Origin of the sequence: Mesorhizobium sp. 1B3, from assembly GCF_050958605.1 — a bacterium.
Lineage (GTDB): Bacteria > Pseudomonadota > Alphaproteobacteria > Rhizobiales > Rhizobiaceae.
In genome coordinates this window covers 1-230,686 of record NZ_JBJHDO010000005.1, presented here as the reverse complement: position 1 = coordinate 230,686, position 230,686 = coordinate 1, and the positions used below count along the sequence as shown (strand labels likewise).

Here is a 230,686-nt window from a genome sequence, read left to right as displayed (position 1 = left end):
CGCAATGAACGGCCAAATGTACGACGAGGCTCGCTCCGTGCTGCGCCGCCTGGACAATGATCCGGAGGTGCGCGTGCTGGTCCTCACCAACGCCGGCGACACCTTCTGTGCCGGCGGCGACTTCAAGTATCAACAGAGCCAGGCCGGCAAGCCAAGGGAAGAGCGAATCCGCGAGGCGCAGAAACTCGCACGATGGTTGCGAGAGCTGGACACCTTCCCGAAGCTCGTGATCGGCCGGATCAACGGCTCCGCCTATGCCGGCGGCATCGGTCTCGTGTCGACCTGCGACATCGCGTTCGGCCTCACCGATGCCAGTTTCGCCATCACCGAAGCGCGCATCGGCATGATTCCCGGGATGATCTCGCCCTATGTCGTGCGGCGTATCGGCGAGGCGAATGCCCGACGCCTCTTCCTGAACGCCACTCCGTTCAAGGGCACCGAAGCCGAAGGCTACGGGTTGCTGACGAAGGCTGTGGCAAAGAGCGAACTGGGCGAAGCCGTGGAACGCGAGATCGATCTCGCCCTGCGCTGCGCACCTCGCGCTGTGACCGAGATCAAGCGACTGATCCGATATGTTGACCGCCACGACTTCGAAGAGAATTTCATCTACACCGTCGATCGCGTCGCCGACATGTGGGAATGGGAGGAAGCGGCCGAGGGTATGCAAAGCTTCTTCGAGAAGCGGGCGCCTCGGTGGGACTGGCGCAACAAGGGCGCCTAGGCCCTCTCTGTCCATCCCAAAGGACGCACTCCATTACCGGCTGGACGGCGGCGCACTTTGCGATATGTCGCATCGCTGACGCTGAGCGGGTCGTCGTTGAAGAACTAGCCCATCGGTCTCCTGGACCGCGACCAACTGCCGGCCAGCTTGGCACGGCCGACAGCTATTGAAGACGGAGAAAGCCCGGATAAGCTGCAGGCAAATGAAACTCGATCACAACACGCTCGACTGGAACCTGCTACGCACTTTCTTCATCATCGTCGAGGAGCGCAGCCTCACGCGCGCCGCCCAGCGCCTCCAGATCAGCCAGCCCTCGGTCAGTGCAGCCCTGCAACGGCTGGAGAACAGCCTCGACCGGCGCCTCATCGTGCGCGCCAGCCGGCGCTTCGAGGTCACGCGGCATGGTGAGCTTCTTTATGGCGAATGCGCGCAGATCTTCCGGGGCGTCTCCCGCATCGGCGAGAAACTGTCTGGAGTCGAGCACGACGTCACCGGCACCTTGCGTATCCTCGCTGTCACCGACGTGCGCTATGCGCCGTTCGATCAGGCGCTTCGGCAGCTTCATCTGCGACATCCTTCTGTCATGGTGCAGATCGATACCGTCAGCAGCCCGCAGGCTGTACGGGCGATCTCACGCCAGATCGCGCCTCTGGCGCTGTGCCTCTTGCCTCAGCCGATCGCCGGCCTGAACTGCGAGCATCTCGAGCGGGAGGAATTCGGCATCTTCTGCGGTGTCACGCATCCTCTCTTCGCCAGGGAAGGCTGCACGATCGAGCATCTGCGCGATGAGAGCTTCGTCAGCTTCAGCTGCTACAACGAGGGAGGCACCCTGGAGCCGATGCTGGCGCTCGGCGTAGGCGCCGGCCTCGGAGAGAGGATTCGCGGCACCTCGGCTCATCTGGCCGAGGTGGTGCGCATGGTTCAAGCCGGCATCGGCATCGGCATCCTGCCCCTCGCCTCCGCCCAGCGCGAGCTAGATGCCGGCCTGCTTTGGCGTATCAGCCCGGAAGGCGTGAAGCTCGGCGCCGACCTCTACCTCGTCACCAATCCGGCGATGCCGCTGGAACTGGCGGAAGTCAGCTTCCTGTCGATCCTGCGCGAGACGATCAGGGCCGATCGGCACGAGCCATGACAGCGTGGAGCAAGACGTTGAGACCCGGCTCCAACATGTCAGGCGTGGCCAGCTCATTGTTGTTGTGGGTGATTCCGTCCTTGCAGGGCGTGAAGATCATCGCCGTGGGAACATGCTTCGCCAAGAAATAGGCGTCGTGACCGGCTTGGCTGGGTAGCTCCAGCCCGTTAAGCCCGAGTTTTTCCACCGCATCGCGCACATGATCCACCATCGCCTTGTCGAAGATGTCGCCGCCCCAGCTCCATTGATCGAGCACGCGATATTCGCAGCCGGCACGGATCCCCGCCTCGCCCACGGCACGCAGCATCTTGATGCGCATGAGCTCTGCCACTTCGGGATCTTCGTGTCGAACGTCGCAGACGGCCTCCGCCCAATCCGACAGGAGGCCGGCCTTGTTCGGCGAGGCCGAAAGCCGAGCCGCCGTGGCTTTGCCGCCGGTCTCGGCATGCTGCCATCCAAGGTCGTCGACGGCGACCAGAAGCCGCGCACCCGCGACTAGGGCGTTCTTGCGCTTGGCCATCGGCCAGGGGCCGGTATGAGCGGTCTCGCCACGATACTCGACCAACATGCCGTGGGAGGAATAGGCGTGGGTGACGATTCCAACTTCATGGCTCGTCCGATCGAGTACATCGCCCTGCTCGATGTGCAGCTCGAAATAGGAATCGATTTCGCGACCGCCTACGGCCGCCTCCCCGCGATAGCCGATGACCTCCAGCGCCTGCCCGATGGTTGTACCCTGCGCGTCCTTGAGGCCAAGCGCCCAGTCGAGCGCGTAGTCGCCGACGAAACAGCCGGAAGCCACCATCGGCGGCGAGAAGCGCGCGCCCTCCTCGTTCGTCCAATTGACGATCTCGATCGGACGGCGGGTGGCGACGCCCAGATCGTTCAGCCGCCGTACCACCTCCAAGGCGCCAAGGACGCCGACGATCCCGTCAAAGCGGCCGCCATTCTCCTGCGTGTCGAGATGGCTGCCCACCAGCACCGGCGGCAGGTCCTCGGTCCCGTCACGTCGCGCGAAGATGCTGCCGATGCCGTCGACGGTAACGCGAAGTCCGGCCTCGTGGCACCATTGCACGAACAGGTCCCGCATTTGGCGGTCGGACTCGGTGAGGGTCAGGCGGCAAAGACCACTCTCGCGCCCCTTCCCGATCGAGGAGGAGGCTTCCAGCGTGGCAAGGAAACGGCCGAGATCGGCGCGAACTTCGGGAGGCAGACACATCATGGCAATCCTGGTTTCGGGTCAGCTTCCGGCAGCATCGAGAAGCTTGAGCGTCGTCTCGGTGGCGCCGAACAGGTCCGGCGTTAGTTCGATCACGGCGGGCGCTCCGGCGGCGATCGCTTCCGCAATCGTGCGTGAGGCCTCGTCGGCTGTGGCAGGGGCATGCGAGGCGATGCCGTAGGCCTGTGCGATGGCCAGGAAGTCGGGCGTCGGGTAGACGGTGCCGACGGGCACGACATTGCGTTGGACCATACCCTTGTGGATCTGGCCGAAGCAGTTGTTGTTCCACAGCAAGACCACGACCGGGAGACGCAGTTCGGCCATGACGGCAAGCTCCGTCAAGGTGAACTGGAAGCCGCCATCGCCGACTATGGCGACCACCCTCGAGCCCGGCTTGCCGATGGCGGCGCCAATGGCGGCGGGCAAGGCATAACCAAGCGACCCGAATCCCGCCGGATGAATCCAGCGACCGGTCGTCGTTGCGGGGTAGAGATAGTTCCCGGCATAGGCGATGGTCGTCATATCGGTGAAGATCATCGTCTCGCTAGGCAGGCTGGTGCTGATGGTCTCAAGCGCCATCAGGTAGACGGCATCGAGGCCCTTCTCACCAGCGCGCAATTCAGCACGGAGCCGTGCCACCTGCGTTTCGATCTCGCCGCGGGAGCGGGCTGGTGCCATGGAGCGGACCGCCTCAAGGATTCCGGCTACCGCCGGCGCGGCGTCGGCCAGAATCGGCAGCGTCGTGGCATGCTGGTCGCATAGCTGCTCGTGGTCGATGTCGATGCGGATCATCTCGCCGGCAAGCGGCAGGGGCGCCCCGGTCAGGAATTCACTCTGTGCCAGCTCGGACCCCACGGTCAATACCACGTCAGCCTCGGCCAACAGGGCGCGGCCGTCGTCGCGATGCAGCACCGCGTCGAGCCACAGCGGATGGTCGGCCGGCAGTATGCCCTTGCCCGCGATAGTGGAGAATACCGGCGCGGCCAGATGCTCGGCGAGAACGCGCAGATCGCCTGCCGCCCCCCGTGCGCCGCCGCCGACGATCATCATAGGCCGCCGCGCCCCGGCGAGAAGGCCAGCGGCACGCACGATGTCTTGTGGCCGCGCCGCAGGCCGTGTCGAAAGCCGCCGCGGCGTCCAGTCGCCTCGCACTGGCGCGGAAAGTACGTCCATCGGAATGTCGAGATAGACCGGGCGCGGGCGACGGCTGTCAAAGAGGGCAAAGGCGCGGTCGAGATATTCCGGCACGTCCTCGGGGCGCCAGCAAGTCGCGGCGAAGGCAGTCACCTGCTCGGCCATGGCGCGCTGATTGCGGGATTCATGCAGCCTGCCGCGTTGGCGACCGTGGTCGCTCACGTCCAGCGTGGAGGCGATGAGCAGCATCGGAACCGAGTCCGAATAGGCTTGGCCCACCGCAGTCAGCGCGTTGGTGACCCCCGGCCCGGTGATCAGGAAGCACGCGGCGGGCTTGCCGGTGGTCCGCGCGTAGCCGTCGGCCATGAAGCCTGCGCCCTGCTCGTGCTTGGACAGCACATGTTCCAGCCGGCTTTCCGCAAGCCCTCGGTAGAGTTCGATCGTATGGACGCCAGGAATGCCGAAGACGTGAGTGACGCCGCGTGCGGCCAGCGCTCCAATGAGCGCCTCGCCCGTCGTCTGGGGCCGGAGGGAAGGATCGAATCGGTTGTTCATTCGTTCACCCGGATCGTCGCGATCTCTGCGGGCGAGAAAATCTCCAACAATTCCAGATCCGCCGAGACATAGGTCACGCAATGCAGGCATCCCTTCGGCTGCCAGATCGCGTCCCCCGCCCTGAGCGTCCGCCGAGCGCCACCGTCAAGCTGGAACTCGATCTCGCCCTTCAGGACATGGACATACTGAAAGGCCGCATCGTGCCAATGCATGGCCGGGGCGACCGCGCCGCCCGAGGTGGCACGGAAGATCCGTGCGGTGTAGGCCCCGCCGCTGGCGGACTGCAGACCGTTCTCGCGCATCTCGAAGCGGGTGCCGGGCACCTCGCTGAAGCCGGTGTCCGAGCCATGGAGGATCGCTGCCGGAGGATGCCCTCCCGCGGCCAGTTTCGCGTCACTCATCTAGTCCTCCGTCAGCGATCAGGCCGCATGGCGCTCGGTTGACGATCGTTGCGGCGCCGGTATGCCGGTCTCCACTTCGCAGCGGTCGATCAGCTCCTGGATGGTGCCGCCGAAATCGAAACTCTGCAGCGCACCCGCCTCTGCTGCCATCCGGGCGCGAAGCGCCTCGGTCGCCGCCTCGTCCACCTCGAAGGACTTATCGAGGACCACGCCATAATCGCGGGCGCCTTCCTGGGTGATCAGCCCGTTGCGGGCGTCTTCCGCCACACGCCGGGCCGGCCGCTTCAGCGGGTCGCCCCAGCCCCCGCCGCCCCATGTATCCATGGTCAGCACGTCGCCCTTGGTGACCTTGATCCGATCGCATTTCGAGGCCACCAGCTCGCTCGCGCCCGAGATCCTGTCCAGCCGCCGCTTGCTGCGCCCGGCCGCCTTCCCGCCATTGACGCCCCAGGGATGAGTCATCCAGCGATCGTCGTGGATCGAGATCTCGCCCGGCTCGCGGAATTCGTAGGCGATGGAGATTCCGTTGCCGCCGCGATGCAGGCCAGGGCCACCGCTGTCGGGGATGATCTGCGTGTGGCGGATCACCAGCGGGAAATAGGCCTCCAGATATTCCGTCGGAATGTTCATGAAGGAAGGCCACAACGAATGGCCGTCGACGCCGTCGCCAACCGGGCGCGCCGGCAGGCCACCGAAGCCGATCTGATAAAGCTGGAACCAGTCGCCTTTGGCATCGAAGCCGGAATACATGAGGTGCGGGCTGGCCGACCAGCCTGCACCGCACATCGCTTCGGGCTTGCCTTGGCCGAGCAGCCCGGAGACCAGGTCGAACATGCGGCAAAGCAGGTGCGTGCGGCAGGACAGCGCCGCCGGGCGCCGCGGCCGCAGCAGGCTGCCTTCCGGAATGCGCACGTCGATCAACTCGTAATAGCCGTCGTTGAAGACAATCTGCGGGTCGAACAGCTTCGAAGTATAGGCCCCGAAGATCATCTTGAACTGCTCGTCCTGCAGATAATAGTTCACCGAAGACGTGGACTGAGGATCGGTGCCGGAGAAGTCGAAGATGGCCCGGTCGCCCTCGCGCCACATCGAGCACGCGATCTTGAAAGGGCCGTTGCCCATGCCGTCATCGTCGATGTAATCGGCGAAGCTCACCGGCGTCTCCGGAACCACCTCGCGGATCACCCGGCGGAAGGCGTTCAGGTTGCGCTCCAGCAGCATTTCCATCGCGGAATACAGCGTGTCGGCCCCGAAGCGCAGCGACAGTTCGTGGATGCGCCGCTCGGCCAGTTTCACAGCGGCGATCAGCGCCATCAGGTCGGCGCGATTCCATTCCGGCACGCGGCTGTTGCGCAGGCAGATCTTCAGGATGTCGTCGGCCAGGACATTGCCGCGCATGATCTTGACCGGCGGGATCTGGATGCCCTCCTCGAAGATCTGCTGCGCATCGGTCGGCAACGAACCCGGCACCCGGCCGCCGGTGTCCGTCATATGGCCGAACATAGCGGCCCATGCGGCAAGCCGCCCTTCGTGGAAGAGCGGCATCAGGACCAGCCAATCGTTCAGATGGCTGATCGCGCCGTTGCAGGAATAAGGGTCATTGGTCAGGAAGACGTCGCCTTCCTCGATGGTCCCGTCATAGGCTTCCAGGAAGCCATGGATGAACGAACCGAACTGCCCCACCACCATCAGTCCGTTAGAGTTGGCGATGATGGGAAAGGCGTCGTGCTGTTCGCGTATGCCGGGCGACATGGCGGTGCGGAAGATCACCGCGTCCATCTCGCTGCGGGCATTGCGCAGCGCGTTCTCGATGATGTCCACCGTGACGACATTCACATCGACGCGGTTGTAGGATGCCGTATTGGGCTGGATGATCTTTGCGGGCATATCAGGCCTCCGCCTGTCTGTGGTCGTTCGGATAGATCAGGATCGAGCCGTCGGGCGAGATGTCACCGTAGTGCCCCGGCAGGATTAGCGAGGTCGTGTCCATCTCGGTCACGATGGCCGGTCCGGGCACGCGGTCGCCCGCCCTCAGAAGCGCGCGGTCGTAAAGCCCGGCCTCGTGTTCTTCACCCCGGTGGAAGATCCTGGTCGTCCCAATCGGCGTAGCGGCGGGAGTGCCGGCCCTCTCCGGCAGGCGGCGGGCAGCCAGATCGAGGCCTCCAGCCTCGGCCGTGGCGCGCAGGTTCACGAGTTCGCATTCCGTATCCAGCGCGAAGACGAACAATTGTTCATGCGTGCTGTCAAAGCGCTGCCGCAGGATGGCAGTGATATCGCCCGCCAGATCCTCCTCACTCAGGTCGATGGGCATCACGAGGCCCTGCCCGCAATAGCGCACATCGGCCTGATAGGTGAACTTCGGCGCCATATCCCCCTCGAGCCCCGCCGCGGCCTCGCCTTTCAAGGGCGCGAGAACCGCGCGGATCTCTTCTGCCGAGGTGTCGCCAAAACGCCGTACGAAGCTACGCGCGCCTTCATTGCGCATCTTGGTCGTGGCATCGCCATAGGCGCAAAGGACACCCGGTCCCGGCGGAATGATGACAGGCCAGCTCTGCAGCAATGCGCCAAGCGCATTGGCATGCAGCGGGCCGGCCCCGCCGAAGGCCATCAGCGCGAAATCGCGGGGGTCGTAACCCATCTCGACCGAGACAAGGCGCAACGCGCCAAACATGTTCTCATTGACGATGTCGATAACGCCTTCGGCAGCCTCGCGGATCGAAAGGCCAAGCGGCCCGGCCACCTTCTCCATCGCCTTCTCGGCCAAGGAGACATCGATCTTCATATCGCCGCCAAGGCGGACATCGGCAGGCAGGTAGCCAAGGACGACATTGGCATCCGTAACCGTCGGCTCGGCTCCCCCCTTCATATAAGCCGCAGGCCCTGGCACTGCCCCCGCGCTTTTCGGACCAACCCGCAGCGCCTTGGTCAGTTCGGGCACGAAGGCGATGGAGCCCCCACCCGCCCCCACCGTCTTCACATCGATCGAGGGCGCGCGCACGATCACCTCATGCACCGCCGTTTCGCGCCGGGTGCGCGCCTCGTGGCCCTGCACCAAGGCCACATCGGTCGAGGTACCCCCCATGTCGAAGGTCAGGAAATCTGGAAAGCCGGCCTGTTTCGCGACCCAGATCGCGCCCGCCACGCCACCCGCCGGGCCGCTCATCAGCAGGTTGACGGGCGAGGCTGCAGCAGCCTCGCCCGAGGAAAGGCCTCCATCGGAGCGCAGGATGCGCAGATTCACATTGGGGATTTTCGCTTGCAGCAGGCTCTGCAGGTTGTCGACGTACTTCTTGACGATGGGGCCGACATAGGAATTCACGACGGTCGTGACCGTACGCTCGTATTCATACATCTCGGGCGCCACTTCAGAGCTGATCGAGACCTGGATGCCCGGCAACTCCTCCTGCGCGATCTCACGGGCGCGGCGCTCATGTGCGCCATCGACATAGGCGTTCAGGAAAGAAATCGTCAGCGCCTCGATCCCTTCGTCGCGCAGCCTTCGGATATCGCGACGCAGGGCGGACTCGTCCAGCGGGGTCAGGACAGTGCCGTCAGCAGCGATTCGTTCGTCGACCTCAACGACCGAGGACAGCGGCACCAGCGGTTCGGGCCGCTCCCAGGTCACCCAGGCGCCGAGATTGCCAGGGACGAAGGAACGCCCGATGTGCAACACGTCACGGAATCCCTTGGTCGTCAACAGCCCGACCTTCACCCCGCCCCGCGTCAGCACGGCGTTGGTTGCCACGGTGGTGCCGTGCATCACGGTATGGATTGCCTCGGCTGGAATGCCGTGCTGTTCGGTGATGCGCTCGATCCCGTTCAGAACGGCGATCGACGGATCATGTGGGGTCGAGGGCACCTTGGCGGTAAACAGCGCGCCATCGGCCTCTCGCACCGCCAGAAGGTCGGTAAAGGTGCCGCCGATATCGGCACCTAGAATATAGCCGGCCCCGGCCCTGATCGGAGTTTGATCGGTCATTCTTTCCTCTCTGTCATACTCAGGCCCGCTTCTCGCGCCAGCGTCGCAAAAGCTGCGCGATTGCGACGGCGACGATCAGCGCCCCGCCATAGAACAGGTCCTGCACGAAGGATGGCGCGCCGATGGTGACGAGCCCGGTGATGCCGGTAGCCAGGAAGTACATCCCGAAGAGCGAGCCCCACGGGTTGAACCGGCCCGGTGTTATGGCAGTGGAGCCGAGGAATGCCCCGGCAAAGGCGGGAAGCAGCAGCGTGAAGCCTGATACGGGATCAGCCGCGCCAGACGTACCGGCATAGATCACCCCACCGAGCGCAGCGATGAAGGAGGAGGAGATCAGCGCCCCCATCCGCACGCGGTCGACCGCGACACCGTTGAGACGAGCGACCTCGGGCCCGCGGCCGACGAAGAGAAGCTTCATGCCGAAAGGCGTGCGGGTGAAGACGTACCACAGCACCACACACAGGATCAGCGTGTAGTAGAAGGACGGCGCGATGCCAAAGATACGCCATTTGAGCACGGCCCCGACCAGACTGTCAGAAATGCCGTAGATCGTGCGCGAATCGCTGATCCAGCGCACGATGCCCTGCAGGAGCGTCGCCATACCGAGCGTCGTGATCAGCGAGCCGATCCCGAGGCGGATTACCAGTAGCGCATTCACCGTACCGACGACGATCGACACCGCCAGCGCCGCCAAGATGGCGAGGCCGACCGGCACCCCCATGTCCACGTTCAGCACTGCAATGATCATGGCCGAAAGCGCCAGCATCGCGGCCGCCGACAAATCGAACTCGCCTGCCGCTAACGGCACGATCAGCGCCAGCGTCAGCATGACCACCGCCGACTGGCCGCCCAGGATCGAAGCATAGATGTTGAATGATCCAAAGACGGCGGGTTTGACGATGAGGAACACCACGATCAACAATGCCCATGCATAAAGCAGCCCGATCCGCTCGTGGATCGAACCGCCGCCGGCCTTATTCTTATCCACGCTCAAGCGCCCCCCGTTTCATTTCCTGCGTTGCCGGTCCGGTCATTCCCAGGGTGGCCGAGACGATGGCATCCTTGCTGATGGTTTCCCCGGCGAGCTCGGCAGTGATGCGGCCGCCGGAAAGGATCAGCACCCGGTCGCAGATCTGCTCCAGTTCGCCGGCGTCGCTGCTGTAGCAGACCACCGCCGCGCCCCTGAGCGCCGCGCCCTCGATTGCGGCATAAATCGACTGCCGCGAGCCGACATCCACACCTTGGGTCGGCTCCGAAAGGGCAAGGATGCGCGGCGACAGAGCCAGCCATTTCGCGATCAGCGCCTTCTGCTGATTGCCGCCGGAAAAGCTGTGCAGGTCCATGTTCGGATCGGCCGGGATGGCCCCCGAATGGCGCAACACGGTTTCTATGTGCTGCCGGAGCGGCTTCCGCATGAGCCGCATTGCCCGCGTGAAACGCGGCAACGCCGGCAGCGCTATGTTCTCGGCCATCGTCAGTTCGCCAACGCCCGACTTGCGCAGCCTGTCATCGGGCAGCAGAAACACGTTTCGTGCCATCAGCTCGCGCAGCGGTATCCTGGCGAGGTCGATCTCATCCGGCGCGGCCTGTCCAGGGCCCCGCAGCGTGCCGCCGGCCGCCTGGCAGGCGCCGGTCAGCAACTCGGGCACGCTGGCGGCGCCGGAGCCGATCAGCCCGGTCACGCCTAGGATTTCCCCGGGCGCGACGGTGAAGTTGCAATCGACGACCCCCGCGCCCGTGAGCCCGCTGACCTGCCAGGCGCTGTCGCCCCGCAGGCGTCCGGCATCACCGCGGCGAACGTGGTGGTGTTGCAGCGTCTGCCCGACGATCGCCCCGATGATCTCGTCGCGACCCGTCGTACGTGTGTCGAACCCCGCAACCCTGCGTCCATTGCGCAAGACGACGATGCGGTCGGTGATCTCACGCACCTCGTCGATGTCGTGGGCGACAAAAATGATGCTGCCGCCGGCGCGGGCAAAGCTGCGCATCAGCGTAAATAGCTTCGCCACCCCCGAGGCGGGGAGGAACGGGGTAGGCTCGTCAAGGACGAGGACCTGGTCCCCGTCGTCCCCGCTCAGCGTCTCGACGGCGCGGACGACGGCGATCAGGCATCGATCGGCCTGGCTTAGGCTGTCGATCCTAGTGTCGAGGGGGAAATCCACCCCGAAACGCCGCAGCGCCTTGCCTACCGACGCCCGCAACTCCTTCCAAGGGATCGAGAGCCCGGAGAGCGCGCGACGATCAGTCAGCAGGAAATTCTCCAGGATAGTCAGGCCGTGCACCAGCCCGAGATCCTGATGGACGAAGGCTATGCGGCGGCCCGCTACGGCCGCGGCGGCTGTGGTGGCACCACCGTTGAGTTCCAGCCTTTCGATCCTGTCCGGCCAGTGAAAGCCCGCCAGACACTTGATCAGCGTCGACTTGCCCGACCCGTTGTGGCCGAGCAGTCCGAGGATCTCGCCCCGCGCCAGCTCCAGCGAGACGCCGTCCAGCACCCGTGCCCCACCGAAGGACTTGCTCATTCCTTCTATACGAAGCGCCGGCACAGGCGTGGCGAGGGCGGCGCCCGTCACTTGGCGATGCCCCACAGTTCGGCGAAGCCGACGATATGAGCATTGCCATAGCCAGCATCGTAGGTAGCGGGCACCCCGGCACTTTCGACGTTGGAGGCGTCGAAGATATAAAGTGGCACGTTCAGCACAGGGTTGGCTTCGACCCCGCACAGCAGGCGCATGTCGTAATCGAGCGCCGCGCGGCCGATCCAGCCGACGCTCTCGCCGATGTCCATTTCCACCTTGCCGTCGCGCACCATGTCCAGCACGAAGGGCGTGCCGTTAAAGGAGGCGATCTTCACATCCGCGCGCCCGGCGAGATCAAGCGCCGGCAACACGAATTGGCTCATCCCGTCATAGAAGGGCACGACATAGTTGATCGTGGAATCGGCAAGCAGCGCCGACTGCACGGACTGCGTCATGCGCGTTGACCAGTCGGCCAGCGGCACGTTCAGGAAGGTGTACTTGCTTCCGGGGCTGTATTCCGCGAACGCTTTCTCGATCGCCTCCCGCGCATACTTCCCCGAGCTCACCTCGTCCGAATGGACGAAGAGTACGTTGGCTTTGCCCTCTGTCTTAGCGATCGTCCAGGCAGAGGCCAGCTTCATGGACGCCGAGAAGGGCGCGAGCGAAGCGCCATCAACGAAGGAAGGAACCGGCTCGTTGGCGTCGTACCAGTGCGACACGGTGACCTTGACTCCGGCAGCGCGAGCGGCCTCGATCTGCGGTTGCAGCATTTCGGGAACCGGCGCGGTCGACAGATCGATCAGATCGTAGCCCTCGGCTACGGCGAGCTCGATCCCGCGGATCCATTGCTGGACGTCGAACTGGTTGTCGAAGACCCGCAGCTCGAAGCCGATCTCCTCGGCGGCCGCCTTCATCGCGTTGGCGACGTTGGCGCTGAAGGGATTGGCCTGGGTCATCGGGATGACGAAGACCTTCTTGTCGGCCATGCAGGCCTTCGCATCGAAGGCCGGCCCTGGAGCCACGAATTCGCCCGTCGACTGATGCTTCTTGACAAGCGCCTTGGCGGCATCGAGTCCCGCGTCCTGAGCGGCGGCGGCGCTGACGTCCAATGCGAACCCAAGAACCATAGACACAGCAGATATTACTGCCGGATAGCGTGTTGGCATGATGCATCTTCCCCTGAAAAGTGATGGTTATTGTTCTTTTCGGAAGACGATAGCGAGCGAATTGGCGGATCACAAATAGACACTGCCTATTTATAACATAGCCCAACGAGATGCCGCCTCATGCCTCCCGAACACGGGCTTCTTGCTTTTCAGGAGTTCGTGAAGGGCGTCGGTCCTGTCCCCGCGAATGAAGGCGCCTCATGTCGCAATCTTGACGCGAGTTCCCTTACCGCGCCTTGAGCGGCGCAACGGCTGAAACGGCATCCCTCTGCCGACCGAGGCCGTACGAGCCTTATGGCCGGGAGCCGCGCATCCATTTGGATTCTCGGGAGCACTGGCTGTGCAAGACCCGACTTGTTGGCACTGTCATAGGTTGCAACGGTCGCAACAATTCAATTGAAGCGACTCGGCGTGCAGGATAATGAAGTGGCGAATCCGAATAGCACCGATGCAGCCGAGCGGCACGCGCGCCGATCTTTTGCGTTGGGTTGTCGGGTGGTCCGGAAGCGAGTCGGGGTGGGGGAATGGAAGATTTGCCGAAACGGGCACCGCGGACAATTCGCTGGTACGACTGCGGAGGCTCCCTCTTGTGGGGGGCTGTATTCTGCGTAACGATCGTGCTGGCGCTGATCAATCCGGACGCGCGATCGGTCGTCGTCAACTACCGCAACGGCAGTGAGCTTTTCCTTGCCGGCGAGCAGCTCTATGACATCGAGTCGGCGATGGGCTATCTGTACTCCCCAGCTTTCGCCGTGCTCTACGTCCCATTTTATGAGCTCGGTCCCCATCTGGGCGACTTCCTGTGGCGGCTTCTTGGTTTTTCGGTGCTGACCTTCGCTGCGGTCAGGCAGGCGCAAGTGATCGATGACGAGAAACCGCTCTGGCTGCTGTCCTGCGGCCTCTTTCTCGCCACGCCGGTTGCCGCCGGGGCCTTGCGCAATGGGCAGGCGACCATCCTGCTTGCCGGCGCCTGCTGGTTACTGGTGCTCGCTGCACTCGAAAACGCATGGCTGCGGACGCTGCTGTGGACGGCCGTTGCCATCGTCGCCAAACCGACCGCCATCGTGGCGATGCTGCTTGCCGGGGCACTTCGCCCCCGGCTGATCCCCGTTCTTGTGCTGGCCGTGGCTGCGGTGCTCATCCTGCCCTACGCATTCGCGCCGAGCGGCTATGTGACCGAGATCACTCGCAGCTTCTTTTCGCTGATGGATGTCATGTCGCTCGACAAGACCCAGGGCTTTAGGCCTGCCGATTTCACGGCGCCGTTCACCGCAATCGGGATCATGATACCACCCCCCGTTGCGACGGCCATACGGGTGGTCGCGGCGCTGGCGACGCTGGCGGCGGCGTTCCACTTCGCCCGCTACGGCGACAGGCGGACGGCGGCTCTGGCCATCGTCGTGCTCGCCTCCTTTTATATGTGCGTGTTCAATCCACGCGTCGAAGGCAACACCTATGCCATGCTGGCAGTCCCGTTCGGCCTGTCGATCTCGTTGATGTACCGTCGGCAAGGCGCGACGAGCCTGTCGGTGGTGCTCGGCGCGCTGTTGTTCGTCACGGGGCTCTCGGGAGTCGATATCCACCTGCATCGACTCACCGACTTATGGATGGAGCCGGTGATGTGCACGTTGGTCTTCCTCGGTATCATGCGCTGGTTCTGGAAGTATGGCCAGGCGACAGAAGTCCAGTCCAGATCCACGGCCAGCGTCTATGGCTAGGCTCGATATCATCGCGCCGTTCTTTAACGAGGTCGCCTCGGCAAAGCCGTTCGCCGCGCTGATCGGCGAGTTCGAGGCCGAGGCTGCGCGGCGCTTCGGTCTCACGGTGCACAAGATCCTGGTCGACGACGGCAGCACCGACAATGGCGCAGAAGCTTTTGCCGGCGGGCTCACCGGCTCCTGGGAGATTGTCAGGCTCAGCCGCAATTTCGGAAAGGAAGTCGCGGTGCTGGCCGGGCTCGACCGGTTCGGCGGCGATCTGGCGCTCATCATGGACACCGACCTGCAGCACTCCCACGAAATCGGCCTCAAGCTGGTTTCCGACCTGCTCGGCGATCCCACTGTCGACGTCGTCTACGCCAAGACCGACCGCCGTGACTCGAGCTGGCGCCGCAGCCAGTTGGCGCGGATGTTCTACCGCCTGATCAACAGCAGCCAGCGCTTCGACATCCCGGCCAATGCCGGCGACTTTCGCGCCATGCGGGCGGCCGTGGCGCATGCGATAGCGACATTGCGAGACAAGCGGCGCTTCAACAAAGGCCTCTATGCCTGGGCGGGCTTTCGTCAGAAGGCGGTCGTCTATTCCCCCGCTCCGCGCGCGGCGGGTTCCAGCAAATGGTCCCGCCTGGGACTCCTTTCCTTCAGTCTCGAGGCCCTTACGTCCTTCTCCGTGGTTCCGTTGCGCATCGTGACATTGTCGGGTCTTCTCGTCGCGATCGCGGCAGGGGGCTACGGCGTCAAGATCCTTTTCGAGGAGCTGTTCTATGGCACCGCGGTGCCGGGTTTTCCAAGCCTGCTGATCGCAGTGGTCCTGCTTGGCGGCTTGAATTTGGCTCTGCTCGGCCTGATTGGCGAGTATGTTTGGGTGGCCGTCAGCGAGAGCAAGAACCGGCCGGTCTATGTCGTTCGCGATGTGATCTGCGCACCAGAGACCATGAAGCTTGCCGCGCCGCGGGAGACCGCTTTCACATGAACCGTCGCATCTGGGTCATCGCCGACGATTACGGCCTTGCCCCCGGCGTCAATGACGGGATCCTCACCCTCATCAAGGCCGGTCGGATTTCGGGGACGAGTTGCATGACCAGCTTCCCGAGTTGGGAAGATGACGCCGCGCGCCTCAAGCCGCTTCTCGGCCTCGCTGCCGTCGGCCTGCATCTCACCTTGACCGACCAGCTTGCCGTCACCGGCCCTTCGAGCCTCGTGGCGGCCAAGCGTCTCCCCTCCTTCGCCAAGCTAGTCGCCGCCACTTCGCTTGGCACCATCGACAGGCGGTGCGTTCATGCCGAACTCGACATGCAGCACAGCCGCTTCGTCGAGGCGCTCGGCAAGCAGCCTGATTTCATCGACGGGCACCAGCATGTGCATTTTCTGCCCGTCGTCCGCGATTGGCTGCAAGCCAAATTCGCAGAAAGCCCGGGCGCGTGCCGGCCAAGGTTGCGCGGGTCACCTTCGTTGCTGGCAAAGGCCGACGCCGCTATGGTGAAGGTCGCGGCGATCTCGGCGCTGGCATTTCGCTTCGATTCCGCCATGCGCAAGGCCGGCTTCGAGATCATGGGGCCGCTATCCGGCATCTACGACTGGCGCAGGCCTGCGACCTTCAGGCACTCTCTGGAGAAGGCATTGACGGAACTGCCGGATAATGGCTTGTTCATGTGCCACCCCGGCACGATCGACACCGTGCTTAAGGAACGGGATTCGATGTTGGACGCCCGGCCGGTCGAGCAACAGGCGCTTCTCTCGGATCACTATGCAGAGCTGTTGTCGCGAGCCGGCGTGAGCATTCGGCAAGGCGTCGCGGCATGAGCCGTGAGGGCGCGAAACGAAGCCTTGGCGGAAAGCTTCGGCGCTTCGCGGCGGTCGGGCTAGCCAACACCGCGATCGATCTTGCGGCATTCACGATCGTGCTGAGCCTGACCGGGATGCCGCTTGCGAGCAATCTGATCGCGTGGAGTGTGGCGATCGTCTTTTCCTTTGCCGCCAATTCGCGGTGGTCGTTCGACCGCGATCTCGAGAAGCCGACTGCAAGCTCTTTCGTGCAGTTCGTGTCGGCCGGTGCGCTCATCTCGCTCGGTATTTCGAACCTGTCGCTCATATCCTTTCAGGGGCTGATCGGCGTATGGCCGGCGAAGCTCGTCGGTGTGGTGGTCGCGGCGGCGCTCAACTTCGCCGCAGCCAAATGGTCGATCGAGGGGCAGCTGTTTGGGGGGGCGAGCAGAAAATAGAGCGACCAGCGGTGTTATTTGTAGTTCGCCGATCACGGAGCCGCCACAGGGCAGCCTGCAGCTCGAACTTGGAGGAGAATGGACGTTGCACGACCCGGCTGCTCGTCGCGATTTGATGGTGGAAGGCGCAACTGCGCAGTCCGGTCCCGGCCGACCGAGCTCAACGGCAGAGCACAACTGCCGCTCCGGGAGAATGACGCCCACCAGGCCACCCAGGTGCGTACACACTCGTGGCAAGATGCCTCGACGGGCCGTGATCAGTGCATCCAGAGTAGTTGACTTTGTATTTTGTGATACCATATTGTCCCCATGACAACCAAGGAGGTTGCTATGGCCCGCGGACATCAAGCTTCAAGCCTGACACTTAACACTCATGCCGATCCGGACTCCCTGCAGGCAGCGTTCCTGCGCCGGGCCATGTCCGCATTGGAGCGGATTTCCGCGAATGTGTCGCCGAAGGCATTGACTGACGCGCTCGCCGCCCCGACGGATGCCGGCTCGGTGGCTCAGCTTCTCAGCCGCTCCGATCTGATCGGAACGGCGGTGACCGATCTCGATCCGCTGGTCCCGGCGCTTGCCCGCAATGTCGAGCATCGCCAGCGCCTGCTAAAGCTCGCCGGTGGCGTATTGTCGGCGGAAGAAGCGGGACGGATACTGGGGATCACGAGACAAGCGGTCGACAAAAGACGGCGCTCCAATGCCATTCTGGCTGTGCGGGAAGGAAGCGACTGGCGTTACCCGGCCCGCCAGTTCAGCGAAGGTGAAGTCGTTGCCGGAATTGCCGATGTCGTGCGGGGTTTTGCTTCGGCGGGACCGTGGGCGACACTCGATTTTCTGCTCGCCCCTGACACGGCGCTTGGTGGACGATCGCCGCTGGACATGCTTCGCAGTGGCGAACTCGAGCCAGTCCTGCGGCTCGTCCGCGCCAATGACTCGGACGGCTTTGCCTGATGGCGGCAAAAGGTGCTGGGCAGCGTGGGCCTTGCGGAGCTGCTCCGCTACCCCCGTCCTGGCTTCATACAAGACCCTTGCCGGTTGATGTGCTTCCCGCCGGAACGATCCTGCATCGCATCCACCGCTCGACACTTTCCCCGGTTTTCTTCGGACCGGGGAAAGGCAATCCGCCAATCAACCGGTTCGACAGCGAAAGTGGCCGTTTCGGCGTTCTCTATCTTGGCCTGAGCCGAAATGGGGCATTGGCGGAAACGATCCTGCGCAATCCTCAACGCTTGATGGTAGCTGCGACGGACATCACCAGCCGGGCCGCGACTGCAGTCAGTGTGCAACGAGATCTTCGCATCGTTCGAATGCACGGAAGGGGCCTGCTGGCGCTAGGCACGGACAATGCGATTTCCACTGGGCCGTATGAGCCATGCGGTCGATGGGCAGACGCGCTTTGGGATCATCCCGACATGCCTGATGGCCTTGCCTATCAATCAAGACACGACCCTAGCGAGGTCTGCGTTGCCCTGTTTGAGCGCCTCGACCTTGCAATCAGCGTACGGTACACAAAGCCGCTGACAGCCATGCTGAACGACGTCGCAGCGCTGCTGGACCGCTATGGCAAGTCGATAGCCCCTGGCGCCTGAACGGCTTCGCCACGGCGACATATCGAACAGGATTCGGCAGCAATCTCGTCGCACGAATCCACCGTTACGCTGTCAGCAACTCGACCCCGTTCGGCGCGACCAGCACCTTGCCGTTGTGGGCGGCGCGCTGGGTATGGCGCAGCGCTTCCGCTATCTCGTCGATCGGATAGACATGCTCCACCGGCACGTGGAACTTGCCCTGCCGCAGCATATCTGTCAGCTCGGCGTAAAGCGCCTCGACCCCCTGCGGCGAGCGACGCGCGAGTGAGCGACCCAACATCAGCCCGACCAGGCTGACGCCGCGGAAGATAAGTTCGGCACGGCCAAACACAGGCTCCTCATCGCTCATCGCGCCGTAGTTGCAGACATAGCCGCCATCAGCGATGCAGCGCCCCATCCGCGCCGTCGCCTCGCCGCCGACGGCGTCGATTCCAAGCCGGATCGGCGTGCCACCCGTTGCCTCACTCACCTGTTCCACAAGGTCAGGGCCGTCGACGAGACAGACGTCCGCGCCCAGCGCCTTGAGTTCGGGAAAGAGGCTATCGCGCCGGACCAGATTGACCGTGCGAAGCCCGCGCTGCCGCGCGAAGGTGATGACGAGGCGTCCGACGCCCGAATTCGCGGTGTTCTGGATGATCCATTCGCCGGGTTTCAGATCGACGATGTCGCTCAGAAGCAGATGAGCCGTCGGCGGATTGATCCGCAGCATCGCCGCCTGCTTCAGGTCGAGATCGGCCGGAATTCTGATGACATCCTCGCTGCGCACCTTGCGCTGCGAAGCCCAGTTCTCGCGCTGCAGGTTGATGACGAGATCGCCGGGCGCGACATGGGTGACATTGCGGCCCACGGCCTCAACCCGGCCCACGCATTCAGCGCCGGGCACGGCGGGTAATGGCGGTTTCAGCCGGTAGATGCCACGGCAGAACCACACATCGGCGGGATTGATCGGAAACGCCAGAACCTTGAACACGACCTCGTCATCGACCGGTTGGCCGAGATCTGGCGCCTCCACGCAACGCGCAACGTCCTCGGGAACTCCATATTGCGAGATTTCGATGCGTTTCATCTTCCCTCCCCGAGATGCCCTAAAAGCAGCGAAATCGCCTGCCCGTCCTCTGAGCTACGCCTCCGCAAGATCGTCCTTTTCCAGCGCGCTGCAGGCGAAGCGTTCATGCCTTTGCGTTCGCGGCGGCCCCGTTGCGCGCCTTGCGCTTCGGCGCCTTCACGTCCTTCTTCGCCACCTCCTCGCCAAGCACCTCGGACGGATCGAATCCAAGGGCCAGCGCGTATGCTTTCAGATAGGTACGCTGGACCTCGATCGGCGGCTTGTCGATGACGCCGTCCTGAACCGTATAGTGCTGAAGGATGTATTCGCGCGCACCGATGAACATCAGCGCCAGCGTTTCGGTCTCCTCTGCCGAGTAATGCGTCAACTCGTTGTTGCGTATGCCTTTCAGCAACGAGCGCTGATAACTCTCCACCATTCGCTTGAAATAGGCGCGGTAGGACTCCGGTGCGAAGAACGCCGCCTCATTGAGCACGCGATGCAATTCCGGATGAGTGTGCACGTAGTGAAGATTGGCTTCTATGCCCAGCCGCTCGCGCTCGGCCGTGGTCTTTCCTTGCCTCGTCTTCTCGGCGATGTAGTTCAGCATCGCTTCACCGATATGCGGCAGGAGCTTGTTGAAAAGATCCTGCTGGTCCTCGAAGTAGAGATAAATCCTGCCATAGGAAACATTGGCTTCCGCCGCGATTGCAGCCATCGAGGCCTTTGCATAACCGACTCGTCCCACGACTTTCGCGGCGGCGGTGAATATCGCTTCCTTCGTCTCCCTGGCTTTCTTTTCTCGCTTGCCGCTCATGCTTCGTCTTTCCTGGTCTCGTAAGGGGGGCTTGTCGCCGTTCCGTTACGTCCAGTCAAGAAATCAGGCTCTCAATGCGCAACTCCGCCTCTCCTCGATGATCTTCTGCGTAATCATGCGGCGCAGCTCGTGCTTCTTCACCTTGCCGGATGCCGTCTTCGGCAGTTCTGCGATATACTCGATACGCTCGGGACATTTCTGACGGGCAAGCCCCGCCCTGGCGAGATGGTCGGCGAGTTCCGCCTGGTCCGGCCGCGCCGCGCCACTGGCGATCAACCAGGCGCACACCCCCTCGCCCAGCCGATCGTGCGGCATGGCGACCACGGCCGCCTCACGCACCGCCGGATGCTCGTGCAAAGCGTCCTCGATCTCCTTCGCGGAAAGGTTCTCGCCGCCGCGTATGATGATGTCCTTCTTGCGGCCCGTGATCGCCAGCAGACCGTCCGCGGTGACGACGCCGAGATCGCCGGTACGGAAATAGCCTTCGGGATCGAAGGATTCGCGATTGGCCTCGGCGCTCGTGTAGCCGCGAAAGAGGCTCGGCCCGCGAGCAAGAATCTCGCCTTCGGTTCCCGGTGCAACCCTGTTGCCATCGAGATCGACGACCTTCACCTGCCAATCGAAAACGCGACCGTCCGTGGTGGCGGCAAGCTCGGGGTCGTCGAGCACGCCCTGCGTGACCATCGGGCACTCGGAGCTGCCGAAAACCCGGAAAGTCCGGCAATTGGCGAAGACCCTGTTGGCGCGGCGGATCAGCTCCGGCGGAACGGCCGCGCCGCCGCAGGCGAATATCCTGAGGCTCGGCAGGCGCGTGCCGGAACGCTCCGCTTCCTCCACCAGATCCTGAAGGAAGGGCGTGGCGCTGATGGTGAACTCGATGCCCTGTTCATCGATCAGGCGCGCAGCTCGTGCGGCATCCCATTTTTCCATCAAGGTGACGCGAATGCCAAAGCCGAACGCCGCCTCCAGCCCATAGGAATAGCCGGTGACATGGGTAACCGGACTCGGCATCAGGATGCGTGCGCCGGGATTGATACCCCAGACCTGCATGCTCGCCCAGACCGGGCGGCGGCTCTGGTTGTGGCTGTAGATGACGCCCTTGGGCTGGCCGGTCGTGCCGGACGTGTAGATGAGGAACTTCGCCTCGTCAGGTCCCGCTGGGCGCAATTCCGCTGAAGACATCTGGCCTGCAGCCACCATGTCCGCGTAGCGCAGCATCCCCGCCGCGGCGCCCCGCACCACGACGACGTCGCGCAGTTCCGGCAGGTCGGCGCGCAGGCTGTCGATCATCTGCGGGTAGTCGATGCTGCGGAAGGTTTCCGGAATGAACAGCATGCGCGCCCGACAATCCTTGAGGATGAAGCGCAGCTCCGCCTGCCGATAGATCGGGATCACCGGTACGACGACGATGCCAGCAAGCGCGCAGGCAAGATTGACCACAACCGCCTCGATCCAGTTGGGAAGCTGGAAGCTGACGGTTTCACCACGCTTCACGCCCGCCGCGAGCATGCCGCGCGCAAGCGCCTGGGCCTCGTCGAGAAGCTGCGCATAGGTCATGCCGCCTGTTTCGCCAGTTACCGCGACTGCGTCGGGTTCCTCGTCGGCGCGCTGGCGCGCATAGTCGGCGATGGTCTTGCCGGTCCATTCGCCGGCTGCGCTGCGCTGCTCCCGCTCGCCGCGCGTGAAGCGCATCGACCATCCCGCCGAGTCGCGGACAAACTCTTCCTCGCTCATATCTGCCCTCACCATCCTCCAACCAGCTGCACGGGCCCCGCGTCAAACCGCGAGATAACGCTCCTTCAATGCGGGGTCGGCATCGAAGCTATCCCACGATCCCTCGAAAACGATTCGCCCGCTGTCGATCAGGAAGACGCTGTCGGTGCACTTGCGCGCAAAGGCCAGGTTCTGCTCCGCAATCAGCAGCGAGAGGCCGCCGCGCTGCCGCAGCATCTGGATATGATGCGCCATCTGCTCGACCACCACCGGCGCCAGCCCCTCGACCGGCTCGTCGAGGAGGAGAAGCTTCGGCCGGCCAAACACCCCGCGTGCAACCGCGACGAGCTGCTGTTGCCCGCCCGAAAGCTGGTAGCCTTCCCGATCCTTGAGCGGCTCGAGCAGAGGAAACAACGTCCATATCTCTTCCAGAGACATGCTCCGCCCGTTCTTGCCGGCGGCGAAGCCGCCTAGCTCGATATTCTCCGCCACGGTGATCTTGGGATAGATCCGCCGGTCCTCCGGCACCAGCATGAGGCCGAGGCGCGCACGGCTTTCGGTGGGCATGCTCGAAAGGTCGGCGCCATCGAAGGTGATGGCGCCTGAAATGCGCGGGCCGGCATCGAGTATACTTTTCATCAGGGTCGACTTGCCGGCGCCGTTGCGGCCGAGCAGCGCGACGCTTTCGCCCTCGCCGACGGCAATCCCCGCGTTCTGGATGATGTGGCTGCCGCCGTAGAACGCGTCCAGCGCCGTCACGGAAAGAAGCGGCTTAGGCATGTCCTAGATAGACCTCCCTGACGCGGGCATCGGCGCGCACCTGTTCCGGCGGCCCGCTGGCGATGATCTCACCATAGTGGAGAACGGTGAGGCGCGTCGCCAGACCGAAGATGACTTCCATGTCGTGTTCCGTCAGCAGCAATGTCAGGCCGTAGTCTCGACGCACGCGCTCGATCATCGCGACAGCCTCCGCCCTGTCCGTGGGGGACATGCCCGCGGTCGGCTCGTCCAGCATCAATATGCCAGGACGAAGCGCAAGGCTCATGGCCAGCTCAAGCCGCTTCTTGTCGCCATGGGAGAGGATGCGCGCCGGTTGATCGACGGCGTCCTGCAGGCCGAGGTCCTCCATCAGCCTCTCTGCCTCGGCCCTGACCGCATCCTTCGGGGCGAGAGAGAACAGCCCCGCGAAGCGCCCATTGCTGATGCGCTCCCGCATCTCGAGAGAGACAATCAGGTTCTCGTAGGCGCTCATGTCGCCGAAGATGCGCGCCACCTGGAAGGAGCGGCCGATGCCGCTGTGGATGCGCCGCCAGCCGGGTGCATGCGTGATGTCCCGGCTATCGAGCATAATCGTACCTGAATTGACCTTCGACTCGCCGCTGAGGCACTTGAACAGCGTCGTCTTGCCCGCCCCGTTCGGCCCGATGACGACATGCGCCTCGCCCCGGCGTAGCGACAGCGACACATCCTTCAGAACCTTGATCGGCCCATAGGACTTGTTGAGTTTGGAAGCCGTCAGGACGTCTTCGGTCATGACGCCTTCTCCCTGTTTGCGAGTTTACCTGCCGGCCGTGCGCCAGCCTTTCGACGGGCGAACGCGCGCGAGACGAGACCGGTGATGCCTCCGGGTATGGCCAGAACGACCGCCAGCAGCAGCAGGCCGACCGTGAGGTCAGCGAGACCCTGGAGGTTGCGCGTGACGTAGTCCATCACGCCAAACAGCACCGCGCCGAGGGCCGGCCCCCAGAAACTGCCCGTGCCGCCGAGAAGGGAAAAGAGGATCGGCTGCGTCGAGATCGACCAGTGGGCGATTTCAGGCGATACGATCTGGACCCACGGTGCAAGCACCGCCCCGGAAAAGCCGGCAATGCAGCCGGAGATGATGAAGGCTATCAGCTTCCAGCTCTGCACATCCGCGCCGAGGAAGGAGGCGCGGACGGGATCCTGGCGGATGGCCTGCATCAGCCGGCCCGCGGGCGAGTTCTGCACGCACCACACCGCGAAGGCGGCGACGGCCATCGCGGCAATCAAGAAGTAGTAGTAGTTGTTGCCGGTCCCCAGATTGATCTCGAACAGGCCAAGATCGACCACCGGCCGGCGAATGCCGACCAGGCCGTCATTACGCCCGAGGAAATTGGTCTTGGTGATGACGATGTGCACCAGCTCGGCAAAGGCGAGCGTCAATATGGCGAAGTAGGTTCCGCTTGCCCGGCGCAGCGCGACCACACCGAAGACGAAAGCGATAACGCCTCCGGTCAGCGCGCCTGCCAAGAGCACAAGCAGAAACGGCGTGCCCGGCGCGTGAAGCGACAGGACCGCCACCATATAGGCGCCCCCGGCGTAGAACATCGCTTGACCGAAGGACAGGAGCCCGACGCCTGCAAACAGAAGGTTCCACGACAGGGCGAAGACGATGTTGATCGCCACCAGACCGGCGAGGAACACCACGCCGCGGTTGAACATCACGGGAACCAACATAAAGACGGCGAGGCCGGCCAGCGCCACGAAGAGGTTGAACCAGAAACGAGCGCGAAAATCCGTCATGCCGTCTGCTCCCGCCCCAGGAGGCCCTGCGGCCGCACGAGAAGGATGATGGCCAGCGCGATCAGGTAGTAGATACCGGGATATTGCGGGAAAAACACGCTGCCGAAGCTTTCGATCAGTCCGAGCAGAATCGCCGCCAGGAAAGCACCCCGGATCGATCCCATGCCGCCCACGACGACCACGGCGAAGGCTTGCAGCAGGAATACGCCCCCCAGCTCAGGCGACAGGCTCTGATTGGCGCTGAGCAGCCCGCCGGCGAGGCCGGCCAGCGCGAACGAGATCGTCACGGTGACGAGATAGATGCGCTTGACGTCGAGGCCGAGCAGCCGCGCCATCCACGCATCCATCGCCACGACCCGGATCAGTTGCCCGGTGCGGGTGAAGGACATGAAGACCTCAAGCCCGACGAAGACCAGAACGCCGCATATGATAATGAACAGCGTGTAGGTCGGCATGATGACGTCGCCGATGAAGAACGCCGAGTTCAGAGCCGGCGGCGGCATCACGCTCATGAAATTCAGGCCCCAGACGAGTTGCACCGCACCAGCGCAAACCAGCAGAAGCGCATAGGTCGCGATCAGCACATAAGCATCCTCGACACCGCGCAATCGTCGGAAGATCACCATGTCGACGAGGATGCCCATAAGAGCGACGACGATGCCGGCAGCCAGCGCTACCAGGATGTAGAGCCACACCGGCAAACCGCCGCCGATGGTCGCCATCACGGAGTAGCTCAGATAGGCGCCGATCATGAAAAAGCCGCCATGGGCGAAGTTCAGGATGTGCAAGATGCCGAAGATCAGCGTAAGGCCGGCTGCGACGAGGAACGTTGCCATCCCCCATGACAGGCCGTTGAATATTGTAAGTCCGATATCGAGCATCGCCGCATCATTCTCCCTGCGCGGTGCCGCATGAAGCCACATGCCCCATACGGCTCTTGGGAAGCCCGGAGGACGGACGGGCAAGGCGCCCGTCCGCATTGCAACTTGAAAACATTCCAGGCAGGAGCCGGAGCCCCGCCCGTTCAGAGGCCGCTCTAGAGCACCTTCAGTTCCAGCGCCTTGCCCGGTGTCGCCGGCTCAATGATCGCCGCACCGTCCACGGAGACGTAGTCCGTCACCTCGAACCCGGATTCGGCGGTGTCGCTCGGTGCGATCTTGATGAGTTCGGCGTTCTTGATGGCCTGGTTGTCTTCGGCTCGAATGGTGCGCGGGCCAGTGGCGCTGTCGAAAGTCAGGCCCTTGAGGGCGGCGACGATGTCGGACGCGTCCGTGGAACCACCCGTCTTTTCAATCGCGGCCTTGTAGGCGATAATCCCGGCCTGCGCCTCGCCTGCCCAGCCCATCGGATATTTATCACCGGTGCGCTTGACATACTCCTCATAGAGATTGTCGGAGAGCGGGTTGCCCTTGTTGGTCTCGAAGTACCAGTGACTACCAGACCAGTGCACGGGTACCTCCTTGCCGAGCGCGCGTGCGGCCAGGAACTCGTTGGCCGAATCGAGAAGCACGTCGAGCTTGTCGAACAGGCCGAATGGCTTGGCCTGCTGATAGAGCGTGACGGCATCGCCGCCATAGACCGAGGTATAGATGCCCTTCACCGGCAGGCGCATGGCCTGCGCGATGAAGTTCTTGTAATCGCCAGAGGCATAGGGAACCAGGATCGGCTGTTCGATCTTGGGTTCCTTGCCCGTCAGCTCGGGATAGAAGCGCAGCATGGCGTCGACGAAGATCGCCCAGGTCGTGCGGCCATATTCGTGGTCGGGAATGATGCCGCCCCAGCTGTCCACTTCGGGATTAGACTGGATGATGTGGCGAACGAGGCCGGCATTGCGCGAATAGGGGCCGTCGCCGATGCGGAACGCGTGGTCGTTGTAGTTCTCGTGGTTCAGCTTCTCGGTGCCCGCGCCGGAAGTCAGGTGGACGCCACCTTCCTGCTGCATGAGCGGCCCCATCACCAGCGCGACAGGACTTGCCACCGCCCCCAGATGCAGGTTGACGCCAGCGCCCAGCAACTCGCGCGCCACAACGGTGGCGTCGTTGGGGTTCGCCTTGTCATCCCGGAACTCGAGTCGGACCTGCTTGCCTCCGATGCCGCCATTGGCGTTGACATAGTCGGCGCCGATCTCCGCGCCCAGTTTGACGAAATTGCCGATGAGCTGCTGCGGGCCGCTCAGGGGCGTGACCACGCCGAGCGTGATCGTGTCCTGGGCCGAGGCCTTACGCATGACATGCGGCAGCGGGAGGACGAGGCTGCCTGCGGCAGCGGCCGTTCCTGCTAGCATGCTACGACGTGTAATCCGGGTCGTCATTTCCGTCTCCTCCCTTGAAAGCCCCTGGTCCTGACCGGCATTCCGCCCGCAAATCCAGAGGCGCGTTGCGTCACTGGCCGGTGAACACCGGCTTGCGCTTCTCCCGGAAAGCCGTCACGGCCTCCTGGTGATCCTTCGAGATGTTGGACAGGGTTTCGTAGGCGATCCCCGTGTCCATGATCATGTGTGCGAGTTGCTTGAGGCCGAGATTGGTCGCGACCTTCGTCCAGCGGATCGCCTTGCGGGCGCCGCCGGCCAGGCGCCTGGCGAGACCATAGACCTCGTCATCGAGCATTTCAGGCGCCACGGCGCGATTGATCAGGCCCATACGCGCGGCCTCGGCGGCAGGGATCGGATCGCCCGTCAGCAGATATTCCTTCGCACGCAAATAGCCGATGAGTTGGGGCCAAAGCACCGCGCCGCCGTCGCCGGCGACGAGACCGATCGAGACATGCGGATCGGCAACTTTTGCTTTCTCCGAAGCGATCACCACGTCGCAGCCCAGCGCCAGCGTCGCACCGAGGCCCATGGCGTGGCCGTTGAGGCGGCAGATCAGCGGTTTCTCCAGATCGAGCTGGGTGAAGATGATGCGCTTGCCCTCGACAGCCGTCGTCGCGAACATTTCGGGGTCGTCGATCGAATCCTGCATCCAGTCCACGTCGCCGCCGGCGCAGAAGGCACGGCCGGCGCCGGTCAGGACGACGATGTCCGAATCGGGATCGTCATTGGCATCTAAAAAGACCCGTGCCAGTTCGGTGTGCATGCGGGCATTGACCGCATTGAGCGTGTCCGGCAGGTTCAGCGTTATGGTGAGGATACGTCCCTCGCGGCCAAATGTTATGGTCTCGTAGCCTTTGAAGAAATCGACGTTCATCCTTTGCGTTCCTCCCAATTGCGATACAGTGTCAGACCGCCGACGGCGCCGAGGCGGCCATGCGGTCAAGATGATGGTTCTCGTCGCCGAACATGAGCTCCAGCGCCTTGATGCGCTTGAATCCGGCGCCGATGGGCAGCTCCTGCGTCATGCCGACGCCACCGTGAAGCTGGATCGCTTCGCGCGCGACGTGGAGGGCGCGAGCCGCTGCACCGATCTTCGCCGCCGACAAGGCATGTGTCCGCTCGCCGGGATCGCCAGAGGAAAGCTTGACTGCGGCCATTACCGTGAGTGATCGCGCTTCCTCGAGCGCGACGAACATATCGGCCATACGATGCTGGAGCGCCTGGAAGCGGCCGATTGGCTGGCCGAACTGGCGGCGCGTCTTGAGATAGTCCAGCGTCTGTTCGAACAGGAACGCCGCGATGCCGGTAATCTCTGCGCACAAGGCTGCGAATGCGACCTCCCGCGCTGCCTCGATCGCGGCCTGCGCCTCGTCTCCGACCGCGAGCACCGCCTCGTCGGTGAGCACAACATCGCTGAAGGTGACATTCGCAGCTCTGCGGTCGTCCAGCGTGCGGTAACTTTCCAGCCCGACACGGGGAGTGTCGGCCGGCACGACGACGAGCGCGGGGCCGTCTTGCGCTTCGCAGGGAATGATGAAACGGTCCGCGTGCACGGCCGCCGTCACGAGAGGCCTGGTTCCCGAGAGCGACCAGCGCCCGCCGTCGGCTGTAAGGCGAACCTGCGAGGCTCCGCCCGGACAATTGCTGTGGAGGGCCGGAACGATCACCTCCTCCCCCGCCACGACGGCAGCCAGAAGGCTGCCGCCCGGTCGGGTGGCCGCCAATATCCGCGACGCGATTGCTGCCTCGAGAAGCGGCTCGGGCAGAAGGCCGCGACCAGCCTCTTCCAGAATGATCATCGCCTCGACCGGGCCGCCGCCGAAGCCGCCTTCTTCTTCTGAAAGTCCAGCACCAAGCCAGCCCAGTTCTGCCATCCGCCGCCACAATTCTGGTCGGAAATCCGCGTCGTGCGCGTTCTCTCCGGCCAGTTCGCCGCGCACGCCGTGGCTGGCGACGAAGCGTGCGACGCTGTCCTTGAGATGGGTCTGTTCTGTCGAGAGCGTCAGGTTCACGCGTTCGCCTCTTTCTTCAAAGCCCAAGCGCGTGCTTTGCGATGATATTTCGCTGGATCTCGTTCGAGCCGCCCCAGATGGTCGGCGCACGCTGGAACAGGAACTCCGCGACGACGCCGACATGCTCCGCACCATCCGGCACCGGCATTTTGACGCCGTGATCGATCCAGGCGGGGTCATAAGGCAGCGCCCGCGGCCCGAGCACGTCGACAGTGAACTCGACGATCTGCTGAATGATGGAGGAGCCCCGCAGCTTCAGCAGCGAGGCTTCCGCGCCTGCCGCCCCCCCGTTCATGACCCGGTCGAGCAGGCGCAGTGTCGTCCACTCGAGCGCCAGCATATCGATCTCGTAGCGATGGAACCTGTCGCGGAAGCGCGTATCGCGCCCAAGGCCCGCCTCCGCCGCTAGCGTTCGCACCCGTTCCAAAAGCCGGCGCGCCTTGCCGATCTCGGCCGACAGCACGCGCTCGTGGCCGAGCAGGTATTTGGCGTATGTCCAACCCTTGTTGACCTCCCCGACGATGTTGCGGACGGGAACACGGACATCTTCGAAGAACACCTGATTGAGATGGTGCGCCCCCTCGATCGACACGATCGGCCGGATGGCGATGCCGGGCGACCGCAAGTCGATCAGCATGAAGGAGATGCCTTCCTGCGCCTTGGCTTCCGGATCGGTGCGGACGAGCGCAAAGATCCAGTCGGCCCAATGGGCATAGCTCGTCCATATCTTCGAGCCGTTGACGATATAAACGTCGCCGTCGCGCACAGCCTTTGTCTTGAGATTGGCGAGGTCGGAGCCCGCTTCCGGCTCGGAATAACCCTGACACCAGAAGACCTCGTTGGACACGATGCCCGGCAGGTGTTCCTCCTTCTGCTCGGGCGAACCGTAGGTATAGATCACTGGACCGACGTAATTGACGCCGAACGGCAGCAACCACGGCGCGCCGAGCGCGCTGGTTTCGTTCTGGAAGATGTAGCTTTCCGCAGGCGTCCAGTCGCAGCCGCCATATTCGCGCGGCCAGAACCCGGCGATCCACCCCTTGCGCGCCAGCGCATCCTGCCAGCGCATATGGTCCTCGCGCGAAAGGGGGCGCCCCGCCAGCACGCGCCGGCGCGTTTCCGGATGCAGGTTCTCCGTCGTGAAACGACGCACCTCCTGCGCGAACGCCTGCTGCGCGGGCGACCAAAACGCATTCACGATTTATCTCTCCGCCAGAAAATGATTTCTGATCCGGTAATCAGTTTTCACAAAATCTCGTCGCTTGCAAGAGTTTTTTTGAGGACCGTGAGAGTTTTCTGAACCGAGGAAGATGTGTCCTCCCACGGCTGAATGATCAGCTTCTGCGGATTGTGTAATCGATCCTCCAGACGGCTTTCAGCGCCGCGGGACCGGATTGCCTCGTGATTAGTCTACCTGCGAGACCGATAACTTCTCTCTGGTGAGATCGTGCCCTTGAGGACCTCCAACGCGAAGGATACTGCGGCTTCGCGAAGTCACCGTGATCTTGGACGGCGCTGAAATTCTGAAGCGGTTGCCCCGAGCCAAGCCGAAGGCGACGGCCCATATCATCGACTGGTTCCATACGGCACTGCCCTGCCATCCGCGAACTGGAGCGGAACTTGGCAAGGTTCAAGCAGTTGCAGCGAGAAGGTGAATACTCGATCGCACGACTTAATAGCTAGGTTGCAGCTCCTGAGGTAGCCTGAAGGCGCTTCGAGGGACGCGGACGTACTGGGGTCCGACCGCGGTTGGGTCACGACCCGTCGCTCAAGCCGAAGCCGGGATGAGATGTCGGGGCTTCATTTTTGCCATTTTTTGCTATGGCGCCTATCTTGCTCGCCTGAGCACCATGAATATATCTCTGCCCGACAACCTCAAGAATTTCGTCGATCAACAGGTCTCCGAACGAGGATACGGCACCTGCAGCGAGTATGTTCGCGAGTTGATCCGGCGTGACCGGGACCGCGAACAGCTGCGCGGCCTGCTCATGGACGGCGCGTCATCGCCACCGATCGAGCCGGTTGACGACCGCTATTTCGACAATCTCCGCGACCGTGTTCAAAGCCGCGCCAAAGCATGACGAAGCCTATTATTCCGCGCGCGCAAGCACGCAGCGATGTTGACAAGGCCGTCGACGATTATCTTGAAGACGCCGGCCCCGTGTCGCTTTAGACTTGGTCGCGAGGCTCGAGCACGCCTACGCGCAGATTGCCAATTATCCGGCATCCGGTTCACCTCGCTTCGCCTATGAACTTGGCGTCCCCAATCTGCGTCACGTGCGCATCAAGGGCTTTCCCTACCTGATCTTTTATGTCGAACTGGCCGCACATATCGACGTCTGGCGCATCCTGCATGCCAAACGCGATATACCGGCTTGGCTGGAAGATCCGGATCCACCGCAGCAATAGAAAACCCGGCGGATGCCTACCGGAGTTATGCGAAATTTCAGGCTCGGGCACGCCGATTTGCAGGACAAGCGGCCCCCCGAAGGAGGCCATTGGCAAATCAGCCGTCATCCAGACCGGAGCGAGGGGTCTCTTCCGTACTCTGGCGAGCCGCACGAAGCCGTTTTTGCAGGCCACGCATATGCCGCAACATCGCGCGCAAAATTTGATGACAGCTTGAGGCGCACTGCTGCGGCAGGCTGAGGGGCGGATTCCGGGAAAGATCGGAGATGACAGCCATCCCAACTCCGGTATCGCCATTTTCAGACATGCGAGGGGCGAGATACCGAGGCAGATCATGAGCGATCTGCTCACCTCGGATCATGGCGCGGGAGATCATGGCCGGCTTAACGAATCCGGACGTCCAAGTGGATTCTGGACGCAGGAGGCGGCGAAAGCGCACCCTCCTCACGCCTGTCCTCCCGCATGTCATGGGCACGACACGCTTGTGAGGTGACTGGAAGCATTGTCATAACGGCTACTCCTCCCGTATGGCCGCAACGATGGAAAGAAGCATTGGGCCAGGCGGAACTCCCGACAATGATGACCGCCGTCATGCAAGGACCGGCTGACCGGGCATTAGAGCCATGATGCGGCCCATCGCATTGTTTCCACAACATCAACGCATCCGCCGTTTGGCCAGTTCGGCCTCCGCTCAGTGACTTCAGTCACGCTTGTGAAGGCGCGTGCCGGGCCCATAACCTCGCGCCATGAACCAGAGCACGCTCAAAGTGCCGTGATTGTTTGAGGGAGGATTTTTTGCTCGACTGGCCAACGCTAGCTTTCCAGATAGTCAACGGCGTCGTTTGGGCCATGTTTCTTGGCCTTATCGCTCTGGGCCTCAATGCGATATTCGGCCTGCTGGGCCTGCTCAACATGGCGCATGGCGCCGTCTATGCGGTGGGGGCCGTGATCGCCTGGTACACGGTGAACCGGCTTGGTAGCTTCTGGCTGGCCGTGTTCGCCGCACCGCTGGTGGCCGGCATAGCGAGCATACCGGTCTACAGGTTCGTGCTGCGCCCGACCATCAGTCAGGACATGATGGTCGGGCTGGTCGCGACCTCCGGTCTGCTTTTCGTCATCAACGACACTCTGCTTGCCCTTTATGGCGGCTCGCCCGGGCTGGTTCCGCCGCCCATCGGCGGCGCCGTCGGGATTTTGGGCATTTACTATCCGACCTACAGGCTGGTGGCCGCGATGCTCGCCATCGCCATTCTGGTCGCCTTCTGGCTGTTCCTGCGCTCCACCGCCATCGGCCTCTGGATACGCTGCGTGGCGCAGTCACCGACACTGGCCAAGGTCTCGGGCGTTCCCGTCGAGCGCGTCTATCTGATCATCGTGGTGCTGTCGGCAGCCTTCGCCGCACTGGCCGGCGTGCTGGTCGCGCCGATGACGACGATCGGCTACCAGATGGGCCTCTCGGTCCTCGGACCTGCCTTCATCGTGGTCGTTGTCGGCGGGCTCGGCAGTCTCGGCGGAGCGGTCGCCGCGGCCGTCATCATGGGCGTGGCGCGGGGCGTGTTCTCCGTGCTCCTGCCGCCCACGTATGCGGAAGTGTGCGCGATCGCGCTGTTCCTTCCTTTTCTTTACTTCCGGCCGAACGGCATCTTCAGGGGGCGCGCATGAGAGATCGCGTCGGCATCGTCACGGCGCTGGGCCTCCTCGCCGTTCTATGCGCTATCGCGCCCTTGATCGGTGAGTTCTGGAGCGGCGTGCTTGCGCGTTGCGTAAGTTGGATGTTCCTGGCCATCAGCTTCTCGCTTGCCTATTCCTACGCCAACATTCCCAGCGTTGCGCAAGCCACCGTATTCGGCGCTGGAGCCTATGCCTCCGTCTGGGCGACTTCGCTGATAGGCGGCAACATCGTGCTTGTCATGATAGCCGGTGTTGCGGCCGGCGCGCTGGTCGCCCTCGTGTTCGGCGCCCTGCTCCTTAAGATGTCGCATTCCGGCGCGGCCATTGGCACGATCATCTTCGCCGTCACGTGCTCCATGCTGGGCAATGCGGCGGTGGCCTATACGGGTGGAACCGATGGACTTCCCATGCCTGCGCAGGCTTTTCACCTGCTGGGCGTGCCTTTTGCCGTCGGCCCAAATATCGGCATGCTGCTTCTGGGGTCTGCCGTTCTCGCCGCTCTGCTGATCGGCTTTTGGCTGTTTTCCGGCACGCGGACATGGCGTGTTGTCCGCGCCGTGCAGCAAAACGCCATGCGCGCGCAGGTCCTCGGTTACAACGCCGCCGGCTACCGGCTTGCAGTTTTTACCGTGGGTGGATGCGTAGCGGGACTCGGCGGCGCCCTTTACGCACTGATCTCGCGCCACGTGGCCATCGAGGTTGTCAGCCTTTCCATGTCGCTCAAGTCGATCCTGTGGGCGGCGGTCGGCGGGGTTACCTCCATCTATGGCGGCCCCATCGGCGTGCTTGCGGTGCAGCTCGCGTCGGAAGTCCTGCTACGATGGACGGTGCGGGTGGACCTCATCATCGGCCTGATGCTGATAGCTGTGGCGCTGTGGATGCCGCGCGGCGTCATGGGTCTGCGCCGGTCGCGACGCTCTCAGCAAAGCCAATAAACAAAGGGGAAACGAAATGAAACGCATCTCTCGACGCAATATCCTTCTCGGCTCGGCGGCTGCAGCCACGGTAAGCCTTCTGCCCACCGCGGTGACGCGGGTGCTGGCACAGGGAACCTCGGGCGATCCGATCGTCATCGGCCATCAGTGCGAGCTGACCGGGTGGGATTCCGCCACCGGCTTCTGGCGAGACAAGGCCGCGACGGGTCTGGTCGACTGGCTCAACGCAAATGGCGGTATTGCCGGCCGTCCGGTCAAGCTGGTGACGGTCGACACCAAGTCCGACGTCGATACCGGCGTCAACCAACTGCGCCACCTGCTCATTCAGGAAAAGGTGGATTTCGTCATCGGCTCCGAAATTTCCTCAATCGCACTGGCCAGCAACACGATAGCCAACGAGAACCGCACGCTCTACATGACGATGAGCTCATCGGAAGCGACGACCGGTAAAGGAGCAGCCGTTCCCTACCAGTTCCGCATGACGACAAATTCCGCCGCGACGGCAGCCGGTGCGGCGCAGAAATATGTGGAATCGATCGGCAAGCGATGGGCGACGTTCTTTGCCGACATCAAATGGGGCCAATCAGAGCGCGACTGGTGGCAGAAGGGCGTGACTGCCGCCGGCGGGGACGCGGGCAAGGCAATAGCATTGCCTGTCGATGCCCCGGACCTCCTGCCCTTCATCGCACAGATCGACCGTTCGGCGGACGGCATCTTTATACCAGTGCTCAACGCGCTTCAGGCAATCCAGCTTCTGCGCAATTCGGGATACGCCCAGCAGGTCGTACTTGCCGGCTTGAGCTTCTCGCTTTTCGATTACCGTGAACTCGGCGCGATGGGCGACGGTGTCTTCGGCATCGAAACCGCGCCCGTTGCCTTGAAAGACTCCTCCTCCAGCGAAATGGCGGAAATCTACAAGGCGCTCGGGATCGACGAGAACGGCATCCATGCCGCCAGCGGCAAGGCGGCCGGAACCTCGATGATCATGGGCATTGCCCAATCGCTCGGCTTCCTGAAGGCGAATGTCGAGGCGAGCGGATGGAAGGTCAGGGACGACACGGCAACCCTGATCAAACACGCGGAAACGGTCGGGACCTACGCCATGGGACCGCTCTTCCCTCTCGGCGAGGTCATGGTTCGCCCGCAGGATCATCAGGCTTTCATGGATATCTACCTTCTGAAGATCGAAGGCGGCGCCGTCAGCAAATATGCGGTCGCGCCCAAGGAAAGCACGATCTATCCCGCCGAAGTCGATCTGACGAAGGGGTGAGGTTTTGCGTCCGGCAAGTGATTCTGCATTCGCCGTTGAAGGCATCAGCATGTCGTTCGGGGCCTTCCGCGCCCTGAACGATGTTTCCCTCGATGTGGGCCATGGAGAAATACGCGCCATAATCGGCCCCAACGGTGCCGGCAAGACCACCTTCGTGAACATCGTCAGCGGCATATTCAAGCCCACGAAGGGACGTGTGACGCTGGAAGGCAGGGACATCACGATGCTGTCGCCGCAACGCCGAGCGCGCCTCGGCCTTGCCCGGACTTTCCAGATCACCAGCCTTTTCAAGGGTATGACCGTATCGGAACATCTGCAGCTGGCTGTCCGCGACGCAGATGCCGATGGCGAAACAAGGCGCGAACTGCTGGAGCAGATGGGGCTCGCCGCATTCGCCGACCGCGAAGTCGACACACTTTCCCACGGCGACCAGCGCATTCTGGAAATGGCCATGGCGATGGTGCTGAAGCCGAAGTTCCTGCTTCTGGACGAGCCGACGGCGGGCATGAGCATTGCTGAGACGGACCGGATGATCCGGCTCATCGTCGAGCGCCTGCGTGGCCGCATCGGCGTCATCATCATCGAACACGACATGAGTGTGGTTACCCAGACCAGTGACAAGGTCACCGTGCTGGCCGCCGGCGCGGTCGCAGCCTCCGGCCTGCCGGAAGACGTGCTTCGCGATCCCCATGTAAAGGAAATCTATCTTGGAAGCGCTGCGAACCACTAACCTCAAGGCGTTCTATGGCAAGGCCCAGGTGCTGCACGGCATCCACCTCGCCGCCGAGGCCGGCGTCGTAACGGCAATTCTCGGCCGCAACGGCGCGGGAAAGACGACGCTGCTGCAATCGCTTATGGGGCTCGGACCGCGGGTCGAAGGCGAAACGACGATACTCCACCGGCCCACCACCGGTCTGGGAACGGACGCAATCGCACGGCTCGGTGTCGCCTACATGCCGCAGGATGTACGCGTCTTCCCCAAGCTGTCGGTGCGCGAGAACATTCAGGTCGCCGCGCATAGCGTCAGGTCGCCAAGGCCGCTGCGCGAAATCCTCGACGTGCTTCCCGAGATCGAACCGAAGCTTGACTCGCCCGCCGGAACGCTGAGCGGTGGCCAGCAACAGTTGGTCGGCATCGCCCGCAGCCTGTCGATGCGCTGCAGGCTACTTCTGATGGACGAGCCCACCGAAGGCCTGATGCCGCGGCTCGTTACGCAGGTCGGCACGATCGTCCGGCGACTGGCATCGGAAGGCGTATCGGTGATCATCGTCGAGCAGAATGTCGGGCTGGTGCTCGAAATCGCCGACGTCATCCACATCATCGAGAAGGGGCAGATCAAATGGCAGGGACCGCCGGACCAACTCGTCTCGGCACAGGTGCTCGACCGGTACATGGGTGTCAATGTTCTGTAGGGCGGATCGCAAATCGCCGAACGCATCACCACACAGGTCTGGAAAGGACGTACGATGAAAGTAGCATTCCTCGGCGCTGGCCTCATGGGAGAGCCGATGGCGGGCCACCTGATCCGGGCCGGCCATGAAGTGATCGTCTGCGCGCACCGCAACCGCGAACCCATTCGCCGGCTGGTCGCGATGGGCGCCGTGGAGGTGGAGTCGCCCGCCGCTGCCGCCAGCGACTGCGATGCCGCCCTGATGATTTTGCCAACTTCGCGCGAGGTTGAAGCCGTCCTGTTCGGCGAGAAGGGGCTCGTGCACGGCATGGTTCCCGGCTTTATCGCCGTAGACATGGGCACATGCTATCCGGCCGACACGAGGAAGCTGGCACAGCGTTTCGCCGACGCCGGTGGCCGCCTGATCGATGCGCCGGTTACAGGCGGCACCGAGGGCGCTCGGAAAGGCACGCTGGCGACCATGGCGGGCGGTGACATCGAGGTTTTCGAAACCGTGAAGCCGCTGCTTTCCGCCTTCTCCAGCCACCTCTACCATTTCGGAGAACTGGGTTCGGGCCATGCCGCCAAGCTCGTCCAAAACATGATCGGCTTCATCGAGGTGGCGGCGGTTGCGGAAGGGCTGGCGCTGTCGAAAGCTCTGGGGCTGGATTCACAGAAATTCTTCGACATGCTCGGAAACTCGCACTCCAACAGCCCGATCATCCAGTGGATGGTTCCCAAAGTTTTCGCCGGGCACTTCGAAGCAGAGGCGCGGCTCGACATTGCCTACAAGGACATGAGCCAGGCGGTGAAGATGGCGCGCGAGATGACCAGCCTGCCCCTCGGAATCGCCAATGCAGCCACCGAGCTCTTCCAGCTTGGCCGGGCCCTCGGCTTCGGCGACCAGGACAGCACAGCCGTCGTCAGGGGGCTGGAGCGGATACTCGGGACTGAAATCAGGACCGATAGGGCGGACAAATCGAGCGAGTAAGGCAGATGACAGAACGGGCACCCAACGATCCAGCCGCGACGCTTTCCCTGCTTGAGGATTCCCTGCTCACATCGATAGCGGATCAGTGCCCCGTCCTTCTCACCGAAGCGCTGCCGGAGGAGGCGATGCAGGCCTTCCGCAGCGTTTTCCCGCATGTGACAGTGCTGCCGCCCGCCCGGCAGACAATCGAGGGTGTGCTGGAGGCGGCGGCCCATGCCAGGGTTATCGTCGCGACCGTCAAATATACGCTCGATCGCGCATTTTTCCGCTCGCTGCCGGTCGGCGTGGAGGTCCTTGCACTCTATTCGTCAGGGCACGGCCATGTGGATCTCGAAGCCGCGCGAGAGCGCGGATTGAAAATCATCAATACGCCCAACGTACTTGCGGACTCGGTCGCTGACCTCGCCATGGCGCTGTTGCTGGGCGCGGCAAGGCGTATCGTCGAGGGTCTCGAGCTGATGCGCTCCGGTCAATGGACCGGCTTCTCGCCAACGCTGCTACTGGGGCGCGAACTGCGCGGGCAGGTTCTCGGCATTTACGGCATGGGCCAGATCGGCCGCGAAATCTCGCTCCGTGCCCAGGGTTTCGGGATGAACGTGGCCTATCGCAACAGGTCCATGCTGCCGCGAGATCTGGAGGCCGGCGCCCGTTACATTTCCGACGAAGAGAAGTTTCTCGGCTGCTGCGATGTGCTGCTGCTGTCAGCGCCCCACACGCCCGAAACCCACAAATTCCTGAATGCCAAACGCATCGCGCAAATGAAGCGGGGGGCGGTCGTGGTGAACGTGTCGCGCGGCGAACTCATCGACGACGATGCGCTGGTCGAGGCGCTGTCCTGCGGACATATCGCCGCTGTCGGGCTCGACGTGTTCGCCAACGAGCCTGACATCGACAGGCGTTATCTTGCCATGGCGAATGTCTTCCCGCTTCCGCATATCGGCAGCGCGACCGTCGAAGCGCGCACGGCCATGGCTGATGCTCTGGTCGAGGGCATCGAGCGCATCCTGCTTGGAGAACAGGCGCGAAACGCCCTCTGAAAGGAAGGAAAACCTGTTTCGCGGGCGCCGGAATCAGCCTGGCGGCGCTTCCCCTTCCATGACCTTGCTCTTCTCCACAGACAGCAATGTCGAGATGAACAGGTGGAACAGCTCGCGCTCGGTGGTGACGTCCAGCTTGTAATAGAGCCGCCACCGGTGGTTCTTCACGGTTCCGACCGACACGCCAAGCTGCTTTGCGATGGCCGCATTGGGCAGGCCGAGAAAGGACAGCCGCACGATCTCGGCCTCGCGCGGCGTCAGGTTGTGGTCGCTGCAAAAAGCCTCCAGGGCAGCATCGCCCGAGGTCATCAGCGGACCAGGGGAGCGTTGCTCAAGGACCACGAGCGTGCCTTGCGGGGCGAGCGTGAAATCGTCCGGCAGCGTTTCCCAATGCACTACCTGCTGCCCCTCAAGCAGCAGAGACCCGCTTCCGCCATCGGCGATCCTCCCGGATATCTGCGGCAATGCAGCGGCCGCCATGGAATTTTCGGCCCACGCCTCCGTGCGATAGACCACCTTGGCGCGGCGATCCAGAACCAGGAACTGATTGCGGAAACTGCTGGTGATCGCCTCCGAGCCGCCATCGCCGACCTTCGAAAACAGCCGATCCATGTGCAGCTTGTGCAGCCCGTCCACCATGGGCAACAGCGCCTGCGCGCGCTCGTAGTCCTGCTGCTCGAAGCGTACCCTGTGTCGGTCGCAACAGAAGGCAATGGTTACGCCGCCATAGGCCGGTACCATGATGGCCAGCTCGTCGAAGATCGCCATCTTGAACAGTTCGGCGAAGTAGGCCTCCTCGATCTCACCCATCAGCGCCCGCAGATTGACCACCGTCGGACCCGGACTCTCGCGCGCCAGCCGATGCAGAGGATCGATGCGATAGAGGCCTGCAAGATAGAAGCTGACGCCCTCCTCGGTCAGCGCCGCATTAATGAGGAAAGCCGGCTTGTCATAAGCGGAATAGCGCATGACGAGACGGCGCTTGCAGCGCAGAACGCGCGCCAGCAGCAACGATAGCGCATCATAGAAGCCCGGCTTGCCGACCAGCACGACAACCTTGGCAAGTTCGGCCAGCAGCTCGGGCGTGTCGAGCGCCAGAGCGCTGGAGTGCGGCGAAAACTCCATTTGGCTGGACATGGCTTGCGGATGTTCACGCTGTTGGGAAACGGTGAGGATTGGAGTGCCAGTCTATCTGCTTGCCTCCTCAAGGGTAAGGACATGCGGAACCAAACGTGTGGACAGGGTCCGGCTGCTGCCCGCTCAACCTGCCGCCCAGGCGGACAGGATATCCAACCGGACATCGGTCGCCTGCGTGCTCAATTGGTCACAGCCTCCTCCCGCTGCGACAGACCCGAACGAACAGCACAACAGCGCCCGCCCCTCCGCACCTGCGCGGGCAACGTCGCGACCGTCCGCGCCGACGATGCAGCTCATCCCCGTATAGGTCAGCTCGCCATCGTCACCGACGAGATTGGCGTACGCAACCGGAATGCCATTCTCAAGCGCCCGGGCACGCAGCAGGGTTGTGGGTACCTCCCAGTAAGGGCTCATATTGGCAGTCGGGGCGCAGATCAGGTCCGCCCCGGCCCTGACCAGCGCGCGCGCCATTTCCGGAAACTCGATATCGTAGCACACCGCCAGCCCGACGCGGCGACCGGCCAATTCCACGACGCAGATTTCACTGCCGGGTGTAAAGGCGGAACGTTCGGCCGGACCGAACAAATGGATCTTGCGATAGAGCCCCGCGATCCGGCCGGACGCGTCCACGGCAACGGCGGCGTTGAACACATCGTCACCGTTTCTTTCCGGCATGCCCGTGATGATGCCGATGCCGTGCTGGCGGGCGATGTCGGCGATCGCCCTGACCGAGGGACCATCAACCGGCTCAGCAAGCTCATGCAGCGCCTGCTGGCCGATATTGTAGCCGGTCAGGAACAATTCGGGGAAAACGATCAGCCGGGAACCGGCAGCGGCGGCAGCATGCGCTGCGCCCTCCATCGCGTTGATGTTGGCGAGTTTGAGGCCGGCCGCCGGCATATCCTGAAACACCGCAATCATCGAATTGCTCCAAACGAGCCGGCGGAAGACCCTACCTCTTCGTAGCGCCGGCGAGCGCTTCCAGTATCAGCTTGACCGCGAGGCGGCTCGTGATGCCGTCATGGTCGTAAGGCGGCGACACCTCGACCACGTCCAACCCTCCCAGCCCGCCCCGCGCCAGCTCCGAGACCATAGCGATGGCTTCCCGCGAGGTAAGACCGCCGGCAGCCGGCACACCGGTTCCCGGCGCATAGGCGCCGTCGATGGCGTCGATATCGAATGTCAGATAAACGCTGTCCGTGCCGGCCCCGGCAATCGCCCGCGCCTGTCGGGCTACCGCGACCGCTCCCTTCTCTATCACCGTCTCCATCGGCAGGATGGTCATTCCCCTCTGGCGCGCGTAGTCGAACTCGGCCTTCGGGTTCAGCCAGCCATTGGTGCCGATGATCACGATCTTGCTCGGGTCGAAGCCGGCATCCACCGCACGCGCGATCGGGCAGGCATGGTTCATCTCCTCGCCGCCGACCTCCTCGGCAGTATCGAAATGGCTGTCGACGAGGATCAGGCCGGGATTTTCATAGCGTTCCCGGAAAGCACGGGCACAGGCGATGGTAATCGAGTGATCCCCGCCAATGGTGACGGGGATCGCCCCGGCGCTGAGCACTTCAGACATCATGCGCTGGGCGCGCTCCATGGTGCGCACGGGCGAGCCCGGCACCACCGGCACGTCGCCGCAATCGGCGAAGGTGTAATGGTCGGACAGGTCGAGGTCGAGATTGGCGCTATAGGAGCTGAACTGGTCGCTGGCCTCACGGATTGCACGGGGGCCGTAATTGGTGCCCGTACGACTGATGCACATGGAGTCCCATGGAAAGCCGACGATGCCCACGGTGATGCCAAGCTTTTTCAAAGTATCTGCATCCGGCTTCACATATGGAAGCCGCATGAATGTGCCACCACTGCCGGCATGAAGAAGACCACCAAAAGAATAATCGGCAACGACGTCAGACATATATCTCTCCTGTTGGGGTCTTGATGATCCAGGCCTGCGGCAACATCCGTTGCCTTTTCGATAAAACCAATGGTGGCTTGCGTCACCATTGTCTGTGCCATGTATAGATACGCACCGGCCTGCCGGTCGGCAGCGTCATCCGGCCTGCTATCCACGCAAGCCGGCATTGCCGCCAGATTCAAGCGGCAGACGGTTCGGCCGAACCACACCGGCGCTCGACGAAGCGCTCGTAGCGGTCGAAGAGCGGGTTCTTGTTGCCATGCACCAATTCGTTCTGATCGTCGAAATCGAACAGCGAACGCGAACCCCTCACGATAGGCGCAACCTGCGGGATGCGGATGTGCTCATAGGCTTTGAGCGCGTTCCCGATGTCGTCATGAGCATCGAGGCTCATGCACAGGGCATCGACGTCTTCGAGTGCCTGGTTCGCACCCTGTGCCATGCCGGGCAGCATGGGATGCGCAGCATCGCCCGCCAGCGTGATCCGCCCACTCGACCAGTTGTCCAGCGGATGGACGAAATCGTGGAGATCGCTACGGATGATGGTGGATTTGTCGGTCGCCGCGATCAGGCCGGGAACCGGACTGCCGTGCCACCCGCTGAAGTGCTCGATCACCGCATCGGGATCATGGGTTATGCCGTCAGCCGCCGCAAACCAGTAGGCGCGGCCGCCGCCGATTGGCAGATAGCCGAGATGACCGTCCGGTCCCCACACCTCCGCTTCCGACAGCGGGTCGACATCGACGTCGGCGAGATTGAAAAGCCCTCGCCACCGCACCAGCACATCGGTGCTGAATTCCCGTTCGCCGAAGATGCAGGAACGAACGATGGAACCTATGCCGTCGGCGCCCAGCACAAAATCGCCGCGCACGCGCTCGCCATTGGCGAAGGTGCAGACGACATCGTCACCCTGCTCCACCGAGACAAGCTGATAGCCGACGCGGAGCTTTTCGGAACCGAGCGTTTCCAGAAGAATGCGGCTGAGGTCTCGGCGGTAGATGCCGCAGAGCGGTGCACCGTACTTTTCGCGCCAGTTCCTCACATCCTCGACGGCAATGACATCTCCGGTGGACGAGAAAGTGCGGTAATAATCCAGGCTGGCGGCGATGGTCGCCAGGGCCGATCGCAGACCGATCCTCTCCAAAACGCGCATTCCATTCGGCCAGAGATTGAGGCCGGCTCCCGCCGTGCGTATCTCGGGGTCCTTTTCGAACACCGTCACGTCCCAGCCCAGCCGGGTGAGATAGATGCCGGCGGTCAACCCGCTGATGCCGGCCCCGCACACAAGCGCACGCTTCGTCATAAGCCACAGTCCTCCGTTCCGGACCATCCTGTAGACGATTATTGGCGTGGTCCGCGACGGATCGTGGACTGCGAGTATTGCAGGACGGTCGAAGCTATCGTTTTGCAACTTGGAGCGAGATAGCCAAGAGTTACTCCAGTCACTGTCGGTTTCTGGCGGCCAGGCGAGCTGCTTCGCTTCCGAGCACAGGGGTGTCGGCCCGGGCTCATTGTCGATTCACGGTCGCGAAGGCCCGAGCACAGGCTGGCAGCTTCAGCGAGCAGCGCGGCCGAGCGGCAAGCATCGAAACCCGCGTGTGACTGAATTCATCGTAATGGAGCACTTCCCTGCTCGATGGCTTGGCCAGCCTCCTAATGGTCGTGCCGGTACAAATCATTATCGATAACGGCACGATCACCCTCCCGATCATTCCCAACCGCGCGCCGTGGAATGTCGGGAATGCCCCGATCGTTGCCGATGCTGCCGCGGGTATGCTGGCTAGCATGACAGTGATGGCATCAGCACCCATGGCATTGTCGTCAATGGCGCCGGCTGCTGAAGGAGCGGCGTACTACGCAGCGGCGAGAGAAAGCCGGGTTCGATGACGGGAATGCGGTGTCGGAATGACGATTTTCTATTGCAAGCCGGCGACTACCTCGGCCAGCACTTCAGCACCCAACGCCAAGTCCGCCCTGTCGGTGTCCTCCGAGAAATTGTGGCTAATGCCTCCCTTGGAAGGCACGAACAGCATGGCCATGGGCAGAACGCTCGATACATTGGCCGCATCGTGAAGAGCGCCCGACGGCATTCGCCTCCAAAGTCCCGAGGCCAAATTCTCGGCGGCTTTCGCCATAGCCTCCACCAATGTTGCGTTCGACTGCGTCGGCGCAATCAGATCACAGCCGAAATGCTGCCATTCGAGACCAAGGCTGCCCGCTGTCTCGCGCGCGCAGGCATAGATGATCTCTGTCATCCGTTCGAGCCGTGCATCATCGGCATCGCGCCACTGGATCGTGAAGTCCGCGCGGCCCGGGACGATAGAATTGGCATTGGGATGAAGATCGACATGGCCGACAGTCCACACGGTCGCTGCTGCGGCCACTTCAGCCAGCCGGTCGTTCACTATGGAAACGAAACGGTTCAAGCCCTGGAAGGCGTCACGGCGCAAATGCATCGGCGTGGTGCCGGCATGATTCTGCTCGCCGAGGAAACTCATCTTTTCAGTTCGAATGCCCACGATGTTTTCCACAACGCCAATGCGCTCACCGGTCGTATCGAGCACCGGCCCCTGTTCGATATGGATCTCCAGGAACGCCGAGAATCGGTTCGTGGAGACCTCTCGTGCCTCGGGCAAGCCCGCGCGCTCCAGCCGGGCCTGCCCGAGCCGCATGCCGGTGCCGTCGCGGCATTCATCGGCCTCTTCCAATGAGATCAGGCCCGTCCAGACCCGGCTTCCCGTAAGCGTCGAAAAACGCCCCTCCTCGTCCTGGAAGGATACGCAGGCAACCCGAGGACCGCCCTGCTCCATGCTTGCCCGGGCGATTTCGAGCCCAACGATGACCCCGTAGGCGCCGTCCAACCAGCCGCCCTCGGGCTGGGTATCGGAATGCGAGCCGACCAGAATGCATTTTTCATTCCCAGGCGGCAGGCCGAAGACGTTGCCTATGGCGTCGACGGAAACCTCCAACCCTGCTTCTTCCATGCGTTCGGCCAGCCATATCCGCGCCTGGCGGTCAGCCTCGGAATAGGCCGGACGGACGACGCCGGTTTTCATCGCACCGATGCTGCGCAATGTGTCCAGATCCGCGAGCATGCGCTGAGTGTTTATCCTGAAGCGGGTCATGATCGATCTCGTCCTTCTAAGAAGGCCGCAGCCGCTCTCCCGAGCTGCCGCCGCAGGCCTGTAGCTTCAAGCTAGCTGGTCCGACATTGCCGAGAAAGGTTCAAGGTGGTTAGTTCACTTGCCGTTATGCGCAAGTGAGAGTTCGATTGGCCCGCTTCCTGACTTCCAGCTACGACGTACGTCACCTGCGTACCTTTCTCGCCGTCGTCGAGCATGGCGGCTTGTCTTCCGCCGCCTATCGGCTTGGTGTGAGCCTTTCCAGCGTCAGCCGCGACCTGACTGCGTTCGAGACGCGGCTTGGCCTTGAATTGTGCCGGCGGGGCCGCTCCGGCTTTTCGCTCACGCCGCAGGGCGAGGACGTCTACCAGGCAGCGGTCGGCCTGCGGTCGGCTCTGCAATCGTTCGAGGAAACCGTGGAGAATACGCGTCAGTTCCTTGGCGGAACCCTGATGCTCGGAACAATCGACAGCGTGATCACCAATCCGAATGCGGGAATAGTGGGCGCGCTGGCGAGGATGCATCGCATGTTCCCGGACATGCAGGTCAGTGTCAGCATGCACACGGTCTCGATCATCGACATGTATGTGCGCGACAGCAAGCTGGATGTCGGGATTACCGGCCAGCCTGAAGGGTTGGAGCAACTGGTCTACGAACCGGCGTTTGTAGAGACCCATCAGCTCTACATAGCCCGCCATTCCCCCTATTTCGACCTCGCTCTCGAAATCGACGACAAGCCCCAAGGGCATGGGCAGACGCGCGTGCCTTATATAGCGCGGGATTACCGTACCGACATTTTCAGGCCATTTGAACGCGAATATCCGCTGCAGGTCGTCGCGCGCGGCAGCACACTTGAATCCATTCTGGCTTCGGTGCTTGCCGGCATTGGCTGTTCACTATTGCCATCGCATCTGGTGCAGAGCGCTGGTGACGCCCAGCTTGTCGAAATCAAGACACGACATACGCCCATCGAGGTCCAGTTTCACTTCGCCTATCGGCGCGATGCAGCCAAGCGCCGGGCAATTCGGGCCATGCTCGACTGTTTCCGCCAACGGTAGAGCTTCACGATCATCGGGCCTGCCCTCCACCACTTTCATTTTCTGCAAGTGTGATTGCACTCTTTGAGCTTTTGCCGGGTTCGATTTCGGTGAACGTTCTCGAACCTTGCAATGTACGGAGGAATGCATGGTTGCTTCGACCTCGGCGACGACGATCTCTCCCCCAAATCAGATCTATGTCGAATCCGAATGGGCCTCGCTTAAGGAATGCGTCTATGGATCGCCAGATACATGGGTCTTGCCGGTCTTCCTCAGCGACGTGAAACTGCGTGCGCAGGGCGAGTTCGGCGAGTTCTGGGCCAACAACCAGGGCCGAGACGTTAAGGAAGCATCGCCGGAGCTGTTTGCCGAATTAAACAGCCAGATCAACGGCGCAATCCGTCTGCTGGAAGAACACGGTGTCAAAGTCCATGTGGCCGGCGAGATCAGCGCGAACAACCGCAAATATCCCCGCGGGCAGGACCATGGTGTTTCGACGCCCTGGATGCGCGATCCCTTCGTGACCATCGGCAACAATGTCATCGAACTCGCGCCGCGCAGTTTCTTCCATCGCCGGCAGCGTTTTGCCATCCGAGAAATCCTCGCCGGCACCATGGATCGGGGCGCACGTTACTTCTCCCAACCCGATGGCGGGGCGGACGACTACAATGAAGGCCCCGGCTGGGGATATCTGGAAGGCGGCGATGTCTTCGTGCTCGGCAAGGACATTCTGGTGGGCAATTCGGGCGGCTGCAGCAACCCCGAAGGAGCGCGCTGGCTGCAGCACATGCTGGGGCCGGACTATCGCGTCCAGACGGTCAAAATCGATCCGATGTTCCCGCATCTCGATTGCGTGCTGATGACGCCGCGCGAGGGCGTGGCCGTCGCCTGCATGGAGGCGCTGCCCGAAGGACTGCCGGCCTTCATGAAGGACTGGGACGTCTTTGCAGTTCCGAAGAGCTTGGCCAAGGGCCATATGGGCTGCAACAATCTCGTGCTGGACGACCGCACCGTCGTGGTCCCTTCGGAAGAGGCCCTGACTCCGGTGGCGGAAGCGCTTGCAGCCCGCAAGTTCGAAGTCATTCGCATTCCTTATCGCGTGCCCTGCATGGCCGGCGGTTCCTTCCGCTGCGCCCATCAGCCGCTCGTCCGTGTTTGAGGCACGGGACAGACACTCGTCGACCAGTCGCGTCGGCATCGGCCGGTGCGGCTCAATGAAAGCAAACAGGGGATCGGGTTCATTCAACCCACAACCGAGGAGAATATCATGCGGAAACTTGCGTCTATCCTGCCCGCGATCGCGGTGCTGTCGTGCGTGACCTTTGCGTCCGGAAGCTTTGCCGCGCCGAACGAGAAGCTTCCCGAAGCGATAAAATCGTCGGGCGTCCTGGTGCTCGGCACGACATCCAGCATCGGTCTGCCCTGGACCGGCATCAAGGAAGGCACCAGCGACGTCTATGTAGGCGTCGAACCTGAACTCGCTGCGGAGATCGCGAAGCGGTTGGGCCTCAAGCTGGAAGTAAACAACCTCGGCTTCGACTCGCTCATTCCCAGCCTCGAGGCCAACCGCATCAACATCATCATGTCCGACATGCTGGACACGCCGGTCCGCCAGAAGAAGGTCGATTTCGTCGATCACATCATGGGCGGCTCCGCCATGCTGCAGAAGACCGGCTCTGACAAGAAGATTGCTTCCCTTGACGACGTCTGCGGCCTCAAGGCGTCGGCGCTGCGTGGTTCCATGGAATCGCTATCGATCGCCAAGCAGTCGGAAAAATGCGTCGCCGAAGGCAAGCCTGCCATTGAGGCGCAGCTTTTCCCGGATACCGGCGCGCAGATCACGGCCCTCTCGAGCAATCGTACCGACGTCGCGATGAGCGACCTCATCTATGTCGGCATGCTTGCCCAAAAACAGCCCAAACAGTTCACAATGGTTGGCGATCCGTTCAACTTCGGCCCATGCGGCATCGCGGTGCCGAAGGGTTCGCCGCTCGGCCCCCTGATCGCTGAAACCCTGGATGCGATGATCGCCGACGGGACCTATGCCGAGATCATGAAGCGGAACGGCTTCGTTCAGCAGTCGTACGTAACCAAGGCTGTCATCAACGGCGGCGTGGACAGATAGTGGCCGGGGCCAAGAAACAGTCAGGGCTGCCGTCCGTTCTCACGGACGAGCAGCTCGCATCGGCGCAGTTGCTGCGGCGCAGGCAACCGGGGACATGGGTCGCCGCCGTGGCCGTCGTACTGGTGCTTGCAAATGCGCTCTATTCGATCCTCACCAATCCGGGCTTCGGGTGGCCCGTCGTCGCCGAGTATTTCTTCGCCCCACAGGTCATTGCAGGTCTCCTCACGACGCTGATGCTCACGGCAATTTCCATGACGCTGGCGCTGTTGCTCGGCATTATCGTCGCAGTTGCCGCTGCCAGCCGCAATCCGGTGCTGTCATCGGTCGCCAAGAGCTACATCTGGATCTTCCGTGCCATTCCGCTGCTGGTCCAGATCATTTTCTGGTACAATCTGGCGGCGCTCTATCCGAAGCTGGGCTTCGGCATCCCTTTCCTGCCGCCAGTCGTCGAAGTCGATACCAACAGCGTGATAACTGCCATCAGCGCGGCAATCATCGCAATGTCCTTGAACGAAGGCGCCTACATGGCCGAAATCGTCCGCTCGGGCCTCAACTCGGTGGATTCGGGGCAACGCGAAGCTGCGCGCGCCCTCGGCATGTCGTCATGGGACTCGTTCCGGCGCATCGTGATGCCGCAGGCCATGCGCGTGATCATCCCGCCAACCGGCAACGAGACGCTGTCCATGCTGAAATATACCTCGCTGGTGAGCGTCATCGCCCTGCCCGACCTGCTTTACTCAACGCAGCTCATCTCGTCGCGAAACTTCGAAGTCATTCCGATGCTTCTCGTCGCCAGCCTGTGGTATCTCATCGTCAGCACGATCCTGATGATCATCCAATCCGGCATCGAGCGGCACTTCGCCAAGTCCGTGGTGCGGACATGAGCGGCTCGGTGGTAAATCCAATCCGCGCGCGCGGCATCCGAAAATCGTTCGGTCCACTGGAGGTCCTGAAGGGCGTCGATCTCGACCTGGCGAAGGGCGAAGTGCTGTGCATTCTCGGTCCCTCTGGCTCCGGAAAGAGCACCTTGCTGCGCTGCATCAACCATCTGGAACGGCCGGATCGCGGCATGATCGAGCTGAACGGCGTGCCGGTAGGCTACCGCCTGTCAGGGACAACGTTCCGCGAGCTGCCCGAGCGCGAAGTGCAGAAGCAGCGTGCCGCCATGGGCATGGTGTTCCAGCGCTTCAACCTGTTCCCGCATCTGACAGCGCGCGAGAACATTATGGAAGCGCCACGGCGGGTCCTGGGCCTGTCTACCGCCGAGGCATCGCAGCGCGCAGAGCGCCTGATGAAGCAGGTCGGCCTTGCCGAGAAGATCGACACCTATCCCGGAGCGCTTTCCGGCGGGCAGCAACAGCGCGTTGCGATTGCGAGGGCACTCGCAATGGAGCCCGCGGTCATGCTCTTCGACGAGCCCACATCGGCGCTCGACCCCGAACTGGTCGGAGAAGTTCTCGATGTGATGCGTTCCCTGGCCGACTCGCACGCCATGTCGATGATCGTCGTGACCCATGAAATCGGTTTCGCCCGCAGCGTCGCCGACCGGGTCATGTTCATGGACGGCGGCATCGTCGTGGAACAAGGGAAGCCGCAGGACGTGCTGGTAAACCCCGCGCACGAACGTACCCGTGCCTTCCTGCGCCGAATCCTTGAGTAATCTTCAGGAGTAATGCGATGCTCTCCCCTTCATTTCCGACTTTCCTCGGTGCTGAAAACTGCATTGATCCCACTGGCGTCAAAACACCCTATGCCTTCATCGGCATACCCTACGGTCCTGCATACGAAGCCTGGGAACTGTCGGCCGCTGCCGATGCCGCCGACAGAGTCCGCGCCGCGGCAATGGCACATGCCTATACCCGCTTCCTCACGCACTGGAATTTCGACATAGGCGAGCCACAGTTCGAGGACGGCAAGCCGAACCTGACCGACCTTGGCAATATTACCGGCAGTGTGCGGGAGCCAGAGCGCATGGTGGAGGATGCGGCAGCCGTGCTTGGCCCGCTCATCAGGGCCGGCGTGGTTCCTGTTGTGATGGGGGGCATGGACTCGGTGCCGCCCATGCTCGTCGCGCCCTTTGAAGGATACGAGGATATCAATCTCCTCCAGATCGACGCGCATATAGACTTTCGTGATGAGGTAAACGGCCGGCGTGACGGCTTCTCCAGCCCGATGCGGCGTATCCGCGACTATTCCTGCGTCCACGATCTTGTTCAGGTCGGCGCGCGCTCCATCGGCAGCGCGCGACGGCAGGAGGTCGAGGCCGCGCTCAAGGCCGGCAACAGGATCGTAACAGCCTTGGACGTGCATGAGAATGGAGCGAAGCGGGTCGCGGAATCACTCGACCTTTCCCGGCGATGGGTCGTCGCTCTGGATTGCGACGGCATGGATCCGACGGTTGCGCCTGGTGTCGGTGCGAGAGAGCCGGGCGGGCTGACTTTCATCCAGACGTCGATCCTCGTGAACCACCTCGCCCGGAACAATCGGTTGGCCGGCATCGTCTTCACCGAGTTCCAACCGGCCAAGGACGTGAGCGGCACCACCGCGCAAACCATTGCCCGCCTGATCCTCGGTATTCTCGGGTTGCAGCGCCAGCCGACGCGCATCAAGCCGAAATAAACAGCCCCCACCCTACTCGAATGTATAGGTGAACCCGTCCTTCGAAGCATCGACGGTCACTTTCGTCATCGGCGCGCCGTCCAGCGTGTGGTTGAGCACGCCGCGCGAAAGCTCTGGCAGAAGTGTGTTGGTTAGAATGGCGTCGATCATGCGCCCGCCGGATTCGATTTCAGTACAGCGCGCCTTGACCAGGTCCATGACACCGTCGCCGATCACAAGTTCGGCGTCGTTGCTGGTCTTCAGCCGCCGAGCGATCTTGGCGAAGTGATGGCGGGTGATCATGTCGATCATGTCGTCAGAGAGTGGATAATAGGGGATCGTGACGACACGCCCGAGAAAGGCGGCGGGAAAGACCTTCAGCAGCGGCGCGCGCAGCGCCGCATCGAGATCGTCGATGTCGGTGCGCAGCTTGCCGCCTTTTGTCCGCTCCATGATAACTTCGGAGCCGACATTGGAGGTGAGCATGATCAGCGTGTTCTTGAAGTCGATACGCCGCCCTTCGCTGTCGTCCATCATGCCCTTGTCGAAGACCTGAAAGAAGATCTCGTGCACGTCCGGGTGCGCCTTCTCGACTTCGTCGAGCAGGATCACAGAATAGGGTCTGCGCCGTACCGCTTCGGTGAGGATGCCGCCTTTGCCATAGCCGACATAACCGGGCGGCGCGCCTTTCAGCGTCGAGACTGTGTGTGCCTCCTGGAATTCCGACATATTGATCGCAATGAGGTTCTGCTCGCCGCCGTAGAGCGTTTCGGCAAGCGCCAGAGCCGTCTCGGTCTTGCCGACGCCGGAAGGACCGCACAGAAGGAACACGCCAACCGGTTTTTCCGGTGCGGCGAGGCCGGCGCGGCTGGTCTGCACACGCTTGGCGATCATCTCCATGGCGTGGTCCTGGCCAACAACGCGTTCGGCGAGCGTGGCCGCGAGCTTGAGCGCCTTTTCCGTCTGGCTGGAGAGCATCCGTCCTGTCGGGATGCCGGTCCAATCCTGCACCACCGCGGCCACTGCATTGCGATCGACCGAAGGCAGGATGAGCGGTGACTCGCCCTGAGCTTCAGCCAGCTCGAGCATGAGTTCCCTCAGCCGGGCAAGATTTGCCGCTGCGTGAGGCGACTTGGACTTGGCAGGCATTTCAGCATCCGCCGCCTCGTTGTCGTTAACCGCCGCTTCGCCTGTTGGCTCGGGCGGGTCGGCTTCTTTGATGGCTTCGGCACCGGAGCCCGTAGTCGCTGCTCCCCCGTCTTCGGCCGCTGCGTCGAGCGGCATGCCCTCGCCACGCAGCTGTGCTCGCAGGTCGAGGATTTCCCGAACCAGCGTCTTTTCCTTCTCCCAGCGTGCTTTAGCGGCAGCCAGTTGGGCTTCGGCCTCGACCAACCCCGCCTCGATCCGCTCCTGGCGGCCGGGCACATCGATGCCGATCGCTGCCTCGCGGCCGATGATGCCCTTCTCGACCTCCAGCGCCTGGCGACGGCGCAAAATGTCCTCGACCTCGGCTGGCGTCGCGTGCTGCGAGATGGCGACGCGGGCACAGGCAGTGTCGAGCAGGCTCACCGCTTTGTCGGGCAGTTGCCTGGCCGGGATGTAACGATGCGACAGGCTGACTGCAGCCTCGATCGCCTCGTCGAGAACCTGGACCTGGTGGTGCTTTTCCAATGTGCCGGCCACGCCACGCAGCATCAGCACGGCGGCCGCCTCGCCCGGCTCCTCAACCTTCACCACTTGGAAGCGGCGGGTAAGTGCCGGATCCTTCTCGATGTGCTGCTTGTATTCGGCCCAGGTAGTGGCGGCGATGGTGCGCAGTTCGCCGCGTGCCAGTGCCGGCTTCAAAAGATTGGCGGCGTCACCCGTTCCCGCGGCGCCTCCAGCGCCAATCAGCGTGTGCGCCTCGTCGATGAACAGGATGACCGGAACCTCGGAAGACTGCACCTCGTCGATTACCGCCTTCAGCCGCTTCTCGAACTCGCCCTTGACGCTGGCGCCTGCCTGCATCAACCCGACATCGAGCATGCACACGGAGACGTTCTGTAACATTGGCGGCACGTCGCCCTGAGCGATGCGCAGCGCGAACCCTTCGACCACGGCGGTTTTGCCAACGCCGGCCTCGCCGGTAAGGATCGGGTTGTTCTGCCGACGCCGCATCAATATGTCGACAATCTGTCGGATTTCCGGGTCGCGCCCGACGACGGGATCTATCTTGCCGTCCCGGCCGCGCTGTGTGAGGTCGGTCGCATATTTCGCCAGCGCAGAATCCCCGCCCGGTGCGCGCCGGAGGGTCTCCGTGGCTGGGGCGGATTCTACTGCGTCGCCCTCGATCGAACCGTTCACGACATCAGCGAAGCGGGTGATGACGGCGTCGGCGTCGATTTTTTCGAACTCGGCGCTGATCTTCGACAGTAGGCCTTCGAGTGCCGGCGTTTTCAGGCACGCAAGCAGGATATGGGCGCTGCGCACCACCTGGGTGCCGAATTCGAGTTCGGCCAGGCTCCACGCCTCCTGGATGGCGTGAAAGATGTGGTCGGAGAACTCCTCGATCGAGGTTGCACCGTATGGCAGCTTGTCCACCGCTCGCGTCAGATCCGCGGCAAGGCGGCTCATGTCACTTCCGGCATCGGCCAAGATGAACTGAACGTCGGAGCGTTCGGACAGCACCAGTTGCTCAACGAAATGGGCGAGTTCGACATACGGGTTGCCTCTCAGCTTGGCCGCATCCGCCGCCGCTTTGAAGCCGCGCTGGCATGTAAGGTTAAGCTTGCCGACCAGTTCCTTGCGTTTGAAGCTTTGCGACGACTTGCGCCGCTGCGCACCGGCTTGCTCCATCGGGCTGCTCCATGGTCGAACCGATCTATTATCAGCCTGCCACACAAATGCGAATTTTACAAAGCGCACTACGCCCGAACGGCCAAATCGCAAGCGACATGACAATCCAGTCGGAACAGCAGGCACCCCCCACGTGGAAGTTCATTGCACAATTGCGCTTAAGCAGGCGTGTCGGACTTGCTTCAAATTTTTCGGCCAAGCGGTACAAATTTAGTAGGCAGTGACTCTCGAAATGTGGACACCATCACAGAAAGAGTTATCTTAATTTGATTTTTACGGCGTTGCGCCTCTGTGAAGATGGAAGTGATGTGGTAGGTCGAACCGTATGCGGCTTTAAGGCATGTCCTGGGGATTTGCGTGATTGATCTCGCACTCTGGCTGGAACCGCTGGACGGGGCAAATCCGTCTGGAGAGGATTTGCGCAACGATCCGCGCTTTCACGAGCTCGAACGCATGGCCGAGCCGCAAGTCAAGGTCGTCCATGACGAGCGCAACAAACCGACATCGCAGGTAAGCATCCCCGGAGACTGGGCCGGCGTTCTGTTGAAAGCCGAGGAACTGCGCCAGCACGGCCGAGATCTACGGCTTCTGGTCCTCGTCACGCGCGCACTTGCCAACGAACAGGGGTTCGCCGGACTCACTCAAGGGCTGACGCTGATCGAGCGCAGTTTAGACGTTTACTGGGACACGATGTACCCGGCACTGCGCGCCAACACCGCGCCCAGCGAAGCGGCCTTGCGCAGGATCAACGCGCTGCGCGATCTCCAAAACGGTCAAGACGGCCTGCTGGCGGACCTGAGGCAAAGGATGTTCTTTTCGCCGCGCGGGATCGGTCCGATCCTTGGCCGCGACCTTGAACAGGGCGCGCTCGACGAGCGCGTCATGCTGCAGGAAGCTGCATCCGGATTGAATGCAGCCGAAAAGGCAGCTCTCGCCAGCGACCACGAGCAACTCGTTGCGCGCGTGCGAAGCGGCTGCAGGGCCCTGGCCGACCAGGCCGATGCCGAGATGACGGCTCTGATCGAGGAGGCGCGCGCTGCAATCGCGGCGCTGAATTCGATCGAGACCGCACTCGCAGCCCGCGTCGAAGGCGGCAGCGCCAACGTCCCCGACCTGAAACGCTTCCTGGAACGGGTTCTGACCACACTCGAACGCGGCTCGGCCGCACAACCGGAAGCGACCGACACAGCCAGGCCTGCTGAAGCGTCGGCCGCCAAGGCGCCGCCGGCGCCTGCCCGTAACGGTCATGACACCGCTGCCCTCGGGAACGAGCATATGGCGCCGACAAACGTACTGCCCGACCGGATTTCCTCGCGCGACGATGTCGTGAAGTGCCTCGACCTCGTCGTCGCCTTCTATGACCGCACGGAACCGTCGAGTCCGATCCCGCATCTGGCCCGTCGGGTGCGCCGCATGGTGCACATGGATTTCGTCGAGCTGATGGAGGAGATGGCGCCGTCGGGGCTCAAGGAGTTCCGACTTCTCGCCGGCGTCCCCGATACCAAGAAGACAGTCCAGAAGGATGAAAGGTAGCAAGCATGCCAGCCGAGAGTAAAGCAAAGGTCATCGAGCGAAATCGCGCGCCGCGCGTGCAGATCGCCTATGACGTGGAAACCTACGGCAGCCCGACGACAATCGAGCTTCCTTTCGTCATGGGCGTGATGGCTGACCTTTCGGGCGTTTCGCAGACCAAAGAAGCGCAGAAGTCTGTGCTGGACCGCACCTTCGTCGAGACCGATGCCAACAGGTTTCCCAAGTTCATGGAAGCGCTTGGGCCTAGGGTGAAGGCGCGGGTGAGAAACACACTGCCGCAGGTCGAGGGCGCCGAGCGCGACGACGAACTGGCGATCGACCTGACCTTCTCCAGGATGGGCGATTTCGCGCCGGACAAGATCGCCGAGCAGGTTCCGCAACTTGCCGAGCTCCTGAAGATGCGTCGCCAACTCGAGGAACTGCTCGGCTTTATGGACGGGCGCATCGATGCGGAGAAGCGGATCGCGCAACTGCTGAACAACGAGCCGCTCCTTGGCCAAATTGCTAGTCAGGCATTGACTGAGGGCGAGAAGGACGGGGAATAAACCATGGCCGAGCAGCAAAAGATCGCTGAAAAAACTGCCTCCGAGGCTGAGGCTATCGACCTCGGGGAGTTCGGCGCGCTTCTGGAGAAGGACTTCAAGGTCAAGAAGGACGATAGCGAGAAGCTGCAGCAATTGGTGCGCAACCTGGCGCTCGCGGCTCAGAGCCGTTCCGAGACGACCACGATCTCCTCCAATGCCATCAAGTCGATCAAGTCACTCATCGCCGGCATCGACAAGATGCTGACGACGCAGGTCAACGAAATCTTGCATGCGCCCGAAGTGCGAGAGATGGAAGGCACCTGGCGGGGACTCTGGTACCTCGTCAACAACACCGAGACGGATCAGAAGCTCAAGATCCGAGTGATGAACATCTCGAAGGAGCAGCTTGCCGATACGCTCGAGGACTATGAAGGCCAGATGTGGGACCAGAGCCCCATCTTCAAAAAGATCTACACGGACGAATATTCGATGTTCGGCGGCGAGCCGTTCGGCTGCCTGATCGGCGCATACGAGTTCTCGAATCATCCGCGCGACGTTGGGCTGCTGCGCAACATCTCCGGCATCTGCGCCTCTGCCCACACGCCCTTCATCGCAGCCGCCTCGCCTCGCCTGTTCCGCATGGATAGCTGGCAGGAATTGCCGAACCCTCAGGACTTGCAACAGATCGTCTCGAACCCCGCCTACGCCTCGTGGCAATCGCTGCGCGAGAGCGAGGACGCGCGCTATATCGGCCTCACCATGCCGCGCGTTCTGGCGAGACTTCCCTACGGCGCCGATACTGTACCGGTGAAAGGTTTCGCCTTCGAGGAGGAGGTGCAGGGCGACCATCACAAATATGTCTGGATGAACGCTGCCTTTCCGATGGGCGTCAACATCAATCGCAGTCATAAGCTTTTCGGCTGGGGAACGCAGATCCGCGGCGTCGAGAACGGCGGCACGGTGATCAACCTGCCGGTGCACTCTTTCCCGACCGACGACGGCGCGATCGCCATGAAATGCCCGACCGAGGTCGCTATCGACGACCGGCGCGAGGCCGAACTGGCGAAGCTCGGTCTGATGCCTATCCTGCACCGCAAGAACACCGACCTTGCCGCCTTCATCGGCGCGCATTCGCTGCAGGACGACGAGACGCGAGCCGGCCGGCTGGTCGATCCGGACGCTCAGGCGAACGAGCGGCTTTCCGCGAACCTGCCTTATCTGTTCCCGGTCTCACGCTTCGCCCATTACCTGAAGGCGATTGCGCGAGACAAGGTCGGCTCATTCAAAGAACGCGCCGACATGCAAATTTGGCTGACGGAATGGATCAACCGCTACGTGCTGGCGAACCCAGCTTTCGCCGACGACAAGGCGCGCGCCAAGCGGCCGCTCGCTGCGGCGGAAGTTCAAGTCGACAGCGTCGAGGGGCGGCCGGGTTACTATAACGCCCGCTTCTATCTGCGTCCGCACTACCAATTGGAAGGAATCAACGCCTCGCTCCGGCTCGTGTCGGAACTGCCGTCAGTCAAATCCTGAAATCATTTGAGCGCGATGGAGAGAAGATATGAAACTTGATGGCTTTCTGAAGGTCCCAGATATTACCGGCCCGAGTGTTCGCGACGGGCATGAGGACGAGATCGAAATTCACGGGATCGAGTTCGAAATGGTCGCCCCGCACGATCCGAATTCACTGTCGCGCAGGGGACGCGTGGCTCTCGGTGTCATCACCTTCTTCAAGCATTACGACAAGGCATCGCCGTACCTGAAGCAGGCGCTCTTCCAGAACAAGAAGCTGGACGAGGTGGTATTCTCGGCTCGACGTACCATCGAAGAGGCGACGAGCGACTATTTGGTCATCACGCTCACCGACGCGTCGGTCGTCCACTACAGCATGAAGCCGGACCAGGACGAGGGCGAAAATGACCTGATCGAGGAACGAATAGGTTTCGCCTACAAGACCATCAAGTTCGTCTATGACGACAAGGACGAGGTGGAGATGGATGTCCACGTTGGAGTGTGACGTCCAAGACGGCCTTCAGACATGAACAAGACCAGCAGCATCCCGCGGGCGAAACGCGAGGCTGTCCAGCCTGCGCTTTGGGATCGCCTCGTGAATGATCTGCCGGGTCTGGCCGCGGAGATCGACGGTCTACGCAAGGCCCTCCAAGACGAGTTGGGCGCCGAACGCGTGGAGGACCTCCTCACCGGCAGCCCAAGAGCGATCGACGCCGATCCGGCGCTGGCGCCCGAGCAGAAGCGAAGGCTGCACCGGCTGGTCTTCCAGAACCGGCATCGCGGCGAACTCGAAAACCGCGGTGTCGTGGTTTCGGGCGCCGTTCTGCGCGAGGCGGTACGGCGCGACATCGAGGCGCTGTTCAACACTGAACGCTTCGAATCCGCGCCGCTGCTTTCAGAACCGGAGTTGGAGCACGCCACAGACAGCCTGCTTTCGCTCGACGACTTCCCCGAGGTGCGCCGAAGCGTGGTCAACTACGGGGTGCCGTCCTTCTCCGGCCGCTCGTCGCGTGATTTCGACCGCGAAGCGCTGGCGCGCGAAATCAAGATCGTGCTCGCCACTTTCGAACCGCGGTTGAAGGCAAGCACGACGAAGGTCAACGTAACGCTAGGTGACAAGAGTCCGGGGCTGACGATCGAAATTGAGGCCATGCTGATCATGACGCCAACGCCCGAGCGGCTACGGCTGCGCACCACGATCAATCTCGACAACGGCATGGCGCGAACCGACTTCAGGGAAGCCTGATGGACCGGGTTTTTCTGGAATATTACGAGGAGGAACTGACCCACATCCGCGCGCTGGCGGCGGAGTTCGCGGACATGCACCCGGCCATCGCGCGCAACCTTTCGCTCGACACGGCCCCGTGCCCCGATCCTTATGTCGAGCGGCTGCTCGACGGCGTCGCCTTCCTTGCGGCTCGCACGCGGCTCAAGGTGGACGCAGAGCGTTCGCGCTTCGCGCGTAGCATCCTCGACGTGCTGTATCCCGATCTCGTCTCGCCGACGCCGGCAGCCGCCATGACGGTTCTCAAGCCCGGCAAGCAAGTACAGATGATGGTCTCCGGCCACGTCATTCAGCGCGGCACGAGACTGGTTTCCAGCTTGCAGCCCGACCTGTCGACGCGCTGTACCTTCACCACGGCGCAGGATGTGACGCTGTGGCCGATCGAGATCGTCTCGGTCGCCTACTATCAGGACCGCAGTGCGCTTTCCGCCGCCGGTATAGGCGCGACCGGCAGCGCAGGCGGAGAGGCGGCGCTGCGCATCGTCATCGGCCGGACAGGCAAGGGCGAGCTCAGCGAATTGGCCCTCGACCGGCTCGACCTATATTTTTCGAGACGCATCAAGGCACCCCTCATCTTCGATGCGATCTTCGGCGCCTGCACGACGCTCGCCGCGCGCGCCGAGGGCAAGACCAACGCGCTGACGCCCTTGCCGGCACCGGAGATGGTCGGCATTAGCGACACGGAAGCGCTGCTGCCTCGCACCCGCGCGACGTTCGAAGGCTACCGGTTGCTGCGCGAATATTTCGTCATGCCTCACCGCTTCCACTATGCGCGCGTCCAGGGACTGCTGCCTGTCGTGCGCAAATGCGAAACCGGCCTGGAGATCATCTTCCTGTTCAAACGGCCCGTGCCGGAACTCTCCGATGTAACACCGGCGGATTTCGAGCTGTTCGCGACTCCGATCATCAACCTGTTCGAGCGCGAGTGCAACGTCATCGAAATCGACCCACGCAAGACACGGCAGGTGCTGCACGCGGACCGCACGCGGCCGAGGGATTTCGAGATTTACCGCGTTCTGCGTGTCGAGGATGCCGATACGGAGGGACCAGACGCCGAAATCCCGGCGTTGTTCAGTCTAGGGCAGAACCGCGGCAGCGGCTGGGTTTATTCCGTGGAGCGCCGTCCTCGCCGCGCGACCGAGGACGAGCGCCGCCTAGGTCTCACCCGCACTTCCTATAGTGGCGACGATGTCTTCCTCGCCATTTCACGACCGATCACAAGCCACGGCGCGCGGCCAATCCAGCGGCTCGATGTGGTGGCACTGTGCACCAACCGCGACCTGCCGATTCTCGACGACATGCCTACGCTGACCCTGGAAAGCGGCGACCCGGTCGAACAGGTGCGGCTGCTCTCGGCGCTTCTTCCCCCACAGCCGGCCATCCCGGCATCGCTTCCGGCGGGCGCCCAGGACGAGTCCAGGGCGGACGAGCTCGCCTGGCGGTTCGTGTCGCAGCTCTCGCTCAATTTCCTCAGCCTCGCCAACGAAGGCCGGGGCGCTGACCCACTGCATGCGGTGCTTGACCTCTACGCCGAGCGTGGCGATCCAGGCTTGGCGCGCCACGTGCGCTCCATCGTGCGCGTGAATTCGCGCTCGGTGATCGAAAGGCTGCCAATCGAGGGACCGATGTGCTTCGGCAGAGGGACGGAGGTGACGCTCAATGTCGACCAGTCGGTTCTGTCGGGGGAAAGTGTGCTATTGCTTTCGGCGCTGCTGGCGCGGTTGTTCGCACGGTACGCCGGAATAAACGGCTTCGTGCGCACCCGCACGCGGCTGCTGCAGCGACAGGAGGATGTGTTATGGCCGATGACGCCAGGCAATCGCTACCTGATCTGAACACGCCAGCGCCTGAAGACCAAAGGTCTGATCTGAGCATTCCAGCCGGACCGCTTCGCGGTGCGCCTGATATGGACGGGCGCGATTCCAACAAGCCTGGTTCGAGCAAGACCGCGCTCTCCGAAACATTCGACTTCTTTGAATTGTTACGGCAGCTCGAAAGGCAGAAGGGCGACCTGTTCGGTCATTCCGGACCGCTGGAACGGGAGCCGGCGCGGCTCGGACAGCATGTGCGGCTGGGCTTTGCTACGCAGGACCTGGCCCATTACCGCGAGGCCGACGAAAAGCTGCCTGCACGGGTAACCATCGCCAATCTGGGGCTATTGGGTCCGGAAGGGCCGATGCCGCTGCATCTGACGCGCTGGGTGCTCGACCGGCTGTCACAGCGCTGGTTTGCGGGTGCTGAAGCACGGGAGACCAGTGACACGACCTTCGTGGACTTCATCAATGTGCTTCAGCATCGCATGATCGGGCTGTTCTACCGAGCCTGGGCGGATGCGCATCCCGGCGTTCAGGTCGAGCGTTCGGTCGGCGGTCGCGTGCGTGCCATGCTGGAATCGATGGCAGGCATCGGCCTTCCCGGAACGCACGATGCCGACCATCCGGAACTCCACGGCGTCAAGCTTTCTCAGGCGGCCGCACTTGCCTCGCAGGTCGACGGGCCGGAGCGGCTGACGCTGTTCCTGGCGGAGGCGTTCAAGGTGCCGGTCCGGCTCAAGGAATTTGTCGCCGCGTGGATAGCGGTGCCCGCGCCATTACAAACTCGGCTCGGAATGGCCTATGCGACGCTGGGCAGCAGCGCGACCATCGGGCCACGCAGCTTTAGCCGCCAAAGCCGGGTGGAGATCGAGATCGGTCCGGTCGGCCTCGACGAATACAAGTCGTTCCTGCCGGGCTCGGCTCAGCTTGATGTATTGAAGCGTGCCATCCGTGACCTGATCGGAGAGTTGATCGACGTGGATCTGCGCGTCGTCCTCGCTCGCGACGAGGTCCCGCCGGCCGCCATCGGAACCGCACAACTCGCCAGAACGGCGTGGCTTGCACCCCCCGAGGAAAGGGGCGATGCTAGGGACATGCGCCTCAGGACAATCGTAGGATGGCGCCCGGAAACAGCGGGAGTTGGAGCATGAGCTTGCTCCTCACGCTCGAACAGGGGCCGCGCAGCCAGGTGGTCCGCCAGACGCGTCTGGACAAGGGTGAATTGGTGATCGGTCGCAGTCCGCAAGCAGACTGGCAGATCGACGATCCGGACATGTTCGTGTCCCGTGCCCACTGTCGGGTCACCGCGGAACAGGACGGTTATTTCGTCACCGACATGTCGAGCAGCGGACTATTCATCGATGATTCCGGCAGTCCGCTTGGAACCGGAAATTCGATCAGGCTCAAGAGCGGCATGCGGCTGAGGCTCGGCGATTACGTGCTTTCGGTCGAGCTCAGCCCGACAAGCACGGCGCGGCTGGAGCCGGCGCCACGGGTGGACGAAACGCCGCCAGCGCCGCAGGCACCCTTGCAATCTTCATCACATCCCGGCTCGCGCCCGCCCCTTAGTCTCGACAACGACGACTTCTTCCTGGCCCGGAACGAGGAGCAGCCCCGCCCGCCGCGGCCGGCCGATCTGCCGGATCCGTTCGAGCAGCCGAGGTCCGGCGCGTTCCAGGCCTTCGAGAACAGCGGCGGCCCGCGCGATTCGCAGGCCTTCGATGATCCATTCAGCCTCGACCCGGTGGCGACGCCCTCCCAAGAGGAAGATGCCGTCGACAGCCGGCAAGAGCGCTCCGGCGGGGATCCGTTCGGCTTCGACGACGATGCCGCATCCCAGACCAGTCCCGCAGCAGGGCAGCAGCCGCAGCTCTTCGACGACGGCTTCGGCCTGAATTCGGCCGCTACGCCTGGCCGGCACGGCGACGCAGCTAGAGTAAGCAAGGAGGGCAAAGCAGCTGAAGCGCCCTCCTCCGCGCCGTGGGATCTACCGGCGGCAGAGCAGCAGTCTTCGCAACCCAAGTCGCAGGCCCAAAACCTGAACGCGCCGAGGCAGCCGGCTGCCGGGCCTGCCGACGCAGGGCTTCGCGACGCCTTCCTCCGTGGTCTCGGCATGGACGAGGCCGACCTGCCCGGCCGCGATCCGGTTGCCGAGATGGAGAAGTTTGGTCGCGAATACCGCATGATGATGGAAGGCCTGATGCAGCTCCTGCGCAAGCGTGCCGAGGAAAAAGGCAACGCCCGTATCGAGCAGACCGTCGTGGGCGCTTCCGAAGTCAACCCGCTGAAGTTCCTACCGACGGTGGAGGACGCGCTGGTGACGATCTTCGCCGAGCGCAGTGCCGGCTTCCTTGCCGGCGAGCCAGCGATCGCCGACGCCATCCGCGACCTGGCGCAGCATCACGTGCGCGCATGGCGCGGCGTTCAGGGCGCGCTCAGGCGGATGATCGACCGCTTCGATCCGGCTGCACTCGAGGAGGAACTGAAATCGAGCTCGGCCATCGAGACGCTGCTTTCAGGCGGTCGCGGCGCCAAGCTTTGGGAACTTTACCAAAAGCGCCATCGTGAGATCGCCGCCAGCGCCGAGGAGCGCTTCCTGGGGGAGATTGGCGCCGACTTCCGCGACGCCTACGAGGAGGAGTAACATATGATGCATCGCCGTGACTTCGTCATCGCTCTTGGCGCGACGGGTTTGGTTGCCGCCTGCCAGAGCGGGCCACCCAAGCCGTCAACGGTGACGATCAATCTGGCCGGGCAGCGGGGCATGAACCCCGGCCCCGCGGGCGGCGACAGGCCGGTTACGGTTCTGGTCATGCGGCTTCGCAGTACCGGCAAGTTCAATTCGGCGGACTATTTCGCGCTGCAGGGCGATGCCGGTGCGGCGCTCGGCGCCGATCTCATCGGTTCCGACCAGATCGCGGTTGGACCCGGCAAGACGACATCGAAGACGATCACGGTGGAGCCGGAGGCGACAGCGCTCGGCTTCGTGGCGCTGATCAGGGAACCCGGTGGGCGAAACTGGCGCACGACCAAATCGGTGTCGCCGGGATCGCAATTGACCGTCAATGTGAGGCTCGGCAGCAGCGGCATTTCCGCCTAGCCGCCGTACCAGGAATGCGGAGAGTGGCGGCATGAGCGACGCCAACAAGGTGCTATGGTCCGAAGGGCTGTTCCTGAGGACCCAGCATTTCCAGCAGCAGGATCGTTTCTTCGAGGCGACGGTGCGCGGAGCGTTGCAGGCGGGGCAATTGCATACGTTCGGGTTCCGCTCGTTGACGCTCGATCCGGCGCAACTGGAAGCAGGGCAGATCTCTATCCTGTCGGCACGCGGCATCTTTCCCGACGGCACGCCATTCGCTATCCCGGACATGATGGATGCGCCGCAGCCTCTAGCGGTGACGGCAGACACCGGCGGCGGCGCCGTGCTGATCGCGCTGCCGCTCGAGCCGCCCGGCGGCGTCGGCTTCGATCCCGCCCATGCGGCTTCCAGCGGCGCCCGCTATCGCGGCCGCATCGTTTCGGTGCGCGACGCAGTGCAGGGCGGCGCCGACCCGGAGGAGATCGAGATCGCGCGCCCGCAGGCACTACTGCTCCCGCCCGGAAAGTCGGTCGGCGGCTACACCGGACTGCCCGTTACTGAGATCAAGGGCGTGCGGGCCGACGGCAGCGTCATTCTCGAAGAGACGTTCCTGCCGCCAACCCTGGTTACGGGGGCGGTGCATTGGTACACGCAGCTTCTCCAGGAAGTGATCACCGGTCTCGACCAGATCGCAGAAGCGCACGGCAAGATGGTGCTGGGCGGACCGGGCCGCAGCGTCGAGGACCTGCTGATACTTCAACTCGCCAATGCCGCGCGGCCAAGATTGGCGCATTTGCTGGCGCAGGAGATCTTTCATCCAGCCGAAGTCTATCTGGAATTGGCCGGGCTGGCCGGCACGATGGCGACCTACGGATCGAGCGCTCGGCGGCTGGCCGAACTGCCGGCCTACGACCATATGGCGCCTGGCCCGGCTTATTTTGCGCTTGCCGACACCTTGCGCTCGCTCATTCTCAGCCTGCGCTACGTCGAACCGAAATCGCGCGCACTGCCAGTGATGCGCCATTCCACCAATGTGTGGAAGGTGCGCGTCGACAACCCGAAGCTCTTGATACAGAGCCGCATCGTGATCAGGGTGGGTTCGGAACTATCGGAAGACGCGCTACGCAAGATCTTCGTTAACCAGGCGACAGTCGGCGCGGCCGATGAGTTCGAAGGGCTATGGAAGTCGCGCCTGCCGGGCATCCCGCTGAAGCCGCTGCATTCGCAGCCGCGCGAGATCCCTTACGATGGCGACCGGCTGTGCCTGGAACTCGACCAGAAAAGCGAACACTGGGCGTCGCTGCTCGACGCTCCAGGTTTCGTCATCGGCGTTTCCGGCGTGCTGCCGAGCGAGCCTCAGGTCGACTGCTTTTCGGTGAGCAGGTGAAGCGATGAGCCGCGACGATCCGTTTGGGCTGTCAGAGGATCGTGAGCGGACGCGCATCCGCCTGGTCGGCGGTCCGATGCCGCGCCAGATGCCGCTGCCATCTGGCGCGGCGGTGAAGCGCGCGCGTGCGCATCCGAACACGCTGGTCAACGCATTTTCGCCCTTGCTGGAATTTGCGCCCGAACTGGAGAACGCGCTGCCGCCGGAGAATCCCGAGGCCTTGCGCACAAGGCTGTTGGACGAACTCGTGCGTGCACGCGATGCCGCCGTCACCGCCGGCACCTCGCTGGACAGGGCAGACAAGGCGGCCTGGGTGGTCGCCGCGCTTCTTGACGATTTGGCTCTCAACACGCCCTGGGGCGGCGCCAGCGCTTGGCCGCGCCAGCCGCTCGTCGTCATGCTGCGCGGAGATGTGGACGCCGGTTCGCAATTCTTCGCCCGGTTGGAGGAATTGGAACGTCACCCTAACCGCGACCGCGAATTGCTGGAATTGCAATATCATTGCATGGCGCTCGGCTTTCGCGGCAAGTACCGCGTGCCCGGCCGGGCGGGCGACCGCTCGCTGAACGCCGTTCGCGTCGCCGCGGCGCGCTTTCTGCGCGACGCCGACGCGGAAGGAGCACCGCTTTCGCCCAACTGGAAAGGCGTGGCCGCCTCCGACGAACCAGCGCGTTTCACAGTGCCGATTTGGGTGATGGCGGCCATCGCAGTGATGCTCGCCACGGCCACCTATGTCGGGCTTTCCATGAGCCTGAGCAGTCAGGCCGTGGAACTCACGGCGCTGGTGCGCGCCTTGCCACCGCCGCAACGTGCGGAAATCGCCCGCCCCACACCCGCGGTCCCGGTCGAGACGCCGCCGGTAAAGGTGGATTTCGCGCTGCTGCCGGAATTCCAGAAAGCCGCGCCGGAAAACCTGCGGGCGGCGCTCAAGGGCACCGAGAGCATTTCGCTGGCCAAGCTCGTCGTCCAGGCTTCTGATCCGGAGGTGTTCCAGTCGGGTAGCGCGGACTTGACGGAAGGCCTCGAGCCGCTGGTGAGATCGATCGCCAAGGTAATCCTCGACAACCAGGATCTGATCGGAAACATCACTGTCGTCGGACACACCGACTCTATCCCTCTACAACGCACCAATCCGCTTTCGACCAACCAGCGGCTTTCGGAAGCGCGCGCGGCGACCATCGCCGACATGCTGGTCCAGGACGGGGTGCCGCGCGAGAGCGTCCGTTCCGAAGGGCGCGCGGCCACCGACCCGATGGCGGACAACGGCACGCGCGAGGGCCGGGCCTTGAACCGACGCGTCGAGGTGCTGGTCGAGAAGAGGTTGTAGGGCGTCATGTTCATTCTGCGCTTCCTCTGGGCGGTCCTGACGTCTCGCTGGCTGTGGACGCTGATCGGGCTTGCGCTGCTGTCGCTGATCATCTGGGTATTCGGCCCGATCGTCAGGGTTGGTGAAAGAGCCCCGTTTGCATCGGAGACGGTGCGCATCGTGCTCATCGCGCTGCTCGTCATCCTGTGCCTGATCTGGCTGATCGTTGCACAGCGGCGCGCCATCCACGCCAACCGCATGTTCGTCGCCGAGATCGCGCCACCGCCGGTCGAGAAGCAACTCAGTCCCGGCGAGGAAAGGGTCGCCGCGGTCGGCGTCAAATTCCAGGAAGTGATGGCGGAATTGAAGCGTCGCAAGCTCGGCGGACGCAAGTTCCTGCGTGAGATGCCCTGGTACGTTATCGTCGGGCCGCCGGCCACCGGCAAGACTACGGCGCTGCGCCAGTCGGGCCTCAATTTCCCCATCGACCTCACCGACGACCTGCAAGGCGTCGGCGGCACGCGCAACTGCGACTGGTTCTTCTGCGAGGACGCGGTGCTGATCGACACGGCAGGCCGCTATGTGCAGCAGGAAAGCCAACCCGATGTCGACGCCGCCGAGTGGCTGGGCTTCCTCGACCTACTCAAGAAGCACCGTGGCCGTCGAGCGCTGAACGGCGTCATCGTCGCGCTTTCGATCGATGCGCTTTCGGAAGGCGAAGAGGCGGTGAAAGCGCATGGGCGCAAGATCCGCAGGCGGCTGGCCGAACTCAACGAGCGACTGCAGATTCGCCTGCCGGTCTACCTGATGCTGACCAAAGCCGACCTGATCAAGGGGTTCGAGCCCTTCTTCGACGGGCTTTCGACAGCGCAGCGCGAGCAGGTGTGGGGCACCACCTTCGCGCTTGACCAGCGCGTCGATGCCGAGACGGTCGCGCGCGAGATCGATACGCTGGCCGGCGAACTCGAAAAGCGGCTGGTGCCGCGCCTCGAAGACGAGGAGAAACTTCAGGCGCGCGCCGAAATCTTCCGCTTTCCGGCCCAGCTCGACAGCCTTACCGAACCGATCCAGGTGCTGGTGGAGGCGATTTTCGGCGAAAGCCGCTACGAGGAAAGCGCTTGGCTGCGCGGCATCTATCTGACGTCAGCGACGCAGGAAGGAGCGCCGATCGACCGGCTGACGGCGGCACTGTCTTCCTCCTTCGGTCTGCCGGCGCGCCGCGCCATGCCGGCACAGCGCGTGGTCAAGCGCAGCTTCTTCCTGAAGAACCTGCTGACCGAGGTGATCTTCAAGGAGGCCGGCCTTGGTACTTTCGATCCGCTGGCGCTACGCCGCCGCACCTGGATATGGCGCGGCGCGGCTGCCGCTTGCGGGGCGGCGGTACTGATTGCCGGGACACTGTTCACGCTGTCTTATCTGGACAACCGCAATGCCATCCAGGCGCAGGCGAGCCAGTTCGAAGCGCTACAGGCGCCACTGGGTTCGATCGCTGCGACGGCGGCACGCGTGGACCCGCCGGACATCGACACGGCGCTTGCCGTGATGGATCAGGTCGCCGCCGCGCGGACGGCACCGCCGGACAGCGCGCGCGACTTCTTCGGCCCTTCGGCCTCGGCCGAACTCATAAGGGCGCAGATCGACACCTACGACCACGCGCTGCGCAACGTGCTGGAGCCGCGCATGGTGGCGCTTCTGGAAGCGACGATGTGGCGGCAGATCCGCGATCCGGATTTCATGCTCGGCGCATTGAAAACCTATCGCATGATGACCGGCCTGTCGCAGATGGACTCCAGTTTCGCGCAGGATTGGTGGGTGAATCGCCTGCCCCAATTTGCAGCCGCGCCGCCTTTCCCGACACCGGACGCCGAGCAGCATCAGCTTGCCGCCATCCGTCGCATGGCGGTCGACGACAGCTATGCCACACCGGATCAGGCACTGGTCGCCGAAGCGCTGAAGACGGTGTGCACAGTGTCGCTGCCGGTGCGTGCCTACAAGCAACTGCTTGCCGACCCGGAAGTAGCAGCGCTCAAGGAATGGATACCCGCCAATTTTGCCGGTCCCAACGGCTCCAAAGTGCTGGCGCGGCGCTCCGACAAGACCTTGCGGGTGGGCGTTGCCGGCGCCTTCACTTATGACGGTTTCCACAACGTCGTCGTCAGCCGGCTGGAAGACGTCGCCGCGCAGGCTGCGCTGGACCGGGCGGTGTTCGCAGGCGGCTGTTCGGAGAATGCCGAGACCTCGGTGCAGGCGCTGTCGCAGGACATCCTCAAGCTTTATTACGAAGACTTCATAGCCCAGTGGGATAGTCTGCTGCGCGACATCCGCCTGGCACCTCTCACCGATCTCAACGTCGCAAGCGAGAACCTCAAGGATCTTTCCAACGCCGATTCGGCAGTGAAGCGGCTGGTCGTCGCCGTTGTTCGTGAGACGGAACTGACCCGCTCCGACGACGCGCCCGCAGAAGACAAGGCGCAATCCAAAGGCGCTTCGAAGCTGCTCGGCAAGCTCGGAAAGCTGGGCAGGCTCGCCAAGACCGGCGCGAGGTTGCTGCCGCGCGCCGGCTCCGCCGACGAGGTGGACATGACAGGCTCGATCGTGGCCGAGCATTTCAAGCCGCTGAAGGGTGCCGTCGCTGAGGTCGATGGCCAACCGCCGGCGCTGGATGCCGCGGGGGTGGCACTCACGGCTCTCTCCAACGTGCTGCAGACGGTGACCGCCAGCCCCGACCCGCAGGATGCGATCAAGAAGCAGGGCGGGCTGGCTGAACTGACCGGGGCGGTCGCTCGGCAGGCACAGATCCTACCCGACCCGATCGATGACTGGTTGGGCGGCATCGCCGGCGACACAAGCGGTCTCACAGAGAAGGCGGTGGCCTCGGAACTCAACGCCATATGGCGTGCCGACATCCTGCCTTTCTGCCAAGCCGCGCTGACCAACCGCTACCCGTTCGATCCCAACAGTGCGGTTGACGTCAACGTGCGCGATTTCGCCCGCCTGTTCGGCCCGGGTGGGCTGATAGACAACTTCATCAACGACCAGTTGATCAGCTATGTGGACACCACGAGCCAGCCATGGAAGTGGCGCGCCGATTTCGGCCTCGATCCCTCGGCGCTCGCCGCCTTCGAGCAGGCGAGACATATCCGCGACGATCTTTTCGCAGGTGGCAGCGGACCGGTGATGAACTTCACGCTCGAGCCGAAGGATTTGTCGCCAAACGTTTCGCGGATGACGCTGAATCTCGATGGCCAGACGCTGGTCTACTACAACAACGCCACGCGTCCGATGCCAATGGTCTGGCCGGGCAAGGACGGCACCGGCGTCATCACGCTGTCGTTCCAGCCGATCGACGGCTCGCCCGAATTCCAGATGAGCGAGACCGGAAGCTGGGCGTGGCTTAGGATGCTGCGCAAGGGGCGCTTCGCCGGTACTTCGCTGAGCGACGTCTACAGGCTGCGCCTGGGCGCGAAGCATTTTTATGCCGATTTCGAACTCAAGGCGGGAAGCGTCGAGAACCCCTACAATCTCGAGATGTTCAAGAGGTTCACGTGTCCCCCGCACATTTGACCACCGGCTTCTTCGGCAAGATCCCGGCAACAGGCGATTTCGTCAGCCGCGGTCTGCCGGGCGAGTTCGTGCGCCAATGGGACCGGTGGCTTGCCGAACATCTCGCTCCGATGGTCGGTTCGCAGCTCTGGCCGTGGCCCCTCGCGTTGCGCTTTCTTGCCGGACCTGCCTGCCTCGGGCCGGTAACGGGCATCATCCTGCAAAGCACCGACAAGGTCGGCAGGCGGTTTCCTCTGAGCATCGTCGCGCCGCTCGCCGAGGCCACTACGGTGATGGCGCGCGCCAATGGCTGGTTCGCCGAGATTGAAGAGGTGGGCCTCAACGCCCAGCGCGGCGAATACACCCCCGACGAACTGCATGCCGCTTTGGCCCGCCTCCCGGCGCCCTCCACAGACGACGGCGCGGAAATTATCGACGGTATGGTGGTATGGACCGTGCAGTCCGACGTCTTCGACATCGACCCGAATGCGCCGCGGAGCGTGCTGGAGCAGCTCTTCGCAGCAAGCTGGGGGACAAACTGATGCAGGAATATTCGACAGGAAGCAATGTCGGGGACTGGCGCGGAGAACGCGTCGGCGAGTTGTCTCCGAGGCGCTGAAGGTTCGCGGCTTTACAGTCCAAAGGATGCGTCGTTCGAATGTGGATACTGTCCAACCAGACCCCGTTTGCCGCCCAGCAAAGCTGGACGCGCGACGAGCGCGGGCATGAGGTCTGGCTGGTGGCCATCAAGGCGTCCTTCGAGATCGATCCAGACGGTAAGCAGGGGCTTCTAAAAGAGCAGACACCTGTAAACCTGGCTCCGGTTTACAGCGCCGACGCGAGCGAGCTTCTCGACGAGACAGATCTTAATATAGAGAAGAAGCACACAGATGTGCTGGTGCAGGGGCATGTCTATGCCCCGGCGGGGCAGCCCAACATTGAGACTACCGCGCGCATCAAGATCGGTGACCTAGACAAAACCGTGAAGGTGACCGGCGACCGTGTGTTCGTTCCCGGACCGGTTTCCGTTCGGACGAGCCGTCCCGAGCCATTCATCAAGTTGCCATTGAGTTGGCGGCGTACCTATGGCGGCACGGACATGGAAGCATCGAAACCGGATTGGGAGCAGCGCAATCCGATCGGCACCGGCTTTGCCGTCGACCCTCAAAGATTGGTTGGCAAGACCGCGCCCAACTTCGAATATCCCGACGCGCCCTATCGCGATCACAGGAGTGGTCGGCCGGCCGGATTCGGTCCGGTGGCGCGACACTGGCAGCCGCGCGCCAGATATGCCGGGACCTATGGTGACGAGTGGAAAAAGTCGCGAGACCCTCTGCTGCCCATCGATTTTGACCGTGCCTACTACCAATGCGCGCCGCAGGACCAGCAGACCAAGGCACCACTGATCGGCTATGAGGACGTGCGCCTCGGCAACTTTACCGCCGGTGGCTTCTTCCAGTTCGTGCTCCCGCGCATCACTTTCGATATCGTAACCGAATTCTACCGCAGGCCGTCGCGCAAGCACGATGAGGTGTCGATGCATACGCTGCGGATCAAACCGGATGAACGCCGGTTCTCGATCACATGGATGTCGACGCTGCCGGTACCCCATGACGAAGAGCGGCTGAAACAGACGACGATCCGCGTTCGCCGGCGCGCGGGAATCTCTCCTGCAGTCAGCCGAACCGGTGTTTGGGCAGGACCAGATTGAATGGCGAGGGACACGATAGTGATTGTCGGAGTCGGTGCCCGCACCCCGCTCGGCTTCGACGCGGCATCCAGCGTGGCGGCCGTGCGCGCCGGAATCTCCGCCATCCAAGATCACCCCAGCATGATCGACCGTTTCGGTGAGTTTATGAAGGTGACCCGAGACACCGGTATCGACGTGAACCTTACCGGTCCGGAGCGTGCGGTGGAAATAGCCGTCTCGCCGGCGCTCGATGCGCTATCGCCCTTGATGGCTTCGGGGCAGGCGGCCAAAGTTTCCCTCATTCTCTCGACTGGCGAGGCACGGCCGGGCCAGCCGCAGGGTTTCGCCGCGCAAGTGGACGCAAGGTTGCGCAAACGGCTGGCCCGACACGTCGTCATCGAAGGCGGCGGATCGACCGCGGGCGGGCATGCCGGTGGACTGCTTGCCATCTATCACGCCTGCAAAACACTGCGCGACAGCAAAGCCAGGTTTTGCCTGGCGGGTGGTGCAGATACCTATCTCGAACCTGAGACGCTGGAGTGGCTGGACGACACAGAGCAGTTGCACTCGGAAAACAATATTTATGGCTTCTGTCCGGGCGAGGCGGCCGGCTTTTGCCTGCTTTGCACCGTCGGAACGGCGCGTGAATTCGGCTTGCAACCATTGCTCGAAATAGTCGGTACAGCGATTGCCAGCGAAGAAAAGAAGATCAAGACCGAGAGTGTGGTTCTGGGCGAGGGACTTGGCGCAGCTTTTCGCGATCTGTTCGAGAACGCACCGGCTCACCCTGTCGAGCGGATCATTTGCGACATGAACGGCGAACGTTATCGCGGCAATGAATATGGGTTCGCCGTGCTGCGCAATCCGGGACGCTTCAAGGATGCTGCGGATTTCGAGACACCTGCAGATTGTTGGGGCGATGTCGGCGCTGCGTCAGGGCCTTTGTTCGTCAGCATGATCGCGGAGGCCGAGGCTCGGGGCTATCAGCCCGGGCCGCTGTCGCTGATTTGGGCAAGTTCGGAAAATGGCGCCCGCGCCGCGGCCCTGCTGGGTGGAAAGATCAAGAGAAGCTGATGCCAAGTCACATCGTCGTCAACAGCCTCGGGTTGACCTATAAGGGCACGGTAGGCCTTTCGATCGCGACGATCCCGGACGTCTGCAAGACGCCGAGCCCGGGCGGTCCGATCCCTTTACCTTACCCAAACATCGCCAACCAAAGCACCTTGAAGAACGGCACGACGACCGTATTCGCCAAGGGCAAGATGATCGCCGTCAAGGGCTCCCACTACAGCATGAGCTCAGGCGATGAGCCGGGTACGGCAGGTGGCGTCAAGTCCAACGTCTTCAAGAAGGCGACGGACTGGATCACTTATTCGTTCGACGTGAAGATGGACGGAAAAAATGCTTGCCGTCACACGGACAAGAAATTTCATAATGACAAGAATACGGTAGACCTCGCGGGCAATTTCGATCCCAACACGCCGGCAGCGGGATTGAACGCGTATCAGATATCCCTTTGGAAACCCTGCGTGGAACAGCACGACAAGTATGATGCGATAAAGATAGAGAATGAGACGCATACCAATGACTACAAGACGGCTAACGGAGAAGACCCGAATCAGACGAAGGCCAGGATCTGGTCGAATTCGGCAACCTCAGCGGATAAGAGAAAATACAAGAAATTTCTCGAGGAACGAATTGAGATTTTCGCTCGGTTGGAAGATGAAAGAGCGAACTATATCTTGATGGATTGCGACGACATTCCCTGGCCCGGTGGCAAACCTACGAAGCAAGAGCGCCTAGAGGGCCACTACGACCAACATAGCGGTGTAGAGAAAGCCATTAGGAATTTTAGGAATCAGCTCGCCAGCCCCAAGATGGCCGGAATCTAAAATATGTCGACAGCGAGCAAAATCGCCCAGAAAATCGAAAAAGCGTGGTCGTCGATCGCCCCCCCGTCACACGAGGACATGAAGTACTTCACCGTGGGCTGGGGAAAAGGCGAGCAGCATTTGTTTCTCGACGTGAAACCTGTTGACGTCGATCGCCAGGACGAAAGATTTTTGGTGGCCGACGTGCTGGCGGAGATGTCCCCGGTGGCCACTGCTGCGTACCTTGGGCCGTATCTAATGACGTTCTTCGAGGATCTCGCGTTTCAGGAGAAGGAAGGGTTTTTCAGTGAACCGATGGTGCGCGGGAGCGTTCTGGCACTGCTTGCCAGGCCGAGAACCTGGTCCGACGTCCTTCGGCCAAACCTGCCGCGAAACTGCAAGGAAGCGCTGGGCGACGCGGTGAATTACATCGTGAAATCCCAGGAGATGTTGGAACTGGACCTTTCCCAGATCGGATCTCTCGAAAAGCTCGCGCGCTCGATTGCAAGAGACATTGCCTGGGAGCCATAGCACAGCAATAGCATGACGGCGATCTTGCCGCTGCCGCTCTTCGAGCAGAGGCGAGGTTTGGCGAAAAACACTTCTTGTGAATTGAATACCTGTACCTGGAGGACGAGGGGTCAAACTGAAATATGACCATAGTGACGCGCCCACTCCTTCACTTTATCTGCGAACGGTACTCTCATCATGGCATCCCCGAAATGCTCCTCGAACGCCTGACCAATTTGGCTCGGCTCAGTGGTGAACAAATCCGCATCGCGCGCCTCAGGGAAAAGTTCCAGCAGCGCCGCGCCGGCAGCCGGCGCCAAAACAGGGTTACGCATCTGGTGAATCAACCACTGCAGGATGGTCTTATCGCCCAGCATGCCGGCGCCGCGTACGGCAATCGATGCCGTTTCAGGCGTCTTTAGCAGCCCGCCCATCCACGCCCTGACATGCTTGTCGGGCGAAGCCTTGATGGCCGCTCGCAAGGCCGTCAACGCCTCGGGCCCGTTGGCGGCAGCAACCCTGCGCAACTCGGGCGTGGCGAGATCACCAGAGCCGAGTTCGGTCAGCGCCCATGCAGCCCAGAAGCGCGCTTTCTCGTCCGTATCCTGGAGCGCGGCCGCCAGTTCCTCGATCACGTCGGTGCGGTTCAGCTTGCCCGCGAGCCGCAAGCCGGCGGCGCGCGCGCGTGCGTCAGGGTCGCGGACTAGCCGCACGAGCAACTGCTTGGGGTCGACGCCATGCTCAATGCAAGCCGACACGCCGAGGAAACGCTTGAAGGCGTCGGCCGCGCCGATCCATTCGCGCACTAGCGGCCCGATCGTCTCCGCCCGGTGCCACGCCAGCGCGCCGACCAGGCCGCACGCGTCGCCGCTGAAAGCCCTGCCGAATTCGACAGCCTCGGCAATGCGTTCCTTGTCCGCCTGCTCGATCGCCATCCAGGTGAAGAGAAAAAGCTCGCCCTTTTCCGGAAAGTCCTCGTAGGCCGCCACGATGAACGGCCAAGCCGCTGGACCGGCGATGCGCAGGCCGTCGAGGTTCGCCTCGAGCCGCTTGTCGATACCGGCGACGACTTCCACGTCAGGCGGGTCTTCCGTCATCAGCATATCGCGCTGCGCCCAGAAAAACGCTGCCTCCTCGGCGTGCTGCCTGACGATGTCCGGCACGATCCGCCCCGTAGGCGCAGCCGACTCACGGGTTTTGCGCGCGGCTGCTGCCATCAATTTAGGTCGATCGAGCCGCCGCGGATACGATTGGCGGCGCTTGCCTGGCTGGTCACATAGGTGCCGCGGATGGTGATGCGGCCATCGCTTTCCATGATGATCGTTGCTTTGCCGCAACGCAGCTCGATGCGTTCTTCGCCAATGATACGAACACGTTCGCCGTCGCGCAGGACGTGCGGCGTGGTAGTCTTTCGCGCCGGCTCCACGATGCGACCGACAACAAGTGGTTTGGCGGGATCGCCTTCCTGAAACAGCAGGGCGACTTCCGAGCCGACCATATCGGAGGTCAGTTCGGCAAGACTGCGTGCCGACTGTGCGGTTTCTTCCGGATTTCCCGGAAAGACGACAAGCGGCCCCTCCTCGCCGAAACCGAGGAATATACCAATTACCACGCCTTCGATGCGCTGACTTACCCGATCCATCGCTACGCCTTCAGTTCTCGCTGATCTTCGAGCCCTTCATGATGATATCGCCCGACGCCTTGATGCTGATCTTGCCCGACCCCTTTACCGAAATGTCCTTGCCTTCGATGGCGATAGTACCGTCCTTCTTCATCATGATTTTTGCCGCGCCTGTCTTGATGAGGATGGAATCTCCCGCATCGATCACCAGGTTCTTGCCTACTTTGACTGAACTGTCCTCGCCGATCTTGATTCCGCTGCCTTTCGAAACCGTAAGCGAATAGGCACCGCGCACGCTCGTTGTATCGTTAGCCCCAATCTTTGCACTGCGTGCTCCATCAACATCGAAGCTCTGATTGGCCCCCACCTTCACGCTCTGGCTCGCGCCGATGTCCCAACTGTCGGAGGCACCGATGTCGTGGCTCTGACTGATCCCCACGGTAACCTGGCGCACCGCGCCGATGGTGTTCACCTGAGCCGCCCCCACCGTCCGGGTCTCGGCCGCGCCAACGGTATCGATGCGCGCTGCGCCAACGGTTATCGTCTGCACCAAGCCCACGGTCTGCGTATGGTTGGAACCGATCGTCTCGGTCGAATTGGCGCCGATGCCGATGGTCTCGTCGACTCCCACCGTCAGCGAACGGTTGACGCCCACCGTTTCGGTGTCGTTCGAGCCGATGTTGACGGTGCGGTCGACACCGACCTTGGTCGTCTTGTTGTTGCCGACGTCCTCGTCGAGATTTACGCCCACGGAGTGCTTGGCGTTATTGTCGATGCGGTCGGACTGGTCGTGCTGGACCAGCTTGGTGCGGTCGTTCTTGATCAGCAGGTTGTGGTCCTTCTGGGCTTGAAAGTTGACCAGTTCCGACCCGGCCTTGTCCTCGAACATCAACTCGTTGTAGCCACCGCCGCCCTTGGATGAGTTCGTCTTCAGTCCCGACTGGGTAGCATTGCCCGGGAGGCTGTAGGGCGGCATCTGCGAGGCGTTGTAGACGCGGCCGGTGATGATCGGCAGGTCGGGATCGCCCTCGATGAAGTCGATGACCACCTCCTGGCCAATGCGCGGGATCTGGATGAAGCCCCAACCGCTGCCGGCCCAGCTTTGCGACACCCGCACGAAGCACGAGCTGTTCTGATCCTTCTTGCCTTCGCGGTCCCAATGGAACTGCACCTTCACCCTGGCATATTCGTCGGTAAAGATTTCCTCGCCCGAGGGACCGACTACGGTCGCCGTCTGCGGCCCGCGCATGATCGGCCGTGGTGTGATACGGGGCGGCCGATAAGGCAGGCTCGTGGGCGCGACGCCCAGAACGACCTTGAACGTCTCGCCCTCGGCCTCGACCCCGCTTCGGTAGGCGGGATCGAACAGCCGGTATTCGGCGCTGACGACAAGATATTCCCGGTTTTGGTCGCCGCGAGGGAACTCGTCCAGTTTAAACGTGCATCCAGGCAATAGCCCGCGCGTGGTGCCGACAGCCGAGACCCGCTCGTGCGGGGCCTGAAGCTCCTCGCGGCGGATGGCGGCGATCTTGTCGCCGCGACCGGTGTCGAGATGCGAGCCCGGCTGATGATAGCGCTCGCCGGAGGCTTCCTTGTGGCCGAAAGGCTGCGCCGACTTCGACATCAGGTCGGCGCCGGGCTTCTTGAAGTCGTAGTCCGTGTGAACATAAGCGCCCGGCCTCACCGCGCTGGCCGGTATCCATTCGGAGATATACTCCAGGTCGGGGCGCGGGCCCCTGCCCTCGGGATTGTAGATTACCGTCTCGTAGCCCGGCGCCGGTTTCAGCTTGCTCATCGCATCGGCCAGGATGAGTGTTTGCCCCTCCTTGTCATGCTCGAAGAAATACATGATGCCTTCATGCTCGAGCAGGCGCTGCACGAAATCGAGATCGGTCTCGTCGTACTGGACGCAATATTCGCGAGGAGGATAGGATTTCTGCAGGCGTTTCTCGAATTTCGCCGTGCCGTATTTGTCGAAGATCTGCTCAACGATCTCGACGACGTTCAGATTCTGAAAGATGCGGCAGTCGGACGTATTGGCGAGAAACCATAGCCACGGCCTGACGACTGCCTGATAGTAGGCCAGATCTTCCTCGATCAAGGTCAGGCGGAATTCGGAAATGTATCCGGTGAACCAGCGCTCATCGGTTTCTCCTTCGACGGTCAGCGAACCGCCCAGCATGCCCAGCGGATCGATGTCCGGGTTCTTGCTGACGAAGTTGATCGTGTAGGCATAGCAACGGCTGATCTCGTCGCGTCCGACGAGATCAGTGAATGTTAGCAAATCGGCGCCGACAGGTGTCTGAACAACTGCAGCACTGTCATCGGCCATTTGAGATCTTGCCTCTCCAGGTCACCGTCAATTGCCTAAATTCAACGCGCAATTTGTGGAACCTAGCACATGTTTTACCACGAGCCAAAAGAGGCATGCTCCAGAGCAAGCATCAGTGACGCCGTTTCGAAACTCCAGTGTCGCGCTCGGCACACACTCTGGTAGAATGACCCGCACGATATAACCTGTGCCAGCAAACGAAGACCTGGCGAACTGTTTCGAATGTTCATCAACCTGAAAATCGACAATATCGATAAGCTGCCGAACGGCGGTCCACTCGTTTATAGCTCCCATGCGCGCGGTTTCGAGATCGGTCGGGAAAACCGCGACTGGACCCTGCCCGACCCGGACAAATTCATCTCCGGTCGGCATTGCGAGGTTCGTTACGAGAACGGCACGTTTTGGCTCTACGACGTCTCCCGCAACGGTACCTTCGTCAACGGCGCCAGCCAGCGTATCAGCGGCCCCTATAAACTCGGGCACGGCGACCGGCTGCGTATAGGCCCCTATATCGTATCCGTGTCGATATCAGATCGGCAGCCAGAACTTGAGCCGCAGCGGGAACAGGTGCCGGGTCGGCCGGCGCGTGTGATCATGCGGCCTTCGGCGGCCGCAAGTGGACCGATGCAGGCAGACGAGATGCTGCGCAGAATCGCCGCCGGGGCCGGCGTTTCGCCCGAGGTTTTCCTGCAACGCGACCCACGCGAGATCGCGGACGAGATCGGCGCCATCCTGCGCACGATGGTCGACGAGCTGTCGGTGCTGCTGAGGGCGCGCGCAGCGGCCAAGATGATGGTCAAAAGCAGCGACCGCACGATGATCGGGAGTACGGACAACAACCCACTGAAGTTCGTACCTGGCTCGGAAGACATACTCGAGATTATGTTCGCGCGCCGCCGGGCCGGTTATCTTGATGCCAGGAGCAGTGTCGAGGATGCTTTCCGTGATCTCAAGACGCACGAGTTCACGACCTATGCCGCTATGCAAGCGGCGCTGTCGAGGCTTCTCGACGAGCTTTCCCCCGACGCCATCGAAAAGCGGCTTCCACCCTCCTCATTCGTATCGAAGAAGGGACGGGCATGGGACATGTTCACCGCGATATGGGCGGCCAGGGAGAGCGCACACGAGAACGGCATGCTCGACGTCTTTCTTGCTTATTTCAGCGAGGCCTACGCTAAGGCGGCCAAGCCCAAGTAACGAGGACAGCGCCGCGACACAGCGGGATCTTCGTTCTTCTTCAGAACGCCACCTTCACTCCGAGCTTGCCGCCGAAAGTTGAACTGTCGGCTGACGCCTTGCCGCGCAGTTCTCCGCTCAGGGTCCACTGCTCGTTTGTCTTCAGGTTGAAGCCGGCAGACAGCGAGGCCGAGAAATCCGCATCATCAAAGTCGATCTCCCGGTCATCGATCTCGGTCGTGTTGCGATAGCCGAAACGCTGCTGGAATTCGGTGCGCACATAAGGGCTCAAAGTCATGCCGTTGGGCATCTGGTAGTCGGCATAGATGCCGGGCTCGAACTTGATCGCGCCAAACGAGACGCGGCTCTTGCCGAAATGGTTGCCACCGCTGTCGACGTAGGAATCCCCGGTGAAGGAAACACCGAGCAAGCCACCGCGAAGGTCGAAACGGGCGCGCTCAGACAGGGAGAATATATGACCGACCGAGCCGGTCACCGCGTAACCCTCCGTGTCGTAGCTGCCGGTGGTGTTGAGAACGCCGCTGGTGACGTCGCTGTTGCCGAGGAAGGCCGAGGCCGACACCAGTGCGTAGTTGAAATCCTTGCGCAACAGCGCATAACCGCCGAACATTGCGCTCCTGTTCTCGCCGTCACCGATGCCGGCAAAGCCCTGGAAGGCGCCGAGGTTGACGTCTGTCGAAGCGTAGCCGACGAACAGGCCGAGGTTCAGCCCGTACTGGGTGTCGAGCTGAAAATGCCTCGCTGCGTTGAAGTCCAGGCTGATTGCGGCCGAGAAATCGTCGGCGTCGAATTCGGGACCAGCCCCGCCCAGATTGCCGTCGGTGATGCTAAAACCATCATGTTCGGTGTGAGCGAACAGGCCGGAGGCGAATACGCCGAAGGTCGGCGTGACCTGCACTCGCCGTGCGCCGTTGGCCAGACCAAGATCCGAATCGATCGCGTCGCTGTTGATATCGTAAACGGCGTCGATCACCGTATCCACGATGCTGGCATTTACCGCACTGTTCGGCGCGGCGGCGATGCCGAAATTGGCTGGGGTGGCCAACAGGAATAGGCCGCCGTCCGGACCGGGGATCACCTGATAGGTGAAGAGCGAGGCCACCGAGCCGGGCACGCCTGCCACCTGGAAAGTCCCATTGACCGGAGCGCCGGTGATAATGATCGGAATCTCCGTCGGTTCGGTGAATTCGGGAGTGCCGAGGAGGTTCACGAGAACGGTGTTGGTCCCTGCCGCCGATAAATTGTTGGCGACCAGCCGGTCGGCCGTGAGGGCCTGCTGGTCGATGTCGAGCCCGATCTGCGCGTTGTTGAGGCTGACGCCGCCAAGCGTCAGTATATCGTTGGCTACATTGTTGCGCATGTCGATCAGCGAATTGGTGACATTGACGGTGCCGGGCAGGGTGGTGGCGCCTTCGGTGAAAAGCGTGGAGCCGTTTGTCAGATTGAGCGTACCGATGTCCTGCGGCCCGGGGCCGAATCCAAGCGTGGAATTGTCGGACGCCACGAGGTTGAAACCGTTGAAGACTTGGGTCTTGGTGCCGCCGGCAGCGAGATCGGTATCGGTGATGATTGCGTTGGCACCCGTGCCACTGAATACCACGCCATCGCTCAGGTTGAGCGGATCGGCAACATTCGTGCCGTTTATCGTCAACGTGTTCGGCCCGAGGCCGGAGATGTCGCCAAGAATCGTGCCGCCGTTGAGCGTGACGCTCTCGGCCTCCAGACCGCCTGCGATTGTGCCCCCGGACACAGTTACGCTGTCGGTGCCGTCGTCGCCGCGCACATCGCCCGCGATGAAGCCGCCGGAGACTGAGATCGCGTCGTTGTCCTCGTCGCCGGCGACGAAAGAGTCGATCGTTCCGCCGCTGATCGCTATCGTGTCATTGCCGATACCACCAGCCACCGAACCTGCAACCGTGCCCCCGGTCATTTCCAGCCTGTCATCGCCATCTCCGAGATCGACCGCATTAAATGGTCCCGCGACCAGAACAGAAACTTCTCCGTCGCTGCCTGTGCCGCCTCGGATATTGGCGCCACCGGAGATCGTCACCCTGTCGTCGCCGCTGCCCGCGAGCAGTGAACCATCGATCCTGCCGCCACTGACAGCGATTTCGTCGTTGCCGTCGTCGCCATAGACGTCGCTGGTGATCAATCCGCCACTAATGAAAAGCTGGTCGTCGCCCTCATTGCCCTCCAGAAAACTGTCTACGACGCCACCACGGAAATCGATGATGTCGTTACCGGCGCCACCGCTCACGGCGGCGTTCAGTACCCCGCCTATCATGATGAAGCGGTCGTTGCCGTCCTCGAGTCCCACGGCATCGAAGACGCTTGCTACATTGCCATTGATGGTGGCGCTTCCTTCAATGGTGACAGTATCGTCCTGGCTGCCGGCGAAGATGGAGCCGTCGATCGTGCCGCCGCTCATGAGATAGGTATTGCCGCCACCCTGGCCGAGTACGGAGCCAAATATCGTGCCGCCGCTCATTGTGAAATTGTCGGTGCCGGCGCCAAGATTAAGGTTCAGCGGCAGCCCGGCGATGCCGATGGTGCCGCTGGAAATCACAGCCACATCGTTGCCCGCCAGCAAGTTGACTTCACCTGTGCTAGGGTCGAGTTGGAAATCCGTGCCGAAGACGGGAACGGCCGAACCATCGGTAACGATCGCTCCGCCCCTAAGTTCGAGCCGGTCGGCACCTCCACCACCGTAGATTGTGGTTTCGCCTGTCCCAAAGGAGCTCTGGAAAGGTTCTGCCGGCGGTTCTGGTTCTGCCGGCCCTTCTGTAGCGGGGCAGAGAATGTCCACAGCCGGGGCGCCGTCTCGAGTAACGGCAAATGCCGTGCAGGCGCTCGCGTCCATCGGCATGAAGATCGTCGCCGCACCGATGGCCAGCAGGGACGCGCCGCTCTGTTGCAGCATCCGGGTTCTGCCGATCATGAATCCCCTCGAATGAATCGCTCGCGCTTTCCCTTGGACTCAAGCCGTTCGATATTTCAGTCGCTCCCGTCCGTTCTTCCTTCCCCCAGGGCGCGACGAGGAAACAATAACATCACCTTGGCGGCGGGCCTATAGCGGCGCCACGACCACGCCTTGGACCTGGCGGAGCGTAGGGTCGACACAGGCGCAAAAGCGATCGGGCGTCTGCTCCAACGATATCAATTTGAAAAATCGAGATGAATCGACCCCGTTCCGATATAAACGACCGGAGATGCGAACTTCCCTGCCGACTTGCGGCATGTGGCAGAAAGATCACTTACGCTCGATTTATGTGGAACCATCCACATCTTGAGCGTATCTGACAACACACTGCCAGGCACCCGATCTGCCCAGTCCGGGCGCGCGCCCTATGCTTGCGTCAATTCTTGATATACAATTCAATGACATTCACTGGCCTGTAGCCCAGGCGCAGGCGGGATCGCGTCCGCTTCGCCGAGCCTTGCAGGGTCGGATTCGTCGCCCGGCGCCATGAGCATGCTGACATGACCAATCCTTTTCGCAGCCTTTTGTCCATACCGGTCTTACTGTTGGCGCTTCTTGTCTCGTCAGTCGACGCCCGCACGGCGATTGAGGAGAACCCCACTCCCCAGCCTCGCAACAGACTGGCGATCGTGATCGGCAATTCGAATTACCAGAGTGCCCGGCTGGAACATTTGCCCAATGCGGTGACCGACGCCACCAAGCTCTCGGAGAGCCTGAAACGGCTCAATTTCGACGTGCTGACAGGCACCGACCTGTCGGCCGAGGGCTTCGCCAAGCTGTTTCAGGAGGCCGACGCAAAGCTTGCCGGTGCGAGTGCCGTGCTGATCTTCTACGCCGGTCACGGCGTTCAGGTGCGGGGCGAGAATTATCTGCTGCCGGTCAACACGCCCGACCCGGAAAACCTGGAGAAGCTCACTGCCCACGCCACACGCCTGAACGACGTGATCGCCCGCTTCGCGCGTCGGGACCGCCAGACCTTCGTGTTCCTCGATGCCTGCCGCAACAACCCGCTCGGCGCCGGGGCTAGCAACGGCCTGGCGCAGATCGAAGTCGGGGAGAACACTTTCGTGGCCTTCGCCACGCAGCCCGGTAACGTCACCGTGGACGGCAACGGCGACAACAGCCCGTTCACCACCGCGCTTTTGAAGAACCTGGAGATTCCCGGCCTCAGTATTTCGGACATGATGATCCGCGTGCGCAACGAAACCGAATCGCTGACCGTGGGCCGGCAGGTGCCTTGGGATCAGTCGAACCTGCGCGAGCAGTTCTATTTCACCGAGCAGCAGGAACTCGATCCGGCCGCGCTCAGCGCCAGCCTGTCGCGCATCCTCTCCGACCCGGTCGCCAAGAAGAAGCTGCAGATCGAGCTGGCTTCCAACGACCTGCAGACCGCCGTGCTGATCGTCGGGCAGACTCTGCGCTCGATCCAGATGCCACCGGCCTCCGGAGAAACTCCGCCGCCAGCGTCGGAGGGAACGCAGGTGGCCAACCTGTCGGCGCCACAAAGCGTCGACGACGCCCGCAAAACAGTCGTTTCCGGCTTGGAAACCCTCATCGTCGGCACCTCGGCCGGCGAGGCAGATGAGCAGAAGGAGATCGAACTGGCCCGCAGCGTGCAGACGGAGCTTCGTCGCCTCGGGTGCTACCGTATGCCGGTTGACGGCGAGTGGGGCAAAGGTTCGGTGCGCGCCCTCAATGACTACTACAAGAATACGAAGCGGATCGCTTCGACGACCGAGCCGAGCGTCGAGCTGCTCGGCGACCTGTTCCTACGCTCGGGCCGCATCTGCAAGCAGCCGGTTGTCGTGAAGAAAAAGCCGACCAGCGTCGCTTCGGACTCCAGTCCGGGGCGCGTGAACGCCGGTGGGCGCAAACAGGTCCGGCGCGCGACCTCCGAGAACCGTCCGGCGCCTCCGCCACCGGACATCAGCGGCGGGATCGGCATCGGCGGCATTTTTTAGGAAGCACCCGGGAAATCTACTCAGGTGTCCTGCTCCCCCCACGGTTTTCATCAGTTGGACCTTGCACTACGATACCCGGAAGAATTCGCCAGACGAGCCCGGTGATGAGCTCAACGGACGATCCTTTCGAGGCGGGCGGCAGAACCGTTATTCGTCCAGCCTCTGGCCGCGAGCCGGAGGCGGCGGCCTCGGGGCCGAAGCCCGCGCCGAACCTGCAGCCTCAGCCTGCGGAAAGTCCGGATTCGACAGTATTCGATCCGGCTGCCGGACAAAGCGCGCCGCTGGGCTGGGGTCCCTCCGAAACCGTCATCTACCAGGGCGCGCCCTTCGCCTCCGCGGCGAACGATCTTGCCGATGAAGCCGTGCCCCGACGTAGCGGGGCAGGGATTGGAGCGGAACACAACCGCAAGGTGCCGCAGGACTCGCTTGTCGATGCCAGCGCGCGAATCGACTATACGGCAGCCAATCCGCTCATCGCGGCCGCGGCACCACTCCTGATCTTTCTCGGCAATCTGCGGCTGATACCGGTCTCCCTCGAGCCGAAGGCGCTGGGGGACCATATCGCCAACGCCATTCAGGAGATCGAGCTCAAGATCGCGGACGCAGGCATCCCACAGGAAGATTTGCGCATAACGAAATTCGTCCTTTGCGAGACGGCCGACGATATGGTGGGAAACCTACCCGGGGCCGACCGGGATTCTTGGCGAGAGCACGGCGCGCTTGCCCGGTTCTTCCGGACAGAGTCGGCCGGTACCGGGTTCTTCCTGGCGCTGAACAAGTTGCTCACTGCACCCGAAGAGCATCTCGACCTGCTGGAGTTGATGCACGCTTGCCTGTCGCTCGGGTTCAAGGGGCAATACCGCAAGAGCGACCGGCAGGACGGTGGCCTTGAGCGGGTGCGTCGCGATGTGCACGAAACGCTCCGCTACTTCAAAAACCGCGAGGACGACGCCATTTCGCCGAACTGGCAGGCCGTGTCCGCCGCCATGGCGAAGCCGGCCAGAATTCCTCTGTGGACCATCGGTGCCGCCGCAATCGCAATCCTGACGGGCGTCTTCTTCACGCTCAGGACCATCGTCACCAATCAAGGTGATGCACTGGCCGGCGAACTGCTCGCCCTCGATCCCTCCACGCCCGTAACGATCGAGCGTGCCGGCGCGGTGCCGCTGACCGAGGAACAGCCCGGTAAAGAAACAAAGGCCGAAGCATCCCCCACGGAACCCACGCAACTGGAGCACATCCGCAAAGCTCTTGCCGAGGACATCGAAAGCGGCGGCTTGCGTGTCGACACAAAGGGCGACTTCATCGTGGTGGAGATCAACAACCTGCTCTTGTTCGCCTCCGGTACGGTCGAGGTGAAAGCCAGCTTCGACCCCCTCGCCGGCCGCATCGCTGCGGCACTCGATCCGCAACGCGGCGAGATCAGGATCGTCGGCCACACCGACAATGTGAAGCCGAGGCGGACCAGCGCCTTCAAATCGAACTACGATATATCCGTCGCCCGCGCCAAGGCGGTCGCAAAGCTTATCGCGCCCAAGCTCGGTGAGCCGTCGCGCGTGGTGGTGGAAGGAAAGGGCGAGGACGAACCTGCCGCCGACAATGCTACGGCCGAAGGACGTGCCAAGAACCGCCGTATCGACGTGATGATCCGGCGGGAGGAGACACAATGAGCCTTGGCGTTGGCCGATGCGCTCTGAACCGGAAACTGCCATGACCATCTGGCTGTTGCGCATCTTCAGCCTGGTTGCGCTGACAGGCTTCGCCGCCGCCGTGTGGATGGCGGGGCCGCTGGTTGGCTTCGCCGACACACGCCCACTGGAACCGGCCTGGACCCGCGCCACGATCATAGCCGTGACCGTGGCCGCAGTGGCTGTCTATTACGCCATCCGTTTCTGGCAAAAGCGCTTGGCGCAGAAAGCACTCGAAGCCGCGGTCACCGGCGCCGACCTCAAGGCCAGCGGCAAATACGAGGATCGCGACGGCGAGCAGGAACAGCTCGAGAAGCGCATGCTGGATGCCGTCGCTACACTCAAACGCTCGAGCGGCAAGCACGACTTCCTCTACGAAATCCCTTGGTACATTATTATTGGCCCACCTGGAGCCGGCAAAACCACGGCGCTGGTCAATTCGGGACTGAAGTTTCCGCTTGCGGGGGCAGGCAAGGCGCAGGCGTTGACCGGTGTCGGCGGCACCCGCGCCTGCGACTGGTGGTTCACCGAGGACGCAGTGCTGATCGACACTGCCGGACGCTACACGACGCAGGATTCGGACGCGGAGGCCGACAAGAAGGCCTGGCTGTCGTTCCTATCCGTGCTCAAGCGGTACAGGCCCCGTCAGCCGATAAACGGCTTGATCCTGGCCATCAGCCTCACCGACCTGATGAGCCTAGACGCCAAGGCGATTGATGGTCACGTAATCGAAATCCGCAAGCGGCTGCGTGAGATCCACGAAAGCCTGCGGATCGATTTCCCGGTCTACATGCTGTTCACCAAGGCCGACCTGATCGCCGGCTTCATGCAATATTTCGGCGGTTTCAACGAAAGCCAGCGACGCCAGGTATGGGGCGCTACCTTCCAGACGGCGGAGCGCGGCAAGAACATGGTTGCGACGGCGCCGACGGAATTCGACGCGCTGGCAAGGCGCCTGTCTGAAGACACGGCGGAGCGCCTCGAGCAGGAGACCGATCCGGCCGCGCGCATCGCGATCTTCGGCTTCGCCGCGCAATTCGGCGCACTCAAAGCGAGAGTAACGGATTTCCTCAATGGCATCTTCGATCCAGCAGCCAGCCACGTCCATGCAAATCTGCGCGGCTTCTACTTCTCCTCCGGCACGCAGGAAGGGACACCGGTCGACCAGTTGCTAGGCACGATCGGACGGAGTTTCGGCAGCGACGCCGGCGCTCATCTTTCCGGCACGGGAAAAAGTTTCTTCCTGCACGATTTGCTTGCCAAGGTGATCCTCGCGGAATCCGGATGGGTTTCCTACGACCCGTCCGCAGACCGGCGCGCGGCGCTTTCCCGCTATGGCGCCATCGCCGCGACCGGCGTCGTGTTGGCCATCGTCTTCGGCGTGCTGGCTCTGAGCTTTGCGGCCAACAAAGCGCTCATCGCTTCCACCGCCCAGAGGGTTGCGCAGTATCGCACCGTGGCGGCATCCGTCCTCGGCAGCGCGAAAGTGACCGACGTCGATCTCGAAAACGTCATAGAGCCGCTGGAGATCCTGCGCGACCTGCCGGTCGGCTACGGAAATCGCGAGGCAGAGACACCGACCAGGGAAACATTCGGACTGAGTCAGCGCGAGCGGCTGCTGTTGGCCTCCGAAACGGCTTACCGGGAGGCGCTTGAGCGCATGTTCCGATCACGGCTTCTCCTCCAGTTGGAACAGACGATCCAGAGGAATATCGCCGATCCGGCGGCGCTCTATGAACCGCTCAAGATCTATCTCATGCTCGGCGGCATGGCGCCCAAGATCGATGACGAGTTGATCGTGTCCTGGATGAAACGGGACTGGGAGAAGAACCGCTATCCCGGGGTCAACAATCGCGAGGGGCGGGCCGATCTGGAGACACATCTGCGCGCCATGCTTGCGCTCGATGACGAGCATGACCCGCTGTTCGAACTCAACCGGCCGCTGGTCGAAGCCGCACAACGCTCATTAGGGCAAATGACGGTGGCCGACCGCGCCTCCGCTTTGCTGAAATCGGCGGCAGCGGCAACGAGCCTCGAGGATTTTCGGGTTGCCGAGCGCGGCGGCCCGGAAGCGAAACTGGTCTTCGACACGACCGACGGCAGCGAGTTGTCGCGGCTCGACGTGCCTGGCCTTTATACCTACGCCGGCTTCCACGACTTCTACCTTGGCGCGCTTGCCGGCATCGCGGACAGGCTGGTGGACGAACAATGGGTAGTCGGCGGCGGTGGCGAACAAGGTGGCGTCGAGCAGGATCTGCCGCGGCTCGGACCCGAACTGCTTGATCGCTATAGCAAGGATTTCGCCGCGCAATGGAATTCGGTGCTGGGCCGCCTGAAGTTCAAGCCGATGACAGCCGACAAGCCGCAATATCTGGCCCTTTCCGCTGCCGCGTCGCCGAAATCTCCGGTGGAACAGCTCTTCAATGCGGTAGCTTCCGAGACGGACCTGTTGCGTGACCCGGATCCGGGCGCAAGCACGCAAGCCGCGGGCAATCCCGCCGACCTTGCCAGGGGGCTTGCCCGGATCGGCATTGTCGTCGCGACGGGCAAGTCGCAAACCCGTGCCGGCGGGGCGTTCGCCAACGCGTCCGGCCAGGTGCCGGGGGCCAACGTCGACGCCCAGTTCCGACCCTATGAGACCTTGATGAGCGGCCCGCCGGGCGAGCGCCCGATCGACTCGCTCACCCAGAATTTCCACGACATCTACCAGAGCCTGCTGCTGGCGGCCTCCACGCCTTCGCAGACCGAGCGGGTAAGCGCCACTCTGCAACTGCAGATCTCGGCCTTGCGTGCAAACGCCACGCGGCTACCCGAGGCACTGGCCAGGATGGTGCGACTGGCTGCGGACAATTTCGAGGGCGACGCCGCCGAAGCCTCGCTCGCACAGCTCAACAAGATGCTCGAACAGACGGTCACCGGACCATGCCAGAAGGTGATCGGCAACCGTTTCCCTTTCGCCGGCGGCGGCGGAGATGTGCCGCTTGCAGATTTCGCCGCGCTGTTCGCGCCGGGCGGCGCGATCGACCGCTTCTTTGCCCAGAACCTGGCGCCGCTCGCCGATATGAGCGGCCAGAACTGGGAATGGAAGCAGGACACGCGCTTGGGCCGCACGCTTTCGAAATCCACCCTGAAGGAATTCCAGCTCGCCGCCGAAATCCGCGATGCCTTCTTCCCGATCGGCAGTTCGTCTCCATCGGTCAGTCTCACCTTCACGCCCGCCTCTCTCAACGCCGACGCCGACATGGCGCTCCTGGAGGTGAACGGCCAGATCGTACAGAGCTACCAGACCGGAAGCGCGGCCGGGACGATAGAATGGCCGGACGCGAGCGCCACGGAATCCGCCAGCCTGAGCCTGACGCCGGAGCTTCCCGGTCGTGAATCGTCTATTCGCTTCGACGGCCCCTGGGCGCTTAAGCGGTTGCTCGATGCAGGCACGGTCACCCGCAACGGCGACAGTCTGGAAGCGCGCTTCGTGATCGGGGGGCGCGATGTGGTCTACACGATACAAGCCGGGCCGAGTGGCAACCCCTTCTCACTGCACGCGCTTTCGGGGTTCAGTTGCCCGACGTCGTTCTGACCGCCGGCCAACGAAGCAGTCGGTTAATTTTTGTACTCTGATGCTTGGAGCTGTGGCAGACTGGAGCAAGCAAGCGTCCTGACACGCCTCGGGGCAGACCCATGATCAGCGCAGCGTGCGTCAGTATAGTTTGTCGGGCAACGAGGCCATCCGCGCGAAAGAGCGCGAGAGCCCCATGAACGACGACGCCCCTTCCTTCGAAAGTTACGGCATCAGCCACAGAGGCCGCGTTCGTCGGCTTAACGAGGACAGCTACCTGATCGATCCCGAAAGCGGCCTTTGGTTGGTCGCCGATGGAATGGGCGGGCACGATGCCGGCGAGGTCGCCTCTGCCAGTATCGTCGATCATCTGGCCACCATCGGCATCGCCAGTTCCGCGCCCGACCTGCGCGCGCGTTTCGAAGACCGGCTGAGCCGTGCACATGCTGAAATCCGGGAGCTGTCGAGGGAACGCGGGGTGACGATCGGCTCTACGATCGTCGCCCTACTGGTGATGGATGGGCATTTCGTTTGCCTGTGGTCCGGCGACAGCCGTATCTATCTGGTGCGCGAGGGAGCCATCACGCAGGTTTCGCGCGACCACACCGAAGTGCAGGAACTTCTCGACCGAGGCATGATCAGCGAGACCGAGGCACGGAACTGGCCGCGCCGAAATGTCATCACCCGCGCGATCGGCGTCAGCGATGAAATCGTCGTGGATTTCCAGCACGGTGAGATATTGCCGGGAGATGTCTTCGTACTTGCCTCCGATGGGTTGACCGCACACGTCAGCGATGCAGAAATTGAGGCTGCTGTGGTTTCGGCCACCCCCCGGCAGGTGTGCGAGAGTCTCCTGGCGAAGGTTCTGGAGCGCGGCGGGACGGATAATGTCACCATCGTGGTGGTGAAGATGCAGGGCAGTCGCAACGGCACGCCCGTGCCGTCGACGGCTGGAAGCTGGTGATGACCACTGACGACGACAAGACGCGGATCCCGCCGGACGTGACCAAGGCCGGTGTCGGAACGCAGCTCAGCGGCATCTATGAACTCGACGAGCGTATCGCCTCCGGCGGGATGGGCGAGGTCTATCTCGGCCACAACATCCAGACCGGCGACCCCGTGGCGATCAAGATCGTGCTACCTGAATTTGCGCGCGACCAGACCATTCTGTCGTTGTTTCGCAAGGAAGCGTCCATCCTCAATCATCTCTCGCATGACGCGATCGTGCGGTACCATGTCTTCACCATCGACCCGAAGATCGGGCGACCATATCTCGCCATGGAATTCGTCAACGGCGAGTCGCTGTTCGACGTGATGAGGCGCGGCGCCATGGCTTCCGGCGATGTCGGCCGCCTCTGCTACCGCCTCGCTTCGGGATTAAGTGCAGTGCATGCGGCGGGTGCCGTGCACCGCGACCTTTCCCCGGACAACGTCATCCTGCCGGAAGGCCAGGTGGAGCGAGCCAAGATCATCGACTTCGGCATCGCCCGCTCCGGTGCGGCCGGCGGCGAAACGCTGATCGGCGGCAAGTTCGCGGGCAAATACAACTACGTCTCGCCCGAGCAGCTTGGCCTCTATGGCGGCGAGGTGAGCGGACTTTCCGACATCTACAGCCTGGGGCTGGTGCTGGCCGCGGCGCTGCGCGGCAGGCCGTTGGACATGAGCGGCTCGCAAATGGAGGTCGTGGAAAAGCGTCGGGCCTTGCCGGACCTCTCCGACATCGACGACGATTTCAGGCCGATCATCGAGGCAATGCTGCAATCCAATCCGCAGGACCGCCCGACTGCCTCCCAGATCGCCAAAATGACGCGCGCACAAATACCGGCAGAGGAGACGACGCTGTCGTCGCGCTCCGTCTTCCCGCGCGACCACTCCACGATGCAGCCCAGGACCCAACAGCCTTCCTACCCCTGGGCGGAAACTCCTGCCGCGGCGTCAAGCGGCAGGAGCGGATCGATCCCGCCGAGGCGAGGCGACGAAGCGCGTTTCATCCCGCATGTGTCACCGGCGCGCGCCCAAAAGCCGCGACTGACAGCAGCGCCTGCCTCAACAGAAGCCCCAGCCCGCCGTCCGGTCAGGATACGCAACTTCGCCCTCGCGTCACTGGCCGGGTTAATCGTCCTTGCCGGAGTGGGCGGTTATCTCGGCGGAATCCTGTCGTTCCAGCCGCCCCAGGAGCCGGGCACGGCGCCGCGGCTTTCCGCCGATCATACCGTGCCGCCGGCGGCCGAGGAAACCACTCCGGCTAGCCGGGTGGTGGAAAACAGTGCTCCGCCGCCTCCGACCGATAATCCGCCGGAGCCGGCCGATAAGATCCACCCGGCGAGCGGCAGCGGCGAGAAGATCGCTGCAACCTCCGAAGGCAAACCGGCGCAGGTCGGTCGACAGGAAGTAATGGCCGCACCTTCGGTTAGCGAGCCAGAAGCCGCCGCGTCTGCGAATGCACCAGATTCACAACCCGGTAAGGGTGCGCAACCCGGCACGACTGCTGAAACTCAGCCTCCGGCCGCCATGCCGCGTCCGGCCAAGGAACCCGCGAGGGCCGGCGCCGGTGATATGCAGCCAGTCACGGCCGAGAGCCCGCCAAAGGGAGAGGCTTCTAAGTCCCTGCCGGATGGGCCGGGCGGGACAAGCAGCGAAACCGGCCATTCCGCCAAGGCTGTCGCGCCGTCTGCCGAAACCCCACCGCCTCTTTCCAACACGCCCGAGCAGGCGGTCCAGCCGGAAACGGCACGTCCGCCCGAACCGCAAGCACGTCCGGCGCCGGGTGGCCGGACCACGGCTTCCCCGACGCCCGAGCCGACCGCCCGGGATCCGAACAAGAGCACGACGACACCCCCGGCCAAGTCCGAAACGCCAGCGTCCACCCTGCAACAAACCGATGCTGCCCAGGCCGAGAACGAGTCTGCCGGGCAACAGCCGGACGGTGGCAACAATGGCGCGGACCTTGCCTTGAACCTGCCGAACCTGCCAGAGGCGCCGGCCATCGACACAATAGACGAGGTCGCGGCGCGCGTGTCCTGGCTGCGCGACTACGCCGGCGGCGACTGCTTCTATGCCACGGCGACATCGGCTACCGACAAGGCCATCGATATCGAGGGCTTCGGCACTGCGGTCGAGCCCTTCATGCAATTGCTCGACGCATTCAAGACGAAGTTCAAGATCGAGCCGGAAATCAGCGTGCGGCTGATCAAGCCGGCGCAATGCGAGGTCACGCAGTTCCTCAATGCGCTGGGTGCGATGGCGCCGCAAAAGCCGAAGCTGGCGCTCGACCGCACCTCGGTGCCCAGCGGATCACCGGTAAGCGGAACTCTGGAGACCTTGGGCGGGCTGCGCTCCAGCCTGTTTCTCATCGATCACAAGGGCATGGCTTTCAACCTCGAGGATCGCGTTGTCGTCGAAGGCGGTAAGGCTACGTTCAACATCCCAATCGGGCTTGGCGCCGCAGACCGGGCAGCGAACACGCCCGTGCCGCAGCTCATTGTTGCCGTTACGGGCGAAAGCGACATCGATGCCGCCTCGTTCTCCGAACCGATACCGGCCGCCACGCTGCTTCCCAAGATCCTCGACGAGATCGCGACTAAGCGTCGGGCGTTCTCTGCGACGGCCAAATATTTCCAGCTTGGCGGATAGCATGGATGGAGAGCAAGCGTCGACGCCGGCTGCCAAACCGGCCATATCTGCGGTTCCCCAGCGTTGGCGCCGAAGCGTCGGATGCGGCAGGCTCCCCGCGCTCTTCGCCGCCTTTCTGCTCGCGATGCTGGCACCAGACACGGCGCGGGCCGAATTCACCGTCTGCAACCAGACACTCGACGTGGTCAATCTTGCCGTCGGCAATGAGGTCGACGGCATGTTCCAGACCGACGGCTGGTGGACGGTCGGCGTCAACCGTTGCGTCAATGTCATCCGTGAGGAACTGACCAGTCGCTACGTCTACATCTATGCCACCGATGCCTTCGGCCATGGCATCCTGAACGGCTCGACCGACATGTGCATCCAGCGGCGGCGCTTCACCATTCGCGGCATCGATGATTGCTGGCAGCGCGGCCACATCGCGGCGCGGTTTTATGAAGTCGACACGCTGGCGCAGTCGCGCTGGACCTTCTTCCTGACCGGCGGCGGACAATGACGCACAGCATCGACGCCAGTTTCAGGCAGAAAAAGCAGGAGCGGCTGCAACGGAGGCGGCGCATGCGCTGGCGCAAGATCCTCGCCGGCTTAGCCCTTGTCGTGCTCGCTTCGCTTGGTGTCGGCTTCTACGTCACCGCGGACTACTGGTCATTCGGCGATCTCGATGAGAACCTGACGGTAACCGAGCAGTCGGACGAGATGGCGGCGGGCACGCCAGTCTACGTGCCGGCGATCGTCGACCTGCCAGGAGACCCGATGTGGATCAACATTGCCGGCGGTGGGGATGCCGCACCAAAGGGGCGCTCGATCCCGCGACCGGCGGACCTGGCCCAGCCCGGGATATCGCCAAAGATCGAAATGATGGGCGACACCATGCTGAGCTCTAGCGAGCGCTTCATGACGACGATACCCGCGACGCAAGAGGATTTTGCCTTTTTCCAGGCGCAGCGGGCAACCATCGCGGATTCGCACAGCCGTCAGCAGGCCGGCCTTAGTCCCGTACCGAAGGCAACGGAAACGCCCGTGGGCCCTCCAACAGCGGCATCCTCGCCCGGCGCCGCGGCGGCCGATCCCGATGCCGGCTGGGGCGAGCCAATCGACGGCGGCAAGGCAGAGCTTTCCGCCGTCGGCAAGACGGAGATCGAAAACAATACGAGCGTGGCGATCGTTACGCCCGAGAACGAGCGCTACGAGGCGACGCAGGACGCCTTCGTCAAGATTCTGAACAACCGCAGCCTCGAGAGCGTTATCACCGATGCGCATTTTAGCGTCGAGGAGGCGAAGGCGGCCGGCGAAGCGCTGAAGACGCTATTCCACCGTGACACTCTGGAGCCCGGCTTTGTCGTGGCGATGCGCGGCTACCGGCCTCGGCGAGAGGCCACGACGCGCAAGCTGATGCAGGTCTCCGTCTACACCCAGGATATGTTCGTCGGCACACTGACGCGCGATCGAGCAGGCTCTTTCGTCATCGGTGTCGATCCGTGGGTGCGCGACGACCTGTTCTACTATTCCGGCTCGGCTGCCGGTAGCGGACTAACGCGCCGCTACCGCCTGCTCGATGCGATCTATTCGACGGCGGTTCGCAACAATGTGCCGACCAGCGTGATAGGCGAGGCGATCATGTATCTGTCGCGCGGCCAGGACCTCAACGCCTTCGCCACCTATGACGAGCGCCTGTTGCTGATCTATTCGGACACGCCGCGCGACGAGGAGAGCGGCTCTGGCCGGGTGCTCTATGTCGGGGTGCATGGCGGCGAGAACGATCTGGAGTGCTTCGTCTTCCGGCAGAGCGACGGCCAATTTGCTTGCGTGACCGGCGACGACAAGGTTCAGTCGGTCACCATTGCCAACGGCATGGTCACCCCGGTCAATGGCGTCATGACCTCTACCTTTGGTCCGCGCAAGCACCCGATCCTGGGAAGCGTGCACGTCCACAAGGGCGTGGATTGGACCGCACCCGCTGGCACGCCTGTCTTCGCCGTCTATGATGGCAAGATCGTTTTCCAGGGTGATGGCGGCAGCTACGGCAATCTGGTGCGGATCGAACACGCGGACGGTCGCGAAACGCGCTATGCGCATCTGCAACGCTTCGCGCTCGAGAACGGAAGAACGGTCCAGGCGGGCGACATCATCGGCTATGTCGGCACCACCGGACTGTCGACCGGGCCCCATCTGCATTTCGAGCTCTACCAGGGCACCGAGGCCATTGATCCTCTGGGCACCATCGCTGTTGCCGCGTCGGGCGATTCGGTGGTCGAGACGTTGACCAACCGTATCATCCATGTCGAAAGCGGCGGTAGCGCACGGGCCAAGAACCCGCTGTCGACGGCGACCGGGCTCGGCCAGTTCATTACAAGGACCTGGATCCGGATGATGAACACCTACCGGCCGGACCTGGCTCGGTCGCTGTCCACCACCGAACTGCTGGCGTTGCGCTTCGACCCGACGCTCTCCCGCGAGATGGTGCGCAATCTTGCGCACGAAGGTGAGGCTTACCTGCGGGCCCGCGGCCACCAGATCACCGCCGGCCGGCTCTATCTCTGCCATTTTCTCGGCATGGAAGGCGCCAGCCAGGTGCTGTCGGCGCCCAGCGACGCCCTGCTCGTCTCGATCCTGGGGCCGCAGGTCGTCCAAGCCAACCCTTTCCTCATCGGCAAGACCACCGGCTATGTCGTGGATTGGGCAGAGAGGAAGATGCGCGGCCACGCCTGGGCAGCCACCGAAACGCGGGAGATAAGGCAAACATCACCCGAATTCGAGAAATACAAGCGGGCGATGGTGGCAATCATTCAGGCGACGGAAGGAACGCTGTGAGCGAATGCGCTGCGACCCGTGACCATCAGCGGCCGCTGATCTTCCTTCGTTATACTCGGCCGCCGCGGCAAGCCGCTCCGTCGCTTGTTGCCTTCCCTGACGCATGCTGCGAATTGGGATTCGCGCAGCATGCGTTAGGCCGTTGTTATGGATGTCGTTTGCCCAAAACCGCTGCACATTTTGGGGCGACATGCATTAATCAAGCACAAGGCACGAATTACCAATCTGCACCGCAAGGCTTCGTGGTTGGGCTCCACGACCATCCCTCAAGAGGAAAGCGACGACTTCTCTTTATTGCGCCCTTATCCGCATCTCGACGCGGCGGTTGACCGGATCGTAGGGATCGGCACTGCGGGGATGACTTTCGCCCATGCCGATGTCGCTGAGGCGCGACGACTCGATGCCCTGCGCCATGAGAAAGATCGTCACGGATTGTGCCCGCCGCTTCGAAAGCGCTTCATTGTAAGCGGTCGAACCGGAAGCATCGGTGTAACCCTCGACGGCGAAGTTGAGCGAATTCAGCCGGTTATCCTTGAGCGCCTTGGCAAACTCGGCGAGCTTCGTACGGGCATCGGCCTTGAGCTCGGCAGAATCGAGGTCGAAATTGACGAGCATGTCGAGCCCTGTCTGCTCCGGTGCTTGAGGCTTACTCTTGCATTCGTCCTCGGTGCCCACACAGATTCCACGCGAGGGGCCGAGCGTGGCGGTATCGGCGAAAAACTTGATGATGTCTTCCGACGATCGAACAGGATCGGCGAAGGCGGGGGAAGAAACCAGCGCTACCGCCAGGATTGAGGTGCCGAGCCGCATGGTCGCATCTCCAATCGAAGAAATCCGATTTCAAAGTTAATGATGGCGGAAAATAAATCCAGACCCCTTACTTGTCAATAAGAACGGCGACAGGATTGCGTGGCCAAGCCTCGTTCCCACCATGTATCCCTGAGGCACAAGGATAATTTATAAAGTATTAACAACTGCCATCCTGGTCAAAAACCAAATAACATCCAAATATATACGGCAACTCGGCAGCGATATTAAAGATAGATATTTATATTATCTAAATCAATGCGCGCATCAAATTCAACAAAAGTTCAGGGCATGGCGAATGTTCATTGTCAAAACCGGTGACGACTCGGGACAGAGCCCGCGCGCCGTGCTTGCGAGGCCTCTGGCTTCGAGCCGCTGGCCGGTCGCCAGATATTTCAAGTCCCTCCGTAGCACCTTCAGCCGGTGCGGTGCATGCGGTATCGGGCTGGACATCCGCGGTCTGGCGTACTCGCACTGTCGATGGCGCGATACAGATACATCCACCGGCCGCGGACCTTGATGTAGGTCTCGTCAACATGCCACTTGCCGGTAACGGTCCGCTTACGCCGGTCGAAGCGCTCTAGCAGCAGTGGTGAAAAGCGCACCACCCAGCGATGAACGGTGGAGCGATCGACGGTCAAGCTGCGTTCGGCCATCATCTCTTTCAGGTCGCGCAGGCTGAGATTGTAGACCAGATACCAGCGCACGCACAGCAGGATCACCGATTGGTCGAAATGGCGGCCCTTGAGCATGACAAGCTCCTCATAAACTGAGATTGCTGAGAAGATGATGCCGACGAAAAAATGGCCGAACCCAAGGGCTCGGCCAAAATTTACGCGCAAGGCGCAATGGGAGGAGAACGCCCGACGCACGTTGCAAATAGGAGTAAGATTGTATGGTTTTCAATTGCCCGGCGGCGGTTCGTTGGAACCGTTGAAGGGCAACTCATTGCCGCTCCCTTTTTCGAACTGCTGCGATTCTAGTACCGCAGGTCTGAGGATGCCGAAGCCGCAAAAAGACAGCGGCAGGAACAGGAAGATCGCCAGAGGAATAGCGGGCAGCGGGACGTGAGGTTCAATCGCTTGGGTGGCGTTGCTCCTATTTTTTTGGATTTGTCCAAGGATGAGACCTTGCATTCGCCGATACGCTCTGTCGGCGAGAAGATCGCTGCTCGGCAAAAGGCTTGGCACGAGAAGGCCGCGTAGATCATCGCGCAAAACGGAGACATCGCACCCACGTTGATGCACTCTAACGTTTGCTTGAACCCTTTGCCGATCTGTGGTATTACCGATTTTGACGTCGGTATTACCGGAGGCTTATATGTCTACTGCCATGACACAAAAGGGTCAGGTCACGATCCCCAAGGCAATCCGCGATCTGCTCGATCTCCATCCAGGGAACCTCGTTGACTTCGAGCGAGATCATGACGGACGGATCGTCCTGAAAAAAGTTGGTGACGAGCCGAAGAGTCGGTTTGCGCGATTTCGTGGTCATGCTGGCAAAGGCATGACGACCGACGAGCTAATGGCTCTGACGCGGGGAGAGCACTGATACGCAGAATGATCCTGATCGATACGAATGTGATATCGGACATCGTTTCGAATGATCCGAACTGGTATGACTGGTCGGTGGCGAGGATCGAGGAGGCATCGATCCTCGGCAAGCTGATGATCGTAGATGTCATCTATGCGGAGTTAGCGGCCCGCTACAGTAGGATCGAAGAGCTGAACCAGATGATCGACGGCATGGAGCTCGTGATCGCTCCGATGTCCCGAGAGAGTCTTTTCCTGGCCGCCAAGGCATTTCAGAGGTACAGGGCGAGCGGTGGAACACGAACCGGCGTACTGCCGGATTTCTTCATCGGTGCACATGCTGCTGTAGTTCGGGTTCCGCTGCTGACCCGAGACGCCAAGCGATACGCGACGTATTTCCCAACGGTGAAATTGATCGCGCCAGGGATTTGACGGCCGGGGGTAGTTCTCTAAGTGAGGCTGCCCGCGATCCCTGAAGAACTCTCATTGAGTAATGTGTCATTTCCATAAATAAATTTTTGTTATGTTGCATAACTATATTGGCGCAAAGCTAAAATGTCGCGAATCTGCAAAGCAGAAATGTCGCGTTTCTGCGAGCGTAATGCCAGTCTCCCCGCCTTTGGATGACGTGGGAGATTGCGAGTTAGGACTGGTTCTGATGAGCGAGCGCGAACTGCAACGCATCGAGATGTTATCGACGGTCTGGAGGGTAGACTGCGAACCGTGATGGCGGCGCATGTTCTTGGTCTGACGCCTCGACAGGTCAGCGGCTCCTGAGACATTCGCGTTAGATGGAGCGGCAGCGCTACGCCACAAGGCACGCGGTCGGCATCCGAACAATCGGCTCGCAGATGGCATGGCGGAGGCCGGAATCTGACTGTCGCGCAAGCAGCGCCGGACTTTCCATCAACCGCGTTTGCCCGGCGCTCGCCCAGCCGTAGGAGCCGCCATAGATCGCGCCATTGCCGTGGCTGGCGCGCACGCGCTCGAGTTTGGAGGCAGCCAGTGACAGTGCCTCGTCCCAGCTGACCTCCACGAACGGCTCCGCGCCAGGCGCGGCACCGCCGGCAGCATGCCCCTTCTCCAGGAAGGACCGGCGCACCGCCGGGCGAAGGATGCGGCTCGGATTGGCGAGGGCATCGATCATCGAGTTACCGAAGGGAAACGGATCGGGATCCTCGCCGATCGGCAACAGCGCCGCGGCCCTGCCCTCCTCGAAGCGCGCGCGATACGTCCTCTAATGGGTGACCACGGTGTGTCTTTCTGGATCTGGCAACATGTCGTGCTGGCTCGGGATGAACTCGCCGCCACCGTCATCCGGCCAGCGAAGCCTTGCGCCGTCAGGTCCAGTCGGCCTCGTTCCACTCCTGCACCAGATGCGCGGCGCTTGCTTCCCTGTAGCGGCGCGCAGGCGGTACATGGTCGATCGGGAAGATCGGACTTCTGATATCTTGATTGGAAGGCGGGCGCGGCGCATGCCGGCGCGCCGGATCCGGAACGGGGACCGCGGCGATCAGTCGCTTCGTATAGGGATGCTGCGGGTTCTCGAAAATCGCCGCACGCGGACCGATCTCGACGACCTCGCCCAGATACATGACTGCGACCCGGTGAGCGACGCGCTCCACGACAGCCATGTCGTGGGAAATGAACAGGTAGGATAGCCCCAGATGCTCCTGAAGGCCGAGCATGAGGTTCAGCACCTGCGTCTTCACTGTGACGTCGAGCGCGGAGACGGCCTCGTCCGCAACGATGATCTCCGGTTCGAGTGCAAGGGCGCGGGCGATACAGATGCGCTGGCGCTGGCCTCCGGAGAACTCGTGCGGGTAGCGTTCGACCATATCCGGCTCCAGACCGACAAGGCCAAGCAGTTCGCCTGCCCGCGTCAATGCGGCGGAATGGCCAAGAACACCGTTGTTCACCAGTGGCGCGGCAATGCTTTCACCCACCCGGATGCGCGGATTGAGGCTGGCGAAGGGATCCTGGAACACCATCTGGATATGCGGGATCACGTTCCTGCGCGGCGTCTGCCCGAGTTTCATGCCGTGGATGACGATCTCGCCGGCACTCGCTTTCTCAAGTTGCATCAGCGAGCGGCCAAGTGTCGACTTGCCGCATCCGCTTTCACCCACAAGCCCAAGGGTCTCGCCGCGCCGTAGGGTCAGGTCGACGTTCTCCACCGCGTGGACGCGAGCAGTGACGCGCTTCAGCAAACCTGAGTGCAGGTCGAAACGGGTCGTCAGTCCCCGCACGGAGAGGACAGGCGGCTCGCCATGGCGGATGGTGTCGACCTCCCTGCCGGCCTCTTGTGCCTTGCCCGTCAGCGCATCGATCTCCGGGAAGGCGCGGGGCATCTGCGTCCCGCGCATCGAGCCCAGCCGAGGTACCGCTCCAAGAAGGCTGAGCGTGTATGGCTGGCTTGCGCCCTGGAACAGGTCGGCGGTAGGGCCTTCCTCGACGACCATGCCGTTGTGAACCACGAGCGTGCGGTCGGCGACTTCAGCAACCACCCCCATATCATGCGTGATGAAGAGAATGGATGTCCCTTCCTCCTGCTGCAGGAGGCGCATCAGGTCGAGAATCTGCGCCTGCACCGTCACGTCGAGCGCTGTGGTCGGCTCGTCGGCAATCAGCAATTTCGGGCGGCAGGCCATCGCCATGGCGATCATGACACGCTGTCTCATGCCGCCGGAAAGCCGGTGTGGATATTCCGCTAGTCGCCTCTGCGCAGCAGGAATCCGTACCTTCTCAAGGAGTTCCCTTGCTTCGGCCAGCGCTGCGCGATGCGAAAGCCCCCGGTGCCGCTTCAACGTTTCGGCAAGCTGATATCCGACGGTGAGCACCGGATTCAACGATGTCATCGGCTCCTGAAAGATCATACCGATCTGATTGCCCCGCACAGACTGGATCTCACGTTCGGCAAGCGAAATCAGGTCTCGGCCACCGAATTGCGCGGTCCCGGTAACGCGGCTGGTGCGTCGGTCCAGCAACTGCATCAGCGACATGGCGATGACGCTCTTGCCTGATCCAGAGCCGCCGACCAGAGCGAGGGTCTTTCCAGCCTCGACATCGAACGAGACACCGTGCACCACCGGCGTCTCACCCTGCGCCGAGGCAAAGAAGACCTTGAGATCGCGAACCGAAAGCAGGGGATCGTTCATCGCGCCTCTCCCGCCGCGCGCTGGCGGCCGCGCGGATCGAGCATGTCGCGCAAGCCGTCGCCAAGAAGATTGAAACCGAGGCAAGCCAGCATGATCGTCAGCCCCGAAGCGAAGCTCAGCCACGGCGACTGCGACAGGAAGCGCGTGCCGTAGGACAGCGTGCCGCCCCATGTGGGAGCAGGCGGGCGGACGCCGAATCCAAGGAAGGACAGCGCGCTTTCGGTGATGATCGCGGTACCGAAGCCGAGGGTGGCCAGCACAATGATCGGGCCATAAGCATTCGGCAGGATTTCGCGGAAGATGATGTTGAGATGCGACGCGCCGCCGGTGCGTGCGGCATCGATATAGGGCCTCTTGCGCAGGCTGAGCGTCGTCGCGCGAATGACGCGCGCATATTCGGTCCAGAAGACGAGCACCATCGCGATGACAAGGTTGACGGTGCCCGGACCGATGATCGCGACTACGGCCATAGCGAGGATCAACGCGGGAAAGCCCAGAAAGATGTCGGTGATCCGCATGAGGATCATGTCCACCCAGCCGCCGAAATAACCTGCCACCAATCCGACGATCGTCCCCAGAAGAACCGAGAACGCGACGGCGGCGGCGGCGACGCCCATCGACAGCCGCGCGCCATAGGCCAGACGCGTCCAGACATCCCGGCCAAAATTGTCCGTGCCCAGCCAATGTGCGGCGCTCGGCCCCTGCAGTCGGTTGACCATGTCCATCTGCTCCACGCCGTGCGTGGCGAGGAGGGGCGCCAAGACCGCGATCAGCGCCAGCGTCAGGGTGATCACAAAGCCGACCAGCAGCGAGGGATTGCGCACGAGCGTCCTCAGCATCAACTCACTCCAGGCTGATCCGGGGATCGACCAACCCGTAAATCAGGTCGACGATCAGGTTCACGAGCGCGAACATCAGGGCGAATGTCAGCAGCAGTCCGAGGATGAGCGGCAGGTCGCGCTGGGAGACGGCCGTAACGATGAGTTGTCCCAGCCCGGGCCAGGCGAAGATCGCTTCCGTCAGCACCGCGCCGGCCAGGAGCACGCCGAAGCGCAGACCGATCACCGAGACAATCGGCAGAAGCGCGTTGCGGAGCACATGAACCAGCAAGACGCGAAGCCGCCCAAGCCCCTTGGCACGCGCCGTCCGAACGAAATCCTCGTGCATCACCTCCAGGACGGAGGCACGAACGAGCCGGCTGATGATTGCGGCCTGCCCCAACCCGAGGGAGAGCGCGGGCAGAAACAGATGTGTCAGCGAGGTCCGGAGGGCCGTCCCGTTGCCGGTGAAAGCCTGTCCAAGCGCGGGCAAGAGAGCCGGCCCCCTGCTGATGGAGGGCAGCCAGCCCAGCGAAACCGAAAAGACGTAGACCAACATGATGCCGAGCCAGAAAACCGGCATGGAAATGCCGAGTTGGGCGATCAGCATAACGCCCATGTCGATCCACGTGCCGCGCCAGACCGCGGCAACGATGCCCAGCACCAGGCCGATCAGGATTGCGATCAGTATCGCCGCCGTCGCGAGTTCCAGGGTCGCGGGCAGACGCTCGAGGATGATGTCGGCCACCGGCCGGCGCTGGAAGATGGATATGCCGAGATCGCCCTGGGCCAGCGACCACAGGTAATGCCAGAGCCTGAGGAACCACGGTTCGTCGAGACCAAGGCTCTGACGCATCATCGCGACCTGCTTGGGCGATGCGGCATCGCCGAGAAGCACGCTTACCGGATCACCGGGAAAGAAGAGAAGCAGGCAAAATGCAACCGTTGCGATGCCGAATGCAAGCGGCACCAGTATGAGAACCCGTCTGATCGTATAGGCCAGCATACCACGCTCCGGTTGCTTTCCGCCCCGTCCCCGGGAAGAGACGGGGCGAGGGATGTTTACTGGGCCGCAGGGGACGCCAGATCGGTCAGGAAGCCGCGGGCGTCCGGCTGGAAGCCTTCCAGCTTCTTGGACGTGAATGCATGAAGGCGCTGGTGAGCCACGATATAGTAGGGCACGTCCTCCGCGATCTGGCTGGCCGCCGCGCGATAAGCCGCGGCGCGTGTCTCCACCGCGCTCTTCGTCCGTCCCTCCTCCAGCGCGGCATCGACTTCCGCGTTCGAGTAACCGCCCCAGTTGAAGTTACCGCCCGTATGGAGCTGGCCGTACATCGCACGGTCGGGATCAACCAGATTGCCCCAGCTCAGAAACGAGATCTGATAGGTCTTGCCCTGATTGCCCTGCATGAAGGTCGGATAATCGACCGCGAGCACTTCCGTCTTGATGCCTACCGAGATGAACAGGTTCTGGAGGTACTCGATCGCCTGGACGCGTTCGGCATCCTCGCTGTTCGTGCCTATGGTCAACGCGAGCGGCGTACCGTCCTTAGCGCGGACCCCGTCTGCGCCGAGCGTCCAGCCAAGTGCGTCAAGTTCCGCCGCAGCGGCGGCTGGGTCGAATATCGGCTGTTTGACCTCCGCATCGTACACCCACGGGAAGGCCGGCATGAGGATCGACGACGCGACCTCGTCGAGGCCGCCATAGATCTGTTCAACGATGGTCTTCTGGTCGATGAGCTTCGCGATCGCCGAACGCAATGCGGGATCGGAGAGCAGCGCATCCTGCGTGTTGAAGTTGACATAGATGAATGACACGGCGGGGGTGACGCTGTGGTCGAGATCGCCATTCTGCGACAGATTCTGGACCTCCGCCGGCGGCAGCGGGCTATAGATCAGATCGACGTCTCCGGCAGCGATCGCCTGCGCGCGCGCCGTGCCGTTGCCGACGATGACCGTCTCGATGCGCTTCACGGCGGGCTCGCCGTTCCAGTAGTCGGGATTGGCCACCAGGTCGATCTGGCTGCCGCGCAGCCAGTTATCGAGCTTGAACGGTCCCGTGCCGACCGGCGTGGAGCCGAATTCCGCGTTTCCTTGTGCCGCGCCGCGCGGCAGGATGCCGAGGTCGAGATAGGAGAGCAGCGGCGCGTAGGGCTCCTTGAGCTTGAATTCGACGGTCTTCTCATCCACCGCCCTCACGCTCTCGATGGGTTCGTAGAGCGAACGCGAACGGGCATTGAGCGCCGGATCGACCATTGTGGTGTAGGTAAACACGACGTCGTCTGCGGTCAGTGGCGTGCCGTCGTGGAAGGTGACGCCTTCGCGCAGATGAAACACCAGCGTCAGCGGGTCGGGCTGGTCCCAGCTGGTTGCAAGTGCGGGCTGGGGCCGGAAATTCTCGTCGAGGCGCACCAGCCCATCATAGATCAGGTCGTTCAGGCGATAGCTAGTGGTCTCGGCCGCGAGTCGCGCATCCAGAGACAGCGAGTCGACGTCTAGGGCAATGCGCACGGTCTCGGGCGGAGCCACGAGTTCGGCCATGGCCGACGTGGACAACGCAAGCGACGCGATCGCGCCAAGAAGCAGGGAGCGCAGCGGTAGTGACGGCTTCATGTCAGGTCTCCAGTGCAAGTCCGGGTCAGATCCGGGACGAGGTGGTGTTCTTCTCGATGATGAGATTGCCCGCCATATCAACATGACCATGCCATCCCGGCAGCACGACGACGGTCGTGTCCTCCTGCTCCAGAATGACGGGACCACGAAAGGCGGCACCAACACCAAGGCCGTCGCGAGACAGGACCTCGGCCCGGTGGGCGGCGCCTTTCCAATAAAGATCGCGGCTTTCGCCGGACACCGCCGGCCTCGCTTCAGTAGGAGCGGCGGCTGTATTGACCGGCTCGACATGCCCGGTGACGCGCAGGCGGATCGTCGTGATCTCCACCGCGGTTTCCGTATCGCGGAAATGGTAGAGGCGCTCGTGGGCCCGATGAAACCCTTCGACGGCTGCTGCCGCGTCGATGCTCGCGCCGTCCCATTCGCACTTCACCGGCAGATCGAAGGCCTGGCCCCGATACCGCATGTCGAGCGACACCACGACGTCGTGGCCCTTGAGGATCTCGCCCTCCTGCGCCACCCAGTCGCGGGCTTCGTCGGCCATGGCGCGCGCCAGGCCGGCAATCATCTGCGGCGCCTTTTCGTCCCCCGACAGATCGAAATGCGCCGAGCGTACATAGTCGCGCTTCACATCGGCCATGATGGCGCCCAGCGCGCAGAACGTGCCCGGACTCGCAGGCACGATCATGCGCGACAGACCGGCGGCATCCGCGATGAGGTTGGCCTGCGTCGGCCCTGCGCCCCCGAAAGGCAGCAAGGTGAAAGCGCGCAGATCAAGACCGCGCTGCGCGATCCCTTTCGACATCTCGGCCGTCATCACGGCAGTAGTCACGCGAAGCGCGGCTTCCGCGGCCCGGGCCGCGCGCTCGGCCCCGGCGGGAAAACCGATCCGCTCGCCGATGCGATCGAGAGCGGTGCGCGCTGCCTCCACGTCGAGCCGCATGCGCCCGCCGACAAAGCGTTCGGGATCGATGAATCCGGAGACCAGATAGCAGTCGGTGACCGTCGGTTCCGTCCCGCCCCCACCGTAGCAGATCGGACCGGGATCGGCGCCGGCCGAAGCCGGACCGATCTTGAGCACGCCCTGATCATCCACCCACACGATCGAGCCGCCGCCCGCACCGATGGCCGAGACATTCACCACCGGGACGATGATGGGAAAGTCGCCGATATGAGTGCGGTTCGTCGTCTCGGGCTCACCTGCGGTGATGACGGACATGTCGGCGGAGGTGCCGCCCATATCGACGGTGACGATCTCGTCGGCGCCCGAGGCGCGCGCGGACACGGCCGCGGCAACCACGCCCGAGGCCGGACCGGACAGGAGCGTGTCGATCGGGCGTTCGGCCGCCGTCGCGAGACTGAGCGTACCGCCATTGTTGGCGGTGATGTAGATGGGGGCAGTGATGCCCAGCCCCTTCACCCGACGCTCCAGCCGCTTGAGATAGCTCGACATGATGGGCTGGACATAGGCGTTCATGAGCGCGACCAGGCCGCGCTCGTATTCGCGCTGCTCCGGCCATATCGATGCAGAGGCTGTCACCTCCACTTCGGGTAGCCGGGTTTTCAGGCGCCGTGCCACGTCCAGCTCAACATCGGGACGGCGATAGGAGTGGAGGAGCAGGACGCCCACCGCCTCGACTCCGGCCTCGCGGAAAGTGCGCGCCAACGCGTCCAGTTCGGCTTCGCTCGTCTCGTTCTCGACGCTGCCGTCTTCGAGGATGCGGGTGGAGACCTCGCCAATCAGCCGCCGTTTCACCAGCGCCTCTTCCTTTGGCACTAGATAGGAGAAAGCGTTGGGCATCTGGCTGCGGCCGATCTCGAGCACACCGCGCATGCCGCGCGAGACCACGAGCCCCATCCTGGCGCCGCGGCGCTGGATGACGGCGTTGAGGCCGATCGTCGTGCCGTGGACGATGAGGCCCACATCCTCGGGGCGGCGACCGGCGCGTTCGAGAAGCTTCGGCAGGCCCCGTTCGACGGAAGCGGACGGATCCTGCGGAACGCTCGGCTCCTTGAAGATCGTTATCGCCCCGGTGGCCGCGTCGGCGAGCACGAAATCGGTGAAGGTGCCGCCGACATCGATGCCGATGCGGCAGCCGGCCTGCATCAGGATATGGTCTTGCACTTGCTCGGTCATGTCAGGCGGCATCCTGGGTGGGCAGCAGGTCTTCAAGGGCCTCGGCGAAGCGCGCGCGCAGCAATTCGGTCTGGGCAAGGGCGTCCGTCAGGTCGAGGGCGGACGGATCGGCAAGCTCGGGAACGACACGCTCGAACACCTTGCGCCGCAAGGCGTGACGGCTGGCCTTGCGCAACGAAAACAACCTGCGATTGAGCTCAAGCATTGACGGATCGTCGAAGATGGCCTCCCAAAGATTACGGAACGTGCCGAAGTCGAAGATCTGCGCGGGTTTCTCCGGGCGATGGGCGCGCAACGCGCGTGTCGCCGCCTCGTCGACGACCCCTCCGCGGATGACGACACCATAATCGTCGCGGGCGGACTGCAACGTGACGAAGCCGTCCAGCACGTCGTCCAGGACCAGTCCCGCGTCTCGCTTGAACGGATCGCCATATCCGCCGCCGCCCGGCATCAGAAGGGTCAGCGTATCACCCTTCGCCAGATGCAACTCATGGATCTTGGCGATCATCCGCTCGTCGGGCCTGCCGCGATTGAAAATGGCTCCAAGCGTCGCACCCGCGCAACCGCCGAAGATGCCGAAAGGCGGAAACCGCAATCGCTCCATGCCACGCGCGACGACGACGCCGCTGTCCGTCGCGGAGCGGATGGTGATCATCTGCCCCGCTCCGCCCCGCCACTTGCCGGGCCCGCCGCTGTCGGGGCGGATGTCGTATTCGGTGACGACAAGCGCGCTGTGCCCTTCTACGGTCTCCAGCGGATGATTGCGCATGTTGTTGAGCGAATTGTCCCGGGCATCCACGCCATCTCGCCCGCGCATCGCCCCCATGCCGGCTTTCAGCGGCTGGACGACCTCCACCTTGCGGCTGCCGTCGTCCAGCGTTTCGGCAAAGGCGAAAGGCACCATCGTGCCGCCCGTCGCGGCCGGCATGAGGTCCGGGACCGCCTTGATAAGCGCGCCCCCGACGCTGTCGAAAAGACGGTAGGGTGCAGACGCACGCAGATTGACGGCGTCGGGGAACTCGGCATGCAGCACCGTTCCGGGCGGATTGATGACCGAGATATTGCGATAGATGCCGGCGTTCTTTGGGATGTCCGGCGCCTGGGCGGTGATGAAACCGGTCAGGCGGAAGGTCAGCCAGTACATGCGCCGCCCTGCAGACGGCACGTTGTAGGAGGTTTTCACCTGGGGATCGGTTCCCGAAAGATCGAGCCTTACATGGCCGTCGCGCACCGACATCCTGACGCGGATGCGGACCGGAATGCGCGAAACCAGATCGTCGTCCATGTAGTCCCAGAAATCGTAGTCGCCATCCGGGATCTGTCGCAGGATGTCCCTTGCGCGCTTTTCCGCATAGTCCTGAATGTCGCGGACATTGCGACGGAAGGCGTCCTCGCCGATCTGGTCGATCACCTCGGCAAGGCGCGCCTCGCCAAGCGCCAGCGCACCGGCCATGGCGCGAAGGTCGGCCACGGTTATATCCGGCACGCGCGAATTCATGCGGATCAACTCGATCAGGTCGTCGTTCTGCTCGCCGCCGCGAAACAGCTTCATCGGCGGAATACGCAACCCTTCCTGAAAGATTTCCGTCAACGCCGGCGACATCGACGACGGCACCGCGCCTCCGATATCGGCACAGTGGACGAAGGACCAGGCATAGGCGGCCAGCCTCCCCCGGTAGAACAAAGGCCGGATGAGATTTACGTCGGGAAGATGGGTGGCGAGCCCGGCCGAGCGATAGGGGTCATTGGTGACGATGACGTCACCAGGCTCGACGTCAGGAACGGCATCGATCGTCGTTTTGAAATTGCAGTCCACCAGAAAGGCGAAGGAGGCGGACGGCGGATAGGCGAAGACGTTTCCGTCGAGATCGAGGATGGCGGTCGCGAAGTCCGCCGCCTCCTTCACATAGGCGGAACGAGAGGCGCGCTGGATAGCGAAATACATTTCATCGGTCACCGCCGAGAGCTTTCGGCTCACGATCTCCAGCTCGACGGCATCCAGCAGCATCGCTTCCTCCCGGCACATTAAATGACCAATTCAAATTTGCATTTCAATGATGGTCATGCAAGAGAATTTTATCGCGCTTCACAAGGTGATCGGAGAATTTATTGCCCTTTGCCTCGGCCCGAAAAGGATCTGATGCGGCCGCCCGGGCTTGACGCCTCAGTCGGCAAGGACGGTGCCGGCCGATGCCGCCAGAAAACCCTGAGCGATAAAGGCCACGAGTTCGCGCACGACAGTGTCCTCGTCGGCTTGGCGCTGGGTGTCGGCAAGCCGGACGATCTGATGGATGCTCGGCGACAGATCGGCAAGGACGAACACCATCGCCCCCCGCGCGCAGTCGTAGCGCCAGATGATTTCCTTTCGGGACAGATGCGGCAAAATGCAGGCGAGCGCGGAAATGAAGCGTTCATGGATCGCGTCGTCCTCGGCGCTCGCCAGTCCGGCGGGGGCAGCGGGGCTCGAGCGCGCCTGCATGAACAGGCTGACATTGGCTTCACCATGCGGCGACGCGACGGCCAGTTGCACCATGGGCCGAATCAGCGCATCGAGCAGCGGCTCCAGCCGCGGCTTGCCACCCGCCCTTATCGCCGCCTCGTAGTCGCTCAACGCGATGTCGCGCGCCCGATTCATTCGGCCGAGAAGGTCGCCCATCACTTGTCGGATCAGTTCGTCCTTGGACCGGAAGTAGTAGTTTACAGCCGCGATATTTGCGTCCGCCGTCTCGGTGATCTCCTTGAGGGTGGCGTTCTCGAAGCCTCTTCTCGCGAGCACGTCCACGGCCGCGCTCAGTATTCTCTCGCGCGTATCCGCTTGCTGTGGTGCGGTCTCCTGCTTTTTCAAAAGCCTGCCTCCATACTGTCCGCAAACCGGGCCGTGGAATCCCGCCGTCGCAGGTTTCGACGCCATTCTTGCCTTTATTGGACTTCGCGCTGCCACACAACGGGTTGCCCCCTCTAATTCAATCGCATATTTAATATGTGCGATTGAATTTAATTGATTCCGACCGAAACCGCGCCGCCGCGCACCTTCTTCAGAGGACCGGATGACCCTCTACAACGATGAAGTGGACGTCCTGATCCTTGGTTCGGGATGCGCCGCGCTGGTTGCCGCCCTGCATGCGGCAGGGGCAGGCCTGAAAGTCCTTGTGTGCGAGAAAACGTCCAAGTTCGGCGGCACCAGCGCCATGTCGGCGGGCGGCATCTGGATTGCCGCAAACCCCCTCGCCCGCAAAGCGGGAATCGATGACGATTTGGACGAGGCGTTTGCCTATATGTGCGCCGTCGCGCCCGAAGGCTGGAATTTTCCGCAGCACTGGCGCGCACTCCTCGACGCCGGTCCCAGGATGCTCGACTTGCTCCAGTCACGGACGCCGCTGCGCTTCAAATTGACTGGCGAGCCGGACCCTTATGCAGACGCCCCTGGCGCGAAAGTTAAGGGGAGGATGCTCTCCGTGCTGCCGATCAGCCGTCTTGCGGCGCGTGGCAACGCCTTCCGCGTTCGCGGCTCGACCCTTCCGGAGATATTCACCTACCACGAATTGCTCGAGACTGACCTCTACCACAAGCCCGTCAGCACCACCTTGCGGTTGTTACCGCGTCTCGCCGGGCGCATGATCAGTCTAAGTGCCGGCAAGGGCACAGCCCTCATGATCGGTCTCATCCGCGGATGCCAGGACGCCGGCGTGCGCCTGCAGACACGGGCTGCCGGCACGGAACTCATCGTGGTAGACGGCCGCGTGACCGGCGCCGTCGTCAATCATTGCGGCAAACCGCAGAGGATAAGGGCTCGCGTCGCCACATTGATCGCGACCGGCGGCTTCGAGTGGAGCGCCGACATGATGCGGCGCCATTTCGTCAGCCCGGTCCAGTTCTTCGGTTCTCCCGACGGCAATACAGGCGACGGACAGCGAATGGCGCAGGCCGCCGGTGCGGAACTGGCCGCGATGGATCAGGCCAACGTCACCGCGGCGATTCCGCGCCGTTACGAGGGTATGGTCCACGGCATGCCCGTCCCCTACCACGCGGAAGAAAACGCGATAGTGGTGAACCGGCACGGCCAGCGCTTCTGGGACGAGCTTCATGTCAATCTCGGCGAGGCGCTCATCGAGCGCGACCCGCAGACCGGCGAGCCGCTCCATCTGCCAGCCTTCGTCATCACTGATGCACGCTATCCGAAGAAGGCTCCGCTGGTGCGCTTCTTCGCACGGCTGGTCCCCGGCTGGCTGGTCAAGGCGCCGACCATTCCGGACCTGGCGCGCAAGATCGGTATCGACCCGGATGCGCTCAACCGCACCGTCGAGCGTTTCAACGGCTTTGCCGCCACCGGGGTCGACGAGGATTTCGAGCGCGGCAAGACAAGGGCGCACCAGAAGGCAGACAAGCGCAAACGCGCCGGCCTCGAGCCGATCGCTAAGCCGCCCTTCATCGCTATCCGATTCAATCCCTCCATCATGTCGACGAAGGGCGGACCGCGCACCGACCCGCAAGGCCGCGTCCTGCGGCCCGACGGAACGGTGATCGAAGGGCTCTACGCGGCAGGCGCATCGATGGCAAACCCGATTGGCACACGCGGCGTCGGCGCCGGTACGACGCTCGGTCCCTTCATGAGCTGGGGTTATCTCTGCGCCGACGACATGATCCGACAGGCACGGAAAAGCGGCATCCTGCCTTCGTGACGTCAGAGACGATGCGCGCCCGTGACGGCGATCCGCGTTTCGAGGCGGTCGCCCGATTCCGCCCGCGCGAAGATCGCATCGAGCGCTCGCCATCCGTCCAGCACCTCGCCGAACGCCGCGAAGCCATGGCCGTCCGGATTGCGCCCGCCGCCCTCGTCGAGTGATTGCAGATCGCCTCCGATGCAGAACACGAAGGCGCGACCGGCCGAACCGGTCTCGCGCCGGGCCATGGACAGCGTCCCGCGCCGATGTTTCAAACCCGTCAGCGAAGTCGGTTCATGCGCGATCGGCGGCAGCGGCGCCGCCTCCTCGAACGTGCGGCCCCATTGGATCACTTCGATGCGGTGGCGGATATCCGGCGGCTGGTTGGCTTCCGTGACGATGCGGTAGATCGTCGTGCCAGCCAGCAGGCCTTTGTCCACGTGCTCCAGAAAGGCGCCGGCCGACAGTGGCGCACGGATCGGATCGACGGCCACCGTGACCGATCCCAATGCGGTTTCGACACGGACGCGCACAAGCTGCGTGACCTCGCTCATGCGCACTTCTTCTGGCAGCGTTCGAGAAAGTCGAGCACGGCCGGCCAGCTTTCCGCATTTGCGCGGGCATCGGCTTCGGCCGTGCCGCCATTGGTGGAGAAGATGCCGGACACCGGATGCGGCGCGGTGATGCCCGTGGTCGGAATATAGGGGAAGACGATGATGTGGCCCGCCTCTTCGTAGCGCAGGCGCTCCACATGACGGCCCGCTGCGCGCAGGCTCTCTTCCATCACGTCGCAATGATAGTCGGTCGGCCACCAACCGTCGTCGGTCCCGTGGACGAGGAGCACCGGGGCCGTGATCCTCTCGACGGGAATTCTTGCTCTCTCTACCGCGGCAGCATCCGCCATGGCGGTCAGAAGCGCATATTCATGGCGTCGCGGCTCAGCCCCGCTGTCGTAGGGCGCGTAGGTGCCGGTCCGGTTGTTTTCCCAAAGATGCGGCAGCGGCTTGCCGTCAAGTGTCCATGTCGGTGCCAGCCGCCCCCTTGCCGGGTCACCCGCGCTCTGCGCGCTGTGGATGCACGAGGCCGGTACATAGGCCATGACGGCCGAAACGAGTTCGGGAAAGGTCGCAGCCAACAGCATCACCAGTTCGCCGCCGCGCGACTGCCCCGTGATCGCGACGAAACCGTCCTTTGGCTTTTCACTGCGACGCAGCCACGATATGGCGTCACGGAAATATTCCAGCGGCGTTTCGTTGATCCAGTCCGGCCGGCCGGCGAAGCGGAAATAGCCCAGCGCCAGGGCGAGATAGCCCCGCGACGCGTAAAGAGCGGCGCGTGGTTCGTTCACCCCGCCTCCAGAACCGTTCATCACGATCACGGCAGGATGAGGCCCAGGACCCGCCGGCCGGTAAAGCACGCCGCAAACGCCGTCTCGCTGCACATCCTCGCGAGCCACGCCTTCGGCCGCGAAGATCTGCGTCATCGAACCTTGCGCCCTGCCGCCGGCCGATTGCGCGAGCAGTTCGGTCACCACAGGCTCGACGCCCGCCGCGCCGCTTTGGGGTCCGGTGGGGCGCGAAACTTCCTCCTGCGACCAGATCAGGCCCATGGCCGAGATGCCTGAATAGCTTCCTGAAACCGGGGCGTCGCGCGTCACGTCTACGATGCCTTCGGCGTCGGCAAGAAACACGGCCCGCGCCTGCCAGACACTGCCGCCGGTGCGCCGGGAGCGGGCGGTCAGTTGCACCTCTGCGCCCGCCTCCAGGCCGCGAATCACAATCCGTCGGGGCACGTCGATCAACTCGATCTGCGGCATAACGGAAATCACAAGAGACACCGACATCCTCCTTCACGAACCGAGCGGTCTTCATCGCAGCCGCAAAATTCCACTCGCATCTCCGCATTTTCAATCGTATAATTCAAATGAATTTTTTATTGCGATTGCGTGCGGACGGGCACCATGACTTGATGCATGTGATAGCCCATCGTCGAGGAGGATTATCCATGTCCGTTGATTACGCCCAGCCATACGGTTCGGCCCGATCGCCCGTTCTCGGCCAGAACATGGTGGTAACGTCACAGCCATTGGCGGCCCAGGCGGGCCTCGCCATGCTCGCCAGGGGCGGCAACGCCATAGACGCGGCCATCGCGGCGGCCATGACGCTGACGGTGGTCGAACCCACCGGTTGCGGCATCGGTAGCGACGGGTTCGCCATCGTCTGGGACGGACAGGACCTGCACGGGTTGAACGCGTCCGGCCGCTCCCCCGCAGCCTGGTCTCCCGACTATTTCGAAGCTTTCGACCAGGTGCCCCAAACAGGCTGGAACAGCGTGACGGTCCCGGGCGCGGTCTCGGGCTGGATCGCCTTGTGGGAGAAGTTCGGCAGCGTGCCGCTGGAAACGATCGCCGAACCCGCCATTCGCTACGCCCGAGACGGCTTCAGTCTCTCGCCCATCATCGCGCGACTTTGGGCGATGGGCGGCCGGAAGCTGGGCAACGAGCCAGGTTTCGGTCAGGCGTTTCTGCCCGACGGTTACGCGCCCAAAGCCGGCGAGATAGTGCGCCTTCCCCACCACGCCGCAACGCTGGAAACCATCGCTTCGACACGGGGCGAGGCCTTTTATCGCGGCGCGCTTGCCGAACGGATCATAGCCCATGGCAAGGCGCATGGCGGCGCGATGACGCTGGACGATCTTGCATCTCATCAGCCCGACTGGATCGGCACGATCAGCCAGCGGTTCGGCGATGCCTACGTCCACGAGCTTCCTCCGAACGGTCAAGGCATAGCGGCGCTGATCGCGCTCGGCATCCTCGAGCATCTCGGCATCGGCGACAAGCCGGTCGATCACATAGACACCATTCATCTCATTATCGAGGCGACGAAACTCGCGCTGGTGGACATCGATGAGCACGTGGCGGAAGAAAACGCGATGCAGTTTCCCGCCCAGGCGCTGCTGGATCCCGCCTATCTGGCCGAACGTGCGGCGCTCGTCGACCGGCAGCGCGCCGGCGATCCGGGCCACGGCACGCCGCGAAAGGCCGGCACGGTGTATCTCGCCACCGCCGACGCGCAAGGACGCATGGTCTCGTTCATTCAGTCGAACTACATGGGTTTCGGCTCCGGCCTTGTGGTTCCGCAAACCGGGATCAGCCTGCAGAACCGCGGACACGGCTTCAGCCTCAAGCCAGGGCATCCCAACCGGGTCGCGCCGCGCAAGCGGCCCTTCCACACGATCATCCCGGCTTTCGCCACCAACCTTTCGGGCAAGCCGTTGATGGCCTTCGGCGTGATGGGCGGCCCGATGCAGGCGCAGGGTCATGTGCAGCTGGTGGTACGCGTTCTGCACTACAGTCAGAATCCGCAGGCGGCTGCCGACGCGCCCCGCTGGCGCATCGCCGCAGGCAGGAAAGTCGCGGTCGAATCCGGCTTCCCGGCGAATCTGGTCGACGGGCTACGTGCTCGCGGCCATGACGTGGTGGTCGAGACGCCCGACGCCGTTTTCGGCTTCGGCGGCGCGCAGGCGATCCTGCGCGAGGCAGGCGCCTATGTCGGCGGCTCCGACCCGCGCAAGGATGGCCAGGCGGTGGCGTTTTAGTGAAACGGGGAGGAAGCCAGCAACGGCATTAAATCCTCATATGAATTGCTCAGCAATCAAGGAACGACAATGAAGGCTATTTCCACGACCGCCGCGCCGGCTGCAATCGGCCCCTATTCGCAAGCGATCATCCACGGCGGAACCCTCTACGTGTCGGGACAGCTTCCCATCGACCCTGTGATTGGATCGTTTTCCTCGGAAGATCCTGCCGAGCAGATCCGCCAGTGCCTCGCCAACATTGCTGCCATTGCAAAGGCCGCCGGTACCGATATGGCGCATTGTCTGAAGACCACGGTGCTGGTGTCCGACCTGTCGCGCTTCGCCGAGATCAATGCCGTCTATGCGAGCTTTTTTTCTGAGCCTTTCCCGGCGCGAGCGACATTCGAGGTATCGAGGCTGCCGAAAGACGCACAGGTGGAGATCGAGGCCGTCTTCGCGCTGCCTGGCCAGGCGGGAAGTGCCTGAGATGGGCCATATCATCGAATGCCCGCAGCCAGATTTCTGTTCGATGAGGGCTCGCGAAACGGATGCGCTGGATCGCGCCTGGGTCCGCCGCGCGATAGACCTGCTGCAATGCGACGGCCGCCGCTCGGCGGACACGCACCTCATCAATCCCATGTTCCCCGCGCTCAAGGGCCTCTCCATCTACCTGAAGGACGAATCCACCCACCCGACCGGCAGCCTGAAACATCGCCTTGCGCGATCTCTCTTCCTTTACGGAATTTGCAACGGGCATATCGGGCGCGGCACGACACTGGTCGAGGCATCGTCAGGTTCGACCGCTGTTTCGGAAGCCTATTTCGCGCACCTTCTGGGCCTTCCCTTCATCGCGGTGATGCCGCGCTCCACGTCACGCGTGAAGGTGGATGCCATCGAGCGCATGGGCGGACGCTGTCACTTCGTCGACGAGCCGTCCCGGGTCTATGAGGTCGCGGCCCAGCTCGCAGAGGAGACGGGCGGGCACTATCTCGACCAGTTCACCAATGCGGAACGAGCCACGGACTGGCGCGGCAACAACAACATTGCCGAAAGCATCTTTCGCCAGATGTCGAGCGAGCCTCACGCCAGTCCGCATTGGGTGGTGATGAGCGCCGGCACCGGCGGAACGGCAGCCACCATCGGCCGCTATATCCGCTTCCAGAATCTTCCGACCAGATTGTGCGTGGCCGACGTCGAAAACTCGGTTTTCTTCGACGCCTACCGGAGCGGGGATCTCCGGGTCACATCGGCGAAGCCCTCGAGGATAGAGGGCATCGGCCGCCCGCGCGTCGAGCCATCCTTCGTGCCCGGCGTGATCGACTGCATGCTGCGCATTCCCGATGCGGCGTCCATTGCCGCCGCCCATGTCCTGTCCGAAAGATTGTTTCGCCGTGTCGGCGGATCCACCGGAACGAACTTCATGGCTCTGCTGCACATGGCCGCCCGCATGTTGCGCGAAGGCGCGGAAGGATCGCTCGTGACCTTGATATGCGACAGCGGCGATCGCTACGCCTCGACCTACTACAATCCTGACTGGCTCAAGGAGAACCGCCTTGAGGTGGACTCTCACAAATCCCGCATCCTGCGGTTTCTCGAAACAGGGTCCGGGCTGGACGCCCCATGATCGGGCAACGCGTCGTTGCCGGCCATCGGCCTGGATCCTGCACCTTGCGGCAGACTTCCGGGCCTCTTCTGACTGAAGCCAAACCAAAAGAGGCGCCTTCCTTCCGACCCAACGGAAGAACGGGACAGCCCGCCTTCATCGATCCAGCGACATGGATCACAGACCTAACAGATAAAAAGGAACCCCATGTCCGCCTCCAGACTCGAAGCCGTGCTTAAACGGATCGGCATCGACCGGTACATGGTCCTGCTCGCAACAACGGTTCTTCTGGCAAGTCTGGTGCCTGCCCAAGGCGATTTCGCTGTTGTCCTGCAGCATGTGACCTACTGGGCGATTGCCCTGTTGTTCTTCCTCTACGGGGCCAAACTTTCAACGGCTATGATCGTCTCCGGCCTTGCCAACTGGAAGCTACAGATTGCTTGCCTGCTGTGCACCTTCGCACTCTATCCCCTGCTCACGATGGCGGCGGCGCCGCTCCTGTCGGCCATCTTTCCGGCCGCAGTGGTGTTGGGATTTCTCTACGTGGGCTGCATGCCCTCGACCGTACAAAGCTCGATCGCCTTCACTTCGATATCGGGCGGAAATGTTGCAGGGGCCATATGCGCGGCCTCGATATCGAGCCTGCTCGGCGTCGTCCTGTCGCCTCTGCTGCTCATGGTGCTCATTCCCGCGGCCGCCGAGTTCGCCGTCGCCCCTTCCGCCATTTGGAAGATCATACAGCAAATCCTGCTGCCCTTCCTCGTCGGTCAATTGTGTCGCCCGCTGCTGGCCGACTTTGTCAATCGGCACAAGACCACCACGATGGCGGTGGACCGCGGCGCGATTCTGCTGATCGTCTATTCGGCCTTTTCCGCCGGTGTCGTGAACGGAATCTGGTCTGTCATGCCATGGCAGTCCGTTGCCGGTCTGGTGGGGCTCTGCGCCCTACTTTTGGCTTTGGTGATGGGGCTGATCCTTCTCGTCAGCCGCGTGTCCGGCATGAACAGGGCCGACATGCTGGCCCTGTTCTACTGCGGCTCGACAAAGAGCCTCGCCACAGGTCTGCCGATGGCAGCCATCCTTTTTGCCGGGCAGGACATCTCACTCATCGTCCTGCCCCTGATGCTGTTCCACCTCATTCAGCTCATCGTCCACGCCGTCGTATCGCAGCGTGCCAGGGCGGCCTGAGGCGAAACGGAGATTGCAAATGACCGACTTCGACCATGCCGTGATCAATGTGCTCGGCCGAATGGACGAGGCCGCAGAACAATATGCAAGGCTGGGATTCACCCTCACGCCACGCGGCTATCATACGCTCGGCTCGATCAATCACCTGGCTGTCTTTCGCGACAGCTATCTCGAACTGCTGGGATACGCGCCCGGAGAACGCGACAAGCGGGCCGAAATGTGGGTGCATCCGGCCGGCCTGACCGGCCTGGCCTTCCGTACGGGGAACGCGGCATCTCTTCACGACGACCTGCAGCGCGATGGCGTTGCCGTCGAACAATACAGGGATTTTTCACGCCCCGTCACGATCGACGGGCAGGAGAGGAATGCCAGCTTCCGTACCTTTCAGGTCGACCGCCGCGACGTCGACAACGGCCGGATCTTCTTTTGCCAGCACAACACGCCCGAGTTGATCTGGCGCCCGGAATGGCAGTCCCATGCGAATGGCGCCACAGGCATCGCGGCGTTTACGATCATATCCAACGATCCCAACCGACTAAGCGCTCTACTGAAACGCGTTCCCGGCATCTACACCGACGGAACGATGCGTGCGGGACGCACGACGCTGCGTGTTTTCCACCCCAGCCAGATGCCTGACCTTTGTTCAGGCGTATCGCTCCTACCCGATCTGGCAGGCGGCGCCATGCGAATGGTGGCGCTGGACCTCTTCACCGAATCACTGGATGTGACCAACGCTTGTCTGGATGCACGTGGCGTTCCCTACCTCCGGGAGAGGACGAGCCTGTCGATTGCGCCGGACGCCGCCCTTGGGCTCGTCCTGCGCTTCATCGAATACGCGTGAAAAGATCCTGCTGCGACTGAGCGCCCAGAGCCAATCATGAATCCTTAACCTGCGAGGACAGCTCGCGGTAGGCCCGGCTCATGAGAGCGCTTGAGGCGCCTGAGCATCGCCGCCTGGAGATGCAGCCTCGCACCTCACCGCATGTTCGGCAGCAGCAAGGCGATCTGCGGAAAGGCGAACAGGATGAAGATCAACAGGAGGTTGATCATCCAGAACTGCACCGCCCCCATATAGATCGTCTTGAGGCTGATGCTCGGCACCGACGCCTTGACTGCATAGAGGTTCAGCCCGACCGGCGGCGTCACCATCGCGACCTCCATCAGCGAAACGACCACGACACCGAACCAGATTGGGTCCCATCCGACGGAATGGACAATCGGCATGACGAGGGGAATGGTCAGCGCAAGAAGGCTCGACACTTCCATGAACATGCCAAGAAAAATGTAGATCACTGTCAGGAGCAGCAGCAGCGACAACGAGCTGAGCCCAAGGTTCAGAATCCATTCGGCGATAAAGTCGCTGAACCCGTTGAGAGCCAGGAAGCCGCTGAACACCATCGAGCCGATCACGACGATGAAGACCGATGCGGACATGTTGACCGCTTCCCGGCACGCCGTGAAGAACTGCCCCGCGTCGAGGCGGTGCTGAAGGATACAGGTGATCGTAACCAGAACCACGGCGACGGCCGCCGACTCGACCGGCGTCCAGATGCCGTAGAGAATGCCGGCGATGACGGCCATGACCACCAAGATGAACGGCAGCACCGTCGACACGCCCTCGAAACGCTCCTTCCAGTTGAAACGCGGCCCGGCAGGTCCGAGCGAAGGGTTGATCCGGCAGCGGATTATGATGAGCAGGACGTAGCCCACCGCCAACAGCAGACCCGGCACGATGCCGGCCACGAGCATCTTGCCCACCGACTGTTGCGCGAAAATCGCATATAGGACGAGCGTGATGCTCGGCGGAATCATGATCGACAAGGTGCCGCCGGTTGCGATCGCCCCGGTGGACATGCGCTCGTCATAGCCGAAGCGCTGCAGTTCCGGCAGGGCAATGCGGCTCATCGCGGCCGATGTCGCCACGCTGGAGCCGGTGATTGCCGCCATGCCGGCGCATGTGCCGACCGAGGCAACCGCAACACCGCCGGGGAAGCGCCCGAAATTGCGGTAGAAGAGGGTGAAGAGTTCCTTCGTGATACCGGCCTTCGAGGCAAGCGATCCCATCAGGATGAAGAGCGGAATCACCATCATCGTGTAGGAGCTGGAGATATCCACCGCATGCAGCAGCAGCAGGTTGAGGCCCGAGGTCCAGTTCCCGAGAAACACGTACGACCCGACGATACCCACGATGGCAAGGGCCGCGCCGATGTGAACGCCCACCGCCAGCAGAAGAATCAGCAACCCACCGGCGACGACGAGAGACAAGGTTCCAACGTCCATTGTCAGTCTCCCGTCCCGGTCGTCTCGGCCTCAGTCGAGCCATCCGGGCGGCCCATCAGCCGCAGCACCATCCGGATTCCCTGAACCAATAGCGTCAGAAGCGCGAGCCCGGTTCCTGTCCAGATCATTCCAAGCGGAATCCAGGTGGGTATCTCGATCATCCCGCGAAGCAGGAAGCGACCATCGTAGGCTTTCTGGAATTCCTCGGTGGCGATCCAGAGCAGGAGTCCGAAGACGGCAAGCCCGGTCGCGACATCCACCAGTGACAGCAGCGAGGCAGCGGGACCCCGAACCCATTCGAATATGATGTCGACGCGCAGCTGCTCGTTGCGGAAGAGCACGAGGCCGAGCGGCAGGAAGGTCGCCATCACCAGCAGCACGCTCGATATTTCGAATACGCCGACAATCGACCGCCCGACGATCCAGCGCAACATGATATCAACGCTGATGAGCAGAGAGATGGCGATCAGCGCGACCGCGCCGAGCACCGACGCGATCTCAAGAACTCTGTTAAGATTACGGACCAGGCCGTTCATAGACTTTCCCCGTTTTCAGCCCAACCCGTATGTGCCGGCGTGGCGACTTGCCGAAGCCGATGCGCGCTGGATGGCAAGGCTGCTACTTCGCCTGCAGATAGGAATCCGCAATGGCCCGGTATTTGGCAATGATCTCCTCGCCGGCCAGCCCGTTCTGCTTGAGGACGTCCACGGCGAGCGCGAGGAAGTCGGGAGCCTTGGAGGCAAGCGCATCCGTATCAGCCTGGCTGAGGTGATGGACAGTCACGCCTGCGGCCTCCATCTCGCCGAACGACTTGGCGGCGAAATCATTGACCTGCGCCGACGCGATCGGCCGCATTTCGGCAGCCACCTTGGAAACGGTGTTGCGGATATCTTCAGGCAGCGCGTTCCAGTCGTCGAGGTTCACCACGAAAACCACGGGCGCAATCGCCGTGAACGCACCGGCCTCCGGCCCCGTCGTCAGAAGATTCTTAGCGATCTCCGGGAACTTTGCATTGAGCATGGCGGGCGGATCTGTCATCGCTCCGTCCAGCACACCTGTCTGCAGGCTCGTGTAGATTTCGCCGAAAGCGACCGACAGGGGAACCGCGCCTGCGGCTTCCATCAGCTTGGGCAGAACGTTGCCAAGCGTGCGGACCTTCTTCCCTTGCAAGTCGGCCAGATTCGTGATCGGGTCGTTGGAAATGATCGCATAAGCAGGCGATGGCACAAACAGCAGCGGTTTGAGACCCTGCTTCTCATACTCGGCAGAGAACTCCGGCACCTGCTCTAGCAGTTCGGCGGTCAGATCCGCGACCTGATCGAGGGTGAGGCTGTTTCCGTAGCGCAGGTCCACGAGGCTTGCTAGCGTAGCTGAGATCGGCAGCTGCCCCGGGAAGAACGACACCACGGTCGATCCCAGATTCGCCACCTTGCCACGCACGCCCTCGATCGTGTTCTCCGGCTTGAGCAGCGCGCCGCCGGCGACATGGCGGATCTTCAGCCGGCCATCTGTCTCGTCGGCGATACGCTTGAAGAACTCGTCGGCCAGAAGTCCGGTCTGAAAATGGTCCTTGGCATAGCCGTTCGAGTAAACCCAGTTGATCTGCTGGGCCATTGCCTGCCCCCCTCCCAGGAGCATGGCCGCCGCAACTCCGGCAGCCAGCAACATTTTCCTCAATGTCATTTTATGTTCCCCTTTTTGTCTTTCCTGTCCGAAATCATTCCTGAACCAGATCGTGGATAGGAACGCCCATCGGGTATTTTTCCGTCGTTTCCTTCGACACTCCGAAATTCAGCAACGCGCCCGGCGTGCGGGCGAGAACGATAGTAAAGTGCGAGATCGGATGGACCGAGCGTACGAGACAGCCCTCGATGAGATGGCCCATGTACGACTTGCCCGCATGGGTGACGGTCAGATGGATGTGCAGGTTGGGCTCACCTTCCCTGTAGATGATACCGCTCACCTTCTCCGAATCGTAGGTGTTGCGCGTAACGCCGATTGTCCCGACGCCGCTGCATTCGATCATACCTTCGAGCTCCAGGACACCCGGAGGCGTGTGCATGTCGGTTGCCTTGATCGGCATGCTCAGCCGCGCCTTGCGCAGGCCGCCGACGATGTTGAGCACGACCCCGCTGCGGATGTTCTCGCGCCTGCATATCTCCATGATCTCCAGATAGAGGTCTACATCCGGATCGAGCTGAGCCCAGATCACGTCGTCCATGCTTGCCTTGGCTATGATGGAAGCCATTCCAACTCCTTTTTAAATAACGACCCGCCGGACCGGCGGGTAATTTCTGCGGCGCCCGGCGCCTTTGCCTGGAAGCCGTCAGAGCGTTTCTCGGCCGGCGCAAGCACGGCCTGGAACGCTCACTCCCCCACAACCGTCAAAACGGCACATAGCCGGCAAAAGCTGCTCCTGCTGTTAGCGCAAACAATAGGCGCTTTCTCGCAATTCAGCGTCCTTGCCATAGTCTCGATGTTATCGCTAACAATGCGCTTGTCAAGTCACCTGACGAGAAAGCGAAGAACCAGATTCAGGACAGGCTCGAATAGGCACGAGAGCGACGAGCTTCTCGAATTGCTCTTCAAGCACAAGGTGCTGGCCAATGCCTTCGGCGTTCGGCCGGCCACCCACTGACCGTGCATCGACGGAGGATCTTCAGGCGCTCTGCCGCCTGACGATCTCGAATCCGCAATCCACGACGGCCGGCCCATCATAGCTTCCCGCAATCCTGTCGATCAGGATGGACGCGGCGCGCCGGCCGATATCGACGCGGGGCACATGCACCGTCGTCAATGACGGCACGAGTTCAGCCGCCAGCTCGACATCTCCGAAACCCGCGACTGCGATGTCGTCCGGCACCTTCAGGCCGCGCCGCAGGGCTTCCATCAGGCAACCGACCGCGAGTGTGTCGGACGAGGCAAAGACCGCATCCACGTCTGGCATGTTCTCAAGTATGTGCTGCATAGCCTCCCTGCCCGCATGCACGCCGAACTTGACCTTCATCTCCAGCCGTGGATCGTTTGCCATGCCGAGTTCGGCCACCGCCGACCGATATCCTTCAAGACGTTCAAGGGACCTGTCGTTCATCGGCGCATCGATCGAAACGAAGGCGACCCTGCGGTAGCCCCATTCGTGCAGCGACCGGGTCATCTCGTAGGAGGCCTTGACGTTAGAAAAGCCGACGCTGACGTCGAATGGCTGCTCCGGCTTGTTCCAGACCTCGACCACGGGCACATCGGCATTGGCCAGCAACTTGCGCGTTCGCGATGTCCGCAAGCCGCCCGTCAGAATGATCCCGGCAGGACGCCAGCCGATGAACCCCGCCAGCAGTTCCTCCTCCTTTTCCACATCGAAATTCGTCTGACCCAGGAGCAGGTGGTAATGATTGTCGTGAAGATGCGTCGAGATGGCCTCGATCGTGCCGGAAAAAACCGAATTCATCATCGTCGGAAACAAGGCGACGATCACGGGCGTGTGCTGCGAGGAAAGGCTCCGCGCCGCATAGTTCGGCACGAAGCCACAGATCCTGATGGCCTTCTCGATCTTCTCCCGCGTCTCGGCGGAAACCTTTTCCGGCATCCGCAGCGCCCGCGACACGGTCATCGTGGTCACGTTTGCCAGCTGAGCCACATCCGCCATCGTCGCCAACGGCCCGCCGCTCCGGCTCGATGTCGACGCCTTCCCCCCATTATCGTTACGTTTGCTCATGAAAGATCGCCCGCCTCGATGGTCCGAATAGCCCTGAATCATCATGGAGACAAAGTGTCTCTGTCGTGTTATCGATAACACCTCGCCGAATTTCAAGGCCGTGCAATTCCTTCGGGTGCCGGACAGAGAATGGCCAACCTTTCACGAATGTCCGAATGGAAACTTTAGGCGCCGAACAGAGGGCAGCAATCGAGCAGGCCTGCATCCGCCTGTCCAATGCCTTCGCCACCTATCTGGATACGAAACGCTACGAAGACGTCGTCGCCCTGTTCACGGACGACGCGCGTTATCGGCCGCGCGATCATGTGTATATCGGCCATGAGGGCGTGCGTGCGTATCTCTCGTCGAGGCCGGAAAATCGCCGGTCCCGGCATGTGATCAGCAACCATCTCGTGGAAGTCGTGACCCCAAACGAAGCGCGCGGCCGCTGCGTCATAGTCTACTATGCCGACGAAAGCGGCGCGCCGGAGGGGCGGCCCGCACCATTGGCAGGCCCGCGCCTCGTCGCAGACTATGTGGACAGGTTCGTGTTGACGGAGACTGGCTGGCGGATCGCGGAACGCATCTGCGAAGTCCAGTTCGACCATCAGGCCGACGGCGCGAGCTAATCAAGAAGCTACAGCGCGTCGCGAGCGGGCGCCGCCCCGCGGCGGCCCTTGTTCATCAACGGCGTTCTGCCGCTGCACGCGCGAGCTTTGCGAACTCTTCGTCATTGAGGGCGCGCCTAAGCCGCACGGCCTCCTCCTTCACCTGGTGCAGCACAACAGCCATCTGCTGGTCGGTCACGGAGATGCCGAGCTGAGCTGCCTTGTACTTGACGGAGACGAGGCCGCTCTTCTTGCCGAGCAGGATGTCCCGGCTCTGGCCGACGATAGCCGGGTCGTAGGCTTCCGCCGTATAGGGGTTCTTCAGGACCCCGGCCACGACCATACCCGCTTCGTGGCGGAAAGCGTTGTAGCCGACAACCGCCTTGTTGGCGTGCACGGCAATGCCGCTATGCCGCTCGACGAGTTCGGAGATGCTCTTCAACCCGTCCAGCTTGATGCCCGTGTCGTAGCCGCACAGCACCTCCAGCGCCATGACGACTTCCTCGGTCGAAGCATTGCCGCAGCGTTCGCCGATGCCGTTGATCGTGGTCGAAACATAATCGGCTCCTGCCATGACCCCGGCAAGCGTGTTGGCGCAGGACAGACCGAAATCGTTATGGCAGTGGATCTCCATAGCCAGACCCGGCGCGGCTTCCTTCACGTTCTCGACGATGAAGGCAATCGCTTCCGGGAGCGCGCAACCGGTGGTGTCCACGATGCGCAGACGGTCCACACCGTCGAGCTGACCCAGTCCCGCCGCCACCCTGCGCAGGAAAGGCAGGTTGGCGCGCGTAGTGTCGAACGGGCTGAAGACGACAGCCAGCCCCTTCGCATTTGCATATTCGACCAATGCTCGGGTGCGGGCCAGATAATCTTCCTGGGAAATTCCCTTCAGCTTGTACTCGCGCTCGATGTCGCTGATCGGGAAGCTCAGCCGCACACCCCAGACGCCAATTTCGGCGGCCATGTCGATGTCCGCCTCGAGCCCCCGGCAAAGCACGCTGATCTTGGCGGAGAGACCGAGGGCGCAGATCGCCGCAATCGCCTCGCGGTCCTCCTCGCTGCTGGCAATGGTGCCGGCCTCGATCTCGTAAACGCCGATCGCCTCGAGCGCCTTCGCGATCTCGACCTTGGCTGCGCGGTCCAGCACGATCCCCGCCTGCTGCTCGCCGTCGCGCAGCGTGCAATCGGCGACGCGGATGACACGACCGTCGAGACGCGGAAGATTTGCAACCTCGTTAAATGGACTCGGCCAACGGCCATTGCTGGGGGTGAACTGCATGAAATGGTCCTCTCGACGATCCGGCGCCATTCTTCCGCGCCCAAACAGTGACTTGCCGTCCCCGCTCCGGATCTGGAGCGAGGCCAACACAAAGCCGCGCGCGGCTCGCTAAACCGCGATCAGGTAATTCCCGTAATCGGATATGCAGGCGACCGCCCCCGGCGGGACAACAATCGCAGTGAGAGGTTCTTCGATGAGGGCAGGCCCCTCAATTACATGCCCGGCGCGGAGTCCCTCCCCCCGATAGACAGGCACGCGGTCGATGCGACCGCCCTGGTGGAAATAGGCCGAACGATGCTCGATGATCACAGGCCCCCCTTTTGCCCGCTCGATCGTCTCAAGCGTCGTATCGGGCTGCATGCCGATCGCCTTCGCATTGATCTCGACGATCTCGACCGGATCGTCTGCGCTACGAACATTGTAGAAGCGTTCATGCAGGCGGTGGAAATCCTCCAGCATCGCGGCGACATCCGCATTGCTGTCGAAACGATCGACGCGCAGCGGGAGGGTAAGCTGCCAGATCTGACCCGGATAGCGGGCTTCCGCGGTAATCTCGATCCTGCGATCGGCGGGAGCGACGCCCATCCTGTCCAGATAAGCGCCGGCCTCCGCCTTCAGGTTGGAGAGGACCGCATTGACCGCCGCGAAGTCGAATCTCTTGGACTGTGCGAAGATGCTGCGCCCATACTGGTTCTGCACATTGCTGGTAAGGATGCCGAAGGCGCTGAGGACGCCGGCAAAGCGGGGCACGATTACTTGCCGGATGTCGAGTTCGCGAGCGATCGTCACGGCGTGCAAGCCGGCTGCTGCGCCGCCTGCAACCATGACATACTCGCGCGGGTCGATGCCGCGCTTGATCGTGATTTCTTCGATCGCGCCCACCATCGACTGGTCGCAGGTCACGCAGACCAACTCCGCGGCCTGATCGAGATCGACGCCTAGCGGCCCGGCCACATCCGCCGATATCGCGGTATTCGCTGCAGCGACGTCGAGCTTCATCGTCCCGCCCGCAAAGGTTTCGGGATTGAGATACCCCCTGACCACGTTTGCGTCTGTGACGGTGGCGCGCGTGCCGCCACGTCCGTAGCATGCAGGTCCGGGCCAGGAGCCGGCGCTCTCCGGGCCGGTATGCACGAAGCCGCCGGCATCGACGCGGGCAAGGCTCCCGCCACCTGCGCCGATCGTCAGCACCTCCACGCTCGGGACACCGAAGCTGTGGCCCGCGATCACCCCGTCGCGATGGGTGGAGATTTCCCAGTCCGATACGATGCTCACATCGAAGCTCGTGCCGCCCATGTCCACCGTAATCACGTTGCCATTCTCGACGCCCTCGATCCGGGCGAAACGACGGCCGGATTCCGGAGCCGCCGAGGGGCCGGAGAAACAGAGGTAGATCGGCTTTTCCAGAACGTCCTGCGGCGAAGTCTGGCCACCGCTCGACGTCACGAGCGTGAGCACGCCGCCGAACCCTTCGGCGGCAAGGCGACCAGAAAGGGTCATCACCGCCTCCTCGACGATCGGCTTCAGCGAAGCGTCGAGTGCGGTCGCCGAGGTCCGGCGATACTCGCGAATGCTCGGGCTGACACGATGGCTCAGGCTGTAGGGCAGGCCCGGGGCAAGCTCCTCGATCAGCTGTCCGACACGCTGCTCATGGCTTGGATTGGCGACGGACCAGACGAAGGCAACGGCAATCGCCTTGACCTCCTGCTCCACCAGTTCGCGTATCGCGGTGCGGACGCCCTCCTCATCCAGCGGGGTGACCACGCCGCCTTCGGCGTCGATCCGTTCGTTGATCTCCAGCGTCAGACCGCGCGGGATATAGGGGCCGGGATAATCGACATCGACTTTGTAGGTGTCCTCCTTGCCGCCCTCACGGATCAGCAGGATGTCGCGATGCCCCCTGGTGCACAGCAATCCGGTCCGGGCGCCCTTGCCCTCAAGGATGGCATTGGTCGCAGCCGTCGTCCCGAAAGCAAACTTACGGCAATTCTTCATCAGCTCGACGGTCGAAACCCCCACCGCCGCCGCAGCGCGGCCTACGGCATCCAAGGTTCCATCGACGATGTTGCTGGGAGTTGTCGGAGCCTTGACCGCTTTGATTGTTCCCTCGTCGGACTTGATGACGAGGTCGGTAAAGGTTCCGCCGACATCCACGGCGATTTCATAAGCCATCTTCAAGCCGCTCCCAGTTCCTTCCTGCGGGCCGAGGTGGCGTTTTCAGCCACCGTCATTCGATACCCCTCACCCGACACCACGACGCCATAGACGCCCGCGACGCGCTCGCCGGAAATCCAACCCTCCCTGTAATCGCGAAGCACAAGCTGCGGATCGCGCTCCAGCGGATTGCCGTAGCCGCCTCCGCCGCACCCTTCAGAAACGATCGCCTCGCCGGCTTGCAGAAGGAACTCACCGGTGGACGGAAGCTCGATTTCGGTGCCGTCCTTGCGCCTCAGCTTTACCAGCGTCGGCCCGCCGGCACCGCCGCCCTGAACGCCGGCTGGTGGAAAATGCCGCGCCGCCGCGCCGACCGAGAAGCGCATGGGGTTTCCGCGAACGACGAATACGCAGTAGGCGCCAGGCCCACCCTGCTGCCTCCCCGCACCGCCGCTGTCCTGGCGAATCGCCAGGGACTCGACGAGGATCGGCTGCTGCTGCTCGACGACTTCCACGCTCGACTGCCAGAGGATGCCTTGGGAGGATACGCTGCCGTATGTCACCCAGCCGTCGTGGCGTGCCAGGGCAGGACCGCCCCAGTAACCCATGATGACCTGGTTGACGAATGGACGATCGTCGTGGCGGAAATCCAGACCGCTTACCACCGAGCTAGAGGCAGGCAGGCCGATCGTGCCGTAGGCGGAACCCGCCCCGTCGATCAGCTCCGCGAACAACGCCTGAATGTGCGAGCCGAGGAGATGGCACAGATGGGTGGTCGCGGAGGAGGTGGCGGCGGGATATTTCGGCTTGCCGACGACTGCGCCTTCGCGCATCTTCACCTTCACGCGGTTGAAGGATCCCGAGCACCGGGGAATATCCGGGCCGAGTTGCGCGAGCACGTTCATGCGGCATGCCGCCAGCGTCGTGCTTTCGCTCATATTGATGCCGAGCGGCAGATTATCGACGTTCGCGGTCAGATCGACCTCGATCTCGCCCGCCTCTGGGTCGATCGCAAGTTCGGCGGTCAGCGGGATGCCGTCCGGATATTCCTGCAGCATGGAGTCGTAATAGGCGGTACGGGAAATGCGCCCTGCGGGCAGCTTGCGGATCGCCTCGACGCACATCGTCTCGGCATACTCCTGGAACTTCCGCAGGAAGGTCAGAACCACCTCGCGCCCGTACTTCGCGCAAAGCTCCTTGAGCCGCTTCTCGCCCGTGCGCACGGCGGCCAGACAGGCCAGATAATCGCCGTAGAACTGATCGGGCGAGCGGATGTTCGCCTTGCAGATGTCGATGACTTCCGACACGTCGGAATATTCACGCTGCACCCGAAGGCAGGGCAGCTTCAGCCCTTCCTGATACACATCGCGGGAATCGGGACCATAAGTCGTCGCGGTGGGGAAGCCTATGTCGCCCAGATGAGCGCGGGCGATGGTGTAGAAGACAAGCTCGCCATCCATGAACACCGGCACGCAGAGAGTGAAGTCACCGCAGTGCGTATTGCCGTGATAGGCGCTGTTGTTGACGAAACAATCGCCCGGCTTGATCGTGTCGCCGAACTTCGTCTTCACGGCCTGCGGAATCAGCTCGATGGCCCCGACATGGACCGGCAACCCAAGCGCAACGCTCACAGACCGGAAATCCGCGTCAGTCAGGCTGCAGGAAAAGTCCATCGCCGTATTCAGGACGCCGGAACGGCCTGACTTGAAAAGCGCGTTGACCATCTCGCGGATGATCGCCTCGAACCTGCGACGCAGGACGATCATCGTGAACAGATCGATGTCATCGGTCGGCTCGGCCTTGGTAGAATTCAGCATGCGGTCTCTGCTCCTCCGAATGTTCGCACAACTAGTAAGGGGGGCGCGAGATTGAGGCCATTCATAGTTTTTTATGCGCCTCATTGCCGCGAATGATGCACGCTTGGTGCGCGTGCCCGGAAGAAACTCGATCCGGATTTGCGGATTTCCCCCGATATGGGTATCTGGATATTCTCATTGTCGGTCGGCAGCGGCCACGAAACCGGCTGCTGCCGCGAAACAACCTGTCCTGACCCGGTGCGGCATCATTTGCAGCCGGCCGGGGGAATATTTGCTCATGCTAATCACTCTGGACGTCCGGCAGATCCGCTACTTCATCGCCCTCTATGAGGAAGGCAGCATCACGCGCGCGGCGGAGCGGCTGCACGTCGTTCAGCCAGCGGTGAGCATGCAGATACGCAAGCTGGAGGCGGAATACGGTCTCACCCTTTTCGACCGGACCAGTCATGGCGTCCTGCCGAACGCGATTTCGCACCAGTTCTACCAGATTTGTCGCGGCATCATGGAGGATGTCGAGGCCGCCCATCATTTTCTCGTGGATGCAAACGGGCGCGTCATGGGCGATGTGGCGATGGGCATTCCCCCGACGCTCGCGCTGGGAACGGTCGCGCGCGTCGTCAACCGCTACACGACCGAGTTCCCGGACGTGAAACTCAGGATAATCGAAGGATACAGCTCCAGCATCGTCGGCTGGCTGGAGAGCGGCGAGATCGACATCGGCGTTCTGACCAACGAATATGACGAATCGAAATTCGCCTCCCGCCTTTTGATCGAGGAGGAGATCTACGCCGTCGTTCCCTGCGACCATCCCATCGCCCGCGAGAGCGTCATAACAGGTCGGGAATTCGCGTCGCGCAATGTGATCCTTCCGTCGCGTCCTAATCTCCTGCGGCGTCTCATCGACACCTCGTTCGCCGCAGCGGGAATCGAGCTGAAGCCGAATCTGGAGATCGATTCGCTGACGTCCGTTCTGGAATTGCTGAGCCACGGCTACATCACCCTGCTGCCCGGCCACGACATGTCGAACCTCCTCGGCAGGTTGGGGCTGCAGGCCATCCCGGTGCGCGAACCCGTAACCAGACGCAAGCTGATCGCCTGCTACAACGCGCAGAAACTCCTGTCGAAAGCAGCGGAAGCATGCATCAGGATACTCCATGAAGAACTGGCCGTTCCCGGCGCGGACGGCAACGCTATCTGCCGGACCTGATCCGGCCCAGGAAAGGTCCTATCCCGGCCTCGTGGCGACCAGGGATGGGCGCGACGCGATCGAGTTGAACCATTCCGCGAGTTGTGGATAGGCCGTTTCCCAGTCGATGCGGGGCAATCGGAAATTCATCCACCCCAAGGCACAGGCGACCGCGATCTGTCCCAGGTCGATATCACTATCGCGCCAGGCCACATCCTTATCGAGGCTCGCAATAGCGGCGCGCATGCGATCGGTCTGCTCGGCGATCCATGTGTCCGATCTGGCGGACGGCTCACGCAACTCCTCCTGACGCACCAGCAGGCCCGCATCCAGCAGGCCATCCGCCAGCGCCTGCGTCGTGAGAATTCTCCACCGTCGCCCTGCCGGCAGCAGATGCCCGGCCTCAATGTTCCTGTCGCAAATCCACTCGCAGATCACGCCCGAGTCGAAAAGACTGCCCTCCTCGCAGAGGAATGTCGGGACCTTGCCCAGCGGATTGCGCGCACGCAACTCCGTTGTTGTGTCGCGAGGATCGATGCGCTCGAAACACACCTTTTCAGAAAGACCTGCCTCAAGCAGCAGCACCCTGACCTTTCTCACGAAAGGAGAGGTGGGCGAGCCGAACAATCTTGCCGCAATCATCTGTCTGCATGCTCCCACATGGATAGAAACACTGGGTCATTGGTAGGCGAGATCCGGCAGCCACAACGCTATTCCGGGAAATGCGGCCAGCAGGACGATCATCGCGAGGATCGTGAGAACGAAGGGGACCGTGCCGATCATCACATCCGACAACGACCCTCTTCCACGCACGCTCTGGACGACGAACAGGTTCACGCCGACGGGCGGGGTGATGAGCGCCATTTCCAGAAGCAGCGTCATCACGATGCCGAACCAGATCAGGTCGAAACCTGCGGCTACGACAATTGGCGCGACGATCGGCACGGTAACGATCATAACCGACATGCCTTCCAGGAAGCAGCCGAGAACGAGATAGAACAGGACAAGCACGGCGATCAGCGTTAGCGGACCGATGTTCAGAGTCTCCACGAAGCCTGTGATCGAGCGGGAGATTCCGAGGAATGCGAGCACGAAATTGAGGATCGTTGACATCAAGATGATGGCGACCACCATCGCGGTGGTCCGCATCGTGCCTTCCAGAACCTTGCGGACCATATCCAGATTGATGGCCCGCACTCTTGCCGCAAGGCCCAGAGCGCCGACCACACCGAAAGCCGCGGCCTCGGTAGGTGTGGCGATACCGGCATAAATGGTCCCGACCACGAGGCCGAATATGAAGAGAGGCGGCAACAGGTCGGGCAGCACGGCGACACGGCGCTTCCACGTCCATGCCGGCGGATTTCCTCCCATCGCGGGACGTATCCAGCACGCGACGGCGATTGTCAGCATGAAAAGGCCAGCCAGAACGATACCCGGCAATATGCCGGCAAGGTACAGGCGTGGAATCGAGGTATCGGTGAGAACACCGTAGATAATGAGAATGATTGACGGCGGTATAAGAATGCCAAGGGTCCCACCGGCGGCGAGCGAACCAAGAAACAAACGTTCGTTGTAGCCGCGCCGGCTGATCTCGGGTATCGACACCGTTCCGAGCGTTGCGGCGGTGGCCACGCTCGAGCCTGAGGTGGCCGCGAACAGCGCGCTTGCGCCGATGTTAGCATGCATGGTGCCGCCCGGCAGCCACGACATCCATTCCACGAGCGCAGCATACATTCGTTCGGCCAAGCCCGACCGGACCATGACCTCTCCGAGAAGAACGAAATAGGGTATGGCGACGAGGGATTCTGAAGCCATGGCGCGCCAGGCCACCTCGCCCAGCATGCGGTCGAGCGGGATCGGGGTGAAGAATATCGCGAGCGAAAACGACAGCAGGCCCAGCGAAGCGGCGACGGGCACCGAAAGCGCCAGCAGCAGAAGCAGAACCAAGAGTCCGAACACGATCATTTCAGGTTTTCCAGTTCAGCCTCAGCCTCTTCAACGGGCGCCAGCGGTCGCGTCGAGCGCAACCGCAGCGACTGCACGCCGAGCAAGACGGCAGCGAGCACAGCGGTAAACATGCCGAACGCCCAAAGCGCCTGCGGCAGGAAAAGCTGCGTCCGGTTGGGTGTCGGAGCGCGGGCGTTCGTCAGGTAGGAATCCCAGGCAAGCTCCGTGGCGCGATAGGCGATCACAGCGAACACGACGAGGAAGACAAGCCAAGCGACGATGTCGAAAGCGGCCCTGACCCGTGGGCCGAACACGTTCCGCAACATGGTGATGCGGATATGCGCGCCCTCTACCAGGGCGTAGCCGAGTGCCCAGGCCGACGATATCGCGAAAAGATAGGACGACATCTCGTTGACACTGCCGAACGAGAAGCCCGCGAACTTCCGAACCAGTGTCTCCAACGTGATCACGAAGGACATCAGCACGAGAGCGCCGCCGGCAATCCAAACCATGACCTGCGCGCCAACTCGGGCACCACCGAGGATTCCTCCTCCTGCATCCGAACCCATCGATCCCACCTCTTGGATTGGTCATTGTCGCAGAGGTCGCCCCGGCCACGCCCGCCTTGAGCGCGCGACCGAAGCGACCGCCGCGAGAGTTCTTACTGCGCGATAGAGATGTTCACCGCCGCGCCGGCGGAATCGCTCCACGCCTTGGCGCATTCGGGACCGCAGCGCTCGGCATAACGCTTCAGTACGAATTCCGAGAGGATCCGCTCGCGCACCCCGGCATCCGCCGGGCTCGTGCGAACCAGCTTCATCTTGGCCGGCTCGCCATACTTGCAGGCGTCGCCATCCAGAAGCTCGCCGGTCAGGCAGGCAATCCCCTGCTGTTCATCGGAATGGGTGAGACTCCAAGTCCTGTCCGCGAACTTCCCGGCCTCCTGCTCGATGAGGGCACGCGTGTTGTCGTCGAGGGCCGCCCAGCGCGACTCCGTCACGCCCATGAAGCCCATCGCGCCGCCGATCGGCATTTCGTAGAGATAGTTGACGACGTCGAACCACTTCGATTTGTACATCGCGATCGCGCTGGCCATCGCACAATCAACGACACCGCGCTGTAAAGCGGTCGGAACCTCGGCGAGCGGGATCGACACGCTGATTGCGCCAAGCCCGTCCATCAGGTCGCTCTGGGTCGTCGCGAAGACGCGCACCTTGCGCCCCTTGAGGTCCTCGAGGCTCTTGAACTCGTCGCGGCAGGCGATGACGGGAAGCGGGAAAGGATAGTTCGTAACGAGCTTGATCCTGTGCACGTCGCTCATCGCCTTCTCTATGACGGGCGAAAAGGCGCCAACCACCTTGCGCTGCTCTTCCGCGCTGCGGGCGACGAGAGCGAGGTCGAACCCTTCGAAGATCGGGTCGCCTGACACGATGTAGGAGTACAGCGCGAAACCGACGTCATACGCGCCAGTCGAGAGCAGCTTGATCGCCTCCGAACCGGATAGGCCGAGTTCATCGATCGCCTGCATGTCGGCCTTGATCTTGCCGGACGATGCTTCAGGGATCGCCTCGTTCCACAAGGGCGCTTCGTAGCCCTTGTAGGTGGACGCGTTGCTCCATGTCCCAATGATCTTGAATGATTGCTCCGGAACGTCGTTTGCATAGGCCATCGTGGCGGTCAGAATGCCGGCCAAACTCGCAATCAGACGACGGTAACTCATTTTCTTGTTCCCCTGTTAGCACACGGAAAGGGAAACTGAAGCCTGCGCCTCACAAGTCAAATCAGACCTGTTTATGACCGCTATCAGGAATAGTTTTCCGATGCGCGGTGATTGCCCAACATATTGAAAACACTTCCCTTCCGATTCACGGCCCACCTACCGGATCCCGCCACTCAGTCGAACTCCAGCAGCTTTGGCGTGATCTCGGCGACGCTTGCGACACCGCACAACTGCATGGTGCGCCGCAGTTCGTCGCGCAGAATCTCGAGGGCGCGCGACGCGCCTTCCTCACCACCTGCGCAGACGCCGTAGAGCGTGGGGCGGCCGATCAGGACCGCCTTTGCCCCGAGAGCGAGGGCCACAACAATATCGGAACCGCGCCGGACCCCTCCGTCCACCATGATCTCGACATCGCGCCCGAGCGCCGCGACGATTGGCACGAGCGCATCGAGGATCGCGTGTCCGGCATCGAGCTGGCGGCCGCCGTGATTGGAAACGACAATCGCGTCGCATCCCATGCGGGCGGCTTTCTCGGCATCGGAGGCTCGCACGATGCCTTTGACGATCATCTTGTGCGGCCAGATATCACGAATTCGGCGCAGGCCTTCCCAATCGAAAGACGGGTCGTAGTTGCGCCCCACCGAGGATGCGAGCGCCTTGGGGTCTCGGCTCGCGGCTTCCAGCCCGATCAGGTTGTACATTGGCGGAACCCCTCTTGCGAGCATCGGGAGCGACCAGCGCGGGTGCAATGCGAAATCGAGGAAGTTGCGCGGCGTGAAACGGAACGGGATCGAGAAATGGTTTCGGAAGTCGCGCTCCCGCTTGCCGCCGACCGCAAGATCGACGGTAATCATGAGTGCCTCGTATCCGGCTTTCTCGGCGCGAGCGACGAGCTTTTCCGTGAAGGAGCGGTCTTTCAGAATATATGCCTGGAACCACCTGCGGCCCTGCGGGATCGCTTCCGCGACCTCCTCGATCGAAGCGGTCGCAGATGTCGAAAGCCCATAGGGCACATTCGCGCCTGCCGCCGCCCGGGCTATCGCCACATCTCCCTTGTGCCAGCCGAAACCCGCCACGCCCGTCGGGGCGATGGCCAGCGGCAAGGCGCAAGACGCACCCAGTATTTCCGTCTCCAGCGAGATGTCCGAAACGTCCCGAAGCACGTAAGGCACGAGAGCATGGCGGCGATAGGAGCTTCGATTGGCAGCTAGCGCGCGTTCATCCTCCGCGCCCCCGTCGAAGAAATCGAAAATCGCCCTGGGCAATCGTCTCCTAGCCATCTGGCGAAGCTCTTCGATCGAGTACGCGCCAGCGCATCTTGATACTCGTTTCATGGATTTGCTCTTTGGGCTCACGCGATCCTGGACATATTGTCCCGGAATGTTAGCGATAACATCCCTTCCTTGCAACATGTCAGCCTGGAGAGATTTGAGCCCGGCGGTCGAGGATCAACGTGGGATCGGCTCCGCCGCCAGCAGGATTAGCCGAACGCCTTCAACCGGCTGGGCGCGTCTCGACAGGAGCCGGGTCTAGGATCGTCCGCGACTTTCTCGCTGTGAGAATTGGCTGCTAAATCCTCAGTGATACGGCAGATCGAAAACGAGCCGGGCGTTCGGCGATTTCTCACTGTAGCCGACAACTTTGCAGCCTTCGCGCACAGGCGCTTTTCCGGTCAGCACGAGCTTGTCAGAGTCCGTCGGGAAATAGCCCTCGACATGGTACGAAGCAGGCTCACAGCCCTTCTTGAAAGTAAATGCCATGCCCTCGACGGGACCATTCATGATGATCGCTCCCCTGAAAAGCAGCGCGTCGTACGGCACAATCCCTTCAAGCGACTCTTTCGGATGGATGTAGGTTATGGTGCCCATGCCGTAGTCGATCCGCATGGTCGAACCGTTGTGGCCCGCGATTTCGCCATACTCGGAATGCTCTGCTGCTGTAACGACCATCCTGAGCGGTTGCATGTCAAACGGTGCCCCATACGGACATAGCGCCCGCCATTGAGCCGCCAAGGCTATGCCGCCCGCTGCGTTCGAGGTTCCAACCGTCTCCCCTGACTTGGTATCCTTGAATTTTGCCCAGCCGTCCCACATGCCGTCGCCTGTGTTCCTCCAGAGGCCGTTGTAGATGTAGCGGTCTCCAAAGATGGAAGTCAGTTCCCCTGAATGGCAGTTGGCGCTGGCCTCATATACACGCCCCGCTTCGCTATCCAGGATCTCGTCGGCGCAGGCCTCGGCGGGATCACTAGGCTTCCAGTTCCCGCACCAGTCGACCGCAGATTCGCGTGTGACTTTAGCCTTGGCAATGGAGTTCCTGCCGCCGTAGTCGTTTCGTTCGAAGATGATCGCGCTGGGTTCCTTGGGGTGCGTCGGCAGGATGTCACCTGCCCTGGCCGAGGCTTGCGCGGAAAAGCAAACCAAGGCTGTCAGAAGGAGACGAGGAGTGACCATGAAGGGACCTTCCTGAAAGCAAGAAATCTATAAAAAGCCATCCCGCCACCTCTTCCGGAGGCAGACGGGATGGTAGCCTGAACTCAATGTGGCCGCAGAAGGATTCGTTCACCGGAACTCGATGCTAAAGCATGTCGCGCGAATTGGGTTTCGCCCGACATGCGTTAGCTGTCGTTTTTGCATGTCCTTTGCCCAAAACCGCTGCACACTTTTGGGCGACATGCATTAGTTTGTGGCGCTTTCCCTAGCGATCTTTGTGATCAGCGTTCGTCCGTCGTTGTCATATATCTCGACGCTTTGGATTTCCGATTTCAGATCCCCACGAGCTGGGACCTCTTTCATCACAATACTCAGTTTCGCCAGGACGGTGCGATTGACATAGCCTCCAGACGATTTTCGCGAGTTCAGGAAAGCCTTCGCTTCGTCCTTGGCCATCTGGATCCCATCAACGAGATCTGCATTCAGGAATGATACCTTTATCTTTCGTGGTAGATCGGTGCAGCAATGATCGAGTTTAAAAAACAGGCCATCAGCAAAGGGGCGAAAGTCGAACTTCTCATTCTTGAAATCATAATCTCCGAATTCGAAACGGGACTGAATGATGAAAGTCTCGGATGCGTCAGCCGCCGCAATACGGTCCTTCATCATTCTTAAGGTTTCTTCCCGTTTTTCCTCCAGTTCGAACTCGTCATTTCGGAATTTCGACCAGACCTCTGGGCGATATGTCTCCATATAACCGTCGACAATGTCTTCAGGCATCAAAGTCGAGTCGAGCTTTAAATAAACTGGCAGAACAGAATCGTAGGTAAAGTCTGCGGCCATGGAAGGCAGGCCGGATGCCGGCAGCGGAGGAGATTTCTGGCAAACGTTTTCACTGGATAGCCCTCATGCAGAAATTCAGAAACGGCTTGGCAGTCAGGATGGGCATTGAGATCCCGTCCGCTCAAATCCACCACGTCGATGGCTTTGCGATGGGCTCGTTGCGGGACAACAGCACCAGACTCTTGATCGTGCGGACCAGATACCAGATGCCCGTCGCCACGGCGGTGAACAGGCCTATCAGCACGAAGGACAGCAGGATGTTGACCACCGTCAGCAGTAGCGACTTCCAAAAGGTCCCGATGAGATAGGTGTAATGTGACGCGACCATCGGTGATGCCTTAGGTCGGTCGATGTAGGCAATGACCACTCCTGCCAGCGGAAAGAAGAACATCAGAGCATCTGCGACGTAGGCCAGGATCTTGTTTTCGGTCGCGGGCGCAAGGGTTACGGTTGATTCGGACATTCACTTCTCTTCCGTTGGCATGGGGATTTTTCGAACTTGCTAATCTTTTAGCTTTATCTTTGTTTCGCTAGGAAGGATCGCATCCAGCCCTTTTTCTTTGAGCCGTTCGGTAACGGTCTTGTGTCCCTGATCTTTCAGATAGCTGTCGACACGCGATACGCTCTCCGGGGACCTGCCGATTTCGATCTTGGACAGCTTCAGCGTTGCGTCTCTTTCTGTTGGCTGTCGGTCCAGTTTGAACATGCAGTTCAGATCCGTGAAAATCATTTCACCGAGGCCGTTTGGTCCATGTATGAGAAGGTGGACTCTGTCTCCTTGAAGTTCCTTCTTCTCAAGTTTGGCTTTGCCGCTCTTCTCAGGCGGTTGTCCCGCTTCCAGTGCCGCGAAAACGGTTTCGCAGGCCTGGACAGCTTTGTCCTCGACGCTGCCATTGCAGGCCGCCAGGGGCGCCAGCAAGAGCAAGCCCCAAATCCTGTTCATTAGGGTACCTCAGTTTCTGTCCTAAAGGCTGGAGCGAGCATTAGCGGACCGCAGAATCCACTCCTCGAAAATGGGTTCTGCGCTCGCAAATGCATGGGCCCCCGCCCACTAAGCTAGCGGGTAGTCGAGGGGACAGGATTTGGCCACTAGGTAGAAATACCCATGGGCTCAATCGATGATGGATTGCGCGACAGCGATCGCCACGGCCTGGGTCACGTTCCTGGCCCCAAGCTTTTTCTTGATGGCTTCGATCTGGTGCTCGACCGTCCGGTACGAAATTGCCAGACGTTGTGCGGCTTCCTTGGAAGAGAGCCCCTGCGCCAGCAGGTAGAGGATGTCCTGCTGTCGATCGGTCAGCACTCGTAATTTTGGTTCGGCGGGAAGCAATAGCCGGGTCTTGGTAATCGAAAGCGCCCAGCGTGACTGCTTCTGTTCTCTTGACTGCTTCTTCTCTCTTATCGGCAGGATTAGCCGATCGTAGACCGCGATTTGGTCCTGGATGCGTGACCTCAATCGAAGTCGGCTGAAATTTCCCGTTTCTTTTGCATCAAGGTAGTGCGGAACGATATCCTTCCGCACATATTCCTGGTCGGCGTAAGCCCCGAAGGTTGGCTGAATCCCCTGCATATCTACATTCTCGATGAGGGTATCCAGCCCGAATCCCAGAGGATCGTCGGGGAGAAGGTCGACGACATATAGGTTTGTGGTCGCGTCGCAGAGCGGCTTGAGCTCCTGGGTGAGCGCGTATACCTGCTGTGAATTCGTCGGCTTTTGGTTCTCCAATTGTTCCAGAGCATGCTGGAACAGTCGTACAGTCTGCATTTCGGCCCCCAGTTCCCGATGATCGCTAACGCAACTGCGGGTAGCGAGGAAGTCGGGAAATCGCTGGCGGCAGAGCCATCCACAACCCGCAACTGACGAGAGTGGCCTCGACACAAAAGCCTTCGAAATTTATCGCCGGGATTGGGCTTTTTTCGAGCGAGAGGGTATGCATCGCCGCCGAAATTGGAAGGGGCACAGGTTTCGAGCTGGAGCAGCATTGTCGGCGAACAACGGCCTGACTTACAACGCCTGCTGCCGTCGACGACGATGCGATCCGGTCGGATCGGGGGGGTCAAGGCCTTACGCAGGAAGCGTTCGCCGCTTGAAGACAACGATGTTCGCTGAGCCAAAATTCGACTATGCCGCCCACGCTGTCGATCGCTCGATGGAGGTACATCCAGCGGCCGCGAACCTTGATGTCCGTCTCGTCCATATGCCACTTGCCGCTCATTGCCCGCTTGCGTCGGGTGAAGCGCCTCAGCAGCAGCGGCGAGAAGTGGACGACCCAGGGTTAATGTGTTCCGTTCTCAACATGCGGCATCAGTTTACGCCTTGCCGTTCATGACGTGGCTAGTAAGTGGCGCGCCCTCCTGAGAGGTCGAAAACCGCGCCAGTGTTGAAAGAACACGAATTGGAGCTAAGCCAGAGGACCATCTCGGCGACCTCTTCCGGTTCGCCAACTCTGCGCATCGGGCTTTTCGCAAGCATCGTTGCGACATGCTCGGCGCTCATCTGGTCGAGTAGCGTTGTGTGAACTGCCGCAGGCGCAATGGCATTCACGAGCACGCCAGTGCCGGCAAGCTCCTTCCCGAGCGACTTTGTCAAAGCGATAACGCCGGCTTTCGAAGCGCTGTAGGCAGCCGCATTCGGCGTGCCTTCCTTGCCTGCCAGCGAAGCTATGTTGACGATCCGGCCCCAGCCATTTGCTTTGAGCGCGGGCAGCAGCCTGCGGGTCACCGTAAAGGTGCCGGTTAGATTCACATCCAGAATGCGGCGCCAAATATCCGGATCGTAGTCTTCCACGGGTAAGGTCGCCCCCGCGAAGCCGGCATTGTTCACGAGAATGTCTATCCTGCCGAGCTCTTCCAGTGTTGCGTCTGCGGCGCGATCGACGGAGATTGGATCGGCGACGTCGACCGTGAGCGTTCCGGAGGCAACGTCATCCTTCGCTGCCAAATCCCACACCATGACCGACGCACCAGCGCGGCGGTAAGCGTCAACAATGGCCGCTCCAATGCCCAGCGACCCTCCCGTGACCACGGCGGTACATCCATCAAATCTGTAGCTGGCGCATTGAGAAGGCATACAGTCGGCTCTCTGGCGACCACATTGTGAACAATTTCGCCACAATATGGCTATCACCCCGTGGAATGGCCGTCAATGTCGTCCAATTCGGGAATTACGTCGACGCGTTACACGACTGTTGCAAGCGCTGCGGTGATTGCCTGCACGGTTTCGCGCACTTTTTCGACGTATGTTCTGGCCCGGTCCTCATCGTAGCGGTAGATGGGAATGCTCAGGCTGACCCCGCCGACAGGCTTGCCCGAACGATCGAATATTGCACCACCGAAGCAGCGTATATCCGGTTCGTTTTCTTCGTTGTCGTAGGAATAGCCGCGTATTCGTGTCTTCACAATTTCCGTGTAAAGAGTGCCTGCGTCGGTAATAGTGTTTCGAGTTCGTGGCTTGAGGTCGAGTTCCTCGATAATTCGACGACAGTCTTCCTCCGGCAATCCGGCAAGATAGGCCTTCCCGACCGATGTACTGTGCATTTCCACGCGTGTTCCAATGCGCGACGTCATGCGTACCGTCCGCGGGCTTTCGAGCTTGTCGATGTAAACCATGCCATGGCCACTTGGAACGGCGAGATGCACGGTCTCGCCAGTAGCGTTGCGCAGCGCTTCGATGTGGTCTCTCGCAATGGACCGCAGATCGGATGTTTCCCAGCTTTTCGAAGCCAGTTGGATAAGCCTGTGGCCTAGTTGGTAAGTGCCGGTTTCGAGATTTTCCGTGACGAGCCCTTCAGCGATGAGGGCAGTGACGATGCGATAGAGCGTGCCCCGCGGATATGGAAGCTGACGTCCGAGGCGCGCAATGTCGAGCCTCCCAGGATGATCGGCAATCGCATTGAGGACAACCATGAATTTGGAAAAAGATGCGGTGCCTTGCACCTGCGTCCTGGGGTTGGCTCCGGCGCCCTCATTCATCTCTCGCGTCCTTTCCGACGGTGCTTGACAAGCAAACTTTGGTCTGTCGATAATATGGGCACATTATCCACAATGTGGACGTTGGGCAATCGCAGTCTGATTTGTATTGAACCGGCGGTGTTGGGGCGTGGAGGAAGCAGAGCCCTGGTGCCGGATGGTTGGGGAGGAGAGATATGGCGGTCAATCAGCGGGGCAATGCACCCGCCAGCGAGAAATGGGTGCCCTATAAAAAGGCACAGCCGCGCGAGTCTCCGCCTGAGCTCGTGGTCCCGGACGCGATCCCTGCCGATGATCGTGTGTGGGTTCCCGTCGAAGAGAATGTCTGGTTTCGGCCGCTGCTGATGTGCGTGTCGCGCGGTTATTGGATGAACTTGCTGAAGGTGCGCAAAGCCGGCGTGCTCTCGCGGCATCGTCACCCGCTTCCAGTCCATGGCTACGTGATCAAAGGCGAGTGGCGTTACCTCGAGCACGACTGGGTCGCACGACAAGGCGGCTACGTCTACGAAGCACCAGGTGAAACACATACACTTGTCGTGGACGAGCACGTCGAGGAAATGATCACGCTGTTTCAGGTCAATGGCGCGATGATCTATGTCGATCCGGACGGGGCTACCGTCGGTTACGACGATGTGTTCACACGCATCGACAAGTGCCGCGCACATTACACCAAGAACGGCCTGGGCGCCGACTTTATCGACCAGTTCATTCGATAGTCACTCGTGGCTTCACCTGCGCCCGCTGTGGTGCGTGGAAGAGGATGGCCGGGAACACCCTGGCAAATGGGAGAGAGATGTCCGTTATCGTTATCCATCTGCGCAAAGCGGAAGCGAGCGAGCCTGCCTATGGCTGAGGAGGCTGTCAGCTTCTCGCCGGTGCCGTACAGACGTACATGGCAGGCGGTCAAGTTCGCTGCGCCGCTACTGCTGCTCGTGGTGCTGTGGCAGGTGGTCGTATCGGCGTTCGATGTTAATCCCCGCATCTTCCCCGACGTTCCAACCGTGCTGCGCGCCGGCTGGGGGACGATGGCCGACGGTTCGCTCGCCGCCCATGTCGGCGCCAGCATGCTGCGCGTTTCGGTCGGCACGGTGCTCGCCATCGTCACCGCCGTGCCGCTCGGCATCGCCATGGGCGTCAGCAAGGGCGTGTCCGACTTCCTGACGCCGCCGTTTCGATTCTTCTCGGTTCTTGCCGGTATCGCTTGGATCCCCATTGCAACGCTTTGGTTCGGCTACGGATTCGGCGCCATCACCTTCATCATCTTCAATGCCGTCTTTTTCGTGGTCGCCTACAACACGCTGCTGGGCGTTTCGACCATTCCGATGCCGCTGCGCCATGCGGCTGCGTCACTGGGGGCCAGCCGTTGGCAGATGCTGACTCAGGTGCTGCTTCCCGGCGCGCTGCCGAACATCGTCACCGGCATCCGCACCGGCATGGGTTTCGCATGGCGCGGGCTGATTGCCGCCGAGATGATCGCCACCAATGTCGGGCTCGGTTACATGCTGTTTCTTGCCCGCGACTTCTACCGCACCGAAGTGATCGTCTTTGCGATGATCGTCATTGGCCTGATCTGGCTGGTGCTCGACAGGCTGCTGCTGGCGCCGTTGGAGCGCACTACGGTCGAACGCTGGGGGCTGGTGCAGCGGTCATGACGGCAATCTACACTGTATGGGGCTACTATGCCCGCTGGACACAGCGCTGGCCCGCGTTAGCGGCCTTCGTTCCCTTCGTGCCGTTGATCGCGCTGTGGTGGTTCATCGCGTGGCTGCAAATCTTCCCGCCTACCTTCCTTCCAGGTCCGGTCGAAGTGGTGCAAACGGGATGGGACCTGGCCTACAAAGGCATTCTCAGCGAGTATCTTGCCGATAGCTTGGCGCGATTGGCCGTTGGGGCAACTGCCGGCATGGTGATCGCCATTCCGCTCGGCGTGTTCATCGGCCTCAACCGCAAGGCGCACGAATTCTCCTGGCCAATCCTGCTGTTCTTCCAAGCGATCGGCGACATCGCATGGCTGCCGATCCTGCTGGTCTGGTTCGGTTTCGGGTTGACGACGATGACCTTCGTGATCGTCTACACGGTGTTGTTTCCGGTGGTGCTCAACACAGTGCTGGGCATCCGCTCGGTCAAGCCGGAACTGCGCCGCGCCGCCCAGAGCCTCGGCGCATCGCCCACGCGCATTCTGCTCGAGGTGATGCTGCCGGGCGCACTCCCCAACATCATTACCGGCCTACGCAACGGGCTCGGCTACGGCTGGCGCGCGCTGATCGCGGCCGAGATCATCGTCGGCACCAGCGGCATCGGCTTCCTGATGTTCGACGCGCGCCGCGCCGGCTCCGTGGAGGAGATCGTCGTCGGCATGATCGTGCTCGGCGTGCTTTGGTACATCGTTGACAGCTGGTTCCTCGCGCCGATCGAGCGCGCGACGGGTCAGCGCTGGGGATTGGTGACGTCATGAAAAGCCTGGCTCTGGAAAACCTTTCCAAGACCTATTTCGACCCCTATCGCGGCACCAAGTTCACTGCGATCAAGGATGTATCGCTAAGCGTGGAGGAAGGTGATTTCGTCGCCGTGGTGGGACCTTCAGGCTGCGGCAAGTCGACTATTCTCAACATGATCGCTGGCTTCGTGAACGTCACTGGCGGGCGCATCCTCGTCGATGGACGCGAAGTGAAGGGGCCGGGTCCAGATCGCGGGGTGGTATTTCAGTCGCACGCCCTGTTTCCCTGGAAAACGGTGGCCGAGAACGTCACCTTCGGCCCTAAGATGCGCGGAGTCGGCAAGCAGGAGCGGGCGAAGATCGCGGAAGAGTATCTGGCGCTGGCCGGCCTGTCGCACGCGGCCGACCGTTATCCCGCCGAGCTTTCTGGCGGCATGCAGCAGCGGGTCGGTGTGGTGCGCGCTCTTGCCAACAATCCCGACGTGCTGCTCATGGACGAGCCCTTCGCCAGCGTCGACGCGCAGACGCGCATGACACTTCAGGAAGAACTGACCCGCATCTGGGAAGAACGGCGGCCGACGGTGGTCTTCATCACCCACGACGTGTCTGAGGCTGTGTTTCTGGCCAACCGGGTCGTCGTGCTTTCGAAAGGGCATGTGCTGAAAGAGGTCGACGTTCCGCTGGCACGGCCGCGCTCCTGGGATCTGCTGGTTGAGGACGACAAGTTCAAGGCACTGTCGAACCAGGTGCTGCAACTGGTGCGCTCGGCATGAGCATGCTGCGCGACGCCATACGCTCGACGCGCGGCAAGGTGGTGATCGGGGTTGTCGCCGCGATTCTTGGCTGGCAGGCGTGGCTGAGCGCAGCGGCGGCCGGCAAGATCGGCGAAGGCATTCCGCAAGAAAGGCGGCGGGTCGATGTGTTGGTGACCCTGGCCTTTCCGCCGGAACGCTTTCACATCCAGAAATTCCAGAAGCTCGGGCGGGTCTCGGGCACGAAGGAAAACTCCGTGCAGGTGCGCGGGGTCAACAGAGCGGATCTGAAAGCACTGGCGAGACCCTTTTGGGTCCTGAAGGTGGAGCCGCTGACATGAGGAGGAGAAGAATGATTAGACGACTGGCATTGGCGGTCGGTCTGGCGCTGGCGGCTCCGATGGCCGCAAGCGCCCAGGACGACCTCGTAGAACTCAAAGCAGGCATGGTTTCTGGCATCGACCAGCTCGGCCTGCCGATCGCGCTCGAGCAGGGCTTCTTCGAAAAGCATGGCCTCGACGTGACCATCGCCAACCCCTACGCGACGGGCGTCGATTCGCTCAATGCGCTGCAGGCCGGAGAGGTGGACACGGTCCAGGTCGGCGTGCCGATGATCGGCGCGGTCGTGCGTGGGATGAATCTCGTCGCGCTCGGTAACTATTCGGGCAACGCCGCCCAGCTCGGATCCGACACCACCATGGCGCTGGTCGCTCGCGAGGGATCGGGCATCGACGGCGACGATCTTTCGACGCTCAAGGGCAAGAAGATCGCTGCCTCGTTCGGCACCATCAACCATCTCTACGTCCTTGCGCTGATCGAGGCGGCCGGCCTTTCGGTCGACGACGTGCAACTCGTCAATACCCCGCCGCCGGATATGACGGTCGCGCTGCTGTCGGGCGGCATTGACGCCTTCTCCGGCTGGGACCCCTGGCCGATCGTCGCCCAGAAGGACGTACCGGGCGCCTATCAGGTGGTGCGCGGGGGCAACTATATCTCCTATGTCGGCTTCAACGTCTCGATGAGCGACTGGGTCGCCGAGAACGGCGAAACCATCGAAAAATATCTCGCCGCTCTTTCGGAAGCCGACCAATGGATGCGCGCCAATCCGAAAGACGCCGCCCAGGTGGCGACCAGATGGATTCCGGGCCTCGACCCGGCGGTTGCGGAAGAGGCGATGGGCTACAACATCCAGCAGGCCGACCGCCGGCTTTCGGCCAACAATTACGAGGCTCTGCACGCCGCGGTGTCGACGCTGCATCGCCTCGGATTCATCGATAGCGCCTTCGACGTGAACAAACACATGAACGCCACGCACATCGTCAAGGTCATGAAGGAGCAGCCGGAACTGTTCTCGGACCTGCCGGAAATTCCAGCCGACGCCATGATCGCCGAGGGCTACACTTTTACGCCTAAGGATTGACAGACACATCCCGCCGCCCTGGGCGGCGGGATGTCCACCTCCGCGCCGCCACGGCGCACAAATGGAAAGTGCTCACAGATGGATCTTGGGATCAAGGGCAGAACTGCCATCGTATGCGGCGGATCGAAGGGGCTCGGCCGGGGGGCGGCCGAAAAGCTTGCCGAAGCAGGCGTCGACATCGTCCTCAACGCGCGTTCGCAGGGGCCGCTCAACGAGGCGGCGGGTGAGATCGCTCGGAAATACGGGGTCAAAGTGACCCCCGTCGCGTGCGACGTGACGACTCCGGAAGGGCGCGCCAAGCTGCTGGAGGCAGCGCCCGCGCCCGACATCCTCGTCAACAATGCAGGGGGCCCGCCGCCCGGGATGTGGCAAGACTGGGGCGAGGAGGAATGGCAAGCAGCGATCCGCGCAAACATGCTCTCGCCGATCCATCTCATCACGGCCGTACTGCCGGGCATGATCGAACGCCGCTGGGGCCGCATCGTCAACATCACATCCGGCTCAGTGAAGGCGCCAATTCCCGCGCTCGGTCTTTCGGGTGCGGCGCGCAGCGGGCTGACCGGCTTCGTCGCAGGCACGTCGCGCCAGGTGGCGCATTATGGGGTGACCATCAACAACCTGCTGCCAGGCCAACACGAGACTGCGCGCATAGAATCGCTTATGAACAGCACCGCGAACCAAAAGGGCATCAGTGTCGAGGAAGCTCGGGCGCAAGCCTATGCGGCCAACCCGGCAGGACGGTTCGGCACCACCGAAGAATTCGGTGCGATGTGCGCGTTCCTGTGCAGCCAATACGCCGGCTACATCGTCGGCCAGAATATCCTGCTCGACGGCGGCGCGATCAATTCGACGATATGACGCCGGCAGGCGGTGAGACAGACATGATCATCGACATGAGCACTACGGCCGACTCCAACTGGGCCCGCCCATTCTTCGTGGGAAAAAGCGTCCTGGTGACCGGAGGAACCTCTGGCATCGGCGCGGCCATAGCGGCCGGATTTGCCGCAGCGGGGGCGAGCGTCATTGCCACTGGAGCGACCGATGCCGAGGTCGAAGCGGTGAGGGCTGACGCATGTTCCGGCGTGGGCTTCTGCCAGCTCGACGTCCGTGACCGCACGGCGGTAGAGGCGCTGGTGGCTTCGTTCGACGCGCTCGATGTAGTGGTGAACTGCGCCGGCATCATCCGGCGGGGCGACGAGCTGGACCCGGATGTCTTTGCCTCTGTCGTCGATATCAACCTGACCGGCTCGATGCGCGTTTGCGCAGCGGCACGGCCGCTGCTGGCGCGCTCCGGAGCCGCCGCGATCGTCAATCTCGCCTCGGTGCTGACCTTTCAGGGCGGCGGTCTCGTACCAGGTTATTCGGCCAGCAAGGGCGGTATCGGCCAGATGACGAAGTCGCTGGCCATTGCCTATGCCGATAACGGCATCCGCGTCAACGCGGTCGCCCCCGGCTGGATCACAACACCGCTGACATCTGCGCTGCAGGCTGACCCGGCACGCAGCGAGGGGATCCTCGCGCGCACGGCGATGAAGCGCTGGGGACGGCCGCAGGATATCGTCGGCGGGGTGCTATTTCTCGCATCGCCCGCGGCCGCTTTCATCACCGGGGTCATTCTCCCAATCGACGGTGGCTATCTGGCCACCTGATGTGCCTGCGCATTCTTATTTCCTCGTGACCACTGGACCGGGCCATGGACATCATCAACTATCTGACGACCATTAAATTCGGCGCGGGGGCGCTCGTCGCGCTTCCCGGAGCAATGCAGGAACTGGATATCCAACGGCCGCTCATCGTGAGCGATCATGGCATCGCGAGTACGGGTCTTCTCGATCGGCTCAAGTCGGCACTGACCATGAGGGCACCGACTTTCCTCGATGTGCCGACCAACCCGACGGAAAGCGCGGTCAAGCAAGCTCTCTCCGTGTATCGCGAAGGCAAGTGCGATGGTGTCATCGCATTTGGAGGCGGTTCGCCGATTGATTTGGCAAAAGGCGTAGCCTTGCTAGCTACCCATGATGGAGATCTTGAGCAGTATGCGGCTATTCTCGGAGGCATTCCGCGCATCACCAGCGCCGTCGCGCCGCTGATCGCGATCCCAACGACCGCAGGCACCGGATCGGAAGTCGGGCGTGCCGCTTTGATCACGCTTGAGGATAAGCGCAAGCTTGGATTCATCAGCCCGCATCTCATTCCAAAACAGGCTATCTGCGATCCTGAGTTGACGCTTGGTCTTCCGCCTTACCTGACCGCGGCAACAGGTCTCGACGCATTGTCACATTGCATCGAAACCTATTTGTCGCCGCGCTATAATCCGCCGGCCGAAGCTATCGCGGTCGATGGTTTCGCGCGTATCTGGAAGGCGTTGCCGCAAGCTTTTGCCGACGGAAACGATCTTGATGCTCGCACGGAACTGATGATGGGCGCGCTTCAGGGAGGGTTGACCTTCCAAAAAGGGCTGGGCGCCGTTCACGCACTAAGCCACGCGCTCGGCGGACTGAAGTCGCTCAAGCTTCATCACGGCACACTCAACGCAATCCTTATGCCGCCCGTTTTGCGATGGAATGCAGAAGCCGCCACTGCAAAGATCGAACGCCTCGAACGAGAGGCTGGGTTGCGCTCCACGACACTCGCTGATGCTCTGGATAGGCTGAATGCCAATTTTGGTCTGCCTTCCACCCTTTCCGCGCTCGGCGTATCGCGGGATATGTTCAACTGGATCTGTGAGCGAGCACTGGCAGATCACAGCCACCAGACGAATCCGCGTGCCCTAACCGCGGCAGACTATGGCGCCATCCTCGAAAGCGCGATGTAGCGCTGACGCTCAATACAGCCAATTTATCTTTTTGACGTCTGACATACAATTTCTTGGATGTTCCCATGCAGATTCGCAACAGCGTTCATCATATCCACATCAAGTGCCACGACCCGAAAACCGCGGCCGATTGGTATGGTGACGTGTTCGGTTTCGAGGTGGTTGCGGATTCGGTGCGTCCAACTGGCGATCGCCTCATCCGCTGCGCCCTTGAGGGAAATCAGCCTCCGTTCCTGATCATCTCGAATCCGGCCCGTGGAGAACTGTTACCTGAGGGACGCTATGAGTCGTCACTCGGATTGGAGCATTTCGCCATTACAACGGACAATTTGGAAACGCTTGTGGAGAGAGCACGCGCGCACGGCGCAGAGTTGTTGGACAAGCCGGCCACACTTCAAGACGGTACGCTGATCGCCTTCATCAAGACACCCCAAAATCTGCGTATCGAATTGATGCAGCTTCCGCAATAGGGTCCTGTCGCGAACTCTTTTGTAAGCGTGGGCAGGCATGGAGGCGCTTCAACATTTCGAGGAGCCTGCCGTGTTCAAAGGCCGCCATTTCGATCAGTCGGTGTTCCTGCTGTGTATCCGCTGGTATCTGGCCTACAATCTCAGCCTACGCGATCTGAGATGGTGGCGGAACGCGGCCTGAGCGTCGATCACGCCACCATGCATCGCTGAGTTGCCGACTTCTCACCGAAACTGCTGGAGCGCTTCAACCGTCGCAAGCGTTCGGTGACGGGCAGGTGGCACGTCGATGAGACGTCTCATCGCCGCTCTGCTCGAAGTTTGCGACAGAACCCCCAGTCCCTGCCCCGATCACGCGAGGATGCGCAGACCACCAGTCGCCGGATCGACGACGGTGTCATAGACCACTGCCTCGCTCGCTCCGTCGGCCTGAAGGACGGCGCGCATACGGAAACGCAAGGTACGATCGAGGCTCGAATCCCGATCGACCAGTTCCACTTCCAACTCGCGAAAGCGCGGCTCGAATCGCTGGATGATCGTTTCTAGCTGCTTGCGAAAGGCCTCCTGCTGCGTCGGTGTCGCCAAGTTCTGGTTCTGGAGACCGGGAAGCCCGTAGGATAATACGGACGCCGCCAATTCTCCCATATCGGTCCCCATTACAGTTCTGGCAGGGCGTGTGTTGAGCAGAATCTCCAGGTCGCGGCGCACACTTTCCCGCAGCTGGCGCATGGCGCTGTCGGCGTTACGGTCGGTCTCGATGCTGTCGCCCTGGAGGAGACGATCGAACAGCGACAAGCGCGGCGGCGATGATGGGGCAGAGCGAGCCATGCTATCAGCGCCCTGCGCCTGGTTCGAGATTGGTGCGCAGCTTGAGGCCCGTCACCATCTGGTCGAACTGAAAATGCGGCTGAAGCTGCAGTGTGCAGCTCATGATGCCGGGGCGGCCCGGCACCTCCCTCACCTCCACGCTCGCACTGTTCAAAGGATATCTCGCCTTTAGTTCCGGACCGGCATCTGCATTTCCGATGGTGTAGTTGCGAAGCCAGTCACCCAGCATGGTTTCGAGCGCAGCGGGAGTTGTGAAGCGCCCTACGCGATCGCGGGCCATAACCTTGACGTAATGGGCAAAACGACTGACGCAGAGCACATATTGCAGCATGGATGACAATCGCGCATTAGCTTTCTCGGCGGTGTCTGCCGCAGCCGGAGCTGCATGGAGCGACTGTGCGCCGAGCAGGACGATGGACCGCGTGAATGCGGCCGGGCTGAAGGACACGAAGCCGAGCTCCTCGAGCGCCTTCTGCTTCTTGTCGGTGAGCTCCACCTCGAGCGGGCGCCGGAATGCGATCTCCTCGCCCGTCGAGAAGGGAGGCATCGACAACCTGGGTTCGTTTTCTGCATCGCCGATCCTGGCGCCCTTGATATCGGCGAACCAGCCGCTTTCGCGGAAAGTGCGGATGGCCACGGCGCCGAATGCATAGACGGCGTTGCCCCATAGCCACGAGCCAAGATCGCCGCTGCCCTCCCGATACAAAAATCCGTCCTCCCGCGCCGAGTCGATGCCATAGGGCTCTCTCATCAGGATACGCGGCATGACGACGCCGAGAAAACGGCTGTCTTCCTGCTCGCGCAACTTTTGCCACCGCTGATATTCCGCGAGGCGGAAGCCGGCATCAAGGCGTTGGACATAGGACAGGTCTGCGAAGCTTGAGACACCGAGCAAATCAGGCGCTGCACCTATGATGCAGGGCGAAAAGGCAGCCGCGGCTACTTGCGAGAGACCGGCCAGGGCACTGACATCGTCGGTCGGCGGATGCCCCGCCCTCTTGTGGCGAACCGCGTAGTCGCACAGCAGAAGCCCATAGGGCACGCCGCCGGGCATGCCGTATTCCTCGCTGTAGACCTTGGCAAAGAGCGCGCTCTGGTCGAACTCGATCGAGCGGTCGAAGTCCCGCGCGAGCTCCTGCCACGTGGCATTGAAGATGCGCACACGAACCCTGTCGTCGCCATGCGCCGTATCGAGCAGCAGTTCGACGCCGCGCCACGCGCTTTCGACGCGCTGGACATCCGGATGATGAAGGATGGTGTCGAGCTGATCGCCCATCAGCGTGTCGATCGCCGCGATGTCGCGGGTCATCATCGCCCTAGCAACCGCCCCGCCGGCGCCGGACGACCCGAGCCATGCGCGCAGGGCATGCGCGGGCCGGTCCTCGGCCAGAAACGCATCGAGGGCGCGCGCGGCATCGTTATCGCCTCCGAGCACCGCCTCGACGAGGGACATGCGCAGGCCGGCTTGGCTCGCCGGCTGCGCGTCGCGGAGGTTGGTCTCCGCGGCGATCAGATCGAGGTCGTCCATCCCGGCCCGGTGCTCCTAAGCTTGTCGCGTGAATCGAGATTCACGCGACAAGCTCATGTCGCGCAAATCCCGATCTGCGCAACCGGCGCTTTAGCCCTACCCCATCTGCGGGATACGGGCGACGAGACGCATGGAGGCGGTCAGCTCTTCCATCTGCAGCCAAGGCCGCAGGTAGGCCACGGCGTTGTAGGAGCCTGGAGCGCCCGGGATCTCCTTCACCGAAACGGTCGCCTCGGCGAGCGGGTACTGCGCCTTCATTTCCGCGCTGGCGTCCGGGTTGCCATTGACGTAGTTGCGGATCCAGTTGTTGAGCCAGCTCTCGCAGTCCGAGACTTCCATGAAGGAGCCGATCTTGTCGCGGCCCATCACCTTCAGGTAGTGCGAGAAGCGGGACGTCGCCATGATATAGGGCAGACGCGCCGAGATCGCCGCATTCGCGGTGGCATCGGGGTTGTCGTACTTCTTTGGACGCTGCGTCGTCTGCGCACCGAAGAACACAGCGTAGTCGGTGTTCTTGTAGTGGCAGAGCGGCAGGAAGCCCAGCTTCGACAGTTCCGCCTCGCGGCGGTCCGTGATGCCGATCTCAGTCGGACACTGCTGGTCCACGTCGCCGTCATCGCTCGTGAAGGTGAAGCTCGGCAGGTTCTCGACCTTGCCGCCGCCTTCCGCGCCGCGCACGGCGACGCACCAGCCATATTTCGAGAATGCCGAGGTGAGACGCTCGCCCAGGGCGTAGGAGGCGTTCATCCAGGTGAACTTGTCCGGAGTCATCGCGCTGACGGTGCCATTGGCATCGATCGGCGCCTCCTCGAACTCGAACTCCTCGATCTGCCGACCCTTGGAGCCATAGGGCGTGCGCGCCAGCACGCGCGGCATGGCAAGCGTCACGAAGCGGCTGTCCTCGCTGTCGCGGAAGCTCCGCCACTTGATGTATTCGGAGCTCTCGAAGATCTTTTCCAGATCGCGCGGCTTCGACAGTTCAGTGAAACTCGACAGGCCGAACATCTCGGAATTGGCTGCGGCGATGAACGGCGCGAAGGACGCGGCCGCCACGTTCGACATGCCCTGGAGCACCTCGAGATCCTCGGTGCCGTTGCCGAACGCGTAGTCGCCGATCAGCACGCCGTAGGGCTCGCCGCCGGGGGTGCCGAACTCGGATTCGTAGATCTTCTTGAAGGTCTGGCTCTGATCGAACTCGACAGCCTTGGTCAGATCCTTGTGCAGCTCCTTCTTGGTGATGTTCATCATCCGGATCTTGAGCGTCGCGCTCGTCTCGGAGTTCTTGACGAGGTAGTTCAGCCCTCGCCAGGAGCCTTCGAGCTTCTGGAAGTCCGCGTGATGCATGATCGCGGAAAGCTGCTTGGACAGCTTTTCGTCGATCGCGGCGATCGCCTTGTTGAAAGTCTGCGTCAGGTTCTTCGAGAACGTGACCGTGCCGGCCAGCGCCTCCGAAGTCAGCGTGCGTAGCAGATCCTGCATCTCGTCCGGTTCGGCGGTCTTGGTGACGCTGATCGCCTGATCGAGCAGGCTGAGGCTCCCGGTTTGCGCTTCCGCGGCTACGCCGGCTTCCGTCTTGGTTTCCGCACTCATCGATCAACCCTCCGCCTTGCCGCCTTCGACGCCCAGCTGCTTGGACAGCTCGCCGAGCTTTTCAGTATTCTGGAGCACCTCCTCGAGGAGGCCTTCGAGTTCTTCCGATCGGTCGACCTTCGACATCAGGTCGCGCAGCTTGTTGCGAACGGCGAGCAGCTTGCGCAGCGGCTCGACCTGATCCACGATCGAGGCCGGCTCGAAATCGTCCATCGACTTGAACTTGAGTTCGACCCCGATCTCGGAGCCATCGCCAGCCAGCGTGTTCTCGACCTTGAACTGTGCGCCGGGCGTCATGCGCTGCATGACGTCATCGAAATTGTCCCGGTCGATCTGGACGAACTTGCGGTCGCGCAGTGGCTTCAGCGGTTCGTAAGGCTTGCCGGAAAAATCCCCCATCACGCCCACGACGAACGGGAGTTCCTTACGGACCTCCGCGCCTTCCGTCTCCACGTCATATGTGATGTGCACGCGTGGTGCACGCACTCTCTTCAGCTTCTGTTGTACGCTCTCTGCCATGATATTCCCCCTATCGAGTTGGATATTTCGTACCTGAAACTAGTACCCTGAAGCCCCGGATTGATCTTCCTGAGGCTTGATTCCCGCCGCCATCAATATGCGCTGAATGTGAGCCGGATCCTCGGCCAGTTCCGCCAGCAATTCCGGCAATGTTAGGCGCGCGCGCCGAACCGCATCTTCCAACGTGTAGGAAATGGGCGAGTGTGGCTCGGTATTTCTGAAGTAACCCGCGATGCGCGTCAGCTCGGCGAGCGCATCCTCACGCGTGGCGTAGCCGTTGATCCTGCGGACAACTGCCGAGCCCTCGCCGGGGGCAGCCTCCGACGCCTCGGACGCGAAGTCGGGAAGCGCCGTCTCGGCGCCTCCGGACACGAGTCCGCCGGCAGCCAGCTTGTCGGCCGCGAAATGACGAACCGCGCTGCGCACCTCCTCGAGCATGTCGCGCAGCCCGGAGGTCGACGGGGCGTCGGAACCTGCAACGGTATCGAAGGTCGACGACATTTCCGCCAGCGCGTCGAGGCATTCGTCGAGCGTTTCCGAAATCTCCTGGAAATGCGCGGACGAGGTTTCAGCCACGCTCTGCCGGAACTGCTCCATGGTCACGGCGCCGTTGTCGATGCGCTCCTGGCGGCGGGTTGGATCCGTGACCTTTTCCAGTTCGTTTGCCTGCTCGTAGTTCCAGTGCGAAAAGTTCCACTGGGAGCCGCGCGTCAGAGGCGTCAGCCGGATCGGCTGGATCAGCGTGCCGACGGCCCCCGACCCGCTCAGGCCGGAGATGGCCGAGACCTTGCCTTCGATGCCATCCTCTTCATCGATGACGGGGAAGCATGGGTCCCAGAATGCGACAACGATTCCCTTGATCGCCTTCAGGCCGTCACGCAGGCCGGCGAAACCGTCCCGCCGCACGAGCCCCTCGGTCATCCAGGCGGCGATCTCCAGGTCCTTTGCGTGGCCCGTCAGAACCTCGATCGCAGCGTCGATGACGTCTTCCCATTCTTCCGGCATGGGGCCGCCGATCTCGACAGCGGAGCGTTCTGCCGCGCGCGCCGCATTGCGGGCGTCCTTGACCCGATAATAGAGCGAGTTGGGCGACGTGTCGGAGCGCGGATCGACGCCGGCCGGCGCGTCCTCCGATATCGGCGCCAGCAAGGTCTCCAGATCGATGACCTGCGGAGATGCCATTGCCTATTCTTCCTCTTCAGGCCCAAGTCCGCCGATCCGGTCATACCGGGCGACCGACACAAGCCGGTGACATTCAATTCGTCAGTAGTGACCGAACCCTAATTCTTGCTGAAGGGTTTCGGACTTATTTCAGGCACGCACGATCGGACGATCGCCTTCCATTCGGCCATTGCCTCCGTTGGCGATATCGACACTCCGCCCCATTGCGGTGCGAAACCGGGCCGGAAGAGTCTTCGGATCGCCGGACGTGATCGACAGGAGCACGGACGCGCCCACGCCGATATGCCCCAGACTCGGATCGGCAGGCGCTTCCGGCATACCCTCCGGCGCAAGACTGCCGCCTGACCAGAATGCCGCGAGCGCCGCGTAGGCAGCCCCTCCCTCGAAGTTCGACGATTCGGCTGCCATCATGCAAGCGCGCCGGTTCGCTTCCGTCGAATCATAGACCCACCGTACCGCCGAGCGGATGCACTCGGCACCACTTTCGCTCTGCTCGGCGGCCTGATTATGCGCGACCACACAGGCCCACCACACGCCCTCGCGTACCGGCAGCGCAAAGGCCATGAAGCGAACGGCATCCCCGATTGCCTCTGCTTCCATGAGCAACGAAAGGAAGCCTTGTGGCGAAAGGTCCGGCACCAGGAAGGCCTTGGCCTGCTTGGACAGATCCACGCGCGCGCAGATGTCCCCTGCCGTGCTGGCGGCGATCTTACGGAACGGTTCTGCCTGGATCTTCAACGCGCTGGTCCCAAGTTCCGCAATCCTAGTTGATCTTCACCATGCCGCCCTTGACCGTGACCATGCCCTGTCCGGCCATTTCGACCATTGCGCCCTTCATGTTCGCGGCGGCATCCGCCTTCAGGTCGAGCTGGAGGCCCTTGATCGCGATGCCCTGCTGCGTGATCTCGACGGAACTAGAGCCGCACTCGAGCGTGATGCCGGTCTGTGCCGTGAGCTTGACCGATCCGGCCTGCGCGGTAATCGTCAGGTTGCCCTGTGAAAGGGTGAGAGAGTCGTTGCCGGAATCGAGAGTGACGGTCCGGTTGCCCTGCTTGATTGCGAGGCTCTCATTGCCTTTGGAGATCGTGACCTGACGGTTGCCCGTGTCGATGTCGAGCGTCTCGTTGCCCTGCTCGATCTTCTCGACGCGATTGCCCTGCTTGATCGTCAGGGTTTCGTTACCCTCCTCGATCGTGGTGGTCCGGTTCTTCTTGATAGTCCGGGTCTGGTCGTTCCCGACCTCGAGCGCGTCGTCGTTCTCGACCTCTCTGACAAAGTCCTTCTGGGCGTGGAAGAGGATTTTCTCGGAATCCTTCTTATCCTCGAAGGACAGTTCGTTCGCATCGGCGGCTGCGCCACCTTTGGTGCTGCGCGTCAGCAACCCGGTCTTGGTGGAGGTCCCGGACTGCGCCCATGGCGGGAGGTTCTGGCCGTTGTAGACGGCACCCGTCACGAGCGGCCGGTCGGGGTCGCCATCGAGGAAATGGACGACGACTTCCATTCCGACGCGCGGGATGAACACACTGCCCCAGCCCGAGCCTGCGAGGCTCTGCGCCACGTGGACGTAGCACGAGCTCTTTTCGTCCTTGTTGCCGTGGCGATCCCAATGGAACTGGACGCGAATGCGGCCGTATTTGTCGGTGTGAACCTCTTCGCCGCTGGGACCGACGACGATGGCTGTCTGGGGCCCTCGCGCCACTGGCCTTTCCAGCCCCCTCGTCGGCCGCAGGAGACGTGTCGCGGGAGCGCAGACGAAGCTGTTCCGGTAGTAGGGCTTGCCCTCCATGCCCGCGCGAATGCCGAAATGCGCCCTGTCGACTGCCTGATGACGAACCTCCGAGAGGACGTGGCGCTGGTCGTTGAGTTCGCTGACGGGATGAGATTTCACGCTGAAGCGGTGTCCGGGGGTGAAGCTGGCGCAAGTGCCCTTGCCGGTACTGACCTCGAATCCGGCATCGGAACGATCCACCTCGGCGCCGGCCAGCCGCCCCAGTTCGGACGATGTGAGCGCCCTTCCCGGATAAGCGAAATGCTCCCAGGATTTGCCACCGGCAGGCTGGAGGCTCGTGTTCTTGCTCGCCTCCGGCGGCGTGCCCGGCGCCTCGAAATCGTAATCGCGCAGAACCCATTTGTTGTCGGTGAGATACGCGCCGAAATCCATCGCATGGATTCCGTCTGTCGCCTCTTCAGCGTCCTGCCGATAGTAGGCCTCTTTCTGGGCGCAGTCGGCATAGGCATTTGCACTATCGCCCAGCACCAGCTTGTGCTCGCCCCGGGCGTGCCTGAAGTAATAGAAGATGCCTTCCTCGGCGAGCAGGCGCTCCACGAAGGCAAGATCCGTCTCGCCGAACTGAACGCAGTACGCGCGGCTCGGATAGGTGCCGCTGAGCTTTTGCTCATACGCGACCGAATGCTCCTTCAGGATCTCGGTCACGATGTCGACGGCCGATTTGTTCTGGAAGACCTTGTGGTCGGACGCTCGGCCGAGCGTCCACAGCGTCGGCGCGAGGGTGAGCCGAAACAGCCGATAGTCGCTGCGCGTCACCATGCCACCGGCGAAGGAAATCACGATGCCGTTCACGTAACGCCGGGCGCCGCCGGGCCTCGCCATCGAGACCGTCACACTCTTGCCAAGCAGGTCTTCCGGCTTAATGGTCTGGCTCGAGGAAAGGGCCGCGAGATTGAATTCGAAGAGCCGCGAAACGCCCTCGACGCCATCGACCTCGGTCGCCACCAGGACATCTTCTCCCAGAGGCGACTCGACGGTGATCCAGCGTTCGGACTGGACGATCGTTTGCGACATGAAGGCGTCAGATCCTGTAGTCCATCGGATTCAGGAGCGTAGCGAGTGTATCGCACCCTGGCGATCCGCTAGCTCCAATGAATGCGACGGCACCAATTGCCACCCGTACATACGGGTGAGAAAGGCTTTCTGCCGCCGCGTCGGTGGTGCTGAGGCCGCGGAACCTCCGCTCACATGCGTTCGAACCCAGCCCGCCGAGGCCTTGAAGGTTCGAGACCCTTGCCCGGCGCCGGACTTCGGGCTCACCATCTGAAGCCACATTCGTTGCAGCGCCGCCGGTGTGCCAAACTCCGGCTAAGCGCTGGACGTCGCCCAGCGCCCGCATCGCCGTGAAGCGTCAGCCGCTCTTCGTCGTGGCAAGGTCGTAGCTGACCGTGACCGGCGTGCCCGCCTTGTTGCCCTGATCGTAGGGGATGTGCTTGTACTCGATCTTCGTGAAGTTGATCGAGATCGACTCCGATGGACGATCGCCGCCCGAGCTGACGGAGTAGCCCGAGATCAGCGCATTGTGCAGGATGTACTCGACATAGGTGTTGCCGGGGCTGCCGGTGCTGACAAGATGGATTTCGACCTTCTTGCCCGCCGCGCCCGTGCAAGACTCCACGAACAGCTTGCTGGAGGCGCTGTCGAGTTGCTTGGTCACGACGACCTCGCTGATGCTCGGCTCGCTCGCTTCGCGATTGGCCGTCGATCCGGACGGTGTGCTGATGCCGCGACCGACGCCGAACTGCAGGCTGCCGACATCGATCCACTTTTGGTGCTTGTCGTGAGTGGCCTCGCCGTCGATGCCCTCGTATTTCAAATAAATCGCCATGTATTGCTTCCTCTATCCACGTCCATCAAACTAGCAACCTCTCCAGCCCCAGAGCGCAACCTGCGACCGCAACCTGCGACCCTCGTGCGGACTCTTCTACGGCGCGGCGACCAGCGCTTTCCCCGCCTCCGCGTCGGCATCCTTTCGAACCGCTTCCGTGCCGAGTGGCTCGAACTCGAACTGTCCGTCAGCCCCGAGCACGATCCTGAGGCCGCCGACGGCATCGCCGTTGGCCATCATCGAAAGGACATGCGCCGACAGTCGGGGAAGCAGCCCCCGCGAAAGGATGTATTCGATGTTGCGTGCGCCGCTCTCCACTTCCGTGCAACGCTTCGCGATCTCTTCGACGAGTTCGTCGCCCCATACCAGGCTGGCCCGATAGTTCTCCAGGAAGCGCTTGCGGATGCGGTTGAGCTGCAGGTCGACGATCTTGCGGATGATGTCGTCTGCCAGCGGAAAATAGGGCACCACGGAGCAGCGCCCGAGGAAGGCCGGCTTGAACAGCTTCAACAACTCCGGCCGCAGCGCTTCGGCCAGCTCCTCCGAGCTCGGCCGTGTCGCAGGATCGACGCACAGGCGATGGATCAGATCCGTGCCCGCATTCGATGTCATGATGATGACAGTGTTCTTGAAGTCGATGTCGCGGCCTTCGCCGTCGCGCAGCATGCCCTTGTCGAACACCTGGTAGAACACGTCCTGGACGCCGGGATGGGCTTTCTCCATCTCGTCGAAAAGGACCACGGAATACGGACGCCTGCGCACCGCCTCGGTCAGCACGCCGCCCTCGCCATAGCCGACATAGCCCGGTGGCGAGCCTACCAGCATGGAGACTTTGTGCTCCTCCTTGAACTCCGACATGTTGATGACTGTCAGGTTCTGCTCGCCGCCGTATAGCAGGTCGGCCAGCGCCAGCGCCGTCTCTGTCTTGCCGACGCCGGAGGTGCCGACCATCAGGAACACGCCGATCGGCTTGCGCGGATCGATGAGCTTGGCGCGCGACGTGCGGATCGTCTCGGCAATCGCTTCCAGCGCATGCGGCTGGCCGATGACGCGCTCTTCCAGCTTGTCCTTCAGGGAAAGCACGGTCTTGATCTCATTGGAGACCATCCGGCCGACGGGAATGCCGGTCCAGTTGCCGACAACCTCGGCAATCGCCTGACCGTCGACGGTGACCCGCATCAGCGGACTTTCGCCTTGCAGCTCCGTCAACTCGACATTGAGCGCGGAAAGTTCCTGCAGCATGGCCGCGCTGCCGGAGGCATCGGCCGCACCAGCTTCGCCGGCGCCATCCTCGGCGTCGCCGAGCTTATCATGCAGGTCGCGGATGCGCGTTACCAGATCGCGCTCTTTCCCCCACTGCCGCTCGAAGTCGGCGAGTTCACGCTCGGTCTTCTCGCGATCAGCATTCAGTTCGCCGATCCGCTCCTGATGATCGGCGCCGATGCGCGTCTCCCGCGCCAGCGCGGCAAGATCGGCCTTGAGCATATCGATCCGCCTGCGGCGATCCTCGATGGCAGCCGGCACGGCATGGCTGGCGATCGCCACGCGGCCACACGCCGTGTCGAGCAGGCTGACAGCCTTGTCGGGGAGCTGGCGGCTGGGAATATAGCGCCGCGACAGGCGCACCGCTTCTTCGACAGCCTCTGAAAGCACCCGGACGCCGTGATGGCGCTCGAGCGTCGGGATCAGGCCGCGCATCATGCCGATCGCCGCCTCGTCGTCCGGCTCTTCGACCTTGACCACCTGGAAGCGACGCGTAAGCGCGGGATCACGCTCGAAATATTTCTTGTATTCGGCCCAGGTCGTGGCTGCGATGGTGCGCATCTCGCCGCGGGCAAGGGCGGGCTTCAGCAGGTTCGCCGCATCGTTCTGGCCGGCAGCACCCCCTGCCCCGATCAGCGTATGTGCCTCGTCGATGAACATGATGATCGGCTTGGGCGAGGCCTTGACACCCTCGATCACATTTTTGAGCCGATTCTCGAACTCGCCCTTCATGCCGGCGCCGGCCTGAAGCAGTCCGAGGTCAAGCGACAGAAGCTCCACGTCCTTGAGCGCCGGCGGCACGTCGCCTGCTGCGATCTTCAGCGCAAAGCCCTCGACGACTGCGGTCTTGCCCACGCCGGCCTCGCCGGTAAGGATCGGGTTGTTCTGCCGCCGGCGCGTGAGGATGTCGACGATCTGGCGTGTCTCGGCATCGCGGCCGAGGACCGGATCGATCTTGCCCTCTCTCGCGCGCGCGGTCAGATTTATCGTATATTGCTCGAGAGCCGATCCGCTCGCGCCGGAGGACACGGCCACACCACCGCTGCCAGCCCCGGCGCTTGCACCTGCGGATGCAAGCCCTGCGCCGCCGGCCTCGCTGCTGTCGCCCACGATCTTCTGGAAGTTTGCACGCAGCGTCTCGACATTGATCTTGGCGAGCTGGGACGATGCGTCACGCGCCTGCGCCGCAAGCGAATGGTCGGCCAGCAGTGCCACGACCAGATGGCCTGAGCGCACGGCGGCCTCGCCGCATTGTAGCGAACCGAACACCCATGCTTCGCGCATAAGCTTTACCACGTCCGGCGAAAGCGACGGTGACCGGCTGTTGCCGGTCTTGGGCCGGTCTAGCGCCTTGTTGACGTCGGCCGCCAGCCGGCCCGCATCGATCTCGAAATAGCGAAGGATCGCCTCGACGTCGTTGCTCGCCGCTTCCGTCAGCTTGACCAGCCAGTGTTCGATCTCAACATTGTAGTGCGTACGCGACAGCGTAAGACCAACCGCGCCTTCAAGTGTGGATCGGCAGTGCTGGTTCAGTCGCCCAACCAGCGCCTGCAAGTCGATATTGAGCACGCTATCCCCCTCGGTGGCGATCTACGCCTGCTGGAATAGATCCAGCCACCCTACCCAAGCCCGAGCGGACATCAAACGCCCGCCGCGAATCTCCGCGGAGCTAAGTTTATTTTCTACCTGCGCTGGTGTCTATCGACTTTCACGTCTTAGCCATTCGCTGCGGCGTCCACATTGGGAAATATTGGAAAAAGCCTTAAGAAACCACTCATCTCGAAGACGAGCCTAATGCGGCCGTTCAGACCGGCCAGCGCCATCCTGCCGCCCTGAGCACGAATTTTCTTCGCAGCCGACACAAAAGCGGAAAGGCCGGTGCTGCTGATATATTCCAACTGGGACAGGTCGATCACCAAACGGATATCGCCGCGATCGATCACGGAAGAGAGATGGCGATCGAACAGGGAGGAGGTTGCGCTGTCGATCCTTCCGCTGGGCGCGACAATGAGGTTGCCGTCGCGGCGAGTCTCGGCGATGTTCATGGCTTACGATACCTGTCTCTTACGTCCCCGGCCGAGTCCGGCCTTTACCAAGCAATGATTTCAGAAAGCGAGCCGCGTGACCAGAACGTTATGCCGGATCACGGAGCGGCCCACGAAATGACGGAGGCGATTTCCTTGCTCGAGCGGCTCGAGACGCGCATTCGCAGTTTTCTGGAACCTGCGCCTTTTCCCGAGCGAAGAGATGTCGAACTGGCCTTCGCCGCCGAAAACGATGCGCAGGAGATCGTCTTGTTCGATCACTTCTGGCTCGATGAACGGCACCTGTGGGCCGCGGCGGTGCAACTGAACCGGGGCGGCCTCGATGGGGCGCTTGCCGCGGCAGGACAGCGACAATTGCTGCGTGCCCTGGCCGCCGAATCAGGTGACCCCGACCTCGTCATCGACGGCTTACGGCAACATGGCGGGAATTGCGTGGCTGCGCTGGCCATCGCTCGGATCGACGTTTCGATCGGAGAACTGCGGCATGCCGCGCTGGGCAGTGGGCGCTGCAGTGATGCACAAGTGCTGGCTCCCGGAGACATTTTCTGGCTGGCGATCGCCGGCGAGCCTCCTGTCGGAGACCGGCGCCTGCCCCTCGAAGGCCTTCAGGCGCTTGTCGACCGGCACTTCGGCCCTCCCCGAGGCGCGCTCGCCGCGATTCACTTCAAGGCATTGGCCAAGCAGCAGCACGGCGCCACCTTCTCGATCCGCAACGACCGGGCAGCTGTGCCGGACGCGCTCAAGGCCGTCGGCGAGTACCTGGCGCGCCACGCCGTGGCCAATGAGGACGCATCCGCGCTGGAGCTCGCGCTTGACGAAATACTGACCAATCAGATCAATTACGGCTTCCGCGACGGGTCTGCTCACGAGATGCTGGTCGATATCCGGATCGACCGGGATCGGTTGATTGTCGAAATTCGCGATGATGGCGTGCCGTTCGACCCGCTGGGCATAGCTGCGCCCGACCTCGATGCCGGTCTCGAGGAACGCCAGATCGGAGGGCTTGGGATGCATTTCGTGAAAGCGCTTCTCGATGAGGTGAGCTACCGGCGAAGCCGGGGCTGGAATGTGCTCACGCTGGGCAAGACGCTGGCGCCGCGCGCAATTGGAGCAGCCAGAGCATGAACGCTGCTCGCATGGGCGACCTGATCAAGCAGGACGCGCCGCACTGCCACGCCCCTATCCACCCTGCCGCGCTGGTGCCCGCGCCGGCTCCGCACCCGGCATTGCCGCTGCCCATCGTCAAGGGCTGTCCGACCGTTCTGATCGGCAATCTCCCTGCCGCCCGCGTCACCGACCAATCGACACCGTGTGTCCTGCCTTCCTGCGTACCGGGGGGGCCGGGGATGATTGCGAAGGGCTCCAGCTCGGTCATGATCGGCGGTATGCCGGCAGCCCGCGTCAATGACATTACGTCCCACCCGGCCTGTGTTGCGCCGATCCCCAGTCCGGTCGGCAAGGTCATGCCGCCCGGCTGTCCGACAGTCATCATCGGAGGTTGAATGCGCCGGTCGAGTTTCGAGGCGCTGAGGCCGGTGTGCCCAGCCTGCCGCAGCCGCGAACGTATCAACTCGCCGCTGTTCATTGCGACCGCCGAAACCGGGACGGACGAAGATATCGATTGCGGCATTCTGCAATGCGGACGCTGCAGCGGCGAATTCCCGGTCATCGACGGCATGGCGATCCTAGTGCCCGATATCCGGCGCTTCGTCGAGGACAATCTCTTCTACCTGATGGCGCGGACCGACCTGCCTCCCGCTGTGGAAAGTCTGCTCGGCGACGCCGCAGGCGCCTCCAGCGGGCTCCAATCGATACGCCAGCACATGTCCTCTTATGTGTGGGACCATTGGGGTGACCACGACCCAGCCGAGCAAGGCGAAACCGCTGGCGGCGCGCGTCCCGGTTCGGTTGCCCGGGCTCTGGAGCGGGGGCTCGCAATGCTGTCGGACAAGCTCCCGGACGGGCCCATCCTCGATCTCGGCTGCGGACCAGGGCGCGTCGCGGCTGAACTGGCCGCAAAAACCGGAAGGCTGGTCGTCGCGGCCGACCTCTCGGTGGCCCTCGCCCGCGTCGCGCGGCGGGTCGTGGCTGATGGAATTGTCGAATATCCGCATCGCCGCGTAGGCCTTGTTTACAACCGGCGCCGCTTTTCCGTGGCCGTACCCGGCTCCGAGAAAGTCGAGGTATGGATCTGCGACGCCCTGAACCTGCCCTTCGAGGACGAGACCTTTGCGCTGGCTACGGCGATGAACCTGATCGACTGCGTGACAGAACCGCGTTCCGTGCTCACCGAGCTGGGGCGCGTGATCCGGCTGGGGGGAGAGGCGCTGATCGCCCTGCCTTTCGACTGGACAGATCGAGTGACGGCCATGGAGCACTGGCTGGGCGGCCACTCGCAGCGTGGGTGGCACCAAGGACGAGCCGAGGACGTGCTCGATCTCCTGCTGTCCGATGGCGAAATGGCTGCCGGGCCGCTGCGCCGCACTGGAGGGGCGGTCGAGATACCTTGGCACGTGCGTCTTCATGACCGCTCCTGCATGCACTACACTTGCCGCATGGTTTCCGCGCGCAGAGATTCGGCTTCGGACACGACCGCATCGGAAAGGAGCGCTGACCAGGGCTAAGGAGGGGGCGATGGAACTGCGACTGACCTTGAAGGGGCCCGAGCGACTGCTCGGCGGCCGCAGGGAGGCCCGTCTCCGGGACAGCGCGTTGGTAATCGGCAGGTCACCGGAAGCCGATTGGCCGATACCCGATCCCGAACGCGTCCTCTCCAAACTCCACTGCCGCATCGAGAAGGATTTCGACGGCTACCAGCTGACGGACATGTCCACCAATGGCGTCAAGGTCAACGAGGAGCCGGTCGGCTACGGACTTGTCCGGCGCATAGAAAACGGCGACGTGGTGAAACTTGGCGACGCCGTGCTGTTGGCTGAGATCGTCACTGCGTCGGCTCCGCCTGCGGAGGCACGCACTCTCGCGCCGGCGGCGCCGGAGATCGGGCCGGACGATGGTCCTTTCGGCGGATTGGATGGCGAATCACCGGCGCCTCCGAAACCTGCATCTGTGCCAGGTGAACGCCCTGCCAAGGGCATGGTTCTCGATGACTGGTGGGGTCCGGTCGATAGCTTGGCTATCGGGAACACCAGGAAATCCGTGGATATCTCCGCACAGGTGCATGAAGCCCCAATTGCTGATATTCACGCCGGGAAAGACACGCTATGGTCGCACGACACTGGCGGGGTGAGTCTGCTGCGCATAGCGGCCGGGGTCGATGTGGAAACGCTTGCACGGGCTGTCGAGGCGGCGATCGCGGTGCTGTCCGTGAGCGAGCGCGGCAAGTTCACGGACCGGTTGTCTGAATTGCTGAGCAAAGCTTCCGGGCGTTGACGCGGCGGGCGAATAGCTGGAGAGCATCCGGCATTAGGTGGGGGGTGGATGCCCGGCTCGATTCGGACATTGTTGCTTTTTGTCCTGACGCTGGGCATGGCGGGCTGCGGCTTGATGGAGCGCAAGCCGCCGCCCACGGAGATCGAGATCAAGCCTGCGCCACAGGATGCGGGCATCGATTTCATCGCCACCGCGTCGCCCTTGGTCAATCCTTCGCCCAGCGGCCAGCCCTCTCCCATCATCGTGCGCCTCTACCAGCTCAGCGGCGAGACGGCCTTCGCCAATGCCAGCTTTCGGCAGCTGTGGGAACAGGACGAGGCAACGCTTGGCCCGACCCTTCTCGGCAAGACCGAGATGTATCTCGATCCCGGGGGGATCGAGCGGATCAAGGCCAATCTGATCGAAGGCACGACCATCGTGGCCGTCGTGGCCGGGTTCCGCCAGTTCGACAATGCGAAGTGGCGCGCCATGGTCGGGATGCAAGGCGAGAAGCGATTTAAGCTGAAAGCGGACCTGAAGACGCTCGCCGTCGATCTGGGACCGCAGGACTGATGCGCGAGAGGGCGGGAGCAATGCGCGAGGCAAAGGTGGAGAGCCTGTCGTCGGACGGGTTGGCGCCGCGGCGGCACGCCGAAGGAGAAGCGCATGCCCTTTGACGACAGGGTGATCTGGTCGGAGGGCATGTTCATCCGTGCCCAGCATTTCCAGCAGGAAGCGCGTTATTTCGAGCGTCTCGTGCGCGGGCGCACCGGCGCGCTGCGCCCTTATGCCTGGGGTCTCACCGAACTGAAGCTCAATCGCGAACTGCTGGCGATCGGGCGTTTCGGCGTTGAACGTGCTGCCGGCGTCTTCCAGGACGGCACGCCGTTCCAGCTTCCCGGCGACGCCGATCAGCTTCCCCCTCTGGAACTGCCGCAGGACCTTCGCAACGCGGTCGTCTATCTGACGCTTCCCCTCGTGCAGCCAGGCGGGCGCGAAGCAGCGGAGCCGCAGATCGACGCGCTCACCCGCTATACGGTGACGGAGGCGGAGGTCGCCGATGCCAATAGCAGCGAGATCGGCACTGTGCCGATCGGCGTCGGCAAGATGCGCCTCCGATATGCCTTGGGGACGAGCGAGCGCAGCGGCACGGTCGGGATCGGACTGGCGCGCATCGTCGAGGTCCGCTCCGACAACGCCGTGCTGCTGGACGACGGATATATTCCGCCAACGCTCGACTCCTCCGTCTCGCACGTTCTTTCGGGCCTGATGACCGAGATCGTCGGCCTGCTCAATCATCGCGGCGAGGCGATCGCCTCGCGAATCGCCGGCGGCAATGCCGGCACTGCGGCGGAGCTGACGGATCTGATGATGTTGCAGGCCATCAATCGCTGGCAGCCGCTCTTCGCGCATCTTCAGGCGGCGTCCTGTATCCACCCGGAGGACCTGTTCCGCAATGCGGTCGCCCTGGCCGGTGAACTCGCGACCTTCACCATGTCAGGCCACCGCCCTCACCCCTTGCCGATCTATGACCACGAGCTCCTCCAGGCGACCTTCGCGCCTGTGTCCGCGGCATTGCGACAGGCGCTGAGCGCGGTGCTGGAACGCGGTGCCATCGCCATTCCGCTGGTCGAGCATCGCTACGGCATCCGCGTCGCCGAGGTGACCGACAAGTCGATCTTCGGCAAGTACGCCTTCGTGCTCGCCGCGAAGGCCGATATGCCGGCCGAAGCGCTGATGCGGAGTCTCGTCGGGCAGATCAAGATCGGACCGGCAGAGCAGATCCGCGAACTCGTCAACGCCGCGCTGCCCGGCATCATGCCGCGCGCACTGCCGGTGGCACCGCGCCAGGTCCCCTACCACACTGGCAAAGCCTATTTCGAACTGGACCGGACCAGCCCGCTCTGGAAGCAGATCGCGGCAGGCAACGGATTGACGATTCATGTCTCTGGCGAGTTTCCGGCGCTCGAACTCGATCTGTGGGCGGTCAAGGATTGATCATGGCTAGGGGGGACGCGGGGTGAGCGACCCATTTGCTCAATTATTCGGATCGGACGACACGGTCCGGCGACCGTTAAACGGCAGTCGTCCGGCGCCCGCGCCGCATCCCGACCATGGGTTCGGTCACGCCTCGCATGCCTCGTCAACGGCCGACTTCCATCTCGATGAAGATTTCTTCGCCGCTCCGCGCCGAAGCAGCGGCCCTGCCGTCGAGAACTTCGACGATCCCGGCGGTCCGCTGCGCCGACGCGGCAGCGACAGCGAGATCGACAAGGCCTTCGAGCTTGCGGCCATCAATCCTTTGACGGCCGCCGCCGCGCCGTTGCTGTGGCTGGCCGGCCGGCTTAACGAGAGCGCGCCGCCGGAGGACATCGCCGAGTTCCGCCGCCATGTGATGGACGAGATCAAGCGCTTCGAGACGGCGGCGATGGCGCGCGATATACCCGGGCGCCTCGTGCGGGTGGCCCGCTATGCGCTCTGCGCCTCCATCGACGACATCATCCTGAACACCCGCTGGGGCGCCACCAGCGGGTGGGCAAGCCGCAGCCTGGTCGGCTTGCTCTATAACGAGACCTGGGGCGGCGAGCGCTTCTTCGATCTCCTGTCGCACATGCTACAGCAGCCCGAGCAGAACATCGACGCGCTGGAACTGCTGGCGATCTGCCTCTCGATCGGCTTCATCGGGAAGTACCGCGTCATGGAGAGCGGCCAGGGTCACCTCACGCGTCTGCGTCATGACCTCTACCGGACGATACGGCGGGTCCGCGGCCCCTATGAGCGAACGCTCTCGGGCAAGTGGGAGGCGGCGAACGCGCCCTACAAGCCGCCGCGCTCAATGGCCGCTCCGTGGCTGGCGGCGATCCTGCTGCTGATCCTCCTGATCGCGCTGTGGGCATTTTCCAGCATAAGCCTGCGGGCGGACGTCGAACGCGCCGCGGAACAAATCCGTGCGCTCGGGCCCAACATACCGGTGACGGTCGAGAAGGCCGGCGTGCCCACCGTGCCCGACCCGCAACCGCCCGTGCGACAGACCCAGATCGAGCGCATCTCGGAAGCTCTTGGGAACGACATCGCCGCCAGGCGGATCGAGGTCGCGGAGCTCCGCGACGACGTCGCAATCCGCATGCTCGCGGCCTCTTTCCCGGTCGGCGGTGTCGAACTTTCGGAGGAGGAAGACCCGCTCATCGCGCGCATTGCGGATGCGCTCGACGCCGAGGCCGGCCGTGTCCTCGTCCTGGGCCACACCGACAACCTGCCGGTCGGCGCCAATAGTCCGCTCGGCGACAACATGGCTATCTCCGTTGCGCGCGCGCGCTCGGCCGCGCAGATGCTGCAGCGTCATATCGGGACGGCGACGCGGGTCAGCTACGAAGGCCGCGGCGAGAACGACCCGATCGCCAGCAACGCCACGCCGGAAGGGCGGGCGCGAAATCGCCGCGTGGAATTCCTGGTCCCAGCGGAACAGGCGCCATGAGAGCGGGCTCGATGCTGGCATGGCTGGCAGGCCTCGTGATCGCATCCGCGGCGAGCTGGTGGATCTGGCGCAGCGCTCCCGTGGCCGATGAATTGCCGCGCTTCGCGGCAGCGCTCGCGCCAGTCATCGCCTGGGCCCTTGTTCCGGTCCTGTCGGGTCGCTGGATGTTCGGCGGCAAGGCGAGTCGTTCGGAAGCGCCGAATCTGCGGGATCAGCGGCGCGCCGTGCTCCGCTTCCTCGCCGACCGCGGGCTGAAGGGTAGCCGGCGCCGCCATTCCTTGCCGCTCTATCTCGTCACCGGACCGTCCGGCTCGGGCAAGTCGGCAATGCTCCTGCAGTCGGACACTGGGCTGGGCCTGCCCGCCACGGTGGGGGCATCGCGCTGGTGGGTTGGACAGGACGCCATCTTCGTCGAGACGAATTTCAGCGGCGAAGGCAGCAGCCGGGACGTGTTCGACCTTATCCGCGTCGTGCGGCCGCGACAGCCGGTGAGCGCCACGCTGCTGATCATCAGCCCCGCCGACCTCACGCTTGCCGACGAAGCGGAACACCGCGCGATCGCGGACGCGATTTCCGGCGGCCTGGGCCTGCTTGAAGAACGGATCGGCGCGCGCCCGCCCCTCTATCTGCTGCTTTCCAAGACGGACATGGTTCCGGGGTTTCGTGAGTTCTTCGACCGACTTGAGCCTCTGGATCGCGCAACGCCATGGGGTTTCTCGCTCCCGCTGGCCGACGGCCTCACGACGGAGCAGGCAGCAGCGGAGATCGAGAAGGGCTTCGATCGCCTGCTTTCGGCAATGCGCGCCCGCCATGTCGAATGGCTTTCGCGGGAGGCCGATCCGGTGCGAAGCGGCCGGATTCACGGCTTCGCTACTCAGGTGGCGGCGTTGCGCCATCAGATCAAGCCGATCGTGGACGCGCTCCTTCCCAAGCAGACCCACGCCTGGCAAGGAGCAATCTTGCGTGGAATTTTCCTGACCAGTGCCCACCAGGAGCCGCTGACGATCGATTCCCTGCTGCCCGATCTCTCACGGTGGTTCGCCCTGCCGCGCATCGGCACCCTGCCGCCCGACCTGGGCATGGAAGACGAAAACCATGGCTATTTCATTGCCGGCGCCTTCCGGCAAGCGATCCTGCCGGAAGCGGGCTTAGGCGCAGCGAAACGCAGTCCATGGGCCGCGATGCAGTGGGCGTCTGTTGCGGTGATGATCCTGTGCACGCTTACAGCTGGTATATATGTGTTCCGGCTCTTCGACAGGGAGGTACAGCTGGCCCCGCGCCTCTCCCGGGCAGCCGCCGAGTTCCCTGCCTTTGCGTCGCCTTCATCTGCGAGCCAGCTTCCCTCGGTCGTCGCGGCAATAGAACGCTTCGACGCCCTCGTTGCGGAAATCCGGGCTGAACCTTCGCCGCCTGCCCTCCTGCTCGGCTACAACGGAAGGCGTCTCTACGGATCCGCCCTGGCCGACGCGCGGCGCAGCTTCCGCCAGAATGTTCTGCTGCCGCATTTGTCCGCGCTGATCGAGACGCAGTTGGTCGACGCGAATGCAGGCGACGCTGAGCTCAAGGCGCTCATTGCCGTTGCCGAAGCGGCTGCCATGCCAGGCTCCGACAGCGTCAGACAATGGCTGGAGGAGAATGCGTCGCTCGTTCCCGAGGCAGATCGCGAAAGGCTGGTCAGCGAGGGGATGGAGGGCATTCGCGAAGCCGGCGGCCTCGCCGTCGACCCTGCCTATATCGATGCCGCGCGGCGCATGATCGCCTACCGGGAAAGTCTGTCGTGACGCTCAAGTCGACCCTGAGGCGTTTCGGGCGGGTGCTGGCGCGCCCAGCAGTCTACCTGACGATCCTCATCGTCCTGCTGGCGCTCGCGATATGGTTTCTCGGGCCTCTCCTCGGCACCGGCGAGTGGCGCCCGCTGGGTTCGGTGCCGGTGCGGCTCGTGCTTCTGCTGCTCCTGGCTCTCTCATGGGGCATCGGCGGCGTCCTCATGCGCGCGCGGCGCAGCAGTGATGAGCAGGCCTTGTTGGCGGCACTGCGCCGACGAGAAGAGGAGAAGGATGTCGCGGCGGACCGCGAGGCTCAGTCGGTCGAGCAACGCTTTCAGCAGTTTCGTGCCGCAGCACGTGACGTCCGCAGGTTTCTCGGCCGCTCGCGGAGACCAGGCTCGGGCGCGGCCGCGATGCCCTGGTACATTGTGCTCGGTGCGACAGGGACCGGCAAATCGACGCTCTGCCGAAGCGTGCGACCCTCTGTGGTCAATGACAACGACACGAATGCGGACGACACAGCGACTGCTCAGTTCCACCTATTGGATGAGGCTGTGCTGGTCGAACTGGACGGCGCGTTCCTCCAACAGGAAGAAGGCTGGCCGCGTCAGTTGTGGCCGCGCATTCTCGACCAGTTGCGCGGTTTTCGGCCGCGGCAGCCGCTCAACGGCGTGGTCCTGACGATCGGCGTCGACGATCTGCTCCAGGCGCAGCCAGAGGCATTGATCGATCTCGCAGTAGCCGCACGACGGCGAATGGAGGAGATCGGCACGCGGCTGCGCACCCGCGCACCTCTTTACATCGTCGTGACGAAGCTCGACCTGCTTTTAGGTTTCGAGGAATTCTTCGAGAGCCTGCCGGCGGAGGAACGCGAGGCCGCCCTGGGCTTTCCGCTAGCCGCGCTCGACCGGCCGCCGGCGGACTCGGCCGGCAGTGCATTCTCGGCCGGCTTCGCCGACCTGTTGCAGCCGATATGCGGCCAGCTGACGATGAGGCTGCACGAGGAACCGGACGAACTGCGCCGCCGCCGCATCAACGAACTGCCATCGCAGTTCGCGCTGCTGAAGCCGAAACTCTTGCCGCTGGTGCAGCAGCTGACATCGACCGGCCGCTTCGCCGTTCCGCCTCTCGTGCGTGGACTGTTCTTCGTCAGCGCGAGCCAGACCAACGACTTCGTCGATATTTCGGCGTCGGCCCTGGGCCAGGACTTCGCCTATGGCGGTGAGGGCCTTCGCGCCGCACCGCAGTCGATCGCCATCCGCAGCAGGCCCTATTTCGTGGCGGGTCTTCTCCAAAAGGTAATGCTGCCGGAACGGGGTCTGGCCGGACTGACGCGGCCTGGCCGCGTCATCATGCAGATGCGGGATATCGGCGCCAATGTGGCGCTTGCCATGGCGGCGGTCTTTTTCATCACCGTCTGGTGGCTCGCTTTTTCGGAAGGTCGAGCCTATGTCGGCCGCCTCGACCAAGGCACGTCCGAGGCCCGGCAGTCGATCCAGCATGCGGCGCCGGAACGTGCGATGCCGGCCGGCTTCGGACCGGTGCTCGAGATCCTCGACCATCTCCGCAACCTTGCGCAGGAACGGCCGAAGCATACGACCGCGGGGCTTTATAACACCAGCGGTGCCGAAGCTGCCGGGGAGAGCGTCTACGACAGTGCCCTTGCCGACATGGTCCTGCCATTTCTGTGGAGCTACCTGCGCAATGGACTCGGCGCATCCGGAACGCCGGAAGCGCTGCGGCTGCAGCAGCTCAAGCTTTACCTCATGATCGGAGGCGAAAGGCCGGTCGATGCGCAGACAGCGAGACTTGTGGCCGCCGATTTCACGAGCCATTGGCTGCCCAATGACCGCAGTGCCGAAGTCGAGCAGGCTGTCGCGGCGCATCTCGCCGAATTCTCGCGGCTCCAGGTGACAGCGCCACCCATCGATCTTGTGCTCGTGGAGCGTGCCCGCGGGCGCATTTCCGATTATACGCTGGCGCGCATCGCCTACGACCTGGCGCTGGCAATGCCGGCGGTAACCGCTCGCCCTGCCTGGCGTCCCGTCGAGCATATGGGGCTTGCCGGACCGCAGGCGCTGAGCCGCATCAGCGGCAAGAGCTTTTGGGACGGAATTCCCGGCATCTATACCGCCGACGGACTGAAGAAGACGATGTTGCCCGCGTCCCGCGAGGCCGCCGGCCGCGTGGCGGCCGACCTGTGGGCCCTGGGGATGGCCGACACCTCGGCGGAACGCGAGCGCGAGGAGCGCCGCATTCGGGACGGCCTGCTCGACCTGTACCGGGTGGACTACATCACGGTTTGGGAAAGCCTCCTGTCCGATCTCGACATCGCCCAGGCGAATACGGCTGGCGATCTGGCGCGCGCCATGGCGCTCACCATCGGCCAGCCCTCCCCGATCAAGGAACTGACCGTGGGGATCGCGCAGGAGACGAACCCGGCTGAAGCCGCTCCACCGGCGCTCGACGCGGTGGCTGGCGCAGCCGGGTCCCTTCAGCCAGGCGAGCTTTCAGTCCTGACGCCGCATCGCGTCATCGACGTGGCGAGCGCCGTATCCGATCACTTCCCTCCCTTTCGCAAGGCTGTCGTGGCTGATGAAGGCCAGCAAGCGCAGATCGATGCGCTCCTTGCGGCCATGGAGCCGCTCTATCGTCAGATAAACCATGTCGCCATTGGCGGTGACGTGCTCGAGCTCGGCACCGAACCGCAGACCCTGCTTGCCGACCTGACCCAGCGCGTGGCTGCGCTTCCTGAAAACCTGCAGCCCCTCTTCCGACGCATCCTCAACAAGGCCGCTGCCGTGACTGCCGGCAAATCCCGGCAGCGGCTGGCGGACATCTGGACGACGACAGTGCTGCCGCTCTGCCTGGCGACGACGGCCGGCCGCTACCCCTTCGAGCCGGGCAGCAGCCGGGACGCGGCGATCGCCGATTTTGCCAGCCTTTTCGGGCCGAAGGGAGCCATCGCCTCGTTCCGGAACGATTATCTGCGTCCCTTCATCGACAGCAATGCCAAGCCCTGGCGCTGGCGGAGCGGTCAGCAGTTCGGGCTCGACCTCGACGACTCCGTGCTGCGCCAGTTCGAACTCGCGGACGAGATCACCACAGCCTATTTCGGCGAATCGGAAAAGCCGCTTGTGGCGTTCGAGGTCGAGCCGATCGGCCTCGACCGCCGCGCCCGCGCCTTTCAGCTCGACATCGGCGGACCGACGCTCATCTACGCGCATGGTCCACCGAGCGCATCTGTTTTCAGCTGGCCGCCAGAGAACCCCGCTGCCGAGGCCATGCTGTCGATGACGCCGGAAATGGACGGCGAACGCAATATGCTGCGCTTTCAGGGCGCGTGGGCTCTCTTTCGCCTGTTCGATGCCGGCCACATCCTCGAAGCCAAAACCACCGATGTCGTGCCTTATCAGTTCGACATCGGCAGCCGGAGCTTGCGCCTGTTCGTAACGGCGCCGCCGACGCGCAATCCGTTCTCGCGCGATATCCTCTCCAACTTCAGTTGTCCGGAACTGCGATGACGATCCGCGCCCGTCCACGCCGATTTGGGCCGCGACCACTTCGTGGCTTCGGCGGCCTCCCTTTGCAACTGGCGACCAAAATCCGGGAGATCCGCTAGACATGACGGATGACCTCCTTCTTCACTACAACCGCGAACTGCTCAACATTCGGCGGGCGGCCGCGGCATTCGCCGCCGAAAACCCGCGCATTGCGGCCCGGCTTCGCCTGTCCGAGGATTCGATCGAGGATCCGCATGTCGGGCGCCTCATCGAGGCATTCGCCTATCTGACGGCACGGGTCCGCCAGAAACTCGACGACGACTTTCCCGAGCTCACCGACGCTTTCCTGAACGTGCTCTATCCGCATTTCGAGCGTCCCATTCCTTCGCTCTCGATCCTGCAGATGGAGCCATCGCGGGAGATGGCTGAGCCACATGTCGTGCGCCGGGGCACTTTGATCGATACCGAGCCCGTGGACGGCGACGAGTGCAGGTTCAGCACCAGCAGCGAGGTGACGCTGCACCCGATCTCTATCAAGCTCGCCTCCCTCACCGGGCGCCCGATCATGGCGCCCGAAACACCTAAGGCACCGAATGCGGCCGCATGTCTGCGGCTAACCCTGGAGATGCTGCAGCCCGACGCCAGTTTCGCGCGGAACGGGCCTAGCCGGCTGCGCTTTTTCCTGCGCGGCCAGCCGCAGCTGGTCTATCCGCTCTACGAACTTCTGCTCAATGACGCGCTGGCGGTTGCCTTCGCCGAAGGGGTGAACGATCCCTCTCCCGTTGTGGTGGATGCCGCTGCGCTTTCGCCGGCGGGCTTCGATGAGAACGAGGGGCTGCTGCCTTATGGCAGCGCGTCCCATATCGGCTTCCGGATCCTGACCGAGTATTTCGCTTTCCCGGAAAAATTTCTTTTTGTGGACCTGACCTTCCCCGACCGCGCCGCACTGGCGGGCAAGGGACGCACGATCGATGTCTTCCTCTATCTGAAACGGCCTTGGCCGGCCCTGGAACGTTCGGTGACTGCCGCCACCTTCGCCTTGGGATGCACGCCGATCGTCAATCTCTTCCCTCAGACAGCAGAACCGGTCACGATCGATCGGCGCACGACGCAATATCGCATCACCCCGGACGCGCGCCGGTCGCGGGCGCTCGAGGTTTACAGCATCGAGACCGTCCATTCGATCGATGCGGACGGCAGGCGACACCCCATCCGCCCCTTCTACGGCCTCGATCATTCGCTTGACGCGATGGCGGCGGATGATGCCGGCTGGTGGCACGCCTCGCGGACAGACGGCGACGCCGATAACCCCGGCAGCGAAGTTTCGCTTTCGATCGTGGATCTCGATTTCCGGCCGAACCTTCCCTCCGATGGAGTGCTTGCGGTCGAGACACTCTGCCTCAACAGAAACAGACCCGAACGCCTCCCCTTCGGGGGCCGTCACCCAGAGCTGCGCATGGTGGAACCGTCGCCTTTGGTCGGAAGCATGCGCATGCTCACCGCGCCGACACCGACCCTGCGCAATCTGAACCGGTTGGCCGGCCGCTGGCGCCTCGTCTCGCATCTGTCGCTCAATCATCTCTCGCTCGTCTCGGACGGCGGGTTGGCGGCGCTCCACGAGATGCTCATGCTTTATGACTTCCACAACTCGGCCGAGACCCGCGCGCTGATCGAGGGCATCGTCGGTGTGTCGTCGAAGATGGGAACGGCGCGCGTGCGGGCTGCCGGGCAGAGCGCCTTCTGCCGCGGCATCGACGTGACCCTGACCTTCGACGAAGCCAACTTCTCCGGCAACGGCATCTACCTGATGGCCAGCGTGGTTGAGCGTTTCCTGGGTCTCTACGCAAGCGTTAATTCGTTCTCGCGGCTGACGGTCGCGGTCAAGGGTCGCAGCGAGGTTTTGAAGACATGGCCAGCACGCGCCGGCGATCACGTTCTTCTCTAGCGGCGAGCCTGTTCGAGCAGCCGCAGGCCTACGAGTTCTTCCAGCTCGTTCGCCTGCGCGAGCTCATCGCTGCGCTTGAATGCGAAGCGACCGGCAGCCCGCCGCCGGATCCGATCGGATCGGGTGTCGAGCCGCGCAAGTCGGCACTCACAATCCGCTCCGCCGTTCCGCTCGGCTTCGCCGCGGCCGAGGTCACGGCGCTACGCCGGCCACGGCAGGGCGGGCCTGTCGAGGCTACCCAGACCCTCGTCGGGCTCACCGGACCGTCCGGCGTGCTTTCTCACGCACTAAGCGAGCTGGTGCAGCTCAGCGTCCGCGAGCGCAATCCGGCGCTGCGAGACTTTCTGGACGTGTTCAACAATCGCCTAGCGGGACTGCTCTACGAGGCCTGGGTCAAGTACCGCCCGGTGATTGCGCGCGAACGCGCCCTGCGGCTCGGGGCGAGCAACACGATCGACACGGCTTTTAAGGCGCTGGTCGGGATCGGCATGCCGTCGGTCTCGTCGCGCATGAAAATGCCGGACGAGACGCTCGTCCACTTCGGTGGCCTTCTCTCAAAGCAAGGCCGATCGGTGGTCGCCGTGGAGCGGGCGCTCTCGGGTGCGCTCGGCCATCGCGTGAAGATCCGCCAGTTCTTCGGCGAATGGCTGCCCATAGCCGAAGCCGATCAGACGCGCCTGCCGCGCGGCCGCAGCGAAGTCGGGCACTTCACGACGCTCGGCAAGGACGCGGTCCTTGGCACGCGCACCTTCGACATCCAGTCGTCGGTCCTCGTCCGCGTCGGTCCCCTCTCCTATCCTGCCTTCCGCTCGCTGCTTCCCGATGGGCTCCGCGCCAGCATGCTGAGCGATCTTGCCGCCATGGCGCTCGGCGCAGACAAGTCTTTCCGGATCCGCCTCGAACTGGACGGCGCCCAGGTGCCGATGCTCAGGCTCGGTGGCAATCGTGACGATGCATCCGCGAGCCGACTGGGCTGGAACACATGGCTCGCCTCCGACAGGCCACGCACCAGCTCGGCCTTCGCCGAATTCCGCCCACCCGCCCATCTTCGCTGACAGGAACCGACAATGCACGACTGGACCGACGGCTACGTATCCGACGTAGAGTATCTGCCCGGATACTATATGGAGCAGGCACCGGCGCATCTCGATCTGGCCTGCCTTCTGCGGGGCATCGAGCCACCGCGGGCGCCCGGTGCAGATTTTCGCTATTGCGAACTCGGCTGCGGCGTCGGCGAGACGGCGCTGACGATTGCGGCAGCCAATCCGCGGGCCGAGGTCTGGGCTTTCGATTTCAATCCGGCGCATATCGCTCGCGGAAGCGGGCTGGCCAGAGCGGCGGGGCTGACCAATGTCCATATCAAAGAGGCTTCCTTCGAGGACCTGGCCGGCGGCAGGCACGGAGACCTCTGCCGCTTCGACTATATCGCCCTTCACGGTGTATGGGCCTGGGTGAGCGCGGCGAACCGCGCCTATATCATGCAGTTCATCGAACGGCACCTCAAGCCGGGCGGCCTTGTCTACGTGACCTACAATGCGCTGCCCGGCTGGACCTCGACCATGCCGCTGCAAAGGCTGGTGTCGATGTTCGCCGAGGCCCCCAGCGAGCGCAGCGACCGGCGCATCATCGCGGCCCTCGACAAGGTCGCCGCCTTTGCAAAGGCCGGCTCCGGAATGATCGAGGCCGAAATGCTCGAACGGCTCGGCAAGGAACGCGAAAACGGCAACGTCGCTTATCTCTCGCACGAATACCTGAACGCCCACTGGTCGCCCTGCTACCAGGTCGACGTCGCGCGCGACATGGCGGCAGCCAAGCTGAGCTATGGCGGCACAGCCAATCTGTTGGAGAACTTTCCCGATCTGTCGCTGACGCAGCAGCAACGCGAGCTCGTCGCGGCCACCCCAGCGGCTTTCGCCGAAACCGCAAAGGACTATTTCATGGCGCGCACGTTTCGCCGCGACGTTTACATCCGGGGCGTTCGCGCGATCGCGGACAGACGCCTCGACGCGCGTATCCGCGATCTCAACTTGGCGCTGGTCATCCCGGAAGACGCCATAACGCGCGATATCAAGGTTCCGCTCGGCGAAGCGACCCTAAATCAGAACTTCTACGGCCCAGCCCTCAAGGCCCTGGCGGAGGCGCCACGCACGGTCGGCGAACTGATGGACCTGCCTGAGGCGGAGCGCAGCAGCGTCACGCCGCGGGAAGTGGTGGGCATGCTGGTGGGATCACGCCAGGCGATGATCCTGGCCAACGAGATCTCGCCCGAGAGCCGCTCTGCGGCAGCCCGCTTCAATGCCGCCAGTCTGAGTGCCTGTGCCGACGAGAGCCGGGCGGTATGTGCGCTTGCCGCATCCGGCACGGGTTCGGGCGTCACCATCCGCCTTTTCGAGATGCTGGCCTATGAGGCGATGGCGAATGGCGCGCCTGCAGAGGCCGGGGCTCTGACAAATGAGGTCTGGCGTATTCTCTCCGCACGGGGCGATCGCATCCGCCACGAGGGTGAGTTGATCCACGACGACGACGAGAACAAGCGGCTGATTGCCGAGCAGATGCAACTCGTGCTGAAAACGGCCGTACCGATCTGGAAACGCGTCGGAGCGATCTGACCAGCCATGGATGGGCTCCCCTTCTCGGACGTGCGGCTCATTCACCGAAGGGGTGCCATCGAGATTCTTGCTGCCGTCGATCGATCGGGTAGAGACGTTATCATCAAGCGGCTCGTGCCCGAACGATGCCGGCCGGATCCGCTCGGGGTAGCCCGCTTCCGGCGGGAAGTCGCGATTCATCAAACCCTGCACCATCCGGGCGTCGCCCGCTGCTTCGGATCCGGAGAAGGCTGGCTCGCCCTCGAGCTGTTGCAGAACGGGCTCGACGACCCGGTACGGCGCCCAGGATTCCGTCAATCGAGCGCCGTTCTCACTCTGCTGCGCGATTTGGCAGAGACACTGGCCTATCTGCACGCGCGTGGCGTCATCCATGCGGACCTGAAGCCGGCGCATATCATGTTCCGTGGTGACCGTCCGGTCATCATCGACTTCGGGATAGCGGCCCTCGGATCGCGGGATCCGATCGCGGGTGCAGAATTTGCCGGCTCACCGCGATGGATGGCGGCTGAACTCATCGCGGGCGGATTGCCCTCGCCCGCCTCGGACGTCCAGGCCCTGTGCGCCATCGGCTGCTGGCTCCTGAACGGCGCGCCCGATTGCGACGAGCACGCGGCGGCAATCCTGGAACGACGGCTTCGGAGCGGGAACGCAAGCGAGGCCGAAATGACACTCCCGGCCGGCATCGACCGGCAGCTTGCGCGTATTCTGGAGGCCGGGGTCGGGCCGCAGAACCTGCGGCCCACGGCAGCGCAGATCGTTCAGCTGATCTCGAGAACGACAGCAGGGTAAAGCTTCTTCAGATTGGGGAGCGACTTGCTCTGCCAGGGAATTTTGGTCGAGCCGCAGACTGCAAGGCCCACGCCTGACTGTTTTCTCACCTCGATCGTGAACTTCGCCAGCAGGTTAATGCCGGAGCTGTTGAGAAACTCGAGTTCCGTCAGGTCCAGGACGATCGTCTCCGGCTTGCTGGCCAGCACGTTTTGCATGATGTCGAGAATGGGGGCATAGGCCTCCGTGCCCGAGAGCCGCATGGTTCCCTCGTAGTGGATCGTCGCGCCCTCCGCCCAAACCCTGTAGTCGTTCGTCTTGATTTCCATTGTTGCGAGATGCTCCGATGAATGGGGGTCAGGAGAGAGTAAGCGCAGCGAAGGTGTTGAGCCGGATCGGCTCGCCGATGCCGTTGTCGAGGAATTCCCACCCCAGCTTTGCGCCATAGTCGCTCATCAGCGTCAGGAGGCCAAGCCCGGACGCCGACGAATTGGCGTCTTCCGCATTGGCCTCGATGCGCTCGATCAGCAGTTCACCCGGATCACGGGAGGTAATCTCTTCCAGCAGGCTGCTGAATCGCTCCGCCCTCTCGCGATTGACGAGATTGGATACCTTGATCTCGAACCTCGCTCCCTCGATCGAGGTGTGTACGGAAATATCCCCCGGATGGCGAAACTTCACCGCGTTCTCGAGCAGTTCGTTGACGAGGTAACCGAGGCTGTGCCGCGTCTCGTTGTAGTCGAGCGAAAGCGCGGCGCCGCGTAGCGCAAAAAACTCGCCGATGAACTCCGACGTCGTGCTCGCATGCTGCCAAGTCAGGTCGAGCGGTCCTTCGGCCAAGGTCAGCGATTTACCGAATGCGCCGGAGCCGTTGAGCAGCGTCGTCTCACCGTAATGTGTCCTCATCTATCGATGCCTCATCACGACCAGAGTGATGTCGTCGTGGATCTTCTGCGTTCCGATGTGGGTCATCAGGTCCGCGATGATGCCGTCCTTGATCTCGCCGGCGCTGCCGTTGCGGTGGCGCTTGGCGCTTTCGCACAGCCTCTCGATCCCGAAGAGCTCGCCCGACGGGCTCTCCGCCTCGGTCACCCCATCCGTGTGCAGGACGATGATGTCGCCCTTGTCGAAGTCTACGTCATGCGTCTTGATGAACGGTGAGATGTCGCTTTCCAGACCGATCGGGAAACCGAGATCGATGGTGTCGATGCGCTCGACCTCGCCGCCGTTGCGCAGGACCAGCACTTCCTCGTGCTGGCCCGAAACCGTGACCTTGCTGCTTTCGTAATCGAGGAAGGTCAGCGACAGGTGCTTGTCGGTCTCGGTTCTCTCGATGTTCTTGAAGATCGTGCGGTTCAGGACCGCCAGGAACTCCTTCGGATCGCCGCTGCCCTGCTCCTGCAGGGCTCGCGCCACCGACTGCACCATCAGCATCAGGACGCCGCTCTCCAGTCCGTGCCCTGTCACGTCGCCGATGCCGACCTTCACGCGATTGCCGCTCTGAAGCACATCGAAATAGTCGCCGCCCACCTCGTCGGCCGGCTCCATATAGCCGGCGACCTCGATCTGCGGGATGGCGCCAAGTTCGTTCGACTTCGGCAGAACCATCTTCTGGATGTGGCGGGCGACGTCGAGCTCAGCGCCGAGCCGCAGGTTCTCGGATTTCAAACGCGCATTGAGCGCCATGATCTCATCATTTGCGTTCGCGAGCTCATGGGTGCGCTCCTCGACCAGCTTCTCCAGGTTTTCCGTATGATACCTGATTTCCTCGGCCATCTTGTTGAAGGCAACGCCGACGGCGCCGACCTCGTCGCGCGACGGAATATCGACGCGGACCGAGTAGTCCTTTTCCTGAAGACGGCGTGCCGCATTGGCGAGCGCACTGAGCCCGGCGGTGATGCGGCCCGAGATTGCGTAGACCGCACCCAGAACGATGAGAAGGCTGATGAAAAGGATGATGACCTGGTATTGGACAATCCGGGTCGTGGCTTCGGATATATTGTCCTGAACCGAGAGGAGTGACTGGTAAATCTCCCGCTCCGATACGACGAAGCCAAGCGTCATCGGCTCTGCGTCGATCGTCTTACCGTCCCACAGATTGATCGGTTGAAGCTGGCGCAGCACGACGAGATAGGGAACCTGTTCCCCACCCTTCTCCAAGAAGACGTGCTTGAGCACCGTATTCTGGTCCGCGGGAAGTTCCAGGCTCGCGATGGCCGACTGCGCGCTTTCACGCAGTGAGCGCATAACGCCGGTGACACCCTGCTGGCCGTCGACGTCGCTCGAGTTCAATCCGAGCGTGCGCTCGCCGATATCGTTCGTCGCTAGAACGTTGCCGTTGGACGTCGCGAGGAAACCAAAGCCGGTATCGGCGATGTTGACGCTCTCCACGAGATTGACGAGCTGGTCGAGCGTCATGTCGACGGCGACGCCGCCCGCCACGTCCGAGCGGTCGGCCGTGAACAGAGGGTGGAAAAACGAAACGACGATGCTGCCGGTAATAGCATCGATATACGGCGGCGTCATCACGATCTGCGAGGCGACCGGCCTGGACGCGGGATTGGCAATCCAGGATTGCCAGCCCTCATAGATCCCCGGGAAAAAGAAATCCCAGAAGCTCGGGCCATTATTATGACCAGGATAGTACTGGTCCAGCGTCTTCGCCTGATCCGAATAAGGCGTCGCCCGGGTGATCGAGGCATCTTTCGGCCCGATGTAGTAAAGCTGCAGCTTCGAAGCGCCCGCCTCCATCATCGCCGGTCCGATGAGGTCCAGAATGGCGCTCGCCTCGATGCTCTTCTGCGCAGCCGGGACCGGATTTTTGTCCTCGTCAAGCAGGTAGCCCCAGACGTTGACGGCGGAGGGCACGCCGGGCGCGTTCTGCGACCAACCACCTGCGGGATTGTAGACCAGCCCGCTCGAATAGCCCGGGGACTGCGTCAGAGCCTCTGACAGAGACTGCTCAAGTCTTGGGTTGTCACTCACGGCCTGCATCGTGGCAGCGAGCGTTGCCAGCTCCGAATGCACGCGTTGGATCAGCAGGTCCGCGCGGAGCGCCGTCGCCTCGATGTAGGTCTGGAGGAATTCCTTGTTCGCCTCGGTAAGACCCTCGTCGACCTGCTCCGTAACGTCCTTGGACAGGCGCTGCACGTTCCAGATGGCGATGCCGCCGCCGAGCATCAGATCGAACAGCACGGCCGCGCCGACGACGAGGATGAACTTCGCGCGGAAGCTCTTGGTCAAGAACCGCCCAGGCGACTGCACGGCAATCGAAGGATCGGAGGCTACGCTCACAGCGGCTTCCTTCCCGAGGCCACCCAAATCGGCCAGCCCGCATAGCCCTTGGGATGCAGGGCGGCGAAGATATGGTCGTCGAAACCTCGCCGGAACCGCTCGACAAACTCCGGACCGTCGCCGCGCATGGATGACATCTTGCCGGCAAAGAGGTTCTTCCAGGCGCCGATGATGTCGGCGAAGTCCTGAGGGTCGCCGTCCAGATTGGTGACCATGAACGACTCCATCCGCACGGCATCGAAACCGGCATCGAGAAGCAGGCGTCGGCTCTTGGGTCCGATCTCGATATCATGCCTGAAATGCGCGACGATCTTCGCGACTTCGTTGTAGGTCCACTGAATGCTCTCGCCTCTCGGTTCACCGAGGCAGTGCGAGTTCTTCTCATTCGTCACGTAGACGCGCCCGCCCGGCTTGCAGATGCGAAACAGCTCCTTGAGGATCAGTTCCGGACGATCGAATATCTGAAGGGAATGGCGGCAGGTGACGAAATCGAACTGATTGTCCTCGATCAGCATCTCGGATGCATCGCCATATACGTACTCGATGCCATCGATGCCGAAATCGGCCGCGACCTTGCGAGCATAGGCCAGGCTGGGCTTGGAGTGGTCGAGCGCAAGCAGTCGCGAAGGGCCGAACTCCTTGTGCAGCAGCACGGCGAAGTCTCCGATGCCGCAGCAGATATCGGCGACGCTCATGCCTGGCATCAGGCCGTGCCGCGGCAGGAGGTTGCGTTCATGCCGCCAAGTCAGCTTGGTCTGGGTCCGCAGCAGCGAGATGATCTCGCCGTCCTCGACGAAGGCCTGGCCGGGATAGAATTCGTTGTCGTACTGCTCGACCACGATCCGCGGGGTCAACTGGCTCAGGGGCGTGAACTTGCGGGTGGACCAGCCGACGACGCTCGACGTGATGATCGAGATGCGCAGGTCGCTGCGCTCGCCGGTCGCGCGCACGAGAAGGCCGGATATGACCTTGAAGGCAATATTGTTGAGCCGCACCAGCCTCTTGACGTTGAGGTAGAGCGTGCCGCGCACCTTCGACAGGGCCTGCTCGAAAAGACCAATGCAAGCGGCTAGTTCCTGTTCGTGCTGGGGCCGCATCGATCCGACGATCGAGAATTCCTGGTTGTTCTCGTCGAAGGTCGCGGAATAGCTATGTGCAATCGTCTCGGACATCGGTGCGCTTAGTTCTCGAGTGTCAGATCAGCTGTCAGCCGCACGGCTCCGTCGTCCATCGGTTCGATGGTTAGCCGTGCATTGTAGTCGACCGCCAGTTCCATCAGGCCTATGGTCGGATCTATCGACCCCTCCTGGAACAGGGCAGTACGGTATGTTTCCGCAAGATTTTCCTGCGAAAGCCGGCTGACGGCCGTGCGATAGAAGTCCGAGCCCGCAAGGTCGTTGGGGATGACAAGCTCGACACGATCCTTGTTGCCGTGGCGCAAGATGGAGCAGACGAACTTGCCGCTTGCGCCGTGCGCGCGATGAGCGGTTTCCAGCAGTTCGTTCAACGCCGAAGAAAGCAGGTTCGAATAGAGAAGCGAATCGGTCCGGTTGTGGCTGACCATCTTGGCGATGTAGCTCGACAGCCGGTCGCAATAGGCCCAGTCCGAGGCGAACGCCCCGATATCCATGCCGACCGCCATGAGCAACTCAAACGAGTCAGATGGCGCTACGTCTTGATCGATTCTCATGCCGTCACTTTGCCGTTCGAACGTGATGTGCGAAGCGCGCAGGCTCCCCCTGCGGCTCCGCATGGCGTGCAGGCTCGATCAAATCCCTGGCTGACTAAGGCCCCCCGATTCCCGCAACCTTAACGATAAGGCAGCGACTCTCAGTAGATCAAGTCTAATCGGACTCGATAGCCTTGCGCTTCACCCTCCCGGCCTGGATAAAGCACTGAATGATGAATAAATTCTCAAGCAATGGAACCGGGGGATTTTTTGCACCATGTCCGAGCATGTCAACGAGGATGCGGTGCATCTCCGCGCCGAGATCGCCCGGCTGCAGGCCGAACTCGACGACCTCCGCTTGCTAAACGACGCCCTGATGGAGCATGGCGAGGCCGTCGAGGACCAGCTCGCACAGCAGAACCTGCAGCTGGAGCAGACGCAGCAGCGGCTCGATGCCGAGCTTGCCGACGCAGCGCGCTATCTGTTTTCTATCCTGCCCGAGAAGCGCGACACATTGCCGAAGACAGACTGGCTCCTCGTTCCATCGACGGAACTCGGCGGCGATTCGTTCGGCTATCGCAGGATCGATGACGATCATTTCGCTTGCTATCTGATCGATGTCTGTGGTCACGGGGTCGGCGCCGCGCTCCTGTCCGTCGCGGTTATCAACGTTCTGCGCTCTTCGGCGCTGGTCAATGCCGACTTTCGTGAACCGTCCGAGGTGCTGGCCGCGCTCAACGACATGTTTCCCATGGAACGCCAGAGCAACATGTTCTTCACCATCTGGTATGGCGTCTACAATGCGACGAGCGGAAAGCTACGCTATGCCAGCGGCGGACATCCGCCTGCGATACACCTTCGGCAAAAGGCAGATGGCCCGACCGAGCCGACGCTGCTCATCACGATGGGCGGCATGGCCATCGGCGCCTTTCCCGACATCGCCTTCGAGAGCGCAAGCCTGACCATGGAACCGGGAGACAGGCTCCTCTTGCTGAGCGATGGAACCTTCGAGGTGGACAGGCGAGATGGCGAGATGCTGACGGTGGACGAACTGGCGGCCTTTGCCGCGGGGACCAGCGATCGGCCACAGGCCATCCACGACTGGGTGTGCTCTTTCGGCGACGGAGGTCCGCTGCCGGACGATTTCACGCTTCTTCGAATAGAGTTCTGATAGCAGCCAGACATTGCTTGCACCTGAATGTCTGCGTCCGCCCCGCAGGGCTGCAGAAAATCGCGGTCGCCGCGATTGGGTCGCGACGGTGGAGCAACCTGAGCGCGAAGATTCGGGATGGCCCTAAGGGGCGCAGCAATGCTATCAGCCTTCTTGGCAAACAGGGGGACATGGGACATGGGACTGCCGACACCGGAACAGCTCAACGAACTATCGGGAAAGGTCCTCGAACAGGGCAAGCTCTGCCGGGGCAATTGGGAGAAGTTCACAAACGTGCTCAGCTCGCTGCTGACCAAGGCTGCCCCGTCAGCGGCGCAGGCCGGTGTGACGAAGGGCGCGTCCGCCCTCGGCGTATCGAGCGGGCTTCAGGTGGGCGCAACGGTCGGCGGCGTTGCCGTCGGCACCACGATCGCGCCGATCGGCGTCGCGCTGGCCCCGTGGATTGCCGCTGCCACGATCGCCTCGCAGGCGGGCAAGATCTTCAGCCTGTACGATATCAAGGACGACGTGCTCAAAGGCGGCAGCCCGAAGGTCACCTATGTCTGCCACTGCGGGCAATGCGCCAAGAACATCGGCTACATCATCGACAAGAAGGAACGGAACGTCGGGGTGGTGGCCGTGAGCGTCTTCACCCTCGGCGCGGCGGCGGTCATCAAGGGCGTCCACTCGCTCGGCAAGAAGGTCAAGTCCGCCGTCAAGAGCGAGATGCGGCCGAAGGAAAAGACGTGCCGCGACCTCATCGAATCGGCACGTGAGAAGGGCTGCACCGCGGCAATGGCCACGATTTTCCTCCTGTCCGGAAGCTGGAGTTTCATGGGAAATCGGGAGACCAAGACGATGGCGACGGCGGTCGCGATCCTGACCTCCGAAGACGGCTGGGACAAGTTCAAGTCGCTGTGGTGAACAGGCGGTCAGGGTAGCAGTTCTTCTTCAGCGAGCACCGAATTCTGTTCGTTGCCAAGCGTTTTAGCCGCAATGCCGCCAACCCTGCTGAGCCGCCAGAGCCTGTGCGATTTTTTACGTTCATGACCTTCATCGGCGACGCTGTCGTGAACGCCGGGAATCGCTTTCAGGCCGCCCTGCGGCAGAGCGCTGGTACGTCGGTCTGAAACGTCGGCAACCTCGATCCGATCGGCGCTCGGGAAGCCGAGCGTAGCGCGCCGTCATACCGCCGGCCGAAGCCGAGGCACGCTACGACGCCATGCTCGAAGAGCCGGCCACGGCAGCGGGATTCAAACGAAACGGCCTTCGGATAATCCCGGTTCGGTTCAAGTTCTTCGTCTGAGTTTGCGACAGAACCAGTTTGATGCGAACTTCGAAATCACGACGCTAAATGCGGATACCCCTCTGCAACATTCCGGCCTTGTAGAAGAACTGGCTCTTGAAGAGATCGTCCTTCAGCTTGTTGGGGCTATAAGCCGAATTGCTTAGTTCGAACATACTTTGCGCCGAAAGGCCGTTCTGTGCGGCTGCATACTGGAAAGTGCAGACTACAAACTGCGAGCAGAAAAATTTCTGACCCTTTCCAGTAGACAATGCCTGAAGCGTCGCATTCAGCACGCCTATATTGGCGGCTGGGTGATTCTTGAAAAGCGACCCAGCGGCGCCTGCGATGGAATATTTTGCGGTTTTCGAGGCTGAATGATGGGCCAAGATAAGGGATGCTACTGAAGCCGCCATCTCTGCGACATTGGTCAACAGGCAGCGATACACTTCGTAGTCATAGTTAAGGTTGTGCGTACGAAGGTTATTCTTCGTAACGCCACTGCCTTGCGATTCGATAATGTTTTCACCGTCCAACATGATCCCGGCATGCACGATGTTGGAATTGCCCTGCTTCGTCGTCTTGCTTTGGATAAGGGACTGCCCCCATGAAATCAGCCCCGACAGAGCCGACCCGTCGCCATACTTCAACAGGATGTCGCCAGGCATGAGCTGATCGTTGTTTATGTACGAAATCTCAAGGCCAACTGCCGGCATAATCGACTCCATCTGATCACGCCAAAGGCGCGAACACGATCCGTGTTGAGGAAGGTTGCCCTACTTGGCAACCCCTTAACGTTGAGTAAATGGGATGGCCAGGCTGGGCTGGTTTGCCTTCGGGGCAGCAGGGCCGCTCGGATGCCGCGGAACAACCCAGACCTGGCGTTACAGCTGCGTTTTTCGATGCATTCTGAATCTGTGGGCGACCATAATTCGGGATTTGATGATTGGTGGTGGGTCGGTAGAGGATACGCTTGCGGCATGGGCCGCCTCGCTGACGACTGCGAAGGCACGCATTCCTCGGCTGTTCACGCAAGAGCGCGTGGGTCGTCCACTTCTCGCCGCAGCTGCTGGAGCGTTCAACCGGCGCAAGCGGGACGTCACCGGCCAGTGGCATGTTGACGAGACCTCCATCAAGGTCCGCGGCCGGTGGATGTATCCTACCGCGCCATCGCCTCCCGCCGATGGTCGATCGAACCCACCGTCACACCGCACGACGCGCTGTTGCGGATCAGCTTGCGCATCAGGCGTGGCTTATGTTCCGCAGGTATCCGCTTCGTACCGTCTAATGTCCTCCAAGAAGCTCATAGTGAAGCCGATCTCGTCGACGCCGTTCAGCAGGCAGTGTTTCTTGAATGAATCGATGGGAAAGGTGAACGTTACGCTTCCGTCGACGCTCACCTTCTGAGCTTCTAGATCGACATAGATGGAGGCGTCGGGATGGGTGCGCAGATGGGCGAGGAGAAGCCGGATCGTCTCTCCGTCGGTTTGGATCGGCAAAAGGCCGTTGACCAGCGCATTCTGATAGAAGATGTCGCCGAAACTTTCTGCGATCACCACACGGAAGCCGAGATGCTGCAAGGCATATACCGCGCCTTCCCGGGACGATCCGCACCCGAAATTCGAGCCCGCCACCAGGATCATCGCGCCAGCATGGTCGTCCGATGTCAAGGGAGTGCCGATGAGCGGCGAGCCGTCGGCCTTGAAGCGTAGGTCGCGGAAGCAATAGTTCGCATAGCCGTCCTCCGGTTTCAGCGACAGGAAGCGCGCCGGCAGGATTTGATCGGTATCGACATTCTCAAGGCCAAACGGGAGGCCTCTCGCCGTCAGGATAGTGAAGGGATTCATCTCTAGGCCTCAGAAATGTCGACAGGATGGCCGGTAACAGCGATCGTGGCCGCCATGGCGGGGTTCATCAGGTGGGTGCGCACGCCGGCGCCTTGCCGGCCAACGAAATTGCGATTGGACGTCGAGGCGCAGCGTTCGCCGGAGCGGCCAACATCGCCGTTCATGCCCGCGCACATCGAACAGCCCGAAAGGCGCCATTCGAACCCGGCGTCTCGGAATATTCGGTCCAGTCCCTCGCGCTCGGCCTGCGCCTTGACCGCCATCGAACCGGGAACGACCATCGCGGGGATGACGGCCTTGCGCCCCGCTATCGCTTGGGCGGCGGCGCGCAGATCCTCGATGCGGCCATTTGTGCAAGAGCCTATGAATACACGGTCGAAGCGGATGTTCACGATGGCCGTTCCCGGTGTGAGGCCCATATATTCGAGCGCGGCGATCTTACTGTTGCGGCGCGACGTGTCCTCGATCGCCGCAGGATCGGGTATGACGCCGTCGACGCTGATGCCGTCTTCCGGGCTCGTGCCCCAGGTGATGATCGGCTTCAGCGAAGCCGCGTCCATCTCGATCTCCTTCTCGAACACCGCGCCCTCGTCGGAGCCCAGCGTCCGCCAGTCGGTGACCTGCGCCTGCCATTTGACCTCGTCGCCGTCGAAGGCGTGATCGCGTAGATAGTCGAAGGTGGTCTGGTCTGGGGCGATCAGGCCGAAGCGCGCGCCGGCCTCAATCGTCATGTTGCAGAGCGTCAGCCGACCCTCAACGCTAAGCGCCTCAACGGCGGGACCCGCATATTCGATCGCGTAGCCGGTGCCGCCCCCGGCGCCAAGCCGCGCGACTACGGCTAATGTAAGGTCCTTTGCCGTCACATGCGGCCGTAATCGGCCTTTGATCGCGATGCGCATCTGCTTCGGCTTCTTCTGCCACAGCGTTTGTGTCGCCAAGGCATGCGCGACCTGCGAGGCGCCGATCCCGAAGGCGAGCGCTCCCATCGCTCCATGCGTTGCCGTGTGGCTGTCGCCGCAGACAATGGTCATGCCCGGCCGCGTCAGGCCGAGTTCGGGACCGATGACATGTACGATGCCTTGCGAGGGGTGGGCGAGGTCGAGCAACCTGATGCCTGCCTCTTCGGCATTCGTCGCAAGATCGGCGATGATCTGCCGCCGCGAAGCCACGTCCACCTGAGCGATATCGCGCGAGGTGGTGGACGCATAGTGATCGACGATCGCCGTGGTCAGGTCCGGCCGGCGGACCTTGAGCTCTCGCCGACGCAGCAGCGAGAACGCGTTGCGGGAACCTTCGTGCGCCAAGTGCCGATCGATGTAGAGCAGCGTCCCTGCCACGGGATGTTCCATGACCGTGTGGCGCGACCACAGCTTGTCGAAAAGCGTCGTTGGCTGCATCGTGACCTCGTCTCGTATCTCGTGAAACGGAGCAGGCTTCCGTTGGCCCGGGCTCCGGCGTCAGCTGAGTGGTGTGTCGAGCGCTGCGTTGACACGCCGCCACTCGGCACCTGAGGCGAGGGCGACGCCCTCCTTGATACCGATGTCGCCGGGCGGCACCGGATGCCGCCCCTCGAACCGTGCGGCGGCAAGGATCTCCATCGACATGCCCATCACCGATTTCAGGAGAATGCTAGGCAGGATGACCATGCTGTAGCCCATCTTCTGCGCGTCCTTGAAGTCGACCTCAGGCGTCTTGCCGCGCCAGACCAAGTTAAGAAGGCACGGTGCGCCGATGCGTTCGGGAATCGCGGCCATCTCGTCTACTGTCTGAGGGGCCTCCACGAAGACGATGTCGGCGCCCGCGTCGGCCGCTCGCTTGCCACGCTCGATCGCGGCCTCGAAGCCTTCGACGGCGCGGGCGTCCGTCCGCGCGATGATCATGAAGTCGCCGGCCTCGCGCGCTTTGCAGGCGGCCCGGATCTTCGACACGAAGTCCTCTACCGGAACGATAGACTTGTTCTCGAAGTGCCCACATTTCTTCGGAAACGTCTGGTCCTCGATATGGATCGCGGCGACGCCCGCCCGCTGGTATGCACGAACCGCGCGGGCGGCGTTGAGTTCATTGCCGAACCCGGAGTCTGCGTCAGCAATCACTGGCACATTCACCGCCGCAGCAATGCGCCCGGCGACGGTTACCATCTCCGTCATGGTGAGCAGGCCGAAATCCGGATAGCCATGTGAGGCAGAGACGCCGGAGCCGGTCATGTAGACGGCGTTGAAGCCGGATCGTTCAATAGCCCCCGCCGTAAGGCAGTCATATGCCCCCGGCGCGAGCACGAACTCCTTGCTCGAAATCATCTGGCGTAGTGAGGTCATGTCCTTCTCCCGTGATCAGAGACCCAGATAGGCCCTGACATCGTCTTCCCTGGTGGTCATGTCCGCTGCTCCGATCTCGTCAGCGACCCGTCCGTTTTCCATGATGTAGTGGCGGTCGGCGAAGGCCCGCGCAAAGCGGTAATTCTGCTCAACCAGCAGGATCGTGTAGGCACGGTCGCGCAGGGTCCTTATAAGCGCCCCGATCTCCTGGACGATTACAGGAGCAAGCCCCTCAGTCGGCTCGTCGAGCAACAGAATCTTCGCACCGCTGCGCAGGATGCGGGCTATGGCCAACATCTGTTGTTCGCCGCCGGACAGTTTGGTGCCGCCACTGTTGCGTCGCGCTGCCAGATTGGGGAACATCGCGTAGAGTTCCTCTGCCGTCATTCCGCCAGGCCTGAGGACGGGAGGGAGGAGTAGGTTCTCGTGCACGGTCAGCGACGAGAAGATGCCCCGATTTTCAGGGCAATAGGAAATTCCCAAATGAGCTGTCCGGCGCGACGACCTGCCGATCGCCTCTTCACCATTGATCCGGATCGATCCCCTACGGTTTCGCAGCAGCCCTGCAATCACCTTCAGCGTAGTCGATTTGCCCGCTCCATTGCGACCGAGCAGGCTCACGACTTCGCCGCGCCGAACGCAAAGGTCGATATTGTGCAAAACCTGAGTCTCGCCATAACCTGCGACGACGTGCCTGAGCTCGAGAGCGAGCTCGCGACTGGTGCCGGTCTCACTCATATCCCGCTCCGATATATGCGGACTGGACGTACTTGTTGGCCGAGACCTCATCATAGCTGCCTTCGGCGAGGACCTTGCCGCGGGCGAGGACCGTGATGCGGTCAGATATCTCCGCCACGACCGAGAGGTTGTGCTCGACCATCAGAATGGTGCGACCCGCGCGCAGCCGCGCGATGAGATCGGTAACGCGGCGGACATCCTCGGGCGACATACCTGCCATCGGTTCATCGAGCAGCATGACCTTAGGGTCCATGGCGAGCGTTGTCGCGAGTTCCAGCGCCCGCTTGCGGCCATAAGACAGCAGGCGCGCCTTCTCGTGGCGGTAGTCCGACAGGCCAACCAGCTCTAGCAACTCGCTGGCACGCATCATCAGGTCCTGGAGACTGGCGTCAGAACGCAGAATTGAATAGACGCGATGATTCTTACTCTGCAAAGCCACGCATACGTTTTGCAGCACCGTCAGTTCCTGGAAGACTGCCGAAATCTGGAATGAGCGCACGATGCCGTCGCGGGCGATTGCGGCAGGCGGCGTCCGCGTGACATCGCGACCTTCCAAAATCACCTGACCGCGGGTCGGGGTCAGGAATTTCGTGATCATATTGAAGCAGGTCGTCTTTCCCGCTCCATTGGGACCGATCAGCGCATGGATGTGGCCGCGCTGAACGGAGAGGTCGACGCCGTCTACCGCCCTGAAGCCGGCGAACTCCATCGTCAGTTTGCGGGTTTCAATCATGATGTCGGGACCGCTTGGACGCCCGCCCCCATTGATGGAACGATCAGTCACAGCGGACGCCTCCAGATACGAATGAGCAAGCCGACGATTCCTTCGCGGAACGCCAGGACGAGCACCACGAAGATCAATCCTTGGATGAATGTGACCCACTGGCCGAGGCCGGCCAGATGGTTCTGGCTGGTCACCAGGAGGGCCGCACCGATGACAGGGCCGAGCACGGTCCCGACTCCGCCAATCAGCGTCATCAGGACGACTTCGCCCGAGGTCGCGAGATGGACGTCCACCAGCGTCGCGATCTGGAAAATGATTGCCTTCATCGCTCCAGCGAGACCGGAGACAGTCGCCGAGATGACGAAGACCGCGAGTTTGATCATCCTGACGTTCAAGCCGAGCGACGTCGCTCGGCTTTCGCTGTCGCGCACCGCCCGCAGGATTTGGCCGAAGGGCGAATAAGTCAGGCGGTATGACGCCAGCAGAACCAGCATGAACATAACTGATACGACGACATAGAGGGTCATATCACTGCGCAAGTCAAACAGGCCGAACAGCGTGCCGCGCGGCACGCCCTGAATTCCGTCTTCTGCACCACTGTAAGGCGACTGGAAGACGATGAAGTAGACCATCTGAGCGAGGCCTAGCGTTACCATGGTCATGTAAATGCCGTGCCTGCGCGTCGCCAGCAGTCCGAAGACGACGCCGAGCACCGCTCCAGTCGTCATACCGACGAGCACGGCAGCCTCGGGCGAGAAGCCATAGTTCGCCGCGACGAAGGCAGCAGCATAGCCGCCTGCGCCGAAGAAGGCAGCATGGCCGAGCGACAGCAGTCCGCAATAGCCGAGCAGAAGGTTAAACCCGATCGCGAAGATCGAGAAGCACATCACCTTCATTAGAAATAGCGGATAGACGAAAGTCGGCAGAACGACCATCGACGCTGCGATAGCCAGAAATATCCAGAGGAAATGGCTTCTTCCCTCGTTTGGGTTTAGCAACGCGGAGGCCGACGCAGGGCTCCTCGCGGAATCAACGATTTCTTGCGTGTTGGACACGATTAGAGCTTCCCAAAAAGTCCGGCGGGGCGCGCCATAATGACAAGGATCATCACGACGAAGATGACGACGGAAGATGCCTCCGGGTAAATCACCTTTGTCAGTCCCTCGACGATCCCCAACGAGAAACCCCCGAGGATTGCCCCCAGCACCGACCCCATACCGCCGATAACGACGACTGCGAACACAACGGTCAGGAGTTCCCCACCCATCTGGGGGCTGACCGAATAAACCGGCGCGGCCAGTACACCCGCAAGCGCCGCCAGCGCGGTTCCGGCGCCGAATGTCAGTGCAATCAGAACCTGCACGTTGACACCGAAGGATTCGACGAGTTCCGGATTCTCAGTAGTCGCGCGCAAATAGGATCCGAGCCGCGTCTTCTCAATCGCGTACCAGACACTAAAACAGATCACGATTGAGGCGCCGATGATCCAGGCGCGGTACTTGGGCAGGAAAACGAAGGCGAGGTTCCAGCCGCCCTTGAGTTCGCTCGGGATGCTGTAAGGCATGCCGGCCGAACCGTAGATGCCCTGGAAGAGCGACTGCAGCATGAGCGCCACACCGAAGGTGAGCAGCAGCCCATAGATATGGTCGACGCCTTGAAGGCGCGCGAGAAGACCGCGCTCAAGGAGGATGCCGAACGCGCCCACGAGCAGCGGCGCCGCGATCAAGGCCCACCAGTAGCCGATGCCGGCATACTCCAGGAGCATCCACGCACACATTCCGCCAAGCATGTACAGCGCCCCGTGAGCGAAGTTCACGATGTTAAGCAGGCCGAAGATGATCGCCAGTCCGAGACTGAGAATGGCGTAGAACGAGCCGTTGATAAGGCCAATTAGGAGCTGGCCCGCAAGAACCTGGACTGAGGACGAATCCATTGGCATCTCTCTTGAAGATGGCCGAAAGGGAGGCGAGCTTTGGCTCGCCTCTCCTCTCGCTGATTTTGGTCAGACTACTTGACCAGCGCGCACTTGCTTTCGGAGAGCGGCCGGTACGCCTTGTCGCCGGGAACGGTCGCGACCAACTCGACAGAATCCCAGTCGGTGGCCTTCTTCGCATCCGGGCCCTTCGCACGCATCAGGTACATGTCGTGCACCATCCGGCCGTCGACCCGCACCGTACCGGCGGGCGTGAATGCGTCGGAGATTTCGGTGTTGCGAAGCTTCTCCATGACGGCCTTGGCGTCGTCCGACTTAAGCTCCGCGACCGCCGCGAGATAGGTGCGCACCGCGGAATAGACGCCGGCATGAGCCTGTGCCGGGATAGCGTTGCGCTTCTTGTAGAACGCATCGGTCAAGGCGCGCGTCTGGTCGTTCAGGTTCCAGTAGAATGCATCGATGTAGTACAGGCCCTGCGAGTCCTCTGGCCCGAGCGCCAGGATGTCGGCCATGCTGATCGCGGGGCCGACGAGGCGCAGCGACTCCCCATCGATGCCGAATTCACGCGCCTGCTTGACCGCGCGGACGAAGTCGGTGCCGGAATTCGCGAGAACGAGCACGTCCGCGCCGGAACTCTGCGCCTGCAGGATGAACGACGAATAGTCGTTGGCGCCGGTCGGATGCCAGACTTCGCCCACGACCTCCCCGGATGCTTTCTTAATCGCGCCGCTCATCACCTCGACGATAGAACGCCCGAAGGCGCTGTCATTGCCGATGAAGAACCACTTCTTGCCACCGGCCTCGATCACGGCCTGCGCCATGGAGTGGCCGGTGGCGTAGGTATCGTAGGTCCAGTGAATGCCGTTAGGCGAGCATGCGTCATTGGTCAGGCGGTCGGTGCCGGGACCGGAGAAGATGACCATGCGATTCTTCTCCTTCACGACATCCTGCACTGCCAGTGCGACTGCCGAACTGGCCAGGTCGACGATCAGGTCAACGCCGTCGACATCAAGCCACTGCCGCGCGAGGTTGACCGCGACGTCGGGCTTGTTCTGATGATCGGCAAACACCAGCTCGACCGGCACGTCGCCGATCTTGCCCTGGATTTCGGCGATCGCCAGTTCGGCGCCGGCGACCGAACCTGGGCCGGTCTGGTGCGAGAACGGGCCCGACATGTCGGTCAGGACGCCGATCTTCACGACGTTGCCGGAGATGTTGGCGGACGCCGCGGTCGTCAGCGCGGTAGAAAGGGCGAAGGCGGCGAAAAGCGATTTCAGTCTCATAAGTTCCTCCCGTTGAAATCTAGCAAAGCTATTGATCAATCCTAACCCGTAAGCCGATCAGGCCCGCCCTCCGTCGAGGACGAAGTCCCCACCCGTCGCGAAACCGGATTCATCCGAGCCGAGATAGACGGCGAGATCCGCCACCTCCTCCGGTCGGCCGAGGCGCTTCGCGAGCCGCTGCTCGCCAAGCGCCTGCAACGCCTGCGCCTGCCGTGCTTCCGGCAGGTTCGCCAGGAAGGTGCGCGGCATGGGCGTGTCGATCGCGCCTGGCAGGATGCAGTTCACCCGGATTGGCGCAAGTTCCATGGCCGCGATACGTGAAAGAACGACCAGACCGGCCTTCGTACCCGAATAGGCGCTCATGCCGCCGGTCATGCGGACGGCGGCCGCCGAGGACATGTTCACGATCGAGCCGTTCTCGCCCATCAAGGGTGCAAGCTCGCGCATGACCAAAAACGGGCCGCGAAGGTTGACCTTGTAGAGCCGGTCGAATTCGTCGACGCTCGTGTCCTTGAGCGGTCGGCCCACCATCGCACCGGCGTTGTTCACCAGCACGTCGAGCCGACCATGAGTTCGGGCGACATGCTCCCGAAGCGCCTTGACGGACGTCTCGGAGGTCACATCTAGCTTAACGCATTCGACCATGACGGCAGGATCCACGGCGGTCGGCGGCGAGAGGTCGGCGCCGATCACCGCGGCGCCTTCTTCCGTGTAGCGACGACAGATGGCCGCGCCGATGCCGCCGCAGGCGCCGGTCACCAGCGCGATCTTGCCGGCAAGGCGCTTTCCAGACAGCTCAGTCAATGCCGTATCCCCGCCTGCTTGAGGAGAGGCATGACCTTGTCGGAAAAGTAGGTCAGTTCGGCCAGGTAGTCCTTGAAATAAAAGACCACGCCGTGAAGGCCTCGGTTGGAGTAGTCAACCAACATATCGGCGATCTGCTCGGGCGTGCCGACGAGCGGTCGGGTGCCGTAGCCGGCCACGAAGCGCCGCATGCGCTCGTCATAACCCTCGTTGAACGAGCCACTCTGGACGCCCAGCGCCGACAGCATGCTGCGCGCCGCCTCCCAGTCGCCATTGTCCAAGATGTCCTGGAAAGCCGCCTGCGCCTCCGCTTCGGTGTCGCGGCAGACCACCAGCGCTGAGCACATCAGCGCGACGTCGCGGTTGAACTTCTGGTCGGCGATGGTCTTGACGGCGAGCAGCTTGTCGATGTCCTCCGGCTTTGTCGGCGAGCCGAAGCAGACATCGACATTGCGCGCGGAGAAGTCCACGCCCGCTGGCGAGGTGCCAGCGTTCACGAGCACCGGGCCGGGACGCTGGATCGGCTTCGGCTGCGATTCAAGCCCCTTCAGCTTGAGATACTCGCCGTCGAAGTCGAAGACGCCATCCTCGCTCCAGAGACGTTTGACGACGCTCAGCCACTCGTCACCGTAGCGGTAGCGGTCGTCATGCTGGCGCAGGGTGATGTCGAACATCGCCATCTCCTGCGCGAACCAGCCCATCACGACGTTGAGGCCGAAGCGCCCGTTCGAGATGTGGTCGATGGTCGCCGCCTGCTTCGCCGCGATCACCGGATGAGTGAGAGCCACGTGGGAGGTGGCGAAGCACATGATGTTCTCGGTAGCCGCTGCCATCGCGGCGGCCCAGGTATAGACCTCGTAGCTGCTTCCGTTGTGGTTGGACGAACCGCCCTGGCCCTTGAAGCGCCCGATCGGCAGCGCGAGCTCCATCCCCATCCGGTCGGCGAGCTGGATGACGGACTTGTTGTAGTCCCATGTCATCTGCCGGTCAGTGGGGAAGTTTGTGATGATACTGCCGCCGCTGCAGTTCAGCGCGAAGACGCCGAGCTTCAGCTTCTGAGAATTGAACAGCGGGACGTGCTTCGCCCGATACTCACGCAACTGCTCTCTGTTCACGATATCCTCCCGTTGGGCTGCCTAGCTGCGGAGCGGTCAAACGAAATCGACTTCGTCCGCCGTCGCGACGGCAGCGAACCGCTTCAGCACGGCTATCGACTCATCGTGCTCCGTCGCGCCCGGCGCGGCGCACGCATCCTCGACTACGACGCATTCGTAGTCGCGGTCATGCGCCTCGCGGATGCAGGCCTGCACGACGGCCGGGGTGGACACGCCCGACGCGACGATTCTCGAGATCTTCTTGGCCCGCAGGATCACTTCGAGCTCGGTGCCATAGAACGGGCTGACACGATGCTTGGTGATCAGGATGTCTTCCGGCATACGGTCGAGATCGGGATGGATTTCCGTGCCGAAGCTGCCGAGTTTCATCAGGCCAGCCTTGCGGAGGCCGGAGAACATGGGCGAAGTCGCCGAACACTCGCGATAGTCTTCGGAGAAGCCTACGCGCACGAAGATCACCGGGGCGCCGGCGGCGCGCGCCTTGGCAATCACCTTGTTAGTGTTCTCTATAATTCGGCGACTGCGCACCGCTTCCCCGAGCGGGCCCTTGCCGCTGGCACCGTCCGTGTGAACGAGGTCGTTCTGCAGATCGAGAACAAGGTATGCCGATGTCATTCTACTCTTCCTTACTTCTAAATTTCGTCTTCCGGACGGGCCAGTTTCACTCTGCATGCTTCGCCGACTGGATTGCCACCTAGCGAAGGCTGACGCGCCACCGTGAGAGGGGGCGTCAGTATCGTCCTCCGGTGACATGGAGGACCTCGCCGGTAATGTATGAGGAGCGCTGGGACGCCAGGAACAGTACAGCATCGGAAATATCTTCTGGGCGGCCGAGCCGGCGGATGGGAAGAGACGCCTTGGCGTTCTCGATGATGCGCTCGTAGTGTGGCAGGCTACGCACAGCCATCGTGTCGATAACGCCGGGGGCGACGGCATTTGCCGTGACGCCGAATTTGCCGTTCTCCAGCGCCATCGCACGTGTGAAACCCAACAGACCGGCTTTGGCCGCCGAATAGTTTGCCTGCCCCGGATTGCCGAGATGTGCCCTGGAGGAGATCGAGACGATGCGCCCCCAGCCGCGCGAGATCATCGCAGGTAATGCCCTTCTCGTGCAGAGATACGCCCCCTTCAAGACGACGTCGATCACCGCGTCCCAATCCGTCTCGGGCATGTTCCCGATACGATTGTCCCGGGTGAAACCAGCATTGTTGATCAGAATGTCCGGCTGGTCGGCCTGGACTTCAATCGATCCGAAGGCGTCAGCGACCGATTGCGCATCGGTCACGTCCATCGCCACGCCCAACGCGCGGCCACCTACCGCGCGGATGCCCTCCGCGACCGCCTGCGCCTCACCGAGACGGATATCGGCCGTGACAACAGTCGCCCCATGGGTCGCCAGAGCCTCAGCTATCGCTCTGCCCAAGCCGCCGCCAGCGCCGGTCACCAGCGCGGTCTTTCCTTCGATCCCCAGTTTCATGATGCCTGTTTCTGCAAGAATTCCGAATTGCGTTTCATGCTGCCCAGAAAGATTGGGCTTGTCAATGGAAATCATTTCCATCATAAATGAAACGCAATTCCATTGAGGAAAACCGATGCGACCGAGACAGAGCGCGACCAGGTTGGGCGACCGGAGCCTTCAGGCGGAAACCGAAGTGGAGCAGACCGAGCCGGTGAAGGACAGCCAAAAGATCGAGGCGCTGGAACGCGGCCTCCTGCTGCTTCAGGCATTTCGCAGGGGCGATCAGTATCTAGGTAACGCGGAGCTCGCGGCGCGCGTGCTCCTGCCCAAGGCGACCGTGTCGCGTCTCGCCTACACGCTGACAGCCGCGGGCTTTCTCGTCTTCGATCCCATCAGCCGACGATATAGCCTGGGCCCGTCCGCCATCGCAGTCGGCAGCGTCGCGCTGGCGAACACAAGCGTGCGCGAGGTCGCGCGCCCCTATCTCGAGCAGCTGGCCAACGACATGGCTCTGAACGTCGGCCTCGGCATGCAGGACCGGCTTCAGATCATGTATATCGATGCATTCGAGGGCAATCCGTTGATCGGGCTGCGGCTCTATTCCGGAACCCGGCTGCCGCTGGCCCAGACCTCCATGGGCCGCGCCCTGCTCTTCGCCTACAGCCCGGAAAAGCGTGCCGAGGTTTTGAGCGAGCTGCGCAAGTCGCAAAGCCCTCAGGAATGGGAAAGATCATGCGTTGGGATCGAGCGCGCCATGCAGGATCTGGAAAAGCATGGCTTCTGCTCCAGCGCCGGCGAATGGCGGGAGGAAATTCACGCGGTTGCCGCCCCGATACGCCTTCCGGACGGGCGCGTCTATGCGGTCAACGCCGGCGGCCCCGCTTATCTGGTCCCGATCGAGCGGCTGACCGAGATCGGCACCAAGCTCCGCTCGATTGCGGACGCAATCGAGCGAGCGATGGGCGGAGATGTCCCCTTTTCCGAAACGATGAATTCCGCAGGTTGAGACAACAGGAAAGCGATGACGAACGTCTACATCATTGGCGCGGCCATGACCCGGCTCGCCAAGCACCTGACCCTGTCCGTCAAGGACCTCACCGCGCAATCCGTCCAGGCAGCTTTGTCAGATGCTGGAATCGAACGCGAGGACATTGGCACGGCATGGTTCTGCAACACCCGTCAGGGCGCGCTGGAAGGCCAGCACGGCGTGCGCGGTCAGGCCGCGCTGAGAGCGTTCGGCTTTTCCGGAATCCCCATCTTCAACACCGACAACGCATGCGCCAGCTCCAGTTCGGGGTTGATGCAGGCTTTCGCCGCGGTCAAAGCCGGCTTCACCGACACCGCTTTGGTGGTCGGCACGGAGAAGATGAACTATCCAGAGAAGCGCCGGGAGATGTTCGAAGCTTTCAAGGGTAGCTGGGACAAAGACTTGGCGGAAGAGCACATGAAGGCGCTTCTCGCGGGCGGAGAGGGCATTGAGTTGCCGCACGAGGCGTTCGAAGCCGCTAGCGAGCGATCGGTTTTCATGGACATATACGCAGCTCAGGCCCGGTTCCACATGAAGACGTTCGGTACCACGCAGCGGCAAATAGCAGCCGTCGCTGCGAAGAACCATTGTCACTCACGGCTCAACCCATACGCCCAGTACCGCTTCCCCATGACAGTTGACGAGGTGCTCGCCGACAGGCTGATCGCTTGGCCGATCACTCGCGCGATGTGCGCACCGATGAGCGACGGGTCCGGTGCGCTGGTGATTGCCTCCGAACGCGCGGTTGCGCGGTTGGGCTCCAGGCGCGCGGTAAGGATCCGCGGCATGGGCGTGAGCAGCAGTAGCAACCGGTCGATCCAAGAATATGAAAAGCACCTGACCCGGGTCGCGGCGGATCGCGCCTATGAGCAGGCCGGAGTGGGACCTACCGAGATCTCCGTCGCGGAGTTGCACGACGCCTCGGCCATCGCCGAGATCGTTCAGAGCGAGAATGTTGGCTTCTGTGCCTATGGCGAAGGAGGACGGCTGGCGGAGAGTGGAGACACGGAGCTCGGCGGGCGGATGCCGATCAATGTCTCGGGCGGGCTGCTGTCTAAAGGTCATCCGATCGGTGCGACGGGGGCGATCCAGATCGTCGAACTGGTGACCCAGCTTCGCGGCGAGGCTGGCGAACGTCAGGTCCCGGCGCCGAAACTTGCCCTGGCCGAGAACGGCGGGGGGTTCCACGGGGTCGAAGAGGCCGCCTGCGTGGTGACCATACTCGAGGCGCCGGCGCGATGAGCCTGACTCCAGAACATGCCGCGCGGCTGCGTAACTGGCGCGTACCGAGGATGAGCCAGGACTACACGGCGCGCGACGCCGCGCTCTATGCACTGACGATCGGGTTCGGCGACGACCCGCTCGACCGGGACGAACTGAGGTACGTAGACCACACGCTGGGAAATTTTCGGGTCGCGCCCAGCTTCGCATTGATCCTCGGCTATCCGGGATTCTGGCTCGGCGACCCGGCGACAGGTATCGAGATCGGCCGTATCCTTCATATCGAGCAGTCGGTCGAGATCCTTACACCACTGGCACCTGCTGGTCGCGTCACGGGAGAGACGAGCGTCACCGACCTGCTCGACCTCGGCGCCGGCAAGGGTGCGGTTCTGAGATCGCGTCGCGACATTCGCGACGCTGACGATCGGCTGATCGCCGTCGTGCGCCAGTCGCACATGCTGCTGGGCTATGGCGGCTTCGGTGGAGAGCGCCCAGCCAAAAGCGCAGCGGAGAAGCTTGGCCAGCCAGCCTGGACGGTCAAGACGAAAGCGCTCCCGCAGCAGGCCCTGCTCTACCGGCTGAACGGCGATCTCAATCCCATTCACGCAGACCCCGACCTTGCCGCGATCTCAGGCTTCGAAAAGCCGATCCTCCACGGGATGTGCAGCTTCGGGATGACCTGCCGAGCCATACTGCGCAGCCTGTGCGCGTATGAACCGGCACGTTTGCGGTTCATTAGCGCCCGCATGACAGCACCGGTGTTTCCTGGCGAAACGCTGCGGCACGACATCCATCCGGGCGGCTTCTTCACGGCCACAGTCGTTGAGCGGGACAAGGTGGCGCTCGATCATGGCAGTGCGGTGATCCTGAATGACCGAAGTGAAAGGACCTTACTGCCTCAACCGCTTCCGACCAGTCAGAGAAAGGAAGCGTAGGTATGGCCAGCTTGATCTATGGTGACCGCCACCTTGACGGCGACGAACTCTCCATTCTCAGTCGCAAAGCGGCGGCGGCGCTTCTGGCCCGAGGTATCGATCGATCTGACGCCGTCGCGTTGCTTCTGAAGAACGGCCTGACATTCATTACGGCGAGCTCTGCCTTGCAGCATCTCGGCTGCTATGTCGTGCCGATCAACTGGCACGCGGCCAGAGCCGAAATCGAGCACGTCCTGCGCGACGCGGCCGTAAAGGCGCTGATCGTTCATGACGATCTGCTGACGCCCGAGCTTCGTGCAGTGCTTCCGCCGATCCTCGTCTTTGTCGTCGACCGGATCAGCGACACTGGCTCGGGCGAGCGAGTTGTCGGCTGGACGCCGCCAGCTGGAACTATCGACTGGCGCGATCTCGTTTTGGAGCGGGAGCCAATCGCGACCGAGCCCGTCCCCGCGGTCGAGAACCTCTTTTATACATCCGGCACCACCGGCCTGCCGAAGGGAGTGAGGCGTGGGACCGCCACCCCCCTGCAGGCCACTGCCGTCGCTGAGATGCGACGCAAGACCACGCAAATCGACCGATCGTCCCGGGTGCTCCTAACCGCGCCGATGTACCATACCGCGCCGAGCATGTATGCGGCTCGGGCAGCGCGCGAAGCAGACCTGCTGGTCCTGCCGACTCGGTTCAACGCCCGAGAGTTCCTGACGCTCATCGAGATGCACAGGATCACCAATTTGTACGCGGTGCCCACCATTTTTACGCGACTGCTCGCGCTGGCGGAGGAGGAGCGCTCGCGGTTCGACCTGTCCTCGCTGCGGAGCATCCTGCACGCCGGTAGCCCCTGCCCGGTGCATGTGAAAAGGTCGATGATCGAATGGCTGGGTCCCAAGCTGATCGAATACTATGGCTCGACCGAACACGGTCCTCTGACTTTCGTAACAGCGCAGGAGTGGGTGCAGCGTCCCGGCACGGTGGGCCGTGCAATTGAGGGAGTGACACTGGCGATCCTCAGCGACGACGGCGAGGTCTTGCCGGAGGGAGGCGTGGGTGAGGTGTACGGGGTAAACCGGAATTATCCGGACTTCGCATACAACAACAACGTCTCCGCCCGAACGATGCTGGACAGGCAGGGCCTGATCGCCACCGGCGACGTCGGCTACCTCGATGCCGAAGGCTATCTCTTTCTCTGCGACCGCAAGCGCGACATGGTCATCTCGGGCGGCGTCAACATTTATCCCGTCGAGATCGAGAACGCCGCCATGGAGCATGGCGCTATCGCCGACTGTGCCGTATTCGGGATTCCAGACGCCGAGTTCGGCGAATCGCTCGCCCTGCTGGCGGAGCCGCAACCCGGCAGCGATGTCGGCGTAGAGGCGCTGCGATCATATCTCGCCGAGCATCTTCCTCGCTTCAAGGTTCCGAAGCTAATCGAGATCCGAAGCTGCCTGCCTCGAGATGACAGCGGCAAGATCCGAAAGCGCGTCCTGCGCGAGCCCTATTGGGCTGGCCATACCATCAAAATCTAGGGCATCTCCATGACGATCGATACGACAAGCCGGCCTGAAATGCGCGAAGGATTGCGGCGATACGTTCGCGCTAGGCTCGTTCCCCTTGAGGCGGAAGTCGCGGAGAACGACCGGGTCAGCGACGACATCATCGCCGAAATGCGAGACATGGGTCTGTTTGGCCTCACCATTCCCTCGGAATATGGTGGTCTTGGCCTCTCGGTGTCTGAAGAGATTGAACTTGTTTACGAGCTTACCTGGGCATCCCTAGCCTTCCGCTCTGTCGTTGCAATGAACATCGGCATCGGATCTAAGGCCATCGTCGAAGACGGCACAGAGGAGCAAAAGCGTCGATGGCTGCCCTCCATCGCGAGCGGAGAGACGATCACTTCCTTCTGTCTCACCGAGCCGTCTTCCGGTTCCGACAGCGCCTCGCTGAAGCTGAGCGCCGTTCCGGTCGACGGAGGCTATCGCCTGAACGGCACCAAGCGCTTTATCAGCAATGCGCCGCTGGCAGGGCTGTTTATCGTCATGGCGCGAACAAGTCCCATCGCGCTGCCCCGCAATGCCCATGTCTCGGCGTTTCTTGTGCCGGCCGGAACGCCGGGCGTCACAGTCGGGCCGCGCGACAAGAAGATGGGCCAGAGCGGCGCAGCAACTGCGGACGTCTATTTCGAAGATGCCTTCGTCCCGGCCGAGAACATAATCGGCGGGCAGCCCGGCCACGGTTTCGCCACGGCAATGAAGGCGCTGGACCGTGGCAGGATCGCGGTTGCCGCATGCTGTGTCGGGCAGGCCCGACGGATACTGCACGAAGCCCTGACCTATGCCGAGTCACGGGAACAGTTCGGGCGGAAGATCTCGCAATTTCAGCTGATCCAGGCAATGCTGGCCGACAGCCAGGCGGAACTCTATGCCACTGAATGCATGGTCGGCGATACGGCCCGCCGCTACGACCACGGTGAGCCCGTCGCCAAGGAAGCCTCCTGCTGCAAGATGTTCGCCTCCGAGATGGTGGGACGGGTCGCCGATCGCGCGGTCCAGATATTTGGCGGAGCGGGCTATGTGCGCGACTCTGGAATCGAGCGGTTCTACAGGGATGTCCGCGTCATGCGCATCTATGAGGGAACAACCCAGATCCAGCAGCTGGTCATTGCGCGGGCAATGCTGCGCGAGCATGGGGGCCTACCGGCTAAATGAGCTGTTCCGGTCCCCTCGCCGGCACGCGCGTGCTGGAGTTCGCAGCTCTCGGTCCCGTGCCCTTCTGCGGCATGTTGCTAGCCGACCTCGGCGCCGAGGTGCTGCGCATCGACCGGCCGGGAACGAGCGAGAAACCCGTGGACATATTGGCTCGTGGAAAGTCTTCGATGATCCTAGACCTCAAATCCTCGGGCGATCGGGAACGCGCGCTGGAGGCGGCATGCCGCGCGGATGTCCTGCTGGACGGACTTCGTCCGGGGACTATGGAGCGCCTTGGGCTTGGTCCGGACGTGGTGCTCGCGAAAGCACCCCAGCTGATCTACACCCGCATCACAGGCTGGGGGCAAACCGGGCCCCTCGCCCATACTGCCGGCCATGACATCAACTACATAGCGGTCGCGGGAGCGCTCGGCGCATTCGGACCCGCCGGCTCTCCGCCCGTCGCGCCGATCAACCTCGTCGGCGATTTCGGCGGCGGCGCGCTCTATGCGGCGTTCGGCATCGCCAGCGCGCTGGTAGAGCGGCAGCGCTCGGGGAAGGGCCAGGTCATCGATGCGGCGATGGTCGACGGGACAGCGAGCATGCTCGCGATGTTGCTGTCGCATCAACAGGGCGGACGCTCTGGAACGGGTACACGGCGGGGCGAGTATTTCCTTGACGGAAGCGCACCTTACTACCGGGCCTATGCCTGTGCCGACGGTCGATGGCTGGCGCTCGGCGCCATCGAACCGCAGTTCTGGTCAATCTTCCTAGGCAAGCTCGGCATCGAGCGCGATTTGAGCCAAGCACCCGATCGATGGGCGGAGGTAACGGCGCTTCTCGAAGAGAGGTTTCGCGCCCGTCCCCGCGACGAATGGATTGCCATGTTCGACGGATCCGACGCCTGTGTCAGCCCGGTCCTCACTGCGGCGGAGCTGCCGGGGTTTCCCCATCTTGCCGCGCGCGAAACCTTCATCACTCGTGACGGACTTTTCCAGCCGGCCGCGGCGCCGCGGTTCTCCCGCACTCCGGGCGGCATCCAGGGCGCGCCGACTCGCGTTGGGGCAGACGGCGAGCAGCTTCTCGCGAGTTGGGCCGCGCACCGACACGCCCAGAACTCAGCTACCTAGCCAAGGGAAACGATCGCCATGCAGCTTGATGTCCCCGCTCCGCTTGCAACACAAGGATTTAATTCTATGAAGGATTCTCGCCCCATACGAGTGGTGGGATTCAGCGGCAACACGCACCGCCCGTCCAAAACGCAGGCACTCGTGAGCGCTCTGCTCGCCGCCGTCAGTGACACGGTCAAGGTTGAAATCCAGCAGTACGACATCTTGGACTTTGGCGACGGCCTCGCGAACGCCTTCAGCCGAGAACAATTGTCTGGCGCCGCAGAGACGATCCTCGACGACATCGAGAGGGCCGACGGGCTGATCCTGGCTTCACCCACTTACAAGGGTTCCTATTCCGGGCTGTTCAAGCACGTCATTGATCTGTTGGCGCCCGAGGCGCTTGCGAATAAGCCCGTCATCGTTGGTGCGACCGGAGGTGGGCTTCGCCACGCACTCATCGTCGAGCATCAGTTACGCCCGTTGATGGGTTTCTTCAGCGCGAACACTATCGCGACCTCGGTTTATGCAAGCGATGCAGAATTCGAAGGAGGTCTTCCAAGTGCGCCTCCTCTTAGAGAGAGAATCTCGGCAGCAGGTACAAGTTTGGCAGGCCTCATGATCAAAAATATACAACCTTATTCCTGTGCAGACTAGCTTCTGAGAAGAGGCTATACCTATCAATATAAAGTGGCGTCTCATTGCGATCCGGCGATCGCTTTGCCTTTATTGGCAGAAAGCGATCTCGAAAAATTTACAGGACAACGTGAGATAGTACCTGCTTCTATCGTTCGGCTTCCCTAAGCGGCCTGGTAGAAGAAGCCATACTCCGCCGTAGGATGGTTACAACAGGGGCGGGTGCGGCGTCCGTCCCTCTCGCGATTTTCCTTCAGCCAAAATTCCACCTGCGTTTCCACCATCTTCTGCTGGAGTTTTCGCCAGCAACGTTTTGCTCTCGGCAAGCGACAAGCCGAGGTCCTCCGGACCCTTGGTGGCCTTCGTCAAATCCGCGACGACTTCGCTGGCGATCGTCTTGCCGCCTGTGTTGGTGATTTCCATGACGATCCGAACCTGCATGCCGTACCTTTTTTATGAGCTTTCCAGAAGGGGCGAGTGGAAAACCGATCCCGCCAGCACTGCACGGTTCCCGCCCTGCGCGTTTGCGCAAGTGGAGCTGTGCTTCATCGCGTCCGTGGGATCCCCAGGGGGCGCGGGACGCAAGAATGGGTCAAATCTGCTGATGCATGAGGGTGAGATGCTCGTCCTGCCGCGGACGCTTGTTCACTTCCCGCCGTTCGTACGGCCTGCCTGTTAGAGCTATGTGCTTCTTAATTCGATCGAGCAATTCTCGCAGCTCCTCCCTGCGGCTGGGATTATCAAAGATTGCAAGTGACTTTGCGTCGTTGATTTCCGCGATGAACTCCAATGCAGTGGCGACATCCTCATCCTGCTCCAGCCCGAGTGCCGTGTCCCTCTGCCGCATCCAGACATCAGGCCCGCCACTGTCTTCCGGCGGACAATTGCCGTCGCTGCCGATGCAGCAAGGATAGTGCGTGCCCGGCTTGGGAGAACGACTTTCTTCCAGCCGGACTTCCTGTTCCCAGGGAATGTTGAGGTCGTATTCGTAGAGAAACCGGCTGCTCTTGCGCAGCGTTAGGGCGTCGAGCACGATATCGGCGGATGCGGCCGCCGTTTCCCACGAGCCGTAGCGGACCGTGTGCGCGGTGAACTGATAAAGGTGGATGCCCTCCCAGCCCATCGCGACCTGGAGAACACCATGAAATTCCCGCAGGGTCATTGTGGATGGCACCTGCACCCGGCGCCAGATCATCGGACTTACGCCTTTCAGCCAGATGCGGAATTGCAGGATCGTCGGCTGCTCATCCGGAACGCTATTCGTTGCGGATGATGAACGTCGAATGTCGGAGTCCACGTGTGATTTCAAAAGTGCTGGCCCCGGCGAGAATGACCGCCAAGTCTATATCTCATTCAAGCCTGCTTCGGCGCTGCCACACAATTCCTCAAAACGTTCGATCATCACTTTCTCCATTTGAAATCTTCAGGCAAACAGACAGGCAGCCGAATGCCCGGTGCCCACTTCTCGGAGCGTGGGCGAGATATCTGCACACTGCGCTTCTGCAACTGGGCAGCGCGTGCGGAAGCGGCAACCGGTCGGCGGGTTGGCGGGGTTGGGTAGGTCTCCCACCAGCACTATTCGTTCGCGTGCCCTTTCGATGTCAGGGTCAGGCACCGGTACCGCCGACATCAAAGCCTTCGTGTAGGGATGCCGCGGGTCGTTGAACAGCGTGTTGGTCGGGGCCTGCTCGACAATCTTCCCAAGATACATCACAGCGACATCATGGCTGATGTGACGCACGACCGACAAGTCATGGGAGATGAATAAGAACGATAGCCCCAGCCGTTCCTGCAGATCCTGAAGTAGATTGAGAATCTGCGCCTGTATCGACACGTCAAGGGCGGAAACGGCCTCATCGCATATTATGAGTTCAGGCTCGACAGCGAGCGCGCGGCAGATGGCAATACGCTGAGCCTGCCCACCCGACAATTCATGTGGATAGCGCTCTGCAAACCGCTGCGGCATGCCGACGAGTTCGAGCAGTTCCCTCACGCGAGGTCCTCGATGCTCACCTGCGTGCAGATCATGCAGATCCAGCGCCTCCGAAATGAGATCGCCGATCGTCATGCGTGGATCAAGTGAAGCAGCCGCATCCTGGAAAATGATTTGGACGCGCCGCCGCATCTGTCTAAGATGATGTGGCGACAGCGACATGATGTCGGTACCATCCAACAGGATTTTCCCGGTGGCTTTGTTCAGCCGCAACAGCGCATATCCGGTGGTCGATTTTCCACAGCCTGACTCCCCCACCAAGCCAAGGGTCCTGCCCTTGCTTATCTTCAGGTCGACGCCGTCGACAGCACGAACCACATCGGGAGGAGAAAACAGCTTCGCACGCCCCGCAAAGCTGACCACCAGCCCTTCAGCCTGGAGCAGCGGCCTCTCAGTCATACGATCTTGTCCTTTCGCCAATAGTTGGTCAGATCGGCATGGCACGACGCGACGTGGCGGGACCCGACGCTTTGCAAATGAGGCTTGGCCTCGTGGCAGATATCCAGGGCCCTTTCGCAACGGGGGAGAAACGGGCAGAGCGTGATTGGTTCAGCCAGGTTGGGCGGCATGCCGTCGATCGGGCGCAGTCTTTGTCCAACAGCATCGATGCGGGGCGTGCAGTTCATCAACCCCAGCGTGTATCCGTGTGCTGGCCGGTAGAAGACCTCACGGACCGGTCCACTCTCGACAATGCGGCCCGCATACATCACGCTCACCTTGTCGCAGAGCCCGGCTACCAGACCCAGATCGTGGCTGATCCAGATGACCGCCGTGCCCAGTTCGGCGCGCAAACGGCGGACGAGATCGATGATCTGTGCCTGAATAGTGACGTCGAGGGCTGTGGTCGCCTCGTCCGCTATAAGGAGGCGCGGGTTGCACGAAAGCGCAATGGCGATCATCACGCGTTGCCGCATGCCGCCTGAAAACTGATGTGGGAACTCGTCAAGACGCTTCTCAGCTCTCGGGATGCCAACCATTTCCAGCAGTTCGACCGCCCTACGGCGGGCGCTGTGCGCGCTCATGCCGAGGTGCCGCCGCAGCGTCTCGGTAAGTTGGCGACCGACCGTCAGCACCGGATTAAGCGACCGCATCGGGTCCTGAAAGATCATTGAGATATGCCGCGCACGATAGCTACGCAGTTGCGCAGGCGATAGCGACAGCAGATCGACGCCGTCGAAAGTGATCTCGTCGGCGGTGATTTTTCCCGGCGGCTCCTTGATGAGCCGCATGATCGACATAGCCGTGATCGACTTGCCGCTGCCGCTCTCACCAACAAGACCCATCACCTCCCCCTCCTCGAGCAAAAAGGACACCCCGTCTACGGCGCGAACCAATCCCCTGTCGGTTGAGAATTGCGTCCGTAAATTCTTAACAGTCAGCAGAGGCATCTGTTTTTCCCTTGGAGTCTTTTGCGCGCCGCACCCAAGAGCGGGGGTCCAGCGCATCGCGCAGCCCGTCGCCCATGAAGTTGATGGCCATCACGCTAACGATGATGAACCCCGTCGGAGCCATGAACATCCACGGGGCGTCCACCATGAAACGTCGCGCTTCCGCGAGGTCTCGGCCCCATGACGGCGTGGGAGGTTGTACACCGAGGCCGAGAAAACTGAGTGATGCCTCCGCCACAACCGCCGCAGAAAAGACGATGGTGACCTGCACGACCAACGGCGAAAGGATGTTGCGCAGGATATGCTGGAATACCAGCCGCCATACGCTCGCGCCAATCGCGCGCGTCGCCGTGATATAGGTTTCTTCCCGTACCGACAGGGTGCTCGAACGCACCACGCGGGCCAGTACAGGTATCTGCACGATGCCAAGAGCCAGCGTCACGGTGGTCAGATCGGCGCCAAGCAGGCCCACGATGGCAACCCCCAGAAGAAGCGGCGGAAATGTCAAGAATGCGTCCATCAAACGCATCAGCAGATTGTCCAGCCGGCCCCCAATATAGCCGGACAGAAGTCCGATGGGGACGCCGAAAACAGCGGCGAACAGCACCGTGGACAGACCAACGGTCAGGGAGACCCTTGCTCCGTACGCCATGCGAGCCAGAACATCGCGACCGAAATGATCCGTACCGAGAGGATGCGCCAGACTTGGCGGCAGCAGCTTTTCCGACAGCGAGATCGCCACCGGATCATAGGGTATGAGCCATGGCGCAAACGTCGCAAGCGCCACGATCACCAACAGACTGATCAGACCGACGGTCGCAGCCTTGTTGCGCAGCAGCTGCCGCAAAGTCATCCGGCTGCCGGATTCGTAGGAGAGCAAAGCGGACACAGGCGTGGAGACGATATCGACGGCCATCAGTAGCGGATCCTTGGATCGATAATCCCGTAGAGGATGTCGGCGAGTATGTTGGCGAGCATGAAGAAGATCGCGATAACGAGCACGAAGCCTTGGATCACCGGGAAGTCACGATTCACCACGGCGGACAGGATGGCCGAGCCCATCCCTGGAATCGCGAATATATGCTCGATGGTAACCTGGATGCCGATGAGGTATCCGAACTGGATCGCCATCATCGTCACGAAAGGGATCATCGCATTCTTGAGTGCATGGACCACCAGTACGGTCAGCGGATGAAGACCCTTCGCATGCGCCGTGCGCATGTAGTCCTGATTGAGGACGTCGATCATGCTCGATCGCAGCAGGCGCGTGAAAATCGCAGTCTGCAAGGTTCCCAATGCAATGGCCGGAAGGACATAAGGCTGGATCGAACCCCACAGTCCGGATGCGGTCGACGCGCCCGAACCGATACCAGTGATAGGGAACCAGCCAAGGTTTATGGAAAACACATAGATCAGGATCATCGCCAGCGCGAAGTTGGGCACAGCAAACCCGACCAGCGTGTAGCCTGTGGCCAGATAGTCGACCCAGCTGTTGCGCTTGAGCGCCGCGATCAGGCCGAGCGGGATTGAGACTACCATTGCGAACGCCAGAGCGCTGAACGCCAGAGCAAGCGAGATTGGCAGACGCTCGCCGAGAAGCTGCAGCACCGGGGTGTTCAACCGTATGGAGCGGCCGAAGTCGCCCCGCAGCAGATCTCCGATCCAATAAATATATTGCATGTGCCAGGGTTCATCGAGCCTGAACTCCGCTCGCAGGGCCGCGACCGCCTCCGGCGAGGTTTGCATTCCCAGCATGATCTGGATTGGATCACCCGGCGTGAACCGGATGATCAGAAAGATAGTGATCGTTACGACCACCAGAACCAGGGGCATCTGAATAAGACGCTTTGAGAGATAGCTCCACATGTCGTGCTCCGAAGTTCCAATGGTGGCCGATCTGCGCCGTGCGAAAGGGTGGCGAGCATTCTGGTGAATGCGTTTTTCGCCGCTCTATTCGATAGTTTTAGCCGCCGTTGTGCGAGGCTAGACGATTCCGTCTAGCCCCAGCTGACTTCATCGACCATTTCAGTGAACTCCTGCGGAGCCGGGTCGAAACCAGTTATTTTGGCGTCGTAGATGCGAACCAAGTTCACATTGCAGTGGTAGATGTTCGGGCACTCCTCAAGCATGAGATCCGTGATTTGGCTGTACAGCTCGGCACGGCGGGCGACATCGACCTCGGCGCGCGCGGTGTCGAGCAAATCGTCCATTTGCGAATTGGCGAAGGCCCCTGACGAGCCCCTGGAGTGCATGAACCACCAGGAGGTGGCATCCGGATCGGGCGACACGAGAGTAATGTCTTCGAGCGTCTGCTCAAAGTTCTTGTTGAGCCACAGATTGTTGAATCCGCCGATATCCAGATTGCGGATCTTGTAGTTGATCCCGATCTGGCTAACCATCGCAGCGACGAGTTCGAGTTCGCGACGCAGCCAGTCCTTGTCGGAGGTGATGACTTCCACCTCATAGCCGCTCACGCCCGCCTCAGCCATCAGTTCACGAGCTTTCGCCAGATCCCCGTTCTTCGGATATTTGATCATCGAGGCCTTGTGGCCAAGGTAGCCCTCCGGAATCTGATTGTCGGTAACCGTAGCTTCCCCGGAATAAATCTCGTTAACGATCGCCTCGCGGTCGATCGCGTAGGAGATGGCCTGTCGCACGAGCTTGTTGGTGTATGTGGAGGAGCTGCCACCGACCAGGTTGAACTGCTGGTAATCCCAGTTCCAGCCCGGTGTCGAAGCTACCGTATAGTTTGTATTTTCACGGGCCCCTGCAACGTCGCGCGCGTCCGGATGTGTGATGAAGTCAAGCTCGCCGTTCTGCAGAGCCTGAAGACGGACGGTCGAGTCGGGGATCGCGCGATAGAGCAGGCGGTCGAGTTTCGGGTATCCCTGTCGCCAGTAGTCGGCATTCTTGACCAGTTCGATCTCGTTGCCGCGCCCACCTTCGAAAACATAGGGACCATGGCCGACCGGGTTGGCGGAATATTCCCCGTCGCCCATTTCTTGGTGGGCGTTGCGGCTGATCACCAGACCGCCATATCCCATGGTTACGCCCGGAAACGCGCCGAAGGGCAGCTTGGTCTTGACCTCCAGCACGTATTTGCTTTCTGCGACGACCGTGTCGACTGGGAAGATCGCGGTCCCGACCTGGAAGCTGGACGTATCGAGATGGTAACGCCAGGTGTAGGCAACGTCCTCGGCAGTAAATTCACCGAAGCCGCGGTGCCACTGCACCCCTTCCCTGAGTCGGATACGCCAAGTCAGAGGGTCGGGATTGGCCCACTCTTCCGCCAGCCAGGGCAGAATGGTGCGCTCGGCATAATTGACGCGCACAAGACCGTCATAAATGTGCTGCATGATGATTCCGGCTGAGATGTCCCAGCGGATCACGGGGCTGAGGTTTCCGAAGTCTCCACCCCAGAGACCGATACGCAAATCGCTGCGTCTGTCCTGACCGATAGCAGGCGTGAAGCTGAAGCCACCTGCTGCGGCAAGGGTCATTCCGGCTGCGGATGTTTTGATAAAGTTGCGGCGGCTCATGCCGCCCGACTGGCAATTCAAAGACATTGGCACTTCCGATCTTGACGCGTGTTCAGTTTTATAGCTTGGGCCACACCCATCATGCTGGCCACCGACAAGTACATCATTCCCGCGACCGCTTCCGGAAGTCGCAAAGCTGACATCCTGCCGATGCCTTCAGGTCATCACGTATGGGTAAGTTGACAATCTCGGCCCGCATTTCAGGCACTCTGCTAATCTGGGCCACTTCGGTCGAAAGTACGTGCCAGGAACAGCAGGAAGCGCTCGGCGGCTACAGTCGGCTTTCTGCCCACCATGGTCAGGACCTCGAAATGACCGCTGTTAAGTTCGGCTTCGGCAAGAATGCGGGAGACAAGCTTGCCGGCTTTGATCGAGGAGTAGAACACCCTGTCGCTTGTCACCACGACCGCATCCTCCATAAGAGCAAACTGATGCAGGAGTTCAACGGAATTGGTCTCGAGCTTGGGAACGATCTCAATGCCGCGATTACGGCAGACGTCGTCGAAGATCTGTCGCGTACCGGTCGGTCGCGTCGCCAGCCCGACTGGCCATGTCACGAGATTTGAGACGGAGAGGTGGCGCACGGAGGCCAGTGGGTGATCTGGACGCATGATCGCGCTGAGACGACAATCCATTTTGCAATAGGTCTGAACACCGTGCGTCGCATGGGTTACGAATGTCAGGCCGAAATCCGTTTCGCCGTTCCGCACCGCGGTGACGACAGCGTCAGACCCTGCCAGGATGATCTCGAAATTAACGCCCGGAAACTGGTCGTGGAATTTCTCGATAACACTGGGCAAGACATGGTGAATCATGGATTCGATTGTATGAATCTTGATATGTCCGCGCTTGAGTCCCTGCAGTGCGTTGATCTCGGACTTGGCGCGCTCAGCAGCAAACTCCATTTCTCTGAGCGTGTTAAAAAGGAGTTCTCCCGCAGGCGTCAGCCGGATGCCGCGCGCATGGCGCTCGAGCAAGGAAACCTCGTACTCGTCTTCCAGGCTCTGGATTTGTCGGCTGATCGCGGACTGATTAATCAGCAAGGCTTCGGAAGCAGCGCGAATGGAACCGTGCTGAACCACGGACTGGAAGTAGCGCATCGACGTCTTCAGCATCCTTCCCTCTCTTTTGAGCATTACCCGACCGATGCTTATTCGGCATCACAATTCGACTTTATTTGGCCTTCTCGTGATAGGCCAGAACTGATGTCCTTTCCGTGCGGCATGTGAGCAGATGAGACCATGCCGGAACCGATTGGAGACATTGAATGCCTGATATTACCGGCGAAGCCATCGACAAGATTTGTACTATCGAAGCCAAAAACCGCGGAATGCCTATCAAAGTGCTTGCCCCGATGTATGACGCGGCGCGCAAGCTGGTCGGGAATCGCCCCATCACCATGGTGGCTGCCGAGAAGCTCAAGGCCGCCGTCGGCAAGGGCGACTCCGTAATGGTTCTGACCGGCGCTGGTTATGCGCCGCAGATGCCCTTCGGCGAAAGCGACGGCCCTCCCGGAGCTGCGGCAATCGCCCGCGCCCTTTATCGCGGTCTTGGCGCCGTGCCGGCTTATGTACTGGAAGAGTGTCACGCTGGGCCCGTAGTGGCTTCCAGCCATGCCATTGGCCTAATGGTCAAGGAACACTATGAGGACGCTAAGAACAAGCACCTCGGTGCCACCATGGAATATGCGCCAAAAACCCAGACGGAAGTCGAGAAGTGGGCGAACGACCTGCTGGACAAGTATCAGCCAAAGGCCCTTATCAGTGCAGAGCGCATCGGTCCGGGCAAGGACGGCGTCTTGCATACCGCTACGGGTATTCCATTCTACGACCCATCCAGTCCAAGTGCCGAAGGCATCATAGACATATCGCCAATTGTCACCGAGGCCACCAAGCGTGGCATTCTGACGATCGGCATCGGTGATCACGGCAACGAGATCGGTTTTGGCGCTATCCGTGAGATCGTGGTCGAGACCATGCCGAAGGGCGAATCACTGGGAACGACCACCGCATGCGACATTGTATTGCCGGTAATGATGAGCAACTGGGGCTGCTACGGTATCGAAGCCGCGCTGGCCTACCTGCTGCAGAAGCCCGATATCATCCACACGCCCGCTCAGGAAGAGCGCATGCTGCGCGCCTGCCTCGATGCCGGTGGACTAGAAGCGATGTGGTGCACCACAGACTTCATCGTCGATGGTCTCGAAGGTGAGACGTCCATGGCTGTAATGCAATTCCTGGGCAACATTGTCAGGAAAAATCTGGAAGAGCCTACTCGGGGTCTAGCTCACTGATCGTGGGGCGGCAGCTTGGTTCATACACCACTGGGCTAAGCTGCCTCCCTTAGATTTGAAGTTTTGGACGCGCTGCCGTCTTTCGACCACGCAGATGACATTGTGGAACCCATCCCTTTTCGATTCTGAAGAGAGGGAGTTTTTCAGAGGAGAGACTGCCATTTCCAGTTTTGGAGCGCTGCCCGACCCGTGCGCTCGCAACGCCTCGCATCGACTGGGCGATATCATCGTGATGATGGTGGCGGCGAGCTTGTGCGGAGCCACGACGGCGACGGAGTTCGCTCTGTTTGCCGAGAATCGCAAAGCTGCCTTGTCGCGCCTGATCGACTACGACAGTGCTTCCAGTCACGACACCTTCTCGCGGGTGCTGCGGCTGCCGGTCCGCCTGAAGATATCGGTGGTCCACAGGGTTATATGACGCTCGTCAATCGGTTCCGCGGTGGCGACATCGCCCGGCTGTTTTGTGGAGATGAAGAAGATATCGATGATGAGCTCGAGGACGATGAGCCGTTGCGTCTCTTCGAACCCGAGCGCTTCAGCCGGCGCGAGGTGAATGCAGCTTTGAAACTCGAATTTTCGGAGTTTACCAGGGGCTGACCGCAACAGGTCGACATGCTTCCCTCTCCTGCAGATAAGGAGGGATGCGGATGCGGTTTGCCATTCAACTCATGATCGACGGCGGCGACGCAGCAGACAAAACGCAAGAGATTATCAGCTTTGACCGAACAGACGGTGCGCTGTCGATCGATGATCTCGGTCTGACGCTGGAAGAAGCGAAAAAAGGCCCTTGCTGCGCTCCAGACCGCGATTACCTTTGCTCAGGTGATGGATCATTCCCGGTCCCAGCGGCCTTGGATATGTCGGTCTCGTAAGTGCCCCCCAGTGCAGAATGCCCTGCGTCACGGACGCAGGGGAAATCCTCGATTGAAAGCTTCGGTCCACTTTGTACACCGCCGCCGCGGCTCAACATTCCCTGAGCGCGGCCGATTCGACATAGCGTCGTCGGTGAGCTTCTGGCCGAGCTTGATGACCTGCGCGACAATTAGAGCATGCCGGCGGCTGGCATTGAAGTCATTGGCAAGCCAGGCCGGCGTAGCGTTGCCTTCATGGATCATCTGGTCCCACCGTCCCGACGATATTCTCGCCTGCAACGTCGGATCGATCTTGAGCGTGCGCAGGAAGGCAATCCGTTCGGTCAGTCCCAACCAAGTTGGATGCACCAGGCGCATCCGGCGCTGATCGCAGCCAATGAAATCGCGTCTGGCCGATCCCCGGATCAACCTCCAACAACCTGTCCGGTGGCGCAAGCCGATCAGACGGAAAACCCGCGATGAACTCATTCGCAGCGCGTCGGCCAGCAATTGAGCGACCCGCGAGCCCTATTCGCTCGATCGTCTCGGTCACCGGAAGCAGGGAACCGCGTTCTCGAAAGACGCGGCGATGGCTTTCGCAATCCCGACGCTGTCATCGGATATCGTTGTCGCCTGAATTGCAGCCAGTAGTGCCGCTCGACGATCCTCCCCGTTGCGCTCTTTGTATCCAGATAGATCATCAAGCGCGCGGCGTGGTCGCGATGGGTCTCTTCACGGCGCGCATACAGTACAGTGCGAATGTTCCGAGATCGGCGCCGACCTGATCGGCAACACGCTTTAGCATTGCGCGAGGTGGAGTCTCTCCGGCGGCAAGCACTTTACCCGGATGACGCATCAGGCAAAGCCGAGCCGATTGTGTTCTCGCCTGCGGAGGTCAATCTCAAGCCTGTCAGCCGAAGCTCATCCCGCGTGCCAGCTGCCTCCCGTCTTGATGCGTAGTTCCAGAACCGGCATGCGCCAAGTGCCGGCCCCCTTGCGGTGCTGCCGATGACGATGGTGCCGCGTATGTCGCTAACCGCGTCATGAAACGGATGGATCTCCGGGCTTTCGCTGAGGAGTTCAGCTTCGAGGTCCATCACGACTGGTGCCCCGTTTGCTGACCGGATGACGCCTGGTCGGCCGCCTGCAGCCAAGACCAAAGATGCCCCGACAGACTGCTGTCGACGTGGAGGCGCAGGGTGTTAGGCGTCAGGAGGTAGGCGACCGCGTCTATCCCTGCGAACCTGATCGCCGCGCTGGGCGATGCATCGATCCGGTGAATAGTCGTGGCCCTGGAAAGCAGCGCAGGCAGACGCGAGCCCGATATTTCCAGAAGCAGGTAACCGCCGCTGACGTCTGTCGTCGCATAGCCGCTTGCGTTCCAGCCGCCGCGCAACGCTATGGGCTGCGCGGTTACCGCCAGGAGCCGGTCGCGCGCGACACGCACCGCATAGTCGCGGTCCGGCCCCGGCGCGACGTCGAGTCCGATCTGCCTCCCCGCGCTCCACACGTCAAGATTGCCGCTGACAAGTGTCTGGAAAAGATCGCCCACTGGGCGAATCTCCAGCCCCCATGGGTGCGGCGCGGCACTCCAGTCCGGTTCCGGCGGCCAGCATTTGCCTAAATCAGCCATTGACGCGGGCCCCCTCGGGATCGAATGCGCATGGCGCGCAGATCGTCGCCTCGCACTCCCTGCCGAGATGCCGGACGCGGATGGTTTCACCGTGCCTCGACGCGCCGCGCTCGATGAGGCCAAGCGCGATGGGCCGTCCGAGAACCGGGCTGTCGTAGCTTGAAGTGACGAAGCCGATACTGCGCCAACCGCGGCCGTCGGCCTCGACTCCGTGAGCTCCCGGTGCAAGCGCGGGCTCGCCCGGCCCGACCGCCATGCCTACAAGTTGACGCCGGTCATCGCGCATTGCTTCCTCGGTCGACAGCGAACGGCGTCCCACGAATTCGAGCCGGCCCTTGCTGCGCGCCTGTCTCACGCCGACGTCGTGAGGCATGGTTGTTCCGTCGGTATCCTTGCCGACGATGAGGTAGCCCTTTTCAGCCCTCAGGATCATCAGCGCCTCGATGCCCATCAGCGCGATACTGTAATCCCGTCCGGCCCGAAGGAGGCCCTCCCAGAGGAGCTCGGCCATGTCCGCGCGGATCGACAGTTCGTAGCTGGCGTCGCCGGTGAAGCTCACGCGGGCGATCCTGACGGCATGCCCGGCGAAGGCTCCTTCGCGCACGGACATGTGTGACTGGCCTTCGACGAGCTCGGCGAAGCCGGAATCGAGGCGCCCTACAACCTCGCTCGCACGGGGGCCCGTTACGGTCAGCGTCGCGAGGCTCGTCGTGGCGTCATGGATGAACACGCTTTTCTTGTCGAAGCGGTCCTGACGCCATTCCTCGAGCTGGGCATGTACGGCGCTCACATGCGCACTCGAACACGAGAGCACGTAGCGCTCTTCGTCGACCCGGACTACGATGCCGTCATCGAGCACAACACCGCCCTCGCTCAGCATGAGGCTGTAGCGGCACCGTCCGGGAGCCAGCGAGGCCATCGGTCCGAACTGCACGAACTCGACGAACGCCCTCGCCTGTGGGCCGATCACCTCGATCTTTCCGAGCGGCGACCCGTCGAACAGAGCGACCGAGTCGCGGGCGCGTAACGCTTCGTTGCGGATGCTCCTGTGCCGATCGGCGTGATCGCCGTAGCAGACCGGGCGTAGCCATCCGCCATACTCTCCGAACACCGCGCCGTTCGACCGGTGCACGTTTTCGAGAGGTAGCCGGCGCAGAGGATCGAGGAGCATGCCGCCGCGCGTCCCGCGAAAAGCAGACATAGGGATGGGAACGAACGGAGGCCGGTACCGCGTCGTTCCGACCTCAGGAATCGGTTTCCCGGTCAGCCGCCCCAGCAGCGCCAGACCGTTGAGGTTTGACGTCTTGCCCTGGTCCGGCGCCATGCCCAGCGTCGTATAACGCTTGAGGTGCTCGACGGAGACGAAATTTTCGCGAACCGCCAGTTCGACGTCCTTCGAGGTCACGTCATTCTGGAAGTCGATCCAGACGCGTTCCTTCGCGCCTGCGCTTGGCCATAGATTGACACCGGCAGAGGCGCTGGGAGAAGGCCTTGAGGGCTGCCGGCGGGGTTCCTCCAAAACCTCGACCGTCGCGGCGTTCGCGCCGCCTTCGAGCGCCTCGGCGAGCGAAAGCGCGCCGGCTGCCGCGCCGGCCGGGAAGACGCCGCGCGTAGGCCCTTGCGGCAGGAATGCTCCTTGCGCCTCATTCCACGACAGGCTTGCGCCGGCCTGGTTGTAGAGATGGACGCTTGGTGTCCAACCTCCGGAGACAACGACGCTGTCGGCGTCGAGCCAGCGGCCGTCGTCGAGCACGATGCCGTTCACGCGCTTCCTTCCGCGGGCGGAGACGACGGTGCGCTGCCCCATCACCGTCACTCCCGAGATGCCTGCCGGCCGCGGGCGGGAGTCAACGAGGACCACCTCGGCGCCCGCCGCCGCAAGCGCGGCCGCAACCTCGTCGGCGCTGTCATTGGTCGTCGCGCAAACAATGCGCCGCCCGGCGAGCACACCGTAGCGCCGGAGGTACTGCAAGGCCGCATCAGCCGACATGATGCCCGGCAGGTCGTTGACTGCAAATGGCAGCGGCCGCTCGATGGCGCCGGCCGCCAGCACGGTGCGCTTTGAACGGACACGCCAAAACGTGCCCGGCCCGTCGTCCCCGCGTTCCTGGTACAACCCCACGAGCCCATGGTCGTAGACCCCAAAGGCCGTGGTCCGGGCGAGATAAATGCCGCCATGCGCACGTAGGCGGTCGACCGCCTGCCGCGCCCATTCGGTGCCCGCCATTCCATCGATCTCTGCCGGCCGGTGGCGAAGCGTTCCGCCTGGCAGCGGACGGTCATCGACGAGGAGAACCGAACTGCCCTCCCCCGCGGCCCTGTCGGCAGCTGCAAGTCCCGCCGGCCCGGCTCCGACGACAAGGACGTCGCAGTGGTGGTTGACCTGGTCGGCGCAACGATGCGGCGCCTGCGCCGGGTCGAGCCGGCCCAGTCCCGCCATTGCGCGGATGGCCGGTTGGAAATACCTCCACTCGGGCCACATGAATGTCTTGTAGTAGAATGCGGCGGGCAGGAAGCGGGCGATCAGGTCGAGCGCGCCCTTGCGGTCTCTCGCGGCCGAGGGCGAGGCGTTCACGCTGCGCACGGTCATACCAGCCCGCACGACGGTTGTCGTTGCGCGCACATTGGTCAGACGATCGCCGTCGATCTCGATGTCGACATAGGCGTTGGGCTCCTCGACGCCGGCTCCCCAGACGCCCCGGGGCCGATGGTACTTGAAGCTGCGCCCGACGATGACGATGTCGGCGGCAAGCAGCGCGGAAGCTATCGTGTCTCCCTCGAAAGCGTCGACGCGGCATCCATCGAAGGTGAACGTCAGCGGCCTGGCGCGGTTGATATCGCAGCCGCCTGCGGCGAGGCGGAAGCTCACGGCCGCTCCTCCTCGGGCGCTAGCGGCCAAGCATCGACGATCTCATGCGTGACGCTGTCTCGCGTCATTGCCAGATATTCGCCACAGGTGAGGTGATGCCATATCTCGGATGTTCTGCCCCGCACGTTGCGGCGCATATAGAGGTAGCCGGCCCAGGCTACATCCGACACATCGGCGCCCTCCGGACGCGGGATGCCGGTCTCGCCCCGATAGTGGAACTCGGTTTCGTCGCGGGGGCCACAGAAGGGGCACGGGAAGATCTGCATTTCTTGGTCCTAATGCGGGATGCCGGACCCGGCGGCTTCGTCGATCAGACGGCCCCGCGCGAAGCGGTCGAGGTCGAACGGGCGGCTGATGTCCGTATGCCGCCCCGTGGCAAGCAGGTTGGCCAGCAGCGTTCCGCCGGCGGGGATCGCCTTGAAACCGCCGGTCCCCCAGCCACAGTTGAGGAAAAGGCCAGGAAGCGGGGATTCCCCGATGATCGGCGAAGAGTCCGGCACCACATCCACGGTCCCCGCCCATTGACGCATCAGCTTCAGTCCGGCAAAGGACGGGAACATTTCCACTACGCCGGCGAGCACACCCTCCAGTGTGGGGAGATTGCCCCGCTGACCGTAGGAAGGAATCCGGTCGAGGCCGCCCCCGATGACGAGTTCGCCCTTGTCGGACTGGCTGACATAGCAGCCTGTCCCGAGTGAAAGGACGATCGTATCGAGCACCGGCTTCACCGGCTCCGAGACGCAGGCCTGCAGCGCGTAGGAATTGATCGGCAGCCTGAAGCGGGCCTTCTCGGCGAGCACGGAAGAGTGGCCGGCTACCGCCATGCCGACCCTATCGGCCCGGATCGGACCCCGGGACGTTTCGACGCCGCGGCAACGGCCGCGCTCGACGATGAAACCGCTGACCTCGCAATTCTGGATGATGTCGACGCCCAGGCGGCTGGCGGCCCGCGCATAACCCCAAGCCACCGCGTCGTGCCGCGCGGTGCCGGCGCTGCCTTGCCAGATCCCGCCGGCCACCGGATAGCGCGCGCGCGGCGAGAAGTTGTAGGCCGGCGCCACGCGGCGCACGTCTTCGGCCGAGAAGAGCTCGGCGTCGGTGCCGTTGAGCTGCATGGCATTCACCGTCCGGGCGGCAATCTCCATCTGCGCATCGGTGTGGCAGACGCTGACCATACCGCGCGGGGCGAACATGATGTTGTAGTTTAGTTCGCGGGACAACGACCGGTAGAGTCGGTGGGCGAGCCCGTAGAGCGCGACACTTTCCGGATAGAAGTAGTTCGATCGGATGACCGTGGTGTTGCGTCCGGTATTGCCGCCGCCGATCCACCCCTTCTCCAGCACAGCAACGCGCGTGATGCCATGGGTTCTGGCCAGGTAGTAGGCGGTGGCCAAGCCGTGCCCACCGCCGCCGATGACGATCACGTCGTAGGATCGCGCCGAATCGGGCGAGCGCCAGGCGGGCTCCCAGCCCTTCTGGCCGCTGAGGCCCTCTTTGAGGAGCGAGAATGCGGAATAGCGCCACGTCATGGGGCGAACACCACCGTCATCGGGCCGCTTCGCATCACGCGCCCTTCGCAATGAAGTTGGACCCTGCGGGCAAGCACGCGGCCCGCGACGATGCCGGCCGGCGGGAACAGCTGAGATTGAGGATGTCGGCGGGGTCGTTCGTCATTCTGGCCATGTAGCCGCGGTCGCGGCATCTTTCAGGAAAGCCGCGACCGTCCGGCGCCACGGCGCCGCACAGTGGGCTTGTCCTATGGGTCTGCGTTCAGTTGGGGGCCCGCTCCTGCACGAGCCGGTTGCGATGGAAGGCGCCGGCCTTCATCACGACGGGGATATGGGCTCCGTCGTCTTCCATGAGCTTCAGGTTCTCCAGCGGATTTCCGTCGACGACCAGGATGTCGGCGAAGGCGCCCGGCTTGATCTCGCCGATCTCGCCTTTCGCTCCGATGATCTCCGCGTTCACCGCCGTCGCCTGGTTGAGTATCTCGAAGTTGGAGAAGACCGACGAGCGCAGCCCGAACTCGATGCACTGCATCGGCTGGATCGCCCCGATCAGGTCGGTCCCGAAGCCCACCCGAACGCCGGCACTCTTCATGTGGCGAAGCCGATCCACCGCCTCGTCCTTGATGCGGTCGAGTTTCTCCAAGGATTCCTTCGGATATCCGAATGTCTCCCCGTGCTCCGCGAGCGCCGCGATTACGGCGAGCGTCGGTACGATGTTGGTACCCTTTTCGGCTGCCATGCGAGCCGTATCCGCCTCGATCAGCGTTCCGTGCTCGATGCAATGGACGCCGAGGCTGATGGCCCGCTTCAGCGCCTTGTCTGGATGTATGTGCGCCGTGCAATAGACGAGATGGTTCTCGACCTCCTCGACGATCGCTCGAACCTCGTCGTTGGAGAACTGGATGCTGTCCAGAGGGTCAGACGTCGTCGAGACCCCGCCTGACCCACAGAACTTGATGAAGGATGCGCCGCGGCGGAGCTGCTCGCGCACCACCTTCCTGACGGAATCAACGCCGTCAACGACGATGCCGAGCGGATTGGCGAAGCAGCACCCACACAGCACAACATGGTCGTCGTGAGGGTGATGATGATGCTGATGACGCATATCAACGTGCCCGCCGGTTTGGCTCAGCGCCTTTTCGCAGTAAAATAGCCGCGGTGCCTTGATCAGGTTGTGCTGAATGGCGAGCCAGAGCCCGTAGTCAGCCCCGCCTGTGTCGCGCACGCTGGTGAAGCCGCGATCCAGCATGTCGCCGAGCATGTTGGCCGCATGATGAGCATACATGGTCACCGGTAGATGCTGCAGGCGGCTGACGTTCATGTCCTGGAAGTAAGCATGGATATGCGCGTCGATCAGCCCTGGCATCAGGGTCCGTCCGCCGCAGTCGACTACCTCGACACCGGCGTCGACCGGCTTGTCGGAGACCGACACGATGCGCTGGCCGTCGATGATGACGTTGGCTTGAGTGAGACGGTTGTTGATGCCGTCGAAAACTTTCGCGTTTGAAAAAGCAAGCATGTCTTTCCCCTGATAGCCGGTATCGCGATCCATGCGCCGCACTGTTGTCGCTGCCGCTACTTGGCGAGGGCGGCTTCGATGCGGTTGCAGTAGCCGACCGCTTTTTCTCCGAGCTGTTCGCAAGTGCTTTTCCAGACCTTGATCAGTTCATCCTGCACGGCCTTGCGGTCGGCCTCCGGGAACGGATCGAGCTTCTTCATCTTGCCCTCGGTCGTCAGCCATTCGTAGGCCTCTTTCTCAGCCGCGCTGACTTTCCAGCCTTCCACCGACTCCTGCCAGAGAGCCTCGCTTTCCTCCGCGAGGATCTTCTGCAGATCTGCCGGCAGACCTTCCCAGACATTCTTGCTCACGGCGACCGAGAAAGGATAGGCCATGGAGAAGGCGGAGAGATAGGAAAAGCAGCAGGTGACCTCGTAGATCGACTGCGACTTGCCGTAAGTGGGGCCATAGACGGCGGCGTCGACCACGCCGGTCTGGAGCGCGAGATAGAGTTCGGAAGAAGGCACCATCTGCGTCGAGATTCCGAGCGCATTGAAGGCCTGCAGGCCTTCCTTGGTGAATTGCCGAACTTTCAGCTTCTTGAGGCCCTCGATCGTATTGACGGGTTCCTTGGACATCATGATCAGGTCACGCAAAGAAGCGAATGGCGCGCGCGCGATCTGCACGATCTCCCATTTTTCCGCGAGGATCTCCTTGCCGATCTCATACTGGACGTCGACAACCTTGAGGTTGTCTTCAGGATCGACGAACATCCCATGCGGCGCAAACACGCCCATCAGCGGCTCGTCGCGGGTGAGATAGTAGGGCGCGAGCCACATGGCCTCTATGACCCCCTGCTTCAATACGCGCAGGGAGTCGACGTTCTTGAAACCGAGGGTCTCGACAGGCACCACTTCGATCTCGAAGCGGCCGTCCGACTTTTCCAGCACCCGGTCTGCGAGTTTCTGGAGCATCAGGGTTCCATCGTCCTGCGGGCCGACCGAGGAGCCCAGTTTCCATTCCACTTCGGCCGCGCCGGAAATGGCCGCCATGGAAAAGAAGGCGGCGACTGCGGTTGCTATTAACTTCATTTCCATTCTCCCATTGGGTGCGAAGTCGAATGCAGCCAGATCAACTGAAGCCGGCCAACTGCGGTAGGAACAGTGCGACCTGCGGCAAGAGTGTCAGAAGAAGCAGCATGCCGACCATGATCATCCAGAAAGGGACACAGGCCATCGCGACTTCGCCCAGGCTCACTTGGTTGCGGCTGATCGCCATCACCACGAACAGATTGATTCCGACGGGAGGCGTCAAAAGTCCGATCTCGATGACAATGACCAGGACGACCCCGAACCAAACCGGATCGTAGCCAAGGCCGGTGACCAGGGGGAACACAAAGGGCAGAGTGATCAGCAGCATCTCGATCGGCCCGAAGAAGCAGCCCAGGATCATGTACATCACATAGATAGCCAGGATGACCGCGGTCGCCGACAGGCCTGACTCTCCAACGATCCGAATCAGCTCCTTCGGTAGGCCGGTGAGCGCCACCGCCTGGCTCAGGACGACGGCGCCGGCGATGACCAGGGATAGGCTGGAAAAGGTACGGACGGTCGCGACGAGCGATTGCCAAACCAGGTCCCAGGAAAGCCGGCGATAGAAGGCGGCCAGGATAAGCGTCGTCAGGACACCGAGCGCGGCCGATTCGGTCGGCGTGGCGAAGCCGAAGAAGATCGAACCGAGGATCGCGAAGATGAGAATCGCGAACGGCCATGCTTCGGCTGAACGCACGAGGGCTCGCGCGAGCGACATCTGCACGCTTGTGCTCGGCGCGATCGACGGGTCTAGCGTCGCGCGGATACCGATGTAGATCATGAAGAAAAGCGCAAGCAGAAGTCCTGGAATGATGCCGGCGATGAAAAGCGCACCAATGGAGACGTTCTGCCACGAGCCGTAGATGATGAAAGCGATCGATGGCGGTATCAGGATTCCGAGCGTGCCGCCGGCGGCGATGGTGCCGAGGACGGCGCCGCGGTCGTAGCCACGCTTGAGAAGCTCGTCGTAGGCGATCGAGCCAATGACGGCCGAGGTCGCCGTCGAGGAGCCGCTGATCGCTGCGAAGGCCGTGCAGGCGCCAATATTGGTCTGGAGGAGCCGTCCCGGAAGGCGTTCGAAGAACGGCGAGATCGCAGTGTAGATCCGATCGGCCAGCCCCGACTTCCCTAAAAGCTCGCCGAGCAGAATAAATGCGGGAATAGCGGTGAAGGTGAAGCTGTTGAAAGTGTTCCACAGCGCGTTGCCCAGCACGGAGAAGTTGCCGCCGAACTGGAAGTAGAGAATGACGAGGCCGAAGGCGGCAATAGCGATGCCAAGCATCGAGCCGGTCAGGATCGTGGCCGCAACGATCGAAGTGAGACCAAGAGCGAGCATCAGACAAGCTCCCCTGTATCGCTGGCCTGCGCTTCGGGTAGGGGTTGTCCCCGCAGAGCCTTGTCGATGTCCGTCAGGAGCCTAGCGAAGAGTGCGAAGGCCAATGCCGCCAAGGCCAGCGGGATGATCATCATCCAGGGCCATTCCGGCATGTTGGCCACATAGCTTCGGGCGCCGTATTCATAGCTGGAAATGGCGAAATCGGCGGTTTGTTTGATCAGTATGCTGAGTACGCCGATCGACAGCGCATGCCCGGCGACCATCGCCCATGCCTGGTACCTAGGCGGCAGCCGCAGCCAGAGCGGCAGCACCCTGATCTGACGGCCAGCCACCATTCCTTCCATGATCGCTAGGAAGGCCACGGCGACGAACAGGAAGGAAGCGAGCTCCTCGGCGGCAGGAATCGGATGAACCAGGATGTAGCGCTGAAAGCTCGACCATACGAGGATGACGACAATCGCCGCCACTGCGACCGCGGCCACGAGCGACAGCACCCGTGCCAGCCACGTCGATACCTTCTCCAGCTTTCGGGCAATGCGTGAAAGACGTGTCATGCGACCTCCTTCCAAACATCACGGGCCAGCCGCATCCAGTTGCCACCGAGCACGGCCACGACTGCTTCGTCGGGATAGCCGGCCTGCACGAGCCTGTCGGTCAGTTGCGGGATTTGCTCGGGAACGACCACCCGGAAGTCGGCATCATCGTAGTTCTGCCCGGCGGGGTACTTCGAGGCCTGGCTATTGACCGCCTGCGCCAGCACGGCCGGCTCGGACACGCTGTCCAATCCGATGCCGACATGATCTGGTCCGAGCAACTGCACCCAGTAATCGAGATGCCGGAAAAGGGCCTCAGTGGAGTCGTCGTTGTCGCCCAGGAAGATGCCGATGCCATTGACGCCTACAACCCCGCCTGTGGCGGCGCAGGCGCGCGCCATCTCGTCGTCGATGTTGCGCTGATGCGATCTCAGCGCCGCGGCGTTGGAATGAGAATAGATCACCGGCGCGGTGGCCGCCTCGAATACGTCGAGCGACGTCTGCCGTCCCGTATGCGTGCAGTCGACCAGCATGCCGACCCGCTGCATTTCGGCGACGAGTTCCAGACCAAAGCGCGAAAGGCCTGTGTCGGTGCGTTCGTGACAGCCGTCGCCGACATGGTTCTTCTGGTTATAAGCCATGAGGGCATGGCGCACACCGAGCCTGTAGAAGATTTCTACCAGCCCGATATCGCGGTCGAAGGGCGTCGTGCCCTGGAAGTGGAACCCGATCGCCAGCTTGCCTTGCGTCTTGGCGGATATGGCGTCCTGTGCGCTTTCAAGGAGAATGAACTCATCGTCGCGTTCGTGGATGAGGCGGCGCCACTGAGAAATGCGCCGGATAGCGCTCAATGTGTCATCCGGATCGGACGCAACTGTAATCGAGGCCACCGTGTAGCCGCTTCGGCGCATGCGTTCCAGCGCGGTCAGATGCGCTGACCAGCTTCCGCAGGTCGGGGTCGCAGGAAAAGTCTGATCCCACACGATGGCCGAGGCATGGAGCCTCTCCGCCCAAGACATCGGTTCCGATTTTGGCCTGCCAGCACCCATTGCGAGCCCCTCCCTCCCTTGAATGCAGAAAGCAGGCTAGCGTCACTGTACACTTATGTCTAGTAGTTGTTTTCCGAATTGGCTGCGTGTACAGCCGAGGCGTTGCCAATCGAGGTTCGGACGTATGGCGAGAACTCACGCGGAACCGGAGAAGAATTACGAGGGCAACGTCAAGGCCACGCGCTACGACTGGTTGGCGGTGGCTCTTGAAACGCTGATTACCGAGGGCGTCGACCAGGTGAAGGTGTTGCCTCTGGGCAACAAGCTTGGAGTCTCCCGATCAAGCTTCTACTGGTATTTCCAGGACCGGAAGCAACTGCTCGACACGCTCCTGGACTACTGGGAATCGAAGAACACTCGCAACCTGATCATCCATTGCGAGATGCCGTCGGCCACGATCACGGAAGCGGCGTTGAACATCGCAGAGTGCTGGCTCGACGACGACCTCTTCGATCCCAGGCTCGATTTCGCCGTCCGCGAATGGTCGCGGCGCGACGGCGGCGTGCGCAAGATTCTCGACGCGGCCGACGCTGCCCGGGTAGAGGCGATGCGGCTTGTCTTCAGGCGCCACGGCTACGAGGAGGTAGAGGCCTATATCCGCGCCCGCGTCTTCTACTTCACGCAGATCGGCTACTATGCGCTGGACCTGAAGGAACATCTGGCCGACCGCCTGTCCTACCTACACGCCTACATGAAGACAGCGACGGGATATGATCCCGAGCCGGACATCATCGAGCGGTTCCGCGACAAGCATCGACTGTACCGCGCGAACGGCGCATAGAGGGAAGCGGACGCGTTAGCCCTTCCTACCATGGGTGAGCTGGAGAGCAGCATTGGATTGACCTTGGTGAAGCGGCATCGGACGGGCTATCGCCTGTCTGAACTCGGCGAGACGCTGATCGACTACGTTCTTGCCATTGAAACGGCAGTCGGCGCACTGGAGCGCCAAGTGCAAGCCGTTAAAGCACGACCTCAGGGCATTGATCCGCCTTGCCTACCCGTTTCCGAGCCGCTGACCTCGTCCTGGCTGCGATGCGCCGTAGGAGCCTCTTTCGGGGTTATCGAGACCCACATCGTCGGCAATGAGAAGGTTCACGCGCGCAAGGCGTAGCGCCTTGGCGAGGGAAGCAACTGATACGGATCGAGCCTGATGCCGGTCCGAAACGGCGCTTGAAAAGATCACGGCGAAGCTCTGGGCCTTATAATGGTCAATCCATTCCTTTGAATAGGTAACGGCGAGGTAGGGATCCTTACCGTCGGCAACTTCCGTCCCAAGATATGCAACCGACTTCAGACCATAGGCATCGAGCAGTTTTACCAGCAGTGCCGGCCCCTGCCAGCAAACCAGAAACGACGGTGCACCTCGCTGGAGGTGTTTCCGAAGGTGCTCCGCGCAGACGGCACTAAACGACCGGAAGTCAGCTTCGCCCCGAAGCCAGACAGTGGCATTTACCACATCCAATGTGCAGCCCACTCCTTCAAGGCGCTGTCAATGTTCCGGAAGACCCACGAGTCTGGTCCTTGATTTTGGCGCCGACGAGCTTTCGGTCAATGTCCAAGGCGATCTGGCAAAAACGACGAGGCCGGTAACTTCTCTGGGGTCATGCGGCTCGGAGTAGGGGTGGTTTGGGCTTGAACAGCGAAGGCCCCTGAGGTTCAGGCAGCCGAAATCTCGCCCGCAGCCGATCGCGAAGCTCGCCGTTCATTCCGGCTGTTCGAACCTGCATCAGCATGTGGCGCAATGCTGAGACTGGCGCATCTGCTGCTTCTTTACCATGCGCTTAGCGACCAGCGAATTGACCGCCGACTCGGCAGGGGTCGTGAAGACGCGAAGACCGGCTCGGTTGCCTTTGCTGTAGCTAATTATCGCACCGCGGCTCGAGCGGATGTAGGTGAGGAGCTGCGTGCAAAGGTTATGAAGGCGCGACCGGAAATGTCCCTTCTGCTGCCAGGTCTTGAGCTTCGCAACAAGCCGCTCGAGGTTGCGGATCGCTTGGTCCACGCGTCCATGCCACAGACGCCACTTCACTGCTCTGATGTCGATGGACACGAGCACGCCAGTGAGACCGATGAGGGATCGAACCATGCGATCCGCGATCTGCGGCTTTGTCGCAACTCAGCGCAGGGTCGCGGCGAGCCATTTTGGGCGTCTGTCAGGCTGCGAGAATCGCGAACTGCTGAGCGATCGACGGGTTAGGATTGCAAGCGTACCTGGCCTGTCGTTTGCGCATCATGTGGCCATCTCGATGACGGCCGCGGTGACGTCCGCCTTGAAGCCGAGCATAGGCCGGATGCGACGCTTGACGCGCCGATGATCCTGCTCGATGCGATTGTTCAAGTACTGGCTCGGGCGGTCCGGATCGGTTTCAGTGGCCGCTGCGCTCGATACCGGAGCCGGTTTTAGGCATCACAGGAACGGATCGCCTCGCTGTTCGTCTGGCTGCCGTCGATGACGACGCGTTCGGGCCCGCCGTGGCGCGTGAGCGCCTTCCTGAGAAAGCGCCGTGCCGCCGCCAGATCACGGCATTCGTTGAAGAAGAACTCGACGGTATCGTCGACGCTGTCGATGGCGCGATAGAGATATATCCACCTCCCGCGCACTTCGATGTAGGTCTCGTCCATATGCCACTTGCCGGTCACAGCACGCTTGCGCGATTGAAGCGCGCCAGCCGGTTGAGGCGAGAAGTGGACGACCCAGCGATGCACGGTAGACGGTTAATCCGAGTTCGGCCATTATTTCTTCCAGATAGCGCAAGCTTAGGTTGTAGGCCAGATACCAGGGAACACATAGTAGGATCACGGGCTGGTCGAAATGGCGGCCCTTGCACATGACAGGCCCCGGGAAACAAAAGCGCGTTCATGGA

At 62.2% G+C, this 230,686-nt stretch carries 202 protein-coding genes and 8 pseudogenes (1 of these 210 cut by a window edge); 99 read left to right on the top strand and 111 right to left on the bottom strand.

Features of this window, described 5'->3' with window-relative positions; all coding sequences use genetic code 11:
• Together ACCO56_RS15780 and ACCO56_RS15775 are read left to right on the top strand one after the other, a co-directional pair.
• A protein-coding gene (locus ACCO56_RS15780; RefSeq protein WP_433641729.1) for an enoyl-CoA hydratase-related protein crosses the window boundary here: on the top strand, window positions 1–721 show its 3' portion. The gene continues 92 nt to the left of window position 1, outside the view; only the last 721 of its 813 coding nucleotides appear in the window; the start codon falls outside the window, past its left edge; it ends in the stop codon at window positions 719–721.
• Window positions 722–923: 202 nt separating this feature from the next.
• Window positions 924–1,853 (top strand): LysR family transcriptional regulator, encoded by a 930-nt coding sequence (locus tag ACCO56_RS15775; RefSeq protein WP_433641728.1) that lies wholly within the window; start codon window positions 924–926, stop codon window positions 1,851–1,853.
• On the opposite strand, the gene ACCO56_RS15770 is transcribed toward ACCO56_RS15775, so the two are convergent.
• The 8 genes from ACCO56_RS15770 to ACCO56_RS15735 are packed head-to-tail and all read right to left on the bottom strand — an operon-like array spanning window position 1,828 to window position 12,826.
• The gene (locus tag ACCO56_RS15770) at window positions 1,828–3,075 is read right to left on the bottom strand and encodes a Zn-dependent hydrolase (RefSeq protein WP_433641727.1); all 1,248 of its coding nucleotides are present in this window, start codon (window positions 3,073–3,075) and stop codon (window positions 1,828–1,830) included. The two genes, ACCO56_RS15775 and ACCO56_RS15770, sit on opposite strands and share 26 nt — an antisense overlap.
• A gap of 18 nt (window positions 3,076–3,093) precedes the next feature.
• Window positions 3,094–4,761 (bottom strand): 5-guanidino-2-oxopentanoate decarboxylase, encoded by a 1,668-nt coding sequence (locus ACCO56_RS15765; protein WP_433641726.1) that lies wholly within the window; start codon window positions 4,759–4,761, stop codon window positions 3,094–3,096.
• Window positions 4,758–5,162 (bottom strand): cupin domain-containing protein, encoded by a 405-nt coding sequence (locus tag ACCO56_RS15760; RefSeq protein ID WP_433641725.1) that lies wholly within the window; start codon window positions 5,160–5,162, stop codon window positions 4,758–4,760. The genes ACCO56_RS15765 and ACCO56_RS15760 overlap by 4 nt, the downstream gene beginning before the upstream one ends.
• 18 nt (window positions 5,163–5,180) lie before the next feature.
• Complete coding sequence (locus tag ACCO56_RS15755) at window positions 5,181–7,049, bottom strand: hydantoinase B/oxoprolinase family protein (protein ID WP_433641724.1); 1,869 nt, start codon at window positions 7,047–7,049, stop codon at window positions 5,181–5,183.
• 1 nt (window position 7,050) lies between these two features.
• The gene (locus ACCO56_RS15750; protein WP_433641723.1) at window positions 7,051–9,141 is read right to left on the bottom strand and encodes a hydantoinase/oxoprolinase family protein; all 2,091 of its coding nucleotides are present in this window, start codon (window positions 9,139–9,141) and stop codon (window positions 7,051–7,053) included.
• Between the two features lie 19 nt (window positions 9,142–9,160).
• The gene (locus ACCO56_RS15745) at window positions 9,161–10,129 is read right to left on the bottom strand and encodes an ABC transporter permease (protein WP_433641722.1); all 969 of its coding nucleotides are present in this window, start codon (window positions 10,127–10,129) and stop codon (window positions 9,161–9,163) included.
• Window positions 10,122–11,663 carry an ATP-binding cassette domain-containing protein gene (locus ACCO56_RS15740; RefSeq protein ID WP_433641721.1) on the bottom strand — a complete coding sequence of 514 codons (1,542 nt, stop codon included), beginning with the start codon at window positions 11,661–11,663 and terminating at the stop codon, window positions 10,122–10,124. The genes ACCO56_RS15745 and ACCO56_RS15740 overlap by 8 nt, the downstream gene beginning before the upstream one ends.
• 47 nt (window positions 11,664–11,710) lie before the next feature.
• Window positions 11,711–12,826, bottom strand: a complete 1,116-nt coding sequence (locus ACCO56_RS15735; protein WP_433641720.1) for a sugar ABC transporter substrate-binding protein — start codon at window positions 12,824–12,826, stop codon at window positions 11,711–11,713.
• 587 nt (window positions 12,827–13,413) lie between these two features.
• Here ACCO56_RS15735 and ACCO56_RS15730 point away from each other — a divergent pair.
• From ACCO56_RS15730 to ACCO56_RS15705, 6 genes are all read left to right on the top strand, one after another.
• Entirely contained in the window at window positions 13,414–14,544 is a 1,131-nt protein-coding gene (locus tag ACCO56_RS15730; protein WP_433641719.1) for a glycosyltransferase 87 family protein, read from the top strand.
• On the top strand, window positions 14,537–15,517 hold the full coding sequence (locus ACCO56_RS15725; RefSeq protein WP_433641718.1) for a glycosyltransferase: 981 nt from the start codon (window positions 14,537–14,539) through the stop codon (window positions 15,515–15,517). Before ACCO56_RS15730 ends, ACCO56_RS15725 begins: the two co-directional genes overlap by 8 nt.
• Entirely contained in the window at window positions 15,514–16,347 is an 834-nt protein-coding gene (locus ACCO56_RS15720; protein WP_433641717.1) for a ChbG/HpnK family deacetylase, read from the top strand. The genes ACCO56_RS15725 and ACCO56_RS15720 overlap by 4 nt, the downstream gene beginning before the upstream one ends.
• Window positions 16,344–16,766, top strand: coding sequence for a GtrA family protein (locus ACCO56_RS15715; protein ID WP_433641715.1), 423 nt, complete (start codon window positions 16,344–16,346; stop codon window positions 16,764–16,766). The genes ACCO56_RS15720 and ACCO56_RS15715 overlap by 4 nt, the downstream gene beginning before the upstream one ends.
• Window positions 16,767–17,096: 330 nt before the next feature.
• Complete coding sequence (locus ACCO56_RS15710; protein ID WP_433641714.1) at window positions 17,097–17,717, top strand: helix-turn-helix domain-containing protein; 621 nt, start codon at window positions 17,097–17,099, stop codon at window positions 17,715–17,717.
• Window positions 17,717–18,355 (top strand): RES family NAD+ phosphorylase, encoded by a 639-nt coding sequence (locus ACCO56_RS15705; protein ID WP_433641713.1) that lies wholly within the window; start codon window positions 17,717–17,719, stop codon window positions 18,353–18,355. Before ACCO56_RS15710 ends, ACCO56_RS15705 begins: the two co-directional genes overlap by 1 nt.
• A 64-nt stretch (window positions 18,356–18,419) precedes the next feature.
• On the opposite strand, the gene ACCO56_RS15700 is transcribed toward ACCO56_RS15705, so the two are convergent.
• The 11 genes from ACCO56_RS15700 to ACCO56_RS15650 form a co-directional block, all read right to left on the bottom strand.
• Window positions 18,420–19,421, bottom strand: coding sequence for a zinc-dependent alcohol dehydrogenase family protein (locus tag ACCO56_RS15700; RefSeq protein ID WP_433641712.1), 1,002 nt, complete (start codon window positions 19,419–19,421; stop codon window positions 18,420–18,422).
• A gap of 103 nt (window positions 19,422–19,524) precedes the next feature.
• Window positions 19,525–20,217: a TetR/AcrR family transcriptional regulator gene (locus ACCO56_RS15695; RefSeq protein ID WP_433641711.1), complete on the bottom strand. Its 693-nt coding sequence runs from the start codon at window positions 20,215–20,217 to the stop codon at window positions 19,525–19,527.
• Window positions 20,218–20,280: 63 nt separating this feature from the next.
• Window positions 20,281–21,951, bottom strand: a complete 1,671-nt coding sequence (locus tag ACCO56_RS15690; protein WP_433641710.1) for an AMP-binding protein — start codon at window positions 21,949–21,951, stop codon at window positions 20,281–20,283.
• Between the two features lie 42 nt (window positions 21,952–21,993).
• Window positions 21,994–22,710 (bottom strand): ABC transporter ATP-binding protein, encoded by a 717-nt coding sequence (locus ACCO56_RS15685; RefSeq protein ID WP_433641709.1) that lies wholly within the window; start codon window positions 22,708–22,710, stop codon window positions 21,994–21,996.
• Window positions 22,703–23,464 carry an ABC transporter ATP-binding protein gene (locus ACCO56_RS15680; RefSeq protein ID WP_433641708.1) on the bottom strand — a complete coding sequence of 254 codons (762 nt, stop codon included), beginning with the start codon at window positions 23,462–23,464 and terminating at the stop codon, window positions 22,703–22,705. Before ACCO56_RS15680 ends, ACCO56_RS15685 begins: the two co-directional genes overlap by 8 nt.
• Window positions 23,461–24,474, bottom strand: a complete 1,014-nt coding sequence (locus ACCO56_RS15675; protein ID WP_433641707.1) for a branched-chain amino acid ABC transporter permease — start codon at window positions 24,472–24,474, stop codon at window positions 23,461–23,463. Before ACCO56_RS15675 ends, ACCO56_RS15680 begins: the two co-directional genes overlap by 4 nt.
• The gene (locus ACCO56_RS15670; RefSeq protein WP_433641706.1) at window positions 24,471–25,355 is read right to left on the bottom strand and encodes a branched-chain amino acid ABC transporter permease; all 885 of its coding nucleotides are present in this window, start codon (window positions 25,353–25,355) and stop codon (window positions 24,471–24,473) included. Before ACCO56_RS15670 ends, ACCO56_RS15675 begins: the two co-directional genes overlap by 4 nt.
• 155 nt (window positions 25,356–25,510) lie before the next feature.
• On the bottom strand, window positions 25,511–26,785 hold the full coding sequence (locus ACCO56_RS15665) for an ABC transporter substrate-binding protein (protein WP_433641704.1): 1,275 nt from the start codon (window positions 26,783–26,785) through the stop codon (window positions 25,511–25,513).
• A gap of 70 nt (window positions 26,786–26,855) precedes the next feature.
• Complete coding sequence (locus ACCO56_RS15660; protein WP_433641703.1) at window positions 26,856–27,659, bottom strand: enoyl-CoA hydratase/isomerase family protein; 804 nt, start codon at window positions 27,657–27,659, stop codon at window positions 26,856–26,858.
• A 31-nt stretch (window positions 27,660–27,690) separates the two neighbouring features.
• Window positions 27,691–28,797, bottom strand: coding sequence for an acyl-CoA dehydrogenase family protein (locus tag ACCO56_RS15655; protein ID WP_433641701.1), 1,107 nt, complete (start codon window positions 28,795–28,797; stop codon window positions 27,691–27,693).
• A gap of 16 nt (window positions 28,798–28,813) precedes the next feature.
• The gene (locus tag ACCO56_RS15650) at window positions 28,814–29,995 is read right to left on the bottom strand and encodes an acyl-CoA dehydrogenase family protein (RefSeq protein ID WP_433641700.1); all 1,182 of its coding nucleotides are present in this window, start codon (window positions 29,993–29,995) and stop codon (window positions 28,814–28,816) included.
• A 652-nt stretch (window positions 29,996–30,647) separates the two neighbouring features.
• Between ACCO56_RS15650 and ACCO56_RS15645 the strand changes: the two genes are divergently transcribed.
• The 9 genes and pseudogenes from ACCO56_RS15645 (at window position 30,648) to ACCO56_RS15605 (ending at window position 38,500) form a co-directional block, all read left to right on the top strand.
• On the top strand, window positions 30,648–30,878 hold the full coding sequence (locus tag ACCO56_RS15645; RefSeq protein WP_433641699.1) for a type II toxin-antitoxin system ParD family antitoxin: 231 nt from the start codon (window positions 30,648–30,650) through the stop codon (window positions 30,876–30,878).
• Window positions 30,875–31,206 (top strand): annotated as a pseudogene (locus tag ACCO56_RS15640) (type II toxin-antitoxin system RelE/ParE family toxin). Before ACCO56_RS15645 ends, ACCO56_RS15640 begins: the two are co-directional and overlap by 4 nt.
• A gap of 795 nt (window positions 31,207–32,001) precedes the next feature.
• The gene (locus tag ACCO56_RS15635; RefSeq protein WP_433641698.1) at window positions 32,002–32,868 is read left to right on the top strand and encodes a branched-chain amino acid ABC transporter permease; all 867 of its coding nucleotides are present in this window, start codon (window positions 32,002–32,004) and stop codon (window positions 32,866–32,868) included.
• On the top strand, window positions 32,865–33,812 hold the full coding sequence (locus ACCO56_RS15630) for a branched-chain amino acid ABC transporter permease (RefSeq protein WP_433641697.1): 948 nt from the start codon (window positions 32,865–32,867) through the stop codon (window positions 33,810–33,812). The genes ACCO56_RS15635 and ACCO56_RS15630 overlap by 4 nt, the downstream gene beginning before the upstream one ends.
• A 16-nt stretch (window positions 33,813–33,828) precedes the next feature.
• Window positions 33,829–35,082, top strand: coding sequence for an ABC transporter substrate-binding protein (locus tag ACCO56_RS15625; protein WP_433641696.1), 1,254 nt, complete (start codon window positions 33,829–33,831; stop codon window positions 35,080–35,082).
• A 49-nt stretch (window positions 35,083–35,131) separates the two neighbouring features.
• The gene (locus tag ACCO56_RS15620; protein ID WP_433641695.1) at window positions 35,132–35,812 is read left to right on the top strand and encodes an ABC transporter ATP-binding protein; all 681 of its coding nucleotides are present in this window, start codon (window positions 35,132–35,134) and stop codon (window positions 35,810–35,812) included.
• Window positions 35,790–36,494, top strand: a complete 705-nt coding sequence (locus tag ACCO56_RS15615) for an ABC transporter ATP-binding protein (RefSeq protein ID WP_433641694.1) — start codon at window positions 35,790–35,792, stop codon at window positions 36,492–36,494. The genes ACCO56_RS15620 and ACCO56_RS15615 overlap by 23 nt, the downstream gene beginning before the upstream one ends.
• Window positions 36,495–36,548: 54 nt before the next feature.
• Entirely contained in the window at window positions 36,549–37,463 is a 915-nt protein-coding gene (locus tag ACCO56_RS15610) for an NAD(P)-dependent oxidoreductase (RefSeq protein WP_433641693.1), read from the top strand.
• 5 nt (window positions 37,464–37,468) lie between these two features.
• Entirely contained in the window at window positions 37,469–38,500 is a 1,032-nt protein-coding gene (locus ACCO56_RS15605) for an NAD(P)-dependent oxidoreductase (RefSeq protein ID WP_433641692.1), read from the top strand.
• Window positions 38,501–38,533: 33 nt separating this feature from the next.
• On the opposite strand, the gene ACCO56_RS15600 is transcribed toward ACCO56_RS15605, so the two are convergent.
• The 5 genes from ACCO56_RS15600 to ACCO56_RS15580 form a co-directional block, all read right to left on the bottom strand.
• Window positions 38,534–39,637: a helix-turn-helix transcriptional regulator gene (locus ACCO56_RS15600; protein ID WP_433641691.1), complete on the bottom strand. Its 1,104-nt coding sequence runs from the start codon at window positions 39,635–39,637 to the stop codon at window positions 38,534–38,536.
• A gap of 123 nt (window positions 39,638–39,760) precedes the next feature.
• A complete protein-coding gene (locus ACCO56_RS15595; protein WP_433641690.1) occupies window positions 39,761–40,558 on the bottom strand; it encodes a carbon-nitrogen hydrolase family protein in 798 nt (265 codons plus the stop codon).
• A 31-nt stretch (window positions 40,559–40,589) separates the two neighbouring features.
• A complete protein-coding gene (speB, locus tag ACCO56_RS15590) occupies window positions 40,590–41,549 on the bottom strand; it encodes an agmatinase (RefSeq protein ID WP_433641689.1) in 960 nt (319 codons plus the stop codon).
• 178 nt (window positions 41,550–41,727) lie between these two features.
• Window positions 41,728–42,852 (bottom strand): FAD-dependent oxidoreductase, encoded by a 1,125-nt coding sequence (locus ACCO56_RS15585; RefSeq protein ID WP_433641688.1) that lies wholly within the window; start codon window positions 42,850–42,852, stop codon window positions 41,728–41,730.
• Window positions 42,853–43,465: 613 nt separating this feature from the next.
• Window positions 43,466–44,674, bottom strand: a complete 1,209-nt coding sequence (locus tag ACCO56_RS15580; protein WP_433641687.1) for a hydantoinase/carbamoylase family amidase — start codon at window positions 44,672–44,674, stop codon at window positions 43,466–43,468.
• A gap of 146 nt (window positions 44,675–44,820) precedes the next feature.
• Here ACCO56_RS15580 and ACCO56_RS15575 point away from each other — a divergent pair, with 146 nt between their 5' ends.
• The 6 genes from ACCO56_RS15575 (at window position 44,821) to ACCO56_RS15550 (ending at window position 50,452) form a co-directional block, all read left to right on the top strand.
• A complete protein-coding gene (locus ACCO56_RS15575; protein WP_433641686.1) occupies window positions 44,821–45,729 on the top strand; it encodes a LysR family transcriptional regulator in 909 nt (302 codons plus the stop codon).
• 127 nt (window positions 45,730–45,856) lie between these two features.
• Window positions 45,857–46,867, top strand: coding sequence for a dimethylarginine dimethylaminohydrolase family protein (locus ACCO56_RS15570; protein WP_433641685.1), 1,011 nt, complete (start codon window positions 45,857–45,859; stop codon window positions 46,865–46,867).
• A gap of 108 nt (window positions 46,868–46,975) precedes the next feature.
• Complete coding sequence (locus ACCO56_RS15565) at window positions 46,976–47,833, top strand: ABC transporter substrate-binding protein (protein ID WP_433641684.1); 858 nt, start codon at window positions 46,976–46,978, stop codon at window positions 47,831–47,833.
• Complete coding sequence (locus ACCO56_RS15560) at window positions 47,833–48,717, top strand: amino acid ABC transporter permease (protein WP_433641683.1); 885 nt, start codon at window positions 47,833–47,835, stop codon at window positions 48,715–48,717. The genes ACCO56_RS15565 and ACCO56_RS15560 overlap by 1 nt, the downstream gene beginning before the upstream one ends.
• Window positions 48,714–49,493, top strand: coding sequence for an amino acid ABC transporter ATP-binding protein (locus tag ACCO56_RS15555; protein ID WP_433641682.1), 780 nt, complete (start codon window positions 48,714–48,716; stop codon window positions 49,491–49,493). Before ACCO56_RS15560 ends, ACCO56_RS15555 begins: the two co-directional genes overlap by 4 nt.
• Window positions 49,494–49,510: 17 nt before the next feature.
• Window positions 49,511–50,452 (top strand): arginase family protein, encoded by a 942-nt coding sequence (locus ACCO56_RS15550; protein WP_433641681.1) that lies wholly within the window; start codon window positions 49,511–49,513, stop codon window positions 50,450–50,452.
• A 12-nt stretch (window positions 50,453–50,464) separates the two neighbouring features.
• Here ACCO56_RS15550 and tssH (ACCO56_RS15545) read toward each other — a convergent pair whose 3' ends face one another.
• Entirely contained in the window at window positions 50,465–53,266 is a 2,802-nt protein-coding gene (gene tssH, locus ACCO56_RS15545; protein WP_433641679.1) for a type VI secretion system ATPase TssH, read from the bottom strand.
• A gap of 357 nt (window positions 53,267–53,623) precedes the next feature.
• On the opposite strand from tssH (ACCO56_RS15545), the gene tssA (ACCO56_RS15540) reads away from it, so the two are divergent.
• From tssA (ACCO56_RS15540) to ACCO56_RS15460, 17 genes are all read left to right on the top strand, one after another.
• Entirely contained in the window at window positions 53,624–54,799 is a 1,176-nt protein-coding gene (gene tssA / locus ACCO56_RS15540; protein ID WP_433641678.1) for a type VI secretion system protein TssA, read from the top strand.
• Between the two features lie 5 nt (window positions 54,800–54,804).
• Window positions 54,805–55,344 (top strand): type VI secretion system contractile sheath small subunit, encoded by a 540-nt coding sequence (gene tssB / locus ACCO56_RS15535; RefSeq protein WP_433641677.1) that lies wholly within the window; start codon window positions 54,805–54,807, stop codon window positions 55,342–55,344.
• Window positions 55,345–55,347: 3 nt separating this feature from the next.
• The gene (gene tssC / locus ACCO56_RS15530; RefSeq protein WP_433641676.1) at window positions 55,348–56,856 is read left to right on the top strand and encodes a type VI secretion system contractile sheath large subunit; all 1,509 of its coding nucleotides are present in this window, start codon (window positions 55,348–55,350) and stop codon (window positions 56,854–56,856) included.
• 28 nt (window positions 56,857–56,884) lie between these two features.
• On the top strand, window positions 56,885–57,340 hold the full coding sequence (locus tag ACCO56_RS15525) for a type VI secretion system tube protein Hcp (protein ID WP_433641675.1): 456 nt from the start codon (window positions 56,885–56,887) through the stop codon (window positions 57,338–57,340).
• Window positions 57,341–57,361: 21 nt separating this feature from the next.
• Complete coding sequence (gene tssE, locus ACCO56_RS15520; protein WP_433641674.1) at window positions 57,362–58,081, top strand: type VI secretion system baseplate subunit TssE; 720 nt, start codon at window positions 57,362–57,364, stop codon at window positions 58,079–58,081.
• Window positions 58,081–59,955, top strand: a complete 1,875-nt coding sequence (tssF, locus tag ACCO56_RS15515; RefSeq protein ID WP_433641673.1) for a type VI secretion system baseplate subunit TssF — start codon at window positions 58,081–58,083, stop codon at window positions 59,953–59,955. The genes tssE (ACCO56_RS15520) and tssF (ACCO56_RS15515) overlap by 1 nt, the downstream gene beginning before the upstream one ends.
• 71 nt (window positions 59,956–60,026) lie before the next feature.
• Window positions 60,027–61,085: a type VI secretion system baseplate subunit TssG gene (gene tssG / locus ACCO56_RS15510; RefSeq protein ID WP_433641671.1), complete on the top strand. Its 1,059-nt coding sequence runs from the start codon at window positions 60,027–60,029 to the stop codon at window positions 61,083–61,085.
• Complete coding sequence (gene tagH / locus ACCO56_RS15505; protein ID WP_433641670.1) at window positions 61,082–62,578, top strand: type VI secretion system-associated FHA domain protein TagH; 1,497 nt, start codon at window positions 61,082–61,084, stop codon at window positions 62,576–62,578. Before tssG (ACCO56_RS15510) ends, tagH (ACCO56_RS15505) begins: the two co-directional genes overlap by 4 nt.
• Window positions 62,579–62,581: 3 nt before the next feature.
• A complete protein-coding gene (gene tssJ / locus ACCO56_RS15500; RefSeq protein WP_433641669.1) occupies window positions 62,582–63,034 on the top strand; it encodes a type VI secretion system lipoprotein TssJ in 453 nt (150 codons plus the stop codon).
• Between the two features lie 31 nt (window positions 63,035–63,065).
• Window positions 63,066–64,400 (top strand): type VI secretion system baseplate subunit TssK, encoded by a 1,335-nt coding sequence (tssK, locus tag ACCO56_RS15495; protein WP_433641668.1) that lies wholly within the window; start codon window positions 63,066–63,068, stop codon window positions 64,398–64,400.
• A 4-nt stretch (window positions 64,401–64,404) separates the two neighbouring features.
• Complete coding sequence (icmH, locus tag ACCO56_RS15490; RefSeq protein ID WP_433641667.1) at window positions 64,405–65,727, top strand: type IVB secretion system protein IcmH/DotU; 1,323 nt, start codon at window positions 64,405–64,407, stop codon at window positions 65,725–65,727.
• Between the two features lie 6 nt (window positions 65,728–65,733).
• On the top strand, window positions 65,734–69,270 hold the full coding sequence (tssM, locus tag ACCO56_RS15485) for a type VI secretion system membrane subunit TssM (RefSeq protein ID WP_433641666.1): 3,537 nt from the start codon (window positions 65,734–65,736) through the stop codon (window positions 69,268–69,270).
• Complete coding sequence (gene tagF / locus ACCO56_RS15480) at window positions 69,252–69,791, top strand: type VI secretion system-associated protein TagF (RefSeq protein WP_433641665.1); 540 nt, start codon at window positions 69,252–69,254, stop codon at window positions 69,789–69,791. Before tssM (ACCO56_RS15485) ends, tagF begins: the two co-directional genes overlap by 19 nt.
• 116 nt (window positions 69,792–69,907) lie before the next feature.
• Window positions 69,908–70,960 (top strand): DUF2169 family type VI secretion system accessory protein, encoded by a 1,053-nt coding sequence (locus ACCO56_RS15475; RefSeq protein ID WP_433641664.1) that lies wholly within the window; start codon window positions 69,908–69,910, stop codon window positions 70,958–70,960.
• 72 nt (window positions 70,961–71,032) lie between these two features.
• Window positions 71,033–72,013: a beta-ketoacyl synthase N-terminal-like domain-containing protein gene (locus ACCO56_RS15470; RefSeq protein ID WP_433641662.1), complete on the top strand. Its 981-nt coding sequence runs from the start codon at window positions 71,033–71,035 to the stop codon at window positions 72,011–72,013.
• Window positions 72,013–72,831 carry a DUF4150 domain-containing protein gene (locus tag ACCO56_RS15465; RefSeq protein ID WP_433641660.1) on the top strand — a complete coding sequence of 273 codons (819 nt, stop codon included), beginning with the start codon at window positions 72,013–72,015 and terminating at the stop codon, window positions 72,829–72,831. The genes ACCO56_RS15470 and ACCO56_RS15465 overlap by 1 nt, the downstream gene beginning before the upstream one ends.
• A gap of 3 nt (window positions 72,832–72,834) precedes the next feature.
• Window positions 72,835–73,341 (top strand): hypothetical protein, encoded by a 507-nt coding sequence (locus tag ACCO56_RS15460; RefSeq protein ID WP_433641659.1) that lies wholly within the window; start codon window positions 72,835–72,837, stop codon window positions 73,339–73,341.
• A 110-nt stretch (window positions 73,342–73,451) separates the two neighbouring features.
• Here ACCO56_RS15460 and ACCO56_RS15455 read toward each other — a convergent pair whose 3' ends face one another.
• The 3 genes from ACCO56_RS15455 to tssI are packed head-to-tail and all read right to left on the bottom strand — an operon-like array spanning window position 73,452 to window position 77,273.
• On the bottom strand, window positions 73,452–74,483 hold the full coding sequence (locus ACCO56_RS15455) for a HEAT repeat domain-containing protein (RefSeq protein WP_433641658.1): 1,032 nt from the start codon (window positions 74,481–74,483) through the stop codon (window positions 73,452–73,454).
• A 53-nt stretch (window positions 74,484–74,536) separates the two neighbouring features.
• Window positions 74,537–74,962 (bottom strand): DUF6484 domain-containing protein, encoded by a 426-nt coding sequence (locus ACCO56_RS15450; protein WP_433641656.1) that lies wholly within the window; start codon window positions 74,960–74,962, stop codon window positions 74,537–74,539.
• Between the two features lie 10 nt (window positions 74,963–74,972).
• Complete coding sequence (gene tssI / locus ACCO56_RS15445) at window positions 74,973–77,273, bottom strand: type VI secretion system tip protein TssI/VgrG (RefSeq protein WP_433641655.1); 2,301 nt, start codon at window positions 77,271–77,273, stop codon at window positions 74,973–74,975.
• Between the two features lie 222 nt (window positions 77,274–77,495).
• Between tssI and tagH (ACCO56_RS15440) the strand changes: the two genes are divergently transcribed.
• Window positions 77,496–78,470 (top strand): type VI secretion system-associated FHA domain protein TagH, encoded by a 975-nt coding sequence (tagH, locus tag ACCO56_RS15440; RefSeq protein ID WP_433641654.1) that lies wholly within the window; start codon window positions 77,496–77,498, stop codon window positions 78,468–78,470.
• A 40-nt stretch (window positions 78,471–78,510) separates the two neighbouring features.
• Here tagH (ACCO56_RS15440) and ACCO56_RS15435 read toward each other — a convergent pair whose 3' ends face one another.
• Entirely contained in the window at window positions 78,511–81,408 is a 2,898-nt protein-coding gene (locus ACCO56_RS15435; RefSeq protein ID WP_433641653.1) for an autotransporter, read from the bottom strand.
• Window positions 81,409–81,995: 587 nt separating this feature from the next.
• Here ACCO56_RS15435 and ACCO56_RS15430 point away from each other — a divergent pair.
• The 7 genes from ACCO56_RS15430 to ACCO56_RS15400 all read left to right on the top strand — a co-directional run bounded on the left by ACCO56_RS15430 (window position 81,996) and on the right by ACCO56_RS15400 (window position 95,099).
• Window positions 81,996–83,411: a caspase family protein gene (locus ACCO56_RS15430; RefSeq protein ID WP_433641652.1), complete on the top strand. Its 1,416-nt coding sequence runs from the start codon at window positions 81,996–81,998 to the stop codon at window positions 83,409–83,411.
• A gap of 104 nt (window positions 83,412–83,515) precedes the next feature.
• On the top strand, window positions 83,516–85,081 hold the full coding sequence (gene tssL / locus ACCO56_RS15425) for a type VI secretion system protein TssL, long form (RefSeq protein WP_433641651.1): 1,566 nt from the start codon (window positions 83,516–83,518) through the stop codon (window positions 85,079–85,081).
• 40 nt (window positions 85,082–85,121) lie between these two features.
• Window positions 85,122–88,676 carry a type VI secretion system membrane subunit TssM gene (gene tssM / locus ACCO56_RS15420; protein ID WP_433641650.1) on the top strand — a complete coding sequence of 1,185 codons (3,555 nt, stop codon included), beginning with the start codon at window positions 85,122–85,124 and terminating at the stop codon, window positions 88,674–88,676.
• A 175-nt stretch (window positions 88,677–88,851) separates the two neighbouring features.
• Complete coding sequence (locus tag ACCO56_RS15415) at window positions 88,852–89,619, top strand: PP2C family protein-serine/threonine phosphatase (RefSeq protein ID WP_433641649.1); 768 nt, start codon at window positions 88,852–88,854, stop codon at window positions 89,617–89,619.
• Complete coding sequence (locus tag ACCO56_RS15410) at window positions 89,619–92,288, top strand: protein kinase domain-containing protein (RefSeq protein WP_433641648.1); 2,670 nt, start codon at window positions 89,619–89,621, stop codon at window positions 92,286–92,288. The genes ACCO56_RS15415 and ACCO56_RS15410 overlap by 1 nt, the downstream gene beginning before the upstream one ends.
• Before the next feature lie 124 nt (window positions 92,289–92,412).
• Window positions 92,413–92,784: a DUF1036 domain-containing protein gene (locus ACCO56_RS15405; protein WP_433642018.1), complete on the top strand. Its 372-nt coding sequence runs from the start codon at window positions 92,413–92,415 to the stop codon at window positions 92,782–92,784.
• Entirely contained in the window at window positions 92,781–95,099 is a 2,319-nt protein-coding gene (locus tag ACCO56_RS15400) for a peptidoglycan DD-metalloendopeptidase family protein (RefSeq protein WP_433641647.1), read from the top strand. Before ACCO56_RS15405 ends, ACCO56_RS15400 begins: the two co-directional genes overlap by 4 nt.
• A gap of 291 nt (window positions 95,100–95,390) precedes the next feature.
• Here ACCO56_RS15400 and ACCO56_RS15395 read toward each other — a convergent pair whose 3' ends face one another.
• The 3 genes and pseudogenes from ACCO56_RS15395 to ACCO56_RS15385 form a co-directional block, all read right to left on the bottom strand.
• Window positions 95,391–95,909, bottom strand: coding sequence for an OmpA family protein (locus tag ACCO56_RS15395; protein WP_433641646.1), 519 nt, complete (start codon window positions 95,907–95,909; stop codon window positions 95,391–95,393).
• A 470-nt stretch (window positions 95,910–96,379) separates the two neighbouring features.
• Window positions 96,380–96,658 (bottom strand): annotated as a pseudogene (locus ACCO56_RS15390) (IS6 family transposase); the annotation flags it as partial.
• Window positions 96,659–96,808: 150 nt separating this feature from the next.
• Window positions 96,809–97,042, bottom strand: a complete 234-nt coding sequence (locus ACCO56_RS15385) for a hypothetical protein (RefSeq protein WP_433641645.1) — start codon at window positions 97,040–97,042, stop codon at window positions 96,809–96,811.
• Window positions 97,043–97,226: 184 nt separating this feature from the next.
• On the opposite strand from ACCO56_RS15385, the gene ACCO56_RS15380 reads away from it, so the two are divergent.
• From ACCO56_RS15380 to ACCO56_RS15370, 3 genes and pseudogenes are all read left to right on the top strand, one after another.
• Window positions 97,227–97,457 carry an AbrB/MazE/SpoVT family DNA-binding domain-containing protein gene (locus ACCO56_RS15380; protein ID WP_433641644.1) on the top strand — a complete coding sequence of 77 codons (231 nt, stop codon included), beginning with the start codon at window positions 97,227–97,229 and terminating at the stop codon, window positions 97,455–97,457.
• 8 nt (window positions 97,458–97,465) lie between these two features.
• Entirely contained in the window at window positions 97,466–97,870 is a 405-nt protein-coding gene (locus ACCO56_RS15375; protein ID WP_433641643.1) for a type II toxin-antitoxin system VapC family toxin, read from the top strand.
• A gap of 169 nt (window positions 97,871–98,039) precedes the next feature.
• Window positions 98,040–98,312: pseudogene (locus ACCO56_RS15370) on the top strand (helix-turn-helix domain-containing protein); the annotation flags it as partial.
• Here the strand turns inward: ACCO56_RS15370 and ACCO56_RS15365 are convergent.
• The 8 genes from ACCO56_RS15365 to ACCO56_RS15330 all read right to left on the bottom strand — a co-directional run bounded on the left by ACCO56_RS15365 (window position 98,244) and on the right by ACCO56_RS15330 (window position 109,009).
• Window positions 98,244–98,585 (bottom strand): molybdopterin-dependent oxidoreductase, encoded by a 342-nt coding sequence (locus ACCO56_RS15365; protein ID WP_433642017.1) that lies wholly within the window; start codon window positions 98,583–98,585, stop codon window positions 98,244–98,246. The pseudogene ACCO56_RS15370 and the gene ACCO56_RS15365 overlap by 69 nt on opposite strands.
• Window positions 98,586–98,778: 193 nt before the next feature.
• Window positions 98,779–100,596 (bottom strand): ABC transporter ATP-binding protein, encoded by a 1,818-nt coding sequence (locus tag ACCO56_RS15360; RefSeq protein WP_433641642.1) that lies wholly within the window; start codon window positions 100,594–100,596, stop codon window positions 98,779–98,781.
• Window positions 100,593–101,435: an ABC transporter permease gene (locus ACCO56_RS15355; protein ID WP_433641641.1), complete on the bottom strand. Its 843-nt coding sequence runs from the start codon at window positions 101,433–101,435 to the stop codon at window positions 100,593–100,595. Before ACCO56_RS15355 ends, ACCO56_RS15360 begins: the two co-directional genes overlap by 4 nt.
• A gap of 4 nt (window positions 101,436–101,439) precedes the next feature.
• Window positions 101,440–102,420 carry an ABC transporter permease gene (locus ACCO56_RS15350; protein ID WP_433641640.1) on the bottom strand — a complete coding sequence of 327 codons (981 nt, stop codon included), beginning with the start codon at window positions 102,418–102,420 and terminating at the stop codon, window positions 101,440–101,442.
• A gap of 56 nt (window positions 102,421–102,476) precedes the next feature.
• On the bottom strand, window positions 102,477–104,027 hold the full coding sequence (locus ACCO56_RS15345; RefSeq protein ID WP_433641639.1) for an ABC transporter substrate-binding protein: 1,551 nt from the start codon (window positions 104,025–104,027) through the stop codon (window positions 102,477–102,479).
• 25 nt (window positions 104,028–104,052) lie between these two features.
• The gene (locus ACCO56_RS15340; protein WP_433641638.1) at window positions 104,053–106,164 is read right to left on the bottom strand and encodes a hydantoinase/oxoprolinase family protein; all 2,112 of its coding nucleotides are present in this window, start codon (window positions 106,162–106,164) and stop codon (window positions 104,053–104,055) included.
• A gap of 1 nt (window position 106,165) precedes the next feature.
• Window positions 106,166–108,172, bottom strand: coding sequence for a hydantoinase B/oxoprolinase family protein (locus tag ACCO56_RS15335; protein WP_433641637.1), 2,007 nt, complete (start codon window positions 108,170–108,172; stop codon window positions 106,166–106,168).
• Window positions 108,173–108,328: 156 nt separating this feature from the next.
• A complete protein-coding gene (locus ACCO56_RS15330; protein ID WP_433641636.1) occupies window positions 108,329–109,009 on the bottom strand; it encodes a TetR/AcrR family transcriptional regulator in 681 nt (226 codons plus the stop codon).
• Between the two features lie 202 nt (window positions 109,010–109,211).
• On the opposite strand from ACCO56_RS15330, the gene ACCO56_RS15325 reads away from it, so the two are divergent.
• A complete protein-coding gene (locus ACCO56_RS15325; RefSeq protein ID WP_433641635.1) occupies window positions 109,212–110,843 on the top strand; it encodes an FAD-dependent oxidoreductase in 1,632 nt (543 codons plus the stop codon).
• Window positions 110,844–110,845: 2 nt separating this feature from the next.
• On the opposite strand, the gene ACCO56_RS15320 is transcribed toward ACCO56_RS15325, so the two are convergent.
• A complete protein-coding gene (locus tag ACCO56_RS15320; protein WP_433641634.1) occupies window positions 110,846–111,379 on the bottom strand; it encodes a peptidylprolyl isomerase in 534 nt (177 codons plus the stop codon).
• Window positions 111,376–112,662 (bottom strand): acyl-CoA thioesterase/bile acid-CoA:amino acid N-acyltransferase family protein, encoded by a 1,287-nt coding sequence (locus ACCO56_RS15315; RefSeq protein ID WP_433641633.1) that lies wholly within the window; start codon window positions 112,660–112,662, stop codon window positions 111,376–111,378. Before ACCO56_RS15315 ends, ACCO56_RS15320 begins: the two co-directional genes overlap by 4 nt.
• A 167-nt stretch (window positions 112,663–112,829) precedes the next feature.
• On the opposite strand from ACCO56_RS15315, the gene ACCO56_RS15310 reads away from it, so the two are divergent.
• From ACCO56_RS15310 to ACCO56_RS15290, 5 genes are all read left to right on the top strand, one after another.
• Window positions 112,830–114,422, top strand: a complete 1,593-nt coding sequence (locus ACCO56_RS15310; RefSeq protein WP_433641632.1) for a gamma-glutamyltransferase family protein — start codon at window positions 112,830–112,832, stop codon at window positions 114,420–114,422.
• A 69-nt stretch (window positions 114,423–114,491) separates the two neighbouring features.
• A complete protein-coding gene (locus ACCO56_RS15305) occupies window positions 114,492–114,887 on the top strand; it encodes a Rid family detoxifying hydrolase (RefSeq protein ID WP_433641631.1) in 396 nt (131 codons plus the stop codon).
• 43 nt (window positions 114,888–114,930) lie between these two features.
• On the top strand, window positions 114,931–116,025 hold the full coding sequence (locus tag ACCO56_RS15300) for a PLP-dependent cysteine synthase family protein (RefSeq protein ID WP_433642016.1): 1,095 nt from the start codon (window positions 114,931–114,933) through the stop codon (window positions 116,023–116,025).
• Between the two features lie 186 nt (window positions 116,026–116,211).
• On the top strand, window positions 116,212–117,192 hold the full coding sequence (locus ACCO56_RS15295; RefSeq protein WP_433641630.1) for a bile acid:sodium symporter family protein: 981 nt from the start codon (window positions 116,212–116,214) through the stop codon (window positions 117,190–117,192).
• Between the two features lie 19 nt (window positions 117,193–117,211).
• Window positions 117,212–118,033, top strand: coding sequence for a VOC family protein (locus ACCO56_RS15290; RefSeq protein WP_433641629.1), 822 nt, complete (start codon window positions 117,212–117,214; stop codon window positions 118,031–118,033).
• Window positions 118,034–118,167: 134 nt separating this feature from the next.
• Here the strand turns inward: ACCO56_RS15290 and ACCO56_RS15285 are convergent, their stop codons facing one another.
• The 5 genes from ACCO56_RS15285 to ACCO56_RS15265 all read right to left on the bottom strand — a co-directional run bounded on the left by ACCO56_RS15285 (window position 118,168) and on the right by ACCO56_RS15265 (window position 123,184).
• On the bottom strand, window positions 118,168–119,472 hold the full coding sequence (locus ACCO56_RS15285; protein WP_433641628.1) for a TRAP transporter large permease: 1,305 nt from the start codon (window positions 119,470–119,472) through the stop codon (window positions 118,168–118,170).
• Window positions 119,473–119,474: 2 nt separating this feature from the next.
• On the bottom strand, window positions 119,475–120,008 hold the full coding sequence (locus ACCO56_RS15280; protein WP_433641627.1) for a TRAP transporter small permease: 534 nt from the start codon (window positions 120,006–120,008) through the stop codon (window positions 119,475–119,477).
• 82 nt (window positions 120,009–120,090) lie between these two features.
• Window positions 120,091–121,155: a TRAP transporter substrate-binding protein gene (locus ACCO56_RS15275; protein WP_433641626.1), complete on the bottom strand. Its 1,065-nt coding sequence runs from the start codon at window positions 121,153–121,155 to the stop codon at window positions 120,091–120,093.
• A 34-nt stretch (window positions 121,156–121,189) separates the two neighbouring features.
• Entirely contained in the window at window positions 121,190–121,720 is a 531-nt protein-coding gene (locus tag ACCO56_RS15270; protein WP_433641625.1) for a PPC domain-containing DNA-binding protein, read from the bottom strand.
• A 411-nt stretch (window positions 121,721–122,131) separates the two neighbouring features.
• The gene (locus ACCO56_RS15265; RefSeq protein WP_433641624.1) at window positions 122,132–123,184 is read right to left on the bottom strand and encodes a LacI family DNA-binding transcriptional regulator; all 1,053 of its coding nucleotides are present in this window, start codon (window positions 123,182–123,184) and stop codon (window positions 122,132–122,134) included.
• Window positions 123,185–123,339: 155 nt separating this feature from the next.
• Here ACCO56_RS15265 and ACCO56_RS15260 point away from each other — a divergent pair, with 155 nt between their 5' ends.
• Window positions 123,340–123,792, top strand: coding sequence for a nuclear transport factor 2 family protein (locus tag ACCO56_RS15260; RefSeq protein WP_433641623.1), 453 nt, complete (start codon window positions 123,340–123,342; stop codon window positions 123,790–123,792).
• 55 nt (window positions 123,793–123,847) lie between these two features.
• Here ACCO56_RS15260 and ACCO56_RS15255 read toward each other — a convergent pair whose 3' ends face one another.
• The 3 genes from ACCO56_RS15255 to ACCO56_RS15245 all read right to left on the bottom strand — a co-directional run bounded on the left by ACCO56_RS15255 (window position 123,848) and on the right by ACCO56_RS15245 (window position 129,024).
• Window positions 123,848–125,053, bottom strand: coding sequence for a homocitrate synthase/isopropylmalate synthase family protein (locus ACCO56_RS15255; protein WP_433641622.1), 1,206 nt, complete (start codon window positions 125,051–125,053; stop codon window positions 123,848–123,850).
• A gap of 108 nt (window positions 125,054–125,161) precedes the next feature.
• Window positions 125,162–127,225 (bottom strand): hydantoinase/oxoprolinase family protein, encoded by a 2,064-nt coding sequence (locus tag ACCO56_RS15250; RefSeq protein ID WP_433641621.1) that lies wholly within the window; start codon window positions 127,223–127,225, stop codon window positions 125,162–125,164.
• A gap of 2 nt (window positions 127,226–127,227) precedes the next feature.
• Window positions 127,228–129,024, bottom strand: a complete 1,797-nt coding sequence (locus ACCO56_RS15245) for a hydantoinase B/oxoprolinase family protein (RefSeq protein ID WP_433641620.1) — start codon at window positions 129,022–129,024, stop codon at window positions 127,228–127,230.
• A 277-nt stretch (window positions 129,025–129,301) separates the two neighbouring features.
• Here ACCO56_RS15245 and ACCO56_RS15240 point away from each other — a divergent pair, with 277 nt between their 5' ends.
• Window positions 129,302–130,231: a LysR family transcriptional regulator gene (locus ACCO56_RS15240; RefSeq protein ID WP_433641619.1), complete on the top strand. Its 930-nt coding sequence runs from the start codon at window positions 129,302–129,304 to the stop codon at window positions 130,229–130,231.
• A gap of 18 nt (window positions 130,232–130,249) precedes the next feature.
• Here the strand turns inward: ACCO56_RS15240 and ACCO56_RS15235 are convergent, their stop codons facing one another.
• The 13 genes and pseudogenes from ACCO56_RS15235 to ACCO56_RS15175 form a co-directional block, all read right to left on the bottom strand.
• Window positions 130,250–130,852: a glutathione S-transferase N-terminal domain-containing protein gene (locus ACCO56_RS15235; RefSeq protein ID WP_433641618.1), complete on the bottom strand. Its 603-nt coding sequence runs from the start codon at window positions 130,850–130,852 to the stop codon at window positions 130,250–130,252.
• 36 nt (window positions 130,853–130,888) lie between these two features.
• Entirely contained in the window at window positions 130,889–132,175 is a 1,287-nt protein-coding gene (locus tag ACCO56_RS15230; RefSeq protein ID WP_433641617.1) for a TRAP transporter large permease, read from the bottom strand.
• Window positions 132,172–132,726, bottom strand: coding sequence for a TRAP transporter small permease subunit (locus ACCO56_RS15225; RefSeq protein WP_433641616.1), 555 nt, complete (start codon window positions 132,724–132,726; stop codon window positions 132,172–132,174). The genes ACCO56_RS15230 and ACCO56_RS15225 overlap by 4 nt, the downstream gene beginning before the upstream one ends.
• Before the next feature lie 92 nt (window positions 132,727–132,818).
• Window positions 132,819–133,877, bottom strand: a complete 1,059-nt coding sequence (locus ACCO56_RS15220) for a TRAP transporter substrate-binding protein (RefSeq protein WP_433641615.1) — start codon at window positions 133,875–133,877, stop codon at window positions 132,819–132,821.
• A 173-nt stretch (window positions 133,878–134,050) separates the two neighbouring features.
• Window positions 134,051–135,142, bottom strand: coding sequence for an alpha-hydroxy acid oxidase (locus ACCO56_RS15215; RefSeq protein WP_433641614.1), 1,092 nt, complete (start codon window positions 135,140–135,142; stop codon window positions 134,051–134,053).
• 312 nt (window positions 135,143–135,454) lie between these two features.
• Complete coding sequence (locus ACCO56_RS15210) at window positions 135,455–136,327, bottom strand: hypothetical protein (protein WP_433641613.1); 873 nt, start codon at window positions 136,325–136,327, stop codon at window positions 135,455–135,457.
• A gap of 225 nt (window positions 136,328–136,552) precedes the next feature.
• Window positions 136,553–137,149: a DUF4852 domain-containing protein gene (locus tag ACCO56_RS15205; protein WP_433641612.1), complete on the bottom strand. Its 597-nt coding sequence runs from the start codon at window positions 137,147–137,149 to the stop codon at window positions 136,553–136,555.
• A gap of 121 nt (window positions 137,150–137,270) precedes the next feature.
• A complete protein-coding gene (locus ACCO56_RS15200) occupies window positions 137,271–137,612 on the bottom strand; it encodes a DUF4870 family protein (protein ID WP_433641611.1) in 342 nt (113 codons plus the stop codon).
• Between the two features lie 39 nt (window positions 137,613–137,651).
• Window positions 137,652–138,092 (bottom strand): hypothetical protein, encoded by a 441-nt coding sequence (locus tag ACCO56_RS15195; protein ID WP_433641610.1) that lies wholly within the window; start codon window positions 138,090–138,092, stop codon window positions 137,652–137,654.
• 168 nt (window positions 138,093–138,260) lie between these two features.
• Complete coding sequence (locus ACCO56_RS15190) at window positions 138,261–138,914, bottom strand: response regulator transcription factor (RefSeq protein WP_433641609.1); 654 nt, start codon at window positions 138,912–138,914, stop codon at window positions 138,261–138,263.
• 239 nt (window positions 138,915–139,153) lie between these two features.
• Window positions 139,154–139,422: pseudogene (locus ACCO56_RS15185) on the bottom strand (DDE-type integrase/transposase/recombinase); the annotation flags it as partial.
• A gap of 62 nt (window positions 139,423–139,484) precedes the next feature.
• Window positions 139,485–140,219 (bottom strand): SDR family NAD(P)-dependent oxidoreductase, encoded by a 735-nt coding sequence (locus ACCO56_RS15180; protein WP_433642015.1) that lies wholly within the window; start codon window positions 140,217–140,219, stop codon window positions 139,485–139,487.
• Window positions 140,220–140,326: 107 nt separating this feature from the next.
• Window positions 140,327–141,121, bottom strand: coding sequence for an IclR family transcriptional regulator (locus ACCO56_RS15175; RefSeq protein WP_433641608.1), 795 nt, complete (start codon window positions 141,119–141,121; stop codon window positions 140,327–140,329).
• A gap of 173 nt (window positions 141,122–141,294) precedes the next feature.
• On the opposite strand from ACCO56_RS15175, the gene ACCO56_RS15170 reads away from it, so the two are divergent.
• The 11 genes and pseudogenes from ACCO56_RS15170 to ACCO56_RS15120 form a co-directional block, all read left to right on the top strand.
• The gene (locus ACCO56_RS15170; protein WP_433641607.1) at window positions 141,295–141,834 is read left to right on the top strand and encodes a 2,4'-dihydroxyacetophenone dioxygenase family protein; all 540 of its coding nucleotides are present in this window, start codon (window positions 141,295–141,297) and stop codon (window positions 141,832–141,834) included.
• Window positions 141,835–141,963: 129 nt separating this feature from the next.
• A complete protein-coding gene (locus ACCO56_RS15165) occupies window positions 141,964–142,770 on the top strand; it encodes an ABC transporter permease (RefSeq protein WP_433641606.1) in 807 nt (268 codons plus the stop codon).
• Complete coding sequence (locus ACCO56_RS15160; RefSeq protein WP_433641605.1) at window positions 142,767–143,573, top strand: ABC transporter permease; 807 nt, start codon at window positions 142,767–142,769, stop codon at window positions 143,571–143,573. Before ACCO56_RS15165 ends, ACCO56_RS15160 begins: the two co-directional genes overlap by 4 nt.
• Window positions 143,570–144,328, top strand: a complete 759-nt coding sequence (locus ACCO56_RS15155; protein WP_433641604.1) for an ABC transporter ATP-binding protein — start codon at window positions 143,570–143,572, stop codon at window positions 144,326–144,328. The genes ACCO56_RS15160 and ACCO56_RS15155 overlap by 4 nt, the downstream gene beginning before the upstream one ends.
• Window positions 144,329–144,330: 2 nt before the next feature.
• Entirely contained in the window at window positions 144,331–144,648 is a 318-nt protein-coding gene (locus ACCO56_RS15150; RefSeq protein WP_433641603.1) for a hypothetical protein, read from the top strand.
• Between the two features lie 11 nt (window positions 144,649–144,659).
• On the top strand, window positions 144,660–145,727 hold the full coding sequence (locus tag ACCO56_RS15145; RefSeq protein WP_433641602.1) for an ABC transporter substrate-binding protein: 1,068 nt from the start codon (window positions 144,660–144,662) through the stop codon (window positions 145,725–145,727).
• Between the two features lie 78 nt (window positions 145,728–145,805).
• The gene (locus ACCO56_RS15140; RefSeq protein WP_433641601.1) at window positions 145,806–146,585 is read left to right on the top strand and encodes an SDR family oxidoreductase; all 780 of its coding nucleotides are present in this window, start codon (window positions 145,806–145,808) and stop codon (window positions 146,583–146,585) included.
• A gap of 23 nt (window positions 146,586–146,608) precedes the next feature.
• A complete protein-coding gene (locus ACCO56_RS15135; protein WP_433641600.1) occupies window positions 146,609–147,376 on the top strand; it encodes an SDR family NAD(P)-dependent oxidoreductase in 768 nt (255 codons plus the stop codon).
• Between the two features lie 44 nt (window positions 147,377–147,420).
• Window positions 147,421–148,542, top strand: a complete 1,122-nt coding sequence (locus tag ACCO56_RS15130; RefSeq protein WP_433641599.1) for an iron-containing alcohol dehydrogenase — start codon at window positions 147,421–147,423, stop codon at window positions 148,540–148,542.
• 65 nt (window positions 148,543–148,607) lie between these two features.
• Window positions 148,608–149,012 (top strand): VOC family protein, encoded by a 405-nt coding sequence (locus ACCO56_RS15125; RefSeq protein ID WP_433641598.1) that lies wholly within the window; start codon window positions 148,608–148,610, stop codon window positions 149,010–149,012.
• A gap of 70 nt (window positions 149,013–149,082) precedes the next feature.
• A pseudogene (locus tag ACCO56_RS15120) lies at window positions 149,083–149,306 on the top strand (IS6 family transposase); the annotation flags it as partial.
• A 54-nt stretch (window positions 149,307–149,360) separates the two neighbouring features.
• On the opposite strand, the gene tssE (ACCO56_RS15115) reads toward ACCO56_RS15120, so the two are convergent.
• The 10 genes from tssE (ACCO56_RS15115) to ACCO56_RS15070 all read right to left on the bottom strand — a co-directional run bounded on the left by tssE (ACCO56_RS15115) (window position 149,361) and on the right by ACCO56_RS15070 (window position 161,581).
• Window positions 149,361–149,837 carry a type VI secretion system baseplate subunit TssE gene (gene tssE / locus ACCO56_RS15115; RefSeq protein ID WP_433641597.1) on the bottom strand — a complete coding sequence of 159 codons (477 nt, stop codon included), beginning with the start codon at window positions 149,835–149,837 and terminating at the stop codon, window positions 149,361–149,363.
• A 4-nt stretch (window positions 149,838–149,841) separates the two neighbouring features.
• Window positions 149,842–151,365 (bottom strand): type VI secretion system contractile sheath large subunit, encoded by a 1,524-nt coding sequence (gene tssC, locus ACCO56_RS15110; protein WP_433641596.1) that lies wholly within the window; start codon window positions 151,363–151,365, stop codon window positions 149,842–149,844.
• Between the two features lie 96 nt (window positions 151,366–151,461).
• Complete coding sequence (tssC, locus tag ACCO56_RS15105; RefSeq protein ID WP_433641595.1) at window positions 151,462–152,955, bottom strand: type VI secretion system contractile sheath large subunit; 1,494 nt, start codon at window positions 152,953–152,955, stop codon at window positions 151,462–151,464.
• A 3-nt stretch (window positions 152,956–152,958) separates the two neighbouring features.
• The gene (gene tssB / locus ACCO56_RS15100) at window positions 152,959–153,474 is read right to left on the bottom strand and encodes a type VI secretion system contractile sheath small subunit (protein WP_433641594.1); all 516 of its coding nucleotides are present in this window, start codon (window positions 153,472–153,474) and stop codon (window positions 152,959–152,961) included.
• 39 nt (window positions 153,475–153,513) lie between these two features.
• Window positions 153,514–154,656 carry a type VI secretion system protein TssA gene (tssA, locus tag ACCO56_RS15095; RefSeq protein WP_433641593.1) on the bottom strand — a complete coding sequence of 381 codons (1,143 nt, stop codon included), beginning with the start codon at window positions 154,654–154,656 and terminating at the stop codon, window positions 153,514–153,516.
• A gap of 129 nt (window positions 154,657–154,785) precedes the next feature.
• Window positions 154,786–155,394 carry a DUF6931 family protein gene (locus ACCO56_RS15090; protein WP_433641592.1) on the bottom strand — a complete coding sequence of 203 codons (609 nt, stop codon included), beginning with the start codon at window positions 155,392–155,394 and terminating at the stop codon, window positions 154,786–154,788.
• Window positions 155,395–155,419: 25 nt separating this feature from the next.
• A complete protein-coding gene (locus ACCO56_RS15085) occupies window positions 155,420–157,459 on the bottom strand; it encodes a type VI secretion system Vgr family protein (protein WP_433641591.1) in 2,040 nt (679 codons plus the stop codon).
• Window positions 157,460–157,796: 337 nt separating this feature from the next.
• Window positions 157,797–158,273 carry an Hcp family type VI secretion system effector gene (locus ACCO56_RS15080; protein ID WP_433641590.1) on the bottom strand — a complete coding sequence of 159 codons (477 nt, stop codon included), beginning with the start codon at window positions 158,271–158,273 and terminating at the stop codon, window positions 157,797–157,799.
• Window positions 158,274–158,369: 96 nt separating this feature from the next.
• Window positions 158,370–161,105, bottom strand: a complete 2,736-nt coding sequence (gene tssH / locus ACCO56_RS15075) for a type VI secretion system ATPase TssH (RefSeq protein WP_433641589.1) — start codon at window positions 161,103–161,105, stop codon at window positions 158,370–158,372.
• Window positions 161,106–161,251: 146 nt separating this feature from the next.
• On the bottom strand, window positions 161,252–161,581 hold the full coding sequence (locus ACCO56_RS15070; protein WP_433641588.1) for an STAS domain-containing protein: 330 nt from the start codon (window positions 161,579–161,581) through the stop codon (window positions 161,252–161,254).
• 117 nt (window positions 161,582–161,698) lie between these two features.
• On the opposite strand from ACCO56_RS15070, the gene ACCO56_RS15065 reads away from it, so the two are divergent.
• From ACCO56_RS15065 to ACCO56_RS15005, 13 genes are all read left to right on the top strand, one after another.
• On the top strand, window positions 161,699–162,706 hold the full coding sequence (locus ACCO56_RS15065) for an ATP-binding protein (RefSeq protein WP_433641587.1): 1,008 nt from the start codon (window positions 161,699–161,701) through the stop codon (window positions 162,704–162,706).
• A complete protein-coding gene (locus ACCO56_RS15060; RefSeq protein WP_433641586.1) occupies window positions 162,703–163,083 on the top strand; it encodes a PAAR domain-containing protein in 381 nt (126 codons plus the stop codon). The genes ACCO56_RS15065 and ACCO56_RS15060 overlap by 4 nt, the downstream gene beginning before the upstream one ends.
• Window positions 163,084–164,205, top strand: a complete 1,122-nt coding sequence (locus ACCO56_RS15055) for a class I SAM-dependent methyltransferase (RefSeq protein ID WP_433641585.1) — start codon at window positions 163,084–163,086, stop codon at window positions 164,203–164,205.
• A gap of 10 nt (window positions 164,206–164,215) precedes the next feature.
• Window positions 164,216–164,971 (top strand): FHA domain-containing protein, encoded by a 756-nt coding sequence (locus tag ACCO56_RS15050; RefSeq protein WP_433641584.1) that lies wholly within the window; start codon window positions 164,216–164,218, stop codon window positions 164,969–164,971.
• A 48-nt stretch (window positions 164,972–165,019) separates the two neighbouring features.
• The gene (gene tssJ / locus ACCO56_RS15045; RefSeq protein ID WP_433641583.1) at window positions 165,020–165,523 is read left to right on the top strand and encodes a type VI secretion system lipoprotein TssJ; all 504 of its coding nucleotides are present in this window, start codon (window positions 165,020–165,022) and stop codon (window positions 165,521–165,523) included.
• Between the two features lie 93 nt (window positions 165,524–165,616).
• The gene (gene tssK, locus ACCO56_RS15040; RefSeq protein WP_433641582.1) at window positions 165,617–166,948 is read left to right on the top strand and encodes a type VI secretion system baseplate subunit TssK; all 1,332 of its coding nucleotides are present in this window, start codon (window positions 165,617–165,619) and stop codon (window positions 166,946–166,948) included.
• Window positions 166,949–166,970: 22 nt separating this feature from the next.
• A complete protein-coding gene (icmH, locus tag ACCO56_RS15035) occupies window positions 166,971–168,425 on the top strand; it encodes a type IVB secretion system protein IcmH/DotU (RefSeq protein WP_433641581.1) in 1,455 nt (484 codons plus the stop codon).
• Window positions 168,422–170,206: a type VI secretion protein IcmF/TssM N-terminal domain-containing protein gene (locus tag ACCO56_RS15030; RefSeq protein WP_433641580.1), complete on the top strand. Its 1,785-nt coding sequence runs from the start codon at window positions 168,422–168,424 to the stop codon at window positions 170,204–170,206. The genes icmH (ACCO56_RS15035) and ACCO56_RS15030 overlap by 4 nt, the downstream gene beginning before the upstream one ends.
• The gene (gene tssM / locus ACCO56_RS15025; protein ID WP_433641579.1) at window positions 170,203–173,715 is read left to right on the top strand and encodes a type VI secretion system membrane subunit TssM; all 3,513 of its coding nucleotides are present in this window, start codon (window positions 170,203–170,205) and stop codon (window positions 173,713–173,715) included. The genes ACCO56_RS15030 and tssM (ACCO56_RS15025) overlap by 4 nt, the downstream gene beginning before the upstream one ends.
• A gap of 100 nt (window positions 173,716–173,815) precedes the next feature.
• Window positions 173,816–175,639: a type VI secretion system baseplate subunit TssF gene (tssF, locus tag ACCO56_RS15020; protein WP_433641578.1), complete on the top strand. Its 1,824-nt coding sequence runs from the start codon at window positions 173,816–173,818 to the stop codon at window positions 175,637–175,639.
• Window positions 175,603–176,694, top strand: a complete 1,092-nt coding sequence (gene tssG / locus ACCO56_RS15015) for a type VI secretion system baseplate subunit TssG (protein WP_433641577.1) — start codon at window positions 175,603–175,605, stop codon at window positions 176,692–176,694. The genes tssF (ACCO56_RS15020) and tssG (ACCO56_RS15015) overlap by 37 nt, the downstream gene beginning before the upstream one ends.
• Window positions 176,695–176,706: 12 nt before the next feature.
• Window positions 176,707–178,248 carry a class I SAM-dependent methyltransferase gene (locus tag ACCO56_RS15010; RefSeq protein WP_433641576.1) on the top strand — a complete coding sequence of 514 codons (1,542 nt, stop codon included), beginning with the start codon at window positions 176,707–176,709 and terminating at the stop codon, window positions 178,246–178,248.
• 6 nt (window positions 178,249–178,254) lie between these two features.
• The gene (locus tag ACCO56_RS15005) at window positions 178,255–179,037 is read left to right on the top strand and encodes a protein kinase domain-containing protein (RefSeq protein ID WP_433641575.1); all 783 of its coding nucleotides are present in this window, start codon (window positions 178,255–178,257) and stop codon (window positions 179,035–179,037) included.
• On the opposite strand, the gene ACCO56_RS15000 is transcribed toward ACCO56_RS15005, so the two are convergent.
• Genes ACCO56_RS15000 through ACCO56_RS14980 form a run of 5 tightly spaced genes read right to left on the bottom strand, consistent with a single transcriptional unit; the run spans window position 179,007 to window position 183,952 of the window.
• The gene (locus ACCO56_RS15000) at window positions 179,007–179,345 is read right to left on the bottom strand and encodes a slr1659 superfamily regulator (RefSeq protein ID WP_433641574.1); all 339 of its coding nucleotides are present in this window, start codon (window positions 179,343–179,345) and stop codon (window positions 179,007–179,009) included. The two genes, ACCO56_RS15005 and ACCO56_RS15000, sit on opposite strands and share 31 nt — an antisense overlap.
• Window positions 179,346–179,373: 28 nt before the next feature.
• Window positions 179,374–179,922, bottom strand: a complete 549-nt coding sequence (locus ACCO56_RS14995) for a slr1658 superfamily regulator (protein ID WP_433641573.1) — start codon at window positions 179,920–179,922, stop codon at window positions 179,374–179,376.
• Window positions 179,923–182,310, bottom strand: coding sequence for a SpoIIE family protein phosphatase (locus tag ACCO56_RS14990; RefSeq protein WP_433641572.1), 2,388 nt, complete (start codon window positions 182,308–182,310; stop codon window positions 179,923–179,925). It abuts the gene before it with no gap.
• A complete protein-coding gene (locus tag ACCO56_RS14985; protein WP_433641571.1) occupies window positions 182,307–183,482 on the bottom strand; it encodes a methyltransferase domain-containing protein in 1,176 nt (391 codons plus the stop codon). The genes ACCO56_RS14990 and ACCO56_RS14985 overlap by 4 nt, the downstream gene beginning before the upstream one ends.
• Window positions 183,483–183,490: 8 nt before the next feature.
• On the bottom strand, window positions 183,491–183,952 hold the full coding sequence (locus ACCO56_RS14980; protein WP_433641570.1) for a ubiquinone biosynthesis methyltransferase UbiE: 462 nt from the start codon (window positions 183,950–183,952) through the stop codon (window positions 183,491–183,493).
• A gap of 304 nt (window positions 183,953–184,256) precedes the next feature.
• On the opposite strand from ACCO56_RS14980, the gene ACCO56_RS14975 reads away from it, so the two are divergent.
• Together ACCO56_RS14975 and ACCO56_RS14970 are read left to right on the top strand one after the other, a co-directional pair.
• Window positions 184,257–185,150, top strand: a complete 894-nt coding sequence (locus tag ACCO56_RS14975; RefSeq protein ID WP_433641569.1) for a PP2C family protein-serine/threonine phosphatase — start codon at window positions 184,257–184,259, stop codon at window positions 185,148–185,150.
• 177 nt (window positions 185,151–185,327) lie between these two features.
• Window positions 185,328–186,053, top strand: coding sequence for a hypothetical protein (locus ACCO56_RS14970; RefSeq protein WP_433641568.1), 726 nt, complete (start codon window positions 185,328–185,330; stop codon window positions 186,051–186,053).
• Window positions 186,054–186,479: 426 nt separating this feature from the next.
• Here the strand turns inward: ACCO56_RS14970 and ACCO56_RS14965 are convergent, their stop codons facing one another.
• On the bottom strand, window positions 186,480–187,130 hold the full coding sequence (locus tag ACCO56_RS14965; protein WP_433641567.1) for a hypothetical protein: 651 nt from the start codon (window positions 187,128–187,130) through the stop codon (window positions 186,480–186,482).
• Between the two features lie 326 nt (window positions 187,131–187,456).
• Between ACCO56_RS14965 and ACCO56_RS14960 the strand changes: the two are divergent.
• Window positions 187,457–187,593 (top strand): annotated as a pseudogene (locus ACCO56_RS14960) (DDE-type integrase/transposase/recombinase); the annotation flags it as partial.
• Between the two features lie 74 nt (window positions 187,594–187,667).
• Here the strand turns inward: ACCO56_RS14960 and leuD are convergent.
• The 12 genes from leuD to fabG form a co-directional block, all read right to left on the bottom strand.
• Window positions 187,668–188,261 carry a 3-isopropylmalate dehydratase small subunit gene (gene leuD / locus ACCO56_RS14955; RefSeq protein WP_433641566.1) on the bottom strand — a complete coding sequence of 198 codons (594 nt, stop codon included), beginning with the start codon at window positions 188,259–188,261 and terminating at the stop codon, window positions 187,668–187,670.
• A gap of 2 nt (window positions 188,262–188,263) precedes the next feature.
• Complete coding sequence (gene leuC / locus ACCO56_RS14950; protein ID WP_433641565.1) at window positions 188,264–189,658, bottom strand: 3-isopropylmalate dehydratase large subunit; 1,395 nt, start codon at window positions 189,656–189,658, stop codon at window positions 188,264–188,266.
• A 60-nt stretch (window positions 189,659–189,718) separates the two neighbouring features.
• The gene (locus ACCO56_RS14945) at window positions 189,719–190,576 is read right to left on the bottom strand and encodes an isocitrate lyase/PEP mutase family protein (protein WP_433641564.1); all 858 of its coding nucleotides are present in this window, start codon (window positions 190,574–190,576) and stop codon (window positions 189,719–189,721) included.
• A 15-nt stretch (window positions 190,577–190,591) separates the two neighbouring features.
• Window positions 190,592–191,314 carry an ABC transporter ATP-binding protein gene (locus tag ACCO56_RS14940; RefSeq protein WP_433641563.1) on the bottom strand — a complete coding sequence of 241 codons (723 nt, stop codon included), beginning with the start codon at window positions 191,312–191,314 and terminating at the stop codon, window positions 190,592–190,594.
• On the bottom strand, window positions 191,307–192,047 hold the full coding sequence (locus ACCO56_RS14935; RefSeq protein ID WP_433642014.1) for an ABC transporter ATP-binding protein: 741 nt from the start codon (window positions 192,045–192,047) through the stop codon (window positions 191,307–191,309). Before ACCO56_RS14935 ends, ACCO56_RS14940 begins: the two co-directional genes overlap by 8 nt.
• A gap of 47 nt (window positions 192,048–192,094) precedes the next feature.
• A complete protein-coding gene (locus ACCO56_RS14930) occupies window positions 192,095–193,075 on the bottom strand; it encodes a branched-chain amino acid ABC transporter permease (RefSeq protein WP_433642013.1) in 981 nt (326 codons plus the stop codon).
• A 20-nt stretch (window positions 193,076–193,095) separates the two neighbouring features.
• Complete coding sequence (locus ACCO56_RS14925) at window positions 193,096–193,971, bottom strand: branched-chain amino acid ABC transporter permease (RefSeq protein ID WP_433641562.1); 876 nt, start codon at window positions 193,969–193,971, stop codon at window positions 193,096–193,098.
• 74 nt (window positions 193,972–194,045) lie between these two features.
• Window positions 194,046–195,170, bottom strand: coding sequence for an ABC transporter substrate-binding protein (locus ACCO56_RS14920; RefSeq protein WP_433641561.1), 1,125 nt, complete (start codon window positions 195,168–195,170; stop codon window positions 194,046–194,048).
• Window positions 195,171–195,311: 141 nt separating this feature from the next.
• Complete coding sequence (locus ACCO56_RS14915) at window positions 195,312–196,058, bottom strand: SDR family NAD(P)-dependent oxidoreductase (protein ID WP_433641560.1); 747 nt, start codon at window positions 196,056–196,058, stop codon at window positions 195,312–195,314.
• Window positions 196,055–197,173 carry an LLM class flavin-dependent oxidoreductase gene (locus tag ACCO56_RS14910; protein WP_433641559.1) on the bottom strand — a complete coding sequence of 373 codons (1,119 nt, stop codon included), beginning with the start codon at window positions 197,171–197,173 and terminating at the stop codon, window positions 196,055–196,057. The genes ACCO56_RS14915 and ACCO56_RS14910 overlap by 4 nt, the downstream gene beginning before the upstream one ends.
• Before the next feature lie 36 nt (window positions 197,174–197,209).
• Window positions 197,210–197,788, bottom strand: coding sequence for a cysteine hydrolase family protein (locus tag ACCO56_RS14905; RefSeq protein WP_433641558.1), 579 nt, complete (start codon window positions 197,786–197,788; stop codon window positions 197,210–197,212).
• Between the two features lie 115 nt (window positions 197,789–197,903).
• Window positions 197,904–198,650: a 3-oxoacyl-ACP reductase FabG gene (fabG, locus tag ACCO56_RS14900; RefSeq protein WP_433641557.1), complete on the bottom strand. Its 747-nt coding sequence runs from the start codon at window positions 198,648–198,650 to the stop codon at window positions 197,904–197,906.
• Between the two features lie 115 nt (window positions 198,651–198,765).
• Between fabG and ACCO56_RS14895 the strand changes: the two genes are divergently transcribed.
• The 7 genes from ACCO56_RS14895 to ACCO56_RS14865 are packed head-to-tail and all read left to right on the top strand — an operon-like array spanning window position 198,766 to window position 206,262.
• Window positions 198,766–199,638 carry an IclR family transcriptional regulator gene (locus ACCO56_RS14895; RefSeq protein WP_433641556.1) on the top strand — a complete coding sequence of 291 codons (873 nt, stop codon included), beginning with the start codon at window positions 198,766–198,768 and terminating at the stop codon, window positions 199,636–199,638.
• A gap of 15 nt (window positions 199,639–199,653) precedes the next feature.
• On the top strand, window positions 199,654–200,901 hold the full coding sequence (locus ACCO56_RS14890; RefSeq protein ID WP_433641555.1) for a thiolase family protein: 1,248 nt from the start codon (window positions 199,654–199,656) through the stop codon (window positions 200,899–200,901).
• The gene (locus tag ACCO56_RS14885) at window positions 200,898–201,815 is read left to right on the top strand and encodes a MaoC/PaaZ C-terminal domain-containing protein (RefSeq protein ID WP_433641554.1); all 918 of its coding nucleotides are present in this window, start codon (window positions 200,898–200,900) and stop codon (window positions 201,813–201,815) included. Before ACCO56_RS14890 ends, ACCO56_RS14885 begins: the two co-directional genes overlap by 4 nt.
• A 2-nt stretch (window positions 201,816–201,817) precedes the next feature.
• Window positions 201,818–203,338: an AMP-binding protein gene (locus ACCO56_RS14880; RefSeq protein ID WP_433641553.1), complete on the top strand. Its 1,521-nt coding sequence runs from the start codon at window positions 201,818–201,820 to the stop codon at window positions 203,336–203,338.
• A gap of 9 nt (window positions 203,339–203,347) precedes the next feature.
• Entirely contained in the window at window positions 203,348–204,517 is a 1,170-nt protein-coding gene (locus ACCO56_RS14875; RefSeq protein ID WP_433641552.1) for an acyl-CoA dehydrogenase family protein, read from the top strand.
• Complete coding sequence (locus ACCO56_RS14870; protein WP_433641551.1) at window positions 204,514–205,626, top strand: CaiB/BaiF CoA transferase family protein; 1,113 nt, start codon at window positions 204,514–204,516, stop codon at window positions 205,624–205,626. Before ACCO56_RS14875 ends, ACCO56_RS14870 begins: the two co-directional genes overlap by 4 nt.
• An 18-nt stretch (window positions 205,627–205,644) precedes the next feature.
• A complete protein-coding gene (locus ACCO56_RS14865; protein WP_433641550.1) occupies window positions 205,645–206,262 on the top strand; it encodes an NAD(P)H-dependent oxidoreductase in 618 nt (205 codons plus the stop codon).
• Window positions 206,263–206,448: 186 nt separating this feature from the next.
• Here the strand turns inward: ACCO56_RS14865 and ACCO56_RS14860 are convergent, their stop codons facing one another.
• The 8 genes from ACCO56_RS14860 to ACCO56_RS14825 all read right to left on the bottom strand — a co-directional run bounded on the left by ACCO56_RS14860 (window position 206,449) and on the right by ACCO56_RS14825 (window position 214,276).
• Complete coding sequence (locus ACCO56_RS14860) at window positions 206,449–206,682, bottom strand: hypothetical protein (RefSeq protein ID WP_433641549.1); 234 nt, start codon at window positions 206,680–206,682, stop codon at window positions 206,449–206,451.
• Window positions 206,683–206,833: 151 nt separating this feature from the next.
• Window positions 206,834–207,538, bottom strand: a complete 705-nt coding sequence (locus ACCO56_RS14855; protein ID WP_433641548.1) for a plasmid pRiA4b ORF-3 family protein — start codon at window positions 207,536–207,538, stop codon at window positions 206,834–206,836.
• 126 nt (window positions 207,539–207,664) lie between these two features.
• On the bottom strand, window positions 207,665–208,633 hold the full coding sequence (locus ACCO56_RS14850) for an ABC transporter ATP-binding protein (protein ID WP_433641547.1): 969 nt from the start codon (window positions 208,631–208,633) through the stop codon (window positions 207,665–207,667).
• Entirely contained in the window at window positions 208,630–209,622 is a 993-nt protein-coding gene (locus tag ACCO56_RS14845; protein WP_433641546.1) for an ABC transporter ATP-binding protein, read from the bottom strand. Before ACCO56_RS14845 ends, ACCO56_RS14850 begins: the two co-directional genes overlap by 4 nt.
• Window positions 209,603–210,538 (bottom strand): ABC transporter permease, encoded by a 936-nt coding sequence (locus ACCO56_RS14840; protein ID WP_433641545.1) that lies wholly within the window; start codon window positions 210,536–210,538, stop codon window positions 209,603–209,605. The genes ACCO56_RS14845 and ACCO56_RS14840 overlap by 20 nt, the downstream gene beginning before the upstream one ends.
• Window positions 210,538–211,488, bottom strand: a complete 951-nt coding sequence (locus ACCO56_RS14835; protein WP_433641544.1) for an ABC transporter permease — start codon at window positions 211,486–211,488, stop codon at window positions 210,538–210,540. Before ACCO56_RS14835 ends, ACCO56_RS14840 begins: the two co-directional genes overlap by 1 nt.
• Before the next feature lie 131 nt (window positions 211,489–211,619).
• Window positions 211,620–213,188, bottom strand: coding sequence for an ABC transporter substrate-binding protein (locus ACCO56_RS14830; protein ID WP_433641543.1), 1,569 nt, complete (start codon window positions 213,186–213,188; stop codon window positions 211,620–211,622).
• Between the two features lie 185 nt (window positions 213,189–213,373).
• The gene (locus ACCO56_RS14825; RefSeq protein WP_433641542.1) at window positions 213,374–214,276 is read right to left on the bottom strand and encodes a LysR family transcriptional regulator; all 903 of its coding nucleotides are present in this window, start codon (window positions 214,274–214,276) and stop codon (window positions 213,374–213,376) included.
• A 152-nt stretch (window positions 214,277–214,428) separates the two neighbouring features.
• Between ACCO56_RS14825 and ACCO56_RS14820 the strand changes: the two genes are divergently transcribed.
• From ACCO56_RS14820 to ACCO56_RS14805, 4 genes are all read left to right on the top strand, one after another.
• Window positions 214,429–215,454: a glutamate cyclase domain-containing protein gene (locus ACCO56_RS14820; protein WP_433641541.1), complete on the top strand. Its 1,026-nt coding sequence runs from the start codon at window positions 214,429–214,431 to the stop codon at window positions 215,452–215,454.
• A 94-nt stretch (window positions 215,455–215,548) separates the two neighbouring features.
• The gene (locus tag ACCO56_RS14815) at window positions 215,549–215,872 is read left to right on the top strand and encodes a transposase family protein (protein ID WP_433641540.1); all 324 of its coding nucleotides are present in this window, start codon (window positions 215,549–215,551) and stop codon (window positions 215,870–215,872) included.
• A complete protein-coding gene (locus ACCO56_RS14810; RefSeq protein WP_433641539.1) occupies window positions 215,869–216,051 on the top strand; it encodes a hypothetical protein in 183 nt (60 codons plus the stop codon). Before ACCO56_RS14815 ends, ACCO56_RS14810 begins: the two co-directional genes overlap by 4 nt.
• Window positions 216,052–216,101: 50 nt before the next feature.
• Window positions 216,102–216,326: a hypothetical protein gene (locus ACCO56_RS14805; RefSeq protein ID WP_433641538.1), complete on the top strand. Its 225-nt coding sequence runs from the start codon at window positions 216,102–216,104 to the stop codon at window positions 216,324–216,326.
• Window positions 216,327–216,443: 117 nt separating this feature from the next.
• Here ACCO56_RS14805 and ACCO56_RS14800 read toward each other — a convergent pair.
• The 10 genes and pseudogenes from ACCO56_RS14800 to ACCO56_RS14755 all read right to left on the bottom strand — a co-directional run.
• A pseudogene (locus ACCO56_RS14800) lies at window positions 216,444–217,220 on the bottom strand (DUF4158 domain-containing protein); the annotation flags it as partial.
• Window positions 217,221–217,401: 181 nt separating this feature from the next.
• Window positions 217,402–217,857: a sarcosine oxidase subunit gamma family protein gene (locus tag ACCO56_RS14795; RefSeq protein ID WP_433641537.1), complete on the bottom strand. Its 456-nt coding sequence runs from the start codon at window positions 217,855–217,857 to the stop codon at window positions 217,402–217,404.
• A 73-nt stretch (window positions 217,858–217,930) separates the two neighbouring features.
• The gene (locus tag ACCO56_RS14790) at window positions 217,931–220,807 is read right to left on the bottom strand and encodes a 2Fe-2S iron-sulfur cluster-binding protein (RefSeq protein WP_433641536.1); all 2,877 of its coding nucleotides are present in this window, start codon (window positions 220,805–220,807) and stop codon (window positions 217,931–217,933) included.
• Window positions 220,804–221,073, bottom strand: coding sequence for a sarcosine oxidase subunit delta (locus ACCO56_RS14785; RefSeq protein ID WP_433641535.1), 270 nt, complete (start codon window positions 221,071–221,073; stop codon window positions 220,804–220,806). The genes ACCO56_RS14790 and ACCO56_RS14785 overlap by 4 nt, the downstream gene beginning before the upstream one ends.
• A 9-nt stretch (window positions 221,074–221,082) precedes the next feature.
• Window positions 221,083–222,336 carry a sarcosine oxidase subunit beta family protein gene (locus tag ACCO56_RS14780; protein WP_433641534.1) on the bottom strand — a complete coding sequence of 418 codons (1,254 nt, stop codon included), beginning with the start codon at window positions 222,334–222,336 and terminating at the stop codon, window positions 221,083–221,085.
• Window positions 222,337–222,577: 241 nt separating this feature from the next.
• Entirely contained in the window at window positions 222,578–223,834 is a 1,257-nt protein-coding gene (locus tag ACCO56_RS14775; protein ID WP_433641533.1) for an amidohydrolase family protein, read from the bottom strand.
• A gap of 56 nt (window positions 223,835–223,890) precedes the next feature.
• Complete coding sequence (locus ACCO56_RS14770) at window positions 223,891–224,904, bottom strand: TRAP transporter substrate-binding protein (RefSeq protein ID WP_433641532.1); 1,014 nt, start codon at window positions 224,902–224,904, stop codon at window positions 223,891–223,893.
• 40 nt (window positions 224,905–224,944) lie between these two features.
• The gene (locus ACCO56_RS14765) at window positions 224,945–226,240 is read right to left on the bottom strand and encodes a TRAP transporter large permease (protein ID WP_433641531.1); all 1,296 of its coding nucleotides are present in this window, start codon (window positions 226,238–226,240) and stop codon (window positions 224,945–224,947) included.
• Window positions 226,240–226,794, bottom strand: coding sequence for a TRAP transporter small permease (locus ACCO56_RS14760; RefSeq protein ID WP_433641530.1), 555 nt, complete (start codon window positions 226,792–226,794; stop codon window positions 226,240–226,242). The genes ACCO56_RS14765 and ACCO56_RS14760 overlap by 1 nt, the downstream gene beginning before the upstream one ends.
• The gene (locus ACCO56_RS14755) at window positions 226,791–227,792 is read right to left on the bottom strand and encodes a dipeptidase (RefSeq protein ID WP_433641529.1); all 1,002 of its coding nucleotides are present in this window, start codon (window positions 227,790–227,792) and stop codon (window positions 226,791–226,793) included. Before ACCO56_RS14755 ends, ACCO56_RS14760 begins: the two co-directional genes overlap by 4 nt.
• A 154-nt stretch (window positions 227,793–227,946) precedes the next feature.
• Between ACCO56_RS14755 and ACCO56_RS14750 the strand changes: the two genes are divergently transcribed.
• Window positions 227,947–228,603: a TetR/AcrR family transcriptional regulator gene (locus ACCO56_RS14750; RefSeq protein WP_433641528.1), complete on the top strand. Its 657-nt coding sequence runs from the start codon at window positions 227,947–227,949 to the stop codon at window positions 228,601–228,603.
• Window positions 228,604–228,660: 57 nt separating this feature from the next.
• Window positions 228,661–228,933 (top strand): hypothetical protein, encoded by a 273-nt coding sequence (locus ACCO56_RS14745; protein ID WP_433641527.1) that lies wholly within the window; start codon window positions 228,661–228,663, stop codon window positions 228,931–228,933.
• Window positions 228,934–229,548: 615 nt separating this feature from the next.
• Here the strand turns inward: ACCO56_RS14745 and ACCO56_RS14740 are convergent.
• Both ACCO56_RS14740 and ACCO56_RS14735 read right to left on the bottom strand, forming a co-directional pair.
• Entirely contained in the window at window positions 229,549–229,908 is a 360-nt protein-coding gene (locus ACCO56_RS14740; RefSeq protein WP_433641526.1) for a hypothetical protein, read from the bottom strand.
• 67 nt (window positions 229,909–229,975) lie between these two features.
• Window positions 229,976–230,652, bottom strand: a pseudogene (locus ACCO56_RS14735) (IS6 family transposase).
• Window positions 230,653–230,686 lie beyond the last annotated feature (34 nt).

Bases quoted from the DNA above. Each gene is read 5' to 3' on its own strand.
- ACCO56_RS15765 (WP_433641726.1), bottom strand. From the start codon at position 4,761: ATGAACAACCGATTCGATCCTTCCCTCCGGCCCCAGACGACGGGCGAG.
- tssE (WP_433641597.1), bottom strand. From the start codon at position 149,837: ATGGCTCGCTCTGCCCCATCATCGCCGCCGCGCTTGTCGCTGTTCGAT.
- ACCO56_RS14750 (WP_433641528.1), top strand. From the start codon at position 227,947: ATGGCGAGAACTCACGCGGAACCGGAGAAGAATTACGAGGGCAACGTC.
- ACCO56_RS15275 (WP_433641626.1), bottom strand. From the start codon at position 121,155: ATGACATTGAGGAAAATGTTGCTGGCTGCCGGAGTTGCGGCGGCCATG.
- ACCO56_RS15065 (WP_433641587.1), top strand. From the start codon at position 161,699: ATGACGGAGGCGATTTCCTTGCTCGAGCGGCTCGAGACGCGCATTCGC.
- fabG (WP_433641557.1), bottom strand. From the start codon at position 198,650: ATGAAACTGGGGATCGAAGGAAAGACCGCGCTGGTGACCGGCGCTGGC.
- ACCO56_RS15305 (WP_433641631.1), top strand. From the start codon at position 114,492: ATGAAGGCTATTTCCACGACCGCCGCGCCGGCTGCAATCGGCCCCTAT.
- ACCO56_RS15220 (WP_433641615.1), bottom strand. From the start codon at position 133,877: ATGAGTTACCGTCGTCTGATTGCGAGTTTGGCCGGCATTCTGACCGCC.
- ACCO56_RS14820 (WP_433641541.1), top strand. From the start codon at position 214,429: ATGCCTGATATTACCGGCGAAGCCATCGACAAGATTTGTACTATCGAA.
- ACCO56_RS14840 (WP_433641545.1), bottom strand. From the start codon at position 210,538: ATGGCCGTCGATATCGTCTCCACGCCTGTGTCCGCTTTGCTCTCCTAC.
- ACCO56_RS15250 (WP_433641621.1), bottom strand. From the start codon at position 127,225: ATGGCTTATGAAATCGCCGTGGATGTCGGCGGAACCTTTACCGACCTC.
- ACCO56_RS14805 (WP_433641538.1), top strand. From the start codon at position 216,102: ATGCGGTTTGCCATTCAACTCATGATCGACGGCGGCGACGCAGCAGAC.
- ACCO56_RS15415 (WP_433641649.1), top strand. From the start codon at position 88,852: ATGAACGACGACGCCCCTTCCTTCGAAAGTTACGGCATCAGCCACAGA.
- ACCO56_RS15350 (WP_433641640.1), bottom strand. From the start codon at position 102,420: ATGCTGGCCTATACGATCAGACGGGTTCTCATACTGGTGCCGCTTGCA.
- ACCO56_RS14760 (WP_433641530.1), bottom strand. From the start codon at position 226,794: ATGACACGTCTTTCACGCATTGCCCGAAAGCTGGAGAAGGTATCGACG.
- tssK (WP_433641582.1), top strand. From the start codon at position 165,617: ATGCCCTTTGACGACAGGGTGATCTGGTCGGAGGGCATGTTCATCCGT.
- ACCO56_RS15460 (WP_433641659.1), top strand. From the start codon at position 72,835: ATGTCGACAGCGAGCAAAATCGCCCAGAAAATCGAAAAAGCGTGGTCG.
- tssM (WP_433641666.1), top strand. From the start codon at position 65,734: ATGTTCATTCTGCGCTTCCTCTGGGCGGTCCTGACGTCTCGCTGGCTG.
- ACCO56_RS15775 (WP_433641728.1), top strand. From the start codon at position 924: ATGAAACTCGATCACAACACGCTCGACTGGAACCTGCTACGCACTTTC.
- tagH (WP_433641670.1), top strand. From the start codon at position 61,082: ATGAGCTTGCTCCTCACGCTCGAACAGGGGCCGCGCAGCCAGGTGGTC.
- ACCO56_RS15705 (WP_433641713.1), top strand. From the start codon at position 17,717: ATGGCGGCAAAAGGTGCTGGGCAGCGTGGGCCTTGCGGAGCTGCTCCG.
- ACCO56_RS15665 (WP_433641704.1), bottom strand. From the start codon at position 26,785: ATGACGACCCGGATTACACGTCGTAGCATGCTAGCAGGAACGGCCGCT.
- ACCO56_RS15085 (WP_433641591.1), bottom strand. From the start codon at position 157,459: ATGTCGCAAACGATCGTCCAGTCCGAACGCTGGATCACCGTCGAGTCG.
- ACCO56_RS15160 (WP_433641605.1), top strand. From the start codon at position 142,767: ATGACGGCAATCTACACTGTATGGGGCTACTATGCCCGCTGGACACAG.
- ACCO56_RS15685 (WP_433641709.1), bottom strand. From the start codon at position 22,710: ATGCCTAAGCCGCTTCTTTCCGTGACGGCGCTGGACGCGTTCTACGGC.
- ACCO56_RS14845 (WP_433641546.1), bottom strand. From the start codon at position 209,622: ATGCCTCTGCTGACTGTTAAGAATTTACGGACGCAATTCTCAACCGAC.
- ACCO56_RS15380 (WP_433641644.1), top strand. From the start codon at position 97,227: ATGTCTACTGCCATGACACAAAAGGGTCAGGTCACGATCCCCAAGGCA.
- ACCO56_RS15060 (WP_433641586.1), top strand. From the start codon at position 162,703: ATGAACGCTGCTCGCATGGGCGACCTGATCAAGCAGGACGCGCCGCAC.
- ACCO56_RS15210 (WP_433641613.1), bottom strand. From the start codon at position 136,327: ATGGTCACTCCTCGTCTCCTTCTGACAGCCTTGGTTTGCTTTTCCGCG.
- ACCO56_RS15695 (WP_433641711.1), bottom strand. From the start codon at position 20,217: ATGAGCGGCAAGCGAGAAAAGAAAGCCAGGGAGACGAAGGAAGCGATA.
- ACCO56_RS14850 (WP_433641547.1), bottom strand. From the start codon at position 208,633: ATGACTGAGAGGCCGCTGCTCCAGGCTGAAGGGCTGGTGGTCAGCTTT.
- ACCO56_RS15375 (WP_433641643.1), top strand. From the start codon at position 97,466: ATGATCCTGATCGATACGAATGTGATATCGGACATCGTTTCGAATGAT.
- ACCO56_RS15555 (WP_433641682.1), top strand. From the start codon at position 48,714: ATGAGCGGCTCGGTGGTAAATCCAATCCGCGCGCGCGGCATCCGAAAA.
- ACCO56_RS15205 (WP_433641612.1), bottom strand. From the start codon at position 137,149: ATGGCCGCAGACTTTACCTACGATTCTGTTCTGCCAGTTTATTTAAAG.
- ACCO56_RS15475 (WP_433641664.1), top strand. From the start codon at position 69,908: ATGTGGATACTGTCCAACCAGACCCCGTTTGCCGCCCAGCAAAGCTGG.
- ACCO56_RS15720 (WP_433641717.1), top strand. From the start codon at position 15,514: ATGAACCGTCGCATCTGGGTCATCGCCGACGATTACGGCCTTGCCCCC.
- ACCO56_RS15030 (WP_433641580.1), top strand. From the start codon at position 168,422: ATGAGAGCGGGCTCGATGCTGGCATGGCTGGCAGGCCTCGTGATCGCA.
- ACCO56_RS15465 (WP_433641660.1), top strand. From the start codon at position 72,013: ATGCCAAGTCACATCGTCGTCAACAGCCTCGGGTTGACCTATAAGGGC.
- ACCO56_RS14860 (WP_433641549.1), bottom strand. From the start codon at position 206,682: ATGCAGGTTCGGATCGTCATGGAAATCACCAACACAGGCGGCAAGACG.
- leuD (WP_433641566.1), bottom strand. From the start codon at position 188,261: ATGAATCCCTTCACTATCCTGACGGCGAGAGGCCTCCCGTTTGGCCTT.
- tssC (WP_433641595.1), bottom strand. From the start codon at position 152,955: ATGAGTGCGGAAACCAAGACGGAAGCCGGCGTAGCCGCGGAAGCGCAA.
- ACCO56_RS14945 (WP_433641564.1), bottom strand. From the start codon at position 190,576: ATGACCTCACTACGCCAGATGATTTCGAGCAAGGAGTTCGTGCTCGCG.
- ACCO56_RS15235 (WP_433641618.1), bottom strand. From the start codon at position 130,852: ATGATTGCGGCAAGATTGTTCGGCTCGCCCACCTCTCCTTTCGTGAGA.
- ACCO56_RS15585 (WP_433641688.1), bottom strand. From the start codon at position 42,852: ATGACGAAGCGTGCGCTTGTGTGCGGGGCCGGCATCAGCGGGTTGACC.
- ACCO56_RS14865 (WP_433641550.1), top strand. From the start codon at position 205,645: ATGCAGCTTGATGTCCCCGCTCCGCTTGCAACACAAGGATTTAATTCT.
- ACCO56_RS15225 (WP_433641616.1), bottom strand. From the start codon at position 132,726: ATGGGTTCGGATGCAGGAGGAGGAATCCTCGGTGGTGCCCGAGTTGGC.
- ACCO56_RS14980 (WP_433641570.1), bottom strand. From the start codon at position 183,952: ATGGCGGTCGGCATGGATATCGGGGCGTTCGCCTCGGACTGGGCCTAT.
- ACCO56_RS14765 (WP_433641531.1), bottom strand. From the start codon at position 226,240: ATGCTCGCTCTTGGTCTCACTTCGATCGTTGCGGCCACGATCCTGACC.
- ACCO56_RS15550 (WP_433641681.1), top strand. From the start codon at position 49,511: ATGCTCTCCCCTTCATTTCCGACTTTCCTCGGTGCTGAAAACTGCATT.
- leuC (WP_433641565.1), bottom strand. From the start codon at position 189,658: ATGCAGCCAACGACGCTTTTCGACAAGCTGTGGTCGCGCCACACGGTC.
- ACCO56_RS15335 (WP_433641637.1), bottom strand. From the start codon at position 108,172: ATGCTGCTGGATGCCGTCGAGCTGGAGATCGTGAGCCGAAAGCTCTCG.
- ACCO56_RS15125 (WP_433641598.1), top strand. From the start codon at position 148,608: ATGCAGATTCGCAACAGCGTTCATCATATCCACATCAAGTGCCACGAC.
- tagH (WP_433641654.1), top strand. From the start codon at position 77,496: ATGTTCATCAACCTGAAAATCGACAATATCGATAAGCTGCCGAACGGC.
- ACCO56_RS15270 (WP_433641625.1), bottom strand. From the start codon at position 121,720: ATGGCTTCCATCATAGCCAAGGCAAGCATGGACGACGTGATCTGGGCT.
- ACCO56_RS15070 (WP_433641588.1), bottom strand. From the start codon at position 161,581: ATGAACATCGCCGAGACTCGCCGCGACGGCAACCTCATTGTCGCGCCC.
- ACCO56_RS15310 (WP_433641632.1), top strand. From the start codon at position 112,830: ATGTCCGTTGATTACGCCCAGCCATACGGTTCGGCCCGATCGCCCGTT.
- ACCO56_RS15340 (WP_433641638.1), bottom strand. From the start codon at position 106,164: ATGACCGAGCAAGTGCAAGACCATATCCTGATGCAGGCCGGCTGCCGC.
- ACCO56_RS14785 (WP_433641535.1), bottom strand. From the start codon at position 221,073: ATGCAGATCTTCCCGTGCCCCTTCTGTGGCCCCCGCGACGAAACCGAG.
- ACCO56_RS14880 (WP_433641553.1), top strand. From the start codon at position 201,818: ATGGCCAGCTTGATCTATGGTGACCGCCACCTTGACGGCGACGAACTC.
- tssC (WP_433641676.1), top strand. From the start codon at position 55,348: ATGGCCGAGCAGCAAAAGATCGCTGAAAAAACTGCCTCCGAGGCTGAG.
- ACCO56_RS14815 (WP_433641540.1), top strand. From the start codon at position 215,549: ATGACATTGTGGAACCCATCCCTTTTCGATTCTGAAGAGAGGGAGTTT.
- tssK (WP_433641668.1), top strand. From the start codon at position 63,066: ATGAGCGACGCCAACAAGGTGCTATGGTCCGAAGGGCTGTTCCTGAGG.
- ACCO56_RS15005 (WP_433641575.1), top strand. From the start codon at position 178,255: ATGGATGGGCTCCCCTTCTCGGACGTGCGGCTCATTCACCGAAGGGGT.
- ACCO56_RS14885 (WP_433641554.1), top strand. From the start codon at position 200,898: ATGAGCCTGACTCCAGAACATGCCGCGCGGCTGCGTAACTGGCGCGTA.
- ACCO56_RS15230 (WP_433641617.1), bottom strand. From the start codon at position 132,175: ATGATCGTGTTCGGACTCTTGGTTCTGCTTCTGCTGCTGGCGCTTTCG.
- ACCO56_RS15400 (WP_433641647.1), top strand. From the start codon at position 92,781: ATGACGCACAGCATCGACGCCAGTTTCAGGCAGAAAAAGCAGGAGCGG.
- tssL (WP_433641651.1), top strand. From the start codon at position 83,516: ATGAGCTCAACGGACGATCCTTTCGAGGCGGGCGGCAGAACCGTTATT.
- ACCO56_RS15670 (WP_433641706.1), bottom strand. From the start codon at position 25,355: ATGCTCGATATCGGACTTACAATATTCAACGGCCTGTCATGGGGGATG.
- tssB (WP_433641594.1), bottom strand. From the start codon at position 153,474: ATGGCAGAGAGCGTACAACAGAAGCTGAAGAGAGTGCGTGCACCACGC.
- ACCO56_RS15150 (WP_433641603.1), top strand. From the start codon at position 144,331: ATGCTGCGCGACGCCATACGCTCGACGCGCGGCAAGGTGGTGATCGGG.
- ACCO56_RS15080 (WP_433641590.1), bottom strand. From the start codon at position 158,273: ATGGCGATTTATTTGAAATACGAGGGCATCGACGGCGAGGCCACTCAC.
- ACCO56_RS15365 (WP_433642017.1), bottom strand. From the start codon at position 98,585: ATGATCGATGCCCTCGCCAATCCGAGCCGCATCCTTCGCCCGGCGGTG.
- ACCO56_RS15600 (WP_433641691.1), bottom strand. From the start codon at position 39,637: ATGTCCAGCCAAATGGAGTTTTCGCCGCACTCCAGCGCTCTGGCGCTC.
- ACCO56_RS14875 (WP_433641552.1), top strand. From the start codon at position 203,348: ATGACGATCGATACGACAAGCCGGCCTGAAATGCGCGAAGGATTGCGG.
- tssC (WP_433641596.1), bottom strand. From the start codon at position 151,365: ATGGACGACCTCGATCTGATCGCCGCGGAGACCAACCTCCGCGACGCG.
- ACCO56_RS15725 (WP_433641718.1), top strand. From the start codon at position 14,537: ATGGCTAGGCTCGATATCATCGCGCCGTTCTTTAACGAGGTCGCCTCG.
- ACCO56_RS15195 (WP_433641610.1), bottom strand. From the start codon at position 138,092: ATGAACAGGATTTGGGGCTTGCTCTTGCTGGCGCCCCTGGCGGCCTGC.
- ACCO56_RS15290 (WP_433641629.1), top strand. From the start codon at position 117,212: ATGACCGACTTCGACCATGCCGTGATCAATGTGCTCGGCCGAATGGAC.
- tssF (WP_433641673.1), top strand. From the start codon at position 58,081: ATGGACCGGGTTTTTCTGGAATATTACGAGGAGGAACTGACCCACATC.
- ACCO56_RS15055 (WP_433641585.1), top strand. From the start codon at position 163,084: ATGCGCCGGTCGAGTTTCGAGGCGCTGAGGCCGGTGTGCCCAGCCTGC.
- tssI (WP_433641655.1), bottom strand. From the start codon at position 77,273: ATGGCCGATGACAGTGCTGCAGTTGTTCAGACACCTGTCGGCGCCGAT.
- ACCO56_RS15175 (WP_433641608.1), bottom strand. From the start codon at position 141,121: ATGAATGAGGGCGCCGGAGCCAACCCCAGGACGCAGGTGCAAGGCACC.
- ACCO56_RS14985 (WP_433641571.1), bottom strand. From the start codon at position 183,482: ATGTCCGAGACGATTGCACATAGCTATTCCGCGACCTTCGACGAGAAC.
- ACCO56_RS15660 (WP_433641703.1), bottom strand. From the start codon at position 27,659: ATGAACGTCGATTTCTTCAAAGGCTACGAGACCATAACATTTGGCCGC.
- ACCO56_RS15750 (WP_433641723.1), bottom strand. From the start codon at position 9,141: ATGACCGATCAAACTCCGATCAGGGCCGGGGCCGGCTATATTCTAGGT.
- ACCO56_RS14740 (WP_433641526.1), bottom strand. From the start codon at position 229,908: ATGGTTCGATCCCTCATCGGTCTCACTGGCGTGCTCGTGTCCATCGAC.
- ACCO56_RS15610 (WP_433641693.1), top strand. From the start codon at position 36,549: ATGAAAGTAGCATTCCTCGGCGCTGGCCTCATGGGAGAGCCGATGGCG.
- speB (WP_433641689.1), bottom strand. From the start codon at position 41,549: ATGTCTGACGTCGTTGCCGATTATTCTTTTGGTGGTCTTCTTCATGCC.
- ACCO56_RS15200 (WP_433641611.1), bottom strand. From the start codon at position 137,612: ATGTCCGAATCAACCGTAACCCTTGCGCCCGCGACCGAAAACAAGATC.
- tssA (WP_433641593.1), bottom strand. From the start codon at position 154,656: ATGGCATCTCCGCAGGTCATCGATCTGGAGACCTTGCTGGCGCCGATA.
- ACCO56_RS15295 (WP_433641630.1), top strand. From the start codon at position 116,212: ATGTCCGCCTCCAGACTCGAAGCCGTGCTTAAACGGATCGGCATCGAC.
- ACCO56_RS14825 (WP_433641542.1), bottom strand. From the start codon at position 214,276: ATGCTGAAGACGTCGATGCGCTACTTCCAGTCCGTGGTTCAGCACGGT.
- ACCO56_RS15000 (WP_433641574.1), bottom strand. From the start codon at position 179,345: ATGGAAATCAAGACGAACGACTACAGGGTTTGGGCGGAGGGCGCGACG.
- tssJ (WP_433641669.1), top strand. From the start codon at position 62,582: ATGATGCATCGCCGTGACTTCGTCATCGCTCTTGGCGCGACGGGTTTG.
- ACCO56_RS15690 (WP_433641710.1), bottom strand. From the start codon at position 21,951: ATGAGCGAGGAAGAGTTTGTCCGCGACTCGGCGGGATGGTCGATGCGC.
- ACCO56_RS15155 (WP_433641604.1), top strand. From the start codon at position 143,570: ATGAAAAGCCTGGCTCTGGAAAACCTTTCCAAGACCTATTTCGACCCC.
- ACCO56_RS15715 (WP_433641715.1), top strand. From the start codon at position 16,344: ATGAGCCGTGAGGGCGCGAAACGAAGCCTTGGCGGAAAGCTTCGGCGC.
- ACCO56_RS14895 (WP_433641556.1), top strand. From the start codon at position 198,766: ATGCGACCGAGACAGAGCGCGACCAGGTTGGGCGACCGGAGCCTTCAG.
- ACCO56_RS15630 (WP_433641697.1), top strand. From the start codon at position 32,865: ATGAGAGATCGCGTCGGCATCGTCACGGCGCTGGGCCTCCTCGCCGTT.
- ACCO56_RS15435 (WP_433641653.1), bottom strand. From the start codon at position 81,408: ATGATCGGCAGAACCCGGATGCTGCAACAGAGCGGCGCGTCCCTGCTG.
- ACCO56_RS15255 (WP_433641622.1), bottom strand. From the start codon at position 125,053: ATGCAGTTCACCCCCAGCAATGGCCGTTGGCCGAGTCCATTTAACGAG.
- ACCO56_RS15755 (WP_433641724.1), bottom strand. From the start codon at position 7,049: ATGCCCGCAAAGATCATCCAGCCCAATACGGCATCCTACAACCGCGTC.
- ACCO56_RS14965 (WP_433641567.1), bottom strand. From the start codon at position 187,130: ATGCCGGCAGTTGGCCTTGAGATTTCGTACATAAACAACGATCAGCTC.
- ACCO56_RS15580 (WP_433641687.1), bottom strand. From the start codon at position 44,674: ATGACCCGCTTCAGGATAAACACTCAGCGCATGCTCGCGGATCTGGAC.
- ACCO56_RS15170 (WP_433641607.1), top strand. From the start codon at position 141,295: ATGGCGGTCAATCAGCGGGGCAATGCACCCGCCAGCGAGAAATGGGTG.
- ACCO56_RS15285 (WP_433641628.1), bottom strand. From the start codon at position 119,472: ATGGACGTTGGAACCTTGTCTCTCGTCGTCGCCGGTGGGTTGCTGATT.
- ACCO56_RS15345 (WP_433641639.1), bottom strand. From the start codon at position 104,027: ATGAAGCCGTCACTACCGCTGCGCTCCCTGCTTCTTGGCGCGATCGCG.
- ACCO56_RS15760 (WP_433641725.1), bottom strand. From the start codon at position 5,162: ATGAGTGACGCGAAACTGGCCGCGGGAGGGCATCCTCCGGCAGCGATC.
- ACCO56_RS15770 (WP_433641727.1), bottom strand. From the start codon at position 3,075: ATGATGTGTCTGCCTCCCGAAGTTCGCGCCGATCTCGGCCGTTTCCTT.
- ACCO56_RS14755 (WP_433641529.1), bottom strand. From the start codon at position 227,792: ATGTCTTGGGCGGAGAGGCTCCATGCCTCGGCCATCGTGTGGGATCAG.
- ACCO56_RS15565 (WP_433641684.1), top strand. From the start codon at position 46,976: ATGCGGAAACTTGCGTCTATCCTGCCCGCGATCGCGGTGCTGTCGTGC.
- ACCO56_RS14940 (WP_433641563.1), bottom strand. From the start codon at position 191,314: ATGAGTGAGACCGGCACCAGTCGCGAGCTCGCTCTCGAGCTCAGGCAC.
- ACCO56_RS15265 (WP_433641624.1), bottom strand. From the start codon at position 123,184: ATGAGCAAACGTAACGATAATGGGGGGAAGGCGTCGACATCGAGCCGG.
- ACCO56_RS15320 (WP_433641634.1), bottom strand. From the start codon at position 111,379: ATGAGCGAGGTCACGCAGCTTGTGCGCGTCCGTGTCGAAACCGCATTG.
- ACCO56_RS15595 (WP_433641690.1), bottom strand. From the start codon at position 40,558: ATGATTGCGGTGTTTCAGGATATGCCGGCGGCCGGCCTCAAACTCGCC.
- ACCO56_RS15180 (WP_433642015.1), bottom strand. From the start codon at position 140,219: ATGCCTTCTCAATGCGCCAGCTACAGATTTGATGGATGTACCGCCGTG.
- ACCO56_RS14905 (WP_433641558.1), bottom strand. From the start codon at position 197,788: ATGACATCGGCATACCTTGTTCTCGATCTGCAGAACGACCTCGTTCAC.
- tssJ (WP_433641583.1), top strand. From the start codon at position 165,020: ATGCCCGGCTCGATTCGGACATTGTTGCTTTTTGTCCTGACGCTGGGC.
- ACCO56_RS15240 (WP_433641619.1), top strand. From the start codon at position 129,302: ATGCTAATCACTCTGGACGTCCGGCAGATCCGCTACTTCATCGCCCTC.
- tssG (WP_433641577.1), top strand. From the start codon at position 175,603: ATGGCCAGCACGCGCCGGCGATCACGTTCTTCTCTAGCGGCGAGCCTG.
- ACCO56_RS15450 (WP_433641656.1), bottom strand. From the start codon at position 74,962: ATGGATCGGGTAAGTCAGCGCATCGAAGGCGTGGTAATTGGTATATTC.
- tssM (WP_433641650.1), top strand. From the start codon at position 85,122: ATGACCATCTGGCTGTTGCGCATCTTCAGCCTGGTTGCGCTGACAGGC.
- ACCO56_RS15735 (WP_433641720.1), bottom strand. From the start codon at position 12,826: ATGCCAACACGCTATCCGGCAGTAATATCTGCTGTGTCTATGGTTCTT.
- ACCO56_RS14780 (WP_433641534.1), bottom strand. From the start codon at position 222,336: ATGACGTGGCGCTATTCCGCATTCTCGCTCCTCAAAGAGGGCCTCAGC.
- ACCO56_RS14835 (WP_433641544.1), bottom strand. From the start codon at position 211,488: ATGTGGAGCTATCTCTCAAAGCGTCTTATTCAGATGCCCCTGGTTCTG.
- ACCO56_RS15280 (WP_433641627.1), bottom strand. From the start codon at position 120,008: ATGAACGGCCTGGTCCGTAATCTTAACAGAGTTCTTGAGATCGCGTCG.
- ACCO56_RS15165 (WP_433641606.1), top strand. From the start codon at position 141,964: ATGGCTGAGGAGGCTGTCAGCTTCTCGCCGGTGCCGTACAGACGTACA.
- ACCO56_RS15410 (WP_433641648.1), top strand. From the start codon at position 89,619: ATGACCACTGACGACGACAAGACGCGGATCCCGCCGGACGTGACCAAG.
- ACCO56_RS15140 (WP_433641601.1), top strand. From the start codon at position 145,806: ATGGATCTTGGGATCAAGGGCAGAACTGCCATCGTATGCGGCGGATCG.
- ACCO56_RS15395 (WP_433641646.1), bottom strand. From the start codon at position 95,909: ATGCGGCTCGGCACCTCAATCCTGGCGGTAGCGCTGGTTTCTTCCCCC.
- ACCO56_RS14935 (WP_433642014.1), bottom strand. From the start codon at position 192,047: ATGATTGAAACCCGCAAACTGACGATGGAGTTCGCCGGCTTCAGGGCG.
- ACCO56_RS15620 (WP_433641695.1), top strand. From the start codon at position 35,132: ATGTCGTTCGGGGCCTTCCGCGCCCTGAACGATGTTTCCCTCGATGTG.
- tssB (WP_433641677.1), top strand. From the start codon at position 54,805: ATGCCAGCCGAGAGTAAAGCAAAGGTCATCGAGCGAAATCGCGCGCCG.
- ACCO56_RS15570 (WP_433641685.1), top strand. From the start codon at position 45,857: ATGGTTGCTTCGACCTCGGCGACGACGATCTCTCCCCCAAATCAGATC.
- ACCO56_RS14970 (WP_433641568.1), top strand. From the start codon at position 185,328: ATGGGACTGCCGACACCGGAACAGCTCAACGAACTATCGGGAAAGGTC.
- ACCO56_RS14810 (WP_433641539.1), top strand. From the start codon at position 215,869: ATGACGCTCGTCAATCGGTTCCGCGGTGGCGACATCGCCCGGCTGTTT.
- ACCO56_RS15145 (WP_433641602.1), top strand. From the start codon at position 144,660: ATGATTAGACGACTGGCATTGGCGGTCGGTCTGGCGCTGGCGGCTCCG.
- ACCO56_RS14975 (WP_433641569.1), top strand. From the start codon at position 184,257: ATGTCCGAGCATGTCAACGAGGATGCGGTGCATCTCCGCGCCGAGATC.
- ACCO56_RS15360 (WP_433641642.1), bottom strand. From the start codon at position 100,596: ATGAACGATCCCCTGCTTTCGGTTCGCGATCTCAAGGTCTTCTTTGCC.
- ACCO56_RS15700 (WP_433641712.1), bottom strand. From the start codon at position 19,421: ATGAAACGCATCGAAATCTCGCAATATGGAGTTCCCGAGGACGTTGCG.
- ACCO56_RS15675 (WP_433641707.1), bottom strand. From the start codon at position 24,474: ATGACGGATTTTCGCGCTCGTTTCTGGTTCAACCTCTTCGTGGCGCTG.
- tssG (WP_433641671.1), top strand. From the start codon at position 60,027: ATGGACGGGCGCGATTCCAACAAGCCTGGTTCGAGCAAGACCGCGCTC.
- tssE (WP_433641674.1), top strand. From the start codon at position 57,362: ATGAACAAGACCAGCAGCATCCCGCGGGCGAAACGCGAGGCTGTCCAG.
- ACCO56_RS15740 (WP_433641721.1), bottom strand. From the start codon at position 11,663: ATGAGCAAGTCCTTCGGTGGGGCACGGGTGCTGGACGGCGTCTCGCTG.
- ACCO56_RS14770 (WP_433641532.1), bottom strand. From the start codon at position 224,904: ATGAAGTTAATAGCAACCGCAGTCGCCGCCTTCTTTTCCATGGCGGCC.
- ACCO56_RS15325 (WP_433641635.1), top strand. From the start codon at position 109,212: ATGACCCTCTACAACGATGAAGTGGACGTCCTGATCCTTGGTTCGGGA.
- ACCO56_RS14870 (WP_433641551.1), top strand. From the start codon at position 204,514: ATGAGCTGTTCCGGTCCCCTCGCCGGCACGCGCGTGCTGGAGTTCGCA.
- ACCO56_RS15050 (WP_433641584.1), top strand. From the start codon at position 164,216: ATGGAACTGCGACTGACCTTGAAGGGGCCCGAGCGACTGCTCGGCGGC.
- tssF (WP_433641578.1), top strand. From the start codon at position 173,816: ATGACGGATGACCTCCTTCTTCACTACAACCGCGAACTGCTCAACATT.
- ACCO56_RS14995 (WP_433641573.1), bottom strand. From the start codon at position 179,922: ATGAGGACACATTACGGTGAGACGACGCTGCTCAACGGCTCCGGCGCA.
- ACCO56_RS15605 (WP_433641692.1), top strand. From the start codon at position 37,469: ATGACAGAACGGGCACCCAACGATCCAGCCGCGACGCTTTCCCTGCTT.
- ACCO56_RS15385 (WP_433641645.1), bottom strand. From the start codon at position 97,042: ATGCAAGGTCTCATCCTTGGACAAATCCAAAAAAATAGGAGCAACGCC.
- ACCO56_RS15190 (WP_433641609.1), bottom strand. From the start codon at position 138,914: ATGCAGACTGTACGACTGTTCCAGCATGCTCTGGAACAATTGGAGAAC.
- ACCO56_RS15300 (WP_433642016.1), top strand. From the start codon at position 114,931: ATGAGGGCTCGCGAAACGGATGCGCTGGATCGCGCCTGGGTCCGCCGC.
- ACCO56_RS15245 (WP_433641620.1), bottom strand. From the start codon at position 129,024: ATGCTGAATTCTACCAAGGCCGAGCCGACCGATGACATCGATCTGTTC.
- tssH (WP_433641679.1), bottom strand. From the start codon at position 53,266: ATGGAGCAAGCCGGTGCGCAGCGGCGCAAGTCGTCGCAAAGCTTCAAA.
- ACCO56_RS15625 (WP_433641696.1), top strand. From the start codon at position 33,829: ATGAAACGCATCTCTCGACGCAATATCCTTCTCGGCTCGGCGGCTGCA.
- ACCO56_RS14775 (WP_433641533.1), bottom strand. From the start codon at position 223,834: ATGCTTGCTTTTTCAAACGCGAAAGTTTTCGACGGCATCAACAACCGT.
- ACCO56_RS15525 (WP_433641675.1), top strand. From the start codon at position 56,885: ATGAAACTTGATGGCTTTCTGAAGGTCCCAGATATTACCGGCCCGAGT.
- ACCO56_RS15130 (WP_433641599.1), top strand. From the start codon at position 147,421: ATGGACATCATCAACTATCTGACGACCATTAAATTCGGCGCGGGGGCG.
- ACCO56_RS15355 (WP_433641641.1), bottom strand. From the start codon at position 101,435: ATGCTGAGGACGCTCGTGCGCAATCCCTCGCTGCTGGTCGGCTTTGTG.
- icmH (WP_433641667.1), top strand. From the start codon at position 64,405: ATGAGCCGCGACGATCCGTTTGGGCTGTCAGAGGATCGTGAGCGGACG.
- ACCO56_RS14890 (WP_433641555.1), top strand. From the start codon at position 199,654: ATGACGAACGTCTACATCATTGGCGCGGCCATGACCCGGCTCGCCAAG.
- ACCO56_RS14830 (WP_433641543.1), bottom strand. From the start codon at position 213,188: ATGTCTTTGAATTGCCAGTCGGGCGGCATGAGCCGCCGCAACTTTATC.
- ACCO56_RS14925 (WP_433641562.1), bottom strand. From the start codon at position 193,971: ATGGATTCGTCCTCAGTCCAGGTTCTTGCGGGCCAGCTCCTAATTGGC.
- ACCO56_RS15135 (WP_433641600.1), top strand. From the start codon at position 146,609: ATGATCATCGACATGAGCACTACGGCCGACTCCAACTGGGCCCGCCCA.
- ACCO56_RS15260 (WP_433641623.1), top strand. From the start codon at position 123,340: ATGGAAACTTTAGGCGCCGAACAGAGGGCAGCAATCGAGCAGGCCTGC.
- ACCO56_RS15710 (WP_433641714.1), top strand. From the start codon at position 17,097: ATGGCCCGCGGACATCAAGCTTCAAGCCTGACACTTAACACTCATGCC.
- ACCO56_RS15680 (WP_433641708.1), bottom strand. From the start codon at position 23,464: ATGACCGAAGACGTCCTGACGGCTTCCAAACTCAACAAGTCCTATGGG.
- ACCO56_RS15405 (WP_433642018.1), top strand. From the start codon at position 92,413: ATGCTGGCACCAGACACGGCGCGGGCCGAATTCACCGTCTGCAACCAG.
- ACCO56_RS15010 (WP_433641576.1), top strand. From the start codon at position 176,707: ATGCACGACTGGACCGACGGCTACGTATCCGACGTAGAGTATCTGCCC.
- ACCO56_RS15645 (WP_433641699.1), top strand. From the start codon at position 30,648: ATGAATATATCTCTGCCCGACAACCTCAAGAATTTCGTCGATCAACAG.